The sequence below is a fragment of the Bradyrhizobium sp. B039 genome (assembly GCF_038965675.1).
In the GTDB taxonomy this organism is placed as follows: domain Bacteria; phylum Pseudomonadota; class Alphaproteobacteria; order Rhizobiales; family Xanthobacteraceae; genus Bradyrhizobium; species Bradyrhizobium diazoefficiens.
This window is the reverse complement of sequence record NZ_CP152416.1, coordinates 2,266,664-2,492,054: the sequence shown is the minus strand read 5'-3', so window position 1 is coordinate 2,492,054 and position 225,391 is coordinate 2,266,664. Positions and strand designations below refer to the sequence as shown.

The 225,391-nt window shown below is 65.5% G+C and carries 213 protein-coding genes and 1 tRNA gene (2 of these 214 cut by a window edge); 95 read left to right on the top strand and 119 right to left on the bottom strand.

The genetic code is table 11. The features are described from left to right. Both AAFG50_RS11845 and AAFG50_RS11840 read left to right on the top strand, forming a co-directional pair. Nucleotides 1–1,322, top strand: the 3' portion of a protein-coding gene (locus AAFG50_RS11845) for a fatty-acid--CoA ligase (RefSeq protein WP_011085405.1). Its footprint begins 307 nt before the window's first position; 1,322 of the gene's 1,629 nt are visible here — the last part of the coding sequence; the start codon falls outside the window, past its left edge; its stop codon occupies nucleotides 1,320–1,322. A 205-nt stretch (nucleotides 1,323–1,527) separates the two neighbouring features. Next, nucleotides 1,528–2,382, top strand: coding sequence for a DUF1499 domain-containing protein (locus AAFG50_RS11840; protein ID WP_011085404.1), 855 nt, complete (start codon nucleotides 1,528–1,530; stop codon nucleotides 2,380–2,382). Nucleotides 2,383–2,389: 7 nt separating this feature from the next. Here the strand turns inward: AAFG50_RS11840 and AAFG50_RS11835 are convergent, their stop codons facing one another. From AAFG50_RS11835 to AAFG50_RS11820, 4 genes are all read right to left on the bottom strand, one after another. Next, nucleotides 2,390–3,313: an MBL fold metallo-hydrolase gene (locus tag AAFG50_RS11835; protein ID WP_028175354.1), complete on the bottom strand. Its 924-nt coding sequence runs from the start codon at nucleotides 3,311–3,313 to the stop codon at nucleotides 2,390–2,392. A 189-nt stretch (nucleotides 3,314–3,502) separates the two neighbouring features. After that, nucleotides 3,503–4,717 carry an acyl-CoA dehydrogenase family protein gene (locus AAFG50_RS11830; protein WP_011085402.1) on the bottom strand — a complete coding sequence of 405 codons (1,215 nt, stop codon included), beginning with the start codon at nucleotides 4,715–4,717 and terminating at the stop codon, nucleotides 3,503–3,505. Between the two features lie 132 nt (nucleotides 4,718–4,849). After that, entirely contained in the window at nucleotides 4,850–5,926 is a 1,077-nt protein-coding gene (gene ribB, locus AAFG50_RS11825; RefSeq protein WP_011085401.1) for a 3,4-dihydroxy-2-butanone-4-phosphate synthase, read from the bottom strand. A gap of 176 nt (nucleotides 5,927–6,102) precedes the next feature. Next, nucleotides 6,103–7,833 (bottom strand): cation:proton antiporter, encoded by a 1,731-nt coding sequence (locus AAFG50_RS11820; protein ID WP_028175355.1) that lies wholly within the window; start codon nucleotides 7,831–7,833, stop codon nucleotides 6,103–6,105. A gap of 67 nt (nucleotides 7,834–7,900) precedes the next feature. On the opposite strand from AAFG50_RS11820, the gene AAFG50_RS11815 reads away from it, so the two are divergent. Together AAFG50_RS11815 and AAFG50_RS11810 are read left to right on the top strand one after the other, a co-directional pair. Next, complete coding sequence (locus AAFG50_RS11815; RefSeq protein ID WP_028175356.1) at nucleotides 7,901–8,428, top strand: DUF3124 domain-containing protein; 528 nt, start codon at nucleotides 7,901–7,903, stop codon at nucleotides 8,426–8,428. An 88-nt stretch (nucleotides 8,429–8,516) separates the two neighbouring features. Beyond that, on the top strand, nucleotides 8,517–9,749 hold the full coding sequence (locus AAFG50_RS11810; RefSeq protein WP_011085398.1) for a PLP-dependent aminotransferase family protein: 1,233 nt from the start codon (nucleotides 8,517–8,519) through the stop codon (nucleotides 9,747–9,749). A gap of 7 nt (nucleotides 9,750–9,756) precedes the next feature. Here the strand turns inward: AAFG50_RS11810 and AAFG50_RS11805 are convergent, their stop codons facing one another. Further along, nucleotides 9,757–10,029, bottom strand: coding sequence for a helix-turn-helix domain-containing protein (locus tag AAFG50_RS11805; protein WP_028175357.1), 273 nt, complete (start codon nucleotides 10,027–10,029; stop codon nucleotides 9,757–9,759). Nucleotides 10,030–10,187: 158 nt separating this feature from the next. Here AAFG50_RS11805 and AAFG50_RS11800 point away from each other — a divergent pair, with 158 nt between their 5' ends. Both AAFG50_RS11800 and AAFG50_RS11795 read left to right on the top strand, forming a co-directional pair. Further along, entirely contained in the window at nucleotides 10,188–10,640 is a 453-nt protein-coding gene (locus tag AAFG50_RS11800) for a hypothetical protein (protein ID WP_038965896.1), read from the top strand. 95 nt (nucleotides 10,641–10,735) lie between these two features. After that, on the top strand, nucleotides 10,736–10,957 hold the full coding sequence (locus AAFG50_RS11795) for a hypothetical protein (RefSeq protein ID WP_028175359.1): 222 nt from the start codon (nucleotides 10,736–10,738) through the stop codon (nucleotides 10,955–10,957). Between the two features lie 66 nt (nucleotides 10,958–11,023). On the opposite strand, the gene AAFG50_RS11790 is transcribed toward AAFG50_RS11795, so the two are convergent. The 5 genes from AAFG50_RS11790 to AAFG50_RS11770 all read right to left on the bottom strand — a co-directional run bounded on the left by AAFG50_RS11790 (nucleotide 11,024) and on the right by AAFG50_RS11770 (nucleotide 16,341). Next, nucleotides 11,024–11,842 carry an aldo/keto reductase gene (locus tag AAFG50_RS11790; RefSeq protein ID WP_028175360.1) on the bottom strand — a complete coding sequence of 273 codons (819 nt, stop codon included), beginning with the start codon at nucleotides 11,840–11,842 and terminating at the stop codon, nucleotides 11,024–11,026. Between the two features lie 290 nt (nucleotides 11,843–12,132). Continuing rightward, nucleotides 12,133–13,698: an alkaline phosphatase D family protein gene (locus tag AAFG50_RS11785; protein WP_028175361.1), complete on the bottom strand. Its 1,566-nt coding sequence runs from the start codon at nucleotides 13,696–13,698 to the stop codon at nucleotides 12,133–12,135. A 311-nt stretch (nucleotides 13,699–14,009) separates the two neighbouring features. Further along, a complete protein-coding gene (locus AAFG50_RS11780) occupies nucleotides 14,010–14,429 on the bottom strand; it encodes a hypothetical protein (RefSeq protein ID WP_028175362.1) in 420 nt (139 codons plus the stop codon). A gap of 110 nt (nucleotides 14,430–14,539) precedes the next feature. Next, the gene (locus tag AAFG50_RS11775; protein ID WP_011085392.1) at nucleotides 14,540–15,541 is read right to left on the bottom strand and encodes a nitronate monooxygenase family protein; all 1,002 of its coding nucleotides are present in this window, start codon (nucleotides 15,539–15,541) and stop codon (nucleotides 14,540–14,542) included. 62 nt (nucleotides 15,542–15,603) lie between these two features. Next, the gene (locus AAFG50_RS11770; protein WP_028175363.1) at nucleotides 15,604–16,341 is read right to left on the bottom strand and encodes an SDR family oxidoreductase; all 738 of its coding nucleotides are present in this window, start codon (nucleotides 16,339–16,341) and stop codon (nucleotides 15,604–15,606) included. 161 nt (nucleotides 16,342–16,502) lie between these two features. Between AAFG50_RS11770 and AAFG50_RS11765 the strand changes: the two genes are divergently transcribed. Next, complete coding sequence (locus AAFG50_RS11765) at nucleotides 16,503–16,967, top strand: helix-turn-helix domain-containing protein (protein ID WP_028175364.1); 465 nt, start codon at nucleotides 16,503–16,505, stop codon at nucleotides 16,965–16,967. A 124-nt stretch (nucleotides 16,968–17,091) separates the two neighbouring features. Here the strand turns inward: AAFG50_RS11765 and AAFG50_RS11760 are convergent, their stop codons facing one another. After that, on the bottom strand, nucleotides 17,092–17,250 hold the full coding sequence (locus AAFG50_RS11760) for a hypothetical protein (RefSeq protein WP_165448145.1): 159 nt from the start codon (nucleotides 17,248–17,250) through the stop codon (nucleotides 17,092–17,094). Between the two features lie 22 nt (nucleotides 17,251–17,272). Further along, a complete protein-coding gene (locus AAFG50_RS11755; protein ID WP_028175365.1) occupies nucleotides 17,273–17,647 on the bottom strand; it encodes a PRC-barrel domain-containing protein in 375 nt (124 codons plus the stop codon). Nucleotides 17,648–17,782: 135 nt separating this feature from the next. Here AAFG50_RS11755 and AAFG50_RS11750 point away from each other — a divergent pair, with 135 nt between their 5' ends. Continuing rightward, on the top strand, nucleotides 17,783–18,010 hold the full coding sequence (locus AAFG50_RS11750; RefSeq protein WP_027546226.1) for a hypothetical protein: 228 nt from the start codon (nucleotides 17,783–17,785) through the stop codon (nucleotides 18,008–18,010). Between the two features lie 222 nt (nucleotides 18,011–18,232). Here AAFG50_RS11750 and AAFG50_RS11745 read toward each other — a convergent pair whose 3' ends face one another. Both AAFG50_RS11745 and AAFG50_RS11740 read right to left on the bottom strand, forming a co-directional pair. Continuing rightward, nucleotides 18,233–18,424, bottom strand: a complete 192-nt coding sequence (locus AAFG50_RS11745; RefSeq protein ID WP_028175366.1) for a hypothetical protein — start codon at nucleotides 18,422–18,424, stop codon at nucleotides 18,233–18,235. Beyond that, entirely contained in the window at nucleotides 18,408–18,566 is a 159-nt protein-coding gene (locus AAFG50_RS11740) for a hypothetical protein (RefSeq protein ID WP_165448144.1), read from the bottom strand. Before AAFG50_RS11740 ends, AAFG50_RS11745 begins: the two co-directional genes overlap by 17 nt. A 188-nt stretch (nucleotides 18,567–18,754) precedes the next feature. Here AAFG50_RS11740 and AAFG50_RS11735 point away from each other — a divergent pair, with 188 nt between their 5' ends. Then, nucleotides 18,755–19,015 carry a hypothetical protein gene (locus tag AAFG50_RS11735; RefSeq protein WP_028175367.1) on the top strand — a complete coding sequence of 87 codons (261 nt, stop codon included), beginning with the start codon at nucleotides 18,755–18,757 and terminating at the stop codon, nucleotides 19,013–19,015. Nucleotides 19,016–19,158: 143 nt separating this feature from the next. Here AAFG50_RS11735 and AAFG50_RS11730 read toward each other — a convergent pair whose 3' ends face one another. From AAFG50_RS11730 to AAFG50_RS11720, 3 genes are all read right to left on the bottom strand, one after another. Beyond that, the gene (locus tag AAFG50_RS11730; RefSeq protein ID WP_011085387.1) at nucleotides 19,159–19,380 is read right to left on the bottom strand and encodes a hypothetical protein; all 222 of its coding nucleotides are present in this window, start codon (nucleotides 19,378–19,380) and stop codon (nucleotides 19,159–19,161) included. Nucleotides 19,381–19,464: 84 nt separating this feature from the next. Beyond that, the gene (locus AAFG50_RS11725) at nucleotides 19,465–19,596 is read right to left on the bottom strand and encodes a hypothetical protein (RefSeq protein WP_257787559.1); all 132 of its coding nucleotides are present in this window, start codon (nucleotides 19,594–19,596) and stop codon (nucleotides 19,465–19,467) included. A 108-nt stretch (nucleotides 19,597–19,704) separates the two neighbouring features. Further along, nucleotides 19,705–19,899 carry a hypothetical protein gene (locus tag AAFG50_RS11720; RefSeq protein WP_028175368.1) on the bottom strand — a complete coding sequence of 65 codons (195 nt, stop codon included), beginning with the start codon at nucleotides 19,897–19,899 and terminating at the stop codon, nucleotides 19,705–19,707. A 95-nt stretch (nucleotides 19,900–19,994) separates the two neighbouring features. Here AAFG50_RS11720 and AAFG50_RS11715 point away from each other — a divergent pair, with 95 nt between their 5' ends. From AAFG50_RS11715 to AAFG50_RS11705, 3 genes are all read left to right on the top strand, one after another. Further along, nucleotides 19,995–20,504 (top strand): DUF4142 domain-containing protein, encoded by a 510-nt coding sequence (locus AAFG50_RS11715; protein ID WP_028175369.1) that lies wholly within the window; start codon nucleotides 19,995–19,997, stop codon nucleotides 20,502–20,504. Nucleotides 20,505–20,774: 270 nt separating this feature from the next. Further along, entirely contained in the window at nucleotides 20,775–27,062 is a 6,288-nt protein-coding gene (locus tag AAFG50_RS11710; protein ID WP_028175370.1) for a HAMP domain-containing protein, read from the top strand. Between the two features lie 13 nt (nucleotides 27,063–27,075). Beyond that, on the top strand, nucleotides 27,076–28,566 hold the full coding sequence (locus AAFG50_RS11705) for an HWE histidine kinase domain-containing protein (protein WP_011085384.1): 1,491 nt from the start codon (nucleotides 27,076–27,078) through the stop codon (nucleotides 28,564–28,566). Here the strand turns inward: AAFG50_RS11705 and AAFG50_RS11700 are convergent. After that, nucleotides 28,563–28,982, bottom strand: a complete 420-nt coding sequence (locus AAFG50_RS11700; protein WP_231166658.1) for a hypothetical protein — start codon at nucleotides 28,980–28,982, stop codon at nucleotides 28,563–28,565. The two genes, AAFG50_RS11705 and AAFG50_RS11700, sit on opposite strands and share 4 nt — an antisense overlap. On the opposite strand from AAFG50_RS11700, the gene AAFG50_RS11695 reads away from it, so the two are divergent. Further along, nucleotides 28,924–29,193, top strand: a complete 270-nt coding sequence (locus AAFG50_RS11695) for a hypothetical protein (protein ID WP_028175372.1) — start codon at nucleotides 28,924–28,926, stop codon at nucleotides 29,191–29,193. The two genes, AAFG50_RS11700 and AAFG50_RS11695, sit on opposite strands and share 59 nt — an antisense overlap. 96 nt (nucleotides 29,194–29,289) lie before the next feature. Beyond that, a complete protein-coding gene (locus AAFG50_RS11690; RefSeq protein WP_028175373.1) occupies nucleotides 29,290–29,526 on the top strand; it encodes a hypothetical protein in 237 nt (78 codons plus the stop codon). 96 nt (nucleotides 29,527–29,622) lie between these two features. Here AAFG50_RS11690 and AAFG50_RS11685 read toward each other — a convergent pair whose 3' ends face one another. Together AAFG50_RS11685 and AAFG50_RS11680 are read right to left on the bottom strand one after the other, a co-directional pair. Next, nucleotides 29,623–29,829, bottom strand: coding sequence for a hypothetical protein (locus AAFG50_RS11685; RefSeq protein WP_028175374.1), 207 nt, complete (start codon nucleotides 29,827–29,829; stop codon nucleotides 29,623–29,625). A gap of 18 nt (nucleotides 29,830–29,847) precedes the next feature. Continuing rightward, nucleotides 29,848–30,069: a hypothetical protein gene (locus AAFG50_RS11680; protein WP_028175375.1), complete on the bottom strand. Its 222-nt coding sequence runs from the start codon at nucleotides 30,067–30,069 to the stop codon at nucleotides 29,848–29,850. Between the two features lie 115 nt (nucleotides 30,070–30,184). On the opposite strand from AAFG50_RS11680, the gene AAFG50_RS11675 reads away from it, so the two are divergent. Further along, entirely contained in the window at nucleotides 30,185–30,379 is a 195-nt protein-coding gene (locus AAFG50_RS11675) for a DUF3072 domain-containing protein (protein WP_028175376.1), read from the top strand. A gap of 91 nt (nucleotides 30,380–30,470) precedes the next feature. Further along, nucleotides 30,471–30,743, top strand: coding sequence for a DUF6496 domain-containing protein (locus AAFG50_RS11670; protein ID WP_028175377.1), 273 nt, complete (start codon nucleotides 30,471–30,473; stop codon nucleotides 30,741–30,743). A gap of 12 nt (nucleotides 30,744–30,755) precedes the next feature. Here the strand turns inward: AAFG50_RS11670 and AAFG50_RS11665 are convergent, their stop codons facing one another. Together AAFG50_RS11665 and AAFG50_RS11660 are read right to left on the bottom strand one after the other, a co-directional pair. Then, nucleotides 30,756–31,118 (bottom strand): hypothetical protein, encoded by a 363-nt coding sequence (locus tag AAFG50_RS11665; protein WP_028175378.1) that lies wholly within the window; start codon nucleotides 31,116–31,118, stop codon nucleotides 30,756–30,758. A gap of 273 nt (nucleotides 31,119–31,391) precedes the next feature. Beyond that, nucleotides 31,392–32,933, bottom strand: a complete 1,542-nt coding sequence (locus AAFG50_RS11660) for a Do family serine endopeptidase (RefSeq protein WP_028175379.1) — start codon at nucleotides 32,931–32,933, stop codon at nucleotides 31,392–31,394. A 213-nt stretch (nucleotides 32,934–33,146) separates the two neighbouring features. Between AAFG50_RS11660 and AAFG50_RS11655 the strand changes: the two genes are divergently transcribed. After that, on the top strand, nucleotides 33,147–33,983 hold the full coding sequence (locus AAFG50_RS11655; RefSeq protein ID WP_028175380.1) for a universal stress protein: 837 nt from the start codon (nucleotides 33,147–33,149) through the stop codon (nucleotides 33,981–33,983). Between the two features lie 20 nt (nucleotides 33,984–34,003). On the opposite strand, the gene AAFG50_RS11650 is transcribed toward AAFG50_RS11655, so the two are convergent. The 10 genes from AAFG50_RS11650 to AAFG50_RS11605 form a co-directional block, all read right to left on the bottom strand. Next, nucleotides 34,004–34,216 carry a hypothetical protein gene (locus tag AAFG50_RS11650; protein ID WP_028175381.1) on the bottom strand — a complete coding sequence of 71 codons (213 nt, stop codon included), beginning with the start codon at nucleotides 34,214–34,216 and terminating at the stop codon, nucleotides 34,004–34,006. 382 nt (nucleotides 34,217–34,598) lie between these two features. After that, nucleotides 34,599–36,455 (bottom strand): EAL domain-containing protein, encoded by a 1,857-nt coding sequence (locus tag AAFG50_RS11645; RefSeq protein ID WP_028175382.1) that lies wholly within the window; start codon nucleotides 36,453–36,455, stop codon nucleotides 34,599–34,601. 255 nt (nucleotides 36,456–36,710) lie between these two features. Further along, on the bottom strand, nucleotides 36,711–37,448 hold the full coding sequence (gene rpe, locus AAFG50_RS11640; RefSeq protein WP_028175383.1) for a ribulose-phosphate 3-epimerase: 738 nt from the start codon (nucleotides 37,446–37,448) through the stop codon (nucleotides 36,711–36,713). After that, the gene (gene cbbX, locus AAFG50_RS11635; RefSeq protein WP_028175384.1) at nucleotides 37,445–38,377 is read right to left on the bottom strand and encodes a CbbX protein; all 933 of its coding nucleotides are present in this window, start codon (nucleotides 38,375–38,377) and stop codon (nucleotides 37,445–37,447) included. The genes rpe and cbbX overlap by 4 nt, the downstream gene beginning before the upstream one ends. A 97-nt stretch (nucleotides 38,378–38,474) precedes the next feature. After that, a complete protein-coding gene (locus AAFG50_RS11630) occupies nucleotides 38,475–38,879 on the bottom strand; it encodes a ribulose bisphosphate carboxylase small subunit (protein WP_028175385.1) in 405 nt (134 codons plus the stop codon). 11 nt (nucleotides 38,880–38,890) lie between these two features. Next, a complete protein-coding gene (locus AAFG50_RS11625) occupies nucleotides 38,891–40,351 on the bottom strand; it encodes a form I ribulose bisphosphate carboxylase large subunit (protein WP_028175386.1) in 1,461 nt (486 codons plus the stop codon). 31 nt (nucleotides 40,352–40,382) lie between these two features. Then, the gene (gene fba / locus AAFG50_RS11620; protein ID WP_028175387.1) at nucleotides 40,383–41,468 is read right to left on the bottom strand and encodes a class II fructose-bisphosphate aldolase; all 1,086 of its coding nucleotides are present in this window, start codon (nucleotides 41,466–41,468) and stop codon (nucleotides 40,383–40,385) included. A gap of 12 nt (nucleotides 41,469–41,480) precedes the next feature. Next, nucleotides 41,481–43,499, bottom strand: coding sequence for a transketolase (gene tkt, locus AAFG50_RS11615; RefSeq protein WP_028175388.1), 2,019 nt, complete (start codon nucleotides 43,497–43,499; stop codon nucleotides 41,481–41,483). Nucleotides 43,500–43,515: 16 nt separating this feature from the next. Continuing rightward, the gene (locus AAFG50_RS11610) at nucleotides 43,516–44,391 is read right to left on the bottom strand and encodes a phosphoribulokinase (RefSeq protein WP_011085368.1); all 876 of its coding nucleotides are present in this window, start codon (nucleotides 44,389–44,391) and stop codon (nucleotides 43,516–43,518) included. A gap of 12 nt (nucleotides 44,392–44,403) precedes the next feature. Then, on the bottom strand, nucleotides 44,404–45,441 hold the full coding sequence (locus AAFG50_RS11605) for a class 1 fructose-bisphosphatase (protein WP_028175389.1): 1,038 nt from the start codon (nucleotides 45,439–45,441) through the stop codon (nucleotides 44,404–44,406). A 119-nt stretch (nucleotides 45,442–45,560) separates the two neighbouring features. Between AAFG50_RS11605 and AAFG50_RS11600 the strand changes: the two genes are divergently transcribed. Continuing rightward, nucleotides 45,561–46,538 (top strand): LysR family transcriptional regulator, encoded by a 978-nt coding sequence (locus AAFG50_RS11600; protein WP_011085366.1) that lies wholly within the window; start codon nucleotides 45,561–45,563, stop codon nucleotides 46,536–46,538. A 257-nt stretch (nucleotides 46,539–46,795) separates the two neighbouring features. Here AAFG50_RS11600 and AAFG50_RS11595 read toward each other — a convergent pair whose 3' ends face one another. From AAFG50_RS11595 to AAFG50_RS11575, 5 genes are all read right to left on the bottom strand, one after another. Beyond that, on the bottom strand, nucleotides 46,796–47,005 hold the full coding sequence (locus AAFG50_RS11595; protein ID WP_028175390.1) for a hypothetical protein: 210 nt from the start codon (nucleotides 47,003–47,005) through the stop codon (nucleotides 46,796–46,798). Nucleotides 47,006–47,143: 138 nt separating this feature from the next. Then, the gene (locus AAFG50_RS11590) at nucleotides 47,144–47,563 is read right to left on the bottom strand and encodes a hypothetical protein (RefSeq protein ID WP_011085365.1); all 420 of its coding nucleotides are present in this window, start codon (nucleotides 47,561–47,563) and stop codon (nucleotides 47,144–47,146) included. Between the two features lie 126 nt (nucleotides 47,564–47,689). After that, nucleotides 47,690–48,883, bottom strand: coding sequence for an MFS transporter (locus AAFG50_RS11585; protein WP_011085364.1), 1,194 nt, complete (start codon nucleotides 48,881–48,883; stop codon nucleotides 47,690–47,692). Nucleotides 48,884–48,934: 51 nt separating this feature from the next. Next, the gene (locus AAFG50_RS11580) at nucleotides 48,935–49,489 is read right to left on the bottom strand and encodes a TetR/AcrR family transcriptional regulator (protein WP_028175391.1); all 555 of its coding nucleotides are present in this window, start codon (nucleotides 49,487–49,489) and stop codon (nucleotides 48,935–48,937) included. Between the two features lie 1,262 nt (nucleotides 49,490–50,751). Further along, nucleotides 50,752–51,711, bottom strand: a complete 960-nt coding sequence (locus tag AAFG50_RS11575; RefSeq protein WP_028175644.1) for an N-carbamoyl-D-amino-acid hydrolase — start codon at nucleotides 51,709–51,711, stop codon at nucleotides 50,752–50,754. A 203-nt stretch (nucleotides 51,712–51,914) separates the two neighbouring features. Here AAFG50_RS11575 and AAFG50_RS11570 point away from each other — a divergent pair, with 203 nt between their 5' ends. The 3 genes from AAFG50_RS11570 to AAFG50_RS11560 all read left to right on the top strand — a co-directional run bounded on the left by AAFG50_RS11570 (nucleotide 51,915) and on the right by AAFG50_RS11560 (nucleotide 53,142). Further along, nucleotides 51,915–52,175 (top strand): hypothetical protein, encoded by a 261-nt coding sequence (locus AAFG50_RS11570; protein WP_011085361.1) that lies wholly within the window; start codon nucleotides 51,915–51,917, stop codon nucleotides 52,173–52,175. Nucleotides 52,176–52,384: 209 nt separating this feature from the next. Then, nucleotides 52,385–52,609: a hypothetical protein gene (locus AAFG50_RS11565; protein WP_011085360.1), complete on the top strand. Its 225-nt coding sequence runs from the start codon at nucleotides 52,385–52,387 to the stop codon at nucleotides 52,607–52,609. Between the two features lie 206 nt (nucleotides 52,610–52,815). Then, on the top strand, nucleotides 52,816–53,142 hold the full coding sequence (locus tag AAFG50_RS11560) for a hypothetical protein (protein ID WP_028175643.1): 327 nt from the start codon (nucleotides 52,816–52,818) through the stop codon (nucleotides 53,140–53,142). Between the two features lie 6 nt (nucleotides 53,143–53,148). Here AAFG50_RS11560 and AAFG50_RS11555 read toward each other — a convergent pair whose 3' ends face one another. The 3 genes from AAFG50_RS11555 to AAFG50_RS11545 all read right to left on the bottom strand — a co-directional run bounded on the left by AAFG50_RS11555 (nucleotide 53,149) and on the right by AAFG50_RS11545 (nucleotide 55,935). Next, nucleotides 53,149–53,859 carry an NUDIX hydrolase gene (locus AAFG50_RS11555; protein WP_162185821.1) on the bottom strand — a complete coding sequence of 237 codons (711 nt, stop codon included), beginning with the start codon at nucleotides 53,857–53,859 and terminating at the stop codon, nucleotides 53,149–53,151. A gap of 147 nt (nucleotides 53,860–54,006) precedes the next feature. Then, a complete protein-coding gene (locus AAFG50_RS11550) occupies nucleotides 54,007–55,725 on the bottom strand; it encodes a hypothetical protein (RefSeq protein ID WP_156149834.1) in 1,719 nt (572 codons plus the stop codon). Nucleotides 55,726–55,858: 133 nt separating this feature from the next. Then, nucleotides 55,859–55,935: transfer RNA gene (locus AAFG50_RS11545), tRNA-Pro, on the bottom strand. A gap of 68 nt (nucleotides 55,936–56,003) precedes the next feature. Here AAFG50_RS11545 and AAFG50_RS11540 point away from each other — a divergent pair. From AAFG50_RS11540 to AAFG50_RS11515, 6 genes are all read left to right on the top strand, one after another. After that, nucleotides 56,004–56,993: an L-threonylcarbamoyladenylate synthase gene (locus AAFG50_RS11540; protein ID WP_028175640.1), complete on the top strand. Its 990-nt coding sequence runs from the start codon at nucleotides 56,004–56,006 to the stop codon at nucleotides 56,991–56,993. Nucleotides 56,994–57,071: 78 nt separating this feature from the next. Further along, nucleotides 57,072–58,499 (top strand): FAD-binding oxidoreductase, encoded by a 1,428-nt coding sequence (locus tag AAFG50_RS11535; protein WP_028175639.1) that lies wholly within the window; start codon nucleotides 57,072–57,074, stop codon nucleotides 58,497–58,499. Next, nucleotides 58,496–58,936, top strand: coding sequence for a GNAT family acetyltransferase (locus AAFG50_RS11530; RefSeq protein WP_028175638.1), 441 nt, complete (start codon nucleotides 58,496–58,498; stop codon nucleotides 58,934–58,936). Before AAFG50_RS11535 ends, AAFG50_RS11530 begins: the two co-directional genes overlap by 4 nt. 16 nt (nucleotides 58,937–58,952) lie before the next feature. Beyond that, nucleotides 58,953–59,534, top strand: a complete 582-nt coding sequence (locus AAFG50_RS11525; protein WP_028175637.1) for an NUDIX domain-containing protein — start codon at nucleotides 58,953–58,955, stop codon at nucleotides 59,532–59,534. Nucleotides 59,535–59,821: 287 nt separating this feature from the next. Next, nucleotides 59,822–60,751 carry a glycine reductase gene (locus AAFG50_RS11520; RefSeq protein ID WP_028175636.1) on the top strand — a complete coding sequence of 310 codons (930 nt, stop codon included), beginning with the start codon at nucleotides 59,822–59,824 and terminating at the stop codon, nucleotides 60,749–60,751. A gap of 36 nt (nucleotides 60,752–60,787) precedes the next feature. Beyond that, a complete protein-coding gene (locus AAFG50_RS11515; RefSeq protein ID WP_028175635.1) occupies nucleotides 60,788–61,981 on the top strand; it encodes a CoA transferase in 1,194 nt (397 codons plus the stop codon). Between the two features lie 85 nt (nucleotides 61,982–62,066). Here the strand turns inward: AAFG50_RS11515 and AAFG50_RS11510 are convergent, their stop codons facing one another. Next, complete coding sequence (locus tag AAFG50_RS11510; RefSeq protein WP_028175634.1) at nucleotides 62,067–62,831, bottom strand: SOS response-associated peptidase; 765 nt, start codon at nucleotides 62,829–62,831, stop codon at nucleotides 62,067–62,069. 63 nt (nucleotides 62,832–62,894) lie between these two features. Here AAFG50_RS11510 and AAFG50_RS11505 point away from each other — a divergent pair, with 63 nt between their 5' ends. The 4 genes from AAFG50_RS11505 (at nucleotide 62,895) to AAFG50_RS11490 (ending at nucleotide 64,871) form a co-directional block, all read left to right on the top strand. After that, nucleotides 62,895–63,395, top strand: coding sequence for a hypothetical protein (locus tag AAFG50_RS11505; RefSeq protein ID WP_028175633.1), 501 nt, complete (start codon nucleotides 62,895–62,897; stop codon nucleotides 63,393–63,395). A 3-nt stretch (nucleotides 63,396–63,398) separates the two neighbouring features. Beyond that, nucleotides 63,399–63,833 (top strand): NUDIX hydrolase, encoded by a 435-nt coding sequence (locus AAFG50_RS11500; RefSeq protein ID WP_028175632.1) that lies wholly within the window; start codon nucleotides 63,399–63,401, stop codon nucleotides 63,831–63,833. A gap of 208 nt (nucleotides 63,834–64,041) precedes the next feature. Next, nucleotides 64,042–64,419 (top strand): TIGR02301 family protein, encoded by a 378-nt coding sequence (locus tag AAFG50_RS11495; RefSeq protein ID WP_028175631.1) that lies wholly within the window; start codon nucleotides 64,042–64,044, stop codon nucleotides 64,417–64,419. Nucleotides 64,420–64,604: 185 nt separating this feature from the next. After that, on the top strand, nucleotides 64,605–64,871 hold the full coding sequence (locus tag AAFG50_RS11490) for a hypothetical protein (RefSeq protein WP_008135624.1): 267 nt from the start codon (nucleotides 64,605–64,607) through the stop codon (nucleotides 64,869–64,871). 196 nt (nucleotides 64,872–65,067) lie between these two features. On the opposite strand, the gene AAFG50_RS11485 is transcribed toward AAFG50_RS11490, so the two are convergent. From AAFG50_RS11485 to AAFG50_RS11465, 5 genes are all read right to left on the bottom strand, one after another. Beyond that, nucleotides 65,068–65,388, bottom strand: coding sequence for a cupredoxin domain-containing protein (locus AAFG50_RS11485; RefSeq protein ID WP_028175630.1), 321 nt, complete (start codon nucleotides 65,386–65,388; stop codon nucleotides 65,068–65,070). Between the two features lie 10 nt (nucleotides 65,389–65,398). Beyond that, nucleotides 65,399–65,932, bottom strand: a complete 534-nt coding sequence (locus tag AAFG50_RS11480; protein ID WP_028175629.1) for a DUF4142 domain-containing protein — start codon at nucleotides 65,930–65,932, stop codon at nucleotides 65,399–65,401. Between the two features lie 93 nt (nucleotides 65,933–66,025). Then, nucleotides 66,026–66,730: an RNA polymerase sigma factor gene (locus AAFG50_RS11475; protein ID WP_028175628.1), complete on the bottom strand. Its 705-nt coding sequence runs from the start codon at nucleotides 66,728–66,730 to the stop codon at nucleotides 66,026–66,028. Nucleotides 66,731–66,811: 81 nt separating this feature from the next. Then, complete coding sequence (locus tag AAFG50_RS11470; RefSeq protein WP_028175627.1) at nucleotides 66,812–67,681, bottom strand: sulfurtransferase; 870 nt, start codon at nucleotides 67,679–67,681, stop codon at nucleotides 66,812–66,814. Nucleotides 67,682–67,861: 180 nt separating this feature from the next. Then, entirely contained in the window at nucleotides 67,862–69,196 is a 1,335-nt protein-coding gene (locus tag AAFG50_RS11465) for a dihydroorotase (RefSeq protein WP_028175626.1), read from the bottom strand. Nucleotides 69,197–69,297: 101 nt separating this feature from the next. On the opposite strand from AAFG50_RS11465, the gene AAFG50_RS11460 reads away from it, so the two are divergent. The 6 genes from AAFG50_RS11460 to AAFG50_RS11435 all read left to right on the top strand — a co-directional run bounded on the left by AAFG50_RS11460 (nucleotide 69,298) and on the right by AAFG50_RS11435 (nucleotide 75,811). Further along, entirely contained in the window at nucleotides 69,298–70,179 is an 882-nt protein-coding gene (locus AAFG50_RS11460) for a folate-binding protein YgfZ (protein ID WP_028175625.1), read from the top strand. Further along, nucleotides 70,176–70,802 carry a DNA-3-methyladenine glycosylase I gene (locus AAFG50_RS11455; protein ID WP_011085340.1) on the top strand — a complete coding sequence of 209 codons (627 nt, stop codon included), beginning with the start codon at nucleotides 70,176–70,178 and terminating at the stop codon, nucleotides 70,800–70,802. Before AAFG50_RS11460 ends, AAFG50_RS11455 begins: the two co-directional genes overlap by 4 nt. After that, nucleotides 70,799–71,413, top strand: a complete 615-nt coding sequence (locus tag AAFG50_RS11450) for an HD family hydrolase (RefSeq protein ID WP_011085339.1) — start codon at nucleotides 70,799–70,801, stop codon at nucleotides 71,411–71,413. Before AAFG50_RS11455 ends, AAFG50_RS11450 begins: the two co-directional genes overlap by 4 nt. Before the next feature lie 141 nt (nucleotides 71,414–71,554). Next, entirely contained in the window at nucleotides 71,555–72,061 is a 507-nt protein-coding gene (locus AAFG50_RS11445) for a protein-tyrosine phosphatase family protein (RefSeq protein ID WP_011085338.1), read from the top strand. Between the two features lie 19 nt (nucleotides 72,062–72,080). Then, nucleotides 72,081–73,049: an NAD regulator gene (locus AAFG50_RS11440; protein WP_028175624.1), complete on the top strand. Its 969-nt coding sequence runs from the start codon at nucleotides 72,081–72,083 to the stop codon at nucleotides 73,047–73,049. A 50-nt stretch (nucleotides 73,050–73,099) separates the two neighbouring features. Continuing rightward, complete coding sequence (locus AAFG50_RS11435; protein WP_028175623.1) at nucleotides 73,100–75,811, top strand: DUF2339 domain-containing protein; 2,712 nt, start codon at nucleotides 73,100–73,102, stop codon at nucleotides 75,809–75,811. Between the two features lie 3 nt (nucleotides 75,812–75,814). Here AAFG50_RS11435 and AAFG50_RS11430 read toward each other — a convergent pair whose 3' ends face one another. Next, nucleotides 75,815–77,503 (bottom strand): methyl-accepting chemotaxis protein, encoded by a 1,689-nt coding sequence (locus AAFG50_RS11430; protein WP_028175622.1) that lies wholly within the window; start codon nucleotides 77,501–77,503, stop codon nucleotides 75,815–75,817. On the opposite strand from AAFG50_RS11430, the gene AAFG50_RS11425 reads away from it, so the two are divergent. Continuing rightward, nucleotides 77,478–77,726, top strand: a complete 249-nt coding sequence (locus AAFG50_RS11425; RefSeq protein WP_162185820.1) for a hypothetical protein — start codon at nucleotides 77,478–77,480, stop codon at nucleotides 77,724–77,726. The two genes, AAFG50_RS11430 and AAFG50_RS11425, sit on opposite strands and share 26 nt — an antisense overlap. A 51-nt stretch (nucleotides 77,727–77,777) precedes the next feature. On the opposite strand, the gene AAFG50_RS11420 is transcribed toward AAFG50_RS11425, so the two are convergent. The 6 genes from AAFG50_RS11420 to AAFG50_RS11395 form a co-directional block, all read right to left on the bottom strand. Further along, nucleotides 77,778–79,745: a HAMP domain-containing methyl-accepting chemotaxis protein gene (locus AAFG50_RS11420; RefSeq protein ID WP_028175621.1), complete on the bottom strand. Its 1,968-nt coding sequence runs from the start codon at nucleotides 79,743–79,745 to the stop codon at nucleotides 77,778–77,780. Between the two features lie 205 nt (nucleotides 79,746–79,950). Then, on the bottom strand, nucleotides 79,951–81,693 hold the full coding sequence (locus AAFG50_RS11415; RefSeq protein ID WP_028175620.1) for a methyl-accepting chemotaxis protein: 1,743 nt from the start codon (nucleotides 81,691–81,693) through the stop codon (nucleotides 79,951–79,953). A gap of 232 nt (nucleotides 81,694–81,925) precedes the next feature. Continuing rightward, complete coding sequence (locus AAFG50_RS11410) at nucleotides 81,926–82,159, bottom strand: hypothetical protein (RefSeq protein ID WP_028175619.1); 234 nt, start codon at nucleotides 82,157–82,159, stop codon at nucleotides 81,926–81,928. A gap of 163 nt (nucleotides 82,160–82,322) precedes the next feature. Next, complete coding sequence (locus AAFG50_RS11405; protein WP_011085332.1) at nucleotides 82,323–82,922, bottom strand: hypothetical protein; 600 nt, start codon at nucleotides 82,920–82,922, stop codon at nucleotides 82,323–82,325. 113 nt (nucleotides 82,923–83,035) lie between these two features. Beyond that, complete coding sequence (locus AAFG50_RS11400) at nucleotides 83,036–84,022, bottom strand: MDR family oxidoreductase (protein ID WP_028175618.1); 987 nt, start codon at nucleotides 84,020–84,022, stop codon at nucleotides 83,036–83,038. A gap of 41 nt (nucleotides 84,023–84,063) precedes the next feature. Next, nucleotides 84,064–85,317 (bottom strand): MFS transporter, encoded by a 1,254-nt coding sequence (locus AAFG50_RS11395; RefSeq protein ID WP_028175617.1) that lies wholly within the window; start codon nucleotides 85,315–85,317, stop codon nucleotides 84,064–84,066. Nucleotides 85,318–85,657: 340 nt separating this feature from the next. Here AAFG50_RS11395 and nadA point away from each other — a divergent pair, with 340 nt between their 5' ends. The 3 genes from nadA (at nucleotide 85,658) to nadC (ending at nucleotide 89,449) form a co-directional block, all read left to right on the top strand. After that, nucleotides 85,658–86,776, top strand: coding sequence for a quinolinate synthase NadA (nadA, locus tag AAFG50_RS11390; protein WP_028175616.1), 1,119 nt, complete (start codon nucleotides 85,658–85,660; stop codon nucleotides 86,774–86,776). A gap of 172 nt (nucleotides 86,777–86,948) precedes the next feature. Continuing rightward, nucleotides 86,949–88,559, top strand: a complete 1,611-nt coding sequence (locus AAFG50_RS11385) for an L-aspartate oxidase (RefSeq protein WP_028175615.1) — start codon at nucleotides 86,949–86,951, stop codon at nucleotides 88,557–88,559. A gap of 11 nt (nucleotides 88,560–88,570) precedes the next feature. Then, complete coding sequence (nadC, locus tag AAFG50_RS11380) at nucleotides 88,571–89,449, top strand: carboxylating nicotinate-nucleotide diphosphorylase (RefSeq protein WP_028175614.1); 879 nt, start codon at nucleotides 88,571–88,573, stop codon at nucleotides 89,447–89,449. A 189-nt stretch (nucleotides 89,450–89,638) separates the two neighbouring features. Here nadC and AAFG50_RS11375 read toward each other — a convergent pair whose 3' ends face one another. From AAFG50_RS11375 to AAFG50_RS11365, 3 genes are all read right to left on the bottom strand, one after another. Further along, nucleotides 89,639–91,093, bottom strand: coding sequence for a cell wall hydrolase (locus tag AAFG50_RS11375; protein ID WP_028175613.1), 1,455 nt, complete (start codon nucleotides 91,091–91,093; stop codon nucleotides 89,639–89,641). 522 nt (nucleotides 91,094–91,615) lie between these two features. Next, nucleotides 91,616–94,552, bottom strand: a complete 2,937-nt coding sequence (gene ppdK, locus AAFG50_RS11370; protein ID WP_028175612.1) for a pyruvate, phosphate dikinase — start codon at nucleotides 94,550–94,552, stop codon at nucleotides 91,616–91,618. Between the two features lie 96 nt (nucleotides 94,553–94,648). Then, nucleotides 94,649–94,804: a DUF3096 domain-containing protein gene (locus tag AAFG50_RS11365; protein ID WP_074077234.1), complete on the bottom strand. Its 156-nt coding sequence runs from the start codon at nucleotides 94,802–94,804 to the stop codon at nucleotides 94,649–94,651. Between the two features lie 224 nt (nucleotides 94,805–95,028). On the opposite strand from AAFG50_RS11365, the gene AAFG50_RS11360 reads away from it, so the two are divergent. Continuing rightward, entirely contained in the window at nucleotides 95,029–95,382 is a 354-nt protein-coding gene (locus AAFG50_RS11360) for a DUF1236 domain-containing protein (RefSeq protein WP_028175611.1), read from the top strand. Nucleotides 95,383–95,680: 298 nt separating this feature from the next. Here AAFG50_RS11360 and glyS read toward each other — a convergent pair whose 3' ends face one another. From glyS to AAFG50_RS11330, 6 genes are all read right to left on the bottom strand, one after another. Then, nucleotides 95,681–97,780 carry a glycine--tRNA ligase subunit beta gene (glyS, locus tag AAFG50_RS11355; RefSeq protein WP_028175610.1) on the bottom strand — a complete coding sequence of 700 codons (2,100 nt, stop codon included), beginning with the start codon at nucleotides 97,778–97,780 and terminating at the stop codon, nucleotides 95,681–95,683. Further along, the gene (locus AAFG50_RS11350; protein ID WP_011085322.1) at nucleotides 97,780–98,715 is read right to left on the bottom strand and encodes a glycine--tRNA ligase subunit alpha; all 936 of its coding nucleotides are present in this window, start codon (nucleotides 98,713–98,715) and stop codon (nucleotides 97,780–97,782) included. The genes glyS and AAFG50_RS11350 overlap by 1 nt, the downstream gene beginning before the upstream one ends. 188 nt (nucleotides 98,716–98,903) lie before the next feature. Then, on the bottom strand, nucleotides 98,904–99,095 hold the full coding sequence (locus AAFG50_RS11345) for a hypothetical protein (protein ID WP_028175609.1): 192 nt from the start codon (nucleotides 99,093–99,095) through the stop codon (nucleotides 98,904–98,906). Nucleotides 99,096–99,211: 116 nt separating this feature from the next. Beyond that, nucleotides 99,212–100,120, bottom strand: coding sequence for a S49 family peptidase (locus AAFG50_RS11340; RefSeq protein ID WP_028175608.1), 909 nt, complete (start codon nucleotides 100,118–100,120; stop codon nucleotides 99,212–99,214). Nucleotides 100,121–100,336: 216 nt separating this feature from the next. After that, the gene (locus AAFG50_RS11335; RefSeq protein ID WP_028175607.1) at nucleotides 100,337–101,098 is read right to left on the bottom strand and encodes a methyltransferase; all 762 of its coding nucleotides are present in this window, start codon (nucleotides 101,096–101,098) and stop codon (nucleotides 100,337–100,339) included. Continuing rightward, nucleotides 101,091–101,318: a DUF2007 domain-containing protein gene (locus tag AAFG50_RS11330; RefSeq protein WP_011085319.1), complete on the bottom strand. Its 228-nt coding sequence runs from the start codon at nucleotides 101,316–101,318 to the stop codon at nucleotides 101,091–101,093. Before AAFG50_RS11330 ends, AAFG50_RS11335 begins: the two co-directional genes overlap by 8 nt. A gap of 132 nt (nucleotides 101,319–101,450) precedes the next feature. Between AAFG50_RS11330 and AAFG50_RS11325 the strand changes: the two genes are divergently transcribed. From AAFG50_RS11325 to AAFG50_RS11305, 5 genes are all read left to right on the top strand, one after another. Further along, the gene (locus AAFG50_RS11325) at nucleotides 101,451–102,458 is read left to right on the top strand and encodes a polyprenyl synthetase family protein (protein ID WP_028175606.1); all 1,008 of its coding nucleotides are present in this window, start codon (nucleotides 101,451–101,453) and stop codon (nucleotides 102,456–102,458) included. A 460-nt stretch (nucleotides 102,459–102,918) separates the two neighbouring features. Next, nucleotides 102,919–103,434, top strand: coding sequence for a helix-turn-helix domain-containing protein (locus AAFG50_RS11320; RefSeq protein ID WP_028175605.1), 516 nt, complete (start codon nucleotides 102,919–102,921; stop codon nucleotides 103,432–103,434). A 1-nt stretch (nucleotide 103,435) separates the two neighbouring features. Further along, nucleotides 103,436–104,698, top strand: a complete 1,263-nt coding sequence (gene fabF / locus AAFG50_RS11315) for a beta-ketoacyl-ACP synthase II (RefSeq protein WP_028175604.1) — start codon at nucleotides 103,436–103,438, stop codon at nucleotides 104,696–104,698. Between the two features lie 44 nt (nucleotides 104,699–104,742). Then, nucleotides 104,743–105,375: a LysE family translocator gene (locus AAFG50_RS11310; protein ID WP_011085315.1), complete on the top strand. Its 633-nt coding sequence runs from the start codon at nucleotides 104,743–104,745 to the stop codon at nucleotides 105,373–105,375. Next, nucleotides 105,368–106,246 (top strand): alpha/beta hydrolase, encoded by an 879-nt coding sequence (locus AAFG50_RS11305; protein ID WP_028175603.1) that lies wholly within the window; start codon nucleotides 105,368–105,370, stop codon nucleotides 106,244–106,246. The genes AAFG50_RS11310 and AAFG50_RS11305 overlap by 8 nt, the downstream gene beginning before the upstream one ends. Before the next feature lie 224 nt (nucleotides 106,247–106,470). On the opposite strand, the gene AAFG50_RS11300 is transcribed toward AAFG50_RS11305, so the two are convergent. From AAFG50_RS11300 to AAFG50_RS11290, 3 genes are all read right to left on the bottom strand, one after another. After that, entirely contained in the window at nucleotides 106,471–107,355 is an 885-nt protein-coding gene (locus AAFG50_RS11300) for a 4-(cytidine 5'-diphospho)-2-C-methyl-D-erythritol kinase (RefSeq protein ID WP_028175602.1), read from the bottom strand. A 28-nt stretch (nucleotides 107,356–107,383) separates the two neighbouring features. Next, a complete protein-coding gene (locus tag AAFG50_RS11295; protein ID WP_011085312.1) occupies nucleotides 107,384–109,180 on the bottom strand; it encodes a tetratricopeptide repeat protein in 1,797 nt (598 codons plus the stop codon). A 297-nt stretch (nucleotides 109,181–109,477) separates the two neighbouring features. Continuing rightward, nucleotides 109,478–111,139, bottom strand: coding sequence for an electron transfer flavoprotein-ubiquinone oxidoreductase (locus tag AAFG50_RS11290; RefSeq protein ID WP_028175601.1), 1,662 nt, complete (start codon nucleotides 111,137–111,139; stop codon nucleotides 109,478–109,480). A 135-nt stretch (nucleotides 111,140–111,274) separates the two neighbouring features. Between AAFG50_RS11290 and AAFG50_RS11285 the strand changes: the two genes are divergently transcribed. Further along, a complete protein-coding gene (locus tag AAFG50_RS11285; protein ID WP_028175600.1) occupies nucleotides 111,275–112,090 on the top strand; it encodes a uracil-DNA glycosylase in 816 nt (271 codons plus the stop codon). Between the two features lie 117 nt (nucleotides 112,091–112,207). On the opposite strand, the gene AAFG50_RS11280 is transcribed toward AAFG50_RS11285, so the two are convergent. The 4 genes from AAFG50_RS11280 to AAFG50_RS11265 all read right to left on the bottom strand — a co-directional run bounded on the left by AAFG50_RS11280 (nucleotide 112,208) and on the right by AAFG50_RS11265 (nucleotide 116,542). Further along, nucleotides 112,208–113,716 (bottom strand): glycosyltransferase family 39 protein, encoded by a 1,509-nt coding sequence (locus tag AAFG50_RS11280; RefSeq protein ID WP_028175599.1) that lies wholly within the window; start codon nucleotides 113,714–113,716, stop codon nucleotides 112,208–112,210. Nucleotides 113,717–113,961: 245 nt separating this feature from the next. Next, nucleotides 113,962–114,822, bottom strand: a complete 861-nt coding sequence (locus AAFG50_RS11275) for a ribonuclease HII (RefSeq protein ID WP_028175598.1) — start codon at nucleotides 114,820–114,822, stop codon at nucleotides 113,962–113,964. A gap of 76 nt (nucleotides 114,823–114,898) precedes the next feature. Beyond that, on the bottom strand, nucleotides 114,899–115,354 hold the full coding sequence (locus AAFG50_RS11270; RefSeq protein WP_028175597.1) for a VOC family protein: 456 nt from the start codon (nucleotides 115,352–115,354) through the stop codon (nucleotides 114,899–114,901). 24 nt (nucleotides 115,355–115,378) lie between these two features. Next, nucleotides 115,379–116,542 (bottom strand): PA0069 family radical SAM protein, encoded by a 1,164-nt coding sequence (locus tag AAFG50_RS11265; protein WP_028175596.1) that lies wholly within the window; start codon nucleotides 116,540–116,542, stop codon nucleotides 115,379–115,381. 210 nt (nucleotides 116,543–116,752) lie between these two features. On the opposite strand from AAFG50_RS11265, the gene AAFG50_RS11260 reads away from it, so the two are divergent. From AAFG50_RS11260 to AAFG50_RS11245, 4 genes are all read left to right on the top strand, one after another. Further along, complete coding sequence (locus AAFG50_RS11260) at nucleotides 116,753–119,140, top strand: phosphoketolase family protein (RefSeq protein WP_039184966.1); 2,388 nt, start codon at nucleotides 116,753–116,755, stop codon at nucleotides 119,138–119,140. A gap of 4 nt (nucleotides 119,141–119,144) precedes the next feature. Further along, the gene (locus AAFG50_RS11255; RefSeq protein WP_028175594.1) at nucleotides 119,145–120,341 is read left to right on the top strand and encodes an acetate/propionate family kinase; all 1,197 of its coding nucleotides are present in this window, start codon (nucleotides 119,145–119,147) and stop codon (nucleotides 120,339–120,341) included. An 82-nt stretch (nucleotides 120,342–120,423) separates the two neighbouring features. Continuing rightward, nucleotides 120,424–122,352 carry a hypothetical protein gene (locus tag AAFG50_RS11250; RefSeq protein WP_028175593.1) on the top strand — a complete coding sequence of 643 codons (1,929 nt, stop codon included), beginning with the start codon at nucleotides 120,424–120,426 and terminating at the stop codon, nucleotides 122,350–122,352. An 11-nt stretch (nucleotides 122,353–122,363) separates the two neighbouring features. Next, nucleotides 122,364–123,980 carry a PEP/pyruvate-binding domain-containing protein gene (locus AAFG50_RS11245; protein ID WP_028175592.1) on the top strand — a complete coding sequence of 539 codons (1,617 nt, stop codon included), beginning with the start codon at nucleotides 122,364–122,366 and terminating at the stop codon, nucleotides 123,978–123,980. Here AAFG50_RS11245 and AAFG50_RS11240 read toward each other — a convergent pair. Continuing rightward, nucleotides 123,974–124,813, bottom strand: a complete 840-nt coding sequence (locus AAFG50_RS11240; RefSeq protein WP_028175591.1) for an RMD1 family protein — start codon at nucleotides 124,811–124,813, stop codon at nucleotides 123,974–123,976. The genes AAFG50_RS11245 and AAFG50_RS11240 overlap by 7 nt on opposite strands. Before the next feature lie 331 nt (nucleotides 124,814–125,144). On the opposite strand from AAFG50_RS11240, the gene AAFG50_RS11235 reads away from it, so the two are divergent. The 3 genes from AAFG50_RS11235 (at nucleotide 125,145) to AAFG50_RS11225 (ending at nucleotide 126,912) form a co-directional block, all read left to right on the top strand. Continuing rightward, nucleotides 125,145–125,720 (top strand): glycosyl transferase, encoded by a 576-nt coding sequence (locus AAFG50_RS11235; protein WP_011085300.1) that lies wholly within the window; start codon nucleotides 125,145–125,147, stop codon nucleotides 125,718–125,720. 77 nt (nucleotides 125,721–125,797) lie between these two features. Further along, nucleotides 125,798–126,772 carry a helix-turn-helix domain-containing GNAT family N-acetyltransferase gene (locus tag AAFG50_RS11230; protein ID WP_028175590.1) on the top strand — a complete coding sequence of 325 codons (975 nt, stop codon included), beginning with the start codon at nucleotides 125,798–125,800 and terminating at the stop codon, nucleotides 126,770–126,772. Continuing rightward, nucleotides 126,772–126,912, top strand: a complete 141-nt coding sequence (locus tag AAFG50_RS11225; RefSeq protein ID WP_156149833.1) for a hypothetical protein — start codon at nucleotides 126,772–126,774, stop codon at nucleotides 126,910–126,912. Before AAFG50_RS11230 ends, AAFG50_RS11225 begins: the two co-directional genes overlap by 1 nt. Before the next feature lie 210 nt (nucleotides 126,913–127,122). Here the strand turns inward: AAFG50_RS11225 and moaB are convergent, their stop codons facing one another. Together moaB and AAFG50_RS11215 are read right to left on the bottom strand one after the other, a co-directional pair. Next, nucleotides 127,123–127,686, bottom strand: a complete 564-nt coding sequence (gene moaB / locus AAFG50_RS11220) for a molybdenum cofactor biosynthesis protein B (RefSeq protein ID WP_028175589.1) — start codon at nucleotides 127,684–127,686, stop codon at nucleotides 127,123–127,125. Nucleotides 127,687–127,944: 258 nt separating this feature from the next. After that, entirely contained in the window at nucleotides 127,945–128,886 is a 942-nt protein-coding gene (locus tag AAFG50_RS11215) for a neutral zinc metallopeptidase (RefSeq protein ID WP_011085297.1), read from the bottom strand. Between the two features lie 413 nt (nucleotides 128,887–129,299). On the opposite strand from AAFG50_RS11215, the gene AAFG50_RS11210 reads away from it, so the two are divergent. The 3 genes from AAFG50_RS11210 (at nucleotide 129,300) to AAFG50_RS11200 (ending at nucleotide 131,788) form a co-directional block, all read left to right on the top strand. After that, nucleotides 129,300–130,430, top strand: coding sequence for a site-specific DNA-methyltransferase (locus AAFG50_RS11210; protein ID WP_011085296.1), 1,131 nt, complete (start codon nucleotides 129,300–129,302; stop codon nucleotides 130,428–130,430). 212 nt (nucleotides 130,431–130,642) lie between these two features. Further along, a complete protein-coding gene (locus AAFG50_RS11205) occupies nucleotides 130,643–130,969 on the top strand; it encodes a hypothetical protein (RefSeq protein ID WP_028175588.1) in 327 nt (108 codons plus the stop codon). Nucleotides 130,970–131,101: 132 nt separating this feature from the next. After that, on the top strand, nucleotides 131,102–131,788 hold the full coding sequence (locus AAFG50_RS11200) for a glutathione S-transferase N-terminal domain-containing protein (protein ID WP_028175587.1): 687 nt from the start codon (nucleotides 131,102–131,104) through the stop codon (nucleotides 131,786–131,788). Nucleotides 131,789–131,858: 70 nt separating this feature from the next. On the opposite strand, the gene AAFG50_RS11195 is transcribed toward AAFG50_RS11200, so the two are convergent. The 4 genes from AAFG50_RS11195 to AAFG50_RS11180 form a co-directional block, all read right to left on the bottom strand. Further along, entirely contained in the window at nucleotides 131,859–133,868 is a 2,010-nt protein-coding gene (locus AAFG50_RS11195; protein WP_039184963.1) for a methyl-accepting chemotaxis protein, read from the bottom strand. 399 nt (nucleotides 133,869–134,267) lie between these two features. Beyond that, nucleotides 134,268–136,277, bottom strand: a complete 2,010-nt coding sequence (locus AAFG50_RS11190) for a methyl-accepting chemotaxis protein (protein WP_342714174.1) — start codon at nucleotides 136,275–136,277, stop codon at nucleotides 134,268–134,270. Between the two features lie 349 nt (nucleotides 136,278–136,626). Further along, entirely contained in the window at nucleotides 136,627–136,758 is a 132-nt protein-coding gene (locus tag AAFG50_RS11185; protein WP_231166719.1) for a DUF1127 domain-containing protein, read from the bottom strand. A gap of 89 nt (nucleotides 136,759–136,847) precedes the next feature. After that, complete coding sequence (locus AAFG50_RS11180) at nucleotides 136,848–137,291, bottom strand: nuclear transport factor 2 family protein (RefSeq protein WP_028175016.1); 444 nt, start codon at nucleotides 137,289–137,291, stop codon at nucleotides 136,848–136,850. Between the two features lie 91 nt (nucleotides 137,292–137,382). Here AAFG50_RS11180 and AAFG50_RS11175 point away from each other — a divergent pair, with 91 nt between their 5' ends. Next, nucleotides 137,383–138,303 carry a LysR family transcriptional regulator gene (locus tag AAFG50_RS11175; RefSeq protein ID WP_028175017.1) on the top strand — a complete coding sequence of 307 codons (921 nt, stop codon included), beginning with the start codon at nucleotides 137,383–137,385 and terminating at the stop codon, nucleotides 138,301–138,303. 91 nt (nucleotides 138,304–138,394) lie between these two features. Here AAFG50_RS11175 and AAFG50_RS11170 read toward each other — a convergent pair whose 3' ends face one another. Further along, nucleotides 138,395–139,015: a glutathione S-transferase family protein gene (locus AAFG50_RS11170; protein WP_011085290.1), complete on the bottom strand. Its 621-nt coding sequence runs from the start codon at nucleotides 139,013–139,015 to the stop codon at nucleotides 138,395–138,397. A gap of 128 nt (nucleotides 139,016–139,143) precedes the next feature. Between AAFG50_RS11170 and AAFG50_RS11165 the strand changes: the two genes are divergently transcribed. Continuing rightward, nucleotides 139,144–140,430 (top strand): flavin-dependent oxidoreductase, encoded by a 1,287-nt coding sequence (locus AAFG50_RS11165; protein ID WP_271558082.1) that lies wholly within the window; start codon nucleotides 139,144–139,146, stop codon nucleotides 140,428–140,430. Between the two features lie 40 nt (nucleotides 140,431–140,470). On the opposite strand, the gene AAFG50_RS11160 is transcribed toward AAFG50_RS11165, so the two are convergent. From AAFG50_RS11160 to mutY, 3 genes are all read right to left on the bottom strand, one after another. Further along, nucleotides 140,471–140,908 (bottom strand): cupin domain-containing protein, encoded by a 438-nt coding sequence (locus AAFG50_RS11160; RefSeq protein WP_028175019.1) that lies wholly within the window; start codon nucleotides 140,906–140,908, stop codon nucleotides 140,471–140,473. Nucleotides 140,909–141,293: 385 nt separating this feature from the next. Further along, nucleotides 141,294–141,713: a PaaI family thioesterase gene (locus AAFG50_RS11155; protein ID WP_028175020.1), complete on the bottom strand. Its 420-nt coding sequence runs from the start codon at nucleotides 141,711–141,713 to the stop codon at nucleotides 141,294–141,296. Nucleotides 141,714–141,766: 53 nt separating this feature from the next. Further along, nucleotides 141,767–142,885 (bottom strand): A/G-specific adenine glycosylase, encoded by a 1,119-nt coding sequence (gene mutY, locus AAFG50_RS11150; protein WP_028175021.1) that lies wholly within the window; start codon nucleotides 142,883–142,885, stop codon nucleotides 141,767–141,769. Nucleotides 142,886–143,044: 159 nt separating this feature from the next. Between mutY and AAFG50_RS11145 the strand changes: the two genes are divergently transcribed. From AAFG50_RS11145 to AAFG50_RS11110, 8 genes are all read left to right on the top strand, one after another. Beyond that, nucleotides 143,045–143,536, top strand: a complete 492-nt coding sequence (locus AAFG50_RS11145) for a DciA family protein (protein ID WP_011085285.1) — start codon at nucleotides 143,045–143,047, stop codon at nucleotides 143,534–143,536. A gap of 127 nt (nucleotides 143,537–143,663) precedes the next feature. Next, entirely contained in the window at nucleotides 143,664–144,320 is a 657-nt protein-coding gene (locus AAFG50_RS11140) for a DsbA family protein (RefSeq protein ID WP_028175022.1), read from the top strand. A gap of 218 nt (nucleotides 144,321–144,538) precedes the next feature. After that, nucleotides 144,539–148,003 (top strand): chromosome segregation protein SMC, encoded by a 3,465-nt coding sequence (gene smc / locus AAFG50_RS11135; protein WP_011085283.1) that lies wholly within the window; start codon nucleotides 144,539–144,541, stop codon nucleotides 148,001–148,003. Between the two features lie 113 nt (nucleotides 148,004–148,116). Next, nucleotides 148,117–149,094: a small ribosomal subunit Rsm22 family protein gene (locus AAFG50_RS11130; protein ID WP_028175023.1), complete on the top strand. Its 978-nt coding sequence runs from the start codon at nucleotides 148,117–148,119 to the stop codon at nucleotides 149,092–149,094. Nucleotides 149,095–149,232: 138 nt separating this feature from the next. Then, entirely contained in the window at nucleotides 149,233–149,793 is a 561-nt protein-coding gene (locus AAFG50_RS11125) for a LemA family protein (protein WP_011085281.1), read from the top strand. A 145-nt stretch (nucleotides 149,794–149,938) separates the two neighbouring features. Beyond that, entirely contained in the window at nucleotides 149,939–151,153 is a 1,215-nt protein-coding gene (locus AAFG50_RS11120) for a M48 family metallopeptidase (protein WP_011085280.1), read from the top strand. Between the two features lie 185 nt (nucleotides 151,154–151,338). Next, complete coding sequence (locus tag AAFG50_RS11115) at nucleotides 151,339–152,091, top strand: hypothetical protein (RefSeq protein ID WP_011085279.1); 753 nt, start codon at nucleotides 151,339–151,341, stop codon at nucleotides 152,089–152,091. Nucleotides 152,092–152,153: 62 nt separating this feature from the next. Next, nucleotides 152,154–152,822: a hypothetical protein gene (locus tag AAFG50_RS11110; RefSeq protein WP_028175024.1), complete on the top strand. Its 669-nt coding sequence runs from the start codon at nucleotides 152,154–152,156 to the stop codon at nucleotides 152,820–152,822. Nucleotides 152,823–153,065: 243 nt separating this feature from the next. On the opposite strand, the gene AAFG50_RS11105 is transcribed toward AAFG50_RS11110, so the two are convergent. The 6 genes from AAFG50_RS11105 to petA all read right to left on the bottom strand — a co-directional run bounded on the left by AAFG50_RS11105 (nucleotide 153,066) and on the right by petA (nucleotide 161,023). Then, the gene (locus AAFG50_RS11105) at nucleotides 153,066–153,605 is read right to left on the bottom strand and encodes an adenine phosphoribosyltransferase (RefSeq protein ID WP_011085277.1); all 540 of its coding nucleotides are present in this window, start codon (nucleotides 153,603–153,605) and stop codon (nucleotides 153,066–153,068) included. 138 nt (nucleotides 153,606–153,743) lie between these two features. Next, nucleotides 153,744–155,909: an anthranilate synthase component I gene (locus tag AAFG50_RS11100; protein ID WP_028175025.1), complete on the bottom strand. Its 2,166-nt coding sequence runs from the start codon at nucleotides 155,907–155,909 to the stop codon at nucleotides 153,744–153,746. A gap of 249 nt (nucleotides 155,910–156,158) precedes the next feature. Further along, nucleotides 156,159–157,361 carry a DUF4375 domain-containing protein gene (locus AAFG50_RS11095; protein WP_231166656.1) on the bottom strand — a complete coding sequence of 401 codons (1,203 nt, stop codon included), beginning with the start codon at nucleotides 157,359–157,361 and terminating at the stop codon, nucleotides 156,159–156,161. Nucleotides 157,362–157,481: 120 nt separating this feature from the next. Next, the gene (locus tag AAFG50_RS11090) at nucleotides 157,482–158,156 is read right to left on the bottom strand and encodes a dienelactone hydrolase family protein (RefSeq protein WP_011085274.1); all 675 of its coding nucleotides are present in this window, start codon (nucleotides 158,154–158,156) and stop codon (nucleotides 157,482–157,484) included. Between the two features lie 210 nt (nucleotides 158,157–158,366). Beyond that, nucleotides 158,367–160,430 (bottom strand): cytochrome b/c1, encoded by a 2,064-nt coding sequence (fbcH, locus tag AAFG50_RS11085; protein WP_028175027.1) that lies wholly within the window; start codon nucleotides 160,428–160,430, stop codon nucleotides 158,367–158,369. A 62-nt stretch (nucleotides 160,431–160,492) separates the two neighbouring features. Beyond that, on the bottom strand, nucleotides 160,493–161,023 hold the full coding sequence (petA, locus tag AAFG50_RS11080) for a ubiquinol-cytochrome c reductase iron-sulfur subunit (protein ID WP_026232845.1): 531 nt from the start codon (nucleotides 161,021–161,023) through the stop codon (nucleotides 160,493–160,495). Between the two features lie 277 nt (nucleotides 161,024–161,300). Between petA and AAFG50_RS11075 the strand changes: the two genes are divergently transcribed. The 6 genes from AAFG50_RS11075 to AAFG50_RS11050 all read left to right on the top strand — a co-directional run bounded on the left by AAFG50_RS11075 (nucleotide 161,301) and on the right by AAFG50_RS11050 (nucleotide 165,096). Next, nucleotides 161,301–161,759, top strand: a complete 459-nt coding sequence (locus AAFG50_RS11075; protein WP_011085271.1) for a tRNA (cytidine(34)-2'-O)-methyltransferase — start codon at nucleotides 161,301–161,303, stop codon at nucleotides 161,757–161,759. 18 nt (nucleotides 161,760–161,777) lie between these two features. Beyond that, entirely contained in the window at nucleotides 161,778–162,410 is a 633-nt protein-coding gene (queE, locus tag AAFG50_RS11070) for a 7-carboxy-7-deazaguanine synthase (protein ID WP_028175028.1), read from the top strand. 17 nt (nucleotides 162,411–162,427) lie between these two features. After that, nucleotides 162,428–162,793, top strand: a complete 366-nt coding sequence (locus AAFG50_RS11065) for a 6-carboxytetrahydropterin synthase (RefSeq protein ID WP_028175029.1) — start codon at nucleotides 162,428–162,430, stop codon at nucleotides 162,791–162,793. Nucleotides 162,794–162,912: 119 nt separating this feature from the next. Then, nucleotides 162,913–163,800 (top strand): oxygen-dependent coproporphyrinogen oxidase, encoded by an 888-nt coding sequence (gene hemF, locus AAFG50_RS11060; protein WP_028175030.1) that lies wholly within the window; start codon nucleotides 162,913–162,915, stop codon nucleotides 163,798–163,800. Beyond that, a complete protein-coding gene (locus tag AAFG50_RS11055) occupies nucleotides 163,791–164,537 on the top strand; it encodes an HAD family hydrolase (RefSeq protein ID WP_028175031.1) in 747 nt (248 codons plus the stop codon). The genes hemF and AAFG50_RS11055 overlap by 10 nt, the downstream gene beginning before the upstream one ends. Before the next feature lie 349 nt (nucleotides 164,538–164,886). Then, nucleotides 164,887–165,096: a DUF2158 domain-containing protein gene (locus AAFG50_RS11050; protein WP_011085266.1), complete on the top strand. Its 210-nt coding sequence runs from the start codon at nucleotides 164,887–164,889 to the stop codon at nucleotides 165,094–165,096. Nucleotides 165,097–165,467: 371 nt separating this feature from the next. Here AAFG50_RS11050 and AAFG50_RS11045 read toward each other — a convergent pair whose 3' ends face one another. After that, nucleotides 165,468–167,039 (bottom strand): hypothetical protein, encoded by a 1,572-nt coding sequence (locus AAFG50_RS11045; protein WP_074077253.1) that lies wholly within the window; start codon nucleotides 167,037–167,039, stop codon nucleotides 165,468–165,470. A gap of 322 nt (nucleotides 167,040–167,361) precedes the next feature. On the opposite strand from AAFG50_RS11045, the gene AAFG50_RS11040 reads away from it, so the two are divergent. Both AAFG50_RS11040 and AAFG50_RS11035 read left to right on the top strand, forming a co-directional pair. After that, a complete protein-coding gene (locus AAFG50_RS11040; RefSeq protein ID WP_011085258.1) occupies nucleotides 167,362–167,925 on the top strand; it encodes a hemerythrin domain-containing protein in 564 nt (187 codons plus the stop codon). A gap of 177 nt (nucleotides 167,926–168,102) precedes the next feature. Further along, nucleotides 168,103–168,321, top strand: a complete 219-nt coding sequence (locus AAFG50_RS11035) for a hypothetical protein (protein WP_039183971.1) — start codon at nucleotides 168,103–168,105, stop codon at nucleotides 168,319–168,321. Between the two features lie 283 nt (nucleotides 168,322–168,604). On the opposite strand, the gene AAFG50_RS11030 is transcribed toward AAFG50_RS11035, so the two are convergent. Genes AAFG50_RS11030 through AAFG50_RS11010 form a run of 5 tightly spaced genes read right to left on the bottom strand, consistent with a single transcriptional unit; the run spans nucleotide 168,605 to nucleotide 172,178 of the window. Beyond that, on the bottom strand, nucleotides 168,605–169,375 hold the full coding sequence (locus AAFG50_RS11030; protein WP_011085257.1) for a sulfite exporter TauE/SafE family protein: 771 nt from the start codon (nucleotides 169,373–169,375) through the stop codon (nucleotides 168,605–168,607). Then, a complete protein-coding gene (locus tag AAFG50_RS11025; protein ID WP_011085256.1) occupies nucleotides 169,372–170,628 on the bottom strand; it encodes a CCA tRNA nucleotidyltransferase in 1,257 nt (418 codons plus the stop codon). Before AAFG50_RS11025 ends, AAFG50_RS11030 begins: the two co-directional genes overlap by 4 nt. Before the next feature lie 10 nt (nucleotides 170,629–170,638). Then, on the bottom strand, nucleotides 170,639–170,902 hold the full coding sequence (locus AAFG50_RS11020) for a DUF6111 family protein (protein ID WP_011085255.1): 264 nt from the start codon (nucleotides 170,900–170,902) through the stop codon (nucleotides 170,639–170,641). Next, nucleotides 170,899–171,570, bottom strand: coding sequence for a CoA pyrophosphatase (locus AAFG50_RS11015; RefSeq protein WP_028175033.1), 672 nt, complete (start codon nucleotides 171,568–171,570; stop codon nucleotides 170,899–170,901). The genes AAFG50_RS11020 and AAFG50_RS11015 overlap by 4 nt, the downstream gene beginning before the upstream one ends. Continuing rightward, nucleotides 171,567–172,178, bottom strand: coding sequence for a DUF1285 domain-containing protein (locus AAFG50_RS11010; RefSeq protein ID WP_028175034.1), 612 nt, complete (start codon nucleotides 172,176–172,178; stop codon nucleotides 171,567–171,569). Before AAFG50_RS11010 ends, AAFG50_RS11015 begins: the two co-directional genes overlap by 4 nt. A 300-nt stretch (nucleotides 172,179–172,478) precedes the next feature. Between AAFG50_RS11010 and AAFG50_RS11005 the strand changes: the two genes are divergently transcribed. The 6 genes from AAFG50_RS11005 to AAFG50_RS10980 all read left to right on the top strand — a co-directional run bounded on the left by AAFG50_RS11005 (nucleotide 172,479) and on the right by AAFG50_RS10980 (nucleotide 182,762). Further along, nucleotides 172,479–173,477 carry a MoxR family ATPase gene (locus tag AAFG50_RS11005; protein WP_011085252.1) on the top strand — a complete coding sequence of 333 codons (999 nt, stop codon included), beginning with the start codon at nucleotides 172,479–172,481 and terminating at the stop codon, nucleotides 173,475–173,477. Next, nucleotides 173,477–174,421 (top strand): DUF58 domain-containing protein, encoded by a 945-nt coding sequence (locus AAFG50_RS11000; protein ID WP_028175035.1) that lies wholly within the window; start codon nucleotides 173,477–173,479, stop codon nucleotides 174,419–174,421. Before AAFG50_RS11005 ends, AAFG50_RS11000 begins: the two co-directional genes overlap by 1 nt. Next, nucleotides 174,418–177,231, top strand: coding sequence for a DUF4159 domain-containing protein (locus AAFG50_RS10995; RefSeq protein ID WP_028175036.1), 2,814 nt, complete (start codon nucleotides 174,418–174,420; stop codon nucleotides 177,229–177,231). The genes AAFG50_RS11000 and AAFG50_RS10995 overlap by 4 nt, the downstream gene beginning before the upstream one ends. Nucleotides 177,232–177,382: 151 nt before the next feature. Continuing rightward, complete coding sequence (locus tag AAFG50_RS10990) at nucleotides 177,383–179,449, top strand: membrane protein (protein ID WP_028175037.1); 2,067 nt, start codon at nucleotides 177,383–177,385, stop codon at nucleotides 179,447–179,449. Nucleotides 179,450–179,802: 353 nt separating this feature from the next. Next, nucleotides 179,803–180,207, top strand: a complete 405-nt coding sequence (locus AAFG50_RS10985) for a DUF2946 family protein (protein WP_028175038.1) — start codon at nucleotides 179,803–179,805, stop codon at nucleotides 180,205–180,207. Between the two features lie 155 nt (nucleotides 180,208–180,362). Next, nucleotides 180,363–182,762 carry a TonB-dependent receptor gene (locus AAFG50_RS10980; protein ID WP_028175039.1) on the top strand — a complete coding sequence of 800 codons (2,400 nt, stop codon included), beginning with the start codon at nucleotides 180,363–180,365 and terminating at the stop codon, nucleotides 182,760–182,762. Nucleotides 182,763–182,836: 74 nt separating this feature from the next. On the opposite strand, the gene AAFG50_RS10975 is transcribed toward AAFG50_RS10980, so the two are convergent. Both AAFG50_RS10975 and AAFG50_RS10970 read right to left on the bottom strand, forming a co-directional pair. Beyond that, nucleotides 182,837–183,352 (bottom strand): N-acetyltransferase, encoded by a 516-nt coding sequence (locus tag AAFG50_RS10975; RefSeq protein WP_011085246.1) that lies wholly within the window; start codon nucleotides 183,350–183,352, stop codon nucleotides 182,837–182,839. 261 nt (nucleotides 183,353–183,613) lie between these two features. Next, nucleotides 183,614–184,105: an NUDIX domain-containing protein gene (locus tag AAFG50_RS10970; protein WP_028175040.1), complete on the bottom strand. Its 492-nt coding sequence runs from the start codon at nucleotides 184,103–184,105 to the stop codon at nucleotides 183,614–183,616. Nucleotides 184,106–184,209: 104 nt separating this feature from the next. On the opposite strand from AAFG50_RS10970, the gene AAFG50_RS10965 reads away from it, so the two are divergent. Next, complete coding sequence (locus AAFG50_RS10965) at nucleotides 184,210–185,091, top strand: metallophosphoesterase (RefSeq protein WP_028175041.1); 882 nt, start codon at nucleotides 184,210–184,212, stop codon at nucleotides 185,089–185,091. Between the two features lie 125 nt (nucleotides 185,092–185,216). Here AAFG50_RS10965 and AAFG50_RS10960 read toward each other — a convergent pair whose 3' ends face one another. From AAFG50_RS10960 to AAFG50_RS10950, 3 genes are all read right to left on the bottom strand, one after another. Next, nucleotides 185,217–185,771, bottom strand: coding sequence for a hypothetical protein (locus tag AAFG50_RS10960; protein ID WP_342714173.1), 555 nt, complete (start codon nucleotides 185,769–185,771; stop codon nucleotides 185,217–185,219). 188 nt (nucleotides 185,772–185,959) lie between these two features. Next, nucleotides 185,960–186,169 carry a hypothetical protein gene (locus AAFG50_RS10955; protein ID WP_018323282.1) on the bottom strand — a complete coding sequence of 70 codons (210 nt, stop codon included), beginning with the start codon at nucleotides 186,167–186,169 and terminating at the stop codon, nucleotides 185,960–185,962. Between the two features lie 70 nt (nucleotides 186,170–186,239). Then, nucleotides 186,240–187,874: an isocitrate lyase gene (locus AAFG50_RS10950; RefSeq protein WP_028175042.1), complete on the bottom strand. Its 1,635-nt coding sequence runs from the start codon at nucleotides 187,872–187,874 to the stop codon at nucleotides 186,240–186,242. 229 nt (nucleotides 187,875–188,103) lie between these two features. Between AAFG50_RS10950 and AAFG50_RS10945 the strand changes: the two genes are divergently transcribed. Continuing rightward, nucleotides 188,104–189,549 (top strand): short-chain fatty acyl-CoA regulator family protein, encoded by a 1,446-nt coding sequence (locus AAFG50_RS10945; protein WP_028175043.1) that lies wholly within the window; start codon nucleotides 188,104–188,106, stop codon nucleotides 189,547–189,549. A 187-nt stretch (nucleotides 189,550–189,736) separates the two neighbouring features. On the opposite strand, the gene AAFG50_RS10940 is transcribed toward AAFG50_RS10945, so the two are convergent. Further along, nucleotides 189,737–190,030, bottom strand: a complete 294-nt coding sequence (locus AAFG50_RS10940; protein WP_027543691.1) for an antibiotic biosynthesis monooxygenase — start codon at nucleotides 190,028–190,030, stop codon at nucleotides 189,737–189,739. Between the two features lie 228 nt (nucleotides 190,031–190,258). Between AAFG50_RS10940 and AAFG50_RS10935 the strand changes: the two genes are divergently transcribed. Further along, entirely contained in the window at nucleotides 190,259–191,065 is an 807-nt protein-coding gene (locus AAFG50_RS10935; RefSeq protein WP_028175044.1) for a hypothetical protein, read from the top strand. Nucleotides 191,066–191,237: 172 nt separating this feature from the next. Beyond that, complete coding sequence (locus AAFG50_RS10930; RefSeq protein ID WP_028175045.1) at nucleotides 191,238–191,594, top strand: hypothetical protein; 357 nt, start codon at nucleotides 191,238–191,240, stop codon at nucleotides 191,592–191,594. A gap of 169 nt (nucleotides 191,595–191,763) precedes the next feature. Here AAFG50_RS10930 and AAFG50_RS10925 read toward each other — a convergent pair whose 3' ends face one another. Both AAFG50_RS10925 and htpX read right to left on the bottom strand, forming a co-directional pair. Continuing rightward, complete coding sequence (locus AAFG50_RS10925; protein ID WP_028175046.1) at nucleotides 191,764–192,405, bottom strand: tetratricopeptide repeat protein; 642 nt, start codon at nucleotides 192,403–192,405, stop codon at nucleotides 191,764–191,766. 137 nt (nucleotides 192,406–192,542) lie between these two features. Further along, on the bottom strand, nucleotides 192,543–193,514 hold the full coding sequence (gene htpX, locus AAFG50_RS10920) for a zinc metalloprotease HtpX (RefSeq protein ID WP_028175047.1): 972 nt from the start codon (nucleotides 193,512–193,514) through the stop codon (nucleotides 192,543–192,545). Nucleotides 193,515–193,800: 286 nt separating this feature from the next. Here htpX and AAFG50_RS10915 point away from each other — a divergent pair, with 286 nt between their 5' ends. From AAFG50_RS10915 to AAFG50_RS10895, 5 genes are all read left to right on the top strand, one after another. Beyond that, a complete protein-coding gene (locus tag AAFG50_RS10915) occupies nucleotides 193,801–195,159 on the top strand; it encodes an HlyD family secretion protein (protein ID WP_039184954.1) in 1,359 nt (452 codons plus the stop codon). Then, nucleotides 195,159–197,096, top strand: a complete 1,938-nt coding sequence (locus AAFG50_RS10910) for a glycosyltransferase (RefSeq protein ID WP_231166718.1) — start codon at nucleotides 195,159–195,161, stop codon at nucleotides 197,094–197,096. The genes AAFG50_RS10915 and AAFG50_RS10910 overlap by 1 nt, the downstream gene beginning before the upstream one ends. Before the next feature lie 123 nt (nucleotides 197,097–197,219). Next, a complete protein-coding gene (locus AAFG50_RS10905) occupies nucleotides 197,220–198,521 on the top strand; it encodes a lytic murein transglycosylase (protein ID WP_028175050.1) in 1,302 nt (433 codons plus the stop codon). A gap of 313 nt (nucleotides 198,522–198,834) precedes the next feature. After that, nucleotides 198,835–199,338: a DUF1993 domain-containing protein gene (locus AAFG50_RS10900; protein WP_028175051.1), complete on the top strand. Its 504-nt coding sequence runs from the start codon at nucleotides 198,835–198,837 to the stop codon at nucleotides 199,336–199,338. Between the two features lie 179 nt (nucleotides 199,339–199,517). Then, nucleotides 199,518–200,621, top strand: a complete 1,104-nt coding sequence (locus tag AAFG50_RS10895) for an alkene reductase (RefSeq protein ID WP_028175052.1) — start codon at nucleotides 199,518–199,520, stop codon at nucleotides 200,619–200,621. Between the two features lie 115 nt (nucleotides 200,622–200,736). Here AAFG50_RS10895 and AAFG50_RS10890 read toward each other — a convergent pair whose 3' ends face one another. Beyond that, the gene (locus AAFG50_RS10890; protein ID WP_028175053.1) at nucleotides 200,737–201,480 is read right to left on the bottom strand and encodes a helix-turn-helix transcriptional regulator; all 744 of its coding nucleotides are present in this window, start codon (nucleotides 201,478–201,480) and stop codon (nucleotides 200,737–200,739) included. Nucleotides 201,481–201,747: 267 nt separating this feature from the next. Here AAFG50_RS10890 and AAFG50_RS10885 point away from each other — a divergent pair, with 267 nt between their 5' ends. Continuing rightward, nucleotides 201,748–202,794, top strand: a complete 1,047-nt coding sequence (locus AAFG50_RS10885) for an alpha/beta hydrolase (protein WP_080668228.1) — start codon at nucleotides 201,748–201,750, stop codon at nucleotides 202,792–202,794. A gap of 123 nt (nucleotides 202,795–202,917) precedes the next feature. Here the strand turns inward: AAFG50_RS10885 and AAFG50_RS10880 are convergent, their stop codons facing one another. From AAFG50_RS10880 to glpD, 7 genes are all read right to left on the bottom strand, one after another. Further along, nucleotides 202,918–204,660, bottom strand: a complete 1,743-nt coding sequence (locus tag AAFG50_RS10880) for an ABC transporter substrate-binding protein (RefSeq protein ID WP_039184952.1) — start codon at nucleotides 204,658–204,660, stop codon at nucleotides 202,918–202,920. 130 nt (nucleotides 204,661–204,790) lie between these two features. After that, nucleotides 204,791–205,120 (bottom strand): DUF2160 domain-containing protein, encoded by a 330-nt coding sequence (locus tag AAFG50_RS10875; protein WP_028175055.1) that lies wholly within the window; start codon nucleotides 205,118–205,120, stop codon nucleotides 204,791–204,793. 10 nt (nucleotides 205,121–205,130) lie between these two features. After that, entirely contained in the window at nucleotides 205,131–205,937 is an 807-nt protein-coding gene (locus AAFG50_RS10870; RefSeq protein WP_011085227.1) for a carbohydrate ABC transporter permease, read from the bottom strand. Beyond that, the gene (locus AAFG50_RS10865) at nucleotides 205,937–206,911 is read right to left on the bottom strand and encodes a sugar ABC transporter permease (protein ID WP_011085226.1); all 975 of its coding nucleotides are present in this window, start codon (nucleotides 206,909–206,911) and stop codon (nucleotides 205,937–205,939) included. The genes AAFG50_RS10870 and AAFG50_RS10865 overlap by 1 nt, the downstream gene beginning before the upstream one ends. After that, nucleotides 206,911–207,996, bottom strand: coding sequence for an ABC transporter ATP-binding protein (locus tag AAFG50_RS10860; RefSeq protein ID WP_011085225.1), 1,086 nt, complete (start codon nucleotides 207,994–207,996; stop codon nucleotides 206,911–206,913). Before AAFG50_RS10860 ends, AAFG50_RS10865 begins: the two co-directional genes overlap by 1 nt. 12 nt (nucleotides 207,997–208,008) lie before the next feature. Continuing rightward, a complete protein-coding gene (locus tag AAFG50_RS10855) occupies nucleotides 208,009–209,085 on the bottom strand; it encodes an ABC transporter ATP-binding protein (protein ID WP_028175056.1) in 1,077 nt (358 codons plus the stop codon). Beyond that, a complete protein-coding gene (gene glpD, locus AAFG50_RS10850; RefSeq protein WP_342714172.1) occupies nucleotides 209,082–210,632 on the bottom strand; it encodes a glycerol-3-phosphate dehydrogenase in 1,551 nt (516 codons plus the stop codon). Before glpD ends, AAFG50_RS10855 begins: the two co-directional genes overlap by 4 nt. Before the next feature lie 231 nt (nucleotides 210,633–210,863). Between glpD and AAFG50_RS10845 the strand changes: the two genes are divergently transcribed. Both AAFG50_RS10845 and AAFG50_RS10840 read left to right on the top strand, forming a co-directional pair. Continuing rightward, nucleotides 210,864–211,148 (top strand): type II toxin-antitoxin system Phd/YefM family antitoxin, encoded by a 285-nt coding sequence (locus tag AAFG50_RS10845; RefSeq protein ID WP_028175058.1) that lies wholly within the window; start codon nucleotides 210,864–210,866, stop codon nucleotides 211,146–211,148. Then, nucleotides 211,145–211,570, top strand: coding sequence for a type II toxin-antitoxin system VapC family toxin (locus AAFG50_RS10840; protein ID WP_028175059.1), 426 nt, complete (start codon nucleotides 211,145–211,147; stop codon nucleotides 211,568–211,570). The genes AAFG50_RS10845 and AAFG50_RS10840 overlap by 4 nt, the downstream gene beginning before the upstream one ends. A 2-nt stretch (nucleotides 211,571–211,572) precedes the next feature. On the opposite strand, the gene AAFG50_RS10835 is transcribed toward AAFG50_RS10840, so the two are convergent. Both AAFG50_RS10835 and AAFG50_RS10830 read right to left on the bottom strand, forming a co-directional pair. Continuing rightward, entirely contained in the window at nucleotides 211,573–212,418 is an 846-nt protein-coding gene (locus AAFG50_RS10835; RefSeq protein WP_028175060.1) for a DeoR/GlpR family DNA-binding transcription regulator, read from the bottom strand. 91 nt (nucleotides 212,419–212,509) lie between these two features. Then, nucleotides 212,510–213,196, bottom strand: coding sequence for an HAD-IA family hydrolase (locus AAFG50_RS10830; protein WP_342714171.1), 687 nt, complete (start codon nucleotides 213,194–213,196; stop codon nucleotides 212,510–212,512). 155 nt (nucleotides 213,197–213,351) lie between these two features. Between AAFG50_RS10830 and AAFG50_RS10825 the strand changes: the two genes are divergently transcribed. Next, nucleotides 213,352–213,819: a nuclear transport factor 2 family protein gene (locus AAFG50_RS10825; protein WP_011085218.1), complete on the top strand. Its 468-nt coding sequence runs from the start codon at nucleotides 213,352–213,354 to the stop codon at nucleotides 213,817–213,819. 99 nt (nucleotides 213,820–213,918) lie between these two features. Here the strand turns inward: AAFG50_RS10825 and AAFG50_RS10820 are convergent, their stop codons facing one another. From AAFG50_RS10820 to AAFG50_RS10780, 9 genes are all read right to left on the bottom strand, one after another. Continuing rightward, the gene (locus AAFG50_RS10820) at nucleotides 213,919–214,110 is read right to left on the bottom strand and encodes a hypothetical protein (RefSeq protein WP_028175062.1); all 192 of its coding nucleotides are present in this window, start codon (nucleotides 214,108–214,110) and stop codon (nucleotides 213,919–213,921) included. A 191-nt stretch (nucleotides 214,111–214,301) separates the two neighbouring features. Then, on the bottom strand, nucleotides 214,302–214,733 hold the full coding sequence (locus AAFG50_RS10815; RefSeq protein WP_028175063.1) for an acyl-CoA thioesterase: 432 nt from the start codon (nucleotides 214,731–214,733) through the stop codon (nucleotides 214,302–214,304). A 79-nt stretch (nucleotides 214,734–214,812) separates the two neighbouring features. After that, nucleotides 214,813–215,565, bottom strand: coding sequence for a fatty acid desaturase family protein (locus AAFG50_RS10810; protein WP_231166655.1), 753 nt, complete (start codon nucleotides 215,563–215,565; stop codon nucleotides 214,813–214,815). Between the two features lie 59 nt (nucleotides 215,566–215,624). After that, on the bottom strand, nucleotides 215,625–217,721 hold the full coding sequence (locus AAFG50_RS10805) for a 3-hydroxyacyl-CoA dehydrogenase NAD-binding domain-containing protein (RefSeq protein WP_028175065.1): 2,097 nt from the start codon (nucleotides 217,719–217,721) through the stop codon (nucleotides 215,625–215,627). A gap of 2 nt (nucleotides 217,722–217,723) precedes the next feature. Continuing rightward, on the bottom strand, nucleotides 217,724–219,007 hold the full coding sequence (locus AAFG50_RS10800) for an acetyl-CoA C-acetyltransferase (RefSeq protein ID WP_011085214.1): 1,284 nt from the start codon (nucleotides 219,005–219,007) through the stop codon (nucleotides 217,724–217,726). Then, nucleotides 219,007–221,274, bottom strand: a complete 2,268-nt coding sequence (locus AAFG50_RS10795) for an acyl-CoA dehydrogenase (protein WP_028175066.1) — start codon at nucleotides 221,272–221,274, stop codon at nucleotides 219,007–219,009. The genes AAFG50_RS10800 and AAFG50_RS10795 overlap by 1 nt, the downstream gene beginning before the upstream one ends. 287 nt (nucleotides 221,275–221,561) lie before the next feature. Continuing rightward, complete coding sequence (locus AAFG50_RS10790) at nucleotides 221,562–222,185, bottom strand: flavin reductase family protein (protein ID WP_028175067.1); 624 nt, start codon at nucleotides 222,183–222,185, stop codon at nucleotides 221,562–221,564. Nucleotides 222,186–222,305: 120 nt separating this feature from the next. Further along, nucleotides 222,306–222,905 (bottom strand): TetR family transcriptional regulator, encoded by a 600-nt coding sequence (locus AAFG50_RS10785; RefSeq protein ID WP_028175068.1) that lies wholly within the window; start codon nucleotides 222,903–222,905, stop codon nucleotides 222,306–222,308. Between the two features lie 34 nt (nucleotides 222,906–222,939). Next, on the bottom strand, nucleotides 222,940–225,391 hold the 3' portion of the coding sequence (locus AAFG50_RS10780) for an efflux RND transporter permease subunit (RefSeq protein ID WP_011085210.1). Its footprint extends 686 nt past the window's final position; only the last 2,452 of its 3,138 coding nucleotides appear in the window; its start codon lies beyond the right edge, outside the window; the stop codon is at nucleotides 222,940–222,942.

The following is a 225,391-nucleotide window of genomic DNA, read 5'->3' as shown; positions in this document are numbered from 1 at the left end:
TCGCCTGGATCATCAACCATGCGCAGGACCGCATCGTGATGACCGACATCACCTTCGTTCCGATCCTGGAGAAGATCGCCGACAAGCTGCCCAGCGTGGAGCGCTACGTCGTGCTGACCGACAAGGCGCATATGCCCGAGACCACGCTGAAGAATGCGGTGGCCTACGAGGACTGGATTGCGCAGGCCGACGGCAAATTCAAATGGAAGGACTTTGACGAGAACACGGCGGCGGCGATGTGCTACACGTCAGGCACAACGGGCGATCCGAAGGGTGTGCTGTATTCGCATCGCTCCAACGTGCTGCACGCGCTGATGGCGAACAACGTCGATGCGCTCGGCACCAGCGCCTCCGAGACGATGCTGCCGGTGGTGCCGCTGTTCCACGCCAACAGCTGGGGTATCGCCTTCTCCGCGCCCTCGCAGGGCACCAAGCTGGTGATGCCCGGCGCCAAGCTCGACGGCGCTTCGGTCTATGAATTGCTCTCGACCGAGAAGGTGACGCACACCGCCGGCGTGCCCACGGTGTGGCTGATGCTGCTCCAGCACATGACCGCCAACAATCTGAAGCTGCCGCACCTGAAGATGGTGATCTGCGGCGGCTCGGCGATGCCGCGCTCGATGATCAAGGCCTTCCTCGACATGGGCTCGAACGTCCGCCACGCCTGGGGCATGACCGAGATGAGCCCGATCGGCAGCGTCGCGGCGCTGAAGCCGCCGTTCCAGAACGCGACCGGCGATGCGCGACTCGATGTGCTCCAGATGCAGGGCTACGCGCCCTTCGCAGTCGAGATGAAGATCACCGACGACGCCGGCAAGGAGCTGCCCTGGGACGGCAAGACTTTCGGCCGCCTCAAGGTCTCCGGCCCCGCCGTCGCCAAGGCCTATTATCGGCTCGATGCCAACATCCTCGACGAGGACGGCTTCTTCGACACCGGCGACGTCTCGACCATCGACGAGGACGGCTACATGCGGATCACCGACCGCTCCAAGGACGTGATCAAGTCCGGCGGCGAGTGGATCTCCTCAATCGACCTCGAAAACCTCGCGGTCGGCCATCCGGCCGTGGCGGAGGCCGCCGTGATCGGCGTCTTCCACCCCAAATGGGACGAGCGGCCGCTACTGATCGTGCAGCTCAAGCAGGGCCAGCAGGCCAGCCGTGAGGACATCCTGAAGTACATGGACGGCAAGATCGCCAAATGGTGGATGCCCGACGACGTCGCCTTCGTCGAGGGCATCCCGCACACCGCCACGGGCAAGATCCTGAAGACCGCGCTGCGCGACCAGTTCAAGGATTACCGCTTCCCGAACGCGGCGGCGTAGGACTTACACGTCATTCCGGGGCGATGCCAACGGCATCGACCCCGGAATCTCGAGATTCCGGGGTCGCCCTTCGGGCGCCCCGGAATGACGGGCAGTAGCAACCCGGTCTCCCTTGAATTTGCCGCCGGGGCGTGGTCTCAACGCCTCCTATCGTCGCGCCAGATCGGCGCGGCACCGCCTCCAAAACCCCGGCAGAGCTCACCCGATGGCCCGCAGGTTTTCCGCTCCCTACCAATCGGAGCCCGTGTCCAGCCTCGCCAGCTGGGCGCGCAATCTGGCCGTGTTCGCGGTGGTGGCGGTGGCGGTGTCGATCCTCGTCGTCCGGTTCGGCTTTCTGGAGCCGAAGCCGGCGCTCGCCACCTTCTTCGGCGGCCTCGCCATCGCCGCGCTCTCGATCCTGTTCGGCCTCGCCGGCTTCGCCGCGATCTGGCAGAACGGCTCGCGCGGCATGGCGCGCATCCTGCTCGCCTTCCTGATCGACGGCATGATCCTCGCCTACCCGGCCTATCTCGGCCTGCAATACCGCAAGCTGCCGGCGATCCACGACGTCACGACCGACCCGATCGACCCGCCCCGCTTCGACGCGCTGGCGCGCCTGCGCACCGGTGAAGGCGCCAATACCGCGGTTTATGCCGGCCTCTATTCGGCCGAGCAGCAGCGCCATTTCTATCCCGATATCGAGCCGATCGAACTCGAGATCCCGGTCGACCGCGCCTATGCGATCGCACTCCAGATCGTCAACAAGCGCAAATGGCTCGTCATCGACGAGCGAGCGCCGCAGCCGCCGCGCCGCATCGGACGCATCGAGGCGGTGGCGCGCACGCCGATCATGGGTTTGCGCGAGGACATTTCCATCAGGGTCGTGCCCGACGGCGACGATTCCCGCGTCGATATCCGCTCCGCCTCGCGCTATTTCGAGAGCGACCTCGGCAGCAACGCCGCCCGCGTCACAAAATTCATCGACGATCTCAACACCGCCGCCGATGCGGACGCGCTGAAGCCGGTGAAGAAGACCCCGGTGACGCCGCCGAAGGCACCGGCGAAGACGGTGAAGAAGTGACGGTGAGCTAGGCTCCCGCCATCCGGTATGTCCCGCCAATCACGGGATCGCCATCCGTCGCCACCACGCCGCGGGCGACCAGATCTTCCAGATGCGCCAGCACGGAATAGCCCGCGGCCGTCGTCAGCCTGGGATCGATGCCGATATAGATCGCGCGCACCATGGTCGGGATGTCGGCCTCGCCCTTGGCGAGACGATGCAGGATAGAGGCTTCGCGCGCCTTGCGGTGGCGGATCAGGAAACGCACGAAACGCGGACCATCCGGTATCTCGGGGCCATGGCCTGAGAAATAGAGATCCTCCTCGCGGGCGGCCAAGCAATCGAGCGATTCCATGTAGTCGATCATCGACCCGTCGGGCGGCGCAACGATCGAGGTCGACCATCCCATCACGTGGTCACCGACGAAGTTGAATTTTCGCTCGGGCCAGGCGAAGGCGAGATGGTTGGCGGTATGACCCGGCGTCGCCACCGCCTCGAGGCGCCAGCCCGCGCCCTCGACGACGTCGCCATGGGCGATCCTGATATCGGGCGCGAAATCGCGATCGACGCCGGATTCCGGATTGTGCTTCTCGCTCTCGAAGCGCGGGCGCGAGGCGCGGTGCGGGCCCTCGGCATAAACAGGCGCGCCGGTCGCCTGCTTGATCCGCGCGGTGTTCGGCGAATGGTCGCGGTGGGTGTGGGTGACGAAGATGTGGCTCACCGTCTCGCCGCGCACGGCATCGAGCAGCGCAGCCGCATGCGCCGCATCATCAGGACCGGGATCGATGATCGCGACGTTGCCCGTGCCGACGATGTAGCTGACTGTACCGCTGAAGGTGAACGGGCTCGGATTGTTGCAGAGCACGCGCCGCACGCCGGGGCGGACTTCCTCGACGATTCCGGCTTTGAGTGGAAAGTTGCGGTTGAACGGGACGTCGTCGTTGTCGGACATGGGACTTCCTGTGCACTGCTGCCCCACCCCTCGCCGTCATACCCCGCGAAAGCGGGGTATCCAGTACGCCGTAGCGTTCGTGGCGAAGGCGAGGTCTCCGGGATACTGGATCGTCCGCTCTAGTGCGCAATTGCGCACAGGGCGGACGATGACAGCCGAGCAAAACAACGGCCACGGAATACGTGGCGACTAGAAAAACGCCTGAATGCCCGTGATGGCGCGGCCCAGGATCAGGGCGTGGACGTCGTGCGTGCCCTCGTAGGTATTGACCGTCTCGAGGTTATGGACGTGGCGCATCACGTGGTACTCGATCGAGATGCCGTTGCCGCCGTGCATGTCGCGCGCGACGCGGGCGATGTCGAGCGCCTTGCCGCAATTGTTGCGCTTCATGATCGAGATCATCTCGGGGGCGAACTTGCCCTCGTCCATCAGGCGGCCGACGCGAAGCGAGCCCTGGAGGCCGAGCGCGATCTCGGTCTCCATGTCGGCGAGCTTCTTCTGGACGAGCTGTGTCGCGGCCAGCGGCTTGCCGAACTGCTTGCGGTCGAGCGTGTACTGGCGGGCGCGGTGCATGCAGTCCTCGGCCGCACCCAGCGCGCCCCAGGAAATGCCGTAGCGGGCGCGGTTGAGGCAGCCGAACGGGCCCTTGAGGCCGGAGACGTTGGGCAGCAGCGCGTCTTCCGGAACCACGACACCGTCCATCACGACTTCGCCGGTGATGGAGGCGCGCAAGCTGAGCTTGCCGCCGATCTTCGGCGCGGAGAGGCCCTTCATGCCCTTCTCCAGCACGAAGCCCCGGATCTGGTTGTCATGCGCGGCCGACTTGGCCCAGACCACGAACACGTCGGCGATCGGCGCGTTCGAGATCCACATCTTGCTGCCGGTCAGGCGGTAGCCGTCCGAGACCTTCTCGGCGCGGGTCTTCATCCCGGCCGGATCGGAGCCGGCATCGGGCTCGGTCAGGCCGAAGCAGCCGACCCACTCGCCGCTGGCGAGCTTCGGCAGGTACTTCTTGCGCTGGTTCTCGTCGCCATAGGCGTAGATCGGGTACATCACCAGCGAGGACTGCACCGAGTTCATCGAACGATAGCCGGAATCGACCCGCTCGATCTCTCGCGCGACCAGGCCGTAGGCGACGTAGCTCGCATTGGCGCAGCCATATTCCTCGGGCAGCGTGATGCCGATCAGGCCGAGTTCGCCCATCTCGTTGAAGATCTCGCGATCCGTCGTCTCTTCGAGATAGGCCTTGGTGATGCGCGGCAGCAGCTTGTCCTGGGCGTAGGCGCGCGCGGTGTCGCGCACCATGCGCTCGTCTTCGGTAAGCTGCTCGTCGAGCAGGAACGGATCGTCCCACTGGAAAGAAGCCGCAGCCGGCTTGTCCTTGGTCTGAGGGCGCACGCTCATGAAACGTCCTTTCGCGTCTGGTTCCGTCAACAATTGCCCGACAAAGTAAAGCGCCGCGGCAACAAGTTCAATTGCATCCTGGTTTCGGTCATTCCGGGCTCGCGCAACGGCGCGCGCCCGGAAACGACGTCGTCAGATTTCGAGCAGCTCGTTGGCGACGATCTCGATGCCGAAGCCCGACAGGCCCTTGTAGTCGTGCACCGAGGAGGTGAGATGCCGGATCGAGGTGACGCCGAGATCGCGCAGGATCTGCGCGCCGACGCCGATCTCGCGCCACTGGCGGTTGCGGTCGGCCTCCGTCGACGTCTCGTCGGGCAGCGGAGCCACCGGCACGCCGGCAGCGCCGTCGCGCAAGTAAACCAGCACGCCACGGCCGGACCTCTCGAAATGCTCGAGCACGGCCGCCATGCGCTTGTGCCCGGTGAAGATGTCCTTGACGATGTTCGGCTTGTGGAAGCGCGTCAGCACGTTCTTGCCGTCGCCGACGCCGTTGTAGACGAAGGCGACGTGGGCGATGGAATCGAACGGCGAACGATAGGCATAGCCCTGCAAGGGGCCGATCGGGCTGTCGGTGACGAAGGTCGAGACCCGCTCGATCAGCTTCTCGCGCACCTGGCGGTAGGCGATCATGTCCGCGATGGTGACGTGCTTGAGCTTGTGCTGGGCGGCGAAGCGGGCGACCTGCTCGCCCTTCATCACGCTGCCGTCGTCGTTCATCAGCTCACTGATGACGCCGACCGGCGGCAGGCCGGAGAGCTTGCAGAGGTCGACGGCGGCCTCGGTATGGCCGGAGCGCAGCAGCACGCCGCCGTCCTTGGCGATCAGCGGGAAGATGTGGCCGGGCCGGGCGAAATCGTTGGCGCCGACATTGGGATTGGACAGCGCGCGGCAGCACGAGGCGCGCTCCTCGGCGGAGATGCCGGTGCCGCCGTCGGGCTTGTAGTCGATCGAGACCGTGAACGCGGTGGTATGCGCGGAATCGTTGTGGGCGACCATGGGATCGAGCCGCAGGCGGCGCGCGTCCTCCGTGGTCACGGGCGCGCAGACGATGCCGGAGGTGTGGCGGATGATGAACGCCATCTTCTCGGCGGTGCAGAGCGAGGCCGCGACGATCAGATCGCCCTCGCCCTCGCGGTCCTCATCGTCGGTGACGACGACGAGCTCGCCCCTGGCAAAGGCCTGCAAGACTTCCTGGACGGTATCGGGCATTTCCCAATCTCTATCGGTTATGGGCCGGAGGCTTAGCCGGACTTGGCCCCAAGCGCTAGTGTCCTGGACGCAACCGCATATGCCAGATGGCCGTCAGGGCGGCGGGTCTCAGGCTTGCACCGAAGATACCAGGGATATAGGCGCACAAACCCCGGAAGGAAGACGGCCGGACGCCGTCAGGGCAGCACCTCTCTCCGCTCGCCGAGCCGCAGGTCGAGCTCGGCGCGCTTATCCGCGAGCAGGCCGGCCTGGGCGGCCTCGATCACGGTAAACAGCTCGTGGGCGTCGCTGAGTCGGGTCACGGTGACGTAACTGGCACCGGCCTCGTAGAGCTCGCCGACATCCGACAAAAGATCGGCCGTAGCCACGATCATGGCGGTCGGGTTGAGGGCGCGGACGTGGCGGACCAGCTTCTCGTTGCTGGCGCCCTTGAGAAGCGCATCCGGCACGCTGAGGATGATCATCTCGGACTTGCCGACGCCGGCATGGAGCAGCGTGTCCGCGCTGCTGATGTCGCCATAGATCACGTGCAGGCCGCGTGAAAGCAGGGTCTGGTACACATTGGGGTTGAAATCGACCACCGTGATCTGCTCGAGCAACACCGGCGCCTGCCGTTCGATCTCGGCCAGCAGCGCGCTCGCCGCGCGGAAAAAGCCCAGGATGACGATGCGGCGAGCCTCGCCATGGCCGCCCTCGTGGCCCTCCTCGGCATGGCCATTGCCGTGATCGAGATCGCGCAGGCCGATCCGCTTCAACGGGCCGATCGCCCAGCGGGCGATCTCGTCGCTGCGCGTCATCACGAAGGTCGAGAGCACGGCCAGCACCACGAAGGCGAAGGAGGCCGCGTTCGCCGTCTCGGCTGCGATGTGGTTGTCGGTGACGCCGGTCTGGATCACGACCAGCGAGAACTCGGAGATCTGCGCGAGGTTCAGGGCCGGCAACAGGCTGGCACGCAGCCCCTGCTTCATCAGGTAGAGCGGCGTGAAGGTCGTGACGAGCCGGCTCACCACCGTGAACGCCGCGATCATCAAGGCAAGCCCGATCACGGAGAGGCCGGGCACGGGAATGGTCATGCCGAGCGCGACGAAGAACAGCGTGATGAAGAAGTCGCGCAGCGTGGTGACCTTGGCGGTGACGTCGAGCGCATAGGGAAAGGTCGAGAGCGAGACGCCGGCGATCAGGGCGCCCATCTCGCGCGACAGCGACAGCCGCTCCGCGGTCTCGGCCACGAGGAAGCACCAGGCGAGCGCGCCGAGCAGGATCAGTTCGGGCCGGCGGGCGATCTGGTGGAACAGGCGCGGCAGCACATAGCGGCTGACCAGCAGCGCGGCGGCGACCAGCACCGCGACGCGGCCGATCGAGAGCAGGATGACGCTCACTTGCAGATTGGCAAGACTCGGCTGCACCGCCAGGAACAGGATGGCGAAGATGTCCTGGAGCACCAGCACGCCGAGCGTGATGCGGCCGGGCAGCGTGTCGAGCTCGCGCTTCTCGTAGAGCACCTTGACGATGATGACGGTGCTCGACAGCGCGCAGGCGATACAGAGATAGACCGCATCGAAATGCCCGCCGCCGAGCGACAGGCCGATGCCGGCGAAAAACAGGACCCCGAGCAGGCAGCCGCCGAGCAGCTGGCCGCCCGCCGCGAACAGGATCACCTTTCCCGCCCGCACGATCTTCTTCAGGTCGATCTCCAGCCCGATCATGAACAGCATGAAGATCAGGCCAAGCTCGGAGATGACGCTGATCGATTCCTGCGATTTGACCCAGCCGGCGCCGAATGGACCTATGCAGAAGCCGGCGATAAGGTAGGCCAGGATCAGCGGTTGCCGGGAGAAATGGGCGAGCAGGCCCAGCATCCAGGCAAACAGGATACAGAGAGTGATGTCGCGAATAAGCTCATGCATGCCAAATTGGTCCGTTTTGCCGCACCCTAGAGACAGGTTGCGCCGCGGCAAGCGAGCAATTCGTCACATGCGGATCGTGCTCTGGCTGATAGCCGTGCTAGCTCCGTTCGCGTTCGCCTTGCCGGCCGCGGCGCAATCCAAGGTCAATATCGAACAAAGCTTTGCCGATTCGCTCACTGTGCTGCCGAAGGAGGAGCTCGCCGTCGCCGGCGGGTTCTATGTGCCGGCCTATTCCAGCGTCGCGATGAGCCAGGGCAAGCTGCGCGTCGACTTCTCGGTGACCTTGAGCGTTCACAACGCCTCCGAGAGCCAGCCGCTGGTGGTCAAACGCATCGCCTATTTCGACACCGCAGGCAAGCAGGTCGAGAGCTATCTGAAAGCGCCGGTGGCCTTGAAGCCCCTCGCCACCGTCTCGATCTTCATTCCGACCGATGACGTGCGCGGCGGGACCGGAGCCAATTTCATCGTCGACTGGGCGGCAACGGGCGAGATCGCCGAGCCGGTGGTCGAGGCCTTGATGGTTGGCGGCGTCGCCAATGCGCATTACGCTTTCATCAGCCAGGGCCGTCCGACCCGGACTGCCACAAAGAAGTAGAAACCGTCCGACCCGGACGGCCAACAAGACGTAAGGCAGGCCGGCGCAAAGCCGGCCGCTCAACAAGAACAACACGAGGAACGCTCCCATGACGTCCAGCTTCGATTTCGCGCCCCTGTTTCCCGCAGGGCTGCCGGCCCCTTCCGCGCGCTGGACGGGCCTTGCCAAATACAGCTTTGTCGGCGGCAACAATGATTCCGAGCAGGTGCCGCTGGATGAGCTGATCGAGGCGGCCAACCTCGCCCTGCAACGCGAGGGCCGATCGCTCGCCACTTACGGTCTGGCGCACGGGCCGCAAGGCTACCTGCCGCTGCGCGAATTCCTCGTAACAAAACTGAAGCGCGATGCCGGCATCAACTGCACGGTCGACGATCTCCTGATCGTCTCGGGCTCGCTCCAGGCGCTCGACCTCGTCAACAATACGCTGCTCGCCCGCGGCGATACCGTGATCTTCGAGCAGGACAGCTATCAGGGCTCGCTGAACCGTCTGGCACGGCTCGGCGTCAACGTAGCAGGCATTCCGCTCGATGCGGACGGCATGCGCATGGACGTGCTGGCCACGACGCTGGCCGACCTGAAGAGCCGCGGCATCCGCCCAAAATACATCTACACCATCCCGACTGTGCAGAACCCGACCGGCAGCATCATGCCGGAGAGCCGCCGCGCCGAGCTGGTGCGGCTCGCGGCCGAGTATGGGGTGCCGATCTTCGAGGATGACTGCTATGCCGATCTCGTCTGGTCGGGACAGCGGCCGCCGGCGATTTATGCGATGAGCCCGAACGGCGGCGTGATCCACATCGGTTCGTTCTCGAAATCGATCGCGCCGGCGCTGCGCGTCGGCTTCATCGTCGCGCCCTGGGATGTGATGTCGCGGATGCTGTCGCTGAAGACGGATGCCGGCTCCGGTGCGCTGGAGCAGATGGTGCTGGCGGCCTATTGCAAGCCGCATTTCGCAAGCCACGTGCCGGCCCTGACGAAGACGCTGCGCACCAAGCTCGATACGCTGATGGAAGCCCTCAATGAGCAGTTCGGAACGGCGGCGGAGTTCGAGGAGCCCAAGGGCGGCATCTTCCTGTGGGTGAAGCTGCCCGACCAGGTCGATACGCTGAAGCTCTATCAGGCCGCGCTTGCCGCCGGTGTCTCGATCAATCCGGGGCCGGAATGGTCAACCAGCAAGAGCCATTCCAGCTCACGCCTGCGGCTGTGCTTTGCCAGCCCGACGCATCAGCAGATCCGCGAGGGCGTCGCTGTGCTGGCCGAGGTCTGCCGCAAGGAGTTCGGCGTGCCGGCCCGCAGCGCCAATGTGGAGAAGCGGGCTTAACGCCTCGTCAAGCCGCCTGGGGCTGGCTGCCGTGGATCGCGGAGGCCAGCCGCAGCAACAGGACGATCGAGACGTTGCCCTTGCCGGCCTCAATCTGGGCGATATAGCGCTCGGAAATCCCGGAGCGGCGGGCCAGCTCCCGGCGCGAGAGGTCGCAGCGCGTGCGCGAGGACTTCAAGCGGTCGCCCAGCTCGGCCAGAAACGCGGTCTCCGAATAAGGCGGCACGGCACAGCTCCCCGGCAGCACTTCGCCCGCAAAATCCATGACTTGATTCAGCATTGGTCTATCCACGTTCGCCTTCGGGAGCAGGCATCCTACCCCCGATACGGCCGGCCTCATTGACGCGGATCAAATTCGCGAGCGATCGGCGGCTGGCGTGGACGACCGCGGGCGGGATGCTACACTTTGGAATTCTTCGAGGTGGGGCCTTTCAGGACATGACGCGTTGGTTGAGCCGCTGGACCACGGCGGCGGTGGTGTGGGTCGCGTTCACGTCCACGGCCGGTGCCGAGACGCTTGCGGCGACGGTCGAACAATGGGGCCTGCTCGGCTCATGGGCGGTCGATTGCGCGGCCCGGCCCGACCGCGACAGGGGGGCGCTCCTGACTTACGAGATCCAGAAGGACGGCCGGGTGATGTACCGGCGCAATTTCGGCGAGGCCAAGGACGAGAACGAAGTCGTGTCCGCCACGGTCAACGCCGAGGGCCTGCTCAATGTGATGGTGTACTTTCCATCGCTGCATCAGACCCGCGAGTTCGGGCTGCTGCTGGCCAAGGACGGCAGCCTGCGCGCGATCTACAATCGCAGCGAGCGCGGCGCATATACGATCAGGGACGGCAAATACGTCGCCACGGGCGCGCCGACCCCTGCGCAGCAACGCTGCGATTGAGCATCTGAACATCCGTTCAGAATTCTCTGCCAGTTCCTCCGGAACGTTCGCGCGAATGCGCGGTTCTCATGTGCATTGAGTTGGAGGAGGACATCATGAAGAAGCTTGGTTATGTGGTTGCTGCTCTCGGCGCGCTCGCGATCATTGCACCGACGATGGCGAGTGCCGAAACGGTGGTGATCAGGAACGGCCACCATGGCTACGGTTACGGTGCCCGCGCCGAAATGCGCGAGCATCGTGATCATGGCTGGCATCGCGGCTGGCACCATCGCGATCGTGTCGTCGTGGTCAAGCGCAGCCATCACCACTGGGACTAACGCGCAACGCAACATCGAAATGGCCCCTCGCGGGGCCATTTCTTTGCGTTCGCGACGTGCTTATGGTCAGTCCCACGCCGGCGCAAAGCCGGGATTGACGCAACGCCTGTCCTTCGGTAGCGCTGCGATCTTGTTGCGGTCGGCATCGTCGAGCGTGATCTTCAGCGCATCGAGATTGGCCTGCTGGCTCTCGCGGCGCGAGGCCTTCGGGATCGCCGCAACGCCGCCCTGGTCGAGCAGCCATTTCAGCGCAACCTGTGCAGCGGTCGCGTTGTGCCTGGCGCCGATCTCCGCCAGCACCGGATCGGAGGCAACGCGTCCCTGCGCCAGCGGGCAATAGGCGACCAGCGGGATCGACCTGGCATTGAGATAGGCCAGCACCTTCGATTGATCGAGCATCGCGTGATATTCGATCTGGTTGCAGGCGATCGGCGCCCTGATGTCCTCGACCGCGATCTTGAGCAGCGCCGTGGTGAAATTGGCAACGCCAATCGCCCGCGTGCGTCCCTCCTCCTTCAGCTTCATCAAGGTCTCGAACACCGCGCCCCAGTTCGCAGACTTGGACGGCCAGTGCACGAGATAGAGATCGACGTGGTCGAGCCGGAGCTTCTTCAGGCTGGCGTCGAAGGCCCGCCGGATCGCATCCGGCGCCAAATTCTCGTGCCAGACCTTCGTCGTGACGTGCAACTCACCGCGCGGCAGCCGGGCCGCGGCGAGCGCGGCGCCGATGGATTCCTCGTTGGCGTACATTTCGGCCGTGTCGATGTGGCGGTAGCCGACCGACAGCGCGCTCTCGACCGCGGCGCGGCAGGCGTCGCCCTGCATGCGAAAGGTGCCGAGGCCGAGCTTGGGCATGCTGATGCCCTGTGTGTTCAGATTGTCCATAAAACAGGCTCCTAATGTATTTCAGCCCGCGAGATGCCCGCGGTGAGGCCGCGGGGACAGACGCTTCGTTGATGGAAACGAGGTGGCGGGAGCGGTCAGTGTAGCGCGGGAGACGCGGAGCGGCCAATCAAGATCGGGTTAGCGTCGGCGCACTGAGTGCCTCCCCAACGTCATGACCGGGCTTGCCCCGGTCATCCACGACTTGCCCCTTGGCACGCAGAACGTGGATGCCCGAGACATCTAGCGCGAAGACGCGCTTCGCGCTCCTGCCCGGGCATGACGAACCGGCCTCACGAATGCTGCGCGACCACGGTCGGGCGCGCCTGCGACTGCGGCACGATGTCGACCGACCAGAGGTCGCGGTTGTCGACGTCCTTTAGCGTCACGGTCATCACGCCGCTCGTGCCATCGATGTCGACGCGGCCGAAGAACTGCAATCCGAAGCAGGGCGCGAGGTTCTCGCCCTGCGCTTCGCTGCATCCGTTCTGGTACATCGCGACCGGACCAAAAGTGTCGTCGAGCTCGCCCGGGCCCCAGGTGCCGGCATGCAGCGGGCCGGAGACGAACTCCCAGAACGGTTCGAAGTCCTGGAATTGCGCCCTGTTGGGATCGTAGTAGTGCGCGGCGGTGTAGTGCATGTCGGCGGTGAGCCAGACGACGTTGCGCACGCCGGCGCGCCTGATGGAGCCGAGCAGATCGGCGATCTCGTGCTCGCGTCTATCAGGCGGCCCATTGCCGAGCGCGACCGCATCGAGACTGATCAGGCCGATCGGCAGGTCGGCGGCGATCACCTTCCAGGTCGCGCGCGAGGCGGCCAGCTCCCGCTTCAGCCAGGCCAACTGCTCGGCGCCGAGGATCCAGCCGCGATGATCGCTGCCCTTGTTCCAGGTGTCATCCCGAAAACTGCGCATGTCGATCATGAAGACGTCGAGCAGCGGACCGTAAGCGATCTTGCGATAGACCCGCCCCTGCCGTGCGCCGATGTCGCGGATCGGCATGAAGTCGAAGAAGGCGCGGCGGGCGCGCGCGACCAGGCGCGGCGTGCCGTCGTCCTCATAACCGGCCTCGTCATAGCTGCCGGACGGTGACCAGTCGTTGGTGACCTCGTGATCGTCCCACTGCGCAAACATCGGCACATTCGCGTGGAAATCGCGAAAATGCTCGTCGAGATGGTTGTATTTGTAGTTGCCGCGAAACTGCGCCAGCGTGTGCGCGACCTCCGATTTTTCCTCCGTGACGATGTTGCGCCAGGTCTCGCCGCTCGGCAGCTTCTGTTCGGATGGAATCGTGCAGTCGGCGTAGATATGGTCACCGGAGTGAATGAAGAAGTCAGGGCGGTTGTCGAGCATGGTGCGATAGCTGCGATAGCCGCCGCGCGAGAGGTCGATCCCCCAGCCCTGCCCCGCGGTGTCGCCGGACCACAGGAACGAGATCGATTGCCCTGCGGCCGGCGCAGTGCGGAAATGGCCGACGCGGCTTTCGCCGGCGATGCCGGTCGCGATGTCATCGAAGCGGACGCGATAGAAGATGTCCTGGCCCGGCGGCAGATCGCTCAGCAGCAGCTTCGAGGTGAAGTCGGCGTCCGGCCGCGCGTCGCCGGAGGCCGCGGCAACAATGGTCTTGAAACTCTCGACGGTCGAGCATTCCACCTGCATGCGCGCGGCCCGATCGGCGCGCGCCCAGATCACGGCGGAGCCGTCCGAGACGTCGCCGGACTGGATGCCGCCGGCGATCTGCGGTCGGTCGGCGGCACGGCTGATGGATGGCTTTGCGAGCGCGGCCAAGGCGAGGCCGGAGGTGGAGCGGACCAGGAATTGCCGCCGGGTCCATGCGCGCGGGGCGCGGAGCGTTGCCATTCAGGAGACCTTCGTCGAATCGCGACGGAAGGTGCCTGCGCTCCTTGACTCCTACCCTTACGGTTTCTTGACTCCGTGCCTACGGTTTTGCGACGCGGGGATGACGTGTGAGATGCAGCCCCGAGCGCGGTGCGCTCCCTCGCCCCGTTCTTACGGGGTCGGGACGAGCTTTGCTCGCCCTGAGAGGGTTGGGGTGAGGGGCCTCTCTCCACAGGTGAGATCATCGATGGACCTGTACCCCCTCACCCGGATTGCTTCGCAATCCGACCTCTCCCCGCAAGCGGGGCGAGGTGAAGAAGGCGTGTCCGCGGCTAGCGCTGCCAGTTGCAGATGCCGCCGGAGCGGCACGGCCAGGTCTGGATACGGGTATCCCTCGCCTGCGCATCCAACGGATTGCCGTGGCGATGCGCGAGTTTGGTCCGGGCCGCACCACGCGGCTGCGCGGCCTTGACGTGCGCGGCCTTCGGTTCGGCCACGTGCACGCGTTCGGCCGCGACCTTCTTCGGCACGTCAACCGGCTCGGCACGGGCTTGCGCCTCGTTGCCGCCGCGGGCCTCTAACGCGACCGGTGCGAACCGCGTCTCCGGCCCGAGCCGCTTCGGCGACAACACCGCCTTGGACAGATCGAGACCGAAATATTCATCGGGCTTGTAGTCATCAGCGCGCGATGCGCCGCCCCATGCGAGCACGAGGGCAACGGCAACAGCAAAATGAGCGCTCTTCAGGACCACGGACGCCTCCTGAAATTGATTTATTAAAGGGGTAATTTACCCCTATTTAGGAAGCCTCGCGCGCAATTCCAGCGGTCAAGTCCCACCGTGGTTAAGAAGTTCGGCGGTGTTCAGGCGACCTTTCGTGTCGCACCCGTCCCGTCCAGGAACCCCATCAGGCGGCCGCGGATGATGGTTTCCGCCTCACTCATGATGCGATCGACGAGTTCCTTGCAGGAGGGGATGTCGTGGATGAGGCCTGCGACCATGCCGCAGCTCCAGGCGCCCGCATCCATCTGCCCGTCCAGCATGATCCTGGGATAGACACCCGCGACCTGGTCGTGGATGTCGTCGATGGTGAGCTTGTCGCCCTTCTCGCGCTCGATCTCGAGCAGACGATCGACATTGGCGTTCTTCAGGACGCGTTCGGTGTTGCGCAAGCTCCGCATGATCAGACGGGTGTCGAGCTCGGTGGCGGCGACCAGCGCGTTCTTCACGTTCTGATGCACCGGCGCTTCCTTGGTCGCGATGAAGCGCGTGCCCATGTTCATGCCGGCCGCGCCCAGCGACAGCGCCGCGACGAGGCTGCGCCCGTCAGCCATGCCGCCGGAGGCAACGAACGGGATCTTCAATTCCTCTGCCGCGCGCGGCAGCAGGATCATGTTCGGAATGTCGTCCTCGCCGGGATGGCCGCCGCACTCAAAGCCGTCGACGCTGACGGCATCGCAGCCGATCCGCTCGGCCTTCAGCGAATGGCGAACTGACGTGCATTTATGGATCACCTTGATGCCAGCCGCCTTAAGTGCCGGCATATACTGTTCCGGGCTGCGACCCGCAGTCTCCACCGCCTTGACGCCGCCTTCGACAATGGCCGCGATGTATTCCGGATAAGGCGGTGCCGAGAAGGCCGGCAGAAACGTGAGGTTCACGCCGAACGGCTTGTCGGTCATGTCGCGGCAGCGCGCGATCTCTTTCGCCAGCAGCTCCGGTGTCTTCTGCGTGAGGCCGGTGATGATGCCGAGCCCGCCGGCATTCGAGACGGCGGCAGCCAGCTCGGCAAAGCCGACGAAATGCATGCCGCCCTGGATGATGGGGTGCTCGATGCCGAACAGTTCGGTGATCGCGGTCTTCACGTAGGCTTCCTCCCGGATTTCGGTTTGCTTGGGATCAGTCTAGCGGCAGTCTCGTGCCGCGGTCACCATTTCTCTCCGAAGGGCCGGATCTCCATCTCGAATGTCCAAGCGCTCTTCGGCTGCTGGTAGAGCTGCCAATAGGAATCGGCCACGGCCGACGGCGGCATCAGCAGGTCGGGATTGTCCAGCGCGTTCGGGCCGAGCGCTTCGAGCCGGCGCTGCCGCACCCACTCGGTATCAACGCCGGAATCGATGACGAGATGGGCGACGTGGATGTTCTTCGGCCCGAGCTCGCGCGCCATCGCCTGCGCAACCGCGCGCAGGCCGAATTTGGCGCTGGCGAACGCTGCAAAGCCGCTGCCGCCACGCAAGGAGGCCGTTGCGCCAGTGAAGAAGATTTTGCCGCCGCCGCGCGGAAGCATCAGCCGCGCAGCTTCCCGGCCTGCCAGGAAGCCGGAATAGCAGGCCATCTCCCAGACTTTACGGAACACGCGCTCGGTGGTGTCGAGGATCGGGAAATTGACGTTGGCGCCGACGTTGAAGATGCAAACTTCCAGCGGTGCGTGCTTGTCGGCGTCATCGAGGAAGGAGATGACCTCTTCCTCCTTACGCGCATCGAGCGAGCGCGCGTGGATTTCGCCACCGGCCGCCTCGATGTCCTCCACCAGCGGCGCGAGCTTGTCGCCGTTGCGGCGGCCGGCGAAGATCGAAAAACCTTCGGCGGCGAATTTCTTCGCGATTTCGGAGCCGATGAAATCGCCGGCCCCGATCACGGCAGCTGTCGCGTTTCGCTTGGACAAGGTCGCCTCCTCCGGTGCGGATATGTTTGGAGCAAAGGCTATAGTTCTAAAATAGAACTGTCAAATTGCGAGGCAGAATGCTAACCTCATGTGCAAATTGCACTGATCATTCAAGTCAGTTCCTTTTTCTGACTTACTACGCCTGCGCCGGAGACCGTATCATGAAGTGGGACACGCTGGACGAAGAGTCCTGCTCGCTCTCCCGCACCGTCGCCGTGGTCGGCGACCGCTGGACGCTTCTGATCCTGCGCGAATGCTTTTTGCGCGTGCGCCGGTTCGAGGGATTCCAGTCCTCGCTCCAGATCACACGGCACCTGCTCTCGGAGCGGCTGAAGAAGCTGGTCCGCTTCGGCATCCTGCGCCGCGTCCCCTATTCCGAGGCGCCCAAGCGCTACGAATACATCCTGACGCAGAAGGGCCTCGACCTCTACCCGATCATCATGGCGATGGTGCATTGGGGCGACACCCACATGGGTGACGAGCGCGGTCGCCCGATGCTGCATGAGCACAAAACTTGCGGCAAGCTGTTCGACCCGGTGATGGTGTGCTCGGAGTGCGGCGAGGTGCTGCATGCAAAGCAGGTGCATGTGCATGCGGGGCCCGGGCGGAGGGAAACGGTGGGTTGAGCGGCGCTGGCGCGCGCAGCACTGCCGCCGTGAGATCATCGGCACGGTTGACGATCGCGGGCGAAAGCGCGGTGCCGATGCCGCGCTCTTCATTCGTGATACTTTCAGCCACGGCGCACCTTGGTCAGTGCGTCTTGGTGGTTTGCCATTTTTCCAGATCGGGCTTCGCCTCGCCCGATCGCTGCTCCTTCTCCGGATTTCCCTTCCAGGGCTTGTCCGTCTGGGCGTGCGATCCCCAATCGTTCTGATGACGGGGATCGTCGGTGGGCTTTTCCTTGCTCATCGGATCTCCTCTGGTGCGGGGCCTACGCGAAGGGAACGCCATAGTAGGAGTTGATGCCGCGCACCGCAGCATCGTCACCCCAGTTCCAATCGCTCTGATCACCATATTTCGGCGCGCCTTGCAGCTCCTTGGCTGTAATCCCGGTCACGTAGCCACCGAGATCGGTGTCGTACTTCAGGGACTGCCACGGCAAGGGGTAGTGGTCATTGCCGACGCCCAAAAATCCACCGAAGCCGAGCACCGCGTAGGACACCTTGCCGCTGATCTTGTCGATCATCACCCGCTCGATTGAACCAATCTTGTTGCGATCCGCGCCATAGACCGACGTTCCCTCGACCCTGTCGCTGCCGATCAACCGGCCCATTTCGCTGCGGTCCAGTTCGCGTTGATTCAACATCTCATTTCTCCACTCAGCCAGTGCGTGGACCAACCGGTTCCGATTGTGATCGTTCCAAATTGGGTTCGGTTCGGCGACTCATCAGGAACATCGCCGGAAACGAGCGGTTCTCTGAGTCTTTAAAGGAAATGAACCATGAGCGACTTTCGCGACATCCAGCACGGCGTCAACGATCCCGTCGATGGGCTCGACGTGAAGCGGCACATCAACTCCACCCAGACACCGCATGAGCGTGCGCAGCACCATGCCGACGTACGGTCAGCGCCGTCGGCCTCGCCGGAAGAACCGTTCCTGCCGGAGCGATTGCGGCGCAAGCCGACCGACCCCATCAATCCGCGTACCGGCCGCAATCCGGCCGACTAGCCGGGCTGCTGCGGCAATGGACGCTGGCGAAACCGATCCACAAGCGCAGGATGCGGGCACGGCAATGACCGAACAGGTCCTGCGCTTCATCGCTGGGTGGGCACCATCGGCGCATTCGTCGCTGCCGTCGCAACCTGGGCCGCGGTCTCCGTGTCGATCTGGTGGCTGAGGCGAAAGCTTCACATCGCTTCCCGACGCTCAACGTCCTGATGCCGGCCGCGGTCAGCGAGGCACCAGAGCTTCCCGCGGCATCAGGAATTCAAACATCTCGGCCGCGGTCTGAAGCTGCTCGATGCGCGCGGCAACGGAATCGCGCTGAACGCCGACCGGCAAGCTCGCAAGCTCATGCTCGAGCCGTTGCCTGTGCGCGTCGAGACGTTGCGCGAATGTGTGGGGCTCAGACCGTCTTCGCATCGTCCGTCCTCGGGGGTTGCAGGCCCGGGCTGTTGGCCCAGCGCTCGACTTGCTCAATGACCTTCTGATGGCTTGGACGCACCGGCCTTTGTGCTTCGCGTTCCTCAGAAAGCTTGCGGGGTAACCTGACCTCGTCCGTCATGACGCATCTCCCTTTCCCTATGAGAATGCGCCTCCGCGCGAATCGTTTCAACTAACCTATTGATTTATTTAGACTATATTGCTCAACTGGCGCTTTTTTGGACTCCTGTGGAACTCGCGGCAAGTTGGCCGGTTTAGCAAATTACTCATCTTGCTCAATTTGCTCTTGCTCAATTTGCGTGATTGACCATGAACGACCTTCGCGCCGAGCGGCTCCAAGTCATGCTTTCCCCGGAAGAGCTGGCCGCAGTGGATGATTTCCGGTTCAAGCACCGCATGCCAACGCGTGCCGCAGCGGTACGCGAACTGCTCAAATTCGGACTCGCAGCCGCGGGCATCGAGACGAGCATCGACCCGTCAACGGGCGTCAAATCAAGCGAGTTTGGTGTATTTGGCCGGGGGCCAGACGGACACGCCCCAGGAAAATCCGAGAACGACGCCGAGGATTGATTCGATCGGCCTCGCAAGACAGAACGACCCCGGCACAGTGGGGTGCCAGGGCCGTCCTTGGAGATTGCTTCCGGCGCACCGGGGGCATGACAACCGGAAGCAATCCGTCGACTCTTCGCGCAGGGATTCGTTCCTTGCGAGAACTAGCCTGTCGGGGCGTCGCCGGAATCGTCCGGCATCACGCCGGATCCCGGCGTCTTGTTGTTGTCGTTGAGCTTGGGATCGCGCGTCGCCTCGCGCGACGGCGAGCCCTTCGATCCCGTCTTGTGCGAGCCCGTCTTGTGCGCGGTCTGCGCACGCTGCTTGTCGCGCGGTTGATCCTCCGCGCGCTGATCCCTGACGATACCGTGGTCGGAATGCGCCATGATGTCCTCTCGCTTCTCCAGATGTCCCGAAGCGCTTACGCACCGGCGCGTCGAATGTTCCGGTTCAGGCGAGAGGCCGCGGCGCTAGCTATGCGCCGCATGCACCGCAGCCGATGCGTTCTCCAGATGCACCTGCCGCACCGTCGTCACCGTCGCGAACGCCACCGAGACGCCAAAAGCGAGAATGAGTGAAAGAAGAGCAAGACGTGGAGCCATTGCAAAATCTCCTTCTGGAATCGAAAATCAACGCGATTGACTGTTCCCGAATGATCCTGGATTGGTCACTTGCATTCCGTGCGCGGCGTCACACCCAAACGAGAGCGCCTATGCATCCTGCTTTTGGGAGGCACGGGTCGTTACGGGCGGAATTTCGCCATCAAGCCAGTCCTGTTCTGTCGCGAGCGCGGTCCAGGCGTCTGCCATGCGCAAATAGCGCTTATAGGCAGGTTGCCCTTCCGCCCGCTCGGCGAGTTGCAAGCAGTTGTCGGCGTTGTCCCTGTAAATGTCAGACTGTTTCATGAATCATGACGTGGGGACGGAACTGTCGCGTCGCAACCGCCCTTACCGGATCGTAACGTTCAGGGAACCTTGCACGCCATCGGTCATTGATATCGATGCGAGTTCTTGTCGCGATCATCCTGATGTTCATCAGCACCGCAGCGCTTGCCGATAGCACCGGCGAGCGAAGGCCGGGCGAACGCGTGCCGACGGCGACCGATGTCATCAACGGCCTCTACGCGTTCAGCCGCTTCCAGCAGGGCCTGCTGGAAAGCACCGACCTGAAGGGCAACGCGGAGATGAAGAACCTCGCCGCCCTGCGCGCCGAGGAAGCGGCGAAACGCGACAAAGCGTTGAAGGACATACAAGAGGCGATCGGCGCTGAGCCGCGCGTCGGCAAGACAACGGCGAGCACAAGCCTCGCCGAGCCCGACAATTCGGACGGACCGGCCTACGTCCGAACCTTCTATGCCGCGCAGATCCCTGAATATGAATCCACCATTGGCCTGCTCGAGCACTATCTCAAAGCTCCCGACAACGCCGCACTAGCCGCCTTTGCCCACGGCCAGCTGCCGGTGCTGCGTTCGCAGATGAAGGATGCTGAGCGGACGATGGCAGACAAATAGCCCCTTTCGTCCTTCGTCCGCCGCCGCCCGTGGTGCCCGCCCCGCCGATTGGCAGGCAAGTGCCAGCAGAGGCGGCGAACCGGCCCAAAATTCTTTTGGAACCGTTTGGAACCAATCGGCTTTTTCTTCGTTGCTGTGGTCGGGCTGAGCAAAGCAGGTTCCATTTCCTCGCGCCGCAACCTTGGCGCTTGATTTCGAATTAGGCTGACGCTCTAGTTTGACTAATTGCGTCACGCCTAAGATTCGGCCGACGCTTGCGGGGGAATCAGTATGAGCGACCTCGATCCCGGATCTGCATCACGCTCCGGTCGTCGCGTCCCAAAGCCAAAAATCAACGGTACGTCGGAGCCCGATTCCCGACCGGAATTGCTCCTCGCCTTACAGGCCATGCGTAGCGGCGATTTCTCCGTGCGTATGAGCGGCGACTATCTCGGCATCGACGGCAAGATCGCCGACACTTTTAATGAAATCATCGCCGCCAACCAGCGCATGGCGCAGCAGCTCGAGCTGGTCGGCCAGGTGGTGGGACGCGAGGGCAAGACCCGGCAGCGTGTGAAGTTCGGCCTCGCCTCCGGCTCCTGGGCCGACATGGAAGGCTCCGTCAACACGCTGATCGACGATTTGTTGTGGCCGACGCGCGAGGTGACCCGCGCGGTCGCGGCGGTGGCGCAAGGCGACCTGCTCGAGACCGTCAAGCTCGACGTCGACGGCCGTCCGCTCCGCGGTGAATTCCTGCAGTCGGCGAACATCGTGAACACCATGATCAAGCAGCTCGGCGTGTTCACCTCCGAGGTGACGCGCGTGGCGCGCGAGGTCGGCACCGAAGGCAAGCTCGGCGGCCAGGCCCAGGTGCCCGAGGTGACCGGCGTCTGGAAGGATCTGACCGAGAGCGTCAACTCGATGGCGAACAACCTGACCAACCAGGTTCGCAACATCGCCGAGGTGACGATCGCGGTCGCCAACGGCGACTTGTCCAAGAAGATCACCGTCGACGTCCGCGGCGAGATCCTTCAGCTCAAGGAAGCCATCAACACGATGGTGGACCAGCTCCGCTCCTTCGCCTCCGAAGTGACGCGCGTGGCGCGCGAGGTCGGCACCGACGGCAAGCTCGGCGGCCAGGCGATCGTGCCCGGCGTCGCCGGCACCTGGAAGGATCTCACCGACTCCGTGAACGCGATGTGCGGCAACCTCACGGCTCAGGTCCGCAACATCGCCAACGTCACCACCGCCGTGGCGCGCGGCGACTTGTCCCGCAAGATCACGGTGGACGTGCGCGGCGAAATCCTGGAGCTGAAGGACACCATCAACACCATGGTGGACCAGCTCAACTCCTTCGCCTCCGAAGTGACGCGCGTCGCACGCGAGGTCGGCACGGAAGGCAAACTCGGCGGCCAGGCCCAGGTGCCCGGTGTGGCCGGCACCTGGAAGGACCTCACCGACAACGTCAATTTCATGGCGTCGAACCTGACCGCGCAGGTCCGCAACATCGCCGACGTCGCCACCGCCATCGCCGGCGGCGACCTCTCCAAGAAGATCACCGTGAACGTGTCCGGCGAGATCCTTCAGCTGAAGGAAACGCTCAACACAATGGTCGACCAGCTCAACGCCTTCGCCGGCGAAGTCACGCGCGTCGCCCGCGAGGTCGGTACCGAGGGCCGGCTCGGCGGTCAGGCCAACGTGCTCGGCGTCGCCGGCACCTGGAAGGACCTCACGGAAAGCGTCAACTCGATGGCGTCGAACCTGACCGCACAGGTCCGCAACATCGCCGAGGTGACGACGGCGGTCGCCGGCGGCGACCTGTCGAAGAAGATCACCGTGGACGTGCGCGGCGAGATCCTCGAGCTGAAAGACACCATCAACACCATGGTGGACCAGCTCAACGCCTTCGCCGGCGAAGTCACGCGCGTCGCCCGCGAGGTCGGCACCGAAGGCAAGCTCGGCGGCCAGGCCCAGGTGCGCGGCGTCGCCGGCACCTGGAAAGATTTGACGGACAGCGTCAACTCGATGGCCTCGAACCTGACGGGGCAGGTCCGCAACATCGCCGAAGTCGCCACCGCCGTGGCCAAGGGCGACCTGTCGAAGAAGATCACCGTGAACGTGTCGGGCGAAATCCTTCAGCTGAAGGAAACGCTCAACACCATGGTCGACCAGCTCAACGCCTTCGCCGGCGAAGTCACGCGCGTGGCGCGCGAGGTCGGCACCGAAGGCAAGCTCGGCGGCCAGGCCGAGGTGCCCGGCGTCGCCGGCACCTGGAAGGACCTCACCGACAGCGTCAACTCGATGGCCGGTAACCTCACCGCCCAGGTCCGCAACATCGCCGAGGTCGCAACCGCGATTGCCGGCGGCGACCTGTCGCGCAAGATCACGGTGGACGTGCGCGGCGAGATCCTTCAGCTCAAGGACACGCTGAATACGATGGTCGACCAGCTCAACCGCTTCGCGGGCGAGGTGACGCGCGTGGCGCGCGAGGTCGGCACCGAGGGCCGGCTCGGCGGCCAGGCCAACGTGCCCGGCGTCGCCGGCACCTGGAAGGACCTCACCGACAGCGTGAACTCGATGGCGGGCAACCTCACCGCCCAGGTCCGCAACATCGCCGAGGTCACCACCGCCGTGGCGCGCGGCGACCTCTCGCGCAAGATCACCGTCGACGTGCGCGGCGAAATCCTCGAGCTGAAGAACACCATCAACACCATGGTGGACCAGCTCAACGGCTTTGCCGGCGAAGTGACACGCGTCGCGCGCGAGGTCGGCACCGAAGGCAAGCTCGGCGGCCAGGCCGAGGTGCCCGGCGTCGCCGGCACCTGGAAGGACCTCACCGACAACGTCAACTTCATGGCCTCGAACCTGACGGCCCAGGTCCGCAACATCGCCGAGGTCGCGACCGCGATCGCCGGCGGCGACCTGTCGAAGAAGATCACGGTGGACGTGCGCGGCGAGATCCTGCTGCTCAAGGACACCCTGAACACCATGGTCGAGCAGCTCCGCTCCTTCGCCGCCGAAGTGACGCGCGTGGCGCGCGAGGTCGGCACCGAGGGCCGGCTCGGCGGTCAGGCCGTCGTGCCCGGCGTCGGCGGCACCTGGAAGGACCTCACCGACAACGTCAACCTCCTGGCTGCGAACCTCACCACGCAGGTCCGCAACATCGCCGAAGTGACCACGGCCGTGGCCCGCGGCGACCTGTCGCGCAAGATCACCGTCGACGTGAAGGGGGAAATCCTCGAGCTGAAGAACACCATCAACACCATGGTGGACCAGCTCAACGCCTTCGCCGGTGAAGTCACCCGCGTCGCGCGCGAGGTCGGCACCGAAGGCAAGCTCGGCGGTCAGGCCGCGGTGCCCGGCGTTGCCGGCACCTGGAAGGACCTCACCGACACCGTCAATCTGATGGCTGCGAACCTGACCGAGCAGGTGCGCGGCATCGTCAAGGTGGTGACCGCGGTCGCCAACGGCGACCTCAAGCAGAACCTGACGATGAAATCGCGGGGCGAGGTGGCGGCGCTCGCCGACACCATCAACAACATGACCGAGACGCTCGCGACCTTCGCCGATCAGGTGACGTCGGTGGCGCGCGAGGTCGGCGTCGAGGGCCGCCTCGGCGGCCAGGCCAACGTGCCCGGTGCGGCCGGCACCTGGAAGGACCTCACCGGCAACGTCAACCTCCTGGCGGCCAACCTCACCTCGCAGGTGCGCGCAATCGCGGAAGTGGCGACCGCCGTGACCAAGGGCGACCTGACGCGGTCGATCCAGGTCGACGCCCGCGGCGAAGTCGCGGAATTGAAAGACAACATCAACACGATGATCACGAACCTCCGTCTCACGACGGACGTGAACACCGAGCAGGACTGGCTGAAGACCAACCTCGCGAAATTCACCAACATGCTTCAGGGCCAGCGCGACCTCGCCACCGTCGGCCGGCTGCTGCTGACCGAACTGTCGCCGCTGGTGAACGCGCATACCGGCGTGATCTACCAGGTCGAGAACGAGGAGAATCCACAGCTCCTGCTGCTCGCCTCCTACGCCGGCGACGGCATCTACCCCTACCAGCGCGTACTGCCGTTCGGCGACGGCCTGATCGGCCAATGCGCGCTCGACAGGCGGCCGCGCGTGGTCGCGGATATTCCCTCCGACGTGGTGCCGATCAACTCGGCGCTGTTCCGCGTCGCCCCGAAGAACCTCGTGGTGCTGCCGGTGCTGTTCGAGGGCCAGGTCAAGGCCGTGATCGAGCTCGCCTCGCTGACCTCGTTCACGACCTCGCAGATGACCTTCCTGGAGCAGCTCACCGACTCCATCGGCATCGTGCTCAACTCGATCGAGGCGACGATGCAGACCGAAGGCCTGCTCAAGCAGTCGCAGCAGCTGGCCGGCGAGCTTCAGACCCAGCAGCGCGAATTGCAGCAGACCAACGACCAGCTCGAGCAGAAGGCGCAGCAGCTCGCCGAGCGCAACGTCGAGGTCGAGCGCAAGAACCAGGAGATCGAGCAGGCCCGCCGCGCGCTCGAGGAGAAGGCGACCGAGCTCGCGCTGACCTCGAAGTACAAGTCCGAATTCCTCGCCAATATGAGCCACGAGCTGCGCACGCCGCTGAACTCGATCCTGATCCTCGGACAGCAGCTCACCGACAACCCGGACGGCAACCTCTCGGCCAAGCAGGTCGAATTCGCCCGCACCATCCACGGCGCCGGCACCGACCTGCTCAACCTCATCAGCGACATTCTCGATCTCTCCAAGATCGAGTCCGGCACGGTGACGGTGGACGCCGAGGAAATCCTGACCGCGAACCTGCTCGAAACCGTCGGGCGGCCGTTCCGGCACGAGGCGGAAAACCGCAACCTGTCGTTCAAGATCGACGTCGACCCGAACCTCGCGCGCAGCATCGTCACCGACTCCAAGCGCCTGCAACAGGTCCTGAAGAACCTACTTTCCAACGCCTTCAAGTTCACCGCCGAAGGCGAAGTGCGCCTGAAGGTCGGCGGTGCGCTCGGCGGGTGGGGAACGGATCACCCGGTGCTGAACTCCGCGCCGGCCGTGATCGCGTTCGAGGTGTCGGATACCGGCATCGGCATTCCCCTGGAGAAGCAGAAGCTGATCTTCGAGGCCTTCCAGCAGGCCGACGCCGGCACCAGCCGCAAATACGGCGGCACCGGCCTTGGCCTCGCCATCAGCCGCGAGCTCGCCAGCCTGCTCGGCGGCGAAATCCATCTGCGCAGCGCACCGGGCAAGGGTTCGTCCTTCACCCTTTATCTGCCGTTGAAATATTCCGGCCCGACACTTGCGCCGCGCGCCACGCCACAGCAATACAGCCAGCCACCGGCGCTGCAACCGACGGCGCCCGAGCAACGCGTCATCGAGCAGCTTCCCGACGACCGCCTCAACCTCGAACCCGGCGACAGCATCCTCCTGATCGTCGAGGACGACCCGCATTACGCGCGCGTGCTGGTCGATCTCGCACGCGACAAGGGTTTCAAGGTGCTGGTAGCGGCCCGCGGTGCCGAGGCGCTGGAACTTGCCAAGCAATACCAGCCGAGAGCGGTCTCGCTCGACGTGTTCCTGCCGGACATGCTCGGCTGGACCGTGCTGAGCCAGCTCAAGCACAATCCGCTGACGCGCCACATCCCCGTGCAGATCATCACGCTCGACGAGGACCGCCAGCATGCGCTGGCGCGCGGCGCCTTCTCCTTCGTCAACAAGCCGACGACGACCGAAGGGGTTTCGGCCGCGCTGACGCAGATCAAGGAATATGCGCGGCCGCGACGCAAGCGGCTCTTGATCGTCGAGGACAACGAGGCCGAGCGGCTCTCGATCCGCGAGCTCCTGCATCACGACGACATCGAGATCGTGACGACCGACACCGGCGCAGGCGCACTCTCGACGCTGCGCGAGGCGCCCTGCGACTGCGTGGTGCTGGACTTGAGATTGCCGGACATGAGCGGCTTCGAGGTGCTGGACCAGATCCGTCACGACGAAGCACTTTCGAACATTCCGGTCGTGGTGTTCACCGGCCGCGAGCTCTCGGCGGAGGAAGATGCCGAGCTCCACACCATGGCGCGCAGCATCGTGGTCAAGGGCGTGGAATCGCCGGAGCGCCTGCTCGACGAGACCGCGTTGTTCCTGCACCGCGTGATCACGGAACTGCCGGTCGAGAAGCAGCGCATGCTGGAGAAGCTGAACAGTTCCGACGAGGACCTGATCGGCAAGACCGCGCTGCTCGTCGACGACGACGCCCGCAACATCTTCGCGTTGTCGAGCGTGCTGGAACGGCGCGGCATGAAGGTGCTGACGGCGACCACCGGCCGCGAGGCGGTAACGCTGGTCGAGTCCAATCCGGAAATCGCCATCGTCCTGATGGACATCATGATGCCTCAGATGGATGGATATCAGACCATCGGCGTGATCCGCGAGAACCCGGCCTTCTTGCGCCTGCCGATCATCGCGCTGACCGCCAAGGCGATGAAGGGCGACCGCGAGAAATGCCTGGAGGCCGGCGCGTCCGACTACCTCGCCAAGCCCGTCAACACCGATCAATTGCTGCTTGCGATCCGCATGTGGCTGCACCGCTGAGCTGGATGCGCGAATGGACCACGAAAAGGTCAACATCCTCCTCGTCGACGACCAGCCGGCCAAGCTGCTCGCCTATGAGGTGATCTTGAAGGAACTCGGCGAGAACCTCGTGATCGCCTCGTCCGGCCGCGAGGCGCTGGAGGTTCTGCTCAAGACCGAGATCGCGGTGATCCTGGTCGACGTCTGCATGCCCGAGCTCGACGGCTTCGAGCTTGCGGCGATGATCCGGGAGCATCCGCGCTTCCAGAAGACGGCGATGATCTTCATCTCGGCCATTCAGGTGAGCGACATCGACCGGTTGCGCGGCTATGAGATGGGTGCGGTCGACTATGTTCCGGTGCCGGTCGTGCCGGAAGTGCTGCGCGCCAAAGTCAAGGTGTTTGCCGAGCTGTACCGGAAGACCCGCGAGCTCGAACGGCTGAACCACGATCTCGAAGACCGTGTCCGTGCACGCACCGCGGAATTGGAGAACTCCACGGCGAAGCTGCGCGAGAGCGAAGAGCGTCGCAGCATGGCGATCGCCGCCGGCAAGATGGGATCATGGGACTGGGACTGGGTCAGCGGCGACTGGATGTGGGACGAGGGGCAGTATCGCATCTTTGGCGTGAGCCCGGAGAGCTTCGAGGTCAATCCGGCCAACGTTCAGGCACTGTTGCATCCCGATGACGTCGACCAATTGCGCAAGGCGATCGCCGAATTCAGCAAGGGCACACGCGCCTATGAGACGGAATTCCGCATTGTGCGGCCCGACGGCGATGTGCGCTGGTGTGTCGGCACGGCTGCCGCCACCGCCGACAATAGCGGCCGCGTGGTGCGCGTGAGCGGTGTCACCGTGGACATCACCGAGCGCAAGCGGGCCGAGGAGCGGCAGAATCTGCTGGCGCGGGAAGTCGATCATCGCGCCAAGAATGCGCTGGCGCTGGCGCAATCGATCGTGCGTCTCACCCGTGCCGACGAGGTCAAGGCCTACGTCAACGCCGTCGAGGGACGCATCAACGCGCTGGCGCGCGTGCATACGATCCTGTCGCTGTCGAGCTGGCAGGGCGCCGAACTCTCGAAGCTGATCGACGAGGAACTCGCGCCCTACTCGCTCGGCGGCCAGATCAAGCTGGCGGGGCCCGAGGTTCAGTTGCTGCCGGCAACCGCCCAGACGCTGGCGCTCGCGCTGCACGAGCTTTTCACCAACTCGGCCAAGTATGGCGCGCTCTCGACGCGGTCGGGCCGGCTCATGATCGGCTGGCAGGTCGAGGAGGATCACCTCACACTGATCTGGGAGGAATCCGGCGGTCCGCTGGTGAGGACGCCGAAATCTCGCGGCTTCGGCACGCGGAGCCTGCTTGCGAGCGTCGAGTCCCAGCTCGGCGGAAAGGCGCAATTCGATTGGCGCGCCGAGGGCCTGTTGTGCCGCCTGGAAGTGCCGTTGACCCGGAAGACCCCAACCGGCGCCGCGCACGGCAAGTTCGAGGGCACCACCTCCCTCGCGCTTCAGCGCGCGTCGGGTTAACCCGACGCGGCGACCTTCATGCGCCGCACCGGCCGAGGTTCATGGGCGATGCGCCCTTCGAGCCAGGCTTCCGTTTGCGCGAGATCGCGTAACGCCATCGCATAGCGGCGGGCCGCGCTTCGCTCGGCACCGCGAGGCAGCTTGCGCGCCTTGCGCAGCATGTCGGCGGCCGCGTTTCGATAGGCCAGCGAGCGATAGAGAAAGACAACCTTACCCATATCGAATGTTCCCGTGTTGACGGGCTCCATGGTCGCAAGGTGGGCATGAACGTCGGATGAAGCCCGACGTGACAAATCGTTCATGCCGATGGAACCCGCAATCGCCGGCTGCGTTGCATGCAAGATCGAGGGCGGTTCCATGGGCGCGAAAAAGTCGCCGAAAAAGTCGCCAAGGCTGATCTCTCCTTCCGGCATCATCACGCTCTTGACGCACGCGATGATGGGCGCGGCGATTGGCCTCGCCTTCGGTCTCGTGCTCATTCTGTCCAACCCGGCGGTGGCAAATTTGCTGAACCATGGCGGAGATTCGGCCGCGGCCGTTTTCGTCGTCACGCTGGTGACGACGTTCGCGATCGGCGCGATGCTCACGGGCATCGTGTTCATCATCGCCGAGGACAAGGAATTTTGAAGCGCGCGTGAAACCCGCGAGGCTGCTTTGCCGGGAACTCCTGCGGCGAATGGCAGTTGGCTGCCTGCGTCATTTTAACTCAGGGAGTTCCTGCGCATGAAGACGACCAAGCTCGCCCTCGCCGTGATGTTGGCAACCGGCATCGCCGCCGCCCCGTTCGCCGCACAGGCGAAGTCGCACAAGGCGAAACATGAATCCTCGACGTCGTCCTCGCAGACGACGGGCGCCAACACGAAATCCAAGGGCGCCGATCCTTCCGGTCAGGGCGGCTCCGGTCCCGGCTCCGATCAGGGCGGCACCATGACGAACAAGGGTACTGGCAACACCAAGTAGACTCGCCGCCGTTCATCGAAGGCCCCGTGATCGCGGGGCCTTCTTGCTTTGCTGTTCGATACAATCCTTCTCACGCCACATCGTCGGCGCACGCCTTTAGCTGCGCCGGATGTCGGCGATGTTCGGGCCGCCTGCGGAGTTTGTCTTCACGAGATGGTCGAGCCGCGCCCGCTTGCGCGCGATCAGAAGCTGGGCCGCAGCGTCGTCGAGACCCTCATGTTGCAATTGCCGGATCGCGGACCCCAGCTCCAGGATCTCGGCGCGCAGTCTCAAGATCCGGTACGTGTCCGGGTCTTCCTCCACGGCACGCTCCCAAATGTCTCAGCGACGCACGATTGCGCGCACGGGATCAGCGGCTTTCTTGAGGGAACGAAGACGTACACGATCGCGAACATCCGGCAGGACATCACCACCACCAGCCGCCTTCCATTCGCCGATCAGCAGATTGATTTTCCGGCGCAGATCCATCTGCGCCAGGGCCTTTTCTGTGCAGTCGCGATCGCGGTCGACGAGCTCGCGCACGGACGCCTCGACATCAGCCATTTCCAGCCTCAAGGCACTGATCTTACGTCGAATTTCATTAATTCTGTTGTCCATGGCTTGTTAGAACAAAATAAGAACATATAGTCAAGTCACGATTTCAGAACGGAGAGGCCAGATGCAGGTTCAAGGTAAATACGACGCCAGGGTTTTCCTCGCGGAGCAGATGACGCGGGCACAAGGCCTGAGGTTGAAGCGGCTCAGCGAGGAGGCCTATCAGCCCACGCAATATGATCGGGGTCTGTCCTTCACTGAAGCTGCGCGCCGCATCCAGGTGCTCGAGGCGGAGATCGAACTGGCGAATTCCTTCTAGCCAGGCTGCGTCGCGCATCCGGACGTTGCGGGCGCGCCTTCGGAACCATGCCTGTGTCGAATGGTTTTCTCCCGGCCAAGGGAGAATCTGAATGGCACGCAAGGCAAAGAAGCGCCGTTACTCGCGCAGCGCCGGGAGCGATGTCGAAAGCGAAATGCGGCGCTACAAGAAGGGCACGGCCAAGAGCGGCCGCGGTGGTCGCGGCGGACGCGTGAAGAGCCGCAAGCAGGCGATCGCAATCGGCCTGTCGAAGGCGCGCAAGAAAGGCAAGAAGGTCCCGAAAAAGGCCTCGAAGAAAACTGCCAAGAAGACGGCCAAGAGAGCAGCCAAGAAAACGTCCAAGCGCAAATCCGCCAAGCGGTAGTGGCAATCGGCGCTAGATCATGCTGCCCGGCATGAAGCAGCGGATCGAGATGCCAAACGCGGTCTTCACCGGCCACACCATGGTGCGACCGGCGCGGTTCGGCTCGGTGATGACGGCTTCATCGGGCACATCGACCCACTGCCCATCGAGGCGGACGCGATAGTGCCCGTCATGCGATTCCCAATCGGGATCGGAGACGGCAAATCCGTCGGCATCCGAGCAGCACGGGCCGAGATGGCTGCGCAGACTGTCGAACCAGGGCTTGAGCGGCGAATCGGCGTAGCGGCCGTCATCACGCCCCAGGGCGCTTCCAGCCGACAGTACGAGCGGCGCCACGAGCAGCGCACATCTCAGCGAGAGCTTCAATCGATCCATGTCGGCACCGATCAAATACGAACCGCCGGCCGGTTCCACAAAACGGCCGGACGTCCGAAGTTCCACTCTAGCAGCTCGCCTTGGCGTCTTCATTGCCGCCAAGGCGACACGCGATTTCGAACTCTGACGAGCGAACGCGGCTTTTTCGGACGAACCCGTCACCAATGCTGCCGTTAACGAGAATGTTATCGGCGGGCTGTTGGTATCCCGGATGCAAACGAGAAAAGGCGGCCCGAAGGCCGCCCTTTTGGATTTGCGCTGGTGGAGCTCGACTTACGCGAGCGGCACCGCGACGAACCGGGTCGCGTCCGCGCTTCTGATCTGCAACAGCACGCTGTTCTTGCCGGACGATTTCGCCTGCGCCAGCTCGGCGCGGACGTCGCCGACATTGGCGACGGGCTTGCCGCCGACATTGAGGATGACGTCGCCGGTCTGGATGCCGCGCTGCGCCGCCGGCCCTTGCGGATCGACCTCGGTGACGACGACGCCCTTCTGGCCGGCGCCCTGCACGTCGCCGGCCGGCGCCAGGCTGAGCCCGAGGCGCGGCGTGCCGTTGCCCGGCTGCGCCTTGCCCTCGTCGGCCTTGCCTTGAGCCTGCCGCTCGTTCGGCAGCTCGCCGAGCGCGAGGGTCACCGTCTTGCTCGCGCCCTTGTGGAAGACGTCGAGCTTCACGGACGTGCCCGGCGCCAGCGTGGCGACGGTGCGGGCGAGATCGCGGGAGTCCTTGATCGCGGTGCCGTTGACGGCGGTGATGACGTCGCCCGCCTCGATGCCGGCCTTTGCCGCCGGGCTATTGTCCTGCGGATTGTCGACGATCGCGCCGCGCGCCTCCTTCAGGCCGAGGCTGTCGGCGATCTCTGATGTCACCGGCTGCACCTGCACGCCGAGCCAGCCGCGGGTGACCGCACCCTTGTCCTTCAACTGCGCGACGACGAGCTTTGCGGTCGTGGCCGGAATGTCGAAGCCGATGCCGACCGAACCGCCCGACGGCGAGAAGATCGCAGTGTTCACGCCTATCACGTTGCCGCTCATGTCGAAGGCCGGGCCGCCGGAATTGCCCTTGTTGATGGGCGCGTCGATCTGGATGAAGTCGTCATAGGGGCCGTTGCCGATGTCGCGGCCGCTCGCCGAGACGATGCCGGCGGTCACGGTGCCGCCGAGGCCGAAGGGATTGCCGACCGCGACCACCCAGTCGCCGATCCGCGGCTTCTGGTCGGAGAACTTGACGAAGGGAAAGTCCTTCTTGCCATCGACCTTGATCAGCGCGAGATCGGTCTTCGGATCGGTGCCGACCACCTTCGCGGTGTAGCTCGTCCCGTCGTCCATGGTGACCTGCACGGACTCGGCGTGGTCGACGACGTGGTTATTGGTCACGGCATAGCCGTCGGCTGAGATGAAGAAGCCGGAGCCTTCGCCCGTGACCATCTGGTGACGCTGGCGCGGCATGCCGTTCATGCCACCCGGAAGGCGGAAGCCGAACTGCCGCGAGAACTGGTCGAACGGCGCGTCCTCGTCGGAATCCATCCGGTTCTGTTGCAGCATCGCGCTCTTGTCGTTGTCCTGGTCGATCCTGACCCGCACCGAGATGACGGCAGGTTTGACCCTGGCGACGAGGTCGCCGAAGCCCGGCGGAGTCGCAGCGCTTTCCGCGGCCTGGGCCGGCGCGATGAAGGAGGTCACGCCGAGCGGCGAAGAGCCGGGAGATGCCGCCAGCACAGCCACGCCAAGCGCGGCCACGGTGCCGAGCAGCGCGAGCCGGCGCGGCTTCAAGATCCTGCGGGACGTGGTGATGTCGGAATTGACGCGGTCATTCATGTCGAAATGTCCATGTTGGGTCAGGTGTCGCCTTGCACGCAACATGGCCGCCGCGACCTTACGGCGTCCCGTCCGCGCGATTAAATCTTGGCAAAGGTGGTGCGGTCAGCGGCCGGGTCAAAAATCGGGGCTGCACATTTGATGCAGCTCAACGCCGCCCCTTCGCGCGGTGAAAGACTGCGGCCACCGAATGATGTCCATCGGAGGCGCGCCATGTACAAAGATATTCTCGTCCACGTCCCGACCGAGCGCCCGATGCGTCCCGTGATCGACGGCTCGATCTCGCTCGCGGCGCATTTCAACGCCCATCTCGACGCGGTCGCGGTCGGCTATGTCGCAACCAGCGCGGCTTATGTCATGGAGGGCGGGGCCGCCGTGGCGGCCGTGTTCGAACTGGAACGCGAGCGGGCAGTTGAGCGGGCCGAGGCCGCGCTCGCGGTGTTCGGAAGCGAAGCGGCGAACGCCGGCATTTCCTACACGTGCCGCCCGATCGGCGCGATTCCGGCGGACGCGGCCGGCTCGCTCGGCGAGATGGCGCGACTGCACGATCTCAGCATCGTACTTCAGCCGAATCCGGAGCAAGGCTCGTTCGACAACGACCTGCCGCGCGAGATTCTGTTCCACGCGGGCGGCCCCGTGCTGTTCCTGCCTTACACCTTCCGTGGCGCCTTCAAGGCGAACCGGATCGGCATCTGCTGGGACGGCAGCCGGCTCGCCGCCCGCGCGATGCGCGACGCCGCACCGTTCCTGGCCCGCGCCGAAGAGATCGTGATCATCACGATCAACGAAGCCGACACGGTGCCCGGCGAAGTGTCGGCAGGCAATCTGGCAAGACATCTCGGCCGGCGCGGGCTCTCGACCCGCACGGTCGGCCTGTCAGCGACCCGCTCCGAGATTCAGCCGACCATCCTGTCGCTGGCGGCCGACGAGAGCCTCGATCTCCTGGTGATGGGCGGCTACGGCCATTCGCGATTGCAGGAGCGCGTTCTCGGCGGCGTCACCCGCGCCATGCTGGAAGCCATGACGGTGCCGACGCTGATGTCGCACTGACCGAAGCCGGCCCGACGCTCTCAAGCCGCAGCGGGGGTCTCCCATCCAGCGGTTGCGGTGGCGTCCTCGTCGCGTTGCACATTGCACGCATCGAAATGCGCCTTCAGCGCGAGCTCGGCGAGGTATTCGAAATGTTCGGCCTGGCCGAGGAGTTCCCAGTTCTGGAGCGGCCGATAGGCCGCCTGCTGGCGACAGAGGGACGCAAGCGCCCGGTAGCGACGTACGTTCTCCATGAGAATCTCCCTCTCGGTCACACCCGGCTTATTTCTCCGGTTTGCGTCAGGGGCATTGCACTTGTGCGAAACATTTTCTGCGCAATGCCGGTCGGTCTCGGGAATGTTAACCTGTGCTGCAACGCGGCCGCTTTGCTTTGGCGCAAACTTTACAATTGTTTGGCGATTGTTCTTGGCACGGCTCAATGCCGACCCAGCCACAAAGTTACGGCATGTGTGAGGCAAAGCACAGCCGGACGTCCCTATCGCGCGTATAAATTTTTGCGTATGGCCGCAAACAAGGTAACGGCGGTACACCAAGGCTACGCTATCAACGCAGCCTGCGACTTTGGAGCCGCGCGGGCATGGAACCGGCGGCTCATTTCGTTTCTGGCGGCGATGGCTAGGCGTAGAGGCGGCGTTCCACGGTCACGCCGACCAGGTCGAGATAGCGTTCGATCAGGTCGGGACGGCCGACGAGATAGCCCTGCATCTCCTCGCAGGCCTCGCGCGTCAGGAAGGCGCGCTGCGCCTCCGTCTCCACCCCTTCAGCGATGACCGGAATATTCAGCGCGTGCGCGAGGCTCAGGACCGCGCGGACGATCTCGGCCGATTGCGGCGTCGCCTCGAGGTTGGAGATGAAGCTGCGATCGATCTTGATCTTGTCGAACGGAAACGACTGGAGATAGGACAGCGAGGAGTAGCCGGTGCCGAAATCGTCCATCGCAATGCGGATGCCGAGAGCCTTCAACCGCCGCAGCAGGTTGAGCGCGCGGGCAAAATCGCCGATCAGCACGCCCTCGGTGATCTCGACCTCGAGCCGCGTCGGCGCAAGCCCCGTCTCCAGCAGGATCTGGTGGATCGAGCGCTCGAGGTCGCCGGCCTGGACCTGGACCGGTGACAAATTGACCGCGACCTGCAGCGGCCGCGGCCAGGATGCCGCCTCGCGGCAAGCCTCGCGCAGAACCCATTCGCCAATCTGGACGATCAGCCCGTTCTCCTCGGCGAGCGGAATGAACCGGTCCGGCGGCACGAAGCCCCGCGTCGGGTGATTCCAGCGCAGCAGCGCCTCGAAGCCGATGACCTCGCCATCCATCCGCGCCTGCGGCTGGAAGTGGACGAGGAACTGGTTCTGCTCCAGCGCCTGACGCAGATCGTGCTGCAACAGCCTGCGATCGCGCAGTTCCTGGTCCGTCTCGGATTCGAAGAAGCGGACCCTGGCCCTGCCCTCGCGCTTGGCGCGATAGAGCGCGGAATCGGCGTTGGCGAGCAGCGTCGCGGCATCCACGCCGTCATCGGGATAAACGGCGATGCCGACGCTGACGCCGACCTGGGAGAGATAGTCGTCGATCTCGAGCTCCTTGCCTATGACCTCGACCAGGCGCTCGGCGAGCGTCAGCATATCCTCGCGGCGGGCGTTGTCCGGCATCAGGATCATGAACTCGTCGCCGCCGATGCGGGCGACGAAAGCGCCGTCGGCTTCCGCGGCAAGGCGATCCGCCGCCGCCCGCATCAGCATGTCGCCGACGGGATGGCCGAACACGTCGTTGACCTCCTTGAAGCGATCGAGATCGAGGCTGAGCACCGCAAAACTGGTCAACGCCTCCTGCGCCAGCTCCAGCCGTTCGTCCAGCTCCGCGTTGAAGGCGCTGCGGTTCGGCAGGTCGGTCAAGGCATCATGATGGGCAAGATGACTGATGCGTGCCTGGCTCGCGAGCTGCTCGGTGACGTCCTCGATCACACCGACCACGTATTGAGGCGTACCGTTCCCATCCCTGATCAGCAGCTTGCGTGAATTGACGACGCGATCGTGACCGTTGACACCAACTTCGAGCAGATGCCCCTCCAGGAACATCGGCTCGCCGGTGTCCACGACCCGGCGATCCTGTTCGCTGACGACGCGGGCGACGTCGGCCGGGAAAATCTCTTCGGGCGTCCTCCCCAGCATCTGCTCACGCGGCAGGCCGTAATAGTCCTCGCCGGCACGGTTGAGCAGAATGTAGCGGGAATCCTTCGCGCATTTCGCAAACACGGCAATCGGGATGTTTTCGACGATGGTGTCGAGGAACTCCCGGGTCCGCAGTAGATCTTGCTCGTCCTCATCGTGCGTGTGCGCACTTGCGTCGATGACCCGCTGGCGGTCGCGTTCGTTCGCCTCATAGGCCGCACTGACGAGCTCGCCCAGCTTGACGACATCGACCTGTCCGGTCGCTCCGGTGGCACAGCGAAGCTGCTCGGCGAACAAGCGATGCATGCTCATGCCATCGCCCCACGCCGCGTGCGGGCCTCATGCCCGCAAATGTCTTCGATCCGCATCCCCGCGCTCTCTCGCGTTCCTGAACCGCAGATTGAGACACCTAGCATTGCGCGGGCGTTAATCGAACGTTCGCCTCGGACGCGGTGGTTACCCCGGCCTGAAGGAATCCGATCGCCTTATGCGGCAGTTCCGTGGAACCCCGGAGGAAAGTGGCACGCGTTGGCACAACCGGCACCCGGAGTGCACGGCTCCCGTAGTCTACCGGAGGCGCGCGCTTTCGCCGGCGCGCATCGGCTGCACCGAAATATCCTGCAGCTTTGGAACCCAGCCGGCCTCGGCGGCGACGCGAATGGCCGCGATGTTGCCGGCGTAGTCGGCGCTGCTCTTGCCGCGGAACACCGCGGAACCCGCTACGAGCGTATCGGCACCCGCGGCGGCTACAGCAGCTGCGTTCTCGCGCGTGATGCCGCCATCGACCTCGAGCCGGATCGGCCGGTCGCCGATCATGGTTCGAATGCGCTTGATCTTTTCAAGCTGAGACTCGAGGAAGGACTGGCCGCCAAAGCCCGGATTGACCGTCATCACCAACACCAGATCGATACGGTCGAGCACGTATTCGATCGCGCTTTCCGATGTCGCCGGGCACAGGCTGACGCCGGCCTTTTTCCCGAGCGCACGGACCGCCTGCAGTGTGCGGTCGAGATGCGGGCCCGCTTCGGCATGAACGGTGATGACATCGGCCCCGGCCTTCGCGAACGCCTCGAGATAAGGATCGACCGGCGCGATCATGAGATGCACGTCGAAGACCTTCTTCGTCACCGGCCGGATCGCCTTGATGACGTCGGCGCCGAAGCTGATGTTCGGGACGAAATGTCCGTCCATGACATCGCAATGGATCCAGTCGGCGCCGGCCGCGTCGATGGCCGCGATCTCCTCGCCGAGACGGGCGAAGTCTGCAGCCAGGATCGAGGGGGCGATAAGAATCTCGCTGGTCATGGCTTTGCACTCCGCACGTCGGCCCCGCCGCTGAAGACGCGGCTCGCCAGCACGTCCACGGGGTCGATGGTTTCGAGGTCGGAAATGTCGAGCACCCGGTCGAGATCGGACACCAGGCGATCGGCCTGCCGCAACCGCATGCGATCGACGGCATTGCGGATCGAGCGGGCGTTGGAGAAGAACGGCTGGGTCCGCCGCAGCGCGATGTATTTCTCAAAGGCCTCGCGCGCGGCCGCCGAGAAGCGATAGCCGCGCTCCTTCAGCATCAGCTCGGCAATGACGAGCAGCTCGGCTTCCGCATAGTCCGGAAACTCGACGTGGTGGGCGATGCGCGAACGGAAGCCGGGATTGGAGGCGAAGAAGCTGGTCATCCGCTCGCCATAGCCGGCGAGGATCACGACGAGATCCTCGCGCTGGTTCTCCATCACCTGAAGCAGGATCTCGATCGCCTCCTGGCCGTAGTCGCGCTCATTGTCCGGCCGGTGCAGATAATAGGCTTCGTCGATGAACAGCACGCCGCCCATCGCCTTCTTCAAGATCTCCTTCGTCTTCGGCGCGGTGTGCCCGATATACTGGCCGACGAGGTCGTCTCGCGTCACCGAGATCACCTGACCGCGCCGCACGAAACCGAGTCCGTGCAGGATCTTCGCCATGCGCAGCGCCACGGTGGTCTTGCCGGTGCCGGGATTGCCGGTGAACGACATGTGCAGCGTCGGCGGTGCGGAGGCGAGGCCCGCACGCTGCCGGATGCGCTCGATCAGCAGAAGCGAAGCGATCTGGCGCACACGGTTCTTGACCGGCCGGAGGCCGACCAGCTCCTGCTCGAGCTGCTGCAGCGTATCCGTGATCCCGGCCGCTTCGGCTTCCTTGCGGAGATCGAAATTGGTCTCGCCGCCTTCGGCGGCCGTCGCATGGGGCACGTCAAGCATCGGCACCTCGAAGAAAAGAGCTTCGCCGCGGGGAGGCGGCGAAGCAGTGGTCCGCCAAGGAAACGGAGCAGGGAGAGCTCCGCGCGGAAACGGATGATCAGGACAAGTGTGCGGGCGCCTTTCGCACGGTGGTGTAGCGGATCGCGCGTCCCCCCACTTCCTGGCGCACCAGCTCGAATTCGGCTTCCTGCGGCGGCCGGTTGACGAGGAAGGAGATTCGCACCGACTCCCAGCCAGGGCTGGAATCGAAGCCGCTGATGCGGATGTAGCGGTCGCCATACACCCTGCGGCACTCCGCGAGCTCCATCATCACGCCGGCGGCGTCCTGGAGGTCGAACATCGGCAGGCCCCACATCTCCCAATAGGTGTTGCGGGGATGCGGATCGTCAGTGAACTCGATGTTCACCGCCCAGCCCTTGGCGAGGCAATACTGCACCTGCTTATAGATCTGGTCGTCGGTCAGATCGGGCAGGAACGAGAAGCAGCCCTGGGTCAGTTTCATTTCTCATCTCCTCAAACGGTTTCCAGCGCCGTCGGCACGAAGTCCGGCGTGTCGGTGGACTGGTAGTTGAAGGTCACGTCCTTCCAGACCTCGAGCGCGGACTTGAGCGGCGTGCAGGTCTGGGCTGCCCTGGCCAGGATCTCCGGGCCTTCGTGGACGTAGTCGCGCCCCTCGTTGCGGGCGAGGATCATCGCTTCCAGCGCCACGCGGTTGGCGATCGCGCCGGCCGCAATCCCCATGGGATGGCCGATCGTGCCACCGCCGAATTGCAGCACGACGTCTTCGCCCAACAGATCGAGCAGCTGGTGCATCTGGCCGGCATGGATGCCGCCGGAGGCCACCGGCATCATCTTGTTCAGGCTCGCCCAGGACTGGTCGAAGAACAGGCCGTGCTCGAGCTTGGTCGGGTTGAAATCCTCGCGGCAGACATCGTAGTAGCCACGCGTGGTGTTGGGATCGCCTTCGAGCTTGCCGACCACCGTGCCGGCATGGATGTGATCGACGCCGGCGAGCCGCATCCATTTGGCGATGACACGGAACGACACGCCATGGCTCTTCTGCCGCGTATAGGTCGAGTGGCCGGCGCGATGCAGATGCAGGATCATGTCGTTGCGCCGGGCCCACTTGGCCATCGACTGGATCGCGGTGTAGCCGATCACGAGGTCGATCATGACGATGCAGGAGCCGAGCTCCTTGGCGAACTCTGCGCGCTCGTACATGTCCTCCATCGTCCCTGCGGTGATGTTCAGGTAGGTGCCTTTCACCTCGCCGGAAGCGGCCTGCGCACGATTCACCGCCTCCATGCAATAGAGGAAGCGATCGCGCCAATGCATGAAGGGCTGCGAGTTGATGTTCTCGTCGTCCTTGGTGAAGTCGAGCCCGCCCTTCAGCGCCTCGTAGACCACGCGGCCATAGTTGCGCCCCGAAAGCCCGAGCTTCGGCTTCACGGTTGCGCCGAGCAGCGGCCGGCCGAACTTGTCGAGTCGCTCGCGCTCGACCACGATGCCGGTCGCCGGCCCCTGGAACGTCTTCACATAGGCGACGGGGAAACGCATGTCCTCGAGCCGCAGCGCCTTCAACGGCTTGAAGCCGAACACGTTGCCGATGATCGAGGCCGAGAGGTTGGCGATCGAGCCCGGCTCGAACAGGTCGAGGTCGTAGGCGATGTAGGCGAAATACGAGCCCGGCGTGCCCGGCACCGGATCGACGCGATAGCATTTCGCGCGATATTTCTCCGCGGCCGTCAGGCGATCCGTCCACACCACCGTCCAGGTCGCGGTCGAGGACTCGCCGGCAACCGCAGCGGACGCCTCGATCGGATCGACGCCCTCCTGCGGCGTGACGCGGAACAGCGCGATGACGTCGGTGTCCTTTGGCGTGTAGTCGGGCTCCCAATAGCCCATGCGCTTGTATTCCATGACGCCCGAGCGATAACGCTCCTTGCCGCGAACCGTGCCGGTATGTGCGTTCATGACTCTCTCCTGTTCTTCTCTCTCTGAATGACTAGGCGGCGACTGACTCTCGGGCATCGACGCGCGGATCGAGCTCGCCGGCGCGATAACGCCGCGCCATCTCGCTCAAGGGAACGACCTTGATCCTGCCGGCGTGGCCCGCGGTGCCGAACTGCTCGAAGCGCTCGCGACAGAGGTCGCGCATCGCGTCCATCGCGGGTTTGAGGAATTTTCGCGGATCGAACTCATTGCGACTTTGCGCCGCGACCTTGCGGAACACGGCAGTCATCGCCAGGCGGCAGTCGGTGTCGATATTGACCTTGCGCACACCGCTCTTGATGCCGCGCACGATCTCCTCGACCGGCACGCCCCAGGTCTGCGGCATCTCGCCGCCGAACTGGTTGAACATGTCCTGGAGCGGCTGCGGCACCGAGGACGAGCCGTGCATGACGAGATGCGTGTTCGGCAGCCGGCGGTGAATCTCCTCGACCACCCGCATCGCCAGGATATCGCCATCGGGCTTGCGGCTGAACTTGTAGGCGCCGTGCGAGGTACCCATCGCGATGGCGAGCGCGTCCACTTTGGTGGCGCGGACGAAATCGACGGCCTGGTCGGGATCGGTCAGCAACTGGTCGTGGCTGACCTTGCCCTCGACGCCGTGACCATCCTCCTGCTCGCCGCCGCCATGCTCGAGCGAGCCGAGCACGCCGAGCTCGCCTTCGACCGAGGCGCCGACCCAATGGGCCAGATCGACGACGCGGCGGGTGATCGCGACATTGTAGTCGTAGTCGGCCGCGGTCTTGGCGTCGGCTTTCAGCGAACCGTCCATCATCACCGAGGTGAAGCCGTGCGCGATGGCGGACGCGCAGGTCGCCTCGTCATTGCCGTGGTCCTGGTGCATGCAGAGCGGGATGTCCGGGTAGGTCCGCTCCAGCGCGTCGATCATGTGCGAAAGCATGAGATCGCCGGCATAGCTGCGCGCGCCGCGCGAGGCCTGGATGATCACGGGCGCATCGACCTCGGCGGCCGCCTGCATGATCGCGATGCCCTGCTCCATGTTGTTGATGTTGAACGCCGGCACCGCGTAGCCGTGGCTGGCGGCGTGATCGAGCAGTTGGCGAAGGGTGATACGGGCCAAGGGTCGTCCTCCTTATTGGCTCTTGCGGGCGATCGCCCGGCGGGCCGCTTCCGCAATGCTTTGCGGGGTGATGCCGAATTCGCGATACAGCACCGGCGCCGGCGCCGAAGCGCCGAAGCCGCGCATGCCGACGAATTCACCGTCGGCGCCGATCCAGCGCGGCCAGTCGCCGAGCACGGCCGCCTCGATCCCGACGCGCGGCGCGGTGCCGAGCACGGTGGCGCGATAATCCTCCGGCTGCTCCTCGAACAGCGCGAGGCAGGGCGCCGAGACGACGGCCGCGCGAATGTGCTCGGTCGCGAGCAGGCGGGCGGCTTCCAGCGCGATCGAGACTTCCGAGCCGGTCGCCATCAGCGTCACATCGCGGCCGCCGTCCGGCGAGACCACGAGATAGGCACCGCGCGCGACTCGGTTTCTGCCGCGCGCATCGCTGCGGAACGTCGGCAAGGCTTGCCGCGACAGGCAGAGCACGGAGGGACGATGCTCCGCCGCTAGGGCGCAGTCCCAGGCCTCGAGCGTCTCCACCGCGTCGGCCGGGCGGAACACCAGGAGGTTCGGGATCACGCGCAGCGCGGCGAGATGCTCGACCGGCTGGTGCGTCGGGCCGTCCTCTCCGAGACCGATGGAGTCGTGCGTCATCACGTGGATGACGCGCAGCCGCATCAAGGCGGCAAGGCGGATCGCCGGCCGGCTATAGTCGGAGAACGCCAGGAACGTGCCGCCATAGGGAATGAAGCCGCCGTGCAGCGCGAGGCCGTTCATCGCGGCCGCCATGCCGTGCTCGCGGATGCCATAGTGGATATAGTCGCCGGCGAAGGCGCCGCGCGTGACCGGAGTCTGCGGCTTGGCATGGGTCAGGTTCGAATGGGTCAGGTCCGCCGAGCCGCCGACGAGGCCCGGAATTGTCCCGGCGATGCCGTCGAGCACCTGTTGCGAGGCCTGCCGCGTCGCGAGCTTCGGCCGCTCGCTCGCAAAGCGTTCGCGTAACTTCGCCGCGGCCAGCGCATAGGCGGCCGGCAGAGCGACGACTTTGCCTTCGACGAACAAATCGCGCTGCTCGGGCGTCGCACTCTCGTAACGATCGAGCCAGGCGAGACGTTCGACCTGCCCGCGCTGTCCGATCATGCGCCACGCCTTGAGGATCGGGATCGGCACCACGAACGGCTGATAATCCCAGCCGAGCGTTCGGCGCGCCGCCGCCGTCTGCTCGGTGCCGAGCGGCGCGCCATGGGCCTTCTCGGTGCCCTGCCGGTCCGGGGCGCCATAACCGATGACGGTGCGGCAGGCGATCAGCGACGGTTTTGCGGTCTCGCGCTCTTCGGCGATCGCCTGCGCAACGGCTTCGGGATCGTGCCCATCGACGCGGCGCACCGACCAGCCGGAGGCGGCGAAGCGCGCGAGCTGGTCGTCCGATGTCGCAAGCGACGTCGGCCCGTCGATGGAGATGCCGTTGTCGTCGAACAGCACGATCAGGCGGCCAAGCTGGAGATGGCCGGCAAGCGAGATCGCCTCCTGGCTGATGCCTTCCATCAGGCAGCCGTCACCTGCGATGACATAGGTGAAGTGGTCAACGAGCCCATCGCCATACCGCGCATTGGCCATGCGCTCGGCGAGCGCCATGCCGACGGCAGTGGCAATGCCCTGCCCCAGCGGCCCCGTCGTGGTCTCGACGCCCGGCGTGTGGCCATACTCGGGATGGCCCGGCGTCTTCGAACCCCATTGCCGGAACGCTTTGATGTCATCGAGGCTGACAGCGCCGCCGGTGAGATGGAGCAGCGCATAAAGCAGCATCGAGCCGTGGCCCGCCGACAGCACGAAGCGATCGCGGTCCGGCCAGCTCGGGTGCGCCGAGTCGAACTTCAGGAAACGCGAGAACAACACGGTCGCGACATCGGCCATGCCCATTGGCAGGCCGGGATGGCCGGACTGCGATGTCTCGATGGCATCGATCGCGAGGAAGCGGACGGCGTTGGCGAGATCGTTATGCGCGACAGCCGTAACGTCGGCTTCGGCATGGACGGAGATGTTCATCGAATTCTCCCCTTGTTCACTTCAGGTTTCGCTTGCGCTCGATCAGCTGCATGATCAGCGGCGTCAGGATCAGCTGCATCGCGAGATCAAGCTTGGCGCCGGGACACACGATCGAATTCGCGCGCGACATCCAGCTGTGCGGCAGCATCGAGAGCAGATAGGGAAAGTCGATGCCGCGCGGGTTCTTGAAGCGGATCACGACCATCGATTCGTCCGGCGTCGGAATCCAGCGCGCGACGAACGGATTGGAGGTGTCCACGGTCGGCACGCGCTGGAAATTGATGTCGGTCTCGGTGAATTGCGGACAGATGTAGTGGATGTAATCCGGCATCCGCCGCAGGATGGTGTCGGTGACGGCCTCGGTCGAATAGCCCCGCGCGCTGCGATCGCGGTGCAGCTTCTGGATCCATTCGAGATTGATGACCGGCACGACGCCGATCTTGAGGTCGGCATAACGCGCGACGTTGACCTTGTCGGTGACGACGGCGCCGTGCAGGCCTTCGTAGAACAGCAGGTCCGAATTCTCCGGCAGCCGCTCCCATTCCGTGAAGGTGCCGGGAGGCGTGCCGTGCAGCGCAGATTCCTCGGCATCGTGCACATAGTGTCGCGTCACCGCCGTGCCGGTCTCGCCGTAGTCGCGGAAGGCACGCTCCAGCTCCTCGAACAGATTGGTCTCGGGGCTGAAATGGCTGAAATGCCTGTTGCCGCGCTCGGCCTCCTTCGCCATCTGCGTGCGCATCTCGGCGCGGTCGTAGCGATGGAAGGCGTCGCCCTCGATGTAGACGGCATTGACCTTCTCGCGGAAGAATATCTGCTCGAAGGTCTTCTTGACCGAGGTGGTGCCCGCGCCGGAGGAGCCGGTGATGGAGATGATCGGATGCTTCCTGGACATGGGACGCCTCGCTTACAGCCGGAAGAAGCCGCGCCGCGCGAACAGCGGCGCTGAGATGCTGGCAACCAGCAGCGGATCGCAATGCAGCTCCTCGACTCGCCGCACCTCGTTGCTCGAGCCCATAATCAGCGGCACGCGCTGGTGCAGGCTTTGCGCTGACAGGTCGAGGATGCGCTCGCGCCCGGTCGTGGCCGAGCCGCCGGCCTGCTCGATGATGTAGGCCATCGGATGCGCCTCGTAGGTGAGGCGCAGGCGGCCGTCGCCATAGCCGGGCCGCGCGTCCGAGGGATAGAGGAACACGCCGCCGCGGGTGAGGATGCGATAGGCCTCCGCGACCAGCGAACCGACCCAGCGCATGTTGAAATCGTGATTGGCGGGGCCTTCGACGCCGGCGAGGCATTCGTCGATGAAGGCACGCACCGGAGGATCCCAATGCCGGCGATTCGACGCGTTGATCGCGAACTCCTCGCCCGCCTCGGAGATCTGGATGGCGCTGCGCGCGAGGCGAAAGCAGCCGGCCTTGCGGTCGAGCGTGAAGATGTCGACGCCGTCGCCGAGCGTCAGCACCAGCGAGGTCTGCGGACCGTAGGTGACGAAGCCCGCCGCGAGCTGCGCCGAGCCGCGCTGATGGAAGGCGAGCGCGAGATCGTCGGGCGCGGGCAGGATCGAGAAGATCGTGCCCACGGTCATGTTGATGTCGATGTTGGAGGAGCCGTCGAGCGGATCGATCGCGACGCAGATCCTGGCCGCGCGGTCGCCGATCTGCGGCTCGCGCATCTCCTCCGACGCCAGCGCTGCGATCGGCAGCTTGCCGAGACAGCGGCGCAGGATCGCGTCCGCCTGCACGTCGAGATCGCGCTGGACGTCGCCGTCGCTGTTGCGGCCCGTGGTCAGGCCCGAGGCGTCCGCAAGATCGCCGGCGCCGATGAGGTCGGCGATCTCGATCGCCGCCGCCGCGATGGCATCGACCGCGGTCGCCACCGCCAGCGCGTGGAGTGCGGTCTCCGAGTACCGTTGAAGGTGGTCGTCCAGCCTGAGTTGCCCGGTCATCTGCGTCCATCCCCTGGCCGGCGCCGCATCCATTTCCCTCCCCGGTGGAGGTCGATGCGGTCGGTCCCGGCATGAGGAGATTGACAGGGGAGGCTTAATAAGGAAAATTTCTATTCATAATGAGCGCCAAAGAATTTTCTTATAATGGCCCCAGCCATGCGGCGGCCCAGCTCCGGCATCTGACGATCCGGCAGCTTCGCTCGCTCGCGGCGCTTTCGGCCAAGGGCAGCGTGACGGCGGCCTCCGGCCATCTCGGCCTGACGCAGCCGGCTGTGACCCAGCAGTTGCGCCAGCTTCAGGACCTCGCCGGCCTGCCTTTGGTGCAGCGGACCGGCGACGGCATGCTGCTGACGGAAGCCGGCAAGGAGGTTCTGGCGCTCGCCGAGCGCGTCGAGGCCGCGATCATGGACTGCCAGGGCGCGCTCGACCTGCTCGCGGGGCGAACCGGCGGCACCGTGCATCTCGGCGCGGTCTCGACCGCGAAGTATTTCGTCCCGCATGCGATCGCGGCTTTCACCAAGCGGTACCCGAAGATCGAGATCAGGCTCACCATCGGCAATCGCGAGGAGATCCGCGAGGCCATGCACGGCTACGACCTCGATTTCGCGGTGATGGGTCGGCCACCGGCCGACGTCAGCGTCGACGTCCGTCAGCTCGGACGCAATCCGCACATCATCGTCGCTCGCAAGGGGCACTGGCTGGAGAAGGATTCCGGCCTCAGCCTGACCGACCTCGTGCACGAGACCTTCCTGACCCGCGAGCCGGGTTCGGGCACGCGCACGCTCATGGAGGGCATGTTCCAGAAGTCGGATCTCGAGCCGGTCATCGGCATGGAGATGAGCAGCAACGAGACCATCAAGCAGGCGGTGATCGCCGGGCTCGGCATCGCCTTCATCTCGGCCCACACCGTGGCGCACGAGCTTGCCGAGGGCCGCTTGATCGTGCTCGACGTCGCCGGCCTGCCGATCGTGCGGCAATGGTACGTGATCCGCCGCAGCGACAAGGTGCTGCTGCCGCCGGCACAGGCGATGTTCGACTTTCTGGGCTCGGAAGGGTCGAACTATCTGCCCGACGTGCCCGAGTTCGGCGAGCGCTAGCTCGCCGATGCTCAGCCCATCAGCTTCATTGCGATCGTCGCCGCGAGGATGACGATGATCTGAAGCAGGCGCTCTGTCGTGAAGATACGGTTGAAGGTGGTCATCGCTCGCCCCCGGCCGACGTGAAGGAGATCCGGGCGACTGGCTATCATGTGCGGGCGCCGGGGTAACCCCGTAGTCGCCACGGGTTCCGCTGCCGAATGAAGCCAGCGATCGCCGATGTTCGTCGCCGGTCTGCTTGCGGCGATGGTTAACGATCAGGCCGCGCGCGGAGCGGCGTGATCCATGTGCGTGGCGAAATAGGCTTCCAGCTCCGACAGCGCCCGCGCTTCCCAATCCCTCGCCTGCTCCAGCTGCGACCAGCTCTGGCCCGGGCGGAATGCAGCAGTCTGGCGATAGAGCGATGCGATGCCGCGATAGCGGCGCACGTTCTCCAAGATGGCGTTCCCGTTGATCTGGCCGTTCATGTCCGAAAACTCCCTCGTCATTCCCGGGGGAGAAATTGCGGCCAAATCTTTTTCGAAAAGTTAGCGGCGCGCGGCAAGCTGGCGAATGGTTGCCGGACTGTTGCGCGCGCGCAACGTGGGCGCGAGCGCATCGCCGATTTATTGCGAATTCGTTGCCGCGCTCTCGCCCGAACGCTTCAGCCCGCCGCGGTTGACGATCGTCATCGTCTCCCGGCAGAGATCGGCAAGGCCGATCAGGAGCACGGCGAGGAGGCAGAACAGGTTGATGGAATCGGTGTTTGCGCTGGTCAGCGCATTGAACTCGAAGAAGGGCGGCATGAACGCCCACCACACCAGCGGAATGGTGAGCAACGCGGCGAACGCCGCCGCCGGCGCGCCCGCGACAAGTCCGAGCACGAACAGGCCAGGCAGGAACGCCGCGAAATAGAGTTTTGCGCCGAGCGCGACGCAGATGCCCTGAAACACCGCCGATAGTCCGACGACGACCAATCCCAGCAGAAACGCCTGCCACGACCATGGCCGTACCCACGGTACGCCAAACAGCCCCGCACGCCTCATCAGCCTCCCCCTGCCGCCCGTTAACCGGGCCCGCTTGCGACCAAAGTACTACAGCGGCAGGGAAATCGCGAGGCGGAAAACGCATGCCCGGGCGTTTGGTAAACGCCGCATCGCACCATCCCGCCGCTACTCCGTGGCCGCATAGAGCAGGCCCGCGACGGGCAGAGCGAGGCCGATTCCCGATGCGAGCGCCCAGCCGCCTTGCGCGAAGGCCCAGGCGCCGACCGCGGAGCCGGCCGCGCCGGCCGCGAAGAACGTCGCCATGTAGAGGCCGTTGAGGCGGCTGCGATGCTCGTGCCCGAGCGCGAAGATGGCGCGGAAGCCGAGCACCACGTTGCCCTGGACGCCGATATCGATGGCGATCGCGGCCACGACCAGGCAGGCGAGGTTCAGCATCGAGCCGGCCGCGCCGATATAGGTCACCAGGAAGCCCGCGGCCGCCAGCAACATCGCAATCAGCGTCGCGATGCGGCTATGGCCGCGATCGGCGAGCCTCCCCGCGATTGGCGCGGCGAACACGCCGGCGACACCGGCCAGCGCGAACAGCGCGATGCCGCGCTGGGAGAAGCCGAACTCGGAGGCGAGCTGGAGTGGCGCGACCGTCCAGAACAGGGTGAAGCAACCGAACAGGCTCGCCTGGTAGAGTGCGCGCCGCCGGAGCAGCGGCATGGTGCGCACCAGATGCGGCATCGACAGCAGCAGCGTGCCGTAATGCATGCGCGCCACCGGCTTGCGCGTCGGCAGCACCATCCAGAGCACGGCTGCGAGCACGATCATCAGCGCCGCGGAGGCGAAGAACACCGCATGCCATGACGAGGCCGCCGTGACGAAGCTCGACACCGGGCGCGCCAGCATGATGCCGAGCATCAGGCCGGTCGAGACGTTGCCGACGACGCGGCCGCGGATGGCCTCCGGCGCCAGATGCGCCGCATAAGGAATGATGATCTGCACCGCGACCGAGCCGAGCCCGATGAACAGCGCGGCGATCAGGAACGGCAGGGCGTGCGTCGCGAACGCGGCTGCGAGCAGCGCCACGGCGCCGAGCGTGATGACGGAGCAAATCAACGTACGGTTCTCGACGAGATCGCCGAGCGGCACGATGAAGAGCAGCCCGGTGCCGTAGCCGATCTGCGTCATGGTGACGATCAGCCCGGCGGCGGCGTGCGACAGGCCCAGCGCGGCGCTGATCGGGGCGATCAGCGGCTGGGCATAGTAGATGTTGGCGGCGACCATGCCACAGGCCGCGGCAAGCACGAAGGTCAGGCGCTGCGACACCGCATCCGGTTCGGGCGCGGTCTCGATGGTGGCATTCATCGTCATTTACACGGTCTCCAGAGATTGGGAACGATCATTCCCTAATATGACAAGAATTCAGGCGAGCAGCTTCATCGCGACGCCGACGAGGCGCGTCCCGTCGAGCGGCAGGCGCGCCTTGCCGACGACGCGCATTCCTTGCGTGATGCAGATCATCAGCCGCGCGGTGTCGTCGGCCGCTACATGGCGGGGAATCGAGCCGTCGGCCTGCCCCTCGCGAATGAGGCCGGCGATGAAGTTCTCGTTGGTCGCGAGCTGCGCATTGACGCGGGCGCGGACCGCAGGATCGACCGCGGAGAGCTCGACCGCGCTGCCGACCACGATGCAGCCGCGGCGCCCCTCGCTGCCCTGGGAGTGCTCGACATAGGACAGCAGCACATGGCGCAGCCGCTCGCGGCCGTTCGCACCGCGCGCGGCTGCGGTGCGGGTCTGCTCCCGGCGCACCGTGGCGTAGCGCTCGAAGGCGGCAAGGAACACGGCGTGCTTGTCGCGAAACGCCTTGTAGACGCTGCCGGTGGCAAGCCGCATGGCGGCAGTGAGGTCACCGATCGAGGTGGCATGATAGCCGCGCTCGCAAAACACCCGCACCGCCCCGTCCAGGGCGGTGTCCATGTCAAACTCCCGGGGACGACCGGGTGGTTGAGCAATGGCTTGCGATCGGCGGGCGGATTTTTGCATTGCGGGATAATAGGGAATGATTGTTTCCTAATCAAGACACCTGGTTGTGATTGCTGGGGTGAGGCGTGGGCTGGCCGGTTTGCAGGGACTGCGCTGCTGGTCCCGTCATCCCCGCGCAACGGCGAAGCCGTTGTCGCCGGAGGTGCGAGCGACGGGACGCGGCGCGTCCCATGGGGAGCCTCGAAGGATGAGCGGCCACAATGCAGCCGGGCCGTCGCCCTTCGAGGCTTGCTCTGCAGCGCTGCGCGCAGCAGCGCGCGCACCTCAGGGTGACGGTCATAAATTTGAGCCCGCATCATCGATTTTGAGATTCTCAAACAGAGGACACAGCTCCGCATCCTCGCGGCTTAATTCGCCCGAGCTTTGCTTGATCGCTCCACCCTCTCAATCGAGAGGGCGCAGGGAAGGCCGGGTGCCCGACGGCACCCGCGGTCTGCTGCGCGAAAGCACGCGCAGAGAAACCGCACAGCAGCATACAGGTGTAGCCAATCACTCGGCCTTCCCTGCGCAGTGGTTGGACGGCTTATGCCGTGCTCTCCCGGGAGCCGAGTTCGTTCTGGCCTCCCTCACCCCAGCGAAATTCACCGGCGCCGCGCCGGTTGACGCGACTGCCGCATCCGCCAAGGCTTGACCGTAGCAACGACGGCCAGGACCACACGGTTTTGCCGTACGCACGGCCCGCCATTTCGCCGCAGTTTTCCCAGCCCTGTCGACGGAGCCGGAAACTTACAGACGAGACGAACCTGACAGCGCCGCTCATCCAGCACGAAGTTCTGGGCTCACGGAGAGCAATCCGCCCTGCCCTTGGCCTCGCACCCGACGCTGCCGCGTCCACCGCAAGCCCGGCTCGCGAAACGTGACGACACAAGATCGCCCCTCAAGGATGAGCCGGGATGGGCGACACGTACGCCATTTCCGAATTTCGGTAAAGTGGAATATTTTAGCGAAGGCGGGTTGACAGCCCATGCAGGTGTTTTGCCCGTCGAACGACTGGGCTGTGGGCATATTGGGAATGGGCTTTCACGTCAGCCGTCGTCCTGGCGAAAGCCAGGACCCATACCGCGAGGTTTATCGATTTTAGGCAGTATTAGTCCCGCCCAACCAGTCTTCGCCAAACTTCTCCCTGTGGTAATGGGTCCTGGCTTTCGCCAGGACGACGCGGAAGAGACGGAAACGCAAGACAACGGGCGGGAGCATCACCCCTTCGTCGGCACTTGTGTCCCATCCGCCATTGTCGTCACGCCCCTGCGTTCGACGATCATCCCGTAGGCGCGGGGCTGGCGGTGGACGTCGAAATTGAAGGTGGTGCGCTTGTAGGAGTTGCAGAGATCGAGGTCGCAGCGCGCCAGCGCGATTTCGTCGCCCTTGGTCGTGCACGCCGCGACGATCTCACCCGAAGGTGCGATGATGCAGCTGCCGCCGATGTGGTCGACGCCCTCCTCGATGCCGGCCTTGGCGACGCCGACCACGAAGGTGCCGTTCTGGTAGGCGCCGGCCTGCATGACGAGGTGATTGTGGAACAGCGAGAGATCGTCGTGCTCGGGCGCAGGCGGATTGTGCACCGGCGTGTTGTAGCCGATCATCACCATCTCGACGCCCTGCAGGCCCATCACGCGATAGGTCTCGCTCCAGCGGCGGTCGTTGCAGATCGCCATTCCCATCACGCCGCCGAAGGCATTGGTCACGCCAAAGCCGCTGCCGGGCTCGAAGTAACGCTTTTCCAGATGCTGAAATTCACGCCATGGCTCGTGCTCGGCATGGCCGGGCAAATGAACCTTGCGGTATTTCGCGACGATCGCACCGCTCTTGTCCACCAGAATGGAGGTGTTGTAGCGCCTGGTGACGCCGGCCTCGACCGTCAGCTCGGCATAGCCGAGGCAAAACCCGATGCCGATCTCGCGGGCGAGGTCGAACAGCGCTCGCGTCTGCGCTCCCGGCATTTCGCGCTCGAAGAAGGCGTCGATCTCCGCCTGGTCCTCGAAATACCAGCGCGGAAAGAACGTGGTCAGGGCGAGCTCGGGATAGACGATCAGGTCGCAGCCGTTGGCCCGCGCCTGGCGCATCAACGCCATCAGCCGCGCCACGACCTCGGTCCTGGTCTCAGCTCGGGCAATCGGGCCAAGCTGGCCGGCCGCGATAGTCACAAATCTCGCCACGCGTCGTTCCTTTGTTCTCTTTCGGAATCACGTCGAGGCAGACCCTAACGCGCGATGCGTCACGCGCACAGCCTCGCTGTCCGGCACGATGCCCAACGACAAGGCAGGCCTTCGCCCTCGGCCGGCGCGCTGGCACTCTCCTTGCTGCTCTTCCGCCAATCCCTCAGACCCGCAGTGGGCCTGTTTCATAGTGAGGCGATCATATGCAGCCGACGTCCCGTTTCGAAGCGACTATCCCGACACAGCTCCACGCCCTGATCTCCGATCTGCGTTGGCGCGCGCAATTGCTCGACGCCGACATTCTGGAGGAAGAGCGGAAGGCCGGAATCTCCGATCCAAAGAATCTCGCCTACCCGATACTCGCGCAGAACCTGAGAGCCCGGCGCGACAACCTTCAGGTGAGCATCGCGATCCTGGAAAGCCGCATTGAAAAGCGATCAACCGACTGGCCGCACGCCGCCTGACGCGAACAGTGCCGGGCCCGACCAGGCACGCGACGGCATATGCAGGAGGGCGCGGGCTATGGGCGGTAGCACTGTCCGCGCCGGTCGACGAGCAGGAACGCGCGTTGCCCTTTTGCAACGGTTCCCCACGGTCTGAAGCTGGACAAAAGAAACTCCCATTCCAGCCACGAACCCCGCTCACAACGCCGTGAGACTACAGGGGAACTACGATGCGTGCACAACGCGTTTGGAAAGTGAACGGGGCCGCCAGCATCGGGCAGCTCCAATCCAGACTGGACGATCTGAACAAGCGTCTCAGTCAGCTCGAAAGCCAGCATCCTGAGAGCTGGAAGGTCGAAGAGCTGAGATCAAGCGCACTCAGCCTGTCGCGCGAGATCGACGACATCCGCTGCGCCGAGGCGACGGCGGCATTGAGCGAATTGCTGCGGAAGTAGGCGGGATGGCGGCGATTCGCGGCGGGGCGTTGGGAACCAACATCCGCCGCCGCCATTGCCATGCAGAGCATGGAGCAAAATCATGACCAGGCACCTGACGCGAGCCCATCTCGCGCGCGGCGTGGCCGGCGCGGTTTCCACGCTGGTCCTGTGCGCGACGATGGTATTCACCATCGCGCACCACTTCGCGCTGTGAGGGCTTTCGCATGACGTCCGAGCCCGAGGAGTCGGTGCGGTTGCAAGGTTTTGGCGAGATGACGTTGCGCACGGCGATCGCGACGCTGATGGCGCTCGCGCCGCGCGAGCGATCGGAGGCCGCCATCTTCCGCGTCCGCGACGGTTCGCGTCTGGCCGCGAGCGAGATCGCCGACCTCGCGTCGGATTGGGGCATGACGCCGATAGCCGAAGTCAGGTCTCCAAGGCTGGTCCCGGAGCAGCACTGGCCGGACATCGTCCGCAGCATGGTGCGCGAGGCGCCGCTGCCGTCGCTGATGGTGGCGTTCCTGGTGGGCGTGCTGGTGGCGCGGCGGTAGCGAGCATCATCGAGAAGTGCTGTGCGTCGACAGCCTGCTCCAGATCCCGATTGCCTCGAGCGTGTAGCTGTCCTTTATCTCGCGCGACAGGATTTTCGACCAGATCATATCGGCCGACATCAACAGAGTTCGGGTAATGACCTCGCGGATCTCGGGAGATCGCTCCCGGCGGCCGACGACCGAGGCGTGCACGATGTGGACCTCGTTGTCCATCAGGCCGGTATCCGTCAAGACGGTTCCGATCAGCCGCGGCTCGGCACCGAGATAGCCGGTCTCCTCCTCCAACTCCTTCAAGGCATTGGCCTCCAACCCGATCCCCGGCTCGGCAAATCCGCGCGGCAGCTCCAGCATGAGCCGTCCGAGTGCATGACGCTCCTGCTCGACCATCACGATGTCGCCGACATTCCCAAGCTTCGGGTCGGCAACCGTGGCCACCACCACGACATTGTGCCCACCCAGCAGTTGACCGCGCGAGACGATCCGAAAATAAGGATGGACGATCGTGGCCGGGCCTTCGCCCACCTCGACCAGATCGACAAGCACGAGCACGTAGTCGTTGGAGAAGGTAAGCCCGAGCGCGACACCATGCTCGCGCGCGTAGCTCTCCAGGCGGGCACGGTCGAGCACGAGCCGCCGATATCGGCGCGGCTCGAAGAGCCGGGGGTATTCGGCGAGCGCCTCGAAATAGGCCTCGATGCCGGCTGCTGGATCGAGCATCATTTCCCCTGGTCAGCGATAAAGATTGATACGGGCCTGCCGCTGCCACCAGCTGGCCAGTGAACCACATCACGGTCGAGCCGCTTCTTGTCGTTTTGGCGGCAATGCCTTGCCCGCCGCCCGCCTTCCCGCGCGTCGCGCCGCAATTCAATCGTCCCGATCCTTGACCTCAAGTCCGCCGCCCTGCTGGTCGGGACGCAATTGATCGCCCGTCGGCGCAATCTCGGTCCCCTCGAACGACAGCCGGCTACGAACCTCCCGAGCGATCTTTGCGGCGGTTTCCGCCCAGATTTTACCCTGAAAGACCGGCTGCTTGATTTCATACTTCAACCCGCCTCCCTCGAGATAGACGACCGCGTGAGCGACGAGAGGCACCATCCCTCGCGACAGCGAGTGTTCGCTGACCGGATCCTCGGGCAGATGAGGCAAGCCAAACGCGTGGCCGGCTTCCGAGGCGACCATTTCGAAAATGCCCAACGCACTCAGTCGAACCTCCCAACGCTCAGTGGCTTCGCGGAGGCGACTGTCGCGCTGGATCTGGCCTAAACGCTCGACGACGTTGCCCAGCGAGCCGGAGACGCGCCGAATGGACTCCAGGGGATCCTGAACAAACTTCTGCTCCGACATCGGCCGCTTGTTGTCCGGCAGATTCTCGACAGCGATCTGATGATGCAACGCCCATATCGGATCGTTCCGGACTGCCACGATGTCGTCCAGGCTCACCGAACCAATGTCGGTCAATTGAACGGCTTTACTGGCGATGTCCAGACCGACCCCGGCGACAGCCATCATGAGATCCTGCAACTCCTTCTCGTCCACCTCCTTGATACCCTCCGTGAGCTCCTTGATCTCCTGCAAACACTCACGGCTGGTCGACCCCTGGGACGTAACAACATAGCGGTTGAGAACATCCGGCAAATTGACGTTGTACTTGAGGTCCGCGAGCGCCTTGATCTGCATGGCCAGCGGCTTCTTGAGATCAAAAACCAGGTGGTCCTTGTGCAGGCCGCCGACGCAGACGAACTCGTGATAGATTTCCTTGCGTTTGACCGGGCGGCCGGTCTCGTCCTGCACCCGATTGGCAAAGTCGCGCATATTCTTGAGCATCTGCCTGATGCTCTCGTCATCGAATGTCGAAAGCGAGAAGTCGTTGCGAAGCAGATCAGGCCTGAGATCGTCGATCGTCTTGAAGAAACCTCCAAAGCGCTTGGAAATGTGATCGGTGATCAGGGTCCCGTTTCGCTTGTCGTCCCAACTCAATCGCAGCTTGTTGGTACCCTTCGCCTCGGCCTTGACCCAGTAGTCCTCGACATCGCGGGACAGGTCCGTGCCCTTGAAGTCCGAGAGCTGCCGCTCGTCGTAGAGGAATGGGATGATTGCGCGTTCCTGCACGAGTCTTTCGAACGACTCCGCCTCCGAATCTCCGCCGAGATAGAGCTCCTTGACCGCCTCATTGTGGAGAAGGTACGCGCGATTGACCACCACCGAACGCAGCGTGAGCAGCGCCTTGAAGAACTCCATCTTCATCGCCGGCTGTATCCGCTTGGCGTAGTCGGAAAGCGGCTTTTCACTTTCTGCAGCTTCCTGGGCGATATCCGGCGGGGCCCACTGATCGTCAAGGCATTGGGCAATGCCGGAAAGCTGGTCCAAATTGTTGGGGGTCAATTCCATGGCGCAATGCCTTAAGAAGAAAAAAAACAATGCGTAATGTGTATTACAAAATGAATGCGAGCTTAAGTTGAACTTTTCGGCAGCCGAAGAAGCCGGAGCGAACCCTGCTCCAACGACACCATTCGCGTTCGTGAACCTTGCGACGCGCTTCACGCCATCAAGGCGCTGGCCGGCGGGACGAGCTTTGCGAGCCATGCCGCGCGCACAGACGGCCCTGCTTGGGCCAAATCGGCCGTGGACCCGCCCCGAAAATCGTTGCAAAAAGGCGCTCCCGAGGCGCCGGCAGCCGGTCCGCCAAGCCTCTGGAAAACGGTAACTTTTGAAAGAATGGTCGGAGTGGCAGGATTCGAACCTGCGACCCCTGCGTCCCGAACGCAGTGCTCTACCGGGCTGAGCCACACTCCGACAAGAGGCCGGCTTATAGCGTCGGGTTTGGCGCACCGCAAGCGGCCGAGTTGAGGAATTTTATCCCTGTGAAAACGGGTCTTGAAACGCTGATTTTACCGGCTGGCGATGCCGCCGCCAGGGCCGCCGCCCGGACGCTTGCCGCCGGGGGGCTGGTCGCGTTTCCGACCGAGACGGTCTACGGGCTCGGCGCGGACGCCGCCAATGCCACCGCGATCGCCCATCTCTATGCCGCCAAGGGGCGGCCGGCCTTCAATCCACTGATCGCCCATGTCGCCGACATTACCGCCGCGCAGTCCATTGGCCGGTTCGACGCGCGCGCCTTGAAGCTGGCGGAGGCGTTCTGGCCGGGGCCGCTGACGCTGGTGGTGCCGAAGACGGACGGCTGCCCGGTGGCGGATCTCGCCACCGCGGGCCTCGACACCGTCGCGATCCGGATTCCCGCCCACCCGGTGGCGCAGGCGATCCTGCGCGCTTTTGGCGGGGCCGTGGTGGCGCCGTCCGCCAACATCTCCGGCCACGTCTCGCCGACGCTGGCCGCCCATGTCGAGAGCGACCTTTCCGGGCGAATCGACCTGATCGTCGACGGCGGGCCGGTCGCGGTCGGCGTCGAATCCACCATTGTCGGCTGCCTCAATGCGCCGATGCTGCTCCGGCCCGGCGGACTGTCGCGCGAGCGGATCGAGGCCGTGCTCGGCGCGGCCCTGGCGCGGCCGCCGGCCGAGGCCGGGAGCGACGACAGCCAGCCGCTGGCGCCGGGCATGCTGGCCTCGCATTACGCGCCGCGCGCCAATGTGCGGCTCAATGCGCGCGAGGTGGCGCCGGGCGAGGCGCTGCTGGCGTTCGGGCCTTCACGCCTGCCCGGCCTTGACGCCGCAGCGGCCGTCATGAATTTGTCGCCCACCGCTGATCTCGATGAAGCCGCCGCCAATCTGTTCGGCTATCTTCGGGCGCTCGATGCGAAGGGGCCACGGGTGATCGCGGTGATGACGATCCCCGAAGACGATCTGGGCGAAGCGATCAATGACCGGCTGCGCCGGGCTGCGGTGGCGAGATAGCGCATGATCCGGAAAAGTGTGAAGCGGTTTTCCGATAAGATCATGTGCAAGAGATAAGAGCGAAGTAGAGACGAGACAATGAATATCAACAAGCCTGCCACTCCTCCGCTTGCGCCCGAGCTGATCGAACAATTCCGCAAGATCGTCGGCGAGCGCCACGCGATCACGGATGCGGCCGACATCGAGGCCTATGTCACCGAGGAGCGCAATCTGTTCCACGGCCGCTCGCCGCTGGTGCTGCGTCCGGGCTCGACCGCTGAAGTCTCCGAAATCTGCAAGCTCGCCTCCGTGCACAAAATCGCGCTGGTGCCGCAGGGCGGCAACACCGGGCTCGTCGGCGGCCAGACCCCGCACAATGGCGAGGTCGTGGTGTCGCTGCGTCGGCTGGACAAGATCCGCGAGGTCGATACCGCCTCCAACACCATGACTTGCGAGGCCGGCGTGGTGCTGCAGATCGCGCAGCAGAAGGCATCCGACGTGGACCGACTGTTTCCGCTCTCGCTCGGCGCGGAAGGAAGCTGCACCATCGGCGGCAATCTCTCGACCAATGCCGGCGGCACCGCCGCGCTCGCCTATGGCGTCGCGCGCGAGATGGCGCTGGGGCTGGAGGTCGTGCTCGCGGACGGGCGCGTGCTCAACGTGCTGTCGAAGCTGAAGAAGGACAACACCGGCTACAATCTGCACAACCTCTTCATCGGTGCGGAAGGCACGCTCGGCATCATCACGGCGGCGACGCTGAAGCTGTTTCCGAAGCCGCGGGCGGTCGAGACCGCCTTCGTCGGGCTGAAGTCGCCGGCCGCGGCGCTCAAGCTGCTGACGATCGCGCAGGGCGAAGCCGCCAATGCGCTGACGAGCTTCGAGCTGCTGTCGGAGATGGCGGTCGACTTCTCGGTCCGCCACGGCATCGACGTGCGCGATCCGCTTGCAGAGAAGCATCCCTGGTACGTGCTGATGGAATTGTCTTCGCCGGGCGACGATGCCCGCACGCCGCTGGAAACGATCCTGACCCGCGCGATGGAGGAGGAGATCGTCGACGACGCCGTGATCGCGGCCAACCTCAGCCAGCGCAACGGCTTCTGGAAGCTGCGGGAGGAGATGTCGTCGGCGCAGAAGCCGGAGGGCGGCTCGATCAAGCACGACATCTCGGTGCCCGTCGCCGCAGTGCCCGCCTTCATCGACGAAGCCAATGCCGCGGTGGTGAAGCTGATCCCCGGCGCGCGGCCGGTGCCGTTCGGCCATCTCGGCGACGGCAACCTGCACTACAATATCAGCCAGCCGATCGGCGCCGACACCGCGGACTACCTGGCGCGCTGGCACGAGATGAACGCGGTGGTGTTCGAGATCGTGCTGCGCATGGGCGGCTCGATCTCGGCCGAGCACGGCATCGGCGTGCTCAAGCGCGACGAGCTGCCCGAGGTGAAGGACAAGACCGCGATCGAGCTGATGCGCGCCATCAAGGCGATGCTCGACCCGCTCGGCATCATGAATCCGGGGAAGGTGCTGTGAGCGTGTCCCTCACGATCGATGCGATCAGCGACGCCGACGTCGAGCCGGTCGTCGCGCTGTGGCAGCGCTGCGGCCTGACGCGGCCCTGGAACGACCCGCATGCCGACATCGCGCTGGCGCGGCGGCGCGACAACTCGACCGTGCTGATCGGCCGTGAGTCCGGCGCGATCGTCGCCACCGTGATGGTCGGCCATGACGGCCACCGCGGCTGGGTCTATTACGTCGCCGTCGACCCCGATGGCCGCAAGCGCGGTTTTGGCCGGGTGATCATGGCGGCGGCCGAGGACTGGCTGCGCCAGGCCGGCATCGCCAAGCTCCAGCTCCTGGTCCGCCGCGAGAACGCGCAGGCCAACGCGTTCTACCAGTCGCTGGGCTTCGAGGAATCCACCTCGTTGATGTTCCAGAAGTGGCTCGACGACCGCGCTTCGACTCCCTAGCTCCCGGAAAACAGCCATGACCATTTCCGACCGCGTCCGCATCAAGGACGTTCGTGTGCTCTCGGACAACTGGACTCCCCTGAAGAGCACGACGTTCGAGTATCGGCGCGCCAACGGCGAATGGCAGACGCAGCACCGGGAAACCTATGAGCGCGACAACGCCGCCGCCGTGCTGCCCTACAATCGCGCGCGGCGCACCGTGATCCTGGTGCGCCAGTTCCGCCTGCCGGTGTTCATCCGCGGCTACGACGATCTCCTGATCGAGACCGCAGCCGGCGTGCTGGACGATGCCTCTCCCGAGGTACGCATCCGCGCCGAGGCCGAGGAGGAAACCGGCTATCGCCTGCACCACGTCCACAAGGTGTTCGAGGCTTTCATGAGCCCGGGCGCGGTGACTGAGAAGCTGCACTTCTTCGTCGCCGAATACGAACCGGAGATGCGCGTCAGCGACGGCGGGGGCCTCGAGCACGAGGGCGAGGACATCGAGGTGCTGGAGCTCGGCATCGACGAGGCGCTGGCGATGATCGCCGACGGACGCATCATCGACGCCAAGGCGATCATGCTGCTGCAATATGCGGCGCTGCATGTCTTTAGATAATTCGCGAGCCGTCTTCTTCCCTTCTCCCCTTGTGGGAGAAGGTGGCGCGAAGCGCCGGATGAGGGGTTTGCCTCCGCAAATTCGAATGAGAGTTGGACTCGCGGAGAGAACCCCTCACCCGTCTCGCCGCTATCGCGGCGAGCCACCCTCTCCCACAAGGGGAGAGGGGAGACGGCGCAAGCGGCTCTCCTATGCAAGCAATTCTGGCCTGCGCCGCCCCTCCCCCTGTTGAGCTCACAGCCGACTATCTCTAGTCTGGCTCTCAACAAGAACCAGGAGACGCGCCCATGTCCGCTTCGCGCGACGACGAATTCGGCTTTGCGCCCGACTACGACTCCCCCGTCCCCTACATGCAGCGCACCCGCGACTATTACGCGGCGATCGGCTACACCACGCCGTACCGCTGGGCACATCATGTCGAGGCGCCGTTCCAGCCGCTGAAGAAACCGCTTTCACAATCGCGCGTCACCATCATCACCACGGCTGCGCCGTACGATCCCACCAAGGGCGACCAGGGGCCGGGCGCAGCGTACAATGGCAGCGCGAAATTCTACCAGGTCTATGACGGCGACACGTCGAAAGCGCACGATTTGCGCATCTCGCACATCGGCTACGACCGCAAGCACACCTCGGCGACCGACAGCGGCACCTGGTTTCCGCTGCCGCAGCTGTTGAAGGCATCCGCCGCGGGCCGGATCGGTGAAGTGGCCCCGCGCTTCTTCGGCGCACCGACCAACCGCAGCCATCGCGTCACGCTCGACACCGACGCGCCGGAGATTCTGGCGCGCTGCCTTGCCGACAAGGTCGATGTCGCGGTGCTGGTGCCGAACTGCCCGGTCTGCCACCAGACCACCGCGCTGGTGGCGCGGCATCTGGAGCGGAACGGCATTCCGACCGTGATCATGGGCTGCGCCAAGGACATCATCGAGCACGCCGCCGTGCCGCGCTTCCTGTTCTCCGACTTCCCGCTCGGCAATTCCGCCGGCAAGCCGCACGACATCACCTCGCAGGCGCAAACGCTCGAGCTCGCACTCAGGCTGCTCGAGACCGCGAGCGGTCCGCAGACGACGATGCAGTCGCCGCTGCGCTGGAGCGAGGACGCCTCCTGGAAGCTCGACTACAACAATGTCGCGCAGCTCTCGCCTGAAGAGCTTGCGCGCCGCCGCGCCGAATTCGACAAGCAGAAGGAGATCGCGCGCGGCAACCGCGCCGCCTGACGTCCTCCGACAACCAAAACAAAAAGGGAGAGCGACGTGACGCGACCGTTCGAGGGCGTAAAGATCCTGGATTTCACGCAAGTGCTGGCCGGCCCCTATGCGAGCTACCAGCTCGCGCTGCTGGGGGCCGACGTCATCAAGGTCGAGCGGCGCGAGGGTGAGGACATGCGCCGCACGCCGCTCAGCCGCGAATGGGCCGAGCGCGGGCTGGCGCCGGCGTTCCAGGCCATCAACGGCAACAAGCGCAGCCTGACGCTCGATTTGCAGAAGCCAGATGCGATCGCCATCGTGAAGAAGCTTGCCGCCCAGGTCGACGTCGTCATGGAAAACTTTCGCCCGGGCGTGATGGACAAGCTCGGCATCGGCTATGAGGCGCTGTCCGCGATCAATCCAAAGCTGATCTATTGCGCCGTCTCAGGCTTCGGCCAGACCGGCCCGGACCGCCTGCGGCCCGGCTATGACGGCAAGATGCAGGCGCTGTCAGGCATCATGGCGATCACCGGCCACCCTGAAACGGGGCCGACGCGCGCGGGCTTTGCGGTCTGCGACGTGCTCTCGGGCGCCACGGCCGCGTTCGGCGTATCGAGCGCGCTGTACCAGCGCGACCGCACCGGCAAGGGGCAGCTCATCGACGTCTCCATGCTGGAAGCGACGCTGGCGTTTCTCTCGGGGCAGATCGCGGACTGGTCGGTCGCCGGCCATCGCCAGCAGCTCTCGGGCAACCAGGCGGTGAGCCGCCGGACCACCGCGAACCTGTTCAAATGCGGCGACGGCCACATCCTGCTCGCCGTCAACAACGAGAAACAGTACCGCGCGCTGATGAGCACGCTCGGCCGCGAGGATACGCTGTCCGATCCGCGCTTCGCCGACTGGTTCGCACGCAACGAGAACGAGCCGGCCCTGCGCGCCATCATCGAAGAGGCGCTCGCGAAAAAGCCGGCGCGCGAGTGGGAGACAATTCTCGAAGACGCCGGCGCGCCCTGCGCCAGCATCTGGAAGGTCGAGGAAGTGATCGATCATCCGCAAGTGAAGGCACGCGCTGCGATCCAGGAGCTGGATACGCCCTATGGCCGCCTGCGTTTTGCCGGCAGCGGATTCAAGCTCGCGCATGGCGGCGGCAAGCTGGACCGGATGGCGCCGGAGCTGGGCGCGGATACCGACGCGGTGCTCGGCGAGCTGGGCTTCGATGCGGCGGAGATCGCGACGCTGCGGGCGCGGGAGATTGTGTGACTCTCCAGCAAAAAACTCCGCTGTCGTCCCGGACAAGCGTCAGCGCAGATCCGGGACGACAACGGAGTGAATGGCGCCAGCTTGGCTAAAACAACGACCCCTGCCCGTCATCGGATGACGCGGCCGCCGCCTTCCGCGCGACCCTCTTCGGCTTCGACGCCTCCAGCTCCGCCTCCATCTCCTCCGCGCTGATCGGCAAGAGCAGTTGCTCGTCGTCATTGGCGACGCGATTGACGCGGGTGGAGACCGGGTGCCAGGCGAATTCGCCGATGCGCGGGGCGATCATCAGCGGCAGGATCGCGTCAACCTCGTCGCCGCGAACGTCGAGCCAGCGCTCGAAATCGCGCGGGCTGATGGTGACGGGCACGCGGTCATGCAGCGCGGCGAGATCCTTGCTGGCCGCCGCGGTGACGATCGCGACCGTGTCGAGCTCCTCGCCGTTCGGCCCGGCCCAGGTCTCGAACACCGCGGCAAAGCCGAGCGGCGCGCCGTCGGCCCGATGGATGAAGAACGGCTGCTTGCGGCCATCCACCGCCTTCCATTCGTAGTACCCGTCGGCCGGGATCAGGCCGCGCCGCCGGCGAATCGCGCGTTTGAAGGCGGGCTTTTCCAGCACCGTCTCCGAGCGGGCGTTGATCAGGAGCGTAAAGCCTTTGGGATCCTTGACCCAGCCCGGCAGCAGCCCCCAGCGCATCAGGCGGAAATGGCGCGCGCCGTTCTCGACCAGCACGACCGGAATCGGTTGCGTCGGGGCGACATTGTACCGGGGCGGGAAATTCGGCTGCTCGACATAGCCGAACAGTTGCCGCAAAGCCGCGGGGGCCGAAGTTATGACGAAGCGTCCACACATCCTTGGGCGTCTATATAGGGTCCGTTCAGGTCCTTTTAACCCCGAACGTTAACACTGCGGCGAATGAGCTCAATGGCCTCCCAACCCGCGCGGACGCATGTACAGACGGGCCCCGAGGCAGCGGCCTGGGCCGAACGGCTGCGCGTGGCCAACATCAACCCGCGGACCGGGCTTGCCACCGACTATCTCAACCATTTCAATGAAGCGGTGATGCTGCTCGAAATGGTCCCGGATATGCCGGAATGCGCCGAAGACTTTCTGACCTGGTCGCCGCTGTCCTATGCCGAGCATTTCACGGCGTCGAACTTCAAGGCACGCGACCTCGCCGTCGAAGCCTATGAGAAGGCCGATCCCAACGTGCGCGCCCAGTTCGACCACCTCACCGACACGATGACCTCGATTCTCACCGCGGTCGGCTCGGCCATGCGCGAGGTCGAGAAGGACACCACCCGCGTCCGCCTGGCCGAGCAGGCCACCCTCTGGGTCAAGCCGCTGATCGCTGCCTGCGGCGGCATCATCAATGGCGGGGCGGAAGCCGACGTCGACACCATCATGGCAAACTGAGCCGTGTCTGCGGTCGTCCAGCCCACCCATCCCCAGATTGCGGTCAGCGCCGCGATTTTTCGTGATGGCAAGGTGCTTCTCACCCGCCGCGCCCGCTCGCCCGCCAAGGGGTTCTATTCGCTGCCCGGCGGCCGGGTCGAGTTCGGCGAATCGCTGCACCAGGCCCTGGTGCGCGAGGTGAACGAGGAGACCGGGCTCGCCATCGAGATCATTGGCCTTGCCGGCTGGCGCGAGGTGCTGCCGGCCACGGCCGGCGCCGGCCACTACCTGATCATGTCCTTTGCCGCCCGCTGGGCGGCCCGGGAGCCGGTTTTGAACGACGAGCTCGACGACTACCGCTGGATCGCCCCCGATGCCCTGGCGAGCCTCGGCGACCTCAAGCTGACCGGGGGGCTGGAGGAGGTCATTCAGTCCGCCCACCGGTTGATCGGGACATAGTCGGCGCGGCAAACGCCGCTGCACCTCTCCCGCTTGCGGGAGAGGTCGGAGCGAAGCGACGGGTGAGGGATCTTTCCTCTTGGGGATTATCGCCCGCGGAGACACCCCCTCCCCACCCCTCCCCCGCAAGCGGGAGAGGGAGCGCACGTTCGCTGCGCCCCTAACGTTGCCTTGCGCCCGCCGCCCTGAGGGGGCATACACCCCGCCGATGTCCACGCGATTTCTGGCCATTTTTGCCCTGATCCTCGCCTGCGCCTCGGTGCCCACGAGGGCCCAGGACGTGGCGGCGCCGTTTGACGCCGATTTGCAGCGGCTGGCGGAGATCCTCGGCGGCCTGCACTATCTGCGCGGCATTTGCGGGTCCAACGAGGGCAACAAATGGCGCAGCGAGATGCAGGCGCTGATCGATGCCGAAACCCCCTCCGGAGAGCGCCGCACCCGCATGATCGCCGCCTTCAACCGCGGCTATAACGGCTTCCAGCAGACCTACCGGAGCTGCACGCCGGCCGCCACCGTCGCGATCCGCCGCTACATCGAGGAAGGCTCGAAGATCTCGCGCGATCTCACGGCGCGCTACGCGAACTGATCTCGCCGTCATTCCGGGGCGCGCGTAGCGCGAGCCCGGAATGACGGCGACGGGAACCCTGTCATCGTCTTTGTTCACAGCCATTAACCGTTCTTAAAGATGTGGCCTAGCGGGCGTTAATGCGCGTGCTACACCACTCGCACAGCGCATCGCCGTGGATCGCGCCCCAGCCCTGATCGAGTTTCATGAGCCAGCCGATTTCCTACGCCCCCGCCCGCGCGCCGCTGCCCGACCACGAGCAGAAACAGGCCGCACTGAGCTATCTCAACGAGGCCTGGGCCGAGGCGCGCCATGACGGCGTCGACGGCGACTGCCTGGCGCAGGCGAGCCTGTTTGCGGCCTTTGCCGAGCTCGTCGGCACCTATGGCGAGGACGCGGTAGCGAAGTTCGTCGAGGGCTTTCCCGGCCGGATCCGCAACGGCGAATTCTCCGTCGACATCTCCCGGCAGTAAGCGCCTTTTCGAAAATGACCCCGCCACGCGGGCGGGGCCAGTTGACGGATGAATGACTTGGCGAACGGGATCTGGTGAACAGGTTCGCGAAGTCTGCTGCGTTTATCGCACGGAAGCCCGCTCCCCCGGACAAGCATTAGTCTCGCGATGACCGGGAGATATTCCCGCCACGATTGGGAATGCACTCCCGCCTCCCTCACGGCTCGACCTTGAGCGTCGCTTTCATGTTGGGATGATAGCGGCAGTAATAGTCGACCGCTCCCACCTTCTTCAGAACGAACGTCGCCGATTTCTCGGGCTGCAACGTCACGTCGAAATCGCCGTTCTTCGCGGTGGCGGTGTGGGCGAAGACGTCCTTGTTGACCCACCTGATGGTGTCCCCGACCTTCGCCGACACCTCAGTCGGTGAGATCACGAGATTCTCCATCGTGATCTCGATGGTCGCCGCGTGCGCCGGGACGGCCATCGGCAGGAAGATGATCGCAAGCGCGATCGAAGCGAGGCGTCCCGGCTTCATCCCACGCTCCCTATTTCAGCTCGGCCGCGACGTGCTCGGCGTGCTGCTGATGGCCCTGGAAAATCTTCAGGCCGGTCTGCAACAGGCTCTTCAGCTCCGCATTGTTCGCCGACGGAATCAGCTGGGTCTCCAGCGCACCATTGACCGCCTTGTGGTAGGCGACCTCGTTGACGACATAGGCCTTGTCGAAGGCCGCGCCGCTCAGCTTGTCGAGCTCAGCCAGCTTGTCACTCGCCTGCTTCGACAGCGCCTTGCTGGTGTCGTTGTCCTCGGGCGTGACGTTCAGCTTCTTGACCAGCGCGAGCGCCTGCTTGTTGACGGCCTCGTGGTCGCGCAGCATGTCCTCGGCAAACGCCTTGACGTCCTTGTTCTGCGCCTTTTTCTGCGCCTGCTTGGCGGCGTTGATGTCGATCACGCCCGCGGTATAGGCGATATGGGCGATCTGCGGATCGGTCGGCTTGTCGGCTGCGCCGGCGCCTTGCAGCAGCGCGGGGCTCGACAACAAGATTGCTGCGGCGAAAGCCGCGCTCCGTCGAATGAACATGGTTTGACACTCCTGTGCTGCCGGACGGGGTCCGCCGGCGCGTTGCTTCACAGGTGTTGGATGGGAATTTCGCGCAAGCGTTCCCGAAAAACTTCAGCCGCCGACGCCGAGCCGCTTCAGCACCGACACGGTCAGGCGCTCGCAGCGCCAGCCCGCGAACGGGAACGCATCCATCATCACCGGACCGATCTCCTTCTCGACGTTCTCACGCAGCATGGTGCGGGCGCGGTGCAACCGCGTCTTCACGGTTTCGGGCTTCACGCCGAGCAGATCGGCGGTCTCCTCGATGTTCATGCCCTCCATGACGCGTGCGACGAAGACCATGCGGAAGACATCCGGCAACTCGTCGATTGCGCGTTCGACGACGCGCTGGATTTCACGTTGGGCCATGGTCCTTTCCGGATCGCCTGCGGGTGAGACGGGAAATTTGATGATCTGCGCCTCGAGCGCGGCTTCGGGCACCGAGCCGAGCTCGACATGGGGCCTGGCACTTCGCGCCCGGCCGAGCGCTTCGTTGATGGCGATGCGCGACAGCCAGGTCGACAACCCGGATTCCCCGCGAAAGCCATCGAGATGGGTAAAGGCGCGGACATAGGTTTCCTGCACCACATCTTCGGCTTCGCTGTCGCTGCGCAGAATGCCGCGCGCGAGGCGGTAGAGCCTGCGGTTGTTGGCCTGCATGATCTCGCGGAGCGCGGACTCGTCGCGGCCTCGCGCACGATCGACCAGTTCCGCCTCCGAGGCCCTGAATTCTGAAGTCTTGGCGCCGGCGGACAGGCCGGCTGCGGTCCGTTGCATTGCGGTCACCTGCTTGTCTCCATTGGTTCCAGACATTGGATGCTGGCCCAAGGGAAAGGTTCCCAACTTTCTTACCTTCCCCTAGTCGGTCTCGATCGGCAGCGACGGATCCCTCGCCCATTCGCCCATCGAGGCGTCGTAAAGCGTCAGCTTGTCGAAGCCGAGCTGCGTCAGCAGCAACAGGTCGATCGTCGCCGAGATGCCACCGCCGCAATAACAGATCACGCTCTTGTCACGCGTAACGCCCTGGGCGGCGAATTTCGCTTCGGCATCCGCAAGGCTCGTCAGCGTCTTGTCCGCATTAGTGAGCGTTGCGGCTGATACGTTGACGCTGCCGGGAACTCGGCCGGGCCGGCCGTAGCGGCTCGGCTCGAGGCCGCGATGAAACTGCGGCCCGAGCGCATTGACGATCACGGTCGCGGGATCGCCGATCCGCGCCTTCACGACATTCTTGTCGACGAAGAAGCCCGCGCGCGGTGTGGCCTTGAAGGTCGTGGCGGGGTAGCCCTGCGGTGTGCCGGTCTCGACCGGTCGCCCCTCTTCCTTCCATTTGTCGAAACCGCCGTCGAGCACAAGCGCGTCGACGCCGAGCGAGCGCAGCATCCACCAGAACCGCGTCGCCCACATCATCGTGCCGATGCTGTAGAGCACGATGGTCTTGGACGCATCGAGGCCGTGGCGGCCGAAGGCGGCTTCGAGTTGGGCCACACCGGGCATCATGAAGAACTGCTGCGCGGAGGCGTCGGAGAACTCGCCCTGAAGATCGAGGAAATCGGCGCCGGGGATGTGGCCCGCCGCGAAGGTCTTGTCGCCGGGCACCGCGCGATACGGCACGTCGCTGCCTGGCGGCACCGGTTCGTTGTAGGTCGTGCAGTCGTAGAGGTGTAAGGCGGGATCGCCGAGGATGGCGGCGAGTTGTTCGGTGGAGATGAGGGGTGCCGGTTGGGGCATGCGATGACCTCTCCAACGTCGTCCTGGCGAAAGCCAGGACCCATTACCACAGCACTATATGGCTGCGGGCAGATCTGGCCACCAGTCTTCGCAACAATATCCGGTCGGGGTTATGGGTCCTGGCTTTCGCCAGGACGACACCGAGTCTGAGGCACGCACCGTGCCGCGGCGCGCCAAGGCCTACGCCTTCAGCGTCTCCAGAAACCGCACCGGCTCGCCTTGCGATGGCGTCACCAGCTCGCCCTGCCACATCACGCGGCGGCCGCGGATGAAGGTGCCGACGGGCCAACCCGTGACGCGAACGCCGTCGTAAGGGGTCCAGCCGGCCTTGGATGCCACCCATTTGTTGGTGATGGTTTCGCTGCGCTTCAAGTCGACGACGGTGAAATCGGCGTCGTAACCGGCCGCGATGCGGCCCTTGCAGGCCATGTTGTAGAGGCGCGCGGGGCCGGCGCTGGTGAGATCGACAAACCGCGCCAGCGACAGGCGGCCGGCGTTGACGTGATCGAGCATGAGCGGCACCAGCGTCTGCACGCCGGTCATGCCCGAGGGCGAAGCGGGATAGGTCTTCTGCTTTTCTTCCAGCGTATGCGGGGCGTGATCGGAGCCGAGCACGTCGATGATGCCCTGCTCGATGCCGCGCCAGATGCCGGCGCGGTGATCGGCCCCGCGCACCGGCGGGTTCATCTGCGCCAGCGTGCCGAGCCGCTCGTAGCATTCGGGCGCGACCAGCGTGAGATGATGCGGCGTCGCCTCGCAGGATGCGACGTCCTTGTGGTCGCGCAAGAACTCGATCTCTTCCTTGGTCGAGATGTGCAGCACGTGGATGCGCTTGCCCGTCTCATGCGCGAGCTTGACCAGGCGCTGCGTCGCCATCAGCGCCGCGGTCTCGTCGCGCCAGACCGGATGCGAGCGCGGATCGCCCTCGATGCGCAGCGGCTTGCGCTCGTTGAGGCGGTATTCGTCCTCGGCGTGGAACGCGGCGCGGCGGCGGATCACCTGGAAGATGCGGCGCAGGCTCTCGTCGTCCTCCACCAGCAGCGCGCCGGTCGAGGAGCCGATGAACACTTTGACGCCCGCGCAGCCGGGCGCGCGCTCCAGCACCGGCAGGTCCTGCACGTTCTCGCGGGTGCCGCCGATGAAGAAGGCGAAGTCGCAGTGCATACGATGATGGGCGCGCTTCACCTTGTCGGTGAAGCTGGCCTCGGTCACGGTCAAGGGCGACGTGTTCGGCATCTCGAACACGGCGGTGACGCCGCCCATCACGGCGCTGCGCGAGCCGGTCTCGAGGTCTTCCTTCTGCTCCAGCCCGGGCTCGCGAAAATGCACCTGCGTGTCCATCACGCCGGGCAGGATGTGCAGGCCCTTGCAGTCGATCACCTCGGCGGCGGAGGCTTGCGACAGCGCGCCGATCTCGGCGATGCGGCCGCCCGCAATGCCGATGTCGCGCAGGCCTTCGCCGTCCTGGTTGACGACAGTGCCGCCCCTGAGGATCACATCGAAACGCTGGGTCATGGCTGAAGGCCCCTCTCATCCCCAAGCGCAGGGCTCGAGGTCTTGTCGTTTATGCGCTGCGGGCTTACGTTCCGGAGCAACATGTCGCAAGAGATTTTCTCATGAAATCAGCGTTTCTTCCCGACCGGGGCGTGGTCAAGGTCGCGGGCGAGGATGCGCGCAACTTCCTCAACGGCCTCGTCACGACCGACCTCGACAGGCTGAAGCCGGGCCTGGGGCGATTCGGCGCGCTGCTGACGCCGCAGGGCAAGATCATCGTCGATTTCCTGATCACGGAGGTGCCGGCCGGCCATGGCGGCGGGTTCCTGATCGACTGCCCCAAAGCGCTGGCCGAGGGCCTCGCGACCAAGCTGAAATTCTACAAGCTGCGCGCCAAGGTCACCGTGGAAAACCTCTCCGACGATCTCGGCGTGCTCGCCGCCTGGGACGGCGCGCTCGCGGCCCAGCCGGACCTTGCCTTCGCCGATCCGCGCCATGACGGGCTCGGCTACCGCATCCTGATCCCCGAGGATCTCAAGCAGAAGCTGTCCGACCTCATCGGCGCCGAGCTGGTCGACGCGGCCGCCTATGAGGCACATCGCATCGCGCTTGGCGTGCCGCGCGGCGGGCTCGACTTCATGTACAGCGATGCGTTCCCGCACGAGACCAATATGGACCGCCTCGCCGGCGTCGATTTCGACAAGGGTTGCTATGTCGGCCAGGAGGTCGTCTCGCGCATGCAGCATCGCGGCACCGCGCGCACCCGCAGCGTCAAGGTGCTGCTCGATGGACCCTCGCCCGAGATTGGTGCTGCCATTCTCGCCGGCGACAAGCCGGTCGGCACCATTGGCTCTTCTGCCGACGGCAAGGGCATCGCGCTGGTGCGCATCGACCGCGTCGCCGACGCGCTCGATGCCGGCCAGCCGCTCACGGCCGGCGGACTTGCCTTGACGCTCGCCGAACCTGAAGTCGTACGCATTCCAGCCAAGCAGCCCACCGCATGAGCCGCGCCCCTCGCCTGCATCCCGACGGCCTGACCCGCTGCCCCTGGCCCGGCGAAGATCCGCTCTATGTCGCCTATCACGACACCGAGTGGGGCGTGCCTGAATATGACGACCGCGCACTGTACGAGAAGCTGATCCTCGATGGCTTCCAGGCCGGCCTGTCCTGGATCACGATTTTGCGCAAGCGCGACAATTTCCGCAAGGCCTTCGACGATTTCCAGCCGGAGAAGATCGCGCGCTACAATGCCAAGAAGGTGCACGCGCTGATGAACGATGCCGGCATCGTGCGCAACCGCGCCAAGATCGACGGCGCGATCCTGAGTGCGAAGTCCTATCTGGACATCATGGAGAAGGGGCCGGGCTTCTCGAAGCTGCTGTGGGACTTCATGGACGGAAGGCCCAAGGTCAACAACTTCAAGACCACGGCGAGCGTGCCGGCCTCCACGCCGCTGTCGGTGCAGATCTCCAAGGAGCTGTCCTCGCGCGGCTTCAAGTTCGTCGGCCCGACCATCGTCTACGCCTTCATGCAGGCGACCGGCATGGTCAACGACCATCTCGTCGACTGCCATTGTCACGCAAGCTGCGGCAAGACGCAGCGCAAGCCGCGCCTCAAGGTCAAATGAGCGCGAAGAAGTCGGCACGCGGCGCGGAGTCCCGCGCCTGGCAGCGCATGCTGTCGGGCCGGCGGCTCGATCTGCTCGATCCCTCTCCGCTCGACATCGAGATCGCCGACATCGCGCATGGGCTGGCGCGCGTGGCGCGCTGGAACGGGCAGACGACAGGCGCGCACATCTTCTCGGTCGCGCAGCACACGCTGCTGGTGGAGACCGTGATGCGGCACGAAACGCCGCGCGTGGACCAGCGCGTGCGGCTCGCAGCCCTGCTGCACGACGCGCCCGAATACGTGATCGGCGACATGATCTCGCCGTTCAAGGCCGTGCTCGACGGCCACTACAAGGCGGTCGAGAAGCGCCTGCTCGGCGCCATCCACATCCGCTTCGGCCTGCCGCCGGTGCTGCCCGACGAGATCACGCTGGCCATCAAGGCCGCCGATCGCGGCGCGGCTTATCTGGAAGCGACCGAGCTTGCCGGCTTCAGCGATGCCGAGGCGAGGCGCCTGTTCGGCAAGGATCCCGGCCTGCCCGACAGCGTCCGGCGCGACTATCTCACGCCCTGGACGGCGGCGCGGGCCGAGAAGCAGTTCCTGGAGCGGTTTGGCGCGGTGTTTGCGTAGCATCATCCCTTCGTAGGGTGGGCAAAGCGAAACGTGCCCACCAAACAAGGCGAGATGAGCGCAGTTGCGAAATGGAGGGCACAGCGCGATGCGCCTTTGCCCACCCTACAGCCGCGGCTATAATCAACGAAAAGGTCCGCCATGATCCACGTCTGTTCCCTCGCCGCGCTTCCCGAAACCGTCCGCCTCACCGGGGCCAGCCACGTGCTGACCGTGATGGCCAATGTCGAGCAGGTGGCGCGGCCGGTGTCGGTGCTGCCGGCCAACCATCTCAAGGTGTCGATGGACGACATCACCGAGGAGATGGACGGCTTTGTCGCGCCGTCGGAGGCCCATATCGACCAGGTGCTGAACTTCGTGCGCCGCTGGGAACGCAGCGCGCCGCTGGTGGTGCATTGCTACGCCGGCATCAGCCGCTCCACCGCGAGCGCCTTCGCCGCGGCCTGCGCCCTCAATCCGCATCGCGACGAGATCGAGATCGCGAAGAAGATCCGCGCGGCCTCGCCGATCGCATCGCCGAACCGGCGCATCGTCGGCCTCGCCGACCGCGCGCTGGGACGCGAGGGCCGCATGCTGCGCGCGCTCGACGAGATGGGCCCGGGCGCGATGATGGTCGAGGGTCGCCCCTTCGTGATCGAGCTCGAATGACAGCAGCGAAGTCAGCCGCATGAGCGAGACGCTGCTGACGCCGATCGAGATCGGCCTGACCGCCGCGATCGTCGCGATCGAAGACCATGAACCACTGATCCTCACCGCGCGCGGCAGCGACGGCCTGGCGGGCCTGCCGTTCGGCCCGTTCGATGCGCTGAGCCATCGGACCTTCGAGATCGGCCTGCGCGCCTGGGTCGAGGAGCAGGCGGGCTTGCGGCTCGGCTATGTCGAGCAGCTCTATACGTTCGGCGATCGCGGCCGTCATGCGGAGGCCGGCGACACCGGCGCGCATATGGTGTCGATCGGATATCTCGCACTCACCCGCGCCGTCGACGGCGAACTCGCAGCAACCGGGGCGAGCTTCGAGCCGTGGTATCGCTTTCTCCCCTGGGAGGACTGGCGCGAGGAGCCGCCGGCGATCATCGCCCGCGACATCATCCCGGCGCTGACGACATGGGCGGAACAGGAGACGCCGGAGACGACGCGCGCATTGCCGCGCAGGGACCGCGTGCGGTTCTATTTCGGCCTCGATGGCGCGCCCTGGGACGAGGAGCGCGTGCTCGACCGCTACGAGCTGCTCTATGAGGCCGGGCTGATCGAGGAGGCGCGGCGCGACGGCCGACCTGCGGCATTAGCACGCAAGGCGCTTCCCGCACTCGGCACCTCCATGCGGTTCGATCATCGCCGGATCCTCGCCACCGCGATCGCGCGGCTGCGCGCAAAACTGAAGTATCGTCCTGTGGTCTTTGAACTTTTGCCCGCCGAGTTCACACTCACCGAATTGCAGCATACGGTGGAGGCGATCTCCGGCCGGCACCTGCACAAGCAGAATTTCCGCCGCCTGGTCGAAACGGAAGCCCTGGTCGAACCGACCGGCGTGATGTCGACACAGACTGGCGGACGGCCGGCGGCGCTCTACCGCTTCCGCCGCGACGTGCTCCAGGAGCGGCCCGCGCCGGGCTTGCGCATGCGCTCCCGGCGCTAGATACGACATTTGCGCGATCGGCCCCTGCCCGCCGGTTGCCTGGAGGCTTCATGTTCGACGGCCCGTTTGACGTCTTTGCGCTGATCATTGCGATCATCGCCTTCCTGATCGCGATCAAGGCCTCCAACCAGGCGGCCGAGCTGCGCCGCCGGCTGAGCTCGCTCGAAGAGATGGTTTACGCGCAACGGCGGGTGCAGCCGCCGCCGCTGATGCCCGCACCGGTGCAGGCTGAAGCGCCCGCGACAACTCCGGCCGAGCCACCGCCGCTCGCGCCCGAGGCCGAGGCGCCGCCGCCGCTCGTCACCGAAGTGGCTGCGCCGCCACCGCTCGAAGCGGGCCCCGGAGCCGATGCACCGCCTCCGCTGCCGGCGCCGGCGCTTGATATTAGAGAGCCTGGCTTCGAGGAGCGTCTCGGCACGCGCTGGGTGGTGTGGATCGGCGGCCTTGCGCTCGCGCTCGGCGGCTTCTTCATGGTGCGCTATTCGATCGAGGCCGGCCTCGTCGGCCCCGGCGTGCGCGTGTTCCTCGGCGGCCTGTTCGCAGCCGCGCTGCTCGGCGCCGGCGAATGGTCGCGGCGCAAGGAGAGCATCTCCAACATCGCGGCGCTGCCGATCGCCAATATTCCCGCGATCCTCACCGCGGCCGGCACGGCCGTGGCGTTCGCGACCATCTATGCCGCCTACGCGCTCTATGGCTTCCTCGTGCCTGCGACCGCCTTCGTGCTGCTCGGCCTCGTCGCACTCGGCACGCTTGCCGCCGCCCTGCTGCACGGGCCCGCGCTCGCCGGCCTCGGCGTGGTCGGCGCGTTCGTGACCCCGCTCCTCGTCTCCAGCGGCAAGCCGGACTATTGGGCGCTCTACATCTATCTTGCGATCGTCACCGCCGCGAGCTTCGGCCTTGCCCGCATCCGGCTGTGGCGCTGGCTTGCGGTGACCACGATCGCCTTCGCTGTGCTCTGGATCTTCCCGGGTCTGGACACCAGTGACGTGCAGGTCGCGCCGCACGCCTTCCATGCGATCGCGGGATTCGTGCTGGCTGCGCTGCTCGTCGTCTGCGGCTTCATGTTCGGGCCCAGCATCGAGGACGGCGAAATCGAGCCGGTGTCGTCGAGCTCGCTCGGCGCCTATCTGTTCGGCGCGATGCTGATCGTGCTGTCGAGCGCGCATGCGGATCTGGCGCTGATCGCCTTCACGCTTCTCGTCGGTGCGACGCTGTTCGTCGCCTGGCGCGCGCCGGCAGCGACCGGCGCGCTGGGCGCGGCCGCGGCGACCGTCTTCATCGTGTTCGCCGAGTGGGCGGTGCGCGCCAATCCCGACATGCTGGTGCTGCCCGGCGGCCCCTTGCCCGGCATCGGACCGGTCGCGACCGACAGCTCTGTGACGCTGCATCTGGTGATGGCTGCGATCTTCGCCGCCGGCTTCGGCATGGCCGGCTTTTTCGCGCAGGGCCGCTCGAACTCGGCGATCATTCCGGTGGTGTGGTCGGCGGCGGGTGTCGCCACGCCAATTGCGATCCTCGTTGCGCTTTATGCGCGCATTGCCCATCTGGATCGCTCGATCCCGTTCGCGATCCTCGCGGTGCTGCTTGCCGCCGCCTTTGGCGCCGCCACCGAAGCGCTTGCGCGCCGCGAAGATCGGCCGGGGGCTGCGACCTCCGTCGCGCTGTTCGCGACCGGCACGCTCGGCGCGCTGGCGCTGGCGCTGACCTTCGCGCTCGAGAAGGGCTGGCTCACGATTGCACTGGCGCTGATGTCGCTCGGCACCGCCTGGATCTCGCTGCAGCGCCCGATCCCGGTCCTGCGCCGGCTCGCGGCCATTTTCGCCGCGATCGTCACCGCGCGCATCGTCTATGATCCGCGCATCGTCGGCGATGCCGTCGGCACGACGCCGATCTTCAATTGGCTGCTATGGGGCTACGGCCTGCCGGCGGCCTCGTTCTGGGGCGCGAGCATCTTCCTGCGCCGCCGCGCTGACGACGCGCCGCTGCGCGTGGTGGAAGCCGCCGCGATCCTGTTCACCGCGCTGCTCGCCTTCATGGAGATCCGGCACTTTGCGACTGGAGGCCAGATGACGTCTGCGCCGTCGCTGCTCGAATGCGCGCTGCAAGTCTGCGTCGCGTTCGCCATGGCGATCGGGCTGGAACGGCTGAGGCTGCGCAGCCGCAGTATCGTGCACAATGTCGGCGCGGTGGTGCTCACGGCCATCGGCGGGCTCATCAGCGTGTTCGGCCTACTGATCCTGGAGAACCCGCTGCTGTGGCATATCGACGTCGGCGGCGCCGTGTTCAACCTGCTGCTGCTCGGCTACGCGCTGCCGGCGGTGCTGATGCTGCTGCTGTCCTATGCGGTGGTCGGCGAGCGTGGCAAGGCCTATGCCAACACCATCGCTGGCGGCGCGCTCGTGTTCGCGCTCGCCTATGTCACGCTGGAGATCCGCCGCTTCTATCACGGCCCGATCCTGTCCAGCGGCGAGACGACGGGGGCAGAGCAATACACCTACTCGATCGGCTGGCTCGCCTTCGGCGTGGTGCTGCTCGGCGTCGGCATCCTCGTCAACTCGGAGCGCGCGCGGCTTGCATCCGCCGCCGTCATCGCGCTGACGATCCTGAAGGCCTTCGTGATCGACATGTCGACGCTGACAGGCGTTTACCGCGCGCTGTCGTTCATGTGCCTCGGCGTCGTGCTGGTCGCGATCGGATGGCTCTACCAGCGCATCCTGTTCCGGCGGCAGGCTCCGCCGCCGGCTCCACAGACGGGAAGTTGAAGATCAGGCCGCGCGGACCGAATCCAGGAACTGCGCGACCTCGACCTTGAGGCGCGTGCTGTCGGTCGCCAGCGATTTCGCCGCCGACAGCACTTCGGTCGAGGCCTCGCCGGTCTCGATCGCACCGCGCTGCACGTCGGTGATGTTCGCCGAGACCTCCTGCGTGCCGACCGAGGCCTGCTGGACGTTGCGCGAGATCTCCTGCGTGGCGGCGCCCTGCTCCTCGACCGCCGCGGCGATCGCCGCGGACACTTCGGACAGCCGCTCGATGGTGCCGCCGATCTCCTGGATGGCGCTGACGGATTCCTGCGTTGCCGCCTGGATCCCCGAAACCTGGGCCCCGATCTCGCCGGTCGCCTTCGCGGTCTGCTCGGCCAATGCCTTGACCTCGGAGGCGACGACCGCAAAGCCGCGGCCGGCCTCGCCGGCGCGCGCCGCCTCGATGGTCGCGTTCAGCGCCAGCAAATTGGTCTGGCCTGCGATCGTGTTGATGAGCTCGACGACGTCGCCGATGCGGGAGGCGGCCTGCGACAGCGCGTTGACGCGCTCGTTGGTCCGCGCCGCCTGCTCGACGGCCTCCGCCGCCATCCGCGCCGAATCCTGCACGCGGCGGCTGATCTCGGTGATCGAGGACGACAGCTCCTCCGAGGCGGAGGCCACGGCCTGGACGTTGGTGGAGGCTTCCTCAGAGGCTGCCGCCACGACGGTCGCGAGCTCCTGCCCACGCCGCGCGGTGCTGGTCAACGTCGACGCCGACGCCTCGAGCTCGGTCGAGGCCGAGGAGACGGTGCCGACGACTTCGCCGATCATGGCTTCGAACTTGCGGGTAATGGCATCGACACGGCGGCCGCGCTCGATCTTGGCTTCGGCGTCGGCGGCGGCGGCCTCGTCGGCAGCCTTCTTGGCGATCAGCGCTTCCTTGAATATCTGGAGCGCATCCGCCATCGAGCCGATCTCGGTCTTCTCGCCGCGATGCGGCACCTCGGCCGAAAGGTCGCCCTCGCCGAGCGACTGCATCGGACGGATGATCGAGGCAATACCACGCGAAACGTCGCGCACGAGATAATAGGCGGCGGCGATCGCAATCACGACCGAGAACATGATGATGCCGACCAGCACGCGGAAGATCATGGCGTAGCTGTCGGCCGCCTGCTTGGTCTCCAGCTCGGCACCCCGGTTGTTGAGCTCGATGCCCTTCTGGAGCAACGGATCGGCCGCCTGGGCCATCTTGGCGACCTTGGTCTGCAACAGCTCGTTGGCCTCGGTCGGGAAACGACCGACGCTCTTGCGCGACAGCGCCATCACGTCCTGCACGCCGTTCAGATACTCGGCCCACGCCTTGGTCCATTGCCCGTAGAGCGAGCGCTCCTCGGCGGTCGTGATCAGCGGCTCGTAGACCTTGCGCGTCTGGTCGATGCGCCCCTGCAGCGAGGCGAGGCGCTTCTCGGCCGCATCCTTGCCTTCCGCGCTGTCCTGCATCAGATGCAGACGGAGCGCGACGCGCAGCTCATTGATGTCGGCGCGAAGCGAACCGAGCGCGCGCACGCTCGGCAGCCAGCTCTCCGCGATCTCGACCGTATGCGCATTGATGTTCTGCATGGTGCCGATCGCGGTCACGCCGACGCCGGCGAGTGACAGCACGAGGACCGACAACACGGCCAGAAGCTTGAAGACGATCGACAACTTCGACATCACGACAAATCCCGATGATACCCGGCAACGCGTGAATCACCTGCGCCGCAATCGTCGCGACGGACGACAGGGCGGAAGTCAATTCATCGATGCTGGCTGGTTCTTATCCCATGAGATTGCGCCTAATAGTCGCAAACAGGCGTTAACAGGAACCTACGTAAAATTACGGGACCGCCCGCGTCGTCGTTATTTTCCCTGCAACCATCTGTTGCGGCAGCACTGATATCTCGTGTTGCGATGCGGTCGACGCAGCGCAACCCCGAACCGAACGCCGTCACGCCGCCCGCACCGACTCCAGGAAGCGCGCGACCTCGCTCTTCAGCCGGTTGCTCTCCTGAGACAGCGAATGCGCGGCCGAATGCACCTGCGCCGAGGCGGCTCCGGTCTCGCCGGCACCGCGCTGGACGTCGGCGATATTCGCCGAGACTTCGGAGGTGCCGTGCGCGGCATGCTGGATGTTGCGGGAGATCTCCTGCGTCGCGGCGCCCTGCTCCTCCACCGCGGCCGCGATGGTCGACGAGATCTCCGACATCCGCGCGATGGTGTCGCCGATCTCCTTGATCGCGCCGACGGAGTCGTCCGTCGCGGCCTGGATCGCACCGATGTGCTGGCCGATCTCGCCCGTGGCCTTCGCGGTCTGCTCGGCGAGCGCCTTCACTTCGGTTGCGACCACCGCAAAGCCCTTGCCGGCCTCGCCCGCCCGCGCCGCCTCGATCGTCGCGTTGAGCGCCAGCAGGTTGGTCTGGGCGGCGATGGTGATCAGCTCCACCACGTCGCCGATCCGGGAGGCCGCCTTGGTCAATTCGGCGACGCGCGCATTGGTGCGCTGGGCCTGCCCGACCGCGACGTCGGCGACGCGCGCCGATTCCTGCACCTGGCGGCTGATCTCGGAGATCGAGGAGGTCATCTCCTCGCTCGCGGATGACACCGACTGCACGTTGGCGGACGCCTCTTCCGAGGCCGCCGCCACGGCGGTGGCAAGCCCGTTGCCGCGCTCGGCGGCCTGCGTCAGCGTGTTGGAAGACGCCTCGAGCTCGGTTGCCGCCGACGACACGATCTCGATGATCTCGCCGACCGCGCCTTCGAACCTGTCGGCGAGCCGCTGCATGTCGGCCTTGCGCTGTTCGCGCCCGCGCGCGTCCGCTTCCGCCTGTTCGGCGCGCAGCCGCTCGGCTTCCGCCATGTTGGTCCTGAACACCTCGACCGCACCGGCCATCTCGCCGATCTCGTCCCTGCGGCCGACGCCGGGAACGGAAATCGAGAGCTCGCCGCGCGCAAGCCGGGTCATCGCACCGATCATCGCACCGAGTGCCTTCGAGATCGAGCGTCCCAGCAAAAAGCCGACGGCGGCAAGCACGATGACGGTGACGCCGAAGGCGACGACCATCCAAAGACGCACGGCCTCGCGCGTGGCAGCTTCGGCGGCGTCCGCCCGCCTGGACATCGCATCGACCGCGGTCCGCACCTCCGCCATGACAGGCTCGACCTCGCGGAAGGTCTTCATCATGCTGGCGTCAAGGGCCGCGCTCTGCTGCGCGGTCTCGGCCCAGGCCGTGAACTCGGACTGGTATTTCTGGAGCTTGGCCATGATGTCGTTCATCGCCGCCGTCGGAATTGCGACGACCTCTATCGCCTTGGAGAATTCAACCGCGGCCTTCTTCACCTCGGCGATGTACTTGGGGTCGCGCCGTAGCATGAAGTCCTTCTCGTGCCGGCGCATCATCAGCATCCAGGTCGTCGTCCTGGGATCGTCGATCTCCTTCAGCTTGGCCTCGATGTCGTGCACCGCGGCGCGGAGCGAACCGGACAGGCCGACCGTCTCGTTCAGACCGAGCCTGGTCTCGGCGGCCACCAATGCGCCGAAGTCCGACGCGTATCGCTTGAAGCCGTCCTGGGCCTGCTTCATCTTGTCGGACAGCACGCTCATGCCGCCCGCCGCCATCAGCCGCTGCACCTCATCGAAATCGCGGTTGATCGGCCCGATCAGCTCGGCATGCGCCTTGGCGTAGCTCTCGGCCCGGCGCTGCAAGAAGTTCTTCTCGTTGCGGCGTGCCTCCAGCATCTCGATCGAGAGCTGCTTGTCGAGATCGGCGATCGCGCGGGCACGATTGGCAATGTCGCGCGATGCGTCCTGGGAAAGGCTGCCGATCTCGTAGATCGCGCCGAAGGCGACGAGACCTAACAGTCCGAACAGTCCGATCGCCATGACCTTGTGGGTGAGGCGAATGGAGAGGCCACTCATGGAATGTGCTCCAAGACGATTGATACGCAATGCAGGGAGGGTGGCTGGGCGCGCGGAATATTGCGGAGATGATGCCTGCATCGCTTTTCCGGAAGGTTAACCGTGCAGCTCTTCTGATCGCGCATCCAGCCGCGAACGCATGCGAACACCGTGCACCTTCGCGCGACGGTTGCAGCCGTCGGGTGACCAGTGAGGACGGCCGCCCTCAGGCGGCGCGCACCGTCTCCAGGAATCTGCCGACCTCGAGCTTGAGGCGATTGCTGTCGCCGGACAGCATCTGCGCGGCGGACAGCACCTGCGAGGAGGCCGATCCGGTCTCGCTCGCGCCACGCTGCACGTCCGTAATATTGGACGAGACCTGATGTGTGCCTTGCGCGGCCTGCTGCACATTGCGGGAGATCTCCTGCGTCGCCGCGCCCTGCTCCTCCACGGCCGCTGCGATGGTCGAGGAAATCTCCGACAGCTTCTCGATGGTGTCGCTGATGTCCCTGATCGCGCCGACCGAATGCTCGGTCGCGGTCTGGATACTGGCGATCTGCTGGCCAATCTCGCCCGTCGCCTTCGCGGTCTGCTCGGCGAGCGCCTTGACCTCGGAGGCAACGACAGCGAAGCCGCGGCCGGCTTCACCGGCGCGCGCCGCCTCGATCGTGGCATTGAGTGCCAGGAGGTTGGTCTGGCCCGCGATGGTGTTGATCAGCTCGACGACGTCACCGATCCGCGTCGCCGCCTTGGACAGCTCGCTGACGCGCTCGGTCGTGGTGCGGGCCTGGCCGACGGCCTCGCTCGCCACGCGCGCGGATTCCTGCACCTGCCGGCTGATCTCGGTGATCGAGGACGACAGTTCCTCCGTCGCGGACGCCACCGACTGCACGTTGGTGGAAGCTTCCTCCGAGGCTGCTGCAACCACGGTGGTGAGCTGCTGCGTGCGTTCGGCGGTCGAGGTCAGCGTCGTCGCGGATGCCTCGAGCTCGGTCGAGGCCGACGACACCGTGCCGACGATCTCACCGACGGCGCCTTCAAAGCTGTCGGCGAGCCTGCGCATCTCGGCCTTGCGCTGCTCGGCCGCGATCTGATCCTGCCGCATCTTGGCCTCCGCTTCCTCGCGCGCCTTCTGCTCGGATACGATCTTGAATTTCTCGACGGCACCGGCGACCTCGCCAACCTCGTCCTTGCGGCCGAGGCCTGGCAGCACCACGGAAAAGTCGCCGCCGGCGAGCTTCTCCATCGCGGCCGTGAGTGCGCGCATCGGCCGCGCAATGCTGAAGACGGAGAAGATGCAGGCACCGATCAGAACCAGCGCGACCAGCACGCCGGTGACGAGCGACGTCCGCGCAACCGACGCGGCTTCGGCCTCTGCCTCGGTGCGCGTCTCGACGCTCCTCTGCTTGGCGAAGTCGGTGATCTGATTGGCCAGCTCGGAGATCTCTTCGTTGATCGGCGCCAGCGTCCCCTTGCGGATGCGATCGACCTCGGCAACGAGCTTTGCGAGTTGCGCCGCCGCTTCGCCGTCCTTCTTCCCATCGAGCGCGAGCTCCTGCTTGCGGATGGCTTCGATCTGCAGCTCACCCTTGCCGAATTCGCCGATCAGCACGGTCAGGCGATCGATCCGCTTGCGATTTTCCGCTGAGCGCGAGAGCTTGGCCATTTCGCCGGAGTATTTCAGGGCCGCCGTCTGCCGGTCGTTGAAATAGGTGACCGCCTTCTGCATCTCCGCGGGCGAGGACGAGGTCAGGATGTCGCGAATGCCGATTTGCATCCCTCGCACCGAGGCCTTCGCTTCCGCGGCGTTTTGCGCGATCGTCTGCTGTCCCGATACTCCGTTGCCGAGCCTCTGAACCTCGGTGCTGCCGCTCATCTGGAGGAAGATCATCAGCGCGACGAGCCCGATTGTCAGCGCGGAGGTGATGGCGAGCTTGGTGCCGATTCGCAGATTCTGAATGACCATCATCGAACTTTTCCCCGGGATACGCATTGCCGCGACGAAGCGCGTGAACATCCCGGGAAGGCTAACCGGCAGGTTACTCATTAACGTTAAGCGGGACCCTCGCGTCTTAGGTAGAAGTACGGAAAACGCGGCTTAAATCTGTGGACTTCCACACGTTTCACGCGCAGCGAAATGAAGCTTCTCGGATTTGCATGCTTCGCGTTCGTTAACGCCCGCGCCGTCATTCGCGGCGGTGTCAGTTCACCGTCTCCCCGACGAGGCTGATGCGAAACACCGGCTTCTTGTTCTCGTCGAGCAGCTCCATGCACCACTCGGCATTCGGCTTCAGGGTGCGCGAGATGCCGCCGAGCAGATTGGCGCAGACCTCGGTCATCTCGGTCCACGCGGCCGCGCGATCCTCGAACTCATACGGCTGATCGGCGGCGCCGGAATAGCGACCGGTACTGATGCGGAAGAAGTACAGCGACATCGTTGAACCCTTTTATCGGGCCGCGCCCCCCGGCCGTACGCAAACTGGGACGCGAACAGCTACCAACGCATGAAAGCCGCCGTCCGTATGACTACGGCGCGGCGGCTTCGTGTTCGATGGACGTCTTCAACGAGAATGTGCGCGGACGGTCCCGCGCAGCCGCTCACTGGGTCGAGCGGCGCAGCTCCAGCGGGCCTTCGTTCTTCGCGGGCTCCGGTTTGCTTTCCGATTTCACCGGCTCGAGCCGGCTGCTCTCGACACGCGGGGTCTCGACGCGCGCGGCGACCTCGGTGTTCGGCGTAGCGACCGACCCCGTGTGCTCCGAAGAGCGCAGCGAGCGCGGCCGCGCGACGGCGCGCGCCATCAGCATCTGGTTGCCGCCCTGGTGGTGGAAGTCGCAATAGGCGAAGCCCATGCCCGACACCGAGCCGCGGAAGCTGCGATCGTCGGTCTTTTCCAGGTTGAAACAGGGCTCGAACGGAATGCCCTTGATCGAGGCGCAGACGTTCTGGCCACGGATCTGGAGCGTGTTGCCGGGCAGGCGGAGATGGCGGACCGGGCCCGCGCCCGAGAACTGCACGGCGCCGGCGGCGCCGAGGTCATCCAGGATTCGGCCCGCGCCGCGGGTGCCGTCGAAACAGGTGAAGGCGAACACCTTGCCGGCGACGAAGCGACGTGCCTCGTCGGCGTTCATGCCTCCAGCAATGGCCGGCGCAATCGTCGCCGCAGCCGTGACAGCCCCCAACACAATACGCGCAAGCATGCTCAACTCCGAACCGACCCCCGCAGCGGGCGATGCCTTATCTCTTTACCCGCTGCTTACCATACTAACCATGGCGACATTGAAGCAGCTTGGTTGGTAAAGTCTGAACGCCGTTAGACAATTTTTACCACGATCCGGCCGCGGACCTGGCCGGACAGGATTTTCGCGCCCCATTCGGAAACCTCGGCGAGCGGAATTTCGTGAGTAATTTCAGATAGTTTAGACCGGTCCAGATCGGACGCCAGACGCTGCCATGCGGCCTTCCTGGGCTCGATCGGGCACATCACGGAATCGATGCCGAGAAGGCACACTCCGCGCAAAATGAAAGGTGCGACAGAAGACGGCAGGTCCATGCCGGCGGCAAGGCCGCACGCCGCGATCGCGCCGCCGTACTTCGTCATCGACAGGAGGTTGGCCAGCGTGGTCGAGCCGACGCTGTCGACACCACCCGCCCAGCGTTCCTTGGCGAGGGGCTTGGCCGGCGCCGACAATTCGTTGCGGTCGATGATCTCGGCGGCGCCGAGGTGCTTCAGGTAATCGGCTTCCGAGGTGCGGCCGGTCGAGGCGATAACGTGATAGCCGAGCTTGGACAGCACGGCGGTCGCGACCGAGCCGACGCCGCCGGCCGCGCCCGTCACCACCACGGGGCCGCTCTTCGGCGACAGGCCGTGCTTCTCCAGCGCCAGCACCGAGAGCATTGCGGTGAAGCCGGCAGTGCCGATCGCCATGGCGTCGCGCGCCGACAGGCCCTGCGGCAGGGCGACCAGCCAGTCGCCCTTCACCCGCGCTTTCTCGGCATAAGCGCCGAGATGGGTCTCACCCATGCCCCAGCCGGTGCAGACGACCTTGTCGCCGGCCTTCCACTGCGGATGCGAGGACTGCTCGACCGTGCCGGCGAAGTCGATGCCGGCGATCATCGGGAAGCGGCGCACCACCGGCGCCTTGCCGGTGAGCGCAAGGCCGTCCTTGTAGTTCAGCGTCGACCACTCGACGCGGACGGTGACGTCGCCCTCCATCAACTCGGCTTCGTCGAACTGCGCAAGCTGCGCGGTGGTACCCTTGTCAGCCTTGTCGATCCGGATCGCCTTGAACGTTGCCACAGCTGAACTCCCTGACTTGTTTGACCGGGATGTTTAGCCGATCAGGCCGGCTGCGCAACCGCCCTCGCGACGGGTTTCTCCACGATCGGAAGATTGATCAGCGCCGAGAGCACGCCGAACAGGATCGAGAGCCACCAGATCGGCGTGTAGGAACCGAACCGCTCGAACACGATGCCGCCGAGCCAGACGCCGAGGAAGCCGCCGACCTGATGGCTGACGAAGGCGAAGCCATAGAGCGTCGCGAGCCAGCGCGTGCCGAACATCAGCGCGACCAGCGCCGAGGTCGGCGGCACCGTCGACAGCCAGGTCAGGCCGGAGATCGCACCGAACGCGATCGCCGAGAACGGCGTGATCGGGAACGAGATGAAGGCCAGCGTCGCAAGCGCGCGGGTGAAATAGATGGTCGAGAGGATGTAGCGCTTGGGCAGCGAGTTCTGGAGATAACCGACGCTGAGCGATCCCATGATGTTGAACAGGCCGATCGCCGCGATCACCCAGCCGCCGGTTTGCGCCGAGATGCCGCGATCGACCAGGAACGCCGGCAGATGCACCGTGATGAAAGCAAGCTGGAAGCCGCAGGTGAAGAAGCCGAGCACCAGCAGCACATAGGAGCGGTGGCCAAAGGCTTCCGCGAGCGCCTTCATGAAGGTCTGCTCATCCGCGGGCGCCGCGTTCGCCGTGTTTGCGACCGGCGGCGTCGAGAGCGCCAGCGACAGCGGAATGATCAGCAGCATTAGGAAGCCGAACACGGTGAGCGCCTGCTGCCAGCCGAAATTGTCGATCAGCGCGACGCCGATCGGCGCGAACAGAAATTGTCCGAACGAGCCCGCCGCCGTGCCGGCGCCGAGCGCAAGCCCGCGCTTCTCGGCCGGCAACAGCTTGCTGAACGCCGACAGCACCAGGTTGAACGAGCAGCCGGCAAGACCAAAGCCGACCATCACGCCCGCGCCGAGGTTCAGCGACAGCGGCGTCGAGGAGTAGCGCATCAGGAGCAGGCCGCCGGCATAGAGCAGCGCGCCGACGCACATCACCCGGAACAGGCCGAAGCGATCGGCGACCGCGCCGGCGAACGGCTGGCCCAATCCCCACAACAGGTTTTGCACGGCGATGGCGAGGCCGAACACGTCGCGACCCCAGGCGAACTCATGGCTCATCGGCTGCACGAAGAAGCCGAGCGCCGAGCGCGGGCCGAAGCCGAGCATGCCGATGGCGCAGCCGCAGAGGATGATGATTGCCGGCGTGCGCCAGGTGGAGGAACGCGAGACCGGACCGAGTTCGCCCGCTTGTGTCGACATGGTGTTCCTCATCTTGTCGTTGGCGGATCCGAAATAGGCAGCCACAGGTCAGCTCGTTTAATGCAAATGCATGAACATCCCAAGCCAAAAATGATTGCGTTCTATGAAGGGCTTTCGCGGGAGCATTGCGTTTCAACCAGACCTGGTCCGGCACAGCGGAGCGCGACTTGACGGGAATGTGTGCGAGGAGACCTAGCAACTTCCGGCCGAGCGTGATATCTTTGATTTACTCAGATTGAGCATATTAGGAGATGACGACGTGCGAGCCGGCCTCTCGGCCGGATTTCTCGGGCCCTGAATATACTCACATTGAGCATAATAACACGAGCGGGAGGCTTTGATGCCGATCACTGGACTTTACGGCCCCGACGACTTTGCCAACCGGCCGCAGGGCCAAGCCACGAACCAGATCACGCCCTTCCCACGCGCCGCGCCGGCGCGAACGGGATCGATACTGCCGATGCCCTCGCTGGAATGGACTGACGAGGTCGAGCGCGCCACCGCGCCGCTCTATGAGCGCGTGAAGCACGTGATCCCGCCGATCGAGTGGCCGCTGATGGCGCCGACCATCAAGGCGATCAACGAGCTGAAGCAGGCGCGAGGCGCAGTGATCCTCGCGCACAATTACCAGGCCCCGGAGATCTTCCACTGCGTTGCCGACATCGGCGGCGACTCGCTCCAGCTCGCCGTCGAAGCCACCAAGGTGAAGGCCGGCATCATCGTCCAGTGCGGCGTGCACTTCATGGCGGAGACCTCGAAACTGCTCAACCCGGACAAGACGGTGCTGATTCCGGATTCGCGTGCCGGCTGCTCGCTTGCCGCCAGCGTCACCGGCGCCGACGTTCGTCTGCTCCGCGAGAAATTTCCCGGCGTTCCTGTCGTCGCCTATGTCAACACCTCGGCGGAGGTGAAAGCCGAGGTGGACATCTGCTGCACCTCGTCGAACGCGGTGCAGGTGGTCGAGAGCCTGAATGCGCCAAGCGTGATCTTCCTTCCCGACCGCTATCTCGCGACCTACGTGGCCTCGAAGACCGACGTGAAGATCATCGCCTGGAAGGGCGCCTGCGAGGTGCACGAGCGCTTCACCGGCGGGGAGCTCCGCGAGCTGCGCGAGGCCGATCCCTCCGTGCAGATCATCGCCCATCCCGAATGCCCGCCTGACGTGCTGGCGGAGGCCGACTTCACCGGCTCGACCGCGCACATGATCAACTGGGTCCGCGCAAAGCGGCCGCGGCGGCTCGTGATGATCACCGAGTGCTCGATGGCCGACAATGTGCGTGCCGAACTGCCTGACGTGGAGATGCTCCGCCCCTGCAATCTCTGCCCGCACATGAAGCGCATCACGCTCGCCAACATCCTGGAGAGCCTGCTGACGCTGCGCGAGGAGGTGACGATCGATCCCGCGCTTGCAGAGCGCGCGCGACGCTCGGTCGAGCGGATGATCAATCTGAAGAATTGAGCATCAAACAGCAGCAACACCCACAGTGTCGTCCCGGCGAAGGCCGGGACCCATATCCACAGGAAGGTGTGGTTGCAGAGAACGACGTCAAGCAGCTTCGCCAAACAACTACTGCTGCGGAGTATGGGTCCCGGCCTTCGCCGGGACGACGGTTGAGAGCTTGGAGAAAGCCATGACAACAAACAACATCCACAACCTCACTCGCAGCACCGACGATGTCGTCATCGTCGGCGGCGGCCTTGCCGGACTGTTCTGCGCGCTAAAACTCGCGCCGCGGCCGGTGACGCTGATCTCGGCGGCACCGCTCGGACAGGGCGCCTCATCGGCATGGGCGCAAGGCGGCATCGCCGCGGCGGTGGCCGAGGGCGATACTCCGGAAGCACATGCCGCAGATACGGTTGCCGTCGGCGGCGGCCTCGTCGACGAGGCGGTCGCGCTCGGGATCGCCCGCGAGGCCGCGCCGCGCATCCATGACCTGCTCGCCTATGGCGTGCCGTTCGATCGCGACCTCGAAGGCAGGCTCGCGGTGGGGCGGGAAGCTGCGCATTCGGCGCGCCGCATCGTGCATGTGCGCGGCGACGGCGCGGGCGCAGCGATCATCGCGGCGCTGGGCGAGGCTGTACGCCGAACGCCGTCGATCCGGCTGATCGAGGGTTTCGTCGCCGAAGCGCTGTTGACGGAAGACGGCGCCGTCTCCGGCCTTCAGTTGCGCGAGGCCGGCAATCCTGCCGCCCCGCCGGTCCTGCTCGCCTCACGCGCGGTGGTGCTCGCGACCGGCGGCCTCGGCCATCTCTATGCAGTCACCACCAATCCGATTGAAGCAAGCGGATCGGGCCTTGCGATCGCCGCGCGCGCCGGCGCCCTGATCGCCGATCCTGAATTCGTGCAGTTCCACCCCACCGCCATCATGGTCGGCCGCGATCCGGCACCGCTGGCGACGGAGGCGCTGCGCGGCGAAGGGGCGACGCTGATCAACGCCGATGGCGAGCGTTTCATGCTGGCGCGTCATCCGCTCGCCGAGCTCGCGCCGCGCGACATCGTGGCCCGCGGCGTGTTCGCCGAGATCGCTGCCGGGCGCGGCGCATTCCTCGACGCACGGCAGGCGCTGGGCGCACGCTTCGCCGACAAATTCCCGACCGTGCATGCGAGCTGCATCGCCGCCGGCATCGATCCCGCCACGCAGGCCATCCCGATCGCGCCCGCCGCGCACTACCACATGGGCGGCATCGCGGTGGACGGGCGCGGCCGCAGCTCGATCGACGGGCTATGGGCCGGCGGCGAAGTGTCCTCCACCGGTGCGCATGGCGCGAACCGCCTCGCCTCGAATTCGCTGCTGGAGGCCGTGGTCTACGCCGCACGCATCGCCGACGACATCGCCGGCCGAGCCATCCCCTCGGCTGCCCGCCTTCCCGACGCATTGGTGGCGCCGCGCGGCGGCACACCGGATGCCGCGGCCGTGAAGCGGCTGCGCGCGACGATGAGCGCGCATGTCGGCGTGATCCGTCACGGTGACGGGCTTGCGGAGGCCGTGCGCAGCTTCGCTGCGCTCGAAGGTGACGCAACGAGCATCGCCGTCCGCAACATGGCGACAACAGCCCTGCTCGTCGCCGCTGCGGCCTGGACGCGGTGCGAGAGCCGCGGCGCGCATTTCCGCTCCGATCATCCGGCTGATCTCCCCGCGCAGGCGAAGAGAACGATGACCACCCTCGCAGCAGCGCGCGAGGTCGCAGAAAACCTCACCGAACGCCCAATGCCGCGCATCGCGCAACCCATGATCGCCTGACGGAGTCCTCTATGATCACCCCGACATCCCTGCTCTATCCCGACGCCTTCCTCTCGCCGCTCGCGATCGACGAGGCCGTGCACCGCGCGCTCGACGAAGATCTCGGCCGCGCCGGCGACATCACCTCGCTCGCGACGATCCCGGAGGCGACAACAGCAAAGGCGATCCTGGTCGCGCGCCAGTCCGGCGTGATCGCCGGCCTGCCGCTGGCGCTGGCGACGCTGCAAAAGCTGTCGCCGGACATCGAGGTGCGCGCGCATGTCCGCGACGCCGCGCGCGTGGCGCGCGGGCAGCTCGTGCTGACGATCTCGGGTCCCGCGCGCGCCATTCTCACCGCGGAGCGGACCGCGCTGAACTTCGTCGGTCGGCTGTCGGGCGTCGCGACGCTGACGGCGGACTATGTCGCGCGCACCGAAGGCACCAGGATGCGGATCTGCTGCACGCGAAAAACCACACCGGGCTTGCGCGCACTGGAGAAATACGCGGTGCGCTGCGGCGGCGGCTTCAACCACCGCTTCGGCCTCGACGACGCGATCCTGATCAAGGACAACCACATCGCGGTCGCCGGCGGCATCCGCCCCGTGCTGGAGCGCGCACGCGCCCACGCCGGCCATCTCATCAAGATCGAGATCGAGGTGGATACGCTGGCGCAACTGCGCGAGGTGCTGGACACGGGGATGGCTGACGCCGTACTGCTCGATAACATGGACCTTGCGACGCTGCGTGAGGCGGTGCGGATGAGCGAGGGACGGCTCAAGCTGGAAGCATCCGGCGGCGTCACGTTGGACTCGATCGCCGCAATCGCAGCGACCGGCGTCGACTACGCCTCGTCCGGCGCGCTGACGCATTCGGCGCCGAATTTCGATTGTGCACTGGATATCGAGGCGTGATTTCTTTGCCTCTCCCCGCTTGCGGGGAGAGGCCGGAATTCCCGCTGAAAGCGCGGATTCCGGGTGAGGGGGAGTCTCCGCGAGTCTAACTCTCACCGTCCCCGTGGAGAGTCCCCCTCACCCCAACCCTCTCCCCGCAAGCGGGGCGAGGGAGCACGGCTGCGCTTGCGGCGACAGCCGTAAGCTATCTCAGCGCCGCTCGCTCACACCCATCTCGGCGGAGCTCTTGGCTTCCTGCGTGAGTTCGGCGGAGAGTGCGGCGGTCTGGGCCGGAGAGCCCCAGCTCGGTTCCTCGCTGCCGTCGCCCCAGGCGCGCGGGCGATAGAAGGTGTGCACGCCGGTCTTGTACATCTTCTTCATCTCGGCGACCCAGGACGGGCGCACCCAATAGGCGTGGTAATGCGTGGACTTGCCGACCTCGGGTAGCCAGATCTGGCCGTCGAGCATCGCTTTCGCGATCTTCTTGGCGCGCTCCCACATCTCGGGCTCGCGGATCACGTCGGGATTGTTGTCGCAGGCAAAGGTGAACTGGCAGGCGAAATGGCGGTGCTTGTTCTGATAGACTGCTCCGCACACCGTGTCGGGATATTTGCCGGAGAACACGCGGTTCATCACGACCTGCGCGACCGCCATCTGGCCGCGCACGGCCTCGCCGCGGGACTCGAAGTAGACCGCTTCCGCGAGGCACTTCTCGGATTTCGCGCGCGACTTGTCGTCGAGTGCGAGCCGCTCCGCCGGCGACCTGGCGCGCTGGTTGTCGGCATTGACCTCGCCCTTCGGCGCGACGCTCTCGCCGCTCTCGATGTCCTTGGCGATCTGTTCCGACGGCGGCGTCAGCGAGGCCGTCACCTTCATGTCGGGGTCGGGCATCACGATCAGCGGCTCGGCGCCGGGCTGCCAGCTCTCGATGCTCTCGAGATTGCCGCCGAGCGAGGAACTGCCGAAGAACAGGTTCGCGGTCTTGACGCTGAAGGGATCGCGCGCAGGCGCGGCGGGCGCTGTGGCCCGCTTCAGCGCCTCCAGCGGCTGAACCGCGAACGAGCGCGCAAGGTCGCTGGCCTTCGGCGGATTGGCATATTGCGGCAAAGGCGGCGCGCGAAGCGCTTCCTGGAGCTCGGGGTCGAGCGCGGCTGCGGACTCCGGCGACATCGCTTGCGGCAACGCGGCGGTCTTGGCGCCGAACACCGAGCTGTTCGACGTCGCGGGATCTTCCTGCGCGGGGGCTGCGGTCGGTGCGGCAGCGTCGGGAGACGTCGTCGGTGGTACGATAGCGAGGCGATCACCCTTCATGGAGCGATCGACCTTGGGAAAGTCGGCGGCCTGGTAGCGCGGCGGCGCTTGAAGCGCCGGATTGCGGCTGATCGCGCCGGTGACGTCACGGCCATCGAGGCTGGCGAGGCGAACCATCGCGCTCTGCGGAACCGAGGTGCCGATGGGGCGGGAAAAACTGTAGGTGGCGAGCTGGATCGAGGACGCCGCGGAATACACCTGCTTCTGCCAACGCTCGGCGACGCCGGGCTGACGCGCCAGCAGCGAGGCAATATCCTGATAGCCGGTCTCTCTCGGCATCAATGCGAAGATGCAGAGACCGATGCCGAAGGACGCGAACCGCGCGCCCTTCGGATGGTTACGCAACACTGACATCGATACGCTCACGCTACGCTAACGCCAGACAAATCGAACCGCAGTACATCCGTGCAATTCGATCTTTTTCGTAAGTATCCAATTTAGGTTGCCGGGGCGTTAATCGGCGTTGCGCGCGCGGCACACTCAAGCGATTGCAGGTGTTTTCACGGGGCAATGATGCGCCTTGGTAAATGCCGCCTCACGCGAAGCGGTAAACATCTGGTCAACGCGAATGGTGAAGGAACTCTTGCGCGCACGTATCATTACGGGACGCGCGACGAGTTCCCGGCGTTGGCGTTTGCACACAGCGCTTCCACACCACAGCAGTCATGCCCCGCGGGCGATGACACCGAGAGTGTGGCGGCATGCGCGTTCAACAGTCTCGTCATTGCGAGCGGAGCGAAGCAATCCAGACTGCCGCCGCGGAGGGATTCTGGATTGCTTCGCTGCGCTCGCAATGACGGCGTGGCAAGAGTGCCGCTCAAAATGAAAGAGGCGGGGTTGGGCCCCGCCTCTTCGCATTCAACATTTCAAATCGCCTTACGCCTGGCTCGCGACCGCCTTGCCGAGTGCGGCTTGCGCCGCGGCGAGGCGGGCGATCGGCACGCGGTAGGGCGAGCAGGAGACGTAGTCGAGGCCGATATTGTGGCAGAAGGCGACGGAAGCGGGATCGCCGCCATGCTCGCCGCAGATGCCGACCTTGAGCTTCGGGCGGGTCTTGCGGCCGCGCGCGACGCCGATCTTGACCAGTTCGCCGACGCCCTCCTGATCGAGCGCGACGAAGGGATCGATCGGAAGGATGCCCTTTGACACGTAGGTGCCGAGGAAGCTCGCGGCATCGTCGCGGCTGATGCCGTAGGTGGTCTGCGTCAGATCGTTGGTGCCGAACGAGAAGAACTCGGCGCTCTCCGCGATCTCGGCCGCGAGCAGACAGGCGCGCGGCAGCTCGATCATGGTGCCGACCTGATAGGCGAGCTTGGTGTTGGTGTCGCGCATCACGGCCTGTGCGGTGGCGTCGATGCGCGCCTTGACGAGGTCGAGCTCCATCTTGGTGGCGATCAGCGGCACCATCACCTCGAGGCCCACAGCCTTGCCGGTGCGCTTCTCGGCCTCGACCGCGGCCTCGAAGATCGCGCGCGCCTGCATCTCGGCGATCTCGGGGTAAGCGATCGCGATACGGCAGCCGCGGAAGCCGAGCATCGGGTTGAACTCCGAGAGCTCGCGCGCGCGGTCGGCCAGGCGCCGCGGGTCGGTGTTCATGGCACGCGCCACTTCCTCGACCTCGGCATGGGTATGCGGCAGGAACTCATGGAGGGGAGGATCCAAAAGCCGGATCGTGACGGGCAGGCCCTTCATGATCTCGAACAGCTCGACGAAGTCGGCACGCTGCATCGGCAGCAGCTTGGCGAGCGCTGCGCGGCGTGACTGCTCGTCCTCCGAGAGGATCATCTCGCGCACCGTGCGGATGCGGGTCTCCTCGAAGAACATGTGCTCGGTGCGGCACAGGCCGATGCCTTCCGCGCCGAACTTGATCGCGGTGCGGGCGTCGTCCGGCGTATCTCCGTTGACGCGAACGCCGATCTTGCGGACCTGGTCGGCCCACTTCATCAGCGTGCCGAACTCGCCGGACAGCTCCGGCTCGATCATCGGCATGCGGCCGGCGAGCACCTGGCCGAGCGAGCCGTCGATGGTGATGACGTCGCCGGTCTTGAAGGTGCGCGAGCCGATGCTCATGGTGCCGCGGCCGTAGTCGACGCGGATGGTGCCGCAGCCGGAGACGCAGGGCTTGCCCATGCCGCGCGCGACCACGGCCGCATGCGAGGTCATGCCGCCGCGGGTGGTGAGGATGCCTTCGGCGGCGTGCATGCCGTGGATGTCCTCGGGGCTGGTCTCGATGCGGACCAGAATCACTTTGCGCCCGTCGGCCTGGAGCTTGGCCGCTTCGTCCGAGGAGAACACGATCTCGCCGGAAGCCGCGCCGGGCGACGCCGGCAGGCCGGTCGCGATCACGTCGCGCTTGGCGTTGGGATCGATGGTCGGATGCAGCAGCTGGTCGAGCGAAGCCGGATCGATCCGCGTCACCGCTTCCTTCTTGGTGATCAGGCCCTCATTGGCGAGCTCGACCGCGATGCGCAGCGCCGCCTTGGCGGTGCGCTTGCCGCCGCGGGTCTGCAGCATCCACAGCTTGCCCTGCTCGACCGTGAACTCCATGTCCTGCATGTCGCGGTAGTGCTTCTCGAGCAGCGTGTAGATCCGCGTCAGCTCCTTGAAGGCCTCGGGCATCGCCGCTTCCATCGACGCCTTGTCCGAGCCGGATTCCTTCCGCGCCTCTTCGGTGATGTCCTGCGGCGTGCGGATGCCCGCCACCACGTCCTCGCCCTGCGCGTTGATCAGGAACTCGCCGTAGAGCTTGCTCTCGCCGGTCGAGGGGTTGCGCGTGAAGGCGACGCCGGTCGCCGACGTCTCGCCCATGTTGCCGAACACCATGGCCTGCACGTTGACCGCGGTGCCCCAGGATTCCGGAATGTCGTGCAGCTTGCGATAGGTCACCGCGCGTGCGTTCATCCAGGATGAAAACACCGCTCCAATCGCGCCCCAGAGCTGGTCGTGCGGATCCTGCGGGAAATTCTTCCCGGTCTCGCGCGCGACCGCGTCCTTGTACTTGCCGACCAGCTCGACCCAGTCCTCAGCCGACAGGTCGGTGTCGAGCGTGTAGCCTTGGCTGTCCTTGAAGGTGTCGAGGATTTCCTCGAAATGATGATGTTCGAAACCGAGCACCACGTCGGAATACATGGTGATGAAGCGGCGGTAGCTGTCATAGGCGAAGCGGCGGTCGCCGGACAGTTCCGAGAGCGCTTCCACGGTCTCGTCGTTGAGGCCGAGATTGAGCACGGTGTCCATCATGCCCGGCATCGAAGCGCGCGCGCCGGAGCGCACGGAGACGAGCAGCGGGTTCTTGGTGTCGCCGAACACCTTGCCGGTCAACTTGCCGACATGGTCGAGCGCCTTCTCAACCTGCGACTGCAACTCCTTCGGATAGGTCTTGCCGTGTGCGTAGAAGTAGGTGCAGACCGAGGTCGGGATGGTGAAGCCGGGAGGCACCGGCAGGCCGAGATTGGCCATCTCGGCGAGGTTGGCGCCCTTGCCGCCGAGCAGGTCGCGCATCTCCGTCCGGCCCTCGGCCTTGCCGTCGCCGAACGTGAACACCCATTTGCCGGCCTTGGCCGCAGCTGGCGCGACTTTGCTCGGTGCCGGCTTCAGAGCGATCTTGGCGGCGGCCTTCGGCGCAACCGGCTTGGTCGCAGCCTTTGAAACCGCCTTGGCGGCGGGCTTCGCAGCCGGCTTGGCCGCGGGCTTGGCAATCGGCTTCGGGGCGCTCTTGGAAAGCGCCTTGCGAGCCGCCGGCGCGGCTTTCGCCTTGACGGAGGACTTTGATTTCGCTGGTATTTTCTTAGGCTTCGAGGCGGCTTTGGCCATAGCTTGCACACAACCTGCGAGAGGAAAGGGAAATCGCGCGCCTTACACCACTTTGGGCAGGCCCGCGCAAGTCGAAGAGTTCCGGAAAATGAAGGCCTAGAGATGGAGCCACTTCAACAATCCGAGCCCTATCGCACCATTTATGATGAGAAAGATCGCGACGATGAGGTTGAGAAGCCGCGGCATGATCAGGATGAGCACGCCCGCAATCAACGACAGGATCGGCGAAATGTGGGCGACAGTGATGTGCATGAATTATCTTTCCGTGGTGGTGGGGCGAATCGCGGGCGGATCATAGCGGACCCGGTTCCGCGGGTAGAGACGCACTAGGGGTCGCACGAGTTCCCGCCTTCGCGAAAACTGCCCAAAAATGCCGCGAATGCGGCAAGGCATTTTCCGGAACATCGCGCGCGTCGCAGCATTGGCAACCGGTCGCGCCACTGGCGCCGGCTGAAATCATGTCGAAGGAGTTGCCCATGCGGAACAGGATTCTCGCTCTCGCAGCGCTTGGCGTCGCGCTCGGTGCGCCGATTGCGGCACAGGCGCAAACAGGCATTACGGTTGGACGCGCGCCCGTCGTGGTCGACGGCGGCCCGACGATTGCGGTCGAGCAGCGGCCAGCCTTCCGCGACTATGTCATCGAACAACGCGTTCCGGCCTTTCGCATCCCGGATCGCGTAGTGGTCGGCGCCACCTTACCCGAGAGCGGCGTCACCTATTATGACGTGCCGCAACGTTTCGGCGCCACCACCTATCGCTACACCGTCGTGAACGGCGAGACCGTGCTGGTCGAGCCGCGCTCGCGGCGCATCGTCGAGGTGCTGGACTAGATCCTCGACGGACACGTTCCTTTCGAGCGAACCGGTATCCACTTCGCTCGAAAACGCATCGTTCAACTCGATGTCCGGCGCGTCAAATCAGGCTGACGCGTGCAGTGTTAGAATCGGACATCAGGCCCCGCCCGGTTTCCCCCGCCGGGTGGGGCTTTTTTGCGCTTCGTCATTCCGGGGCGCGCCATTTGGTGCGAGCCCGGAATCCATTTCTCTGCATCACGCGCGGCACGATGGATTCCGGGTTCGCGCTTCGCGCGCCCCGGAATGACAGTAGTGTTTGCCGCTCGGCCGCGCCTCAATCCTGGATCTTCGAGAAGTCCGCGACCGCACGCGTGGCGCTGCGGATCTCGTTCAGCAGCTTCAGGCGGTTCTCGCGCACCTTTGGATCATCGTCATTGACGCGGACCTTGTCGAAGAACGCGTCGACCGGCGGGCGCAGCTTCGCCATCGCGCTCATCGCGGCGGCAAAGTCCTCCTTCGCGACGGCGGTGCTGGCTTCCGCCTGCACCTCGCCGATCGCCCTGGCCAGCGCCTTCTCCTCGCCGAGGCTGTAGAGCGCAGCATCGGGCGCACCGTCGAACGTGCGCTTGTCCTTCTTCTCCTCGATCGAGAGGATGTTGCTGGCGCGCTTGGTGCCGGCCAGCAGGTTCTTGCCGTCGTCGGATTCGAGGAATTTGCCGAGCGCATCGACGCGGCGAACGATCATCAGCAGGTCGTCCTGGCCACCGAGGGCGAACACGGCGTCAACGAGATCGTGCCGCGCGCCCTGCTCGCGGAGCTGGACTTTCAGACGGTCGGCGAAGAAGGTAAGCAGGTCACCCGGAAGCTTCTGCGCATCGGCTGGCTTCACCGACAAGCCGGCGAGTGCGGACGCAGCCACCTTCATGAGCGACAGCCGCAACGTGTTCTCGGCAATCAACCGGATCACACCCAACGCCGCGCGACGCAGCGCATACGGGTCCTTGCTGCCCGTCGGCTTCTCGTCGATGGCCCAGAATCCGACGAGGGTGTCGAGCTTGTCGGCGAGTGCCACCGCGACGCTGACCGGGTCGGTCGGCACGCGATCGGCGGGGCCCTGCGGCTTGTAGTGCTCCTCGCACGCCGCCGCGACGGAGGCATCCTCGCCCTGGGCCAGCGCGTAGTACTTGCCCATCAGGCCCTGCACCTCCGGGAATTCGCCGACGACTTCGGTCAGCAAATCCGCCTTCGCCAGATGCGCGGCACGCGCCGTCTTGGCAACATCGGCGCCGACAAGCGGCGCGATCTCGGCGGCGAGCCGCTCGATGCGCGTGATGCGCGCGGCTTGCGTCCCGAGTTTCTCGTGGAACACGATCTGCTCGAACTTCGGCAGGCGGTCCTCGAGCTTGGTTTTGAGGTCCGTCTCGTAGAAGAACTTCGCATCGGAAAGCCGCGCGCGGATGACGCGCTCGTTGCCGGCGATGATGGTCTTGCCGCCATCCGTCGCCTCAATGTTGGCGACCAGGATGAACTTGTTGGCGAGCTTGCCCGTCTTGGCATCGCTCACGACAAAGCACTTCTGGTTGTTGCGAATGGTGGCGCGGATCACTTCCGCGGGGGTCGCCAGAAATTCCTGTTCGAACGAACCCATCAGCACGACCGGCCATTCGACGAGGCCGGCGACCTCGTCCAGCAGGTTCTGGTCCTCGACAAGCTCGAAACCTTGCGCAAATGCAAGCTGCTTGGCGTCGGTGAGGATCGCGTCCTTGCGGCGCTCCGGATCGAGCACGACCTTCGCATCCAGCAGCTTCGCCTCGTAATCCTCGAAGCGGCGCACATTGATCGCGGCGGGTGCCAGGAAGCGATGACCGTAGGTGGTCTGGCCGGCTTCGATGCCGTCCACCGCGAATTTCACGACATCGGGCTCTTCGGTCTCGAGCCCAAACGTCGCGGTGATCGCGTGCAGCGGACGCACCCAGTTGAGTGAGCCCGGCTTGCCCGAACGCGCGCCCCAGCGCATCGATTTCGGCCAGGGGAAGGTACGGATGATGACGGGCAGGATCTCCGCAAGCACGTCGATCGCGTCGCGGCCGGGTTTTTCGATCAGCGCGATGTAGAAGTCGCCCTTCGGATCGCGCTGGATCTTGGCCTCGTCCAGCGACTTCAAACCAGTCGCTTTCAGAAAGCCCTGCACGGCCGCATCGGGCGCGCCCATTTTCGGTCCGCGGCGTTCGGTCTTCAGGTCGGGCTGGCGCGCAGGGACTCCGTGCACGGTGAGCGCAAGGCGGCGCGGCGTCGCGAAGGCTTTCGCACCCTCGTAGACGAGGCCTTCGGCGACCAGCTTGTCGGTGACCATGCGGCGCAGATCGTCGGCCGCCTTCGCCTGCATGCGCGCGGGGATTTCTTCCGAGAACAGTTCAAGCAAAAGATCGGGCATCAGGCCGCTCCGCCCGCTTCAGTATGGATCCAGGCCTCGCCGCAGGCCTTTGCCAGCTCGCGGACGCGAAGAATGTAGCTCTGCCGCTCCGTCACGGAGATCACGCCGCGCGCGTCGAGCAGGTTGAAGACATGGCTCGCCTTGATGCACTGGTCATAGGCCGGCAGCGCCATCAGGTGCTCTTTCCGGTTGCCCTCGCGCCAGCCCGCGTCGAGATATTTCCGGCAGGCCGCTTCCGCCATCTTGAACTGCTCGAACAGCATCGCGGTGTCGGCAACTTCGAAGTTGTGCTTCGAATATTCCCGCTCGGCCTGGAGGAAGACGTCGCCATAGGTGACCTTGGCGTCGCCGTCGCGGCCGTTGAAATTGAGGTCGTAGACGCGGTCGACGCCCTGCACATACATCGCGAGGCGCTCGAGCCCGTAGGTGAGCTCACCCGCGACCGGCGCGCATTCGAAGCCCGCGACCTGCTGGAAGTAGGTGAACTGGGAGACTTCCATGCCGTCGCACCAGCATTCCCAGCCAAGGCCCCAGGCGCCCAGCGTCGGGCTCTCCCAATCATCCTCGACGAAGCGGATGTCGTGCACGGCGGAATCGATGCCGATCGCGGCGAGCGATTTCAGGTACAGCTCCTGAAGGTTCGGCGGCGACGGCTTCATGATCACCTGGAATTGGTAATAGTGCTGCATCCGGTTCGGGTTCTCGCCGTAGCGGCCGTCCTTGGGCCGGCGCGAGGGCTGCACATAGGCGGCGTTCCAGGGTTTTGGCCCGAGCGCGCGCAGGGTGGTCGCCGGATGGAAGGTACCCGCGCCCATCTCCATGTCGTAGGGCTGCAGGATCACGCAGCCCTGCTCGGCCCAGAACCGCTGGAGCGCGAGGATGAAGCCCTGGAACGAGCGTTCCGGGCGCATATGGGCGGGCAAGGAGGCGTCCATCGTCAGATCAGGCTCTCGCGGGGGGTTTTGAATCGCGCGGGACCGTATCGACGGCAGGGATGGGAATCAAGGCAAAGGGGGTGGAAATGGCCGTCATTCCGGGGCGCCCGAAGGGCGAACCCGGAAGCTCGAGATTCCGGGTTCGGTCCTGCGGACCGCCCCGGAATGACGCCGTGTGGAAGGTGCAGCTAACCCGGGCGATACGCCCCGGTCACGGGGTCACGCTTCAGCGTCTGGATGTCCCCCATATGGGCGGCCTCGGCGACGCGCGCGAGGCGCATCTCCTCCAGCTCCTGGTTGATCCGAACAGCGGTCTTGTAGGCCCAGCGGACCACGGCAAGCCCGCCCAAGACGCCCGCGAAAGCGACGAACGGCGGCATCGGTCGATCCTTGTCTAGTGCTCAGCCCCCACGCACATTCTTGCGCAGACCGGGCCGCGCCGCAATTGGCCCGGCTTCAAGTCTCCTTGGGACCAAATGGCGCGGAAGACCGCGCCCTAGAACCCGAATTTCGCCCAAATCGCCCGCGTTTCGACCGCCGAGATCAGCTCGTCCGGCAGCCCGGCCATTGATTCCAGGGCCGAAAGCTGGCCTGCGCCGGGCGATTTGCGCCCCAGAAGGCCGGACAGCAGCCCGGTCGGCTGCGCGATCACGGGGGTGAGAACCTTCTCGCCATAGCGGGCACGAAGAGTTGAGCGGAGATCGCCGATGCCGTCGGCCAGCCCCAGCGCGATCGAACTCGCGCCGGCCCAGTATTCGCCGGTGAACAAGGTGTCGTCCTCGCCCTTGAGCCGCGCGCCGCGGCTCTCCTTCACCAGCGCAATGAAGATCTGGTGGATCTCGCGCTGGAGCGCCTTGAGCTTGGCGACGTCGTCGGGGTTTTCGGGCAGGAACGGATCGAGCATCGCCTTGTGCGCGCCGGCGGTATAGAGCCTCCGCTCGATGCCGAGCCGCTTGATCGCGTCCTGGAAACCGAAGCTGCCGCCGACCACGCCGATCGAGCCGAGGATCGAGGACGGATCGCAGAAGATCTCGTCGCCCGCACAGGCGATCATGTAGCCGCCCGAGGCCGCGACGTCCTCGACGAACACCAGCACCGGCAGCTTCTTCTCCGCCGCGAGCTGCTTGATGCGCAGATAGATCTGGCGCGACTGCACCGGCGAGCCGCCGGGCGAATTGATCACCAGCGCCACCGCCTTGGCGTTCCGCATCGAGAAGGCCCGCTCCAGCACCCGCGCGACGCCTGCGAGCGTCATGCCCGGGCGCAGCGGCGTCACCGCACCGATCACGCCTGACAGCCGCACCACCGGCACCACCGCCGTGCCCGGGCGGAAGCGCGCCGGCAGATATTGCATGAGCTTGTCGGCCAGGCCGGAACTCTCACGATCGTTCAATTGTTCGGCCATGCCGTTACCTCTGTTTAACCAATTTTTATCACGCGACTGTCATTGAAAGTGCCTGGAACGTGTTTTGCAGAATTCCCGTCGGGAAGCTGCAATGAAGCAGCGGAGGAAACGCCATGAAGATCTATCTGCTGTTGATGCTGATCGGTGCGCTTTTCACGGCGATTCGCTTTACGTCCCCGCAAGAACAGCAGTCGGAATCGCTGCCGCAGTAGGCCGTCACAGCTCCGCCAGCGGCAAGACTGCCCTTCCCTCCAGAATATCCGTCACCTCTTTTTTAGGCACGTGTGACTCTTCGTTAAGCATGAGGCCCGGCAGCAGGCGCGTCGGCGCCCTGCCGCCTTTGATCGCGCGCACCAGCACGCGGATCGCGGGCCGTCCCGCTTCGCCATGAACCGGCAGGATCGCAAGGCTGCCGAAGCCGCGTGACAGCGCTGCCAAAATCTCGGCGATTCCATCCGCGCGCCAGATCAACGTCAGCACACCGTTCGACCGGAGGATACGCCGCGCTGCATGCACCCACGCATGCAGCGTCTCCTCCGTCGCCACATGCGCGGTATGGCGCGCCTGGTCCGGCGAGCCGCGATGGCGCACCGGATCGTTGAAGGGCGGGTTCATCAGCACACTATCGACGCTGTCGGGCACGAGCCCATGTGCCACGAAAGCCTGCGCATCGGCCGTGACGTCGAGCACGATCGTCTCGGCGGCAATCGCGTTCGCCGCCGCATTGGCGCGCGCGAGCTCCGCCAGTTCCGGATCGATCTCGACCAGGCTGAGCCTGATCCCCGCCACGCGCCGGCCAAGCGCCAGCCCGGCCGTGCCGATGCCGGCGCCGAGATCGACCACGCGGTCGCCCGCTCTCGCCTCCGTCGCCGCCGCGAGCAGGATGGCGTCATGCCCGGCGCGATGCCCGGACCGCTTCTGCTTCAGCCGCAACTGGCCGCCGAGAAAGGCGTCCTCGGTGATGTCGGCCTCAATCATCGCCGCGCAGTTCGTGGCTGAGCCCCGCCTCGGTCAGGAGCTGCCGGGCCTCCTGGGCGTCGTCCTCATGGACCAGGATCCGCCGCGGCAAAATGCCGAGCGAGCCCTCGATGATGCTCATGTTCTGGTCCAGCACCAGATGATGGATATTGGCGCCGTCGAGCAGCGCGCCGATCGCCGACACCAGCACCATATCGTTGGTCCGAACCAGTTCACGCAAAACGCAGGTCTCCTGCCTGAAAGGGGTTAAGCGGCAAATGTCAATGGTTCCGCGGCACTTGCCGCGTCCGCCTCCAGTTTCTATTGTATTTCCATCAGAATAGCCCTTCCGGGGCAAATATTGGAGACCGGCGTGGCCGTCATCGTACCTTTCGAAACTCCCGGCGCGTCGATCGAAGAGCTGGTTGCCCTTGTCGCCGGTGACATGGAGCGCGTCAACGCCACGATCCTGTCGCGGACCGGTTCCGACGTAACCATGATCCCGGAGGTCGCCAACCATCTGATCTCCTCCGGGGGCAAACGCCTGCGACCGATGCTGACGCTCGCCATGGCGAACCTTGCCGGCTACACCGGCGACGGCCACATCAAGCTGGCGGCCTCCGTCGAGTTCATGCACACCGCCACCCTGCTCCATGACGACGTCGTGGACGAGAGCGAGATGCGCCGCGGCAAGCTGTCGGCGCGCATGCTCTGGGGCAACGAGGCGAGCGTGCTGGTCGGCGACTTCCTGCTCGGCCAGGCGTTCCGCATGATGGTCGAGGTCGGCTCGCTCCGCGCGCTTGACATTCTTTCCGCGGCGGCCGCCACCATCGCCGAGGGCGAGGTGATGCAGCTTGCGGCCGCCAAGAACACCGCGACCACCGAGGACGAATATCTCGCCGTGATCCGCGGCAAGACCGCCGAGCTGTTCGCCGCCGCCTGCGAGGTCGGCCCCGTGATCGCGAACCGCCCGAAGGCGGAACAGACCGCCTGCCGCTCGGTCGGCATGAATCTCGGCATCGCCTTCCAGCTCGTCGATGACGTGCTCGACTATGGCGGCAAGAGCGCCAAGCTCGGCAAGAACACCGGCGACGATTTCCGCGAGGGCAAGATCACGCTGCCGGTCGTGCTCGCCTTCCGCCGCGGCAACGACACCGAGCGCGCCTTCTGGATCAAGGCGCTGGAGCGCGGCGAGATCGGCGATTCCGACCTCGACCACGCCATCGGCCTGATGAACAAGCACCGCGCGCTCGAGGACACGCTGAGCCGCGCCCAGCACTACGGCGCAATGGCGGTGGACGCCCTGGCGCTGTTCCCGTCGTCGCCGATGAAGAGCGCGCTGGAGCAGGTCGTGGCGTTCTGCCTGGCACGGTCGCATTGAGCGCTGCGGCTTAGCGTACTCTCCGATTCTGCTAACACCGTCATCCCCGCGCAACGGCAAGGCCGTTGTCGCTGGAGGTGCGAGTGATGGGGCGCGAGAAGCGCGCCATCGGGAGCCTCGAAGGATGAACGGCCGAGATGCAGCCGGGCCGGCGCCCTTCGAGGCTCGCCCAGCGACGCTGCTGCGTCGCTCGCCTCGCACCTCAGCGTGACGGTCATAAGTATGGGCCCACTGCATCAACACCGTCATTGCGAGCGCGGTGAGGCAATCCAGAATCCCTCCGCGGAAACAGATTGGATTGCTTCGCTGCGCTCGCAATGACGGAGCAAGGCGCGCGGGCGTTTCTCTTCAACTGGCATTTTACTCAGAGACATAAGTTCGCTTTCTCACAACGTTTTAGCAACGCCCTTGCCATGCCTAGTTACTTGCATTTTGCAAGTTACTATCCTATCCTCCCGCCATGCAGCCCAAATCCCCCTCCATCCTGGAATGCCCGGTGGGCCGCGCCGTGGAGACGGTCGGCGAATGGTGGAGCATTTTGATCCTGCGGGATGCGTTCCAGGGCGCGACGAAGTTCGACGAGTTCTCGCAAAATCTCGGGATCGCGCCGAACATCCTGTCGCGGCGTCTCGCCCATCTCACCGCGTCAGGCATGTTCGTCCGCCGCCGTTACAGCGAGCGGCCACCGCGTTACGAATATGTGCTGACGGACAAGGCGCGGGATTTCTTCCCCGTGGTCGCCGCGCTGCTCGCCTGGGGCAACAGGCATCTCGCACCGAAGGGCGAAGCCATTCTGCTGGCGAGCCGGGCCGATCGTCGACCGTTCGACCCGGTCGTGGTCGATGCCGCCGACATGCAGCCGATCACGCTCGACAATGCGGTCATCATCGCTGGGCCGGGCGCCAGCCGCGGGATGCGCAAACGGCTCGCTTCGCTCAAGGCCATGAACCCGGCCATTGCGCCGGCTGGAGATTGACATGCGTCGTATCGTCGTGACGGGAATGGGCGCGGTGTCGCCGCTCGCCTGCGGTGTCGAGCTGTCCTGGCGCCGGCTGCTCGCCGGCCAAAGCGGGCTGCGTCCCCTGCCCGAATGGGCGCAGGCGCTCCCCGCACGCATCGCGGGCCTCGTGCCCGACAAGGCCGGCGATGCGGACGGCGGCTTCGATCCCGCGCAGGCCGCCGCGCCGAAAGACCAGCGCAAGATGGACCGCTTCATCCTGTTTGCGCTGCTCGCCACCGCCGAGGCGGTCGCGCAGGCCAAATGGACGCCGCAGGATGCGAGCGCGCTGGAACGGACCGCGACGGTCATCGGCTCCGGCGTCGGCGGCTTTCCGGCGATGGCGGAGGCGGTGCGCATCACCGAGCAGCGCGGCGTGCGCCGGCTCTCGCCATTCACGATCCCCTCGTTCCTCGCCAATCTCGCCGCCGGCCACGTCTCGATCAAATACGGCTACAAGGGACCGCTGGGAACGCCGGTCACGGCCTGCGCCGCCGGCGTCCAGGCGATCGGCGATGCCGCACGCATGATCCGCGCCGGCGAGGCCGACGTTGCGATCTGCGGCGGCGCGGAGGCCTGCATCGACATCGTCAGCCTCGGCGGCTTCGCCGCGGCGCGCGCGCTGTCGAGCTCCTTCAACGAGGAGCCGAGGCGCGCCTCGCGCCCGTTCGATCGCGACCGCGACGGCTTCGTCATGGGCGAAGGCGCCGGCATCCTGGTGATCGAGACGCTCGAGCATGCGCTGGCGCGCGGCGCGACACCGATCGCGGAGATCGTCGGATACGGCACGACGGCGGACGCCTACCACATGACGTCGGGGCCGCCCGATGGCGACGGCGCGCGCCGCGCCATGGAGATCGCACTGCGGCAGGCGCGGCTTGAGCCCGGCGAATTGCAGCATTTGAACGCGCATGCGACGTCGACGCCCGCCGGTGACGAAAGCGAGCTTGGCGCGATCGGCGCGCTGTTCGGCCGTAGCCGCAGCATCGCGGTGAGCGCGACCAAATCGGCCACCGGCCATCTGCTCGGCGCCGCCGGCGGGCTGGAGGCGATCTTCACCGTGCTCGCCTTGCGCGACCAGGTCGCGCCGCCGACGCTCAATTTCGAGAACCCCGACGCGAGCGCTGATGGCATCGACATCGTCTCAGGTAGCGCGCGGCCGATGCCGATGCGGCACGCCATCTCCAACGGATTTGGCTTCGGCGGGGTGAATGCCAGCGTGATCTTCCGCCGGATGGACTAAACGACGGGCCTTGCAATCGTCCCAAGCATCGCTACGACAGCAGGATGACCGACACGAATTTCTGGCTGTTCCTTGCCGCGGCGTCTCTCATTGCCGCCATTCCCGGCCCCGGCATTTTCTACGTCGCGGCGCGGACCTTGTCCGAGGGGCGCGGCAGCGGCTTTGCCTCGACCGCAGGCACGGCGCTGGGCGGGCTGGTTCATGTCGTCGCCGGCAGTCTCGGCATCTCCGCCATCATTCTCGCCAGCGCCGAGCTGTTTGGCGCCGTCAAATTCGTCGGCGCGCTCTATCTGGTCTGGCTCGGCATCAAGACGTTTCGTAGCGCCGGCCGCGCACTGTCACTGGAGAGCGAGCCCGTCGGCGACAGGCGCGCGTTCCGCGACGGCGTGCTGGTCGAGGCGCTGAACCCGAAGACCGCGGCGTTCTTCCTCGCCTTCATTCCGCAATTCCTCGATCCCATGGGATCGAACCCCACGCTGCAATTCATCGTGCTCGGCGCGATCTCGGTGACGCTGAACACGCTCGCCGATGTCGTCGTGGTGCTGATGGCGTCCGCGACGCGCACGCAACTGATCGGACGGCCGCACCTGATGCGGCGCCTCACCCAGGGCTCCGGCGTCTTCATCGCGGGCCTCGGACTCTCGCTCGCGCTGGCGCGGCGGCCGGCAAATGGCTAGCGCCCCGCAAAGCCGCTTCTATGAATCGCACGGCCTGCGGCTGCATTATGCCGATTGGGGCAACGCGGGCGCGCCGCCCCTCATCCTGGTCCACGGCGGCCGCGATCATTGCCGCAGCTGGGACGTCATCGCCAGATCGCTGCAACCGCATTATCACGTGCTGGCGCCCGACCTGCGCGGCCACGGCGATTCCGACTGGACCAAGGGCGGCAGCTACGCGCTGACGGAATATGTGTACGATCTCGCCCAGCTCGTCCGCGGCGTCGCAGCGCCTCAAGTGACTCTCGTCGGCCATTCGATGGGCGGCATGGTGAGCCTGATCTTTACAGGATCGTTCCCCGAGCAGGTCGCGAAGCTGGTCGTGCTCGACGGCGTGACCATGTTGCCGGACGCGCCGAAGCCGCCGGCGCACGAGCGCATCGGCAAATGGGTCGGCCAACTCGACAAGCTGCACGACCGCACGCCGCGCCGCTATTCGACCCTCGCGGATGCCGCAGCGCAGATGGTGCTTCACAACAGACGGCTCTCCCGCGACCTCGCGCTGCATCTTGCAACGCACGGCGCGCGGCAGAACGAGGACGGCACCTATAGCTGGAAGTTCGATCCCTACCAGCGCGCCTCTGCGCCGCACCGGCTCTGGCCGGACGATCACGTCGAACTCTGGTCGCGCATCGCCTGCCCGACGCTGCTGCTGAATGCCGGCGAAAGCTTTCTGGCCGGCGCGAAGGCAGCAGGCCTGGAGCGCTACTTCCCGCAGGCGCGTGTCGAGACCATCGCCGGCGCGGGGCACTGGCTGCAGCATGACAAGCCGCAGGAGGTGTTGGGTGAGATCCGGCGGTTTCTCGGGCTGGCCGAGGACGGCGCAGGTTAGCTCCACTGCCGCAGGGTGGGCAAAGCGAAGCGTGCCCACCACTTCGATCGCGTCACCTGGATGCATGGTGGGCACGGCGCTATCGCGCCTTTGCCCACCCTACGGCAGTCCTTTGTGTGGCACGCTACATCCACGTCATTTCGAGCGCAGCGAAGCAATCCAGACTGTCACCACCGCGGGATTCTGGATTGCGCCGCTGCGCTCGCAATGACGGACAAACAAATCTAGCTCAACGTCCCCGCGTGCACCCACCAGCCGGGGTGATCGCGCCGGATCTTTTCCGCGGCAGCATGGGCCTCGGCCGGCGCGCCATAGATCGCAAAGCAGGTCGCGCCCGAGCCGGACATGCGGGCGAGCTTGACGCCGGCGGAGTCGCGTAGCGCCTCCAGCACCTCGCCGATGACAGGTTCGATACGCATCGCGGGGGCCTCGAGGTCGTTGGCGACGGTTTCGAGAACCTCGACCCAGTCGGCAATCGAGGCGCCCTCCTCCGGCCAGGCCGGGGCTCCGAGGACGGAGGTGGCGCCGACCAGCAGCTCGCCGTTGCGCAGGCCCAGCGCCTGGAACACGTCCTTGGTCGCGACCGGCACGCGCGGATTGACCATCACGCAGGGCATGCTCGGCAGCGCCAGCGGCAACAACTGCTCGCCGACGCCGGTCATGTCGCAGGCGCGCGAATACAGGCACACCGGCACGTCGGCGCCGGTCGCGAGCGCGACCTTCTGGAGGCGGGGATCATCGAGCGACAGGTTGTTGAGACGCGCCAGCAGCCGCAGCGCTGCCGCTGCATCCGCCGAGCCGCCGCCGATGCCGGCCGCGACGGGCAGCACCTTGTCGAGCGCAAAGGCGCCCAGCTTCAGGTTCGGCACGGCCTCGGCCAGAAGTTTTGCGGCCTTGAACACGAGATTGTCGGACGTCTCGCCGCAAGCCGCGGCCAGCGGTCCCGTGGTGGCTAGCTTCAGCTCGCCGCCTGGCTCCAGCGTGAGCCGGTCGGCGCAATCGGCAAACGCCACCACGCTTTCGAGATCATGATAGCCGTCGGCACGACGGCCGACCACGCGAAGGCTCAGATTGACCTTCGCGCGCCCCTCTTCAATCAACGCCGGCATCGGCGACACGCCCCCAACTTCACTCAGCTTAGCCGCCCTTGCCGTCGTCCTTCTTCTTCTCCGCCTGCGCGGCCGAAGAGTTCGAATTGTCCTCGGTGAGGCCGTTGGCGATCTTGGCCTCGATCTTCGGAAGCTCATCCGGCTCGGGCTTGAGATCGCGGGCGTGCGACCACTGGAATTTGGCTTCCAGCGTGCGGCCGACGCGCCAATAGGCATCGCCAAGGTGATCGTTGATGGTGGGATCCTCGGGCTTGAGATCGATCGCGCGCTCGAGGTTCTTCACCGCCTCTTCGTAGTTGCCGATGCGGTAGTAAGCCCAGCCGAGCGAGTCGACGATGTAGCCGTCGTCGGGACGCTGCTCGACGGCGCGCTTGATCATCTTCATGCCTTCGTCGAGGTTCACGCCCTGGTCGATCCAGGAATAGCCGAGATAGTTGAGGACATGCGGCTGGTCGGGCTGCAGCTCGAGCGCCTTCTTCATGTCGGCTTCGGCCTTGGCCCACTGCTTGGAGCGCTCCTCGCAGATGCCGCGATAATAGTACCAGACGCTGTTGGCCTTGTCGTTGCCGGCCGGCAGCACGTCGACGCCCTGCGAATAGGTCGCGCCGCAGTCGCCGAACTTCTTGCGGCCGCGCTCGATGTTGCCGAGCGCCATGATGGCTTCGAGATCCTTGGAATCCTCTGACGTGACGCCCTTGAGGATCTTGATCGCCTCATCGGTGCGGTCGGCGGAATCCAGATCGATGGCGAGCTGGATCTGCGCGTTGCGCTTCAGCGGCGAGGTCGACGGCACGCGCTCATAGACCTTGATCGCCATCTGCGGCCGCTTCACCGATTCATAGAGATCGGCGAGCGAGAGCAGCGCCAGCGGATGGGTCGGCTGGAGGTAGAGCGAGAGCTGGAGATAGACCAGTGCCAGATCCTCGCCGCCGCGGCGGGTCAGCGTGGCGCCGATGCCGTAGAGGGCCTCGGCAGCGCCGGCCTGCGCGGAATCGACCAGCGGCGGCAGCTTCTTGCCGGCCTTGGTGTCGCGCAGCCCTTCCACGATCAGCGGATGGCGGGCGAGCTTCTTGTCGAAGGCCTGGTAGACGGTGGTCGCGGCGGCCGCATCCTTGTTGCGCGACAGCCAGCGCGCATAGGCCTCGGTGACGCGCAGCATGGAATCGTCGAGCTTGTAGGCGCGCTCGAAGCGCGTGCCGGCGTCCTTCTCCTTGCCGGCGAGTTCGAGGATCATGCCGGCGTGGAGATCCTTGAACAGCGGATACCATTCCGGACCGGCGAGCTTGTCGATGGTGGCGACAGCACCCTTGGAATCGCCGGCGCCATAGGCCGCCCAGCCCGACAGCAGCGTGGCGACGAGATCGGTGATGGGGCCGCGGATCGACTGGTTGATGTTGGTCTGCGCAGTCGCGTATTTCTTCATCTTGAGATCGTGCACACCGACGACGAGGCGCGCGACGCGGTTGGTCTTGTCGATGGTGAGGACACGCTCGGCGAGCTTGACCGCTTCGTCGATGTCGCCGTCGGCGACCGAGGAGATGAAGGCACGGTCGAGCAGCTCGTTGTTCTTCGGATCGGTGCGGAGCGCCGAGCGGTAGAATGCGGCGGCCGAGGTTGCGTCGCGCTCGACGCTGGCGTGGCGGGCGGCGAGATAGCTGCCGGAGGTCGTGAGCGACTTCAGATCGTTCCGGGTCGGAAACTGCGCCGCCGTATCGGACGGATGATCCGGCGTCTGCGCCAGGACCCTGCCGGGGACCGTCGCGATCGCTGTGCCCATGAGGGCGATGGCGGCGACAGTCCAGCGGTTGAAACGATTTGAAAGCATCAGGGCTCGCCTTGAGTTGGTAGTGCCTGGGTTTGCAGCAGAAAGCCGTCTCGCATGCGAACGCGGCCGGTGGCATCGGGACCCGGAACCGTCAGGTCGGACAATGCCGCTTTTGGCGGTTTACCGCAAGGATTCGGACCGGGCGATCGCCTCCGAACGCCCCAAATCGGACAAGAGCGCCCCAAGACGCCGCCACTATGGCCTTATCGTGGCCGCGACAGGTGGCCGCGGCCCGGTTCTCACGCGAACGTGCGGCAGATCACCCTTTGTGACCAGATCCGCGCTGATTGGCCCGCCCTACATCGCCTCGTAGTTCGGACCGCCGCCGCCCTCCGGCGGAACCCAGGTGATGTTGCCGTTGGGGTCCTTCACGTCGCAGGTTTTGCAGTGAACGCAGTTCTGGGCGTTGATCTGGTAGCGCGGGCTCGCCCCCTCCTCCACCCACTCGTAGACGCCGGCCGGGCAATAGCGATTCGAGGGACCGGCGAACACGTCGTGCTCGGAGGTCTTCTGGAGGTTCATGTCGGCAACCCGGAGATGGACCGGCTGGTCCTCCTCGTGATTGGTGTTGGACAGGAATACCGACGACAGCTTGTCGAACGAGATCTTGCCGTCCGGCTTCGGGTAGTTCCTCGGCGCGTGGCTCTTGGCCGGATCGAGCGTCGCGCGATCGGGCTTGGAATGCGACTGGGTACCGAACAGCGAGGCGCCGAACAGCGTGTTGCACCACATGTCGAGTCCGCCGAGCGCGACGCCGAGCACGGTGCCAAACTTCGACCACAGCGGTTTGACGTTGCGGACCAGAAAGAGGTCCTTGCCCACGGAGGAGGAACGCCACGCGTTCTCGTACTCGACGATCTCGTCATTGGCGCGATCGGCCGCAAGCGCTGCTGCGACATGCTCGGCGGCCAGCATGCCGGTGCCCATCGCATTGTGCACGCCCTTGATGCGCGGGACGTTGACGAAGCCGGCCGCGCAGCCGATCAGCGCGCCGCCGGGGAAGCTCAGTTTCGGCACTGACTGATAGCCGCCCTCGGTGATGGCGCGCGCGCCATAGGCGAGCCGCTTGCCGCCTTCGAAGGTGCCGCGGATCGACGGATGGGTCTTGAAGCGCTGGAACTCGTCGAACGGCGACAAATAGGGATCGTCGTAGTTCAGATGCACGACGAAGCCGACGGCGACGAGATTGTCGTCGTAGTGATAGAGGAACGAACCACCGCCGGTCTTCAGGTCGAGCGGCCAGCCGAATGAATGCTGGATCATACCCTTCTGGTGCTTGGCGGGATCGATCTGCCAGACTTCCTTCAACCCGATACCGAACTTCGCCGGCTCGCTCTTGGCGTCGAGCGCGAACTTCGCAATCAGCTGCTTGGTCAGGCTGCCTCGGGCGCCTTCGGCGAACAGCGTGTATTTGCCGAGCAATTCCATGCCGCGGGTAAAGGAGTCCTTCGGCTTGCCGTCGCGGCCGATGCCCATGTCGCCGGTGGCGATACCCCTGACCTTGCCCTCCTCGTCATAGAGCACCTCGGCCGCGGCGAAGCCCGGATAGATCTCGACGCCGAGCGCCTCGGCCTTGCGCGCCAGCCAGCGGCAGACATTGCCGAGCGAACCGATGTAGCAGTGATGGTTGTCCATCAGGGGCGGCATCATGAAGTTCGGCAGCTTGATCGCGCCGCCGCCCGTCATCCAGTAGAAGCGGTCGTCCTTCACCTGCGTCTTCAGCGGACAGTCGGAATCCTCGCGCCAGTCGGGAACAAGCTTGTCGAGCCCGGCCGGATCGATCACGGCGCCGGAGAGAATATGCGCGCCGACCTCGGAGCCCTTCTCCACCACGACGACGTTGAGATCGGCGTTGAGCTGCTTCAGCCGGATCGCGGCCGACAGGCCCGAGGGGCCGGCGCCGACGATGACGACGTCGAATTCCATGGATTCGCGCGGGGGAAGTTCTTCGGTGCTCATCTGATCTCAGCCCTTGAGACGGTCCTCGGTCGTTTGCGCCCTCTTGTTTCCGATTTTTCCGGATAGGACAACCACGGAAATGCGTTCCGGTGGGATGCATGGCGCCCCAAACTGATATAAAAGTCTGACTTTCGCATGATCCCCGAACCCGCCCCCACCGTCCGAGAGCTTCTCGCCTTCTATCTGGAGGCCGGTGTCGACTGCGCGCTCGCGGAGGAGCCGATAGACCGCCTGGCGGAAATGGACGCCCCGCCGCCGGTCCCGCGCGCAGCAGCGCCGGTCGAGGCGCCGCGGCCGGTCGCCGCGCCCGCGGTGATCCGCGGCGAGGCCGCACCCGCGCCCGACGTCGCGATCGCCTCGGCACGCGAGGCTGCGCGCACCGCGCCGACGCTCGAGGCACTACGCGAGCTGATGCAGGGCTTCGAGGGCTGCGCGCTGAAGCACACCGCAACAAGGCTGGTGTTCGCCGACGGCAATCCGCAGGCGCGCATCATGTTCGTCGGCGAGGCGCCGGGCCGCGACGAGGACATCGAGGGACTGCCGTTCGTCGGGCGCAGCGGCAAGCTGCTCGATCTGATGATAGGGGCCATAGGCCTCAACCGCACCACGGCCTACATCGCCAACGTGATTCCGTGGCGGCCGCCCGGCAACCGCACGCCGACGCCGCAGGAAACGCAAGTGTGCCTGCCCTTCATCCAGCGCCAGATCGAGCTGGTGAACCCCGACGTGCTGGTGACGCTCGGCAATCCCTCGACGCAGACGCTGCTCGGAACGCGCGAAGGCATCATGCGCACCCGCGGCCGCTGGTTCGACTACGAGACCGCTGGGCGCACCATCCGCGCGCTGCCGACCTTCCACCCGGCCTATCTGCTCCGCTCGCCGTCCTACAAGCGGCTGGCCTGGCAGGATCTGCGGGCGATCGCGAAGGTGCTGGGGCAAGGCACGGTGTAACCACACACACCGTCATTCCGGGGCTCGCGAAGCGAGAGCCCGGAATCCATCGAGCGGCAGAGTTGGTGGATGAATGGATTCCGGGTTCGCGGCTTTGCCGCGCCCCGGAATGACGGGTTAGGCCCCCTTCGGCCGCACGATGGCCCAGCCGATGCGCAGCAGCTGCTGGCGGCCGGTCACCAGCCATTCGAAGGCGCGCGGCACTTCCGGCACTATGCCGGGAAAGCGCTTGAGGATGTCCGGCGGCGGCGTGCCCGCGGTGTCGGCGGCGCGCCAGACCACGACGCCGCCGGTCTCGCTGAACTTGGCCTGATTGATCCACGGCGTGCGCGCGGGCTCGGCATCGATGAACAGATGTGGGCGGCCGGAATGCAGCGCGATCAGGCTCGCAAGCTGGGTCTCGCCGGCCACCGCACGCAGGCGATGGTTGGTGCGGCGGGCAAAGCTGTCATCGAAAAAATCCGAGATCGCACGCGCCGGCATCGAGGTCGCGATCTCATTGGCGCCGGTCCAGGGTAGGAACAGGACGGCGAGCACGACGCCGGCGGCGGGCGCCACGACGGCGGCGGCCCACACCGTCCGCAGCATCCGCGCGCGGCGCATCGCGATGAGATCGCCGGCACCCACCACCACGGCCAGCCCCGACATCACCAGTACCACGCCGGCACCGCCGACGACGGACTCGAGCCCGAACAGGCCGGAGATCAGCACCGCACCGAGCGCCGGCGCCAGCGCGAAGAAATAGACGAAGTTGCGCGCCAGCGGCTCGACCGGCGGGCGGTAGATGATCGGCGCCTCCTCGCCCTTGGCGAGGAACAGGCCGGTGTTGAGGAAAGTCAGCGCCGGGATCGCCGCCGCGCCAAGCACGAGCCCGCCGAGCAGCCAGGCCGCGTGGATCGCGCGGGTGCTCAGCTCGGCGACCGCAGGCAGGGCCGGCGGGACCAGCGTCTCGGCGCGCATCAGCCAGACGGCATAGGGCAGCGCGAGCACGGCGACGACGATCAGCGCGAACAGCGGATCGAGCGCGCGCAGCGTGCGGCGGCCGCCGGCGGTCGCAAACGCGAAGACGACGAGCAGCAGGAGCAGGAAGACCGCCGCGGGCGTCGTCAGCAGCAAAAGCCCGGCCTCGATCGACCAGGCGAACCAGGCGTTGCCGCGGCGCTGGCCGATGATCTGCCAGGAATGCAGCAGCAGCAGCGCCCACAGCGGTCGCGCCAGCACCAGCGGGCCGAAGTCGAGCGCGGGCGAGGAGAAGGCCAGCACCGTCATCGTCAGCAGCACGGCCAGCACCGCCTGCTGCGAGCCGACCACGGCGCGGGAGAGATGGTAGAGCGCGATGAAGGTCGCGATCTCGCAGACCTCGGCCAGCACATAGACGCCGAACATGTGGCCGCCCGCGGCGCGATAGGCGATGTCGGCGAGCCAGACCGGCAGCGGCGGGCCGAGATCGGTGCCGACCTGGTATTCCCTGCCGAAGGCCAGGAGGGTCGCAAGGGTGCCGGGCGGGCTGCGATAGAACGCCAGCGCCACGAACAGCCACATCGCGGCCTGGAGCAGCACGACGATCCACACGATCAGCCGCGGCCGGGCGCGAATGAGCTCGATGACCAGGGAGGTAAACCGCATGCAACGCCCGAAAGATGCAGCCAACCCGTCCAGCCGGCCCTATTCGCTCACGAGTGTTTTGATAAAGGGCGCTACGCGTTGTGGCAACGACCGTCTGCTCGTCATGCCCGGGCTTGTCCCGGGCATCCACGTTCTTCGTACCTCGGCAAAGACGTGGATGGCCGAGACATAGGCGAGCGGAAGCGACGCCATTCTTCGGACGGCTAGGCCCGGCCATGACGATGTGGAGGTTGCGGGACTAAACCCTAGAGATTCGCCGACGCGTCGATCTCAACGCTTGCTTCCACCCGCACCTCGACCTCGGTCGCCGCGAACAAGTCGCGCACCGGCTCGACTGTCCAGGGCATGTGCTTGGCGCGGGCGGCGGCGACGGGGGCGAAGAAGCTGCGGTGGTGGACGGTCGGGCCGAGGCGGTTCAGCGCGTCGAGATGCTCGGGGACGCCGTAGCCCTTGTGCTGCTCGAAGCCATAGCCCGGGCAGTCCTGCGCCAGCGCGCACATCAGCCGGTCGCGCGTCACCTTGGCGACAATGGACGCCGCCGCGATCGACAGGACGATACCGTCGCCGCCGATCACGGCCTCGCAGTCGCATTCCGTATCGAGCCGGTCGCGGCCGTCGACGAAGACGTGGCGGGGCGCCTCGGGCAGCGCCACCACGGCGCGCTTCAGCGCCCACAGCGAGGCGCGCAGGATGTTGTCGCGGTCGATCCGCGCGGGCGAGGCGACCGCGACCGAGACCTGCGCGGTGGCGCAGATCTTGTCGAACAGCTTTTCGCGCTGCTCCGCCGTCAGGCGCTTGGAATCGTCGATACCGCGTGGAATGCGGTCGGGGTCGAGAATCACTGCGGCCGCCACCACGGGACCGGCGAGCGGCCCGCGGCCGGCCTCGTCGCAGCCCGCAACCGGCCAGATGCCGCGCTTGATCAGCGCGCGCTCGCGGCGGAAGCTCGGCGGCGCGACGGCAATGACGCCTTTCGGGCCCGCGCTCTTGCCGGTCGAAGGCTTGGCCGCCGAGGCCTTTCCAGCCTTTGCAGGTGCAGCCTTCCTCGCAGCGTCCTTGCTGGGCGCAGCTTTGGCCGACGTCTTGGCGGATTTATCCCGAATCATGGCGGGGATCGTGCGCAAGCGGCCCTGCTTGCGCAACCGGGAACCCCTCGCAATTCCCGTTATTCAGGCGAGCCGCCTACTCGGCCAGATGCACCCGCCGGTCCTCACCGACCTCGATGCCCGGCGCGACCACGACCTCCCAGGGATGGCCGTCGGGGTCGGCGAAATAGCCGGAATAACCGCCATAGTCGGTCTCGTGCGCCGCTTTCAGCAGCGCGGCGCCCTTGTCGACAGCGAAGGCCAGCACCGCATCGACCTCCTCGCGCGTGGCGCAGTTCCAGGCGAGCGTGATGCCGCGGAAGGTCGTCGGCCTGGGCTTATCCGGCAAGGCCGCGTCGGCCGCGAGCTGGTCCCAGTGAAACAGGGCAAGCACCGGACCGCCGGTATCGTAGAAGGCGACGGCCTCGCCGGTCGCCTTCAGCCGGCGCGAAAAGCCCAGCGCATCATAGAACGCGATGCTGGCGCGAATGTCGCTCACACCCAGCGTGATGACCGTGAGCCGCGGCACCGGGGGCGGCAGTTCCTTACTCATGACACACCTCGTTCGCCTCGGCTCCTAGAACAGGCTGAGCTGATCGCCGTTCCGCTTCGGCCGCGCGAAGTGATCCATCGTCAGTTTTGCGCGACGCTTGTTGAGCCCCAGCCTGTCGCAGGCGATCTCGAAGCGGCGGCCGATGGTCCAGGCCATCGGGCCGGTGCCCTTCATGCGCTCGCCCCATTTCGCGTCGTAGTCGCGGCCGCCGCGCATGTCGCGGATCAGCGTGAAGACGTGGCGATAGCGGTCCGGATAGTTCGCCATCAGCCATTCGCGGAAGAGGTCGCGCACCTCCAGCGGCAGCCGCAGCAGCACGTAGGAGGCTTCCTTGACGCCGGCATGGGCGGCCGCATCGAGAATTCGCTCGATCTCGGAATCGTTCAGCGCGGGAATCACTGGCGCGACCATCACGGTGGTGGGAATGCCGGCATCGGAGAGCTGCTTCAGCGCCTCCAGCCGCTTCGGCGGCGTCGAGGCCCGCGGCTCCATGGTGCGCGCCAGCTTTGGATCGAGCGAAGTCACCGAGATCGCGACCTTGGCGAGGTTGCGCTTGGCCATGCGCGAGAGAATGTCGATGTCACGCACCACCAGCGCCGATTTGGTGACGATGCCGACGGGATGACCAGCGCGCTCCAGCGCCTCCAGGATGCCGCGCATGATTTTTCGCTCGCGCTCGATCGGCTGATAGGGATCGGTGTTGGTGCCGATCGCGATCATCCGCGGCTCATAGCCTGCTGCTGCGAGCTCCTTCTCGAGCAGCGCCGGGGCCTCCGGCTTGACGAACAGTTTGGACTCGAAGTCGAGCCCGGGCGACAGGCCGAGATAGGCATGGGTCGGCCGCGCGAAACAGTAGACGCAGCCGTGCTCGCAGCCGCGATAGGGGTTGATCGAGCGGTCGAAGCCGATATCGGGGGAATCGTTGCGGGTGATCACCTTGCGCGAGGTGTCGACCGCGACCGTGGTCTTGAATGGCGGCAGCTCTTCCAGGCTCTGCCAGCCGTCGTCGAAGGCGACGCGCGCCTCGGCCTCATAGCGGCCGCTGGCGTTGGACTGCGCGCCCCGCCCCCGCCTGCGCTGCTTGTCGATGGCGACAGCGAGCTCGGGGAAATCAGAAGGCGCACCCGCCGGCTCGGAGGGCGCCGTGACCGGCGGGTGCTTGAGAGCATGAGAGGATGCTGGACTCATGAAGCCAAGATAGCACGCCAAAGGAACAAATCAAGAACAAGAACAAAAAACGTGAAAACAACCCCATGCACAGTAGAGGCGCCCAAACTTCGGGCGCCTGCCTTTGACCTCACGCAACATCGCCGTCACCACGATCTCGTTTGATGCCGCGAAGGATCGATCGCGCCGGAACTCGGTTGGTGACGATCCCGGGTGAAGGTCGGCAGGAACATGACAAATCAACAACAATCGGCCGCCGCGAGCAGCGACCTCGATCTCCTCGATCGCTACTGGCGCGCCGCCAACTACCTCTCTGTCGGGCAGATCTACCTGCTCGACAACCCCCTGCTGCGCGAACCGCTGCGGGCCGAGCACATCAAGCCGCGTTTGCTCGGCCATTGGGGCACGACGCCCGGCTTGAACTTCATCTACGCCCATCTCAACCGCGTCATCCGCGCGCTGGACCTCAACGTGCTCTATGTCTGCGGTCCCGGCCATGGTGGCCCGGGCATGGTCGCCAACACTTATCTCGAAGGCAGCTACAGCGAGATCTATCCTAACATCGCGCGCGATGCGGACGGATTGCGCAAGCTATTCCGGCAGTTCTCCTTCCCCGGCGGCATCCCGAGCCACGCCGCGCCGGAGACGCCCGGCTCGATCCACGAAGGCGGCGAGCTCGGCTACGCGCTGGTGCACGCCTATGGCGCGGCGCTCGACAATCCCGACCTGGTCGTCGCCTGCGTCGTCGGCGACGGCGAGGCCGAAACCGGCCCGCTCGCGGCGTCCTGGCACTCCAACAAGTTCCTGAATCCGGCGCATGACGGCGCGGTGCTGCCGATCCTGCACCTCAACGGTTACAAGATTGCCAACCCGACCGTGCTCGGACGAATGTCTGACAGCGAGATCCGCGATCTGTTCCGCGGGTTCGGCCACGAGACCCTGTTCGTCGAGGGCGACGATCCCAAATTGATGCACCGGATCATGGCGGATGCGCTCGACGTCGCATTCGCCAGCATCCGCTCGATCCAGCAGCACGCCCGCGACGGGCGCAAAAACGTCGAGCGGCCACGCTGGCCGATGATCGTGCTGCGCAGCCCGAAGGGCTGGACCGGTCCGAAGGAAGTCGACGGCAAGAAGGTCGAAGGTTTTTGGCGCGCGCATCAGGTGCCGGTCGCAAGCTGCCGCGAGAACCCTGCGCATCTGAAGGTGCTCGAAGACTGGATGCGCAGCTACGAGCCGGAGAAACTGTTCGACGCGAGCGGCGCGCTCGTCCCCGAGCTCCAGGCGCTGGCACCCGAGGGCAATCGCCGCATGGGCGCCAATCCGCATGCCAATGGCGGATTGCTGAAGAAGGAGCTGAAGCTGCCGGACTTCCGCAGCTTTGCCGTCGAAGTGCCGCAGCCCGGCGCCGTCACGGGGGAAGCGACGCGCGAGCTCGGCAAATTTTTGCGCGACGTCATCCGCCTCAACGCGCAAGAGCGCAACTTTCGCATCATGGGTCCGGACGAGACGGCGTCAAACCGGCTCGATGCGGTGTTCGAGACGACCGAACGTGTCTGGATGGAGCCGATCGAGCCTTACGACGTGCATCTTGCGCGGGACGGCCGCGTGATGGAGGTGTTGAGCGAGCATCTCTGCCAGGGCTGGTTGGAGGGCTATCTGCTCACCGGACGCCACGGCTTCTTCTCCTGCTACGAGGCCTTCATCCACATCGTGGATTCCATGTTCAACCAGCACGCCAAATGGCTGAAGGTGACGCGGCACCTGCCGTGGCGGCGGCCGATCGCCTCGCTCAATTATCTGTTGACCTCGCATGTCTGGCGCCAGGACCATAACGGCTTCAGCCATCAGGACCCCGGCTTCGTCGACCTCGTCGCCAACAAGAAGGCCGACATCGTTCGCATCTACTTCCCGCCCGATGCCAACACGCTGCTGTGGATCGCCGATCATTGCCTGCGGACGTACAACCGCATCAACGTGATCGTCGCCGGCAAGCAGCCGGCGCCGCAATGGCTGTCGATGCAGGACGCCGCCACGCATTGCGATGTCGGCATCGGCATCTGGACCTGGGCGGGCACGGAAGACGCGGGTGGCGAGCCCGATGTGGTGATGGCCTGTGCCGGCGACGTGCCGACATTGGAGACGCTTGCCGCCGTCGACCTGCTGCGCAAGGCGCTGCCGGATCTGAAGATCCGCGTCGTCAACGTCGTCGACCTGATGACGCTGCAGCCGCAGGACCAGCATCCGCACGGCCTGTCCGACCGCGACTTCGACAGCCTGTTCACGCGCGACAAGCCGGTGATCTTCGCCTATCACGGCTATCCCCATCTGATCCACCGGCTGACCTATAACCGCACCAACCATGCCGGCCTGCATGTGCGCGGCTTCGCCGAGGAAGGCACCACGACGACGCCGTTCGACATGGTCGTGCTCAACGAGCTCGACCGCTACCACCTTGCGATCGAGGCGATCGAACGCGTGCCGGGTCTTGCGACCAGGGCCGCGCAGGTGAAGCAGCAGCTCCGCGACAAGCTGATCGAGCACTCACGTTACGTGCGCGAGCACGGCGAGGACATGCCCGAGATCCGCGACTGGGTCTGGCCGGGCAAGCCGGGCTGACGCCATGCCGGCGCCAGAGGCGGTTCTCGTCCTCAACTCGGGCTCGTCGAGCATCAAGTTCGGCCTGTTCGAGATCTCGACAGCAGAGCCCGCGCTGCTCTGCAAGGGCCTGCTCGACGAGCACGAGGCCAGGCCCCGGCTCGTCGTGAAAGGCGCTGCGGGCGAAGACCTGTTCGAGAAGCGGCGGGACGAGGCCGATGCCGACGGCGGCCACCTGTTCGCCGACGCGCTCGCCTTCATCGACGACCGGTTCGGCCAAGACAGCTTGCGCGCAGTCGGCCACCGTATCGTCCACGGCGGGCCGGATCATTCAGGCCCGGTCGAATTGACGGACGATATCACCGCGAAGCTGGAGGCCCTGACGCCGCTGGCGCCGCTGCACCAGCCGCGCTGCCTCGCGCCGGTCCGCACCCTCTCCGCGATCCGTCCCGCGCTGACCCAGATCGCCTGCTTCGACACCGCCTTCCATCACGGACTTGCACCGCCTGCGAGCCGCTTTGCGATTCCGAGGCGCTTCGAGCAGCGCGGCGTCAGGCGCTACGGCTTTCACGGGCTGTCGTTCGAATATGTCGCGGGCCGCCTCGCCGGAATCGCGCCGCAGCTCGTTGCGAAGCGCACCGTCATCGCGCATCTCGGCAATGGCGCAAGTCTCTGCGCACTCCGCAACGGCCGCAGCGTCGACACCACGATGGGACTGACGCCGCTCGACGGCCTCGTGATGGGCACGCGAAGCGGCACGATCGACCCCGGCGTGCTGCTCTATCTGCAGCAGCACGAGGGGATGTCGGTCGAAGACGTCCAGCACCTGCTCTATCACGAGTCGGGCCTGCTCGGCGTCTCCGGCATGTCCGCGGACATGCGCACGCTGCTTGCGAGCCGCGAGGCTGCGGCACGGGACGCGATCGATCTCTTCACCTTCCGTGCGGCGCAGGAGATCGCGATGATGGCGACCACGCTTCAGGGGCTGGACTGTCTGGTCTTCACCGGCGGCATCGGCGAGCATGCCAGCGAGATCCGCAGCGCGATCGGCGAGCGTCTCGCCTGGCTCGGCGTCCGCATCGATGCAGCGGCGAATGACGAGGGACGCGAGCGGATCGGCGCCGGCGACAGTGCGGTGGACATTTTCATCATTCCCACCAACGAAGAGATCGCGATCGCGCGCCATTGCGCCGCGCTGCTGCGCGAACGACACGCTGCGTGACGGTTTTATGAATGATCTGACGCAATGAGGCCGTCGCAACTTCGCGGCATAAGGACGGCATCAACCGTTGCGCGGACAGACCATGAAAACCCAGATCATCGAAGAACTCGGACAGGGCGACATCCTGTTGCCCGCGCTGGTGGCGGAAGGGCTTGCCGCCAATGACCGCATCAAAGTGCGGATGAGTGCGCTCCAGGCGGCGGCTCGGCATGCGCAAGATCCCGATCGTCCCGCCAGCGAGCTTGCGGTCGAGAGTCACGCCGCCGGCATTGCACCAGCCGCGATCGCAACGCTGATCGGCGGCGCCCATCTGGTCGGACCGTCCCGGCTCGCGGCGCCGAACCTCGCCAAGCTGATGAAGGAGATCCAGGACGACGCTGCGGCCATGATCCGCGCCGTCAGCGCCGGCGCGCCGTCGGACGGCGACAAGGCGAACGCGCGGCTGACGGCCGTCCGAAGCGCGGGTCTGCTCGATGCCACCAATGAAATCGATCTTTCCCGCATTGCGCGCCTGACCGGCGTTGCCGAGACGGCCGGCGACAGCCTCCATCGGCTGGTGATGGATCTGCACAAGGCGCTGAACAAGCTTGCGGCGAACTGTTCGGAGGAAACGCTCGACGGTGCCCATGTGTTCGGACTGCACGGCGAAGATCGCGGCGCGGTGGAGGCCTTCATGAAGGGTCTGAACCAGACGCGAAGGCTGAAGTTCAACCACCCCGGTCTCGACACCATGGCGACCCGCTCGGGCGGCCGGCTGCTGATCCAGAACGACATCGGCACCACGGACGCCCATGTGGTGGTGATCGCGGTCAAGAAGAACGCGGTCACTGTCACCTACACCGACGTACATCTGGCGCGGGCAAAATTCTTCATCTCGCTGTTCGACAAGTTCGAGGCGAGTTGGAGCGGGCTCGACCGCCACACCGCCGCAGGCCTCGGCGAAGACCATTCATTCTATCTCGTCACCGGCCAGTATCAGCCGGCTCACGCCGCGGATCGCAACGAATTCCTCGCGGCCGTGGGCGCCGCGCTGGTGTTCCTGATCGACTGGAACAAGGCGCGCAAGCTGCTGCGGACCTGGGTTGCCAAGGACGACGCCACACGAATCCTGGAATGGGCGGCGCGACAGCGGATCGGCCATCGCGGCTTTCTCGAGCTCGGCGGCAACGAGCTGTTGGGGTCGGCGGTGCGCAACGCCGCCCCCGCGCGCATCGGCTTCGGCGAGCGGCTCGACCAGGCGCTCGGCCGCGCCGCGGCGATCGATTTTCTGAAGGCGGCACTGCGCGCCTCCACCGAGGCGCTGCTCGCAGGTCGCTCCGTCAGGACGGTCCGCGACCAGATCGAAGCCGACCTGGTGCGGCATCTGGAGCGCGTTGACGGCACCCTGCTCGCCGCGGTGCTGCGCCAGATCGGGCTTGCCCATGATCTCGTTGCGGCGATCTCCCGCCATATTGCGACGCTTCGGGCCGGCCAGCCGGCCGATCGCAAGCTGCTGGCGGTACGCTGCGGCGCGATCGAACAGAAGGCCGATCGCATTGCGCTCGAAACGCGCAAGGAAGTCGACCGGCTCAACGCCCGGCCAACGATCGCCCAGTTGATCGATCGCGCCGAAGAGGCCGTCGACGAACTGGAGCAGGCGGCCTTCATCGCCTCGCTGATGCCTGAGCGAACTGATCCGTCGCTGCTGGCCGCACTCGCCGAACTCTGTGTGGTGGCGATGACCGCGACAGAGGTCGCGGCCAGCGGCGTCGCCGCGGCCACCGACGTGCCGGAAGGGCGGCGCGCCGATTCCGAGGATGCGCTGTCCGCCGTGACCCGTCTGATCGATGCCGAACATGCCGCGGACGGCCACGAGCGTGCGACGACCGCGCTGGTCTTCGGCGGCGGCTTCGACGTCGCGACCTCGCTCTCGGTGCTCGAGCTTGCCCGCGCCATCGAGCGCGCCACCGACCGTTTCGCCGGCTTCGGGCATCTGTTGCGCCGGCACATCATGATCGATCTCGCAGCCTAGGGGGAAGCACCATGCATATCGTGCGTATCGGCGCCGAGGCGACCGAACTGCGTCCCGCCGAGGAGATCGGCGCCAAGGCCGCCAACCTCGCCCGGATGGCGGCACTGGGCCTGCCGGTGCCGCCGGCTTTCGTGCTGCCGGTCAAGCTCTGCGCCGACATCATCGCGGGGCACGCGCATGCGGAGCGTCATCTGAGCGACGGGCTCAAGGAAGGAATTGCCTTCCTGGAGAGCGCGACCGGAAGGCGGTTCGGCGACCGGCGGCTGCCGCTGCTGGTCTCGGTGCGCTCGGGCGCCGCCCGATCGATGCCGGGCATGCTCGACACCGTGCTCAATGTCGGCTGCACGTCGGATGCCGTGCACGGCCTGATCCGTGCGACCGGCCGGCCGCGGCTCGCCTGGGACTGCCGGCGGCGCTTCCTGGAGAGTTTTGGCGAGACCGTGCTCGGGCTGGACGCCGCCGCATTCGCGGCCCGCATCTCGGAACTGGTCGAGGCCGAAGGTGCCGAGAACGATCGCGCGCTCGACAGCGAAGCGCTGGAGCGGCTTGCCGGCGACGAACAGGCGCTGGTCGAGGATCACGCCGATGGCTGGCTCGAGGATGCGGTCGCGCAGCTCGAAGCCGCGGCGCAAGCCGTCTACCGGTCCTGGACGAGCGAGCGGGCGAAGACCTATCGGAAACTCCAGCAACTCGAAGGGCTCCAGGGCACCGCCGTCACGGTGCAGGCGATGGTGTTCGGCAATGGCGGGCTGGCATCGGGTGCCGGCGTGGCCTTCTCGCGCGATCCTTCGACCGGCGCACCGCGCCCGATGATCGATCTCGTGCTCGATGCGCAGGGCGAGGACGTCGTGTCCGGGCGCCGCTCCCCCGACGCCGAGGATGCGATCGTGCGCGCACTGCCGCGGACCGAAGCCGAGCTTGTCGATATCCTGAAGCGGCTCGAGCGTGAATTTTGCGACGTGCAGGACGTCGAGTTCACCGTCGAGGATGGCAGGCTGTGGATCCTCCAGACGCGCGCGGCCAAGCGAACGCCGCGTGCGGCGGTCAGGATCGCGATCGACCTCGTGCATGAGGGGCTGATCACGCAGGACGAGGCGCTGGAGCGGATCGCCGGGATCGACCTCGCCTCGCTCGCCGCGACCGCACTGGTCTGCGCGGGCGAGCCGGCGGCGATCGGCATCGGCGCGTCCGGGGGCATCGGCGTCGGCCGCGCGGTCTTCGACGCCGAAAGCGCCCAGCGCCTGTCGGCCACAGGCGATCCGGTCATCCTGCTGCGTCCCGATACCAGCACCGCGGACGTCGCAGGCTTCGCGGTGGCGGCCGGCATCGTCACGGCGGTCGGCGCGCGGACCTCGCATGCGGCGCTGGTGGCGCGGCAGATGGGCAAGCCCTGCGTGGTCGGCTGTCACGCGCTGAAGATCGATCCTGTCTCGCGGCAGGCCCAGCTTGCCGACGCGACATTGTCGGAGGGCGACTGGATCACGATCGAGGGCGATGCGGGACAACTCTATCTCGGACGCTGCCGCACGGTGGAGACGCGCCCCGACGCCGAACTCGCCGAGATCGCGAAATGGCAATCGCAGGCCGGCGACCTCGATCCGCCGGCACGCGCCGCCGCGGCTCAGTGAATGCCGGCGAAGATCTGGATACACCCGATCGCGACCTCGATCAGGATCAGCACCACCACGGCGATCTCGAGACGCAACGAGCGCTCGGTGTCGATGATGTCGGTCAGCGCATTGGCGGTCTCGGACACGGCGGTGAGCTTGCGCTCGAGCGTGTCGAGGCGCTCCTTCAATTCGTACTCGTCTTCGAGACGGGCATAGAGCCGGTCGAGCTCGGGCTTCTCCCAGAGCACGTCGGGCTTCTCGGCGACGGCGACGCGGCCGGCGACGCGCTGCTGCACCAGCAGCGCGTTGCCGATCAGTTGCAGAATGGCCCTGCGCCGGCGCGGCGTGCGGCCGCGCTCGGCGAGCTCGCGCGCGAACGGCTCGATGACGTCGAACACGGCCGCGACACGCCGTTCGTCGCGCGCCAGCGACGTGCTCTTGGCGAGCGCGTCGGCAACCAGAAGCAACCGGTCGTCGGAGAATTTGGCGAGGCAGATCGGCCCGCCCGGCTGGATCACCTCGGCGTTCTCGTCGTTGCAGAGCTGCGCCTGCGCGGTCTCTTCCTCATAGGGGCTGAGCTCGCCGATCACGCGCGGCTTCAGGCTGTCGATCAGCACCTTCTCCTCCGAAGGCAACAGGCCGATCAGCACCACGACGCCGTAGCGGAAGATCACGGCAAGGCCGGCATGGACGCGGAAGGCGGCCGGCGTCGACGACACCAGCGCGCCGAGCTCGAGGCCCGAAGCATTGATGCGGTCGCCCAGCATCAGCGCCCGGATCCGCAAGGTCGGCGCGGCGGCCGGCCTGGGAGATGTCGACGGCGCGCTAACAGCAAGTTGATCGGCAGTCATACGAAGCCCTCTTCAGCACAATGGATTGCCTGCTTTTCCCGTTCCCGGGCGTCGTTCCACTCGCATCCTCCTCTCGTAGGATTGCGATCCGCCTGCGTGGCGCGCAATATCGGAACGAAACTCCGGGTTAATACGGTCAAGACAAAGCTGCGCCGAAATATTCAGCAACATTGCCGTCCCGCGCGGGACATCTTTGGATGCGATGGCTCTGGCAGTTTACCATCGAACGGCGGAGCCCCGCCGAAAAGTTGCACTCGGCATTGCCGCGTGTTTATGACAACATCATAACAAGTTACGCTTCTCCCGAAGTGCGGACATCGAAGCCTCAACCATGCTGAGCGTCATCATTCCGACCGAGGGCGTCGAGCAGACGGCGGTCGCAACTCTGGCCGCGCTGGTCCCCGGCGCCGCCGCGGGCATCGTCCGGGAAGTGCTCCTGGTCGACGGCACCCGCAACGGCGTCATCGAGCGCGTGGCCGACGTCGCCGGCTGCCGTTTCATCGGCTTCGAGGGATCCTCGCAGGGCGCGGCGCTGGCCGCCGGTGCGCTCCAGGCCCGGTCGGCCTGGCTGATGTTCCTGCCCGCAGGCGCGGTGCTGGAAACCGGCTGGATCGAGGAGACCACCCAATTCATCCAGGCCGTCGCGAGCAGCGGCCGGGACCGCGCGGCGGTGTTCCGCTACGCCCGCTCGCCCTACGCCGACACCGGATTCCGCGACATGCTCCGCGCCGTGGCCCGCAAGCTGGTCGGCCCGCTCGGCGATCAGGGACTTTTGATCGCGCGTGACCATTACGACCGGATCGGCGGCTACCCGCCCCAGGCCCGCCGCTCCGAGGCGCGGCTGCTGCGCCGGCTCGGCCGCTCGTCCCGGACCATGCTGCGCAGCCGGATCGTCATGGTCGGCTAAAGCCACCTTTTATACTCACTCTTGATGCTTGCCAACGTCAAATAATTGTTTGACAATGGCAAATATTGAGGTGACCCATGCCATCAAGCCCTCTGCCATCAAGCTCGTCGTCATCAAGCGCTGCGGCCGGACAGGTCGCCGACGACCAGGTTCAGGCGGTCCGCGCCTTCAACCGCTTCTACACCCACAAGCTCGGCGTTCTCGACCAGCAGCTCCTGAAGAGCCCGTTCTCGCTGAGCGAGGCCCGCGTGCTCTACGAGCTCGCCCATGGAGGCGTGCAATCGGCCAAGGAGATCGGCATCGCGCTCGGGCTCGACGCCGGCTATCTCAGCCGCATCGTGCAGAATTTCGACGAGAGCGGCCTGATCGCCCGCAAGCCACTTGCCAGCGACCGCCGGCAGGTTCAGCTCAGCCTGACCGCAAAGGGCCGCCAGGCCTTCGCCAAGCTGGAGCGCTCGTCCCAGGAGGACGTCGCCGCGATGCTGCGGCCGCTGCCGGACGAGGAGCGCAGGCGGCTCACCGGAGCGATGGAGACGATCGAGCGGCTGCTCGCTTTGCCGCGCGCGCCGGCGCCGCGCGCGATCCTGCGCGATCCCCGCCCCGGCGACATGGGCTGGGTGGTGCAGAGCCACGGCGCGCTCTATGCTGGCGAATACGGCTTCGATTCCGGCTTCGAGGCGCTGGTGGCCGAGATTGTCGCCAAATACATGACCTCCTACGATGCCTCGCGCGAGCGCTGCTGGATCGCCGACATCGAGGGCCGCCCGGTCGGCTCGGTGTTCCTGGTGAAGGCCAGCGACGACGTCGCCAAGCTGCGGCTGCTGCTGCTCGACCCCGCCGCACGCGGACAGGGTCTCGGCCAGCGGCTGGTCGCCGAATGCGTCTCGTTCGCACGGGCCTGCGGCTATCGGCGGATGACACTGTGGACGCAGAGCAATCTCACAGCCGCGCGAAAGATCTATCAGGATGCCGGCTTCAAGCTGGTCGCCACCGAGCCGCACCGCAGCTTCGGCCAGAACCTCGTCGGCGAAACCTGGGAGCGCGATCTCTGATGCACCAGCGGCACCAATCCGCGCACCGCATCACCGGAGAGCTCGTCGATCTCTACAAGCGCCGGGCGCGACGCCTGCACGCGGAGGCGTGCCGGCAGATGTGGCTGATGGTGTGGAGTTCGCTGACCAGCAAATTCTAGTCGAGAACGAGTGTCGCAAAGAGCGAGATGCGCATCGCTATGCCCTCGCCCCTTGTGGGAGAGGGCAGCGACGCCGGTAGACGCGGGCTCAGATGGGTGAGGGGTATGTCTCCACGAGCACAGGTCTCCGCGGAGGGAACCCCTCATCCGGCGCTTCGCGCCACCTTCTCCCACAAGGGGGAGAAGGGAAGAAAGCGTCAACGCCGGCAACTACGCCGTCGCGCCTTGCGCCTTCGGCCGGCGCAGATGCTCGTCGAGGCGCGGCATGATCTCGACGAAATTGCAGGGGCGCGTGCGGTAGTCGAGCTGAGCGGCGAGAATGCCGTCCCAGCCGTCGCGGCAGGCGCCGGGAGAGCCGGGCAGGCAGAAGATGTATGTTGCCCCGGCAACGCCCGCGGTGGCGCGGCTCTGGATCGTCGAGGTGCCGATCTTGGCGTGGCTCAGCATGTGGAATGCGATCGAGAAACCGTCCATGCGTTTCTCGAACAAGGGCTCGATCGCCTCCGGCGTGACGTCGCGCCCGGTGAAGCCGGTGCCGCCGGTGGTGATGACGACGTCGACGCCGCTATCTGCAATCCAGCGGCGGATGACGGCGCGGATCGCCTCGACGTCGTCGGTGACGATCTCGCGCGCGGCAAGATGATGGCCCGCGTCGGTGAGGCGGTCGGCCAGCGTCTGGCCGGACTTGTCGTCGGCGAGCGCGCGCGTGTCGGAGACGGTCAGCACCGCGATGTTGAGCGGGATGAACTGTTTTGCTTCGTCGATCGAGGCCACGACTTCACTCCTGTTTCCCCGGCCACCGCCGTCATCCCCGGACGAACGCATTTGCGTTCGCTCTGGAGGTGCGCGCTCTTGCGGCGCAAGCGCACCGCAAGGGCGCACCTCGAAGGATAGGCCGGGAGCTCGCCATCCTTCGAGGCTCGCCGAAGAGGCGAGCACCTCAGGATGACGCCACTACTCCTGCATTCCCGGATGCGCAATTGGGCATCATAGTTCGTGCTGCGCTACGTCCGGGGCACGAAGTCCAGTGTACTACGACCCGCCGCCGAACGTGTTGCAGGCCTGGACCGTGCCCTGCTGGTAGCCGGTCATGAACCATTGCTTGCGCTGCGCGGCCGAGCCATGGGTGAAGGAATCGGGCACGACGCGTCCGGTGGCCTGACGCTGGAGCGTGTCGTCGCCGATCGCACTGGCCGTGGTCAGCGCGGCGTCGATATCGCCGGCTTCCAGGAAGTTCGGACGCTTCTTCGCCTCGCGGTTGACCCAGACGCCGGACAGACAGTCCGCCTGCAACTCCACCTTGACCTGGAGCGCGTTGGCCTCAGCCTTGCTGCCGGCCTGCTGCTGAAGCCGCGTCACGCGCGGAATGATGCCGAGCAGGTTCTGGATGTGGTGGCCGGCCTCATGCGCGATGATGTAGGCGGTGGTGAAATTGCAAGCCGACTTGCCGGAGCAGCCGCGGAAGCGCGTCTCGACCTCGCGGAAGAAGCCGGTGTCGAGGAAGATGGTGCGATCCGGCGGACAGTAGAACGGACCCATCGCCGACTGCGCCATGCCGCAGCGGCCGCCATTGGTGGCGTTGCGGAACAGCACGATCTTCGGACCGGTGTAGGACTGGCCGCTGGCCTGGAAGATCTCGCTCCAGCGGTCGTCGATCTCGCCGAGGATGCCGGAGATCATGCTGCCCATCTCGTCGGTCGGCGCGCCGCGCTTGGCCGACGTCGACTGGCGATCGGTCTGGTAGCTCGGCGCCTGGCCGCCGCCGGTGAGGATCTCGGCGCCGCCGATCAGGATGCGCGGATCGATGCCGAAGGCGTAGCCGATCAGGCCGAGCACGATGATGGTGCCGATGCCGAGCCCGCCGCCGCCCATGGGCAGGCCGAACCCGCCGCCTCCGCCGCCGCCAAACCCGCCGCCGCCTTCGTCGCGACGATCCTCGATGTCGTCGCTGCGGCGGAAATCATCGTAGCGCATGGCGGGCTTCCCTTAAGTCCTTGATGGCGTCAATTGGGCGCAAATGCGACAAAGCTCAACGCGCCACATACGTAAAATTTCCGTTGCCTTTATCAATATCCCGCTCGGCAATTATTGCCTAGTGCGACAGCATGCCGATGCCAGCAATTTTTTCCGAGGGTTGAGCAATTTTTTCCGAGAGAAATTTGGAGTCGTTTCGCAGCTCCAGCGGCTCCCGCAGCGCGAAGAAACGAGAAATACACTGTAAAACTCGGCGAATGCGAACAGCGAACCACGCACGACGCGCGATGCGAGGCCTGCACACGAAAGCGGCGGATTAAGTCGATTTTTACTTTGCCCCTTCAATGTAACGGTCAGTCGGTTGTTTGGTCCCGCGTCGCCGACAGCGTCGCCTGAGTCAGAGTTCTTGAGTCATGGTAGAGTCGCGTCGCGGGGCGTCTGCAAGGGCGCCCCGCACAAATTTTGAGTCTTCGTCGCATCGCATCATCCTCGGTGATTGCGTCGCCGAGATGTCGAAGCTTCAGGCTGGTTCGGTCGATCTGGTGTTCGCAGATCCGCCGTACAATCTCCAGCTCAAGGGCGATCTGAAGCGCCCCGACGAATCCCATGTCGATGCCGTCAACGACGACTGGGACAAGTTCGATTCATTCTCCGCCTATGACGATTTCACCCGCGCCTGGCTGCTTGCCGCCCGCCGCGCGATGAAGCCGTCGGCGACGATCTGGGTGATCGGCTCCTATCACAACATCTTCCGCGTCGGCGCGATCATGCAGGACCTCGGCTTCTGGCTCCTGAACGACATCGTCTGGCGCAAGACCAACCCGATGCCGAACTTCCGCGGCCGCCGCTTCACCAACGCGCACGAGACCATGATCTGGGCCGCGCGCGACGAGAAGGCCAAGGGCTACACCTTCAACTACGAAGCGCTGAAGGCCGCCAACGAGGACGTGCAGGCACGTTCCGACTGGCTGATCCCGCTCTGCACCGGCGAGGAGCGCCTCAAGGGCGCCGACGGCAAGAAAGTGCATCCGACGCAGAAGCCGGAAGGCCTGCTCGCGCGCGTGCTGCTGTCGTCATCGAAGCCCGGCGATCTCGTGATCGACCCCTTCAACGGCACCGGCACCACCGGCGCCGTCGCCAAACGTCTCGGCCGCTCCTATATCGGCTTCGAGCGCGACAAGACCTACGCCAAGGCCGCCGAGGCCCGCATCGCCGCGGTCGAGCCGCTGCCGGAGGCAAGCCTTGCCCCGTTCATGACCGCGCGCGAGGCGCCGCGGGTCGCGTTCTCCGAGCTGATCGAGCGCGGCATGATCATGCCCGGCACGAAGCTGTTCGACGCCAAGAAGAAGCTCGGCGCCCTGGTCCGCGCCGACGGCGCCATCATGTTCGGCGACAAGGTCGGCTCGATCCACCGCATCGGCGCGGTGGCGCAGGGCGCGCAGGCCTGCAACGGCTGGACCTTCTGGCATGTCGAGACCAAGAAGGGTCTCAAGCTGATCGACGAGCTCCGCGCCGAGATCCGCTCCGGCATGGCGGCGGAGTAGTCCTCCCTCTCCTCCGTCATTCCGGGGCCCGCGAAGCGAGAACCCGGAATCCATCGAACCCAAGCACACGCCGCCCAATGGACTCTCAGATGCGCAATTGCGCATCATAGCTCGCGCCAAGAGGCGCGCCCCGGAGTGGCAGCGGTGGTTGAAAGCCAGCGGAACCAGGACTAGATTCGACCGATCAGCCCCGTCCTGACCGGTTGGCTCTCATGCGACGACAGTCCGAGACCTTGCTGCTGGTGCCGCTGCTGCCGATCTTCCTGCTCGGCATGTTTCCGATGTTCCTGATCGCGCTGCTGGGATTTTTCGGCCTCGCTCTGTTCGGCGTGCTCGTGGTCTGCGTCGGGCTCGCCAGCAGCAACGAGGCGCACGACGACTTCAATCACGACGTCATCGTGCACGGCTACTCGCGCGGATCGGAGCGATCGGCACGGGCCTCCGACATGCATCTTGCCGCGCGGCTCGGGCTGCGGCTGGAAGCCGTCGGCGCCGGGATGATTATTACGGCGGCGATCGGCCTTTGTTACGCCGGCTGATCTGCGCGGCGCGCAGGTACCGCCCGGCAAACTCGCCGGTTGCCCTCCCCGACGAGCTTCAGGCAAGACAGGCCGGCCCCGCGGCAATGACGCTGCGTTCACTCTCGGCAAGAAACACTGGGGAGATGTGTGATGCTCAAATTCTACTTCAACGGTTCGCCGAACCCGACCAAGGTCGCGCTTTATCTCGAAGAGTCCGGCCTTCCTTTTGAGCCGGTGAAGATCGACACCCGCAAGGGCGAGCAGTTCACGCCGGATTTCCTCAAGATCAATCCGAACGGCAAGGTGCCGGCGATCGACGACGGCGGCACGATCGTGTTCGATTCGAACGCCATCCTGCTCTATCTCGCCGAGAAGACCGGAAAATTCCTGCCCACCGCCTCGTTGCGCGGCGAGACGCTGTCATGGCTGATGTTCATCGCCACCGGCGTCGGCCCGTATTCGGGCCAGGCCGTGCACTTCAAGCATTTCGCGCCGAAGGACCAGAACCACGACTACGCCCATAACCGCTATCAGTACGAGACCGATCGCCACTACAAGATTCTCGACGGCCACCTCAAAGACCACCGCTACATGGTCGGCGACAGCTATTCGATCGTCGACATGGCGCTGTGGGGCTGGGCGCGGATGGTGCCATTCAAGCTCGGCGACGACGCCTTTGCACGATATCCGAACGTAAAGCGCCTGGTCGACGAGATCTCGGCGCGCCCTGCGGCTGTGCGCGCGATCGGGCTGAAGGACAAGTTCACCTTCAAGGCCGAGATGGACGACGAAGCGCGCGCCAACATGTTCAAGCACATGATGACCAAGGTCGCCTGATCGCGCCACGCCTTCAACCCGGGTCCACGCGCCTGCGCGTGGACCTTTGCTTTTGAAATGCCCGCGCCGATCAGGCGGCGTGGACCGAGTTCAAGAATCTCGCGACCTCCTGCTTCAGCCGGTTGCTGTCGGCCGACAGCGAGCGCGCCGCCGAGAGCACCTGCGAGGAGGCCGAACCGGTCTCGGAGGCGCCGCGCTGCACGTCGCCGATATTGGTCGAGACGCGCTGGGTGCCGTGAGCCGCCTGCTGGACGTTGCGGGAGATTTCCTGCGTCGCCGCGCCCTGCTGTTCGACGGCCGCGGCAACCGTCGAGGAGATTTCCGACAGCCGCTCGATGGTGCCGCTGATCTCCCTGATGGCGCCGACGGATTGCTCGGTAGCGGCCTGGATGTTGGAAATCTGCTGGCCGATCTCACCGGTGGCCTTCGCGGTCTGCTCGGCCAGCGCCTTGACCTCGGAGGCAACCACGGCAAAGCCGCGGCCGGCCTCGCCCGCGCGCGCCGCCTCGATGGTGGCGTTCAGCGCCAGCAGATTGGTCTGGCCCGCGATGGTGCTGATCAGCTCGACCACGTCGCCGATGCGGGCGGCGGCCTTGGAGAGCTCGCCGACCCGGTCGTTGGTCCTGCTCGCCTGCCCCACCGCCTCGCTGGCGATGCGGGCGGATTCCTGCACCTGGCGGGCGATCTCGCCGACAGAGGAGGAGAGCTCTTCGGTCGCGGAGGCAACCGCCTGTACGTTGGCCGAGGCCTCTTGAGAGGCGCTGGCGACCTCCGTGGACAGGTCCTGGGCCCGCGAGGCGGTCGTGGTCAACGTGCCGGCTGAGGCCTCCAACTCGTTCGATGCCGACGACACGGTGTCGACGATCTCGCCGACCGCACGTTCGAACTGATTGGCCAGGTTTCTCATGTCGGCCTTGCGGCCCTCGGCCTGCCGCGCCTCGACCTCGACCTGCTCGTGACGCAGGCGCTCGGTCTCGACCATGCTCTCCTTGAACACCTGGATCGCCTTGGCCATGTCTCCGATCTCGTCGCGATTGCCACGGCCCGGAATCTCGACCTTGAGATCGCCACCGGCGAGGGCTCCCATCGCCCGGGTCATCGTGGTCAGCGGTCCGACGATGCTGCGCGCGATCAGGAAGGCGACGAGGCTGCCGAACAGGATCGCAAGGCCGCCGGCGACTTCCTGGATCCAGGTCGTATTGGCAATGACGCCATCGGCGGCCGCGCGCGACTTCTGGTAGTCGGCCTTCAATCCGGTCTCCGCCACCTTGAGCTTGTCGACGCTTTCGCCGATCAGGGGAGCGATACTGTTGCGGTAGATTTCATCGGCCTGGAGGATGGCGGCGGAGGTCGTCTCGAACGCCGCCTTGTAGGCCGAAAGCGAGCTCTTGATCGGTCCGAACGCGACCTTGACCTCGTTCGGCAGACCGGCCCCCTCCAGTGACTTGAGCGCTTGCTGCGCCCGATCGACATTGGTCCTGAAGGTCGCCGGCCCCTTTGCGTCCCGGACGGCGAGGAAGCGCCAGTTTGCAACACGAACCAGCAGGATCTTGGATTCGAGATCGGCGACGGGGGCGGTCACGCTGGTATCGCCGGTTTCACGCGCGGCGTCGACGAGCTTGCCGGTGTTGGCGGTCAGCTCATCGCCGCCGGCGAGCAGAACAGCCTTGCCTTTCGCCGTCTCGTTGACCGCAGCGCCCATGCGCTCGCGCAGGGACTTCATCTTTTCGACGTCACCGATCAGGCCATTGTAGATCTTGAGCCGCTCCTCGGAGACCGTCGACTTGGCCGCGTCCTTCAGCAGCTCCACCGTCGCCCCCTCCCGCTCCGCAGCCTCCTTGAAGGCCGGCTCGTTGGCGTCATAGATGTAGCGGAGATTGGCGCGCCGCAGCGCCTGGAGGTTGATCGAGATTTCCTGGACGCGGGCCGTGTTGTCCGAGAGTGCGGATAGCCGCGCCATCTGGCCCTGGACCGCCCACAAATTCCAGATCGCGACCGCGGCCATGATCAAGCCCACGACAACGAGAACCGAAAATCCGGCGTAGAGACGCCCCCGGATTCTGAAATGCAAGCTCGGCATCTTCACCGTCCATCCATAGCAAGAGAGATGGAGCAACCGAACGACTCCCCGACGTCGCAGCGGCCCCCCGCCCAGCCGCAATCACCTTTCGGAGATTCGCGCTGCACCGCGACACCATGAAGAATACTTCTTAATTCAATGCTGCATTTGCCACGCGTCGACTACGGAGGATCGCACGAAAGATGCCGTGGTGATGGCAGGCGCCGCCAGTTCTGCGATCATCTGAACAGGAAAGTGGCAATCGAATTTGTCCGGCGCGGCTTGCGCCAGGATGCGGCGCGAGTCACACGCCCGATTGTATCGACGAATTTATCCCGGCCTCGAGCAACTTCCGGCACGCCACCATCGCAGGTCCACGCGCCTGCGCGTGGACCTTTGCTTTTGAAACGCCCGCGCCGATCAGGCGGCGTGGACCGAGTTCAGGAACCTGGCGACCTCCTGCTTCAGCCGGTTGCTGTCGGCTGACAGCGAGCGCGCCGCCGAGAGCACCTGCGAGGAGGCCGAACCGGTCTCGGAGGCACCGCGCTGCACGTCGCCGATATTGGTGGAAACGCGCTGGGTGCCGTGGGCCGCCTGCTGGACGTTGCGGGAGATCTCCTGCGTCGCCGCGCCCTGCTGCTCCACGGCGGCCGCGACCGTCGAGGAAATCTCCGACAGCCGCTCGATGGTGCCGCTGATCTCCCTGATGGCGCCGACGGATTGCTCGGTAGCGGCCTGGATGTTGGAAATCTGCTGGCCGATCTCACCGGTCGCTTTCGCGGTCTGCTCGGCCAGCGCCTTGACCTCGGAGGCAACCACGGCAAAGCCGCGGCCGGCCTCGCCCGCGCGCGCCGCCTCGATGGTGGCGTTCAGCGCCAGCAGATTGGTCTGGCCCGCGATGGTGCTGATCAGCTCGACCACGTCGCCGATGCGGGCGGCGGCCTTGGAGAGCTCGCCGACCCGGTCGTTGGTCCTGCTCGCCTGCCCCACCGCCTCGCTGGCGATGCGGGCGGATTCCTGCACCTGGCGGGCGATCTCCGAAACCGAGGAGGACAGCTCCTCGGTCGCGGAGGCAACCGCCTGTACGTTGGCCGAGGCCTCTTGTGAGGCGCTGGCGACTTCCGTGGACAGGTCCTGGGCCCGCGAGGCGGTCGTGGTCAACGTGCCGGCCGAGGCCTCCAACTCGTTCGATGCCGACGACACGGTGTCGACGATCTCGCCGACCGCCTGCTCCAACTGGTCGGCGAGCCGGACCATGTCTTTCTTGCGGCCCTCGGCCTGCCGCGCCTCGACCTCCACCTGCTCCGCGCGCATGCGCTCGGTGTCGACCATGTTGTTCTTGAACACCTCGATCGCCTTGGCCATGTCGCCGATCTCGTCGGTCTTGCCGCGGCCGGGAATCTCGACCTCGAGATTGCCACCGGCGAGCAGCCCCATCGCGCGCGTCATCGAGGTCAGGGGACCGACGATGCTGCGGGCGATCAGGAAGGCGACGATCAACCCGAACAGAACGGCGAGGCCGCCCGCGATCGCCTGCACGGACGTCGTGCCCTCGATCACGGCTTCGGCGGTGGTACGCGAATCCTTGTAGTCCTTCTTCAGGGTGGTTTCGGCGACCTTGAGCTTGCCGATGCTCTCGACGATGAGCGGGGCGAGGTTCTTGTGATAGATCTCGTCGGCCTGGAGCATCGCGGCCGACGTCGTCTCGAACGCGGATTTGTAGATTCCGAGCGAGGTCTTCACCGGCGCGAGCGTGGCGCGCAATTCCGTCGCCTGCGGGCTCTTTTCGAGCGCCGTGAGCCGCTGCATGGCCCTGTCGACATTCGTCCTGAAGTTGGCCGGCCCCTTGGTGTCGCGCAAGGCCAAGAAACGCCAGTTCGCGATCTGGACGAGAAGGAGCCTGGATTCGAGGTCCGCAACGAGGGCCGCGGTGTCTTCGTCAACGGCTGCGCGCGCCGTATCGACCAGCTTGCCCATCTTGACGGTCAGTTCGTCGCCGCTCGGCAACAGCGTCGCCTTGCCGGTTCGCGCCTCGTTGACGGCGTCGCCGAGATTGTCACGCAGGCTCCGCATCCTGGCGATGTCGGTGATGAGATCTTCGTAGAGCTTGCGCCGCTCCTCGGAGGCCGTCCCCTGCGCTCCGACCTTCAACAGCTCGGTCGCCGCGGCTTCCCGTTCAGAAGCTTCCTTCATCGCAGGTTCGCTGGCGTCGTAGATGTAGCGCAGATTGGCCCGCTGGATCGCCTGGAGATGGGTCGAGATCTCCAGAACCCGCGCCGTGCTGTCCGAGAACGCCGAGAGTTTTGCGACCTGATCCTGCACGGCCCGCAAGTTCCAGATGGCGACCACCGCCATCACGAGACCGACCGCCACCAAGGCCATGAAGCCTGCGTACAGGCGTCCCCTGATCCGCAAACGAAATTTCGGCATTCCCACTGTCCACCCAGATGCATGTGAATTCGAGCGGCCGAACGTCCGGCGATCGTCACCGGCCACCCTGGCAGCCGTGGGTCGTTGCTCGGCGACCCACGCTGCACCGCGACACAATGGGGGACACTCGTTAATTGAACCTTCTAATCCTTCGCGCGTGCGCGCGAAGGATCGCAGCAGAACTGCTGATTTTATCGGCAGTTGCGCAAGGTTTTGGCGCAAGGCCCGCAGGCGCATGCAGATCGCTGCATGGAGCGTCCCGATGGACGTTCGTCAGGCCGCCCCTGCGTCATTTTGCCAAGCGCGTTCTCGACCGCTTCCAGCGGGGGCGAGGCAACGCCTTCCGATCTTAACTTCGCCGGCGGGGCTTATGCAGCTCGTACGCAATCTCCGACCGGGTCATCCCGCAGTCCTGCAGCTCCCGCTCGGTCATGGCAGCGAGCTGGCACCGGGCCCGGGACCGCTCCCGCCGGACCCGCATGATCTCCACCAGCGTCCGCCAGGCCCGCACGACCATTGACGGCCGTAACGGACCGGGTCGGTCGGTCGGCGCGACGTCGTTCAATCCGGTCAGCTCGCGGCCCTCGCGGGTGTTTGCGGAAACGGGCCGAGCGCCTTCTCGGTCAGGACCGAGTCGCAATATTCCCGGATCTCCTTGATCCTGCCGCCCTCCAGGCGAAACACCAGGCAGTAATCGTTGTCGTAGCGCACGCCTTCCGGCGTGACGTTGTCGCCCTTGGCTTCGACCACGACGATGTCGCCATCGGCGATAAAGCGGTGGGCAACGGTGCGCGTCCGGTCGCGCAGGCGGGTGCGCACATAGCCGTGCAGATCGTTGAGGATCGCTTCCTTGCCGGTGAAGGTGCGCGACCAGGAATACTGGCCGGTCACGACCCATCTGGCATCGTCGGCGAGGCTTGCGGCGAACAGGGCGCGGTCGCGCGCGCCCGGATCGGGGTTGGCGGCGGCGGCGAAAATATCCTGCATCAGTTTCTTGTTGGCGGCAGCGCTCATGGCGGCATCTCCGTGTGGTGGCGTCGTGGAGATCATCGTCCGCCGATCAGCATTCTTCAAATCGATAGCCAATATGATATCTATTCGCCTCATGAATTTGAATTCGCTTGACCTGAACCTCTTGACCGCACTCGACGCGCTGCTGCGCGAAGCCAATGTCAGCCGCGCGGCCATGAGGATCGGCCTGTCACAGCCGGCGACGAGCCACGCGTTGCAACGCCTGCGCGACATCTTCGGCGACCCGCTGCTGGTGCGCACCGGCGCGCGCATGGAGCTGACGCCGCGGGCACAGGCCCTGCGCGCGCCGCTGGCACAGGCGCTCGATCAGGTGCGCGGGCTGTTCGTGCCGGATGAATTCGACGCCGCGCGCAGCGAACGGCAATTCCGCCTGATGATGCCGGACCTCGCGGTCGAGCTGTTGATGCCGCCCTTGATGGAGAAAGTGACGCGGGCCGCTCCCAACGTTCGCGTCGATGTCGTGCCGTGGCGGGGGCCTGCGATCTTCCACGCCGAGTTCGCCCGCACCATCGACCTCGTGATCTCGATCGGCAACGCCTTCAAGGGATTTCACCGCCAGCTGCTCTACACCGACAGCGACGCGCTGGCGGTGCGGCGCGGCCATCCCATGGGAACCAAGCTGAAGCGGCGCGAAACGTTCCTCGCCGCGCGCCATGTCGGCGTGATCATCCGGGGCAATAGTGAGGATCTGATCGACACCTGGCTGCGAGCCAAGGGCATCGAGCGGCACATTGCACTCGTCGTGTCAGGCTATCTCGAAGCGCTGCACGTCGCCGCCCGCACCGACCTTGTCGCCTTCGTGCCGCGCCGGCTGATCGCGGCGCTGTCGAGGCAGCTCGGCCTCGTCACCGTGACCCCACCGCTCGACCCCGGCATCGACGAGCAGTTCATGTTCTATCCGACCCGCGCGCAGATGGATTCCGGCTCGATCTGGCTGCGGCGGCTGATGCTGGAGACGGGACGGGAGTTGGAGAAGCGGAGGGCTTCGTCGTAGGGTGGGCAAAGCGAAGCGTGCCCACCAATTCTTTCATGACGTGGAAATGGTGGGCACGGCGCTTCGCGCCGTTGCCCACCCTACAAGAACCTTACGCCTTCTGCGCGTCCATCACCTTGCGCACGGCAGGCCGTTCCGACATCCGCTTGAAATGATCGGCGATCTTCGGCGTGGCGTTGATGTCGACGCTGTCGCCTTCGAGCCAGGTCGACAGGGTGTAAAGATAGGGATCGCAGATCGTGAACTGATCGCCCATCACCCACGGCCCCCTAAACATCTTCTGCTCGATCAGGGCGAAGCAGGCGCCCATGGTCTTCGGCACCATCGCCTTCATGTCGGCGAACGAGCTCTCCTGTGTCGCCCAGCGCGCGCCGCGCATCTTGTGCGCATGGTTGATGTGCACGGTCGAGCAGAGATAGGAATTGAACGACTGCACTTGGGCGAAGTCGAAGGGATCGTCGAGCGGCGCGAGCTTCGCCTTGGGAAAGGTCTGCGCGATATAGGCCAGCATCGCCGGCGTCTCGGTCAGGACGCCGCGGTCGGTCACCAGCGCGGGCACGCGGCCCTTCGGGTTGATGGCGAGATAGTCCGGGCTGTTCTGCTGATTGTCCTTGAAGCTCAGCCGTTCAGCCGTGTAGTCGGCGCCGGCCTCCTCCAGGGTGATGTAGGTGGCGAGCGCGCAGGTGCCGGTGGCGTAGTAGAGCTTGAGCATGTCGGACCTCATGGGAAAATTGGAAATTAACGACTGTCGGCCCCGAGGTCCATAGCACGACATCCTCTTCGCAGTTGCCCACATCCGCCCGCCTGTGCCAAGACGCCCGCAATCGGAGGGGCTTTGTCATGACGGTACTCATCGCCGGCGGCGGCATCGGCGGGCTGACGCTTGCGCTCAGCCTGCACGGAATCGGCGTTCCCGTAAAAGTGTTCGAGAGCGTCGCGGAGCTGAAACCACTCGGCGTCGGCATCAACGTGCTGCCGCATGCCGTGCGCGAGCTGACCGAGCTCGGGCTGATCGACAAGCTCGATGCCAGCGGCGTGCGCACAAGCGAGCTCGCCTACTTCTCCAAGCACGGCAAGCCGATCTGGAGTGAGCCGCGCGGGCTGGAGGCCGGCTACAAATGGCCGCAATTCTCGATCCATCGCGGCACGCTGCAGCAGCTCCTGCTCGACACCGCAATCGAGCGGCTCGGCCGCGACAGCATCCTCACCAGCCATCATCTGACCGGCTGGACCGAGACAGCGGACGGCGTCCGCGCCGATTTTATCGACAAGGCGACCGGCAAGGCCGCAGGCACCTACGAAGGCGCGATCATGATCGCCGCCGACGGCATCCATTCCGCCGCACGAGAAAAGCTCTATCCCGATGAAGGCCCGCCGATCTGGAACGGCCGCATCCTCTGGCGCGGCGTGACGCCGGCAAAGGCATTCCTCACCGGCCGCACCATGATCATGGCCGGGCACGAGATCCTGAAATTCGTCTGCTATCCGATCAGCAAGGTGCCGGATGCGGCGGGCAACCATCTGATCAACTGGGTCGCTGAGCGCCACATGCCGCCGACCTACCAGTGGCGACGCGAGGACTATAACCGCACCGCGCGGCTGGAGGAGTTCTTGCCGTGGTTCGAGAGCTGGCAGTTCGACTGGCTCGACGTGCCCGGCCTGATCCGGAACTGCCCGCACGCCTACGAATATCCGCTGGTGGACCGCGATCCGGTGTCACAGTGGACGTTCGGCCGCGTCACGCTGATGGGGGATGCCGCGCATCCGATGTACCCGATCGGATCGAACGGCGCCTCGCAGGCGATCCTCGATGCCCGCGTCATCACCCGCGAGATCCTGGCGCATGGCCCGACGCAGGCAGCGCTGCTCGCCTACGAGGCCGAGCGGAGGCCGGCGACCACCGACCTCGTCCTGCTCAACCGCAAGAACGGACCCGAGCAGGTGATGCAACTGGTCGAAGAGCGCGCGCCCGACGGCTTTGAGGTCGTCACCGACGTGCTGTCGCAGCACGAGCTGGAAGACATCGCCGCCAACTACAAGCGCGTCGCGGGGTTCCAGGTCGAGGCGCTGAATGCCAAGCCGCCGATCGTGCCGCGGCGCGCCGATGCGAGAGGCGCGAGCACCTAGGTCGTTGCTTCACACTCCGCAATGCCGTTGACGGCGCGAGTTAGGTGGAGCGACGACCGCCCAAGGTTGACGACATGCGCTTAAGCTTATTGATGGCACGGATAGCGTAACCGAGCCCGACGGGATTGGTCTGGCGCAGGAAGGCGACCTTTTTCACATAGTCTTCGATGTGCCATTTGGCGTGCGCGCCCTCGCGGAAGAAGACAACGTCGCCGACACCGTAGCGCTTCGGTGGCATGCCATCGCTCTCGATCACCGTTGATCCTTCAAGGATCATGATCGTCTCGTCGAGATCGTAGTACCAGTTGAACTTGCCCATGGTGCAGGACCAGATCAGGGTCGTGGCGGTGCCGCACGCGCTGGTTGACAGCAGGTGCGAGCGCGCTTCCGGGTTTCCTTCAATGATCCAGGATGGCTCAATCGGGGACGGTTTCAGATCGACGTTGCAATGACCGGTCTCAATAAGCGCAAGCGGCATAACTCACCTCAATGCCTCAAATAGAGCGCGCCTTGACAATCATCCCGTTCAGGTTTGTGAAATTTTTATCGGGGGCACTAACATTCAAAGTTTCCACGAAAAATATGAATTGGTCAATTTGCCGCAAGTCACGTCGATGACGCCTCGACCGTCGCGATTCGCCTGCGGATTGCACGTATCCACCTGTTTTCTCTGCGGGCTGCGACAATATGCGCGAGTCAAATGCTCGCGTTGCTAGAGCCGACAACGAGCCGCACGCTCATTGCGTGCGCAAGGAATTCGCGAGCAAATTCTGCGATTGCACGCGCGGGTAGATCTCTGTCCGCTTCCGCGCTGCGCGAGGCATCCCCTCCTATTCGAGCAGAATGGGCCCGCCGCACCTGGATCAGCGAACCACTCTCGCCGCTTCCAGCAGCCGCTCGCTCGCGGTCGCGGTGGCAAGCACGGTGCCGTCCTCGGTCATCAGCCTGGCCTCGACGAAGGCAATGGTCTTGCCGAGTTGCGTCACCGTCGCCTCGCCGATGATCGGGCCGGGCTTTGCGGGGCTCAGGAAGTTCACGGTCATGCTGATGGTGGTGGTGTAGAGCCGGCCCTCGCTCATCACCAGCACGGCCGGGCCCATGGTGTCGTCGAGCATGGCCGAGAGCATGCCGCCCTGGATGAAGCCCGCCGGATTGCAGAATTCGGGCTTGCCCTCGAAGCCGAGCTTGATCCAGCCCTCCTCCGGACGGGCATCGAGCAGGCGCCATCCCAGCAGCTCGGCACAGGGCGGCCTGGGAAAGTTGTCGAGCGCGGTCTTGACCATTGGGGAGCCTCCGTGTCGCCCCCTGTTAACGCGGCCCTGCTGCCAGCGTGGTGTCAGGAGGATGGGGCCGGCGGGAGGCGCAATCCGTGCGCGATCACCTTGCGCATGACGTTGGGCAGCGCTTCGCCGGCCAGCGTCGCGATCGGCACCCAGCGCATGCCCGCGGGTGCCCGCGTGCGAGCTTCTGCCTTGGCGGTATAGACCACCAGTTCCAGCGGAAAATGCGTGAAGACGTGGGTGACGACGCCCACCCTGCGCTGCCAGCGCGACAGGCCCTTCAGCGCGGGCGCCTGCTGCTTCGCCGTCGCGTCCTCCTGACCGGCGAGCCAGTCCGAGCCCGGCACCTCCGTCATGCCCCCGAGCAGGCCCTTTTCGGGCCGGCTGCGGACCAGCAGTTCGTCGCCGCGCGTCACGACGAAGGCAGCGCCGCGCCGCAGCGTCCCGCTCTTCTTCGGCGCCTTGCGCGGAAAACTCTCCTGCGTGCCTTGCACGCGAGCGATGCAATCATCGTTCAGCGGACACAGCGAGCAGGCCGGCTTCTTCGGCGTGCAAATCGAAGAGCCGAGATCCATCAATGCCTGTGCGCTATCACCGGCGCGGGAGTCGGCAAGGAGCGTCGCCGCCAGTTGCTGGATCAGCGGTTTTGATTGCGGCAGCTCCTCCTCGACCGCGAACAGGCGCGACACCACCCGCTCGATATTGCCGTCGACCGGCATGGTGCGGCGATCGAAGGCGATCGCGGCGATCGCAGCCGCGGTGTAAGGCCCGATGCCCGGCAACGCGCGCAGCCCCTCCTCCGTGTCGGGAAAGACGCCGCCATGCTCGCGCGTCACCGCGACCGCGCAGGCATGGAGATTGCGCGCACGGGAGTAATAGCCGAGCCCCGCCCACATCCGCAGCACGTCGTCCTGCGAAGCCCGCCCCAGCGCGGTGACATCAGGCCAGCGCGCGACGAATTTTTCGAAGTAAGGGCCGACCGCCTTTACCGTGGTCTGCTGGAGCATGATCTCGGACAACCACACGCGGTAAGGGTCCGATGCCTCACCCGACGCCGCCCGCCACGGCAGGCGGCGGCGGTGGCGGTCGTACCAGGCGAGCAGCGCCAAGGGGCGCGATGCGGTCTCCGGCTGACTGGGTTCCGATTTCGCCTTCAGGGCGGATTTGGGGCTCATGCTCCCACTGTAACGACAACGCACCGACCTCTCCACGCCATGCCCGCGCTTGTCGCGGGCATCCACGTCTTTCTTCGCAAGAGAACGTGGATGGCCGGGACGAACCCGCCATGACGGCGAAGAGCCTGTGGCTCTCACGCCGCAGTGCTATAAGGGTCCATGTCCAAATTCCCACCCAAGCCGGGCCCCATCAGCGCCAAGCCGCTCTCGCTGCTGCTCAACGACGTCTTTGCCGAGGCGTACGCCAAACAGGGCTTTGCCGCGCGCGAGTTGGTGACGCGGTGGGCGCAGATTGCCGGGGCGGAGATCGCGGCGCATGCCGAGCCCCTCAAGATGCAATGGCCGCGACCGGTCGAGGGCCAGCCGCAGGAGCCGGCCACGCTGGTGCTGCGGGTCGAGGGGCCGATGGCGCTGGAGATCCAGCATTCCGCGGATGTGATCCTGGAACGGGTCAACCGCTTCTTCGGCTGGAGCGCGGTCGGCAAGCTCGCCTTCCGCCAGGCCCCCCTGTCGCGCGCCAAGCGGCCGGTCCGGCCGGGCCCGCCGGACCCCAAGAGTGTCGCCAAGGTGGAGGAGACCCTCGGGGACATCGAAGATGAACAGCTCAAGTCTGCGCTGGCGCGGCTCGGGGCGGCCATCAAGCGAAATTGAGCCTCATTTCGCGGTCAATCTGGACCCGTTCCCGCGGCCCGCCATTGCCTCAAACGACGTTTCAAGCTAGCGACAGGCCGCCCAAATGGGAACTTCGGGCAAGACCACGCCAATCCGGGAGCCGACCTTGATCATCACCCGCCGCGCCTTCACCACGATGCTGTCGCTGACCGGGCTTGCCGCGGTCGCCGGGTTCTCCCCATTGCGGTTCATCTCCGACGCCATGGCGCAGGCCGCCGGTGACGTGGCCAAGCCCGTGTCGCTGCCCGACATGGCGCTCGGCCCGAAGGACGCCGCCGTCACCATCACCGAATTCGCCTCGATGACCTGCCCGCATTGCGCGGCCTTCAACGAGCAGGTGTTCCCCAAGATCAAGGCGGAATACATCGACACCGGCAAGGTGCGTTACGTCTTCCGCGAGTTCCCGCTCGACATCAAAGCCGCCGCCGGCTCGATGCTGTCGCGCTGCATCGCCAATGGCGATGCGCCGAAATACTTCGCTGTCACCGACATGCTGTTCCGGCAGCAGAACGACTGGGTGATGAAGAACACCACCGAGACCCTGACGCGGATCGGCAAGCAGGCCGGCCTCACCCAGCAGCAGGTCGAAGCCTGCCTGAAGGACCAGGCGCTGCTCGACAAGATCGCCGCCGACCAGAAATACGCCAGCGACGTTTTGAAGGTGGATTCGACGCCGACCTTCTTTATCAACGGCGAGAAGATCAAGGGCGAGGCCTCGTTCGAGGAATTCGCCAAGAAGATCAATCCGCTGCTGAAGAGCTGATTCTTCGCCCTCAACGCCTAATTCGCATCTCGAAAGCCGTATCATTCCCGGGATAAATCCCTTGGGAAAAGCGGCTTTCGCCGGTTGCCCTCGCGGCGCACCGCGGCCATTGTCCAGCCGCATGAGGCGCCTCGCGCGACTCGCCCGGATAGCGACATTGCCTTCCATGGTATTGTCCCGGCAGGGGGATTCGCGCCTGCCAACAGAGATGCGTGCTTATGAAAATCACCCGCCTGCGCCTTCACGGCTTCAAGTCCTTCGTTGAGCCCACGGACTTCGTCATCGAGCCCGGCCTGACCGGCGTGGTCGGACCCAACGGTTGCGGCAAGTCGAATCTCGTCGAAGCGCTGCGCTGGGCGATGGGTGAGACCTCGTACAAATCGCTGCGCGCCGCCGACATGGACGCGGTGATCTTCGCCGGATCCGGCAACCGTCCGGCGCGCAACCACGCCGAAGTGACGATGACGATCGACAACGCCGATCGCACCGCGCCGGCGGCGATGAACGACAGCCAGCTTCTGGAGATCTCCCGCCGCATCGAGCGCGAGGCCGGCTCGGTCTATCGCATCAACGGCCGCGACGTGCGCGCCCGCGACGTGCAGATCCTGTTCGCCGACGCCGCCACCGGCGCGCGCTCGCCCGCCCTCGTCCACCAGGGCAAGATCGGCGAGATCATCCAGGCCAAGCCGGAGCAGCGCCGCCGCGTGCTGGAAGACGCCGCCGGTGTCGCGGGTCTCCATGCCCGCCGCCACGAAGCCGAGCTGCGGCTGAAGGCCGCCGAAACCAACCTCACCCGCGTCGAGGACGTGATCGGCCAGCTCTCCGGCCAGATGGAAGGCCTGAAGAAGCAGGCCCGCCAGGCCGTGCGCTATCGCGAGGTCGCCGCCAAGGTCCGCAAGGCCGAAGCCACCCTGTTCCATCTGCGCTGGATCGGCGCCCATGCCGACGTCAACGAATCCGGCCAGACCCACGATCTTGCCGTGCGCGAGATGGCCGAGCGCACCCAGCACCAGGCCGAAGCCGCCCGCATCCAGGCGATCCGCGCCGCCGAGATGCCGGCGCTGCGCGATGCCGAGGCGCGCGCCGCGGCCGGGCTCCAGCGCCTGACCAATGCCCGCGAACTGCTCGACCGCGAGGAAGAGCGCGCCAAGGAGCGCGTCGCCGAGCTCGAACGCCGCCTCGCCCAGTTCGAAGGCGACATCTCCCGTGCTCAGCAACAAACCATGGACGCCGACGTCGCGCTCCAGCGCCTCGACAGCGAAGACGCCGAGCTGAAGGAAGAGATCAAGTCGCGCGTCGAGAAGCGCTCCGGCGTCGACGAGCGCGTCGGCGAAGCCGAGGCGGTGCTGACCGAAACCGAGCAGCAGTTCGCCGAGCTCACCACGGCGCTCGCCGACCTCACCGCCAAGCGCAACCAGCTCGAAGCCAATGTCCGCACCCACCGCGACAAGCTCGCCCGGCTCGACCAGGAGATCGCGAATGTCACCGCCGAGGAGCAGAAGCTTGCCGATGAAACGGGCGGCTTCGGCGACCTCGACGAGCTGACCGCGACGGTCGAGACCGCCGAGCAGACGCTGGCGGCCTCGGAGGCCGCGGCGCAGGCGAGCGAAGCCGCGCACGTCGCCGCGCGGCAGACGCTGGAATCCTCGCGCTCGCCGCTGAACGAAGCCGACAAGCGCGTGCAGCGGCTCGAGACCGAGGCGCGCACGATCTCCAAGATCGTCAACGGCGAAACCAAGAACCTGTGGCCGCCGATCATCGACGGCATCACCGTCGACAAGGGGTTTGAAAAGGCCATCGGCGCCGCGCTCGGCGACGATCTCGATGCGCCGATCGACCCGTCGGCGCCGATGCGCTGGACCAATGTCGGCGAGACCGACGGCGATCCGGAGCTGCCCGAAGGCGTGGTGCCGCTCGCGAACCATGTGCAGGCCCCGGCCGAGCTGGCCCGCCGCCTGGCGCAGATCGGCGTGGTGCCGCGCGAGCGCGGCGCCGAGCTGGTCTCGCAGCTCAAGACCGGCCAGCGGCTGGTCTCGCCCGAGGGCGACGTCTGGCGCTGGGACGGCTTCGTCGCGGCGGCCCATGCCCCGACCGGCGCCGCACGCCGCCTTGCCGAGCGCGCCCGCCTCGTCGACATCGAGAACGAGCTGGAGCAGGCCCGCATCGACGCGCAGATCAAGCGCCAGGCGCTGGAGAATGCCGAGTCCGAACTGCAGATTGCGGCCAGCACCGAAGGCGCGAGCCGCGAAGCCTGGCGCGCCGCGCAGCGCGAGCTGAACGTCGCGCGCGAGCGCCATGCCACGGCCGAGCGCGAGATCAGCCGCCACGCCGCGCGCAAGGCGACGCTGTCGGAAGCGCACAGCCGTCTCGCCGCCGACCGCGCCGAGGCCGAAGCCGCCTACGAATACGCCGAGGCCGGCATCAGCGAGCTGCCGTCGAGCGAAGACACCGAGACTCGTCTCGCCGCCGTCCGCAGCGACATCGAAGCCCATCGCCGCATGGCCGCCCAGGTCCGCGCCGAGGCGCAGGCGCTGGCGCGCGAGGCCGAGCTGGCCGACCGCCGCGTGCAGGCAATCCTCGCCGAGCGCACCGAGTGGCAGAACCGCAAGGAGAGCGCGGCCTCCCACATCGACACCATCCAGGCCCGCATCGCCGAACTCACGATCGAGCGCAGCGAGCTCGAAAACGCCCCCGCCGTGTTCGCAGAGAAGCGCAGCGCGCTGATCACCGAGATCGAATACGCGGAAAACGACCGCCGCATGGCCGCCGACGCGCTCGCCACCGCGGAAAGCGCGATGGCGGAGACCGACCGCGTCGCGAAGCTGACGCTCGAGGCGCTCTCCAGCTCCCGCGAGGCCACCGCCCGCGCCGAGGAGCGCATGGAAGGCGCGCGGCGCCGGCTCGAGGACATCGAGCGCGAGATCCGCGACATGCTGGAGGTCGAGCCGCAGGCCGTCGCCGGCCTTGCCGAGATCGAGCCCGGCGCGGAGCTGCCGCCGCTGCACGACATCGAGGAAGACCTCGAAAAGATGCGCCGCGACCGCGAGCGCCTCGGCGCAGTCAACCTGCGCGCCGAGGAAGAGCTGCGCGAGGTCGAGACCCAGCACACCGGCCTCGTCACCGAGCGCGACGACCTCGTCGAAGCCATCAAGCGGCTGCGCCAGGGCATCCAGAGCCTCAACAAGGAAGCGCGCGAGCGCCTCCTGACCTCGTTCGAGGTCGTCAACAACCACTTCAAGCGCCTGTTCGTCGAGCTGTTCGGCGGCGGCGAGGCCGCACTGCACCTGATCGAGAGCGACGACCCGCTGGAGGCCGGCCTCGAAATCATCGCCAAGCCCCCGGGCAAGAAGCCGCAGACACTGTCGCTGCTCTCGGGCGGCGAGCAGGCACTGACCGCGATGGCGCTGATCTTCGCCGTGTTCCTCACCAATCCTTCGCCGATCTGCGTGCTGGACGAAGTCGACGCACCGCTCGACGACCACAACGTCGAACGGTACTGCAACCTGCTGCACGAGATGACCGGCTCGACCGACACGCGCTTCATCATCATCACGCACAACCCGATCACGATGGCGCGGATGAACCGCCTGTTCGGCGTCACCATGGCCGAGCGCGGCGTCTCGCAACTCGTGTCGGTGAGCCTCTCAGAGGCGGTGGACATTCTCGACCAGAACGTGGCGTGACGTTTTTGGCCGTCATTCCGGGGCGCTGCGCAGCATCGAACCCGGAATCTCGCGCCACCATCTCTAGATTCCGGGTTCGCGCTACGCGCGCCCCGGAATGACGGCGAATGAAAATGGTCTCGCCCACGCTTCCCGCTGAGCTAAAGGCCGCCCTCGACGGCAAGCTCCAGGGCTTTTCGCGCAGCGACGCCGCGCAGCGATCCCAGAAAATCTCGAACACCTATCGCGCCGGCGGCGGCTCCGGCACGATCAAGTCGGAGGCCGATGCGCTCGCCTACGCGCTCGCGCGCATGCCGGCCACCTACGCGGCGGTGGCGGCGAGCCTGAATGCGCTGACCGAGATCGCGCCGGACTTCGCCCCGGAGACGCTGCTCGACGTCGGCGCAGGTCCAGGCACCGCAAGCTGGGCCGCCGCAGAGGCGTTTCCCTCGCTGCAGGACTTCACCCTGCTCGACGCCAACGCCACCCTGAGCCGGCTTGCCCTCGAACTCGCGCATGACAGCACGCGTCTGGCGGACTGCCGCTATTTGCCCGGCGATGCCGGCGGCAACCTTGCCGAGGTCTCGCCAGCCGATCTCGTCGTCGCGAGCTACATCATCGGCGAGCTCGGTGAGGCCGATCAACGCAAACTCGCGGAAACGATGTGGGCGAAAGCGCGCCATGCGCTGGTCGTGATCGAGCCCGGCACGCCGGCCGGCTACGCGCGCATCCTCGCGCTGCGCCAGCAGGTGATCGCAGCCGGCGCTTACGTCGCCGCGCCCTGCCCGCACGAAAGGCCCTGCCCGCTGATTGCGCCCGACTGGTGCCATTTCTCCCAGCGCCTGCCGCGCTCCCAGGCCCACCGCCAGATCAAGGGCGCCGACGTGCCGTTCGAGGACGAGCGCTTCATCTACGTCGCCCTGACCCGCACGCCGCCCGCGACGCGCGCCGCCCGCGTGCTGGCGCCGCCGGATGTCGGCAAGGCCGAAATCACGGCGAAGCTTTGCACCGAGCAAAGCGTTGAACTCGCCAAGATCCCCCGCCGCGACAAGGCCGCCTATGCAAGTGCCCGGCGCTGGCGCTGGGGCGACACCGTCATTGCCGAAAGTTAACCTCGATCGGCGGTTTTGCCTTGAACTCGGATGGTTCCTGATCCGACCAAGTCTTACCTCCCCTCCGCGCCGGGGCTCTCGCCCTGCGCCATTTTGGTCTAGGCTGCGCCCGCCTTAAATCCCCTTCAGGAGTTCTCCATGTCGACCGGCTGGATCGTTCTCGGCGTCATCGTCGTCCTCGTGTTCTTGGCCTTCAGCGCCTACAACCGCCTGGTGGCGCTGGGCCAGCGCGTCGGCCAGGCCTTTGCCGATATCGACGTGCAGCTCAAGCAGCGCCACGACCTGGTCCCGAACCTGGTCGAGACGGTGAAGGGCTACGCCTCGCATGAGCGCGGCACGCTCGACGACGTCATCAAGGCGCGCAATTCGGCGATGTCGGCGCAAGGCCCGGCGCAGGTGTCCGCCGCCGAGAACCAGCTCTCCGGCGCGCTCGGCCGGCTGATCGCGCTGTCGGAGGCCTATCCCGACCTCAAGGCCAACGCCAACTTCCAGCAGCTCGCCAGCGAGCTCTCCGACCTCGAGAACAAGATCGCGGCGAGCCGCCGCTTCTTCAACAGCGCGGTCCAGGAATACAACACCGGCATCCAGCAGATGCCCGCAGCGTTGTTCGCCGGCATGTTCGGCTTCACCAAGAAGGACTTCTTCGATCTCGGCGCCAGCCGCACCGAGGTCGAGGCCGCGCCGCAGGTGAAGTTCTGATTGTCGCGTGACCGGTTTCTCATCTTTGTCGTTCCGGGGCGCGTCGAAGACGCGAACCCGGAACCTCGCCTGAGACACTAAGCTCTGGATTCCGGGTTCAGGCCTGCGGCCTGCCCCGGAATGACGGGAGCTAACGGAAGCAGCCATGGCCGCGTATGGTCTCTACACGCACATCGCCTCGAACAAGTTACGTTCGATGCTGCTGCTCGCCGGCCTGTTCGCGCTGGTCTATGTGCTGGTCTATGCCGGCGCGCTGGTCGCCGAAGTCGTCATCAACGGCAATGAGACCGTCGCCTTCTACCTGAGCCACGCCTTCCTAGACCTGAAAGTCGCCGCGCCGGTTGCGACGGTCGTGACGGCGGTCTGGGTCGTGATCGCCTATTTCTTCCACCAGTCGATGATCGATGCCGTGACCGGCGGACACGACGTCACCCGGAAGGAGGAGCCGCGGCTCTACAATCTGCTCGAAAACCTCTGCATCTCGCGCGGCATCACCATGCCGAAGCTGAAGATCATGGAAAGCCCGGCGCTGAACGCGTTCGCGACCGGCCTCAACCCGCGGCAATATTCGATCACCGTCACCACCGGCCTCCTCAACGCCCTGAACGACAAGGAGATCGAGGCGGTACTGGGCCACGAGCTGACCCACATCAAGAACGGCGACGTGCAGCTCATGGTGGTCGCCGTCATCATCGCCGGCGTGGTCGGCTTCTTCGGCGAATTGTTCTTCCGCCTGTTCACGAATTTGAGCTGGAACTCCGGCGGCTCTTGGTCCTCGGGTTCGTCGTCGTCGCGGTCGTCCTCGTCGTCGAGCGACAGCAAGAACTCGGGGGGCGGCGCCGTGATCGTCATCATCATCGCGGTCGTGCTGATCGTGGTGGCCTGGCTGATGTCGCAGGTGGTGAAGCTGGCGCTGTCGCGCTCGCGCGAATATCTCGCCGACGCCGGCTCCGTCGAGCTGACGAAAGACCCTGACGCCATGATCTCGGCGCTACGCAAGATCGAGAACCGCGGCGAGCTGCCGGGCGCGACCTCGGCGGTGATGGAGCTCTGCGTCGACAATCCGCGCGAGGGTTTTGCCGATCTGTTTGCGACCCACCCGTCGGTGCAGTCCCGGGTCGACGCGCTGGTCAAGTTCGCTGGCGGCCATGATCCAGGTCCGCTGCCGGACCCGACCGACGAGACGGAACAGCCCGAGGCGCAGGGAGCCCCGCAGGACGCCCCGCCGCCGCTGTCGCAGCGACCATGGGGCGACGCAGCCGGCCCGGCCAATCCGCCGCCCGTACCAGCGCCCAGCCCCTCCGGAACCACGGCCGGCAACCCGATCGGGAATCCCATGGGGCCCTGGGGCCGCCATTAAGCGCGCGCCCATGGCCAGTTTCACGGCAATCTGGAAAAACCTCGGGAATTGCCGCAACCGGGGCCTGCGGAATTGAATTCTCCCTTGTTTCTGCCATGTTCGCGCCCAACAGCAGACTCGGGACATCGATTTGGGGCCCGGCCGATTGCGACCTCGCGATCGGGGGCGCGCGTTAGGGGACAGCAATGGCAAAGCCGGCAGTGGTTGTGGTGGGCGCGGACAAGGGCGGGGTCGGCAAGACCACGGTATCGCGCACCCTGCTCGATTATTTTTCCGCCAACAACGTGCCGACCCGCGCCTTCGACACGGAATCCCCGCGCGGAACGCTGAAGCGCTTCCATCCTGGCATCACCGAGATCGTCGACATGACGACGACGGCCGATCAGATGAAGATCTTCGATACGCTCAACGCGACCAGCCCGTCGGTCACAGTGATCGACGTCCGCGCCGGCCTGCTCTCCCCGGCGCTCGCCTCGCTGCGCGACATCGGTTTCCTCGACGCCGCCAAGGCCGGGCAGATCACCTTCGCGGTGTTCCACATCCTCGGCCCCTCGATCGCCTCGCTGGACGAAATCGCCGAGACCGCGAATTTCATGACCGGCGCAAAATATTTCCTGGTCAAGAACTTCATCAACGACACCCAGTTCTTCCAGTGGGACCAGGCGACCTATAATTCCTACTTCCACCGCATCAAGGACGCCACCGAGCTGACCATCCCCAAGCTCAACGAAATGGCCTATGAGCAGGTCGAGGTCTCCTCCGTCCCGTTCCTGAAATTCGTCGCCAACAAGGGCATCAACGACGAGGCCGCCAACTACTCCTTCGTGCTGCGCGGCTATGTCCGGCACTGGCTGGCCAATGTCTGGAGCGAGTTCGACCGCATCCGCCTGACCGACATCGTCGGTTCAAAGCCCGGCGCCCGCAGCAGCGAAAAATAGTTGCGGAGTCCGGGCTGATACGGCTGGATTGGGCGGCGAGTTCGCTCAGATAATAGTTCGTGATGCCCGCGACACCCGTCTACATCATCTGCTCGCCCCGCCCGCAGGTCGGCAAGACGCTGCTGGCGCGGCTGTTGAGCGAGTTCCTGCTGCTCAAGAACGGCAACGTCGCGGCCTTCGACGTCAACCTGAAGGAGCCGTCGCTGCTCGACTATCTGCCGAAGATCACGGAGACCGCCGACGTGATCGACACCTACGGCAAGATGCAGCTGATGGACCGCGTCATCGTCGATGACGGGATTGCCAAGGTGATCGACCTCGGCTTCCACGCCTTCGACGAGTTCTTCAAGATGGCCGACGAGATCGGCCTCTTGAAGGAGGCGGCCCGCCGCCACGTCGCACCACAGATCCTGTTCGTGGCCGACACCGACCGCGTCTCGGCCCGCGCCCATGAGATGCTGCGCGAGCAGATCCCGCGGATGAACCTGATCACGGTGGACAACGAATACGTCGTCCGCGGCGAGCTGCCCGCCGCGATGGCAGGCGGCCGGCTGTTCCGCCTCCCCGCCCTGCCCGGCTTCCTCAAGACCTATATCGACCGGCTCAACTTCTCCTTCACCGGCTACCTGCGCCAGGAGAAGGACGCCTCGACCGAGCTGCACCAGTGGACCCGGCGCAACTACCTCGCCTTTCGCGAGCTCGAGCTCAGCCTGATCCTGCAGCGGTCGTAGAGCACTCGGCCGGCGAACTCGGTGTTCACCTCTCCCCAGCGGGGAGAGGTCGGATTGCTATGGCGCGCAATTGCGCGCCTGAGCAAGCCGGGTGAGGGGCCGCGGCGATCAGTGAGACCCAGACCCCTCACCCGGATCGCATCTTCGATGCGATCCGACCTCTCCCGTAGGCGAGAGGTGAAGCCCGTCCTCGGCCTGCACCGACCAGAATTTACCCGGGCGATATCCTGCGCCCGCCGTCGCTCAATGCCCCTCGAACGTCATCAGCGTGCGCACCGGCACGTCCATGGCGCGCAGCTTGGCGGCGCCGCCGAGCTCGGGCAGGTCGATGATGAAGCAGGCGGCGACGACATTGGCGCCGATCTGGCGCAGCAGCTTCACCGCGCCTTCCGCGGTGCCGCCGGTGGCGATGAGGTCGTCGACCAGGATGACGCGCTCGCCGGGCTGGATGGCGTCGACATGCATCTCCATCTCGTCGATGCCGTATTCGAGCGAATAGGCGATGCGCACGGTGGTGTGCGGCAGCTTGCCTTTCTTGCGGATCGGCACGAAGCCGGCGGAGAGCTGGTGCGCCACCGCGCCGCCGATGATGAAGCCCCGCGCCTCCATGCCGGCGACCTTGTCGATCTTGTTGCCGGCCCAGGGGTTCACGAGCTCGTCCACGGCGCGGCGGAATGCGCGCGCATCCGCGAGCAGGGTCGTGATGTCGCGGAACATAATCCCCGGCTTGGGATAGTCGGGGATGGTGCGAACGCTCGCCTTCAGATCGTGGTCAAAGGTCATTTGTATCCCATGTTAGCTGTCATTCCGGGGCGGCTCGAAGAGCCGAACCTCAGGTGCGCAATTGCGCACCGGGGAATCTCGAGATTCCGGGTCTGGTGCTTACGCGCCATCCCGGAATGACGAGCATGAAACATGCACTCAATTCGCCCCAGCATCCAGCCGGAACGCATTCTCGACAATACGTAGTCCCACCTCGCCGCCGAGCGACATCAGCGACTCCGGGTGGAATTGCACGCCCGCGACCGGCAGGGTCTTGTGCTCCAGCGCCATGGCGACGCCGTCCTCGGTGCTGGCGGTGACGGACAAAACCTCCGGCATGCTGTCGCGCTCGACATAGAGCGAGTGATAGCGGCCGATCACGATCTCGTTCGGCAGATTGCGCATCAGGCGGCCGCCCCGCACCTGCACCCGCGAGGGCCGACCGTGGGCGGGATGCGTGAGCTGGCCGAGCTCGCCGCCAAAATATTCGCCGATCGCCTGCACGCCGAGGCAGACGCCGAACACCGGCAGCTTGTTCTCCAGCGCCGCATCGATCGTCTTCTTGATCCCGAAATCTTCGGGCCTGCCCGGGCCGGGCGACAGCACCAGCAAATCCCACCTCTTCTGCTTGAGCATGTCGAGCGCATGCACATAGCGGACCACGGTGACGCTGGCGCCGACCTGGCGGAAATAGTCGGCGAGCATGTGCACGAAGCTGTCGTCGTGGTCGATCAGCAGCACCCGCTTGCCGCTTCCGGTCGCATCGGGCGCGAAGGTCGAGAGCGGCTTTGGCGGATCGCCGCGCAGCGCCTGGAACAGCGCCGCAGCCTTGACCTGGCATTCGCGGTCCTCGGCAGCGGGATCGGAATCGAACAGGCAGGTGGCGCCGACGCGCACCTCGGCGAGACCATCCTTCATGCGGATGGTGCGGATGGTGAGGCCGGTATTGATGCTGCCGTCAAAATTCACCGCGCCGATCGCACCCGCATACCAGCGCCGCGGCGACCGCTCGTGATCCTCGACGAACTGCATCGCCCAGAGCTTCGGCGCACCTGTCACGGTGACGGCCCAGGCGTGGGTGAGGAAGGCATCGAGCGCGTCGAAGCCGGGACGCAGCATGCCCTCGACGTGGTCGACGGTGTGGAACAGTTTTGAGTAGGTCTCGATCTGCCGGCGCGCCAGCACCTTGATGGTGCCGGGGACGCAGACGCGCGCCTTGTCGTTGCGATCGACGTCGGTGCACATGTTGAGCTCGAACTCGTCCTTCTCCGAATTCAGGAGCTGGCGGATCTGCTCGGCATCGCCGATCGCATCGGTGCCGCGCGCGATGGTGCCCGAGATCGGGCAGGTCTCGACGCGGCGGCCGTCCGAACGCACGAACATCTCGGGCGAGGCGGAGACGAGAAACTCGCCGTCGCCGAGATTCATCAGCGCGCCGTAGGGCGACGGGTTGATGACGCAGAGGCGCTGGAAGACTTCCGCCGGCGAACGATCGCAGGGCTCGGCGAACAGCTGGCCCGGCACGGCCTCGAACAGATCGCCGCGGGCAAAGGCCGCGCGCGCGGTCTCGACGGTGGCCTGGTATTCGCCGGGCGCATGATCGGCAAAGCCCTGGCGCGGTGTCTTCATGTACGGGCTGTCGGCGGTCTCGCGCGGCAGGCCCTCGGTGGATCTGCCCTTCCACGTGAAGTCGTAGCTGAGCACGACGCCGCGGCCGGTGGCGCGGTCATAGGCCAGCAGGCGATCGGGAACGTAGAGCACGATGTCGCGCTGGTCGCTCTCGCGCGCGCGCTTCTGCACGAGATCCTCGATCTGGAACACGAGATCGTAGGCGAAGGCGCCGAACAGGCCGAGCAGCCCGTCGTCATTGGCGGAGAAGGCGGCGACGAGGTCGCGCACCAGCGACACCACGCTGGCGCGCCGGGTGCGTTGGTCTTCCTCGACCGGGGCATCGCCGCGGATGATGTGGCCGGCGAGGCGCGAAGCGGTCTTCTCCGAGATCACCACGCAGGGCTCGCGCAGGACGTCGGCAAGGAAGGCGATCAGGACCTGGCCGCGCTCGTTCAGCGCTTCCAGCTTGAAATCGACGCCCGTGGTCTCGAGCTTGAGCGGCGGATCGGAGAAGCCGAGGTCAAAACTCTCGTAGCGGCCCGGCACGGTCGTGCCCGACGACAGCACCACGCCGCGGCGTCGGTCGAGCAGGTTGACGAGATCGTCGAGCCGGCTCGCGCCGCCGGTAAACTGCTCCGCCACGCGCGTGATCGCGAGACCCGCGCGGGTCACGTAATCGCTTCTGGCCGGGAGGGCAAAGACTGTCCTGTTCATGTCGTCCTCTTACGAAACTTGCCGAGGGAACGCCACACAGGACAAACGATCAGGCCGCCGCACTGCGTGGGCGACCTTCGACGATTTTGGGAAAAGAAATCGCACCGGCCACCTCTTAGGAGGTGCGCCACCAAAGACGGGCTGGGCGGACGGCGGTGCTCATGGGCGGATACTCACCATGGCGCGGGGACGGCGTCAAGGGCGGCCGGGCGGCCTCGATCACCAAAATGGCGCGGATCGCGTTGCGGCTTATGCCTGGATCTCCAGGCTGTCGCGCCCCACAGCCGCCTCCGCGGCATGTCGTTCGATTTCCGCCCGCGTGACCGTGAGCGCGGGCTTGCCGCCAGGTCCGATCACGTTGGCACGGTCGCCCAAGGTTTCAATCAAAACGCAGGTCTTTCCTGTGACCGCATACCATGCCGCCCGGTCGTCGCTCACGTCCAACGCCGTGATCATCGCGGTCGGATCCAGACCCGACTTCCGCAACAGCAGGTCGATGGCTTCGGCTGCAAGGTTTTGCTCGGCGATCCTCGAGAAATTCCGGATCGCGTCAGCCCCCACAACAGATAGCCGCCCGCCCACCAGTGATGGCGGAAAGCTCTTCAAAATTTCATGCATTTCCGCAGGCTTCGGGCTCTGGCTGCCCGGGCCGTACTCATAAAGTTGTCCACCCGCATCCTCATAAACGCAGAGTCGCGCGCCCTTATCTGTCTTAACGCCGAAGGCCATGCATTGCTGCCCTTCCACCTCCATACTGCTTCCTGCAAGAACCATGAGCTTGAGCTCTGGCTCGGGCGCCACCGCCCCGCATGCGGCGGCGACCGTGATTTGCAAGCGGTCAGTCATCTGGAAGCGGATCTGGCGAACGCCTCGCCAGATCCGTCGCTGCGACAGATGCGGATTAAGTTGCGCAAGCCGCTGGATTTCGGATGCGTATTGCTGCTTGGCTACGGCGCGCAATTCGGGCCAGCTCGCGATCCACCGGGCTGCCAGCTGCGTCATTGGTTGCTGTCGTTCGGCCTCATAGAAGCGACGGTCAAGCGCATCGAGCGGCGCGGCGCGCTCCCCGAAGCCGTTTTGCAGTGCAGCCTCGCCGGGATTGGCTTTCACCCAGTCCATCATTTCCTGCAGGATCTGGTGTTGCGCGGCCGCTCCCATAGCCTTCAGTCCAGCGAGCGCATCGCCAGATGTCGTCGGCAGCATCGCAACGCCCGTGTTACCGATGAACTGACTGTGACCGCCGTTGTTGACCTGAGCGAGATAGTAGTCGGCGTGATAGGCCTGCATGGCCACAGCCGGCAGTTCACGTCCCTTGTAGACGCCGACGCGTTGAATTTCATTGACGTAGTAGACCACCGCCTCGGTCAGGTAGTCAGCCTTCTCAGGTGCTTGAGCCGCCTCCAGCGCATCGAGAGACACGACAACTGTTGTTAACCGGCTTCCTTCGATCATTACGCCTCCCACGTTCACCATGGCGAAACGCCATGCAACTACGGCTTATAGTTGCAAAAGGCAATTGCAGTCGTGGTCCAGCAAGAGACGTTAGTTGGCTCGCGCCGCAGGCCGCCCCCGTTACCCCAGATGCTTCCGGAAGAACTCCGTCGCCCTGCCCCAGGCGAGCTCGGCGGCTTCGCGGTCGTGCACGGCCTGGCGCTGCTCGTTGACGAAGGCGTGCTCGGCGTCATAGCGGAACAGCTCCAGCGACTTGCCGGCGGCCTTCATGGCCTTTTCGAAGCCGTTGACCAGCTCCGGCGTGCACCAATCGTCCTTGTTGGCGAAATGGGCCTGGAGCGGAATCTTGACGTCGGCGGGCTTGGCCGCCTGCTCCGGCGGAATGCCGTAGAACACGACGCCGGCCGCGAGCTCCGGGATCTTGGTCGCGCCGATGATGGTGACGGCGCCGCCGAGGCAGAAGCCTGTCAGCCCGACCTTGGCGCCGTTGCGCGACAGATATTGCGTGGCGCCGCGCACGGTCTGCGTGGTGGCGTCCATGAAGTCGAGCGAGTTCATTTCCTTGTTGGCGCTCTCCATGTCGTGATACGGCACCACCTTGCCCTTGTAGAGGTCGGGCGCGAGCGCGTCGAAGCCGGCCAGCGCAAAGCGGTCGCACAGGCCCTTGATCTGGTCCGACAGCCCCCACCATTCCTGGATCACGACCACGCCCGGCGCGTTGCCGCGCGCGGCATTGGCGAGATAGCCCGATGCGTCCTTGCCGTCCGGGCGCTTGAAGGTGATGGCGGTTCCCATGGTGTCCTCCGGTGAGTTTCTGAGGGAGCGGTTGGCGGCATTTTGGCCGCTGGGGGCGCGCGGCGCAATCCACAGTCCCGTCATTCCGGGGCGCACGAAGTGCGAACCCGGAATCTCGAGATTCCGGGCTCGGTGCTTACGCATCGCCCCGGAATGACGGCAACAAAAAAGCCCCCTAGCGGGGGCCTTTTCATTCTCGTCTCACGCCGCTCAGTGCGAGTCGGCCCAGACCTTCTTCTTGGTGAAGTACATCAGGCCGGCGAAGATGATCAGGAACACGAACACCTGGAAGCCCAGGCGCTTGCGCGCTTCCATGTGCGGCTCGGCGGTCCACATCAGGAACGTGGTGACGTCCTTGGAATATTGCGCGACCGTGGCCGGCGAGCCGTCGTCATAGGTCACCTGGCCGTCGCTGAGCGGCTTCGGCATCTTGATGGCGTGGCCCGGGAAGTACTTGTTGTAGTAGGAGCCCTCCGGAATGGTCACACCCTCCGGCACCTTCTCCTCAAAACCCTGGAGCACCGCCGAGACGTAGTCCGGGCCCTGCTCCTGGTACTGGGTGAAGAAGTCGAAGATGAACCAGGGGAAGCCGCGGCCGTAGGAGCGCGCCTTGGTGATCAGCGACAGGTCGGGCGGCGCCGCACCGCCGTTCGCCGCACGGGCTGCCTGCTCGTTCGGAAATGGCGAGGGGAAGTAGTCGGCCGGCCGGCCCGGGCGCTCGAACATGTCGCCGGCATCGTTCGGACCGTCCTTGATCTTGTAATCCGACGCGAACGCCGCCACCTGCGCCACCGAATAGCTGGGGCCGCCGGCTTCCGCGAGGTTGCGGAAGGCGATGTAGGACAGACCGTGGCAGCTGGCGCAGACTTCCTTGTAGACCTTCAGGCCGCGCTGGAGCGCGCCGCGGTCGAACTTGCCGAAGGGACCGGCGAACGACCATTTGTTGCCCGGCGGCTTGTCGCTGCCTTCGTTGGCGCGCGCGTCCTGCAAGCTGCCGAGGAACAGCGCGCCGGCGGCGACGAGCGCGATGGCGACGGAGGCCACCACCTTGCCGCCCTTGGCGAGAATCGCCTCCGAGATCGAGTTCGGCACCGGCCGCGGCGTCTCGATGCGCGAGAGCAGCGGCAGCACGATCAGGAAATAGGCGAAGTAGCAGACCGTCAGGACCCGGCCGGCGATCACGTAGATGCCTTCCGGCGGCTGCGCACCGAGATAGCCGAGCAGGATGCAGACCGCGACGAAGATCCAGAAGAACTGCTTGGCCAGCGGACGGTACTTCGACGACCTGGTCTTCGCGGCATCGAGCCAGGGCAGGAAGCACAGGATGATGATCGCCGAGAACATCCCGATCACGCCCGCGAGCTTGTTCGGGATCGAGCGCAGGATCGCGTAGAACGGCAGGTAATACCATTCCGGCACGATGTGCGGCGGCGTCACGCCCGGGTTCGCCGGAATGTAGTTGTCGGCGTCGCCGAGATAGTTCGGCATGTAGAAGATGAACCAGGCGTAGAGCAGCAGGAAGCAGGCGACGCCGAACATGTCCTTGATGGTGGCATGCGGCGTGAACGGCACCGTGTCCTTTTCCGATTTCGGCTCGACGCCCTCGGGATTGTTCTGGCCGGCGACATGCAGCGCCCAGACGTGGAGCACGACGACGCCCGCGATCAGGAACGGCAGCAGATAGTGCAGCGAGAAGAAGCGGTTCAGCGTCGGATTGCCGACCGAATAGCCGCCCCACAGCAGCGTCACGATGCTCTCGCCGAAATAGGGAATGGCGGAGAACAGGTTGGTGATGACGGTGGCGCCCCAGAAGCTCATCTGGCCCCAGGGGAGCACGTAGCCCATGAAGCCCGTCGCCATCATCAGGAGGTAGATGATAACGCCGAGGATCCACAGCACCTCACGCGGCTCCTTGTAGGAACCGTAATAGAGGCCGCGCAGCATGTGGACGTAGACCGCGAAGAAGAACATCGACGCGCCACAGGCATGCATGTTGCGCAGCAGCCAGCCGTAGTTGACGTCGCGGACGATCAGCTCGACCGACTTGAAGGCGAGATCGGCATGCGGCGTGTAGTGCATCGCCAGGATCACGCCGGTCAGGATCTGCATCCCCAGCATGAAGGAGAGGATGGCGCCGAACGTCCACCAGTAGTTCAGATTGCGCGGAGTGGGGTAGGCGACGAAGGAGGAGTGCATGAGGCCGAGGATCGGCAGGCGCCGCTCGATCCATTGCAGGGCCGGATTGCTCGGCTGGTAGTCGGATGGTCCGCTCATGATGCGATCCTGAGGAAATAATACGACGAGACGGCGCGAAGCTTCGGACGAGGGTCCGAAGCTCAGCCGATCTGGATTTTGGTGTCGGAAACGAACTGGTACGGCGGCACCGGCAGGTTCGCGGGCGCGGGCCCCTGACGGATGCGGCCGGACGAATCGTACTGCGAACCATGGCAGGGGCAGAAGAACCCGTCGTAGTTGCCCTCATGAGCGATCGGGATGCAGCCGAGATGGGTGCAGATACCGATCACGACCAGCCACTGCTCATGGCCGGACTTGACCCGGGCCTCGTCGCTCTGCGGATCGGGCAGGCTCGCCACGTTGACGGCGCGCGCCTCGTCGATCTGCTTCTTGGTGCGGTGGCTGATGTAGATCGGCTTGCCGCGCCAGAATACCTTGATGTCCTGGCCCTCGGCGACCGGGCTGAGATCAACCTCGATCGGCGCACCGGCCGCGATGGTCGAGGCATCAGGATTCATTTGGGAGATGAAGGGCCAGAGCGCGGCTGCGCCCCCTACTGCTGCAGCTGCCCCCGTTGCAACGAATAAGAAATCACGGCGTGTCGGATGGTCCGCCGAAGACGCTGTCGTCACGATTCCAACCCTTTCTTCTTATGCTACCGGTGGAACCGCTCCGGGGGCCCCCAAGGTCCCCAGAACTGGCTGCCGGCGCCCGCGACCCCCCGCGGCGGCAGAACTTCGCTTGTCCCCGCCAAAACAAGCGAAAACAGCAGTCCAGAATCGTTCTATTGGCACCCTTGCCGGGCGAGCGCAAGCCCGCTAACGGCGGGGAAGCGTGCAATGCACGAATTCCGCGGCCAGCGATGTTTTATTGAGACATTTCCGGCCCACAACCAACCCGCCGCCGCCCATGCAGATAGCGCTCTTCCAGCCCGACATCCCCCAGAACACCGGCACGATTCTCAGGCTCTGCGCCTGCCTGGGGCTGGCTGCCCACATCATCGAACCGGCAGGGTTCCCGGTCTCCGACCGGCATTTCCGCCGGGCGGGAATGGATTACCTCGACCAAGTCAGCATCACCCGCCATGTCTCCTGGCCGCAATTCGAGGAGTGGCGCGCGGCGCAGGGCTGCCGGCTGCTGCTGTTCACCACCAAGGCCGCCACCGACTACCGCGATTTCCGTTACCAGACGTCGGACATCCTGCTATTCGGGCGCGAGAGCGCCGGCGTCACCGACGCGGTGGTCGAGGCCGCGGATGCGCGGCTGGTGATCCCGATCGCCCCGGGACTGCGGTCGCTCAATGTCGCCATGACCGCGGCGATGGCCGCAGGCGAGGCGCTGCGGCAGATCCGGAACCCGCAAGGTTGATATGTTGAGGAGAGACCATTGAGTTACGCGGTCAAGGAAATCTTCCTGACCCTGCAAGGCGAAGGCGCCCATGCCGGGCGCGCGTCCGTGTTCTGCCGCTTTGCCGGCTGCAATCTGTGGAGCGGACGCGAGGCCGACCGGCAGTCAGCGACCTGCAAATTCTGCGACACCGATTTCGTCGGCACCGACGGCACGCTCGGCGGCCGCTACGCGTCGGCCGCGGAGCTCGCCGACACCATCGCGGCGCAATGGACCGCCTCCAACGACAACCGCTACGTGGTGCTCACCGGCGGCGAGCCGCTGCTCCAGGTCGACGACGCGCTGATCGATGCGCTGCATGCGCGAGGCTTCGAGATCGGCGTCGAGACCAACGGCACGATTGCCGCACCGGATGGCCTCGACTGGATCTGCGTCAGCCCCAAGGGCGGCAGCGAGCTGGTGCTGCGCCGCGGCCACGAGCTGAAGCTGGTCTATCCGCAGGCGCTCGCCGCGCCGGAAACCTTCGAGGGCCTCGCCTTCGAGCGCTTCTCGCTGCAGCCGATGGACGGGCCCGAGGTTGCCGAGAACACCGCGCGCGCGATCGACTACTGCCTGCGCCATCCGCAATGGCGGCTCAGCGTGCAGACGCACAAATCGCTCGGCATCAGATAGGATTGGTTTTCGAACAGATGTGGGAATTGACGAAATCGTTCCGCTTCGAGGCGGCGCATTCACTGTCGGGAACGACGTTCGGCGCGGCGAGCGAAGAGATCCACGGCCACTCCTTCCGCGCCGAGGTGACGGTGCGCGGCACCCCGGACCCAGCGACCGGCATGGTGGTCGATCTCGGCCTTCTCCAGCGCGCCATCGAGGACGTGCGCTTGATGCTGGACCACAAGTTCCTCAACAAGATCGAGGCGCTGGGCAAGCCGACGCTGGAAAACCTGTCGCGCTTCGTCTGGGAGCGGCTACAGCATATCGGCAAGCTCACCCGCGTCAGCATCCATCGCGACAGTTGCAACGAGAGCTGCACCTATTACGGTCCGCAAGGTTAGATTTCGTAGGGTGGGCAAAGCGTAGCGTGCCCACCAATCAAGACAAATGGTGATAGATGGTGGGCACGGCGCAAGGGCGCCTTTGCCCACCCTACGGCAGGTCCGTTCGGGAATTGAATATGGACGTTTCGACGATCGAAGACCGCAAGACGCGCGCCCGCGCCTGGTTCGAAGCTTTGCGCGACGACATCTGCGCGAGCTTCGAGCGGCTGGAGGACGACGCCCCGCAAGGCCTCTATCCGGGCGAGGCTGGCCGCTTCACGCGGACGCCCTGGCAGCGCACCGATCATAGCGGTGCGGCCGGCGGCGGCGGCGTGATGTCGATGATGTCGGGCCGGCTGTTCGAGAAGGTCGGCGTGCATTGCTCGACCGTGCACGGCGAGTTCGCGCCCGAGTTTCGCGCTCAGATTCCGGGCGCGGCGGACGATCCGCGGTTCTGGGCCTCCGGCATCTCGCTGATCGCGCATCTGCGCAACCCGCACGTGCCCGCCGTGCACATGAACACGCGCTTCGTCGTCACCACCAAGGCCTGGTTCGGCGGCGGCGCCGATCTCACGCCGGTGCTGGATCGCCGGCGCACGCAGGACGACGCCGACAGCATCGCCTTCCACGCCGCGATGAAAGAGGCCTGCGTGCAGCCGAACGGCGTTGCCGATTACGACAAGTACAAGAAATGGTGCGACGAGTATTTCTACCTGCCGCACCGCAAAGAGGCGCGCGGCATCGGCGGCATCTTCTACGACTGGCACGACAGCGGCGACTGGGACGCCGACCTCGCCTTCACCCAGGACGTCGGCCGCGCCTTCCTGAAGATCTATCCCGACATCGTGCGGCGCAATTTCGCGAGCGCCTGGACCGCTGCGGACCGCGAGGAGCAACTGATCCGGCGCGGCCGCTATGTCGAGTTCAACCTGCTCTACGATCGCGGCACCATCTTCGGGCTCAAGACCGGCGGCAATGTAGATTCGATCTTGTCGTCGCTGCCGCCGGAGGTGAAATGGCCATGACCATCGTGAGGCCCCTCCCCCGCGCCATGCTGATCGACATGGACGACACCATCCTGTCGGCCTATGGCCGGCCCGAGATCGCCTGGAACACGATCGCGAACGAGTTCGCCGAGGAGCTTGCGCCGCTGCCGCCGCGAGAAGTCGCGACCGCAGTCCTGGCTTTCGCGCGAAACTTCTGGGCCAATGCGGAAGCCGCCTGGCGGATGAAGCTCGCCGAGGCCCGGCACCTCACGGTCAAGGGCGGCTTCGCCGCGCTCGCGGCCGCCGGCCACCGCGCCCTGCCAGATGATCTCGCCGTCCGCCTCGCGGACCGCTTCACCGCCTATCGCGAGGAGGAGATGTTCGTCTTCCCCGGCGCGCATGAGGCGATCGACAAGTTGAAGGCGCTCGGCATCAAGCTCGCACTGGTGACCAACGGCGCCGCCGACACCCAGCGCGCCAAGGTCGAGCGTTTCGAGCTCGCGCACCGCTTCCACCACATCCAGATCGAGGGCGAGCACGGCTTCGGCAAGCCGGAGGAGCGCGCCTATCTGCACGCGATGGACGCGCTTGGCGTCGCCGCTGATGACACCTGGATGATCGGCGACAACCTCGAATGGGAAGTCGTGACGCCGCAGCGTCTCGGCATCTATTCGATCTGGATCGACGTGCATGGCGACGGCCTGCCCGAAGGCTCGACCGTGAGGCCCGATCGCATCATCCGCTCGCTGACCGAGCTGGTGCCGGACCGATCGTAACCAGGGCGCGAAACAAAAACGCGAAAAACAACCCCATGCACAGTAGCCGGCTGCAGCAAAATCAACGGCTTACGGATTTTACGAAACCGTTTGACCCGTCGGGCAAAACGGGCGCATGATGCCATCATCGCGGCGCATGGGACGGACAAGCCCCTGCGCAACCCATCGCGCAGGCGCCCTTGCCTCCGTCATGGTCCCGCTCCCGGCCTGAAGCTCCGTCGTCGGCGTTTCAGCAGCCTTGGCAGCGGATGCGCGCTGCCGCAGCACATCCACTGATCCCGCAGTCCGTGATCGGCGTGTCATGCCGGCTTGCTAGCCTCTCAAGTCAATCAACCCGAAAGGACCATCCATGGAACTGAAAGCCGGCGATATCGTCATGCTCAAATCCGGCGGCCAGCCGCTGACCGTCGCGGAAGTCAAAGGCGACGACGTAATCTGCCTCTGGATGGGCGTGGAAGGCGACCTGTTTCGCGAGACGCTGCCGCTCGCCGTGCTCGAACACCTGGAAGAGGTGGACGAGGATGAAGAAGAGGATGAGGACGACGAAGACGAGGAGTAGGCGCGGTTAAGGCCGCGGCCTAGTTAGATCGGAGCGCTCGGCTCCGGAGCGTCTGATGTCCGCTTTTGCGCCAATCGCGGCGCAGGAGCGGACATCGCCACATGGTGCAGAAGGGCCACGACCAGACTTACCTCGGACAGGTGCCATCTGATGCGTCGGGACTTATTGTTCTCATTGTTCTCCCTAGTTGCGGGCGTAACTTCATCATCGGCACGCTTACACGAGGGCAACTGCTGCGCTAAGCGCGCAGCCGGCATCGCTGCGGCGAGCCCGCCGTCCGCGGATGCCTATAGAAAAAATGTCAGGAGCAAACGGGCTCCAGCGAATGATCGATGACGAGAAATCATGTCCGTCGCGTAGAGGAAAATACTCTAAGGTGTGCGGCGGATCTTGTAGAGAACGAAGCGCTCGGACCTGTCCAATTCCTTCAGCATGTCTGGCAGCGGGTTCGCCACGCCGGTGCCGAGCAGATAAAGATAGTTGTAATCTCGATACCAGGTGCGGATGAAGGCGGCGTCGTCGGACGCCGTCATCTGGCCTGCGGCGATTGCACTCAGCAGGCGTATCGGCACAGGCCCACCGTAGGGAATGGCGAGACGGCGGACCTCGGTCCGCGCCTGAACCGGCTGCTTGCCGGCCTCGGCGAATACGTTCGGCACGAAAGCACTGGCGTAATGCACCGCCAGGGTCGGCGCATAATACATTGGATACTGAGTGAGGTCCTTGAACGGTGGATCATCGCCCTCTCCGCTGGTCCCGATCAGTATCTTCGAACCACGATCAATCTTCTGAAAAGACCGAATGAAAGCTGAATAGTCTCCACGGTACGACAGCCAGACCACGAGCACGACGGCCAGATTGGCCAGCGTGATGCCGCCGACAATGGCGAGCGCGGCCATCGTCCATCGTCGGCTCGGCAGTGACAGCGAACAGAAGGCGGGAAGGATCAAAGCGGCCGCAGGAAGAACCCGAATATCCGCGAACGCCGTGCCGAATAGCCTTGGCGGGATCGCAAGGTAGAGGAGCGCGAAGCCAGTTGCGACCCAGATCCCGGCAGGCTGCAGCTTTAGCATGCCGCACCTTGCGGCGACGTATAACGCAGCCATTAGCACGAGCGCGCTCGCCCCCGAGACAGCCATGCTGTAGCCGTTCATGATAAAAAATGGCCAGAGCAGCTTGTAGTCAAAATACCAAAACGTGCCCTCGCTTCCGACAGAGCCCGCGGTCAGTCGCATGACGACCAACAGCGCCACGGCCGGTATTGCGAGCGTGACGAGCCGGAGCGCGGCGTCGCGGTAAGGCAGTTTCCGGTCGAAGGCGCGCCACAGCTCATAGAACCCGAGCGTCGCGCCATAGATCCCCAAGGAAAAGAAATGCGCCGCAAACAGCACCACCACGAAAGCTGTGTTGACGGCGAAACGTACCGGAGTTGGTTGCTCGGCGGCGAACAGATAAGCGGCGATGCCCCAGAGCGCGATGCCGAGAGCGCATTCGAAGTTGACGAATCCCCACGTGAACGGCAGGCAGTAGAGGAACAAGAGCGCCGCGAAGCCGGCGAGGTGAACGCGCCGCTTCACAACCCATTCGAGCGCAAGCGCGCCGCCGATGATCAACAACTGGCCGAAAAGAAGAAACAGCCGAGTCGCGTTCTCGGCGCCGATCAGCCGCGCCATTGGCGGGACCACCAAGTCCATCGCCAGATTGGGATAGAAGGCCCAGGCCGCCTGGTAATATGGATTGGCATTGGCGGTGCCCATTTGGCTCAGAAGATACATGCGGGCGAGGTGGTTGAGGTAATCGACCATCGCCGGAATGGGCGTGAGCAGCGTGGGGAGAAGCGACGCGATGGCGAGCAGGGCGAACACAGTGGTCGCGACCGATCGATCTGAGCGAGCACCGCGATCGATGAGATCTTCTGGGATCAGGAGAGCGGGTACATTCACGCGATTACTCCGGGTATTGAAACCCGGTAGGGTTGTTGTTTTCTTCTAGAACTAGTTGCGGTAGAGCCTCCTAATAATTCGTTAAAAGGTTGAGCTATCGAGAAACAGCTACCAGCGGAAGAGTTTCCACTTTTGTTGGGTGAGTTCCGCTTCGGTCCAAGCCCGGACCTCCCATTCGTGACGCGCTATTGGCAAAATAAGCGACATAGAACAGGCGGATGGCGCACCATGCCTCCGGAGCTTGATCTAGCGCAAAGCGCCGAGGCGACTTGGGGCTAAGCTTTCAAGAGCTTCTCAATCGGTCACCTTGTGGATCGCACCAATGATCATTGAGCGCTTAAGCCAAGAGCACCGCAACATTGAGAAACTGCTCGCCATCCTCGAGCGGGAACTTGAGGTTTTCGACCGCGGCGACCGCCCCGACTATGAGGTTATTGGCGCGGTTATCAGCTACTTCGAGCTTTACCCGGAGGTTTACCACCACCCTCAGGAAGACCTGGTCTTCGCCAAGTTGCAAATTCGCGATCCGGCTGCGGCTGCGAAGGTCGGTGATCTCGCCCGCGAACACCAGAAAGGGGCCGAACTCTTGCGCCGCGTCGCTCATGCGGTCGACAACGTTCTTGCCGACCGCGAACTGCTTCGGCAGGACGTGGATGCCATCGTTCGCGATTTCATCGAGCACGAGCGGCGCCACATCATGAAGGAAGATCGCGATTTCTTTCCCGCCGCCCTGAAGGCTCTCGAGCCTGAGGATTGGACGGAGATCGCCTCGGCCATGACCAATCCTGAGGATCCGCTGTTCAGCGAGGCCGCCGAAGAGACGTTCGACGCGTTACGGGCGCGCATCCTGCAGTTGGAACAGGAAGCCGAAGCCGAACGGCACTAGTCAAGCTCATCCGCATGCGCTGATTGGACTCAATGTCCCATCGCTGCCAGTCACTTCCGGCGTACCAGACGGGCCGGCCCGTCCACGAGTGTGGGGTTGGGCTTGGGGCCGTCCAATCGCGTACCGCCCTATTTTGTGCTACCTAGTCGAACAAAAGGTAGCAGGAGGAAGCCAACGATGACTGACGATCAAGTCAATCGCGTCGTTCAGCACCTTTGCGAGCAATTGCACCTGGCGCTCCGATTGAAGGACAGCGAGGCACATCCACCAAACGCCAAGGATATTGGATTTGATCCCGCCTCGGTAAGAACTGTCTTGCTGACCGGGTTGCGTTCGGCGGGCGTCACGATCAACCACGAGGCAGCCGCGGCGGGCGAAGAGCCGCCGTGGTCCTGAACGCAAAACGCGAGACGGAAGCTGGCGCCGATATCTGAGTTGGGTCAAAAGCCGCCGATGGCGGTTATGCTTGGCGATTTCCGGTTTGGGCGCGAAACCTGACGTTCCTGGGCACACGCCCTGGCCCGTCTCGTCATTCCGGGGCGCGCGCCGCGCGAGCCCGGAATCCATCGGGCTGCAGCGTCGATGGATGAATGGATTCCGGGCTCGCGCCAAGAGGCGCGCCCCGGAATGACGACGGGGCCAATATCCGCGATCCAGACGCAAATGCCGCGAGGATCACCTACGCGACGAGCTGCCGCGCCGCCGCCGAGATCATCACCAGCCCGCCGGTGATCACCGCCGCATCTAGGATCGCGGTGTGGATGTGCACCGGCATCCGCTCGACGAACGCCTTGGCGAGGAATGCGCCGGGGATCGCGATCGCCCCGATCAGCAGTGCGAAGGCGAGCACCTGCGCATTCACGGCGCCGGCGAGGCCGAACACCGAGATCTTGATCAGGCCGGTGCCGAGCGAGATCATCGCATCGGTCGCGATCACGGCGGCGCCTTCGAGGCCTGCGGCCATCAAGAGCGAGAGCAGGATCACGCCGGAGCCGGAGGTGCCGCCGACCAGCACGCCGTAACCGACGGAGCCTGCGGCAAGGCCGGTGTCGCCGATCCTGACCTGGCGGCGGCGGAGCACGCGGCGCAGCGGCACGCTCAGGATCAGCATGGTGCCGATCACGAGCGCGGCGCCCGCATTGGTGAGGCGCGTATAGCCGTAGGCGCCGAGCGCGGTCGTCAGCGCCGCGCAGGCCAGCACGATCAGCGCGCGGCGGCGGTCGGCATAGCGGACATAGGCGAGCGCACGGCTCGAATTGGTGAAGATCGCGGAGATCGCGATGATCGGCACCACGGGCTCGGCGCCGACGAGGGGCACCAGCACCAGCGGCATCAGCGCGCCGGTGCCGTAGCCGGCGAGACCACCGATGATCGAAGCAAACAACGCCATCAACGCGACCAGCAGAAGCTGAAAGATCGAGATGTCGGCGAAGCCCGAGACGATGGTCACGTTTTCCGTTCGCGGCTGACGCGTGCCGCAGCTTGATCTGCGATGGAAGCGAGCGCGGCTTCCTCTAGTGGAAAATCCGCCGCAAGCCAAGCGTCCTCGGCGAGTGTCAACACATGTCCGAGCGCGGGCCCTTCCGCCATCCCGCGCGCGATGAAGTCGGCGGCGCGGAGCGGAAATTTCGGCGCAGTCCAGCGCTGCGGCAGCTCGGCGAGTTCGCGCCAGCGCGACGAATGCACGTCGCCCGCCGCCCGCGCCCAGCCGAGCAACACGCGATCGTGATAGCGCTCGGCACCGAGCCGGTAGAGCAGCCGCCGCGCATTGGCCTCGTCCTTGGTGGCAAACCGCCACCAGCGGTGCCCCATCGAATCCAGCGCCTTGGCCTCGGCGTTGGAGAGCCGCAGGCGCGTGGCGACGCGCTTGGCGTCTTCCGTCACGGCCACCGTCAGCGCGGCCAGGCGCCGGGTGACGCTCGCCGGCAGGCCAAGCTCGCGCTCGATCGCGACCATGCTCGCCAGCGGCCCGGTATAGGCGACGCCGCCGATCAGCGCCTGCAGCAATCCGCCCTCGGCCATGGCCAGCACGGCGGCGGACGCACCGCCGGCCACCAGCAGCTTCAGCATCTCCATGCGCACCCGCTCGGCCGACAGGCTGGCAAGGCCCGCGCGTCCCCGGATGCAGGCGAGATAGCCGTCGCGGTCGGGCTCGCCGGCGCCGAAGGCGGCGTGGATGCGGAAGAAGCGCAGGATGCGCAAATAATCCTCGGCGATGCGCTGGTCGGGGTCGCCGATGAAGCGCACGCGGCGCGCTCTTGCATCCGCGATCCCGCCGACATGGTCGTACACGACACCGGTCGCATCGACCGACAGGCCGTTCATGGTGAAGTCGCGCCGCTCGGCGTCCTTCACCCAGTCGCGGCCGAACGCGACCTTGGCCTTGCGGCCGAAGGTTTCGGTATCCTCGCGCAGGGTCGTGACTTCGTAGGGATGCCCGTCGATGACCAGCGTGACGGTGCCGTGGTCGATGCCGGTCGGCACGCTCTTGATGCCGGCAGCCTTGGCGCGCCGCACCACCTCCTCCGGCCGCGCCGTGGTCGCGATGTCGATGTCGCCGGGCACAAGACCGAGCAGCGCGTTGCGCACCGCGCCGCCGACCACCCGCGCCTCCTCGCCATCAGCGCCCAGCAATTGCAGGACGCGCGCGGTGCCGCCGGAGATCAGCCATGGCGCATCGGCGAGGATCGGCTCCGCGCTCATCGGCAGGCCCCTATTTTTCCGTGCCCGGCACGAACTTGCCGTTCTCGATATGGGCGGGAACGTAGGTCGACTCCGGGCCGGCGCCGGAGAATTGCGCCAGGCCGATCAGACCCGCGATCACAAGCACGATCGCCATGAGGGCAAGGCGGGCGACGATGGTGACCGGCCAGGACGATTGCACGAACAGGCCGGACCGGCTGGCGGCCAGGAACAACGCATAGACGGCAAAGGGAACGAGGAAAATTCCGATCTCGGTCAGAACCGTCCGGATCATGATGAGTAGATCCGCTCATACAGCACACGCAGCATTCCGGCGGTTGCACCCCAGATGTAACGCTCCGCGAACGGCATCGCATAGTAGAAGCGCTCCATGCCGCGGAATTCCTTGCTGTGCATCTGGTGGTTCGCCGGATTCATCAGGAAGGATAGCGGCACCTCGAACGCATCATCAACCTCGGAATGGTTGATCGTGAGCGCAAAGCCGGGCCGGACCCTCGCGACCGTCGGCAGGATGCGGAAGCCGAAGGCGGTGCCGTAGAGATCGAGATAGCCGATCGGCTCGACGAAGTCTCTGGACAGCCCGACCTCCTCCTCGGCCTCGCGCAGTGCCGCATCGAGCGGCGAGGTGTCGGTCGCGTCGATCTTGCCGCCGGGAAAGGCGATCTGGCCGGCGTGGTCGTTGAGATGCGCCGAGCGCTGCGTCAGCAGGACGGTCGGCTCGGGATGGTCCACCACCGCGATCAGGACCGCCGCCGGCCGCACCGGCTGCTCGCGCGCGACGATTTCCAGCATCTTGTCGGTCCCGGGATCGCCCGAGGCCGGAATGATGTTCGGATCGTAGAGGCCGGGCGGCACGTCGAAGCCGAGCCTCGCCCTGGAACGGGTAAAGAAATCCGCAGCGCCAAGCGCGACGGGATCACTTTTCAGGATAGGCTTGTTCAAAGCGCGGCCCTCACCTCGTCCGCATCGGCCATGGCGAAGAATTCGCCGGCCGATTCGACGCCGAACATCGGCTGGCCATCGACCATCCGCTCCTCGCCCATGTCAACCAGATCGTAATAGAGCGCGCGGGTCACCTTGGCCCAGAGATCGGCGCGGACGTGCAGATAGGGCGTCAGCCCGCCGTCCACTGCCTGCTCGAAGCGCAGCCGGTGCGCGGCATCGCAGGTGACCCAGTCGTCGACATTGGTGCGGAAGCGCAGCACGCGATGGTTGTCCTCGCCGTCCTCTTGCATTTCGACCGCCATGAACGGCGCGTCGTCAACGCGGATGCCGACCTTCTCCACCGGCGTCACGAGGAAATGCTTGTCGCCCTCGCGCTTCAGGATGGTCGAGAACAGGCGGACCAGCGCGTGACGCCCGATTGGCGTCCCCATGTAGAACCAAGTACCATCGGACGCGATTCGGATATCGAGATCGCCGCAAAACGGCGGATTCCATAGATGCACCGGAGGCAGGCCCTTTTTGGCGCCTTCGGCACTGGCAGCACTCTTGGCGGCGGCAGTCAGCCCCTCAAGACCACGATCGGCGCTCTGCCCTTGGTTCGCCATGGTTTGCCCTGACTTTGTCCTTTGGCACGATTGGTGCAGGTCTACGCTGTCCATCGGCGAACGGTTCCACCCCGGATTAGTCCGGTGTGGAGGTCGCCACTTCGTGATGCCCTACATACCCTTAAGCCGATAAGGTGGGGATAGGTTAATTCAACGAATACATGGCCTTCCTGTAAGTCTAGCATAGGGGCCATGACTTGGTTTGACGTCTTCGCTTGAAGTGAAGATTTGATGCATCTGACCTGATGCGATGACATGACGACGCGAGCGAGCCGCGCGGCAGGCTGAAGGAGCTAACGGATGGCGGAGAGTGTCGAGAAACTCGAGGATGGAATCGTCCGCTCGGCCGAGCAGGTCTCGAGCCAGATTCGGGCGGCAAAGGACGCGATCGCGTCCGTCATCTTCGGCCAGGACCGCGTGATCGAGAACACGCTGGTCACCATCCTCTCCGGCGGCCATGCGCTGCTGATCGGCGTGCCGGGCCTTGCCAAGACCAAGCTGGTCGAGACGCTCGGCGTCACGCTCGGTCTCGACGCCAAGCGCATCCAGTTCACGCCCGATTTGATGCCGTCGGACATCCTCGGCGCCGAGGTGCTTGACGAGAGCACCGCGGGCAAGCGTTCCTTCCGCTTCATCGCAGGTCCGGTGTTCGCGCAGCTCCTGATGGCCGACGAGATCAACCGCGCCAGCCCGCGCACGCAGTCGGCGCTGCTCCAGGCGATGCAGGAGCAGCACATCACCGTTGCCGGCGCGCGGCACGATTTGCCGAAGCCGTTCCACGTGCTCGCGACCCAGAACCCGCTGGAGCAGGAAGGCACCTATCCGCTGCCCGAAGCGCAGCTCGACCGCTTCCTGATGGAAATCGACGTCGACTATCCCGATCGCGACGCCGAGCGCCGCATCCTGTTCGAGACCACCGGCGCCGAGGAGACGCTGGCGAAGGGATCGATGACCGCGGATGCGCTGATCACCGCGCAGCGGCTGATCCGGCGCCTGCCGGTCGGCGATTCCGTGGTCGAGGCGATCCTGTCGCTGGTGCGCTCGGCCCGTCCGGGTCCGGACAGCGGCGAGACCGGCAAGTTCATCGCCTGGGGCCCCGGCCCGCGCGCCAGCCAATCCCTGATGCTGGCGGTGCGCGCCCGTGCGCTGATCGACGGACGGCTCGCGCCCTCGGTCGACGACGTGCTCGACCTCGCTGAACCTATTCTGAAGCACCGCATGGCGCTGACCTTCCAGGCGCGCGCCGAGGGGCGCACGATTCCGGACGTGATCCGGCAGTTGAAAACACGGATCGGTTGATGGCCGCCGAGAACGGGCACACAGCGAAGGAGATCATCGCGATCCGACGTGCCGATGGCGAAAGCCGCACGCTCGCAGCTTCCTTGCCGCGCCTGGTGCTCGAAGCCCGCCGCGTCGCCGCCAACGTCATCCACGGCCTGCACGGAAGGCGCCGCGCCGGCTCCGGCGAAAATTTCTGGCAATACCGCCGCTTCGTCTCCGGCGAGCCGTCGCAGAACGTGGACTGGCGCCGCTCGGCGCGCGACGACCATCTCTATGTCCGCGAGCTCGAATGGGAAGCCTCGCACACGGTCTGGATCTGGCCCGACCGCTCGCCGTCGATGGCGTTTGCCTCCAAGACCGCGCGCGAGTCCAAGCTCGAACGCACGCTGATCGTCGCCTTTGCGCTGGCCGAACTGCTGGTCTCCGGCGGCGAGCGCGTCGGCATTCCCGGGCTGATGGCGCCGACCGCGAGCCGCAGCGTCATCGACAAGATGGCGCAGGCGATGCTGCATGACGATGCCGACCGGCTGAGCCTGCCGCCCTCCTTCGTTCCTTCCGCGCTCGCCGAGATCATCGTGCTGTCGGATTTCTGGTCGCCGATCGCCGAGATCAGGACGACGCTCGCAGGGCTCTCGGGCTCCGGCGCGCATGGCACGATGGTGCAGGTCGTCGATCCCGCCGAGGAGTCCTTCCCCTATTCCGGCCGCGTCGAGTTCGTCGAGCCGGAAGGTTTTGGCGTGATCACCGCCGGCCGCGCCGAAAGCTGGGCGCAGGACTACACCGCGCGGCTCGCGCTGCACCGCGACCAGATCCGCGCCGAGACCTCGAAGCTCGACTGGCTGTTCACGACCCACGCGACCGACCGCTCCGCCGCCGAGCTGCTGCTGTTCCTGCATGCCGGCATGCAGGTGAGCAAGTCGGGCGCGCGCACCACCTCCATCAAAGCGGGGCCGGCCGCATGATGGGATTGCCGCTCGCCTTCACCGAACCGCTGCTCCTGATCGGCCTCGTCAGCCTGCCGGTGCTGTGGTGGCTCTTGCGCGTGATGCCGCCGCGGCCGCGCCGGATCGAGTTTCCGCCGACGCGCCTGCTGTTCGACATCGCGCCAAGGGAAGAGACGCCTTCGCGGACGCCGTGGTGGCTGACTGCGCTGCGGCTTTTGGCTGCGGCCCTCGTAATATTCGCCGCCGCCGGCCCGATCTGGAATCCGCAGACCGGGCTTGCCGGCAGCAAGGCGCCGCTGATGATCATGTTCGACGACGGCTGGAGCGCGGCCTCGAACTGGGACGTCAGGATCAGGGCCGCCGACGAACTGATCGCCAACGCCGACAACGACCGCCGCGCCATCGCGCTGGTGCCGCTGTCCGAGCCGAACCGCGACATCACCCTGATGCCGGCGGGCGCGGCGCGCGTCGCGCTGCGCCAGCTGGTACCAAAGCCCTATTCGATCGAGCGCGTCGAAACCCTCGCAGCGGTCGATCGCTTCCTCAAGGCCACCGGCGACTGCGAGATCGCCTGGCTGTCGGATGGCGTCGATACCGGGCGCGGCGAGGAATTCGTGCAGGCCCTCGGCAAGACCATCGGCGATCGCAGCCTGACCATCTTCGAAGGCGGCACCTCCTCGCCGCTGGCGCTGGTCGCGGCCGAGAACGCCGCCGCCAGGATGACGGTGAAGGTGCTGCGCACCGACGGCGGCATCGCCGTCGGCACCGTGCGCGCTCTGGACCAGAAGGCATCGCCGATCGGCGAAGCCCGTTATTCGTTCGGCCCGCAGGACAAGGAAACCGAGGCCTCGTTCGACCTGCCGGTCGAGCTGCGCAACGACATCACGCGGCTCGAGATATCGGGCGAGCGCTCCGCCGGCGCGGTGCAGCTGCTCGACAAGCGCTGGCGCCGCCGCGCCATCGGCATCGTCTCGGGCTCGACCAGCGAAACCGCGCAGCCGCTGCTGGCGCCGACCTTCTACCTCACCCGCGCGCTGGCGCCGTTCGCCGACGTGCGGCTCGCCGACAAGGGCTCGCCGCAGCAGGGCATCACCCAGTTCCTCGACCAGAAGCTGCCGATGATCATCCTCGCCGATGTCGGCACCATCGCGCCTGAAATCCGCGAGCGTCTCAATGCCTGGATCGACCAGGGCGGCGTGCTGGTGCGGTTCGCCGGGCCCCGCCTGGCGCAGGCCGAAGACGATCTCGTGCCGGTCAAGCTGCGCAAGGGCGGCCGCACGCTCGGCGGCAGCCTGACCTGGGAGAAGCCGCAGCACCTCGCCGCCTTCGCGGCCGACGGTCCGTTTGCCGGCGTCGTGGTCCCCAAGGACGTCACCGTGAGCCGCCAGGTCCTGGCCGAGCCCGATGCCGTGCTCGCCACCAAGAGCTGGGCGTCGCTGGAAGACGGCACGCCGCTGGTGACCGGCGAGCATCGCGGCAAGGGCGTCGTCAGCCTGTTCCACGTCAGTGCCGACATGCGCTGGTCGGATCTGCCGATGTCGGGCATCTTCGTCGAAATGCTGCGGCGGGTCGTCGACATGTCGGGCTACACCACCAAGCCCGGCGCCGGCGTTGCCAGCGAGGCAACCACCGAGACGGTGGCGCCGCTGCACATGCTCGACGGCTTCGGCGCCTTCGGTCCGCCGCCGGCCACGGCAAAGCCGCTTCCGGCCGATTATCGCGACCGCGCCACACCCGATCATCCGCCGGGCTTCTATGGTCCTGCAGAAGGACCGCTCGCCGTGAACACGCTTGCTAGCGCCGACCGCATCGCAGCCCTGAACACCGCGAGCCTGCGCGCCCGGCACGCCACCTACACCAATGCCGAGCCGCGCGACTTGCGCGGCTGGCTGCTGTCGACGGCGCTCGCTCTGTTCCTGATCGACGCCATCATCGTCGCGGTGCTCGGCGGCGGCCTCGCCGCGCTGCTGCGCCGCCGCGCCGCACCCGCAATGATCCTGCTCGGCATCGCGCTTGCGGGCCTCTCCGCACTGCCGCCGACGCCCGCGCGCGCCGACAGCGCCGCGGACGAGTTCGCGATGAAGGCGGTGTCGCAGACCCGCCTCGCCTATGTCGTGACCGGCAATGCCGACGTCGATTCCATCGTCAAGGCCGGCCTGACCGGGCTGACGCTGTTCCTGGCGCAGCGCACCGCGCTCGAGGCCGGCGATCCGGTCGGCATCGATCCCGGGCGCGACGAGCTCGCCTTCTTCCCGCTGATCTACTGGCCGATCGTACCCGGCGCGCCCAAGCCGCCGCAGGACGCCATCAACAAGATCGACGCCTACATGAAGCAGGGCGGCACCGTGCTGTTCGACACCCGCGACGCGATCGAGGCGCCGCCCGGCGACAACGGCGCCTCGCAGACGCCGGGCATGCGGGCGCTGCGCGAGATCCTGTCCTCGCTCGACGTGCCCGAGCTCGAGCCGGTGCCGCGCGAGCACGTGCTGACCAAGACCTTCTATTTGCTGCGCGACTTCCCCGGCCGCTTCAACTCCGGCCAGACCTGGGTCGAGACCCTGCCGCGCGAGGACGACGACGAGAGCGCGCAGCGTCCGGCGCGCGGCGGCGACGGCGTCTCGCCGATCATCATCACCTCGAACGACCTTGCCGGCGCCTGGGCCGTGCGCCCCGACGGCCAGTACATGCTGCCGGTGACCGGCGGCGACAACCGCCAGCGCGAATTCGCCTATCGTGCCGGCGCCAACATCGTGATGTACACGCTGACCGGCAACTACAAGGCCGACCAGGTGCACGCACCGGCCCTGATCGAACGGCTGGGGCAATAGAGATGCGCGTGACGAGCTTGAGCCACACGCCCCGTCATTCCGGGATGGTCCGAAGGACCAGACCGCAGGTGCGCACTGCGCACCGGGGAATCTCGAGATTCCGGATTCGATGCTTCACGTCGCTCCGGAATGACGTTGATAGGTCTGTCTGATGAATTACGGCATCGCGTTCACGCCGCTTGTTCCCGCGATCGTCCTCTGGCTCGCGCTGGCCGCGATCGTCGTCATAGCACTCGTGCTGGTGCTGGCGCGCGCGCGCGGCGCCGCGGTGCGCGTGGCCGCCCTGGTGCTGTTCCTGCTGGCGCTCGCCAATCCCTCCTTCACCCGCGAGGACCGCGATCCCCTCACCTCGGTCGCCGCCGTCGTCGTCGACAAGAGCCCGAGCCAGAATTTCGGCAACCGCAATCGCGAGGCGGCCCAGGCGCAGGAAGCGCTGGTCGACGGCCTGAAGAAGATCAAGGGCCTCGAGGTCCGCGTCGTCGACGCCGGACAGGCCGACGGCGAGACCGACGGCACGAGATTGTTCGGCGCCCTCGCCTCGGCCTTGTCGGACGTGCCGGTCGACCGCGTCGCCGGCGCCTTCCTGATCACCGACGGCCGCGTCCACGACATTCCCGCGAATGCCGCCGCGCTCGGCTTCCAGGCGCCGGTGCACGCGCTGATCACCGGGCAGAAGGACGAGCGCGACCGCCGCATCGCGATCACGGCGGCGCCGCGCTTCGGCATCGTCGGGCAAAACCAGACCATCACCTACCGGCTCGACGACCAGGGCGTTTCCGGCGAGCGCGCCAAGGTCACGGTTCGCCGCGACGGCGAGGTCATCAACGAGCGCACGCTCTCGAGCGGCCAGACCGCGAGCGTGGACGTCGACATCAAGCATGCCGGCCCGAACATCGTCGAGATCGAGGCCTCGCCGCTCGAGCGGGAGCTGACGCCGGTGAACAATCGCGCCGTCGTCGCCATCGACGGCGTGCGCGACAAGCTGCGCGTGCTGCTGGTCTCCGGCGAGCCGCATTCCGGCGAGCGCACCTGGCGCAATCTGCTCAAGTCCGACGCCAGCGTCGATCTCGTGCACTTCACCATTCTCCGCCCGCCGGAGAAGCAGGACGGCACGCCGATCAACGAATTGTCGCTGATCGCGTTTCCGACCCGCGAGCTGTTCCAGCAGAAGATCAACGAATTCCAGCTGATCATCTTCGACCGCTACGCCCGCCAGGGCGTACTGCCGATCGCCTATTTCGACAACATCGCGCGCTATGTGCGCGCGGGCGGCGCGGTGCTGGTCTCGGCCGGTCCCGACTATGCCTCCAACACCAGCATCTGGCGCACGCCGCTGGATTCGGTGCTGCCGGCCGAGCCGGTCGGCGTGACCGAAAAGCCGTTCTATGCACACCTGTCCGACATCGGCAAACGCCATCCGGTCACGCGCGGGCTGGAGGGCTCGGCGAGCGAGCCGCCGCGCTGGAGCCGCTTCTTCCGCACCGTCGACACCCGCAATTCCGTCAACCCGCCGGTCATGACGGGCGTCGACGGCAAGCCGCTCTTGTTCCTGTCGCGCTTCGGCGAGGGACGCGTCGCGCTGCTGCTCTCCGACCACATCTGGCTGTGGGCACGCGGCTATGAGGGCGGCGGCCCGCATCTCGACCTCTTGCGACGGATGTCGCACTGGCTGATGAAGCAGCCGGATCTTGATGAAGAAGCGCTGCGCCTGCAGGTGCAGGGCAAGGATCTCGTGGTGGTGCGCCAGACCATGTCTGACAGCGTCCAGCCGGTGAGCGTGACCTCGCCGTCGGGCGTGTCGCGCGACCTGACGCTCAGCAGCGCCGGCGATCCCGGCGAGTGGCGCGCCAGCCTGCCGGCCAACGAGCTCGGCCTGTGGCAGGCGACCGACGGCACGCTGAAGGCGCTGATCAATGTCGGCCCGACCAATCCGAAGGAGTTTTCGGAAGTCACCTCCACCACCGAGACCCTGAAGCCGCTGACGCAGGCGACCGGCGGCAATGCCGTGCGCGTGGTTGATGGCGCCAGCGTCGAGCTGCCGCGCATCGTGCCGGTGCGCTCGGTGAGCGTCTTCCATGGCGACGGCTGGATGGGCGTGCGGATGCGCGACGCCAGCGTCGTCAAGGGCGTCGGCGTGCTGCCGATCTTCGCCGGCCTGATCGGCCTGCTGCTGCTGCTCGGCGCCTTCGCCGCGACCTGGGTCCGCGAAGGGCGGTGAAGCCCGATGAGATCAGGTTTGATTGCCGCAACAACGGAGGTGCGCTCCCTCTCCGGCTTGCGGTGGAGGGCTGGGGTGGGGGTGTCTCCACAATCGAGAACCCCGGTGTGGAGAGAACCCTCACCCGGCGCTTCGCGCCGACCTCTCCCGCAAGCGGGAGAGGTTGAACGAGACTGCGGCCAATCGATTCAGCCTAAAGCCATTTCGCGTTAGTTGCCCGAACGACACATCACGCGGCCACCAACACGAGATGGTCTGACCGCCGTTGACATCCGTTCCTCGTTCCTGCGATGTTACATTATAACATCGCGGTATCAGGGGATGATCCTCGCGATGTGGGGTGGCGTTTCCAGATGAAGTGGTTCCGGTCGAATATCAGGCACGGCGCCCGGCTCGCGTTGTTCGCGATGCTGGTGCAATTCGCGCTGACATTCGGCCACAGCCACTGGTTCGTCCAGGCCGCCTCCCTCTCCCAAGCCTCGCTCCAGCAGACCGACACCGCCAAGGCGATAGCTTCGACCGACCGCGCCGCGGTCCAGAAGCAATCTCCTTCAGGATCCGACCGGGAGCAGCCGGGCGACGACAATTGCGCGATCTGCGCCGTGGTCGCGATGGCGGGCACCGTGGTGTCCGCGACGCCGCCTCTCCTTGCGCTGCCGCAGGCGATCGAGCTGCTCCACCGCACCCTAGATGCCGAGTTCATCCATCTGAAATCGGCCGGCACGGCGTTCCAGCCCCGCGCCCCACCAGCGTCCTGACTCTCGACATCGCTTGATCACGCCCGGGCTCGCCGCGCCACACGCGCGGACGATCGCCCGGGAGCCGTTGAAGTCGAATTCCGTCGCGCCGCGACGGCAGGCTGCCTCCGATCATCAGACAAGCATGCGGACGGCGCCTGACTGGAATCAGGACCATGTCATTTGAATTGCGACGCGTGCAGCGTCTCGCAGGAGCAAGCCTGCTCCTGCTCGGCGCCGCCGCCACATCCGCGCTCGCCCAAGAACCGGTACAACAGCCGGTACAACAGCCTGCGCAGGACAAGTCGTCGGCCGAGCTCCCCGCCATCACCGTGACGGCGCCGAGCCCGATCGTGCGCAGGGTGGTACCGACCCGCAGCCCGGTCCATGTCGCGCGCACCGGACGGTCGCGCGGCCAGCAACACGCGGCCGAAGCCACGCCACCGGCAGCAGTCGCCGCCGCTGCAGCTCAGCAAGGCGTGCTGCCCATCGTGACCAACCAGTTCGCCACCGTCACGGTGGTGCCGAACGAGGAGATCCGCCGCGAGGGCGGCGGTCAGCTCGGCGATCTCTTGTTCTCCAAGCCGGGCATCACCGGCTCGAGCTTCGCGCCCGGCGCCTCCAGCCGGCCGATCATCCGCGGGCTCGACGTCAACCGCGTCGGCATCGTCGAGAACGGCACCAATTCCGGCGGCGCCTCCGACCTCGGCGAGGATCACTTCGTCCCGATCGATCCGCTCGCGACCAACCAGGTCGAGGTGGTGCGCGGGCCGGCTGCGCTCCGCTACGGCTCGACCTCGATCGGCGGCGTCGTCAGCGCGACCAACAACCGGATTCCGGACGCGCTGCCAACCTGCGGTGCCCAGCCGTTCCAGAGTTATGGCATGCCGGTCAAGGCGCCGCTGGCAACCGCCGAGACCTCGCCTTGCGTCACGGCCGAGACGCGCTCCGCATTCAGCTCGGTCGATCGCGGCGTCGAGAGCGGCGTGCTGCTCGACACCGGCGGCGGCAATTTTGCCTTCCACGCCGACGTCTATGGCCGCACCACCACGGACTACGGCATCCCGAGCTATCCCTATCTGAACGACCAGACGCGATCCGTCGCCAACGGCCGCCAGCCGAACTCGGCGACGCGCTCGGACGGCGCCTCGATCGGCGGCTCCTACTTCTTCCAGGGCGGCTATATCGGGGCTGCGATCACGCAGAACGACTCGCTCTACCACATCCCCGGCATCGACGGCGCCGACCACAACACGCGCATCGACGGTCACCAGACCAAGATCAACGTCAAGGGCGAGTACCGTCCCGATGCGGCCGCGATCGACACGATCCGCTTCTGGGCCGGCGCGACCGACTACCGGCACAACGAGATCGGGCTTGCCGATCCCGCCGACCCCAACAGCGACGGCGTGCGGCAGACCTTCACCAACAAGGAGCAGGAGATTCGCACCGAGGTGCAGCTGATGCCGTTCAACGCGCGCTTCGCCGAGGTGACGACGGCGCTGGGCTTCCAGGTCGGGCATCAGGAGCTGAGCGCGCCGAGCCCGGACAATCCCGGCACGCTGTTCAACGGCCTGTGGGACCCCAACAACAGCACGCGCGTTGCCGGTTACGCCTTCAACGAGTTCAAGTTCACCGACGCGACGCGGGCGCAGATCGCCGGCCGCATCGAGCATGTCGAGCTGCACGGCACCACGCCGAATTTCCCGGCCGACTTCCTGCCCGACGGCACGCCGCAGGTGGCGATCGCGCGCAATCCGTCCTACACGCCGAAGAGCGGCAGCATCGGCCTGTTGCAGGACCTGCCGGGCGGCATGGTCGGCAGCATCACCGCGCAATATGTCGAGCGCGCGCCGAAGGCGGCGGAACTGTTCTCGCGCGGCGCGCATGATGCGACCGCGACCTTCGACATCGGCAATCCGAACCTGACGATCGAGACCGCAAAGTCCGTCGAGCTCGGCGTGCGCAAGGCGACGGGACCGTTCCGATTCGAGGCGACCGTCTACTACACGCATTTCGACAATTTCATCTTTCGCCGCCTCACCGGCGTGATGTGCGGCGACGACTTCGCCTCGTGCGGCACGCCCGGGGCCGAGCTGAACCAGGCGGTCTACTCGCAGCGGAACGCGAACTTCCGTGGCGGCGAATTCCAGTCGCAGCTCGACGTCGGCGCGTTCCAGGGCGGCATCTGGGGCATCGAGAACCAGCTCGACGTGGTTCGCGCCACCTTCACCGACGGCACCAACGTGCCGCGGATTCCGCCGCTCAGAATGGGCGGCGGCGTGTTCTGGCGCGACGACAACTGGCTGATGCGCGTCAACCTGTTGCACGCCTTCGCGCAGAACAACGTCGCCGTGATCGCGGAGACGCCGACGGCAGGCTACAACCTCCTGAAGGCCGAGGTGAGCTACAAGACCAAGCTCGACCGCAACTGGTTCGGTGCGCGCGAGATGATTGCCGGCGTCGTCGGCAACAATCTCCTCAACGAGAGCATCCGCAACTCGGTGTCCTACACCAAGGACGAGGTGCTGATGCCCGGCATCGGCGTGCGGGCGTTCGCGAACTTCAAGTTCTGATCGCCTCCAGCCGGGGCCTGCGGGCCCCGGTACACCAACGTCGAGCGAGCGGGCTGTCGCGGCATCACACGCCGCTACCCCCGCGCCTTGCTCCAGTCGGGCACGACCGCTCCCGACACGCCCTCGAAGGCACCGTCGACGAGCTCGAACACCAGGATGCGGGCGGCGTCGACCGGGCCCGGCATGGTGACGCGCCCCTTGGGGACCGGCTTGAAGCCGACGCGGCTGTAATAGGGCTCGTCGCCGACCAGCAGCACCAGGCGGTGACCTCGCTCCTTGGCGTCCTTCAGCGCGCGCTCCATCAACAGACGGCCGATGCCGCGGTCCCGGAACGGCGGCTCGACGGTGAGCGGCCCGAGCAGCAGCGCCGGCGTCTCGCCGACCAGTACAGGCAATTGCCTGACCGAGCCGACCAGCAGCGTGCCGATGCGAGCGGTGAAGGACAGTTCGAGCAGATGGTCGACGTGCTCGCGGATGCGGTAGGCGCTGAGCACGAAGCGGCCGGGGCCGAAGGTGCGCTCGTGCAGCCGTTCGATCGCCTGGGCGTCGCCGGCAGCTTCGGGAAGGATGGTGAGCGAGAGATCGTTCATGTCGGCATGCGTCTTCGAGCGAAGTGGACCCGGGTTCGCGTCATGAAAACGCGTCAATGAGGGGAGCGGGATAACATCTCGGAGGGCTGCGGTCCATCGGGCTCATACCGGGCCGAACTGCCGGCCGGGCTGCGGCTGAGGATGGTCGCGAAGCTCCAGTCCGGATAACCGATACTGTGCAGCTTGTCCGCGAGATAGCCATCGGTTGCACGGGCGAGACTGGTGTCGAGCCCCTGCCAACGGCCAACGCGGCGGTTGATCTCACCGCCATGTCGCAATCAACGGCGTGCCATCCAGCACTTCCACGATTCTTTGCCGCGTGCCCGGCGAGGTGCCCTCGGGCAGCGCATTGATCGCGAAGAACCCGCATTCGACGATCTCGTGGTTGGGCTCGGGCAGGCGATCCTGCCTGAACTGCCTGACGACGTAGACCGCGACGTGGTCGCGGCGGGAGACGTGACTGTTGAGGAAGATGCCGTGCAGCGCGGCGTCTGCGGTGAGGTCGATGTCACCCTCCTCCTTGAGCTCGCGCCGCATCGCCTGCTCCATGGTCTCGCCGAGATCGACGCCGCCGCCGGGCAGATACCAGCCGGAGATGTAGCTGTGCCTGACCAGGAACACCCTGTTCTCGGAATCCAGCACCACGGCGCGAACGCCGAGGGTCATGCCGCGAACCAGCAGGAAATAGGCGTGGAAGATTCGCCGCAGCAGCGGCTCGAACTTCCGTCGGATGCGGTTCAGACGATCTCCCATCAGATTCTCTTTGGTCCCCTCTTCAGGCCTTGCTAGAGGCTTGGCTTGCACAGTCCCCGCGACCTTGCCATTACAGCGGAGCAATAGCGAGGCAATCGCGCGCCATGGCTTCCTTCACGCTCGCCCATCTGTCCGATCCGCATCTGCCGCCTTTGCCGAAGCCGCGGCTGATCGAGCTCGCCGGCAAGCGCGTATTCGGCTACGTCAACTGGACGCGCAACCGCCACAAGTACCAGCGCCGCGAGGTGCTCGACGCGCTCGTCGCCGACGTCAGGGCGCAGGCGCCCGATCACATCGCGGTGACGGGCGATCTCGTCAATCTGGCGCTGGAAGCGGAGTTCGCGCCGGCGCGCGCCTGGCTCGACGGCGTCGGCCCACCCGACCTCGTCACCACGATTCCCGGCAACCACGACGCCTATGTCCGCGCCACCTTTCATCGTTTCGGCGAGACCTTTGCGCCCTATCTTGCGAGCGACGACGGCAGCGTCGGCTTTCCGGCCCTGCGCCGGCGCGGGCCACTCGCGCTCATCAGCCTGTCCACGGCGGTGCCGACCCTGCCGCTGATGGCGACGGGCACGCTGGGGCGCGATCAGCTCGCAGCCCTCGAACGAGTTCTCGAGCGGCTCGCGACCGAGGACGTCTTCCGCGTGCTGCTGGTGCATCATCCGCTAAAGTCCGATGCGCGCCACAAGCGAATGACGGACGCGGCCGATCTGCTGGCGCTCTTGAAGCGCCACGGTGTCGAGCTGGTCCTGCACGGCCACGACCACATTCATTCGACGATGTGGTTCGAGGGCCCCAACGGCAACATTCCCGCGATCGGCGTGCCGTCGGCGTCCGCGCTCGCACACGGGCGCTACCCGGCGGCGGCGTATAATCTGTTCACGATCGAGAAGGACAATGCCGGCTGGCGCTGCGAGCAGACGGTGCGCGGGCTCGGGTCCGGATTTCAGATCCGAGAGATCAAGCATGCAAGGTTGGTTTGAGGCCACTGTCATTCCGGGGCGCACCGAAAGGCGCGAGCCCGGAATCCATTCAGCCGCATACGCTGTGGCCCGATGGATTCCGGGTTCGCGCTGATGCGCGCCCCGGAATGACGGCGGAGGGAAATTCACCAGCTCCGCAAGGCCGCCAGCACGGCGACGCCGAACAAGGCGGTGGCGCCGAGGATGAAGCCGAACACGAACGGCCAGACGCGCGAGCGCGCCGGCCGCTCCGCGGCCTCCGGCTTCGGCTCGGGCAGGACCACCATCGCATGCTCGCGCTCGATCATGCGGCGGGCGACATAGTCGGTGACGGCCTCGACGATCACGGACGTGTCGTGCGATTCGGCGAGCACGATGCGGCCGAAGCGGGTGTCCTGGACGAAGCGATACATCCGCTTGTCGCGCCCCATCATGATGTGCGCGACGACGTCGATCCAGAGTCTGGGCGTATCGCCCTGGCTGATGCCGCGGTCGAACAGGTCGATCTGCTCGGGCACCTGTGCAAACAGGGGATCGAGCGCGTCGTTGAGGATCTCGAGCCGCGCCACCTCGGCATCGCGCAAATCGACGACGACGCCGGTCCGGTCGGCGGCCTCGATCCGCGCGCGCAGCAGCGCGTCGCGCAGCCGCACCGGGCGCGGCTGGCTGGGATGGGTCCCGCTGGTCTCGGGCTCTGACATTGTCGGCCTCGTCCTCACTTGCCTCCATTAACCTATCAGCAACCACACCCTCCGCAAAGGGTCCACAATTCCAGATACTTACGGCACCCACAGCTGTCTCACCTGTGCCAAAAACAGACGATCCCACCCGGCTTGCGCCGGATGGGACCCTCCGTCCTTGGACGTCTTCTTAGATTTTCAGGCAGCCGTCAGGCCGAGACGCGCGACGGCTCTTCAACGATGGAGAAGCGGACGCCGGCCTTGTGGCGGTTCTCTTCCGAGACCGTACGCCAGGCATCTTCGGCTTCCTTGCGGGTCTTGAACGGCCCCTGCACCTGGGCCGAGCCTTCCACGAGCTTGTGGAAGTTCATCGAGCCGAACTCGCCGCCGATCACCCAGAAATTGCTGCCCTTGGTCATTGTCAGTCTCCTGTTGAGGTGCGTGACCAGTCCGGGTTCCGAGGGGACCCCGGACTGATCAATTCCGCCGTTAGCCGAACTGGTTCATCGTGTTGTGCGCGCCGCCCGCCTTCAGGGCGGCCTCGCCGGCGAAGTACTCCTTGTGGTCGTCGCCGATGTCGGAGCCGGCCATGTTCTGATGCTTCACGCAGGCGATGCCCTGACGGATCTCGGCGCGCTGGACGTTCTTGACGTAGCCGAGCATGCCCTGCTCGCCGAAATACTCCCGGGCCAGATTGTCGGTCGAGAGCGCCGCGGTGTGGTAGGTCGGCAGCGTGATCAGGTGGTGGAAGATGCCGGCACGCTTGGCCGAATCCGCCTGGAAGGTGCGGATGCGCTCGTCGGCTTCCTTCGCCAGCGGCGTGTCGTCATATTCCGCCTTCATCAGCTCGGCGCGGTTGTACTGGCTGACGTCCTTGCCGGCTTCCTTCATCGCGTCGTAGACCTGCCAACGGAAGTTGAGGGTCCAGTTGAACGACGGCGAGTTGTTGTAGGCCAGCTTGGCGTTCGGAACCACCTTGCGGATGCGATCGACCATCTTGGCGATCTGCTCGATATGCGGCTTCTCGGTCTCGATCCAGAGCAGGTCGGCACCGTTCTGGAGCGAGGTGATGCAGTCCAGCACGCAGCGGTCCTCACCGGTGCCCGGGCGGAACTGGTAGAGATTGGAGGGCAGCCTCTTCGGACGCATCATCTTGCCGTTGCGGTTGATGATGACGTCGCCGTTGCGGGCGTTCTCCGCGGTGATTTCCTCGCAATCGAGGAAGCTGTTGTACTGGTCGCCGATGTCGCCGGGCTTGTGGCTGACGGCGATCTGCTGCGTCAGGCCAGCGCCGAGCGAGTCGGTGCGGGTCACGACGATGCCGTCTTCGACGCCGAGCTCGAGGAAGGCGTGGCGGCAGGCGCGGATCTTCGCCAGGAAGACGTCATGCGGCACGGTGACCTTGCCGTCCTGGTGGCCGCACTGCTTCTCGTCCGAGACCTGGTTCTCGATCTGGAGCGCGCAGGCGCCTGCTTCGATCATCTTCTTGGCGAGCAGGTAGGTCGCTTCCGCGTTGCCGAAGCCGGCATCGATGTCGGCGATGACGGGCACGACATGGGTCTGGAAGCCGTCGATCTTCTCGATCAACTCCTTCTCGCGGGTCTTGTCGCCTTCCTTGCGCGCCTTGTCGAGGCTGCGGAAGATATCGTTGAGCTCGCGCGAGTCGGCCTGACGCAGGAAGGTGTAGAGCTCTTCGATCAGCGCCGGCACCGAGGTCTTCTCGTGCATCGACTGGTCGGGCAGCGGTCCGAACTCGGAGCGCAGCGCCGCGATCATCCAGCCGGAGAGATACAGGTAGGTGCGATCGGTCCTGCCACCGAAGTGCTTCTTGACCGAGATCAGCTTCTGCTGGGCGATGAAGCCGTGCCAGCAGCCGAGCGACTGGGTGTACTTGGTGGGGTCGTTGTCATAGGCCGCCATGTCGGCCCGCATCAGCGCCGCGGTGTAGCGGGCGACGTCGAGGCCGGTCCTGAAGCGGTTCTGCAGGCGCATGCGCGCGACGGCCTCGGCCGACACCCCGTTCCAGGTCGGCTGGGTCTCGAGGAGCGCCTTCGCTGCATCGATCTCGCTCTGATACGAGGCCGGCGCCTGGAAAGTGCTGATGCCACGGGGCTGGTAGTTCATGTGCCTGATCCTTTCGCTGACGATGGCGATGGCTGGCCATCGACATTCTTGACAGTGCATTGCGAAATGCGTGTCACGACGTAAACGCGAAAACGGAAACTTCGTATAGATGGCTTGTTTTTTATTGGTGATGTCATGTAACATCAGAACATGTAATAGATGTTATTTTGTAAAGTTTGTAAATTATAGGTCAGCGAGACTGTCCTTAATGACCCTGGAGATCTGAAGAATGCCCGCCGAACCCGGGAAGAAACTGTTCGTCGGCCCGCGCTTCCGGCGGATCCGGCAGCAATTGGGCCTGTCGCAGACCCAGATCGCCGAGGGGCTCGGGATCTCGCCGAGCTACGTCAACCTGATCGAGCGCAACCAGCGCCCGGTGACCGCCCAGATCCTGCTGCGGCTGGCCGAAACCTACGACCTCGACCTGCGCGACCTCGCCACTGCCGACGAGGACCGATTCTTTGCCGAGCTCAACGAGATCTTCTCCGATCCCCTGTTCCGCCAGATTGACGTACCCAAGCAGGAGCTGCGCGACCTCGCCGAACTCTGTCCCGGCGTCACCCACGCGCTGCAGCGGCTCTACGCGGCCTATACCGAGGCCCGTCAGGGCGAGACGCTGGCAGCCGCGCAAATGGCCGACCGCGACGTCGGCACGCGCTATGAGGCCAATCCGGTCGAACGCGTGCGCGAGCTGATCGAGGCGAACCGCAACTATTTTCCGGAACTCGAGCAGGCCGCGGAGACGCTTCGCGACGAGCTGAACGTGCCGGCCGAAGGGCTCTACGCGGCCCTTGCCGCGCGCTTGCGCGAAAAGCATTCGATCCAGACCCGCATCATGCCTGTCGATGTGATGCGCGAGACGCTGAGGCGCTTCGACCGCCACCGTCGCCAGCTCCTGATCTCGGAACTGGTCGACCCGCCCGGCCGCGCGTTCCAGCTCGCCTTCCAGCTCGGCCTTGGCGAATGCGCGCAGCAGCTGGAGACCATCATCAACCGCGCCGGCCCGCTCGACGACGCGCCGCGGCGGCTGTTCCGCATCACGCTCGGCAATTACTTCGCAGCGGCCGTGATGATGCCCTACCCGGCCTTCCTCGCCGCGGCGGAAGCGCTCAACTACGACATCCACGTGCTGGCGCAGCGCTTCAATTCCGGCTTCGAGCAGGTCTGCCACCGCCTCACCACCTTGCAGCGGCCGAACGCGCGCGGCATTCCGTTCTTCCTGCTGCGCGTCGACAATGCCGGCAACGTCTCCAAGCGTTTCTCGTCCGGCACCTTCCCGTTCTCGAAATTCGGCGGCACGTGCCCGCTGTGGAATGTGCACTCGACCTTCGACACGCCGGATCGCCTGCTGAAACAGGTGATCGAGCTCTCCGACGGCACGCGCTATTTCTCGATCGCGCAGATGGTGCGCCGCCCGGTCGCGCCGCACCCGCTGCCGCAGCCGCGCTTCGCCATCGGCCTCGGCTGCGAGATCCGCCACGCCGCGCGCCTCGTCTACGCCGCCGGCATGGACCTGGAGAAGACGGAAGGCACGCCCATCGGCGTCAACTGCCGCCTCTGCGAACGCGAAAACTGCGCCCAGCGCGCCGAGCCGCCGATCACGCGTACGCTGATCCTGGACGAGACGACGCGGCGGGTGTCGAGTTTCGCGTTCTCGAACGCACGGGAGTTGTGAGGGCGAAGGCTCGCGCTTGGCTTTAGATGCAGCCACAAACTCGCTGTCGTCCTGGCGAAGGCCAGGACCCATAACCACCGAACTATCATGCAAGCGCAGGTGGCGGCCACGCGTCGCAAAACTCCTCCCTGGGGTAATGGGTCCTGGCTTTCGCCAGGACGACATTGGGAGGCAGCGATCCGTCCAACTACGCCAGCGTATGCACGATCACCGGCCCCGCGGCGGCGCGCGCGTCGCCGGCGAGCAGCGGGCCGAGATCCTTCTCGATCCAGGCGATCGCGCGCCGGTTCGCCTCCTCCGCCTGCTCGAACTTGTCGAAGATCGAGATCGCTGTGACCGTGTCGTCGCCGGCATAGACGACGTAATAGGCGCGGAAACCGTCGACGTCGCTGATGATCGGAACGGCGCCGTCCTTGATGCGGCGCGCCAGCTCCTCCGCGCTCCCGCTTTTCGCCTTGGCCTGACGGATGGCGGCATACATGGCTTCCTCCTCCCGGCTATTGATGTGGGCTTTGTGCCCGGACTTGATGTTACGCCGAAGCGCGGGGCCCGGATACCCTCCTTGGTTAACCCGGCACTAATCCGTCTGCGCGATCTGCAACCAATGGTTAAGCACGCCTCAACATCGCTGCCCTAGTCTCGCCCCACTCACGTTTCGCAAACAACGGTGGCCTATTCTGCCGGGCGAAGTGACATCAGGGGGTTCATCATGCGCATTGCGTTGCTGCTGACCGCAACCATTGTCGGCGCGCTTTTCGCCAGTCCATCCAATGCCGGATCGCTCGATGCATCCGCCGAGGCAGCGCAGGCGCTGCCGCCGGGCTTCCAGAGCTACCGCGGCTACATGTTCGACCTGTCGGAGAATTCCGATCGCAAGGACGTCGACAAGCTCACCGACAATCTGAAGCGCCAGATCGACGTCGTCGAAGGCGCCGGCCTCTCCCCGCGCGTGCTGCGCTTCTTCCATACTGTTCCGATCGTCGCGAGCGAGCTGGCCTGCCTCGACGAAGGCGCCGCGACCGCGTGCTACGGCAGGGTCACGCCGGACATGCAGCGCACCGCTCCCCGGACGCTGACGGTCTGGGACCCCAACAAGCAGCGCTGGACCAATCCGAATGCCATCGACCTCGCCGTCGATTCGGGGCTCGGCGTGATCATGCTGCGGCCGGACATGATGCGGTACGAGAAGGAGGCGGTGCTGCTGCACGAACTGCTGCACGCCTATCACGCGCGCCTGTTGCCGGACGGCTACGCCAACAAGGGCGTGATCGGCTATTATGCCCTGGCCAAGTCCAAGGACCTCCTGCCCAAGGAATCCTATGCGCTGAAGAATCCCATGGAGTTCTTTGCCGTGACCGCCAGCATCTTCCTGGCCGGAAAGAGCGAATTCCACGACCCCAAGTCGCGCGAGACGCTCAAGGAGAAGATGCCGGACTATTACAAATACCTGGTCGGCGTGTTCGGCTTCGACCCCGACCCGACTGCGTCAAGCGGCCCGGTGGCCTCGCTGAAGTGAGGCGGACCTAGCCCATCTGCACCAACCAGGCAAAAAGCCGCGCAAAATGCGCGGCTTTTTTTGTTTTGGGTCCCGGAAGCTGCGGATGACGCCCGGCCGGGAATTGCCAAGGCGGGGCCCGATCTGCATAGTCCCGCCCGCATCGATACTGTTTTCAAGGGGATAGAAGAACATGGCGGACGCCGACCTGGATGTCGTGATCCGGCAACTGGCCAGACAGCTGCATACGGGCCTGATGACCCGCGCCAAGGAGCGGCGGGATCGCTTCAACGGCCTTGCGGCCAAGGCCAAGGGCAAGGAGACCGGCGACCGCTTCAAGATGATGGCCAAGGCCACCATGGAGCAGGCCACCGCCGCCGCCAAGCGCCTCCAGATGTCCGCCGACAACGTCGCCGACAGCTACGCACGATCGATGCGAATCGCGGCCAGCACGCCGATCGCGGCGAAGGTGGAGAAGAAGGCGAAGGAAGAGAAGCCGGCGAAGAAGGCGGCCAAGGCGAAGAAGGCGAAAGCCAAGAAGGCGAAGTAGGCGCGCCCGCGCCCTTCACCTCTCCCCGCTTGCGGGGAGAGGTCGGATCGCCTCGGCGATGCGAAGCATCGTCCGGTGCGATCCGGGTGAGGGGGTACAGGTCTCTCGACAGCCTCATGCGTGGAGAGAGCCCCTCTCCCCGTAAGAACGGAGAGGGAGACAACTCCCCTCACCGCCGCGGTGCTGAAACCCGGGTCGGCTCGGCGCTGGCGAGTTCGGCGAGCTTGGCGCGCGCCGCCTCGCGCGTGCGGGCATCCTTGCCGGCGGGCAGCGCGAGAGCGGCTTCGAAATCGGCGCGCGCATCGTCGGCCTGGCCGCGGGCGAGGAACGCCAGGCCACGGTCGAGCCGGGCCTGCGCATCGGAGGGGGCGAGACGGACCGCCGTGTTGTAGCTCAGGATGGCGCGATCGAGATCGCCGGTGGCGGCGAGCGCAAGACCGCGCTGGTGATAGGGCGCGGCGAGCTTGGGATCATGCGCGATCGCCTCGTCGTAATCCGCAATGGCGAGCTCGAGGTCGCCGTTCTGCCGGCGCGCCTCCGCGCGGTCGCGATAGAGCGAGGCGCGATTGGGATTGAGGTGAATGGCCTCGTCGAAATCCGCGATCGCCCGCCGCCAGTCGCCGTGGCGCAGCGCGATCCGCCCGCGCCCTTCATAGGCAAAGGCGATCAGCGAGCCGCGGAGCGGCGAGAAGCCGATCACGGCCGCGCAGATGTCGGGCTCGTCCTCGTCCCCGCAATTGACGACCATATGCGTGGACAGGCCGATCAGCACGCCCAGGACGATCAGCAATGGTACGGCAGCTCTGGTCATCTTCGACGGTGACCGGCGACGGGCCGGCCACGCATCCCCTTTCGAAGGAAGTGTCACGGCGAGGTGTTAACACTGGCCGGGACGATCCTGTGTGCGCCAGGTCACAAAGCCACGCGCAAATCCTTGCCGGTTCCGGATTAGCCCCAAGGCCCACGAGAAGGACCTTGCGAAGGACCACGCCAAGGACCGCGCGAAGATGAGCGGCCCCACGGGCTCGCCGGCGGATAGTTCTCGTTGGCGCCGACCGACGGCGCCGCCTGCGCGCCGAGCTCGGCCGCGAGCTGCTGGAGCGCCGCGATACGGTTCTGCGTCGAGGGATGGGTGGCGAAGAGATTGTCCACGCCGTGGCCCGACAGCGGATTGATAATGAACATGTGCGCGGTCGCGGGATTTCGTTCGGCCTCGAAGTTCGGGACCTGATGTGCGGCGCCCTCGATCTTCACCAGCGCCGAGGCCAGCCACATCGGCTGGCCGACGATGCGCGCACCGAGATTGTCCGCGGCATATTCGCGGGTCCGGCTGATCGCCATCTGCACCAGCATGGCGCCGAGCGGAGCGAGGATCATCATCAGGATCGAGCCGACGATGCCCGGGCCGTTGTTGTTGTCGCGGTGGCCGCCGAAGAACATGCCGAACTGCGCCAGCATCGAGATCGCGCCCGCGATGGTCGCGGTGATCGTCATCAGCAGCGTGTCGTGGTGCTTGATATGCGCAAGCTCATGCGCGATCACGCCGGCGAGCTCCTCGCGGCTGAGCTGGTGCATCAGGCCGGTGGTGACGGCAACGGCGGCGTTCTCGGGATTGCGGCCGGTCGCGAACGCGTTGGGCTGCGCTTCGTCCATCAGGAACACGCGCGGCATCGGCAAGCCCGCGCGGCCCGCAAGCTCGGCGACGAGACCGACCAGTTCCGGCGCGGTCGAACGGTCGACCTGATGGGCGCCGTACATCGAGAGCACCATGCGGTCGGAGTTCCAATAGGTGAAGAGATTGGTCGCCGCGGCAATGACGAGCGCGATCATGGCGCCGGAGGCACCGCCGATCAGATAGCCCACGCCCATGAACAGGGCGGTGAGGCCTGCGAGCAGCATTGCGGTACGAAGATAGTTCATGGCCGTCTCCTGAACCGGCCGCGGGCGAGCCTCCAGCCGGCGTCTTCGACGTATGAATGCCGCCGGGCAACGCAAGGGTTCATGCGGCGCGGAGCCGCAGCTACAGGGCCGCGCGGCCAGCCTTTCACCCGTCGCTAAAGCTTGACCGGGATTTGCGCAAAAACGCGCGCGGACGCTTAGCAACCTGGAAAGCTCAGCGTCGGCTTAATCCGCGGTAACCGGGCACGCTGCGCGGCCCTCGCGCATTGACCGGTTCCGTTGGCCTCCCGTCAACCAGGTGACCGTCATGGTAGACCGCTTACGCGCCGCTTCCATCGACCCCGCATCCACTCCTTCCCCTCACGAGACCAAGAGCGAGACCAAGACCGACGCGAAGGGATTACAGGAGGCGCTGCACGAGCAGCTGTTCGCCGATGACGAAACCGGCCACGCATGCGAGGCGCAGACGGCGCCAGAACCAGGGCCGCGCTGGCCGCATCTGCGACGCGGCGCCAAGATCGCCATTGGACTTGCCATCATCGCCGTGTTCGGCTGGCTGCCGCTGCGTGCGATCTGGGAGTATTCGAGCGTCGAGGCGGTGCTGAATTCTCGTCTCGTCACCCTGCGCACGCCGATCGGCGGCCGCGTGGTCGCCGCCCAGCCCATTACCGATCAGGCCAAACTTGACGCCGGAACCGTGCTCCTGCGCGTCGTGAACTCGCGCGGGGATCGCACCCGGCTCGACGATCTGCGACGGCAGAAATCGCGCCTGGAGATCGAGCGGCCGAGCGTTGCCGCCAAGCTTGCCGCGGCCCAGGCAGCCCAAAAGGATTTGGCGCGGCAGGCCACGCAATTCCGCGAGGGACGCGTGCTTCAGCTCGAGGCCCGCATCGCCGAGATCCAGACCTCGATCGAGGCGGCGGCAGCGCGGCGGGACGAAGCCAGCGCCGCCGTCGAGCGCGCATCCTCGCTCGCGAAGTCCGGCAATGTCTCGACGGTCGAGCTGGCGCGGCTGACGCGCGAGCTTTCCGTGGCACAGCAAACCGAGCTCGGTGCGCACAAGCGGCTGGATGCCGCGAAGGTCGAGCTCACGGCGGCACAGAACGGCTCGTTCCTCGGCGACAGTTATAACGACCGCCCGAGCTCGGTGCAGCGCGAGGAGGAGATGCGTCAGCGCGCCGGCGATCTCGAGGCTGATCTCGCGCGCACCGACACCGAGATCGCCTGGCTCGCCAACGAGATCATCATCGAGGAGGCCCGCTTCGCCGATCTGTCCGAAGCCAACATCACGACACCCGTTGCGGGCCGCGTCTGGGAGATGATGACCTCGCCGGGCGAGGACGTGCAGGCCGGCCAACCCCTGCTCAAGATCCTCGATTGCAGCGGCGCCGTCATCACGGCCAATGTCACCGAGAACGTCTACAATCGCCTGCAGCTCGGCGACCGCGCCAGCTTCGAGCCGAATGACGGCGGCGAGCCGATCTCCGGCACCGTGGTCAATCTGACCGGCGCCGCCGGCGCGCCCGCCAATCTCGCCATCAATCCGGATGCGCTCAGCAAGGAGCCCTATCGCGTGACCGTGGCGCCTGGCGATGCCGCTGCCCACGCCTGCACCGTGGGGCGCACCGGCCGCGTTGTGTTTGCCCGGCGCGAGACCGCACCGTGATGACGGCGCTGACGCCAGGCCTGATCACGCTCGGAGCCTTCATGGCGGTCGTGCCGCTGCTCCGGCGCGACAGCACGATGGCGCGCTCGTTCCTGGCCGTCGTGTCGCTGGTCTTCCTGCTCCGCTATCTCTATTGGCGTGTCACCGCGACACTCCCACCACCGCATCTGACGGCGGACGCCGTGATCGGTTATCCCTTCATGCTGCTGGAGGCGGCCTCGCTCGTTGCGGTCGCATTGTCCCTGCTGTTTCTGAGCCGGACCATCGACCGCACAGGTGCGGCCAGGATAGACGGCCGAGCCATCGATCCACACGCGCCGCTGATCGACGTCTTGATCTGCACTTACAACGAGGAACGATCCATCCTCGAGCGCACGATCATCGGCGCGACCGGTATGGAGTACGGCAATTATCGCGTCTGGGTGCTCGACGACGGAAGGCGCCCCTGGCTGCGGCGCCTCGCGAGCGAACTCGGCTGCCATTATCTCGCGCGGCCCGACAACCACCACGCCAAGGCAGGCAACATCAACCATGCACTCAAGCACGTCGGCGCCCTGCCGGAACGACCGGATTTCGTGGCCATTCTCGACGCGGACTTCGTGCCGCGGCCCGACTTCCTCGCGCGCACTATCTCCCTCATGGACGACGCTTCGGTCGGCGTGGTGCAGACGCCGCAGCACTTCATCAATCCCGACCCGATCCAGACCAACCTCGCTGCAACCGATGTATGGCCCGACGAGCAGCGCTTCTTCTTCGACATCCTTCTGCCGGCGAAGGACGCCTGGGGCGTCGCCTTCTGTTGCGGCACCTCATCGCTCATTCGCTACACCGGGCTGGTGCAGATCGGCGGCTTTCCAACCGACTCCGTCACGGAAGACTACCTCGTCACCCTTCGCCTGAAGGAGCGCGGCTTCAACACCATCTATCTCAACGAACGATTGACGATCGGACTCGCGCCCGAGGGGCTGAAGGAATACATCACCCAGCGTGCGCGCTGGTGCCTCGGCCTGATGCAAATCGTGCGCGGCCGCAGCGGACCGTTCTCGCAGGACTCGAAGCTGTCCTTTATCGACCGGCTCTCGCTGGTCGATGCCTTCATGAGCTGGTCTGCGGTCTACACGTCGAAGGTCGCGGGACTGATGGTGCCCTGGCTGTTCCTGCTGTTCGGCATCAAGGCGGTGCAGGCCGATCTCACCGAGCTGTTGCGCTTCTTCCTGCCGTTCTACGTCTGGCACGGACTCAGCATGGCCTGGCTGTCACACGGCCGTTCGCTCGCCATGATGAGCGACGTCTCGCAACTCATTGCCGCGCCCGCGGTGCTCAAGGCGGTGGCAGCCGGCCTGTTGAAGCCGGAGGGACACAAGTTCAAGGTCACGGCGAAGGGCGGCGACCGCGACAGGAGATTTGTCGAATGGCCGCTGCTGCGGATCTATGGCTGCGCGCTTCTCATCACGCTGGCGGCCATTGCCTATGCCTTCATCCTGCACCTGCGCGGCGAGAACATCGCCTATGGCGGACTGGCCCTGGCCTGGAGCCTCTACAACGCGCTCATCCTCACCGTGGTCTGCTTCGTCTGCATCGAGCAGCCACGCAAGCGCAAGGCGGAGCGCTTCGATCGCAATGAGCCGATCCTGTTGCGTCAGGACGGCAAGTGGCATCTGGCGCGGCTCGCCGATATCTCCATTACCGGCGCCCGGCTGATCGATCCCGATCCGCCGGCACCCGGCAGCACGATCGACTGCCGCATCTATGGCCGCTCGATCGCGGCCATCGTTGTGCGACGAACCACGGACGGATTCGCGGTGCGGTTCGAGGAAGGCATGGATACGCGCGTGCATGCGATCCGGGCGTTCTATGCCGGCGAGTATGTCCGCGCCTATCAGGGCGTCAGGGCGCTTCCAGTCGGAAAAGCGCTGCTGATGCGTCTGTTCGGCTAGGCTGGCGCGGCATCCGCTCCCTCGCATTCCGCTTATTGGCATGGCATGGAAAGGATGGCCTGAGGCCGTCACTTCACCTAGACTTCAAGCGAATCCACGCCTTCCCTCCCCGCCGGAACCCCTATGCTCCAGACCCGATTTCTGATCGCGGCCGTCGCGCTCCTCGCATGCTCCGCCACTGCCTCGGCCCAGTTCGCGCCGCCGCCCGCAAGGCCTGCGGCGCCCAAGCCCACCGCGCCCTCGCCGCGCGCGGCCTCGTGCCACAATGGGGCGAGCTTCGATCGCTTCCTGGCCGACGTGAAACAGCAGGCGGTGGCCGCCGGCGTATCGCAGCGGACGATCTCGGAGGCTTCGCCCTACCTCGTCTACGACCAGGGCATCGTCAACCGCGACCGCGGCCAACGCGTGTTCGGCCAGCTCTTCACCGAGTTCGCCGGCCGCATGGCCGCGCCCTATCGCATGCAGAACGGCCAGCAGCACATCAAGGCCCACGCGGCTGCCTTCGCGCGCGCCGAAAAGGAATATGGCGTGCCGCCGGCGGTGATCGCTGCGTTCTGGGGCCTGGAGAGCGACTTCGGCGCCAACATGGGCAACCTGCCGACGCTGAAATCGCTGGTGTCGCTCGCCTATGACTGCCGCCGCTCGGAGATGTTCGTGAACGAGACCATCGCCGCGCTGAAGATCATCGACCGCGGCGATCTCACACCCGACGAGATGATCGGCTCCTGGGCCGGCGAGCTCGGACAGACACAGTTCCTGCCCGTGCATTACGTCAACTACGCCGTCGACTATGACGGCGACGGACGGCGCGATCTCCTGCGCAGCGAGCCCGACGTGATCGGCTCGACCGCGAACTACATCGCCAACGGCTTGAAGTGGCGGCGCGGCGAGCCATGGCTGGAGGAGATCAAGGTGCCGCAGAACCTGCCGTGGGAGCAGACCGATCTCACCGTGCAGCAGCCGCGCTCGAAATGGGCGCAGTTAGGCGTGACCTATCCCGACGGCCGGCCGCTGCCGAACGACAATCTCGCGGCGTCCGTGCTGCTGCCGATGGGACGCTTCGGGCCGGCTTTCATGGCGTATGCGAATTTCGCCGCCTACACCGAGTGGAATAACTCGCTGATCTACTCGACCACCGCGGGCTATCTCGCCACCCGCATCGCGGGCGCCGCGCCGATGCGCAAGCCGGCGGCGCCGGTCGCGCAGCTGCCATTCAATGAGCTCAAGCAATTGCAGCAGCTACTGGTCCAGGCCGGCTTCAATGTCGGCAAGGTCGACGGCGTGCTCGGCCAGCAGAGCCGCGCCGCCGTGAAGGCGATGCAGATCAAATACGGCCTGCCGGCCGATTCCTGGCCGACCGCGGAGCTGCTCGCGCGCATGCGCGGCAGCACGGCGCAGGCGCAGCCAGCGGGGGTGGTGCGGTAGCCCCTGCGCGCCCTCATGCCCTTGAGAGCAAAATCATCGCATATGGCAGCGAGAGTTCGCCGGAAGAGCTCGGCCTGCATGGTTCGAGACGCCCGCCTTGGCGGGCTCCTCACCATGAGGGTCTAATCTTTCGCCGCAGAACGTGACCTCATCCTGAGAGCCCGCCATAGGCGGGCGTCTCGAAGGATGGGCCGCGGGCACTAGAATTTTCGCATCGCAAAAGCGGCTCCTGCGATTGTATTTTTCCATGACGTTCCCATGTGAGTGGATCAGGTTTTCTCCTGAGATTTCTCACCATTGAAGCGAGCATCACATGTCCTTCTACGACGCCGTCGTCCCCGCCTATTTGCAGATGCTGAACAGCCTCACCGGCCTGCTCACGAAAGCCGAGGCGCATTGCGCGGCCAAGAAGGTCGACCCGAGCGTCCTGCTCGGCTCCCGCCTGTTTCCGGACATGCTGCCGCTGTCGAAGCAGATCCAGCTCGTCAGCGACTTCGCCGCCAAGGGCTGCGCGCGGCTGACCCATAGCGAGGTGCCCTCGACGCCCGACACGGAAAAGACGTTTGAGGAGCTGAAGCAGCGGCTGGCCAAGACGATCGACTACGTCAAGTCGTTCAAGCCCGCGCAGTTCGAGGGCGCCGACACCAAGGACGTCACCTTCCCGGCCGGCCCCGACAAATCCATCACCATGAAGGGCCAGCAATTCCTCAGCGCGTTCTCGCTACCGAACTTCTATTTCCACGCCACGACCGCGCACGGCATCCTGCGCCACAACGGCGTCGAGATCGGCAAGCGCGATTTCCTCGGCGCGAACTGATTTGCGAAATCGCACGGCCGCGATAGCCGAAATCCGCTGTCGCGGCCAAGATTGCACATGAATTATGCTACGCGGGCGTTGCCGCGTAGCTCGCCTGCACTTTCCGTATGGCTCCTCCCTTGCGCTGATTGCCGCGATGCACAAGTGTTCCGGACCTCTCACCGCCTGGAAGCACTCCCATGAGCCGTTCGACCAAATTGTTTGAGACCTACAAGCTCGGCCCGATCACGCTGGCCAACCGCCTCGTCATGGCGCCGCTGACGCGCAACCGCGCCGTTCCCGGCACGTTCGTCCCCGGTGCGCTCGCCGCCGACTATTACGGCCAGCGTGCGTCCGCGGGCCTCCTGATCACCGAAGCGAGCCAGGTTTCGCAGCAGGGCCAGGGCTACCAGGACACCCCCGGCATCTACTCCAAGGACCAGGTCGCCGGCTGGCGCAAAGTCACCGACAAGGTCCATGAGCGCGGCGGCAAGATCTTCATCCAGCTCTGGCATGTCGGCCGCATCTCGCATGTCGCGCTGCAGGCGAATGGCGCAGCGCCGGTTGCGCCGAGCGCGATCCGCGCCAAGGGCAAGACCTTCGTCAACGGCACCTTTGCCGACGTCTCCGAGCCGCGCGCGCTCGAGCTCTCCGAAATTCCGGGGATCATCGACGACTTCAAGCGCGCCACGAAGAATGCGCTGGAGGCCGGCTTCGACGGCGTCGAGATTCACGGCGCCAACGGCTACCTGCTCGACCAGTTCGCCAAGGACGGCGCCAACAAGCGCACCGACGCTTACGGCGGCTCGATCGAGAACCGCGCGCGGCTGATGCTCGAGGTCTCCAGGGCGGTTGCCGCCGAGGCCGGCACTGAGCGCACCGGCATCCGCATCTCGCCGGTGACGCCCGCCAACGACGTCTCCGACAGCAATCCGCAAGCCTTGTTCGATCACATCGTCGACGGCCTCAGCGCGCTGAAGCTGGTCTATCTCCACGTCGTCGAGGGCGCCACCGGCGGGCCGCGCGACTTCGCACCGTTCGACTATGCGTCCTTGCGCAAGCGCTTCTCCGGCGCCTACGTCGCCAACAACGGCTACGACTTCGATCTGGCGACCAAGGTGCTGGACGCGAACGCGGCCGATCTCATCGCCTTCGGCAAGCCGTTCATCTCCAACCCCGACCTTGTGGAGCGGCTGAAGCGGGGCGCGGCGCTGAACGACTGGGACAAGAACACGTTCTACGGCGGCAGCGCGAAGGGGTACACGGATTACCCGACGCTCGAAGCGGCGGAAGCGGCGCAGTAGAGGCTGCGCGCCTTCCACGCCATCATAGTGCGCGAAGCGACGACACGATCCAGACCAGCTCGGTGGAGATCGAGCTGGATCTGCGTCGCGTCCGCCGCGGCCCAGGGAAACGGCGTCACCGACCCTCGCGGTGGATACGCGCGATGAGAGTCGCCCGATTGGGCGTCTGTAGCTTCTCGAAAACATGGTCGAGGTGTGAGCGGACAGTCCAGTAGCTGATCCCCAGCTTCCGGGCGATGATGCCGTCCGTCAGGCCGTCGGCGACCAGACCGACGATCTGGTTCTCCCGATCCGTTAGTTGCGGCAGGCGGTGGCCCGCTGCCGTGCTGGTGCTGTGCACGTCCTTGGTCGCGCGCAGGAGGATCGGCTGCAGCAAGGTCAGCAGCGCCACTTCGCGAGATCCGACGGGGGCCCGGCCGGGAGCACGCCAGAAGCGAAAGTCGCCGACGCTTGTGTCACCGTCGTAGAGGTGGAGATCGATACCATCCGTCGTCTGGTGGACGCGCAGGAATTCATTGAAATACCGCGTGCGCTCGAGCTCGGTTCGATTGATAACCGAGTAGATCGGGGTCGGCCCGCGGCGGGAACGCAGCCGTGGCGAAATCGGATCGCAACGCTGAAACTCCTCGACATAGGCGCGCGCCATCTCCACTCCGCGTCCGGAGCATGCCGGATTCTCGTAGCGGCCGGTTCGCTGATTCCACCGCGTCGTTCCAATGAAATCCATCGCCAGCAGGCGCTTTAAATCCGCAGCGATATCCGGCATGGCCAAAAGCCAATCGGGCCGCAGGGGCTGCAGAAGCCCTTCGCCGACGCGTTTCAGCAGCGTCACTTCGCGCGCAGAAAGTGAAATCGCCATCACCACCCCATGCCATCATCGTGAAGCCGGGCATCCCAGAAAACAGGGATAGGCGACCGATACCTTGGAACATAGGGTTCAACCCGTCAAGCACAGGCAATTTCGCGAACATCCGCGTGCCTGACGGGTGCGCCTTGCACGTGGGGTCGCATGCAGAGCGTACGCCTCTGCTGCGCAGGCCCCCGATGAGACGCGCGCTCTTCAAGAGCGAAGCGCCGGAGATGTGAACGGCGAAGTCTGTTGCGGCCAGGTCGAAGGGGAAATCTCATGACGAGTTCTAGGCAGTTTGCTTTCGGCCGGTCCGGCCATTTGAACGACGATGACGTACGATGGGACGACGATGGCGCCGGATGGGGAGGCGAAAGTCACCGGTTCGATTTCCGTGGCCACGAAGACCACCATGCCATTCACAAGGACCTGGTTCTGTCGGTCGCTCCGACGGCGACGTCCGGCGATTTCAACATGCACGCGGTGCTGGATTCGCCCGGGTCGACCGAGGGCCGGCCGCTGATGATCCTGCTGCCCGGCTTCTCGTATGACCATACATATTGGGATCCCCCGGTCGGTAACGGAAAATATTCGTTCGTCGATGCGGCCAATGCCGCCGGGTACGCGACCTTGAATCTCGATCGGCTGGGGACGGGAACGAGCGACAAACCGCCGGCCGATTTGACAACGATCCAGGATCAGGCCGACGAGCTGCATCAGATCATTCAGTCCATCAAGAGTGGCGCCCTGAGCAGCTACGGGTTCTCCAAGATTGTCCTGGTCGGTCATTCCCTGGGTTCAGGCATCGCGCAAACCGAGGCCGGCACATACCACGATGCCGACGCGCTCGTGCTCACGGGCTTTCGGCACGAGGTCAACCCGGCAGGCGCCGGCGAGTTCGCCAACGCCATTCACCCGGCCGCCGGCCAGCCCGACGGGTACCTGACCTTCGGCGATCGAAGCTTCCTGTTTGACAGCAACAACACCTCGCCCAAGATCCTTGCCTGGGATGCCTCGCATATCGGCATGGGCACGGCCGCCGAACTGAACTTCGCATTCGCGCTCGATCCGGCGCGCTCGGTGGGAATCACAGCGCCCGTGCTCGAAGTCGTCGGCGATCACGACCTGCTGTTTCAGACCGATCCCTCAACCTTTGCTGCAGAACGCGCCTTCTATCCCAACTCGTCCGACTTCGAGCAACTCGTGGTCAAGAATGCCGGTCACGACGTTACGCTGTCGCAGAATGCGCACCAGACCTTCGCGCAGATCATCGACTTCGTGGAGAAGGTGGCGCCGGTCAATCACCATCACGATTTCCCGGTGTGATCGCCGGTCCGACGCGCCAATCCCGACACGTAGGCAGGCTCTTTCGTCCAGCGCGTCGGTGCGCGCGCAAAGAAAAAAGGCCGGGATTGCTCCCGGCCTTTGCTCGTCGTGATGAGGCGTACCTTACTGCAGCGAGGCGCGCTTGGGCGGGGTGGCCGGCCACGACTTGATCAGCGTGTCGTAGTCGACCGTCTCGCCCTTCGGCTTCTCGTTGGCGAGCTTGCGCTGCGGCGCGATGGTGCCGTCCTTCTGGGCCTTGGCGAACCAGTATTCGGCCGACTCCTTCTTGTGCAGCTTCGGACCGCAGGCGCCCTGCACGCCGGACTTCTCCAGGCGCTCCATGACGGAGTCCTGGGCAGCGGCCAGCGCGTCCATTGCGGCTTGCGGCGTCTTCGCACCGGACGACGCATCGCCGATGTTCTGCCACCACAGCTGTGCCAGCTTCGGATAGTCGGGCACGTTGTTGCCGGTCGGGGTCCACTGCACGCGCGCCGGCGAGCGGTAGAACTCGATCAGGCCGCCGAGCTTCGGCGCACGCTCGGTGAACGACTTGTCCCAGATGTCGGATTCACGGATGAAGGTAAGACCGACATGGCTCTTCTTCAGCGACACCGTCTTGGAGACGATGAACTGGAGATACAGCCAGGCCGCCTTGCGGCGATCCGCCGGGGTCGACTTCAGAAGCGTGAGCGAGCCCGCGTCCTGATAGCCGAGCTTCATGCCTTCCTTCCAGTACGAACCGTGCGGCGACGGAGCCATACGCCACTTCGGCGTACCGTCCGCGTTCATCACGGCGATGCCCGGCTTCACCATGTCGGCGGTGAAGGCGGTGTACCAGAACATCTGCTGGGCGATGTTGCCCTGCGCCGGCACCGGACCCGACTCGGAGAAGGTCATGCCCTGGGCCTGCGGCGGCGCGTACTTCTTCATCCACTCGAGGTACTTCGTGATCGAGTAGACCGCGGCCGGACCGTTGGTGTCGCCACCACGCTCGACCGAGGAGCCGACCGGACGGCAACCTTCCATGCGGATGCCCCACTCGTCCACCGGCAGACCGTTCGGAATGCCCTTGTCACCGTTGCCCGCCATCGACAGCCAGGCGTCGGTGAAACGCCATCCGAGCGAAGGGTCCTTCTTGCCATAGTCCATATGGCCGTAGACCTTGACGCCGTTGATCTCCTTGATGTCGTTGGTGAAGAACTCGGCGATGTCCTCATAGGCGGACCAGTTCACGGGCACGCCGAGCTCGTAGCCATACTTGGCCTTGAACTTGGCCTTGTAATCGGGGTTGGTGAACCAGTCGTAGCGGAACCAGTAGAGGTTGGCGAACTGCTGGTCGGGCAGCTGGTAGAGCTTGCCGTCCGGCGCCGTGCCGAACGACTTGCCGATGAAGTCGTTGACGTCGAGCATGGGGTCGGTGACGTCCTTGCCCTCACCGGTCATGTAGTCCGACAGCGCGATGGTCTGGCCGTAGCGGAAGTGCGTGCCGATCAGGTCGGAATCGTTGATCCAGCCGTCATAGACGTTCTTGCCGGACTGCATCTGGGTCTGCAGCTTCTCGACGACGTCACCTTCCTGGATGATGTCGTGCTTGAGCTTGATACCGGTCAGCTCGGAGAACGCCTTGGCGAGCGTCTGCGACTCGTATTCATGAGTCGCGATGGTTTCCGAGACGACGTTGATCTCCATGCCCTTGAAGGGCTCGGCAGCCTTGGCGAACCACTCCAGCTCCTTCTTCTGGTCGTCCTTCGACAGCGTCGAGGGCTGGAATTCCGCAATCCACTTCTGGATCGCGGCGTCGTCGGCAGCACGAACCGGCGCCGAGACGGTGAACGACACCGCCAGAAGCGCAGCAGTGCTGGACATGGTCAGAAAACTGCTCTTGGTCAATGGACCTTTCCTTCTCCTAAACTGTCGCATGTTGTTCCTCCGTTGCAGCGACAAAATTTTATACAGGCCCGGGTTGCCCCCGGATCTGGCCGTCCCTTCGCGAGCTTCAGACCGTGCGGAAAATGAGCACGGCCGTGGCCAGCGAAATTCCACTTGCGAGCCACAGGCTCGAAATCTCAAAACCATCCTCGCCGATCGGCAGCGTCGCGAGCGCGTCGGTGCCGACGAGGCCGATCCACACGAGATGGATGACGGCGGCCGCAATCAGCGAGATGAACAGGCGGTCGCCGCGCGTGGTCGGAATACTGAGCACGCCGACGCGCTCGGCCTCGGGATAGACCGCGGCGAGGTACGTCATGACCGCGAGGGTGCAGGCGAGCGCCGCGAAGAAGATCGCGGTCGGCAGCGTCCAGGCCATCCATGCAATAGATTCCATCGATGCCTCCCTACACCCGGCCGAGCGCGAAGCCGCGCGCGATGTAATTGCGGACGAACCAGATCACCAGCGCGCCCGGAATGATGGTGAGCACACCGGCCGCGGCCAGCAGGCCCCAGTCCATGCCCGCGGCCGACACCGTGCGCGTCATGATCGCCGCGATCGGCTTGGTCTGCACCGAGGTCAGCGTGCGCGCGAGCAAGAGCTCGACCCAGGAGAACATGAAGCAGAAGAAGGCGGCGACACCGATGCCGCTGGCGATCAGGGGCACCAGGATCTTGATGAAGAAGCGCGGGAAGGAATAGCCGTCGAGGAACGCGGTCTCGTCGATCTCGCGCGGCACGCCGGAGACGAAACCTTCCAGGATCCAGACCGCCAGCGGAACGTTGAAGATGCAGTGCGCCAGCGCAACGGCCCAGGGCGTATCGAACAGCCCGATCGCCGAATAGAGGTTGAAGAACGGCAGCGCATAGACCGCGGCCGGCGCCATGCGGTTCGACAGCAGCCAGAAGAACAGGTGCTTGTCGCCGAGGAAACGGTAGCGCGAGAAGGCGTAGGCCGCCGGCAGCGCCACCGAGATCGAGATGATGGTGTTGAGGACGACGTATTCCAGCGAATTGATGTAGCCGGAGTACCAGCTCTCGTCGGTGAAGATGCGCCTGTAGTGCTGGAGCGTCGGGGCGTGCGGCCACAGCGTCATCGTCGAGACGATCTCGCTGTTGGTCTTGAAGCTCATGTTGACGAGCCAGTAGATCGGCAGCAGCAGGAAGACCAGGAACAGCCCCATGATGAGGCGGCGGCCGGGAATTGAATGCATCAGGCCACTCCTTCCTTCGGCTTGAGCGCGGGCGCAGGCTGGAGCACACCTGCGGGTTTCGGCTCCGCCGCCGGCTCCTTCTCCGCCTGTGCCTTACGCTCGACGCCTGCATTGGTCATGACGGTGTAGAAGATCCAGCAGACGATCAGGATGATCAGATTGTAGACCAGCGACAGCGCGGCGGCCTTGCCGAGGTCGAACTGGCCGAGCGCGATCTTGACCAGCTCGATCGAGACGAAGGTGGTCGAGTTGCCGGGTCCGCCGCCGGTGACGACGAACGGCTCGGTGTAGATCATGAAGCTGTCCATGAAGCGCAGCAGCACCGCGATCAAGAGCACGCGGTTCATCTTCGGCAGCTGGATCGCCTTGAACACGGCCCAGCGCGAGGCGCCGTCGATTTGCGCCGCCTGGTAATAGGCGTCCGGGATCGACTTCAGGCCGGCGTAGCAGAGCAGCGCGACCAGGCTGGTCCAGTGCCAGACGTCCATCACGATGACCGTGACCCAGGCGTCGACTGCGTTGGACACGTAGTTGTAGTCGAGGCCCATCGCATTGAGCGTATAGCCGAGCAGGCCGATGTCGGGCCGACCGAAGATCTGCCAGATGGTGCCGACGACGTTCCAGGGAATCAGCAGCGGCAGCGCGAGGATGACGAGGCAGGCCGCGACGGTCCAGCCGTCGCGCGGCATCGACAGCGCAACGACGATGCCGAGCGGCACCTCGATGGCGAGGATCACCAGCGAGAAGAACAGATTGCGGCCGAGCGACGCGAGGAAGCGGCCGCCGAGATCGGTCGAGGGATCGAGCAGCTCCTTGAACCAGCCGACGCCGTTCCAGAAGAACTGGTTGTTGCCGAACGTGTCCTGCATCGAATAGTTCACCACCGTCATCAGCGGCAGCACCGCCGAGAAGGCGACGACCAGGAACACCGGCAGCACCAGGAACCAGGCTTTTTGGTTGATGGTCTTGTCCATCAGGCGGCTCCCTCCACCAGAAGGCTGTCGGCATAGACGTGGACATGCGACGGATCGAACTTCAGCCCGGCGGTGCCGTCCGCGCTGGTGAAGCCCGCCGGCGCGCGCGCCGCGATCTTGGCCTCGCCGATGCGGACGCGCGCGAAGCGGATGCGGCCGAGGTCGTCGATGCGTTCGACCTTTGCGGTGAGCAGGCCAGGTGCCGGCGCGACGGCGTCGACGAACTCCGGACGCACGCCGATCTCGATCTTCGCGCCCGCGGGCAGATTGTCGTAGCTGCGGCCCAGCGCGATGACATTCCCGCCGATGCGCGCCTCGCGGCCCCTCACCTCGGCCGGCAGGATGTTCATGCCGGGCGAACCGATGAAATAGCCGACGAAGGTGTGCGCTGGCTTGTCGAACAGCTCGGCGGGCGTGCCGCTCTGCACCACGCGGCCGTCATGCATGACGACGACGGTGTCGGCGAAGGTCAGCGCCTCGGTCTGGTCGTGGGTGACGTAGATCATCGTCAGGTCGAGCTCGCGATGCAGCGCCTTCAATTTCGAGCGCAGCTGCCATTTCAGCTCGGGATCGATCACGGTCAGCGGCTCGTCGAACAGCACCGCGGCGACGTCGTTGCGCACGAGACCGCGGCCGAGCGAGATCTTCTGCTTGGCGTCCGCCGTGAGCCGCGTCGCCTTGCGGTTCAAATAGGGATCGAGGTCGAGCAGACGGCCGATCTCGGCGACGCGCCTGTCGATCTCGGCTTTCGGCACGCCGCGGTTCTTCAGCGGAAACGCCAGGTTCTCCCCCACCGTCATGGTGTCGTAGATCACCGGAAACTGGAACACCTGGGCGATGTTGCGCTTCTGGGTTGACAGCGGTGTGATGTCCACCCCGTCGAACAGGATTTTCCCCCGCGACGGCGTGATGATGCCGGAGATGACGTTGAGCAGCGTGGTCTTGCCGCAGCCGGACGGCCCAAGCAGCGCATAGGCGCCGCCCTGCCGCCAGGTCATGGTCACCGGCTTCAGCGCAAAGCTTTCCTGCGGCGCAGCGTTGCCGCCGTAGGAGTGGGCGAGATCGACGAGGTCAATGCGGGCCATGGCGCATCCCCCTCACTGGCTTGGAGCTGCGACGAGGCGATCAGCCGCGTCGAATACGAAGACATCATTGGGATCGAGCACGGCATCGATGGTCTGGCCGGGCTCGAACTCGTGCACGCCGTGCAGCACCGCCACCCAGTTCGATCCGTCGCGGGTCAGATGCACGAAACTCTCCGAACCGGTGATCTCGGTCACCGTGACAGTGGCGTGGAAGGCATGGCGGTCGGTCTCACCATTGGCGAGCGCAAGCTGATGCGCGCGAAAACCGACGCGATAGGCGCCGTCGGCGAGAGCGGAATAGAGGCCGGACGCCGGCGCGGCGATACCTCCCGCATATTGCACCGAACCGTTCTTCTTCTCGATGCCGACGAGGTTGAGCGGCGGATCGGAGAATACCTGGGCAACCCGCAGCGTCTGCGGACGGCGATAGACGTTGGGCGTCTCGCCGATCTGAAGCGCCTGGCCCTCCCACATGCACACCGTGTTGCCGCCGAGCAGCAGCGCCTCGGTCGGCTCGGTGGTGGCATAGACGAAGATCGCGCCCGAGGCCTCGAAGATGCGCGGCAGCTCGGCGCGCAGCTCCTCGCGCAGCTTGTAATCGAGATTGGCGAGCGGCTCGTCGAGCAGCACGAGATCGGCGCCCTTGACCAGCGCACGCGCCATCGCAGTGCGCTGCTGCTGGCCGCCGGAGAGCTGGAGCGGCGTGCGCTTCAGGAACGGCTCGAGCCTGAGCAGCTTTGCGGCTTCCGCCACGCGCGCCTCGATCTCCTCGCGCGGCTTGCCCTGCACGCGCAAGGGCGAAGCGATGTTCTCATAGACCGTGAACGAGGGGTAATTGATGAATTGCTGATAGACCATGGCAACCGAACGCTGGCGCACATCGACGCCGGTGACGTCCTTGCCGTTGACCAGCACCTTGCCCGTGGTCGGCTTGTCGAGGCCGGCGAGCAACCGCATGATCGAGGTCTTGCCCGACAGCGTCGGCCCGAGCAGCACGTTGAGCGTGCCGCTCTCGAGCGTCAGCGAGACGTCGCGGATGTGCGCGACACCATCGACGGTCCGGGTCACGTGATCGAGCGTGACGGTCATGAGCGTCCTCCCGCTTCCAGCAGGGGACTTTGCGGCACGGCGTGGGTCCTGATCCAGTCGTCAAGCGCCTCGATCTCGTCGGCAGATAGTCGCAGGCCGAGCTTGGAACGGCGCCAGACGATGTCCTCGGCGGTAACGGCCCATTCGTTGGCCATGAGATAGCGGACCTCGCGCTCGGTGAGCGTCGCGCCGAAGGCCTGGCCGAGGTCGGCGGCCGATTTCGCATCGCCAAGCAGCTTGATGGCACGGGTGCCATAGGCGCGCGCGAGGCGGCGCGCATGCGCATGGCCGAGGAAGGGATAGCCGCGCTGGAGCTCGGCGATCAGCCCGTCGATGTCGGACACATCCATGTCGCCGCCGGGCAGCGGCCATTTGCCGGTCCAGCCCTCGCGCGCTTTCGCGCTGCGAAGATAGGGCGAAAGCCGCTCCAGCGCCTCCTCGGCGAGGCGGCGGTAGGTCGTGATCTTGCCGCCATAGATCGAGAGCAGCGGCGAGCCGCCGGGCGTGTCGAGCTCGAACACGTAGTCGCGCGTTGCGGCCTTGGCTTCGCTGGCGCCATCGTCATAGAGCGGCCGCACGCCGGAATAGGTCCAGACCACGTCCTCTGAAGTCACCGGCTTCGCCAGATATTCGCTCGCGGCGGCGCAGAGATACTGGATCTCCTCCGGCGTCGCCTTCACCTTGGCGGGATCGCCGTCATAGTCGCGGTCGGTGGTTCCGATCAGCGTGAAATCGTCCTGGTACGGGATCACGAAGATGATGCGGCCGTCCGCATTCTGGAACATGTAGGCACGGTCGTGGTCGTAGAGCTTCTTGACCACGATATGCGAGCCCTGCACCAGGCGCACCTTGGCTTTCGCGTTGACGCCGGCACCGCGGCCGAGCACGTCCTCGACCCAGGGGCCGCCGGCATTGACCAGCGCCCGGGCCTGGACCTGCGAGCGCGCACCGGTCAGCGTGTTGACCATGCTGACCGTCCAGACGCCGTCGGCCTGGCGGATCTCGGTGGCACGGGTGCGGGTGCGGATCTCGGCGCCCTTGTCGGCGGCATCGCGCGCGTTGAGCACGACGAGGCGGGCGTCATCGACGAAGCAGTCGGAATATTCGAAGGCGCGGCTGTAGCGATTCGGGATCAGCGGGCGGCCGACCTCGTCACGCCCAAGATCGACCGAGCGGGTCGCCGGCAGCAGATGGCGGCCGCCGATGTGGTCATAGAGGAAGAGGCCGAGCCGCAGCAGCCAAGCGGGCCGCAAACCGGCGTGATGCGGCAAAACGAAACGCAGGGGGCGGATGATGTGGGGCGCGATGCCCCAGAGGATCTCGCGTTCGATCAGCGCCTCGCGGACCAGGCGAAACTCGTAATATTCGAGATAGCGCAGGCCGCCATGCACCAGCTTGGTCGACCAGGACGACGTCCCGCTCGCCAGATCGTTCATTTCGCACAGGAAAACCGTGTTGCCGCGGCCCACCGCGTCGCGCGCGATGCCGCAGCCGTTAACACCGCCTCCAATAATGGCGAGGTCGAAAATACGCTCCAACAGACGCATCCCCCGGCGACTCGCTCGTTCCTTCGAGCGACTACTTTCGTTTTTGATTAGATCACACCGAAAAGCGAAAGCAAGATGAAAGAGAGGCGAAGGGAAGTGAAAGCGGAACTTTTTAGTGGGCAATCGGACGAGGAAATGAGCAGCTTAGACGGCAATTCGAGAAGCAATAGCGTGCTTGAATGGTCAGCCACGATAGATTATAGTCATAATAGTCATATTGGTCTTGCTGGCATGGCCGATCACAACACTGCACCCGACACGCTTCCGGCTGATGACACGTGGACGCTTGCCAACGCCAAGGCACGACTGTCCCAGGTGATCGACCGCGCCCAAACCGGCCCGCAGATCATCACCCGTCACGGCAAGCCCAATGCGGTGGTCGTTTCCGCCGAGGAATGGGCCCGCAAGACCGCACGCAAAGGCACGTTGGCCGAATTCCTGCTGGCCTCTCCGCTGCGCGGCGCCGACCTCGCACTTGATCGCACGCACGATGCGCCGCGCGACGAGATGCCGTGAACCTGCTGCTCGACACCAACATACTGTCGGAAGTTCAGCGGCCAGCCCCCTCGCCGAATGTCTTGGCTTGGCTTGACACGATCGATGAAGATCGTGCGTTCATCAGCGTCGCATCGATCGCCGAGCTTCGCCGCGGCATCGCATTGCTGGAGGATGGCCGCCGGCGCTCGGCACTGGCCGCTTGGCTTGCCGATGATCTGCCGACGCGGTTTGGCGAACGTGTCCTGCCGATCGACCAGGCGGTGGTCGAGCGCTGGGGCGACCTGATGGCTCAGAGCCGCCGCAGCGGCGTTGCTCTGTCCGTCATGGATGGCTTCTTTGCCGCGACCGCGCTTGCAAACGATCTCACGCTCGCCACGCGCAATGTGAAGGATTTTGCCGCATTCGGCGTCCCCCTGCTCAATCCGTGGGACGACCGATAGTCCTATCTTAACCGCACCACCGGCGCCGCTTCGGGTGCAGCTTCCTGAGCATCGGCCTGCACATCATCGATGTCCGCCCCTTTCGGCATCGCCTCCACCACTTCGATGCCCTTGCTGTGGCAGATGGTGGCGAGGCGTTCGGGAAGCTCCTGGTCGGTGACGAAGGTCTGGATCTGGGTCATGTGGGCGATGCGCACCGGCGCGCTGCGGCGGAGTTTTGTGGAATCGGCGACCAGCATGACACTGCGGGCATTGGCGATGATGGCCTGCGCGACCTGCACCTCGCGATAGTCGAAATCCAGCAGCGCGCCCTCCTCGTCGATCGCGGAGGCGCCGATGATGGCGTAGTCGACCTTGAACTGGCCGATCAGCTGCGTCGCGGTCGAGCCGACCACCGCACCGTCGGCGCGCCGCACCGTGCCGCCGGCGACCACCACCTCGATGCGGGGATGGCGGTAGAGCAGCATCGCGACGTTGAGATTGTTGGTGATGACGAGGAGATCCTCATGCGAGGTCAGCGCGCTCGCGACCTCCTCCGTCGTGGTGCCGATGTTGATGAAGAGCGAGCATCCGTTCGGGATGAGCGATGCGGCCGCAGCCCCGATCGCCTTCTTCTCCTCGGCGGCAACGAAGCGGCGCGCCTCATAGGCGAGGTTTTCCACGCCCGAGGCGATGATGGCGCCGCCATGGATGCGGGTCAGCGAACGCCGTTCGCAGAGGTCGTTGAGATCCTTGCGGATGGTCTGCGCCGAGACCTCGAACCGGCGCGCGAGCTCCTCGACCGTGACGCGGCCGGAGGCGCGCGCGATGTTGAGGATTTCGGCTTGGCGATGGGTCAATCCGGTCACGGCAATGCCCTCAAATCAGGAAGGTGCATGGTGCGGCGGTTCGCGCCATCGGTCAATGCGCCCGCCGATCACGGTTAACGGATGAGGCCTCTCACCACGCCATCGCGGCAGCCAGAGGCGCGAGCAGGGCCGGATCGTCGAAGGCGCCGGCGGAGGCGACCGCGCCGGCGGCAACCAGGTCGGCATGGCTGAGGCTGGTCCGGATGCCGATGGTCGGAATGCCGGCCGCGGTGGCCGATTGCACGCCGGTGCGGGAGTCCTCGAATGCGACCGAGGTTTCCGGCCTCGCGCCGACGAAGCGCAAGCCTTCCTGATAGGGCAGCGGATGCGGCTTGCCGTGCGGCAGCTCGTCGCCGATCACGAGCGCCTTGAAACGGTCCGTGATGCCGAGGCCGGAGAGCAGCAGTTCGGCGTTGAGACGCGGCGCGTTGGTCACGGCAACCATGGGAACGCCGGCCGCGTCCGCCCGGTCGAGCAGCGCCATCAGACCCGGCAGCGGCTCGATCTGCCCGGCGACGAGCGCGCGGAAGACTTCCTCCTTCTCATCGAGGATCGAGGCGCGCCGTTCCGGCGCCTCGTCGGGCAGAAAGCGCTCACCGATCGATACATTGGCGAACCCTTGCAGCTCCCTCGAGAACCGCGCGTGATCGAAGACATGGCCGCGAGGGCCGAGCACCTCGTTGAAAGCCTTCAAGTGCAGCGGGTCGGTATTGGCAAGCGTACCGTCGATGTCGAACAGCAATGCCCTGCCCGTCGCATTGTCCCTGGCCTCGATCATTTCCGTACTTTCCCAAATGCACGACGCATCTATGCGCGACACGTATCAATATGGCTGCGATCACGCAATGACGCATGCGCATGACGACGACGTGACCACTCGACAAAGCCGCGCGCGGCTGTAACACTCTCATCAAGAGCAAAAAGGAGGAAACGATGACGATCAACCGACGCGATCTGGCTCTCTCGACCCTTGCCGTTCCAGCTCTTGCCATCTCTGCGCTCGCCCTTACGACACCGGCGCTGGCCGCGGCGGCGGACGAAGAAGCCGTGGCGAAGAAGGTCGAGGCCTTCCGCCTCGCCCAGATCGCGGCCGATCCGAAGGCGCTCGGCGCGCTGTGCTGGGACGATCTGAGCTACAGCCATTCCAGCGGCAAGGTGGAGGACAAGGCGACCTTCATCACCAACGCCACCGACGGCAAATCGAAATTCCTGTCGATCGAATACAAGGACCCGACCATCAAGGTCGTCGGCCCGGCCGCGATCGTGCGCTTCCACTGGGTCGCGGAACAGGAGATGGCGGCCGATGGGAAAAAAGTGCCGACCAACCTTCACATCCTGATGAACTGGCAGAAGCAGGGCGACGACTGGAAGCTGCTGTCACGCGCGGCGACGAAATTGTGATGGCGCTTCTTACCCTCTCCCCTTGCGGGAGAGGGCAAGGCGAAGTGCGCGGCAAAATATTCCGGGTTCGCGCTACGCGCGCCCCGGAATGACAGGGGGCTACGCCGCTTCCTTCACATCGCCGTTAACCAGCTTGCGCGCAGCGCGCTCGGCTTCGCGGGCGTTGCGGAAGAGCTGGCCTTCGAGGCGGTAGAAGCGGTCGGATGAGGCGAAGAAGCAATAGCCTCCTTGAGAGCGAACGACGATACCTGCGGTCTGTGAATTAACTTCGATGATGTAGCTGTCCGGCATGGCCCGTGGATTCCTCAAGTGCGGGCAAATAACGACACTTCTGCCCAAAGGTTCCTGGGCATTTGAGGCCGTTTCCACCCCGAATCGACACGCAATTGAGTACGCCGGGACCTCATCCGTTTTATGACTTGTTCTTGGCGAAGACGCGACGACCGCGGACGCAACGTCGCGCGGTGATGCGCCGCGTACGGCTACGTCGCGATCGGCGTATCGGTGGGGGTTATCGACTGCGGACGGCCGTGATCGTCGATCGAGACATAGGTGAAGTTGCCGTCGGTGACGAGGAATGGGTGCGCCTCCCTGCGGCGAAGCGCCCAGGCTTCGAGATGCACGGTGAGTGAGGTGCGCCCGACCCGCACGAGATTGGCGTAGACAGAGACGAGATCGCCGACATACACCGCTTTGCGAAAATTCATCGCCTCGATCGCAACCGTCACGGTGCGCGACTTCGCGATCTTCGAGGCGAACACGCCGCCGCCGACGTCCATCTGGCTGAGCAACCAGCCGCCGAAAATGTCGCCGTTGGCGTTGGTGTCGGCCGGCATCGCCAGCGTGCGAATGCAGAGATCGCCGCTCGGCTCGGTACCGGAGCTGATAGGGGTTTTGACGTGCGTGTCGGTCATATGGTTGATCTCCGCGGCTCTCGGCTCTGGATACAAAGCCGCGGCGCCTTGCGCAACATCGGCACGCGACAAGCTTGCGCTATCCAGCCGGCCGCGGCGTCCCGACGAAGATTCCGATATCGTTGAGCTTGCGTTGCCACTCCGCATCGTCGGCCCGCGGCGTGCGCCCTGTCGTTGCCGTCACGAGCCGTTCCAGCCTGCTCCAAAGCCGGAGACTGTCGCACGGATAGTTGGCCCATCCATTGATGACACAATAGCGGACAGTGTGGTCGCGGTGGTGACGCAAATGATGCTCGGGTGAGCAGACCAGATGCAGCCTTTGCGCCATGCGCAGGAGCGGCGGGCGGACCCGCCAATGCGCAAGATTATGAAAGCTCATGCCAAACAGCATGCAAGTCGCGATCACGAACCAGACGATCATCAGCGCGTAAGTGAGCGCGGAAACCGGGAACAACGCCGTGATCGCGGCCGCAATGCCGACCACCACGGCGCTCGGTGCCGCACCGAGGGAAGCCTGGTCGAGGAATTCGTAGAGCAGGACGTGGCTCGGATGGGTGTGATGCTCTCGCGTCATCGCGATGCCGCGGCCGAGCACCCCCTCGTCGAGCCACGTGTCGACCGCCCAATGCACCAGCCCCGAAAAAAAATCAGCGAGGAAATAACCGATCAGGAGTGCCACGATCAGCCACGGCCAGCGCAATCCTGCCGCGTGGTAACATTCGACGAGATAAATTGCGCAGCACAGGATCACGACGGCATCAGCCGCACAGCACAGCCGCGTGATGATGATCTCGCGCAAGGTCGCATGCTTGAAGAACGGGATCGTCGGCATCGGCGATGCTCCTCCACGGGCTCCACCACCCATGATAGCATCTTTTGCCGACATCATCCCTATTTCAAATTATCCCAGCCCGGATCGGGCGCGAAACGACCGCCGAATCGATCGGCAAGCTCGCGCAAGGTGGACACGACATTATCCACGCCGCGCGTGCGCGCATAGTTCAGCGGGCCGCCGCGGAACGGTGCATACCCCGTGCCGAAGATCATGGCGCCGTCGACCGCATCGGGATCCTCGACAATGCCCTCGCGCAGCGCCGCGACGCAGACGTTGGACATCGGCAGCACCAGGCGGTCGATCATCTGGTCGGTCACGCGCGGGCCGGTCTCGGGGAGCGGCACCTTCTCGGCCTTGCCGTCCTTCCAGGTGTAGAAGCCCCTGCCGGTCTTGCGGCCGAGCTCGCCTTTGGCGACCTTCTCGCGCAGCCAGGCCGGCGTCGGCGGCAGCAGATCGCCGAACTTGGTGCGCAGCATGTCGCCGACATCGAGGCAGATGTCGAGCCCGACCTGGTCGGCAAGCTCGATCGGTCCCATCGGCATGCCGAACTGCTCGGCCGCCGCGTCGATCAGGCGCTGGTCGGTCTTCTCGTCCAGCATCACCATCGCCTCCAGCATGTAGAGCGTCAGCGCGCGGTTGACGAGGAAGCCGGGCGAACTCTTCACGGCGAGCGGCAGGCGGTCGATCGCACCGACAAAGGCGAGCGCATCCTTCAGCACCTCCAGCTCGTTGCCGTCATGGCTGACGACCTCGACCAATTGCAGCCGCGACACCGGATTGAAAAAGTGCAGCCCGACCAGCCGCTCGGGCCGTGCCAGCGTGGTGCGCAGGTCCTGAAGCGGAATGCTCGAGGTGTTGGTCGCAAGAATCGCACCCGGCTTCATCCGCGGCTCGAGACCGGCATAGACTTTCTGCTTGAGCTCAAGCTTTTCCGGCACCGCCTCGATGACGAGATCGGCGTTGCGGACGCCCTCGCCGTCCATATCCGGAATCAGGCGATCGAGCGCGTCGCGCACCTCGGTGGGCTTGCGGATGATCTTGCCGTAAAGCTCGGCCGCGCGCTTCACTGCCCCTGCGATCGGTTCCGCCTTCATGTCGGCGAGCGAGACCCGCAGCCCCTGCCCCGCACACCATGCTGCGATGTCGCCGCCCATGGCGCCGGCGCCGATGACATGGACATGCTTCACCGCGTTGCCGGAGCCTGCCGCCTTCTTCATCTGCTCGCGCAGAAAGAACACGCGGATCAGATTCTGCGCGGTCGGCGTCACCATCAGCTTGGCGAACGACGCCTGCTCGGCCGCCAACATCGCGGCCTTGCTGCCGCCATGCGTTTCCCAGAGATCGATCAGCGCGTAAGGCGCCGGATAGTGCTCGCGCGGTGCGGCCTTCGCCGCCTCCGAGCGCATGCGCTTGGCCAGCAGTCCACGCACCGGCCCGAGATTGGCCGCCCGCGTCAGCAGGCCAGGCTTGGCCCGCTTCAGCCGGCCGAACAGCACGTCTTTCACGGCGCCACGGACGTGGCGCTCCTGCGTCACGGTGTCGACGAGGCCGAGCGATTTGGCGCGGCGTGCATCGATGGTGCGGCCGGTCAGCATCAAGGCCATCGACTGGGTCGGATTGACCAGCGCCGTGAAACGGGCAGTGCCGCCGAGACCGGGATGCAGGCCGAGCATCACCTCCGGGAAGCCGAAGCGCGCACCCTCGATGGCAATGCGCGACTGGCAGGCGAGCGCGACCTCGAGCCCGCCGCCGAGGCAGAAGCCGTGGATGACCGCGACCGTCGGCAGCCTCAAGGCCTCCAGATGGTCGACGACGGCATGCGCGGCGCGGATGCGCGTCTCCACCATCTCGGGATCGCTGGCGCCGCGGAATTCGTTGACGTCGGCGCCGGCGATGAAGCCGGACGGTTTGGCCGAGCGGATCACGAGACCTGCGGGGCGTTCGGTCTCGATCGCGGCGAGCACCGCGTCGAACTCTTCCATCACGTCGGAGGAGAGCGTATTGGCGCTCGCATCGGCGCGATCGAACAGCAGCCAGGCGACACCGTCGGCATCGCGCGTGAGCTTGAAGTGCTTGTATGGACTGTCTGCCGCGGGCTGAGGCCCGAGCGTCAGCACGCGGTCGCCGAGCGCGGTCATGATCCTGGAATCCATGGTCACACCGCCTCGATCAGCATGGCGCCGCCGAGCCCGCCGCCGATGCATTCGGTGGCAACGCCGCGCCGGGTGCCGAGCCGCTTCATCGCGTTGACCAGATGCAGCACGATGCGGTTGCCGGAGGTGCCGACGGGATGGCCGAGTGAGATCGCGCCGCCGTCGACATTGAGCTTGTCACGGTCGATCTCACCGGCCGCGCCGTCGAGCCCCAAAATCTCGCGGCAGAACTTGTCGTCGTTCCAGGCGGCGAGGCAGCCGAGCACCTGAGTTGCGAAAGCTTCGTTCAGCTCCCAGGTCTCGACGTCCTTGATGGTGAGGTTGTTGCGCGCAAGCAGCGGCGTCGCCGACATCACGGGACCAAGCCCCATGATGCTGGGATCGAGCGCGGCCCAGTTGCTGTCGACGATGACGGCCTTCGGCGTCAGCTTGTGCTTTGCGACTGCCGCGTCGGAGGCGAGGATCACCCAGGAGGCGCCATCGGTGATTTGCGAGGAATTGCCGGCGGTGACCTGGCCCCAGGGGCGCTCGAACACCGGCCTCAGCTTTGCGAGCGTCTCGGCCGTGGAGTCCGGCCGCACGCCGTCGTCATGGTCGAAGAACTTGCCGTCGCGGGAAAAGGCGGTCTCGACCTCGCCCTTCAGAAAACCCGCGCCCTGCGCATGTGCGAGCCGGCGATGGCTCTCGGCTGCGTAGGCGTCGGACTGTGCGCGCGTAATGCCGAAGAGATGGCCGACGACCTCGGCGGTCTGGCCCATGTTCAAGTCTGTGATGGGGTCGGTCAGGCCGCGCTCGAGGCCGATGATCGGCTTGAGATAGCGCGGCCGCAATTTGAAGGCGGCGGCGAGCTTCGCGGCCACGCCCTTCGCTGTGGCAAGACCGGCAAACCAGCGCACGCCGGAATTCGGCCACACCAGCGGCGCGTGGCTCAGCGCCTCGGTGCCGCCGGCCAGGATCATGTCGGCGTGGCCCTCGCGGATGTAGCGGTAGGCGGTGTCGATCGACTGCATGCCGGAGCCGCAATTGATCTGCACCGTGAAGGCGACCATGTCCTCGCCCATGCCGAGCCGAAGCGCCGCGACGCGAGCCGGGTTCATCTCGTCCGCGATCACGTTGACGCAGCCGAGGATGACCTGGTCGAAGCTTGTGGGCGAAAACGGCTGGCGCGCCAGGAGCGGCCGGCCGCATTGCACGGCGAGATCGACCGGCGTGAACGGCCCCGGCCCCGAGCGCGCCTTCAGGAACGGCGTCCGGCTGCCGTCGACGATGAATACCGGTCGTGCCATCAGCTCGCCGCCCTCTGTTCACCGAGTTCCTGGAAGAACTGATGCACATCTCCGGTTTTCTTGTAAATCGGCGACAGCGCCTCCGGCGCAAAATCGTCGACCTCGATCACCTTCGTGACGGCCTCGCGGGTTGCGGCGAGCTGCTCGCCCTCGGCCTGCGTGACCACCCCCTTGGCGACCGCCTCCTTCCAGTCGCTGATGTGCGCGGCGCGCATGCGCTTGGCGATCGCATCGGTGCCCGCGACCAGCTTGAAGGCGCGCTCCAGCCGGGCAAAGCCGCCGTCATCGTCGACATGAGCGAGGTCGGCCGTCAAGCGGTCACGTGCCGCCGACGGCTCCAGCACGAGGCTCGCGCATTGGTGCACGACCCGGTCGGACGGGCCGAGCACACGGGCGCCGAAAGGCTGGACCACGAGCTTGAGGAATCCCGCGACGAAGCGGTTCGGCAGATTGGCGAGAATTTCGGCGAGCCGATTTTCAATGGTCTTGAAGCCGGTCGCCATGCACCATTCCAGCGCGGCAAAGTCCTCCGTCTGCCGGCCCTCGTCCTGCCAGCGTTTCAGCGCGGCCGAGAGCAGATACAGCTCGGACAGAATGTCGCCGAAGCGCGCCGACAGCATCTCCTTGCGCTTGAGCGCGCCGCCGAGCGTGAGCAGCGCCATGTCGGCACAGAGCGCAAACGCCGCCGAATAGCGCGAGAGCTGGCGATAGAATGGCGTGGCGTCGCCCGCATCCGGCGCCGACGCGAACGCGCCGAAGGTCCAGCTCCGGCCGAAGGCACGAAAGAGTGTCTGAAAGCTGTGGCCGACATGCTTCCAGAACGCGGTGTCGAATGCCGTCAAACCGCGTTCTCGGTCGGTGTCGGCGAGCGCGTTCATCTCGTCGAGCAGATAGGGATGGGCGCGGATCGCGCCCTGCCCGAACACGATGAGATTGCGGGTGAGGATATTGGCGCCCTCGACCGTGATGCCGACCGGAACGGCGCGGTGGAGATTGCCGAGATAGTTTTGCGGACCGTCGATCACGGCCTTGCCGCCGTGGATATCCATTGCGTCGTCGACGGCGGTGCGCATCCGCTCGGTCGCGTGCAGCTTCATGATGCCGGAGATGACGGCGGGATGGACGCCGGCATTGAGCGCCGCGCAGGTCAGCCGCCGTGCCGCGTCGAGCTGATAGGCGGTGGCGACGATACGCGCGAGCGGCTCCTCGACACCTTCGAACTTGGAGATGGAGATGCCGAACTGCTCGCGGATGCGGGCGTAGGCGCCGGTGGTGCGCGCGGCATAGGCGGCGCCCGCGGCCGACAGCGACGGCAGCGAGATGCCGCGGCCGGCGGCAAGCGCCGTCATCAGCATCTTCCAGCCCTGCCCGAGGCGCTCCTTGCCGCCGATGACGTAATCGAGCGGAATGAAGACGTCACGGCCCCGGTTCGGGCCGTTCTGGAACACCTGCATCGACGGCAGATGGCGGTGGCCGATCTCGACGCCGGGCAGATTGCTCGGGATCAGCGCCACGGTAATGCCGAGCTCTTCCTGCTGGCCCACGAGGTGGTCGGGGTCATAGGCCTTGAAGGCGAGTCCGAGCAGCGTCGCGACGGGGCCGAGCGTGATGTAGCGCTTGTGCCAGTTGAGCCTGAGGCCCACGACCTCGCGGCCTTCGAAGGTGCCCTTGCAGATGACGCCGCTGTCCACCATCGAGGCGGCGTCGGAGCCGGCTTCCGGGCTGGTGAGGCCGAAGCAGGGAATGTCGCGGCCGTTGGCCAGCCGCGGCAGCCAGCGCGCCTGCTGCTCCTTGGTGCCGAAGCGCATCAGGAGCTCGCCGGGGCCGAGCGAGTTCGGCACCATCACCGTGACGGCGGCAGCGATCGAGCGGGTCGAGATCTTGCGCACGACTTCCGAATGGGCATAGGGCGAGAAGCCGAGGCCGCCGAACTCCTTCGGAATGATCATGCCGAAGAACTTTTCGCGCTTGACGAAATGCCAGACATCCGGCGGCAAATCGCGCCATTCCCAAAAGATCTTCCACTCGTCGAGCATGGCGCAGAGCTCATCGACCGGGCCGTTGAGGAAGGCCTGCTCCTCGTCGGTCAGGGTCGCCTGCGGGACCTTCAGCAGCTTCGCCCAATCGGGGTTGCCGGTGAACAGATCGGCGTCCCACCAGACGTCGCCGGCCTCCAGCGCCTCGCGCTCGGTTTCGGACATCGCCGGCAGCACGCCGCGCGCCCAGGAGAAGACCGGTTTTGTGATGGTGTCGCGGCGGAAGCTCATGGCGGACCTCATGGATCAGCGCGGGTGACCGACATTTTAGCGGAAAGTGGCTGGCGGAGGTGAACACTTCCCCTGCGAAATTGACGCGGCCGGGCGGCCGCCCCAGGGGCCATAACGGCCAGGCGTGGGGGCAGTTCCGGGAGGGATGGAGAGCCGCTTTTGCCACCGTCATTCCGGGGCACGCGTAGCGTGAACCCGGAATCCATAACCACGATCGGGAGTATGGATTCCGGGCTCGACGCTACGCGTCGCCCCGGAATGACGTGTGGAGAGAGCGGTGGCCGGACCTAATCCGGCCGGACCATCTCGAACATGTTTTCCGGCTTGATCTCGAAATAGTCGCCACGGCGGCCGGCGCGGACGATTGGGCGGGCGGCGGCGGTCTGGTAGACGCCGTCCTTGATCATGGCCTTGTCGATATGGACGGCGACGACCTCGCCCAGCGTCAGCCAGGCATCGGCCTCCCTGCCGTCGGCGCCCTTGAGGCGGACGATGTCGGACACCTTGCACTCGAAGGCGACCGGGCTCTCAGCCACGCGCGGCACGTTGACGAGCTTGCCGGGCACGGCGGTGAGGCCGGCGACCTCGAACTCGTCGACCTCGGGGGCGACATGCGCGGCAGTCGCGTTCATGTGCCTGGCAAGATCCATGGTGGCGAGATTCCAGACGAACTCGCCGGTCTGCTTGATGTTCTCGACCGTGTCCTTCCAGTTGGTGGAGGAGAAGCCGATGATCGGCGGCACGTAAGCGAACGCGTTGAAGAAGCTGTAGGGCGCGAGGTTGACGTGGCCCCTGGTGTCGCGGGAGGAGATCCAGCCGATCGGCCGCGGCGCAATGATGGCGTTGAACGGATCGTGCTTGAGGCCGTGGCCCTTGGAGGGTTCGTAGAAGTAGAGGTCTTTGTCGGTCACGCGCTTGCTTCTCCGTTTTCCGTCATTCCGGGGCGGTCCGCAGGACCGAGCCCGGAATCTCGAGATTCCGGGTTCGATGCTTCGCATCGCCCCGGAATGACGGTCAACTCAAAACATTGATCAGTGACGCGGCGACAGACCCGCGATGACGAAATCGATCATCTGGTCGATGGTCGGGCCCGGCTTGGTGGCGCACTGGGCGATCATCTGGGGGTGGAAGAAGCGCATCATCGCCGTGGAGGCGCAGAGCGCGGCCAATTGCAGGTCCGGGGCCTCGAACTCGCCGGAGGCCGCGCCTTGCGCGATCATCTGGCCGATCACCCCGGCAATGCACTCCATATGGGCGACGCAGACGTCCCAGTCCTCCTGCATCGCGATCTCGACCATCTCATGCAGCTTGTTGTCGCCGACATAGCGCTCGGTGTTCATGCGATGGATGGTGGTGAGCAGCTCGCGGAAGCGCGGGAGCACCGGACCGGGCCTCGCCACGATCCGCTGCGCTTCGATCTCAACCTCGCCCATCAGCGAACGGGCCACCGCCTGGTGAATCGCCTTCTTCGATTCGAAGAAGCGATAGACATTGGCGGGGCTCATCCTGAGCTCCTTGGCGATGTCACCGACCGTGGTCTTCTGGTAGCCGATCTGGCGGAACAGCCGCTCGGCCACCTCGAGGATACGATCCCGGGTGTCGCCTTCGATATGTTCCGCAATCAGTGTCATCTGTCAGGACTCGTCAATCAGCACTTCTTCTCACTTATTCAGCCGCTTCAGCAAGCGGAATTGCGTGCGGGTCATCGCTCCCATGCTGCGGCGCGGCAGGCTGCTCGGGGGTGCCGGCCTCGTCCAGGCTCTTCCTGAACCACAGGGCATAGAGGCCGGGCAGGTACAGGAGTGTGAGGAAGGTCGCCACGAACAGGCCACCCATGATGGTGATCGCCATCGGGCCCCAGAACGCCGAGCGCGACAGCGGGATCATGGCGAGGATGGCGGCCAGCGCCGTCAGCACCACCGGACGGGCCCGGCGGACGGTCGCCTCCACGATCGCCTCCCGGCGCGTCAAGCCATGAGAAACGTCGGTCTCGATCTGGTCGACCAGGATGACCGCGTTGCGCATGATCATGCCGGCGAGCGCGATCAGGCCGAGCAGCGCCACGAAGCCGAACGGGGCGTTGGCGACGTTGAGGCCGAGGGATGCGCCGACGATGCCGAGCGGCGCGGTCAGGAACACCAGGATCAGGCGCGAGAAGCTCTGAAGCTGGATCATCAAGAGCGTCAGCATCACCATGACCATCACCGGGAAGAGGATGAAGATCGAGGCGTTGCCCTTGGCGGATTCCTCGAACGCACCGCCCGGCTCGATGCGGTAGGCCGGCTCGAGATGATCCTTGATCGCCTTCAGCTTCGGCGTGATCTGGTTGGTGACGTCGGGCGCCTGCACGCCGTCGACGACATCGGAGCGCACGGTGATCGCCATGTCGCGGTTGCGCCGCCACATGATCGGCTCCTCGTGGGAGTACTCGATCTTGGCAATCTGCTGCAGCGGCACGGCAACGCCATTGCGCGAGGTGATGGTGAGGTCGCCGACGCCGCCGAGGTCGAGGCGCTCGGACGGGACCGCACGGGCGACCACGCCGACCTTCTCGATGCCGTCGCGCACGGTCGTGACCTGCGAGCCCGAGATCAGCATTGCGAGCGCCTGCGACACGTCCTGCGGGGTCAGGCCCATGGCGCGGGCGCGGTCCTGGTCGACGACGAGCTTGAGGTAGGGCGACTGCTCGTTCCAGTCGAGCTGGACATCCTTGACGCTCTTGTTCTCGCGCATGACGTCGCGGACCTGGTAGGCGATCTCACGCACCTTGTTGGCATCGGGACCGATCACGCGGAACTGCACGGGGAAGCCGACCGGCGGACCGAAGTTGAAGCGGTCGACGCGGACGCGCGCCTCGGACAGAAAACCTTCGGCAGCCGCATTTTCGATCTTGGCCTTGATGCGTTCGCGCGCCTCGACGCCCTTGGCGACGATGACGATCTCGGCGAAGGCCTCGTTCGGCAGCTGCGGGTTGAGGCCGAGCCAGAATCGGGGCGAGCCCTGGCCGACATAGGCGGTATAGGTCTCGATGTCCTGGTCGTCCTTGAGCAGCGTCTCGGCCTTCTTCACCGCCTTCTCGGTGACGTTGAAGGCCGTGCCTTCCGGCAGGCGCAGCTGGAGGAACAGCTCGGGCCGCTCCGACAGCGGGAAGAACTGCTGCTGGACATGGCCGAAGCCGACGATCGAGGCGACGAAGACGCCGACGGTCGCGACCACCACCGTGATGCGGTGATTGACGCACCACTGCACGACGGCGCGCAGGCCGCGATACATGCGGGTCTCATAGACCGCGTGCGGATCGTGGTTGTGGTGCACCTTGATGTTGGGCAGCAGCTTGACGCCGATATAGGGCGTGAAGATCACCGCCACGAACCAGGAGGCGACCAGCGAGATCGCCACGATCCAGAAGATGCTGCCGGCATATTCGCCGACCGCGGAATTGGCAAAGCCGATGGGGAGGAAGCCAGCGGCCGTGACCAGCGTTCCCGTGAGCATCGGAAACGCAGTGGATTCCCAGGCAAAGGATGCCGCCCGCATACGGTCCCAGCCCTGCTCCATCTTCACCACCATCATCTCGACCGCGATGATGGCGTCGTCGACGAGCAGGCCGAGCGCGATGATCAGAGCGCCGAGCGTGATGCGGTGCAGGTCGAGCGACATCGTATTCATGACGATGAAGACGATGCCGAGCACCAGCGGCACGGAGAGCGCGACCACGATGCCGGTACGCCAGCCGAGCGCCAGGAACGAGACGAACAACACGATGACGAGCGCTTCCATGAAGGAGTGCACGAACTCGCCGACGGCGTGCTCGACCACCTTGGGCTGGTCTGCGATGAGCTTGACATCGATGCCCTGCGGCACCGCCTTCATGAACTCGGCCGTGGCCTTCTCGACCTCCTTGCCGAGATCGAGGATGTTGGCGCCCTTGGCGGTGACGACGCCGATGCCGATCGCGGCCTTGCCTTCCTGGCGCACGACGAAGCTCGGCGGATCGACATAGCCATGCGTGACGGTGGCGATATCCCCCAGGCGGAAGACGCGGCCGTTGCTCTCGACCGGGGTCTCGGCCACGGCCTTGGCGCCGTCGAGCGCGCCGGTGACGCGCAGCGGCACG

Coding starts and splice junctions, on each gene's coding strand:
- AAFG50_RS11155 (WP_028175020.1), bottom strand. CDS start 141,713: ATGGTCAAGACCGCGCTCGACAACTTTCCCAGGCCGCCCTGTGCCGAG.
- AAFG50_RS10795 (WP_028175066.1), bottom strand. CDS start 221,274: ATGAGCTTCCGCCGCGACACCATCACAAAACCGGTCTTCTCCTGGGCG.
- AAFG50_RS11560 (WP_028175643.1), top strand. CDS start 52,816: ATGACGTCCGAGCCCGAGGAGTCGGTGCGGTTGCAAGGTTTTGGCGAG.
- AAFG50_RS11450 (WP_011085339.1), top strand. CDS start 70,799: ATGAGCGCGAAGAAGTCGGCACGCGGCGCGGAGTCCCGCGCCTGGCAG.
- AAFG50_RS11480 (WP_028175629.1), bottom strand. CDS start 65,932: ATGTTCATTCGACGGAGCGCGGCTTTCGCCGCAGCAATCTTGTTGTCG.
- AAFG50_RS10875 (WP_028175055.1), bottom strand. CDS start 205,120: ATGGAATCTATTGCATGGATGGCCTGGACGCTGCCGACCGCGATCTTC.
- AAFG50_RS11830 (WP_011085402.1), bottom strand. CDS start 4,717: ATGAGCGTGCGCCCTCAGACCAAGGACAAGCCGGCTGCGGCTTCTTTC.
- AAFG50_RS10800 (WP_011085214.1), bottom strand. CDS start 219,007: ATGGCACGACCGGTATTCATCGTCGACGGCAGCCGGACGCCGTTCCTG.
- AAFG50_RS11305 (WP_028175603.1), top strand. CDS start 105,368: ATGGCTAGCGCCCCGCAAAGCCGCTTCTATGAATCGCACGGCCTGCGG.
- AAFG50_RS10895 (WP_028175052.1), top strand. CDS start 199,518: ATGAGCCGTTCGACCAAATTGTTTGAGACCTACAAGCTCGGCCCGATC.
- AAFG50_RS11035 (WP_039183971.1), top strand. CDS start 168,103: ATGACTGACGATCAAGTCAATCGCGTCGTTCAGCACCTTTGCGAGCAA.
- AAFG50_RS11630 (WP_028175385.1), bottom strand. CDS start 38,879: ATGAAACTGACCCAGGGCTGCTTCTCGTTCCTGCCCGATCTGACCGAC.
- AAFG50_RS11715 (WP_028175369.1), top strand. CDS start 19,995: ATGCGAGTTCTTGTCGCGATCATCCTGATGTTCATCAGCACCGCAGCG.
- AAFG50_RS11665 (WP_028175378.1), bottom strand. CDS start 31,118: ATGGATCGATTGAAGCTCTCGCTGAGATGTGCGCTGCTCGTGGCGCCG.
- AAFG50_RS11765 (WP_028175364.1), top strand. CDS start 16,503: ATGAAGTGGGACACGCTGGACGAAGAGTCCTGCTCGCTCTCCCGCACC.
- AAFG50_RS11125 (WP_011085281.1), top strand. CDS start 149,233: ATGTCGACCGGCTGGATCGTTCTCGGCGTCATCGTCGTCCTCGTGTTC.
- AAFG50_RS10890 (WP_028175053.1), bottom strand. CDS start 201,480: ATGGCGATTTCACTTTCTGCGCGCGAAGTGACGCTGCTGAAACGCGTC.
- AAFG50_RS10950 (WP_028175042.1), bottom strand. CDS start 187,874: ATGAACTACCAGCCCCGTGGCATCAGCACTTTCCAGGCGCCGGCCTCG.
- tkt (WP_028175388.1), bottom strand. CDS start 43,499: ATGAACATCTCCGTCCATGCCGAAGCCGACGTTACGGCTGTCGCGCAT.
- AAFG50_RS11670 (WP_028175377.1), top strand. CDS start 30,471: ATGGCACGCAAGGCAAAGAAGCGCCGTTACTCGCGCAGCGCCGGGAGC.
- AAFG50_RS11760 (WP_165448145.1), bottom strand. CDS start 17,250: ATGAGCAAGGAAAAGCCCACCGACGATCCCCGTCATCAGAACGATTGG.
- AAFG50_RS11145 (WP_011085285.1), top strand. CDS start 143,045: ATGTCCAAATTCCCACCCAAGCCGGGCCCCATCAGCGCCAAGCCGCTC.
- AAFG50_RS11585 (WP_011085364.1), bottom strand. CDS start 48,883: ATGACGATGAATGCCACCATCGAGACCGCGCCCGAACCGGATGCGGTG.
- AAFG50_RS11240 (WP_028175591.1), bottom strand. CDS start 124,813: ATGACTGCCGATCAACTTGCTGTTAGCGCGCCGTCGACATCTCCCAGG.
- AAFG50_RS11580 (WP_028175391.1), bottom strand. CDS start 49,489: ATGGACACCGCCCTGGACGGGGCGGTGCGGGTGTTTTGCGAGCGCGGC.
- AAFG50_RS10905 (WP_028175050.1), top strand. CDS start 197,220: ATGCTCCAGACCCGATTTCTGATCGCGGCCGTCGCGCTCCTCGCATGC.
- AAFG50_RS11335 (WP_028175607.1), bottom strand. CDS start 101,098: ATGATTGAGGCCGACATCACCGAGGACGCCTTTCTCGGCGGCCAGTTG.
- fbcH (WP_028175027.1), bottom strand. CDS start 160,430: ATGAGCGGACCATCCGACTACCAGCCGAGCAATCCGGCCCTGCAATGG.
- glpD (WP_342714172.1), bottom strand. CDS start 210,632: ATGCGTCTGTTGGAGCGTATTTTCGACCTCGCCATTATTGGAGGCGGT.
- AAFG50_RS11490 (WP_008135624.1), top strand. CDS start 64,605: ATGAGCCAGCCGATTTCCTACGCCCCCGCCCGCGCGCCGCTGCCCGAC.
- AAFG50_RS11065 (WP_028175029.1), top strand. CDS start 162,428: ATGTGGGAATTGACGAAATCGTTCCGCTTCGAGGCGGCGCATTCACTG.
- AAFG50_RS10945 (WP_028175043.1), top strand. CDS start 188,104: ATGCCCGCCGAACCCGGGAAGAAACTGTTCGTCGGCCCGCGCTTCCGG.
- AAFG50_RS11265 (WP_028175596.1), bottom strand. CDS start 116,542: ATGAGTCCAGCATCCTCTCATGCTCTCAAGCACCCGCCGGTCACGGCG.
- AAFG50_RS11225 (WP_156149833.1), top strand. CDS start 126,772: ATGCACCAGCGGCACCAATCCGCGCACCGCATCACCGGAGAGCTCGTC.
- AAFG50_RS11455 (WP_011085340.1), top strand. CDS start 70,176: ATGAGCCGCGCCCCTCGCCTGCATCCCGACGGCCTGACCCGCTGCCCC.
- AAFG50_RS11270 (WP_028175597.1), bottom strand. CDS start 115,354: ATGAGTAAGGAACTGCCGCCCCCGGTGCCGCGGCTCACGGTCATCACG.
- AAFG50_RS10985 (WP_028175038.1), top strand. CDS start 179,803: ATGAAGTGGTTCCGGTCGAATATCAGGCACGGCGCCCGGCTCGCGTTG.
- AAFG50_RS11525 (WP_028175637.1), top strand. CDS start 58,953: ATGACCATTTCCGACCGCGTCCGCATCAAGGACGTTCGTGTGCTCTCG.
- AAFG50_RS11460 (WP_028175625.1), top strand. CDS start 69,298: ATGAAATCAGCGTTTCTTCCCGACCGGGGCGTGGTCAAGGTCGCGGGC.
- ppdK (WP_028175612.1), bottom strand. CDS start 94,552: ATGGCCAAAGCCGCCTCGAAGCCTAAGAAAATACCAGCGAAATCAAAG.
- AAFG50_RS10995 (WP_028175036.1), top strand. CDS start 174,418: ATGATGGGATTGCCGCTCGCCTTCACCGAACCGCTGCTCCTGATCGGC.
- AAFG50_RS10975 (WP_011085246.1), bottom strand. CDS start 183,352: ATGAACGATCTCTCGCTCACCATCCTTCCCGAAGCTGCCGGCGACGCC.
- AAFG50_RS11735 (WP_028175367.1), top strand. CDS start 18,755: ATGAACGACCTTCGCGCCGAGCGGCTCCAAGTCATGCTTTCCCCGGAA.
- AAFG50_RS11815 (WP_028175356.1), top strand. CDS start 7,901: ATGCGGATCGTGCTCTGGCTGATAGCCGTGCTAGCTCCGTTCGCGTTC.
- AAFG50_RS11740 (WP_165448144.1), bottom strand. CDS start 18,566: ATGACGGACGAGGTCAGGTTACCCCGCAAGCTTTCTGAGGAACGCGAA.
- AAFG50_RS11340 (WP_028175608.1), bottom strand. CDS start 100,120: ATGGCCGAACAATTGAACGATCGTGAGAGTTCCGGCCTGGCCGACAAG.
- AAFG50_RS11785 (WP_028175361.1), bottom strand. CDS start 13,698: ATGGCAACGCTCCGCGCCCCGCGCGCATGGACCCGGCGGCAATTCCTG.
- AAFG50_RS11790 (WP_028175360.1), bottom strand. CDS start 11,842: ATGGACAATCTGAACACACAGGGCATCAGCATGCCCAAGCTCGGCCTC.
- AAFG50_RS10965 (WP_028175041.1), top strand. CDS start 184,210: ATGGCTTCCTTCACGCTCGCCCATCTGTCCGATCCGCATCTGCCGCCT.
- AAFG50_RS10935 (WP_028175044.1), top strand. CDS start 190,259: ATGCGCATTGCGTTGCTGCTGACCGCAACCATTGTCGGCGCGCTTTTC.
- AAFG50_RS10845 (WP_028175058.1), top strand. CDS start 210,864: ATGGCCGATCACAACACTGCACCCGACACGCTTCCGGCTGATGACACG.
- AAFG50_RS11660 (WP_028175379.1), bottom strand. CDS start 32,933: ATGAATGACCGCGTCAATTCCGACATCACCACGTCCCGCAGGATCTTG.
- AAFG50_RS10900 (WP_028175051.1), top strand. CDS start 198,835: ATGTCCTTCTACGACGCCGTCGTCCCCGCCTATTTGCAGATGCTGAAC.
- AAFG50_RS11420 (WP_028175621.1), bottom strand. CDS start 79,745: ATGAGTGGCCTCTCCATTCGCCTCACCCACAAGGTCATGGCGATCGGA.
- AAFG50_RS11710 (WP_028175370.1), top strand. CDS start 20,775: ATGAGCGACCTCGATCCCGGATCTGCATCACGCTCCGGTCGTCGCGTC.
- AAFG50_RS11200 (WP_028175587.1), top strand. CDS start 131,102: ATGCTCAAATTCTACTTCAACGGTTCGCCGAACCCGACCAAGGTCGCG.
- AAFG50_RS11435 (WP_028175623.1), top strand. CDS start 73,100: ATGTTCGACGGCCCGTTTGACGTCTTTGCGCTGATCATTGCGATCATC.
- AAFG50_RS11280 (WP_028175599.1), bottom strand. CDS start 113,716: ATGCGGTTTACCTCCCTGGTCATCGAGCTCATTCGCGCCCGGCCGCGG.
- AAFG50_RS11835 (WP_028175354.1), bottom strand. CDS start 3,313: ATGTCCGACAACGACGACGTCCCGTTCAACCGCAACTTTCCACTCAAA.
- AAFG50_RS11385 (WP_028175615.1), top strand. CDS start 86,949: ATGACAACAAACAACATCCACAACCTCACTCGCAGCACCGACGATGTC.
- AAFG50_RS11360 (WP_028175611.1), top strand. CDS start 95,029: ATGCGGAACAGGATTCTCGCTCTCGCAGCGCTTGGCGTCGCGCTCGGT.
- AAFG50_RS11185 (WP_231166719.1), bottom strand. CDS start 136,758: ATGCGGGTCCGGCGGGAGCGGTCCCGGGCCCGGTGCCAGCTCGCTGCC.
- AAFG50_RS11350 (WP_011085322.1), bottom strand. CDS start 98,715: ATGGACGCCTCCTTGCCCGCCCATATGCGCCCGGAACGCTCGTTCCAG.
- AAFG50_RS10825 (WP_011085218.1), top strand. CDS start 213,352: ATGACGATCAACCGACGCGATCTGGCTCTCTCGACCCTTGCCGTTCCA.
- AAFG50_RS11055 (WP_028175031.1), top strand. CDS start 163,791: ATGGCCATGACCATCGTGAGGCCCCTCCCCCGCGCCATGCTGATCGAC.
- AAFG50_RS11115 (WP_011085279.1), top strand. CDS start 151,339: ATGGCAAAGCCGGCAGTGGTTGTGGTGGGCGCGGACAAGGGCGGGGTC.
- AAFG50_RS10930 (WP_028175045.1), top strand. CDS start 191,238: ATGGCGGACGCCGACCTGGATGTCGTGATCCGGCAACTGGCCAGACAG.
- AAFG50_RS11700 (WP_231166658.1), bottom strand. CDS start 28,982: ATGATGCCGGAAGGAGAGATCAGCCTTGGCGACTTTTTCGGCGACTTT.
- AAFG50_RS10865 (WP_011085226.1), bottom strand. CDS start 206,911: ATGGACAAGACCATCAACCAAAAAGCCTGGTTCCTGGTGCTGCCGGTG.
- AAFG50_RS11190 (WP_342714174.1), bottom strand. CDS start 136,277: ATGCCGAAATTTCGTTTGCGGATCAGGGGACGCCTGTACGCAGGCTTC.
- AAFG50_RS11000 (WP_028175035.1), top strand. CDS start 173,477: ATGGCCGCCGAGAACGGGCACACAGCGAAGGAGATCATCGCGATCCGA.
- AAFG50_RS11095 (WP_231166656.1), bottom strand. CDS start 157,361: ATGATCGAAGGAAGCCGGTTAACAACAGTTGTCGTGTCTCTCGATGCG.
- AAFG50_RS10940 (WP_027543691.1), bottom strand. CDS start 190,030: ATGTATGCCGCCATCCGTCAGGCCAAGGCGAAAAGCGGGAGCGCGGAG.
- smc (WP_011085283.1), top strand. CDS start 144,539: ATGAAAATCACCCGCCTGCGCCTTCACGGCTTCAAGTCCTTCGTTGAG.
- AAFG50_RS11645 (WP_028175382.1), bottom strand. CDS start 36,455: ATGAGCATGCATCGCTTGTTCGCCGAGCAGCTTCGCTGTGCCACCGGA.
- AAFG50_RS11245 (WP_028175592.1), top strand. CDS start 122,364: ATGCATATCGTGCGTATCGGCGCCGAGGCGACCGAACTGCGTCCCGCC.
- AAFG50_RS10955 (WP_018323282.1), bottom strand. CDS start 186,169: ATGACCAAGGGCAGCAATTTCTGGGTGATCGGCGGCGAGTTCGGCTCG.
- AAFG50_RS11570 (WP_011085361.1), top strand. CDS start 51,915: ATGCAGCCGACGTCCCGTTTCGAAGCGACTATCCCGACACAGCTCCAC.
- AAFG50_RS10815 (WP_028175063.1), bottom strand. CDS start 214,733: ATGACCGACACGCACGTCAAAACCCCTATCAGCTCCGGTACCGAGCCG.
- AAFG50_RS11260 (WP_039184966.1), top strand. CDS start 116,753: ATGACAAATCAACAACAATCGGCCGCCGCGAGCAGCGACCTCGATCTC.
- AAFG50_RS11100 (WP_028175025.1), bottom strand. CDS start 155,909: ATGAACAGGACAGTCTTTGCCCTCCCGGCCAGAAGCGATTACGTGACC.
- AAFG50_RS11275 (WP_028175598.1), bottom strand. CDS start 114,822: ATGATTCGGGATAAATCCGCCAAGACGTCGGCCAAAGCTGCGCCCAGC.
- AAFG50_RS11810 (WP_011085398.1), top strand. CDS start 8,517: ATGACGTCCAGCTTCGATTTCGCGCCCCTGTTTCCCGCAGGGCTGCCG.
- AAFG50_RS10925 (WP_028175046.1), bottom strand. CDS start 192,405: ATGACCAGAGCTGCCGTACCATTGCTGATCGTCCTGGGCGTGCTGATC.
- AAFG50_RS11210 (WP_011085296.1), top strand. CDS start 129,300: ATGGTAGAGTCGCGTCGCGGGGCGTCTGCAAGGGCGCCCCGCACAAAT.
- AAFG50_RS11695 (WP_028175372.1), top strand. CDS start 28,924: ATGGGCGCGAAAAAGTCGCCGAAAAAGTCGCCAAGGCTGATCTCTCCT.
- AAFG50_RS11555 (WP_162185821.1), bottom strand. CDS start 53,859: ATGCTCGATCCAGCAGCCGGCATCGAGGCCTATTTCGAGGCGCTCGCC.
- AAFG50_RS10960 (WP_342714173.1), bottom strand. CDS start 185,771: ATGTCAGAGCCCGAGACCAGCGGGACCCATCCCAGCCAGCCGCGCCCG.
- AAFG50_RS11820 (WP_028175355.1), bottom strand. CDS start 7,833: ATGCATGAGCTTATTCGCGACATCACTCTCTGTATCCTGTTTGCCTGG.
- AAFG50_RS11680 (WP_028175375.1), bottom strand. CDS start 30,069: ATGGCTGATGTCGAGGCGTCCGTGCGCGAGCTCGTCGACCGCGATCGC.
- AAFG50_RS11470 (WP_028175627.1), bottom strand. CDS start 67,681: ATGCCCCAACCGGCACCCCTCATCTCCACCGAACAACTCGCCGCCATC.
- AAFG50_RS11205 (WP_028175588.1), top strand. CDS start 130,643: ATGCGACGACAGTCCGAGACCTTGCTGCTGGTGCCGCTGCTGCCGATC.
- AAFG50_RS11230 (WP_028175590.1), top strand. CDS start 125,798: ATGCCATCAAGCCCTCTGCCATCAAGCTCGTCGTCATCAAGCGCTGCG.
- htpX (WP_028175047.1), bottom strand. CDS start 193,514: ATGAACTATCTTCGTACCGCAATGCTGCTCGCAGGCCTCACCGCCCTG.
- AAFG50_RS11375 (WP_028175613.1), bottom strand. CDS start 91,093: ATGTCAGTGTTGCGTAACCATCCGAAGGGCGCGCGGTTCGCGTCCTTC.
- AAFG50_RS11020 (WP_011085255.1), bottom strand. CDS start 170,902: ATGATCCGGACGGTTCTGACCGAGATCGGAATTTTCCTCGTTCCCTTT.
- AAFG50_RS11475 (WP_028175628.1), bottom strand. CDS start 66,730: ATGCAACGGACCGCAGCCGGCCTGTCCGCCGGCGCCAAGACTTCAGAA.
- AAFG50_RS10860 (WP_011085225.1), bottom strand. CDS start 207,996: ATGGCCCGCATTGACCTCGTCGATCTCGCCCACTCCTACGGCGGCAAC.
- AAFG50_RS11605 (WP_028175389.1), bottom strand. CDS start 45,441: ATGACCGGGCAACTCAGGCTGGACGACCACCTTCAACGGTACTCGGAG.
- nadC (WP_028175614.1), top strand. CDS start 88,571: ATGATCACCCCGACATCCCTGCTCTATCCCGACGCCTTCCTCTCGCCG.
- AAFG50_RS10855 (WP_028175056.1), bottom strand. CDS start 209,085: ATGACCGTCACGCTCGATCACGTGACCCGGACCGTCGATGGTGTCGCG.
- AAFG50_RS10820 (WP_028175062.1), bottom strand. CDS start 214,110: ATGCCGGACAGCTACATCATCGAAGTTAATTCACAGACCGCAGGTATC.
- AAFG50_RS11800 (WP_038965896.1), top strand. CDS start 10,188: ATGACGCGTTGGTTGAGCCGCTGGACCACGGCGGCGGTGGTGTGGGTC.
- AAFG50_RS11625 (WP_028175386.1), bottom strand. CDS start 40,351: ATGAACGCACATACCGGCACGGTTCGCGGCAAGGAGCGTTATCGCTCG.
- AAFG50_RS11105 (WP_011085277.1), bottom strand. CDS start 153,605: ATGACCTTTGACCACGATCTGAAGGCGAGCGTTCGCACCATCCCCGAC.
- AAFG50_RS11160 (WP_028175019.1), bottom strand. CDS start 140,908: ATGCCGCTTGCGCTTATTGAGACCGGTCATTGCAACGTCGATCTGAAA.
- AAFG50_RS11025 (WP_011085256.1), bottom strand. CDS start 170,628: ATGAGCGCGGAGCCGATCCTCGCCGATGCGCCATGGCTGATCTCCGGC.
- AAFG50_RS11440 (WP_028175624.1), top strand. CDS start 72,081: ATGAGCGAGACGCTGCTGACGCCGATCGAGATCGGCCTGACCGCCGCG.
- AAFG50_RS11730 (WP_011085387.1), bottom strand. CDS start 19,380: ATGGCGCATTCCGACCACGGTATCGTCAGGGATCAGCGCGCGGAGGAT.
- AAFG50_RS11285 (WP_028175600.1), top strand. CDS start 111,275: ATGATCCCCGAACCCGCCCCCACCGTCCGAGAGCTTCTCGCCTTCTAT.
- AAFG50_RS11755 (WP_028175365.1), bottom strand. CDS start 17,647: ATGTTGAATCAACGCGAACTGGACCGCAGCGAAATGGGCCGGTTGATC.
- AAFG50_RS11320 (WP_028175605.1), top strand. CDS start 102,919: ATGCAGCCCAAATCCCCCTCCATCCTGGAATGCCCGGTGGGCCGCGCC.
- AAFG50_RS11745 (WP_028175366.1), bottom strand. CDS start 18,424: ATGCGAAGACGGTCTGAGCCCCACACATTCGCGCAACGTCTCGACGCG.
- AAFG50_RS11075 (WP_011085271.1), top strand. CDS start 161,301: ATGCAGATAGCGCTCTTCCAGCCCGACATCCCCCAGAACACCGGCACG.
- AAFG50_RS11565 (WP_011085360.1), top strand. CDS start 52,385: ATGCGTGCACAACGCGTTTGGAAAGTGAACGGGGCCGCCAGCATCGGG.
- AAFG50_RS11005 (WP_011085252.1), top strand. CDS start 172,479: ATGGCGGAGAGTGTCGAGAAACTCGAGGATGGAATCGTCCGCTCGGCC.
- AAFG50_RS11120 (WP_011085280.1), top strand. CDS start 149,939: ATGGCCGCGTATGGTCTCTACACGCACATCGCCTCGAACAAGTTACGT.
- AAFG50_RS11405 (WP_011085332.1), bottom strand. CDS start 82,922: ATGCTTGCGCGTATTGTGTTGGGGGCTGTCACGGCTGCGGCGACGATT.
- AAFG50_RS11520 (WP_028175636.1), top strand. CDS start 59,822: ATGTCCGCTTCGCGCGACGACGAATTCGGCTTTGCGCCCGACTACGAC.
- AAFG50_RS11610 (WP_011085368.1), bottom strand. CDS start 44,391: ATGTCCAGGAAGCATCCGATCATCTCCATCACCGGCTCCTCCGGCGCG.
- fabF (WP_028175604.1), top strand. CDS start 103,436: ATGCGTCGTATCGTCGTGACGGGAATGGGCGCGGTGTCGCCGCTCGCC.
- AAFG50_RS11345 (WP_028175609.1), bottom strand. CDS start 99,095: ATGCCGCCGTTCGTCGCTTTCGCGGGCGTCTTGGGCGGGCTTGCCGTG.
- AAFG50_RS11650 (WP_028175381.1), bottom strand. CDS start 34,216: ATGGAGAACGTACGTCGCTACCGGGCGCTTGCGTCCCTCTGTCGCCAG.
- AAFG50_RS11415 (WP_028175620.1), bottom strand. CDS start 81,693: ATGATGGTCATTCAGAATCTGCGAATCGGCACCAAGCTCGCCATCACC.
- AAFG50_RS11165 (WP_271558082.1), top strand. CDS start 139,144: ATGACGGTACTCATCGCCGGCGGCGGCATCGGCGGGCTGACGCTTGCG.
- AAFG50_RS11725 (WP_257787559.1), bottom strand. CDS start 19,596: ATGGCTCCACGTCTTGCTCTTCTTTCACTCATTCTCGCTTTTGGCGTC.
- AAFG50_RS11600 (WP_011085366.1), top strand. CDS start 45,561: ATGAGCGCCAAAGAATTTTCTTATAATGGCCCCAGCCATGCGGCGGCC.
- ribB (WP_011085401.1), bottom strand. CDS start 5,926: ATGCCCGATACCGTCCAGGAAGTCTTGCAGGCCTTTGCCAGGGGCGAG.
- glyS (WP_028175610.1), bottom strand. CDS start 97,780: ATGCCCGATCTTTTGCTTGAACTGTTCTCGGAAGAAATCCCCGCGCGC.
- AAFG50_RS10810 (WP_231166655.1), bottom strand. CDS start 215,565: ATGCCGACGATCCCGTTCTTCAAGCATGCGACCTTGCGCGAGATCATC.
- AAFG50_RS11590 (WP_011085365.1), bottom strand. CDS start 47,563: ATGAGGCGTGCGGGGCTGTTTGGCGTACCGTGGGTACGGCCATGGTCG.
- AAFG50_RS11550 (WP_156149834.1), bottom strand. CDS start 55,725: ATGGCTCGCAAAGCTCGTCCCGCCGGCCAGCGCCTTGATGGCGTGAAG.
- AAFG50_RS11170 (WP_011085290.1), bottom strand. CDS start 139,015: ATGCTCAAGCTCTACTACGCCACCGGCACCTGCGCGCTCGCCACCTAC.
- AAFG50_RS11010 (WP_028175034.1), bottom strand. CDS start 172,178: ATGGCGAACCAAGGGCAGAGCGCCGATCGTGGTCTTGAGGGGCTGACT.
- rpe (WP_028175383.1), bottom strand. CDS start 37,448: ATGACCAGCGAGATTCTTATCGCCCCCTCGATCCTGGCTGCAGACTTC.
- AAFG50_RS10980 (WP_028175039.1), top strand. CDS start 180,363: ATGTCATTTGAATTGCGACGCGTGCAGCGTCTCGCAGGAGCAAGCCTG.
- AAFG50_RS11090 (WP_011085274.1), bottom strand. CDS start 158,156: ATGGGAACCGCCATCACCTTCAAGCGCCCGGACGGCAAGGACGCATCG.
- AAFG50_RS11655 (WP_028175380.1), top strand. CDS start 33,147: ATGTACAAAGATATTCTCGTCCACGTCCCGACCGAGCGCCCGATGCGT.
- AAFG50_RS11675 (WP_028175376.1), top strand. CDS start 30,185: ATGCAGGTTCAAGGTAAATACGACGCCAGGGTTTTCCTCGCGGAGCAG.
- AAFG50_RS11255 (WP_028175594.1), top strand. CDS start 119,145: ATGCCGGCGCCAGAGGCGGTTCTCGTCCTCAACTCGGGCTCGTCGAGC.
- AAFG50_RS11690 (WP_028175373.1), top strand. CDS start 29,290: ATGAAGACGACCAAGCTCGCCCTCGCCGTGATGTTGGCAACCGGCATC.
- AAFG50_RS11290 (WP_028175601.1), bottom strand. CDS start 111,139: ATGAGCACCGAAGAACTTCCCCCGCGCGAATCCATGGAATTCGACGTC.
- AAFG50_RS11535 (WP_028175639.1), top strand. CDS start 57,072: ATGAATATCAACAAGCCTGCCACTCCTCCGCTTGCGCCCGAGCTGATC.
- cbbX (WP_028175384.1), bottom strand. CDS start 38,377: ATGCTTGACGTGCCCCATGCGACGGCCGCCGAAGGCGGCGAGACCAAT.
- AAFG50_RS11175 (WP_028175017.1), top strand. CDS start 137,383: ATGAATTTGAATTCGCTTGACCTGAACCTCTTGACCGCACTCGACGCG.
- AAFG50_RS11365 (WP_074077234.1), bottom strand. CDS start 94,804: ATGCACATCACTGTCGCCCACATTTCGCCGATCCTGTCGTTGATTGCG.
- AAFG50_RS11310 (WP_011085315.1), top strand. CDS start 104,743: ATGACCGACACGAATTTCTGGCTGTTCCTTGCCGCGGCGTCTCTCATT.
- AAFG50_RS10870 (WP_011085227.1), bottom strand. CDS start 205,937: ATGCATTCAATTCCCGGCCGCCGCCTCATCATGGGGCTGTTCCTGGTC.
- AAFG50_RS11805 (WP_028175357.1), bottom strand. CDS start 10,029: ATGCTGAATCAAGTCATGGATTTTGCGGGCGAAGTGCTGCCGGGGAGC.
- mutY (WP_028175021.1), bottom strand. CDS start 142,885: ATGAGCCCCAAATCCGCCCTGAAGGCGAAATCGGAACCCAGTCAGCCG.
- AAFG50_RS10915 (WP_039184954.1), top strand. CDS start 193,801: ATGGTAGACCGCTTACGCGCCGCTTCCATCGACCCCGCATCCACTCCT.
- AAFG50_RS11510 (WP_028175634.1), bottom strand. CDS start 62,831: ATGTGTGGACGCTTCGTCATAACTTCGGCCCCCGCGGCTTTGCGGCAA.
- AAFG50_RS11795 (WP_028175359.1), top strand. CDS start 10,736: ATGAAGAAGCTTGGTTATGTGGTTGCTGCTCTCGGCGCGCTCGCGATC.
- AAFG50_RS10885 (WP_080668228.1), top strand. CDS start 201,748: ATGACGAGTTCTAGGCAGTTTGCTTTCGGCCGGTCCGGCCATTTGAAC.
- AAFG50_RS11050 (WP_011085266.1), top strand. CDS start 164,887: ATGGAACTGAAAGCCGGCGATATCGTCATGCTCAAATCCGGCGGCCAG.
- AAFG50_RS10990 (WP_028175037.1), top strand. CDS start 177,383: ATGAATTACGGCATCGCGTTCACGCCGCTTGTTCCCGCGATCGTCCTC.
- AAFG50_RS10830 (WP_342714171.1), bottom strand. CDS start 213,196: ATGATCGAGGCCAGGGACAATGCGACGGGCAGGGCATTGCTGTTCGAC.
- AAFG50_RS10785 (WP_028175068.1), bottom strand. CDS start 222,905: ATGACACTGATTGCGGAACATATCGAAGGCGACACCCGGGATCGTATC.
- AAFG50_RS11750 (WP_027546226.1), top strand. CDS start 17,783: ATGAGCGACTTTCGCGACATCCAGCACGGCGTCAACGATCCCGTCGAT.
- AAFG50_RS11410 (WP_028175619.1), bottom strand. CDS start 82,159: ATGTCGCTGTACTTCTTCCGCATCAGTACCGGTCGCTATTCCGGCGCC.
- AAFG50_RS11130 (WP_028175023.1), top strand. CDS start 148,117: ATGGTCTCGCCCACGCTTCCCGCTGAGCTAAAGGCCGCCCTCGACGGC.
- AAFG50_RS10805 (WP_028175065.1), bottom strand. CDS start 217,721: ATGGATTCCAGGATCATGACCGCGCTCGGCGACCGCGTGCTGACGCTC.
- hemF (WP_028175030.1), top strand. CDS start 162,913: ATGGACGTTTCGACGATCGAAGACCGCAAGACGCGCGCCCGCGCCTGG.
- AAFG50_RS11180 (WP_028175016.1), bottom strand. CDS start 137,291: ATGAGCGCTGCCGCCAACAAGAAACTGATGCAGGATATTTTCGCCGCC.
- AAFG50_RS11720 (WP_028175368.1), bottom strand. CDS start 19,899: ATGAAACAGTCTGACATTTACAGGGACAACGCCGACAACTGCTTGCAA.
- AAFG50_RS11110 (WP_028175024.1), top strand. CDS start 152,154: ATGCCCGCGACACCCGTCTACATCATCTGCTCGCCCCGCCCGCAGGTC.
- AAFG50_RS10970 (WP_028175040.1), bottom strand. CDS start 184,105: ATGGGAGATCGTCTGAACCGCATCCGACGGAAGTTCGAGCCGCTGCTG.
- AAFG50_RS11595 (WP_028175390.1), bottom strand. CDS start 47,005: ATGAACGGCCAGATCAACGGGAACGCCATCTTGGAGAACGTGCGCCGC.
- AAFG50_RS11840 (WP_011085404.1), top strand. CDS start 1,528: ATGGCCCGCAGGTTTTCCGCTCCCTACCAATCGGAGCCCGTGTCCAGC.
- AAFG50_RS11195 (WP_039184963.1), bottom strand. CDS start 133,868: ATGCCGAGCTTGCATTTCAGAATCCGGGGGCGTCTCTACGCCGGATTT.
- AAFG50_RS11295 (WP_011085312.1), bottom strand. CDS start 109,180: ATGCTTTCAAATCGTTTCAACCGCTGGACTGTCGCCGCCATCGCCCTC.
- AAFG50_RS11505 (WP_028175633.1), top strand. CDS start 62,895: ATGAGCTCAATGGCCTCCCAACCCGCGCGGACGCATGTACAGACGGGC.
- AAFG50_RS11465 (WP_028175626.1), bottom strand. CDS start 69,196: ATGACCCAGCGTTTCGATGTGATCCTCAGGGGCGGCACTGTCGTCAAC.
- AAFG50_RS11040 (WP_011085258.1), top strand. CDS start 167,362: ATGATCATTGAGCGCTTAAGCCAAGAGCACCGCAACATTGAGAAACTG.
- AAFG50_RS11250 (WP_028175593.1), top strand. CDS start 120,424: ATGAAAACCCAGATCATCGAAGAACTCGGACAGGGCGACATCCTGTTG.
- AAFG50_RS11445 (WP_011085338.1), top strand. CDS start 71,555: ATGATCCACGTCTGTTCCCTCGCCGCGCTTCCCGAAACCGTCCGCCTC.
- AAFG50_RS10880 (WP_039184952.1), bottom strand. CDS start 204,660: ATGTCCAGCACTGCTGCGCTTCTGGCGGTGTCGTTCACCGTCTCGGCG.
- AAFG50_RS11235 (WP_011085300.1), top strand. CDS start 125,145: ATGCTGAGCGTCATCATTCCGACCGAGGGCGTCGAGCAGACGGCGGTC.
- AAFG50_RS11215 (WP_011085297.1), bottom strand. CDS start 128,886: ATGCGCTACGATGATTTCCGCCGCAGCGACGACATCGAGGATCGTCGC.
- AAFG50_RS11705 (WP_011085384.1), top strand. CDS start 27,076: ATGGACCACGAAAAGGTCAACATCCTCCTCGTCGACGACCAGCCGGCC.
- AAFG50_RS11395 (WP_028175617.1), bottom strand. CDS start 85,317: ATGTCGACACAAGCGGGCGAACTCGGTCCGGTCTCGCGTTCCTCCACC.
- AAFG50_RS11485 (WP_028175630.1), bottom strand. CDS start 65,388: ATGAAGCCGGGACGCCTCGCTTCGATCGCGCTTGCGATCATCTTCCTG.
- nadA (WP_028175616.1), top strand. CDS start 85,658: ATGCCGATCACTGGACTTTACGGCCCCGACGACTTTGCCAACCGGCCG.
- AAFG50_RS11300 (WP_028175602.1), bottom strand. CDS start 107,355: ATGCCGGCGTTGATTGAAGAGGGGCGCGCGAAGGTCAATCTGAGCCTT.
- AAFG50_RS11495 (WP_028175631.1), top strand. CDS start 64,042: ATGTCCACGCGATTTCTGGCCATTTTTGCCCTGATCCTCGCCTGCGCC.
- AAFG50_RS11430 (WP_028175622.1), bottom strand. CDS start 77,503: ATGTCGAAGTTGTCGATCGTCTTCAAGCTTCTGGCCGTGTTGTCGGTC.
- AAFG50_RS10910 (WP_231166718.1), top strand. CDS start 195,159: ATGACGGCGCTGACGCCAGGCCTGATCACGCTCGGAGCCTTCATGGCG.